At 66.2% G+C, this 230,024-nt stretch carries 197 protein-coding genes, 12 tRNA genes and 9 pseudogenes (1 of these 218 only partly in view); 136 read left to right on the forward strand and 82 right to left on the reverse strand.

Translation table 11 applies throughout. The features are described 5' to 3' along the window. The 3 genes from alaS to O8I58_RS00275 form a co-directional block, all read left to right on the forward strand. Nucleotides 1-560, forward strand: partial view of an alanine--tRNA ligase gene (gene alaS, locus O8I58_RS00265; protein WP_298319702.1) — the 3' portion only. The gene continues 2,092 nt to the left of window position 1, outside the view; the window shows 560 of its 2,652 coding nt (coding positions 2,093-2,652); the start codon falls outside the window, past its left edge; its stop codon occupies nt 558-560. A gap of 143 nt (nt 561-703) precedes the next feature. After that, the gene (csrA, locus tag O8I58_RS00270) at nt 704-916 is read left to right on the forward strand and encodes a carbon storage regulator CsrA (RefSeq protein ID WP_298319703.1); all 213 of its coding nucleotides are present in this window, start codon (nt 704-706) and stop codon (nt 914-916) included. Nucleotides 917-992: 76 nt separating this feature from the next. Beyond that, a tRNA-Ser gene (locus O8I58_RS00275) sits at nt 993-1,085 on the forward strand. 288 nt (nt 1,086-1,373) lie between these two features. Here O8I58_RS00275 and O8I58_RS00280 read toward each other — a convergent pair. The 7 genes from O8I58_RS00280 to O8I58_RS00310 all read right to left on the reverse strand — a co-directional run bounded on the left by O8I58_RS00280 (nt 1,374) and on the right by O8I58_RS00310 (nt 7,537). Next, nucleotides 1,374-1,450, reverse strand: a tRNA-Arg gene (locus O8I58_RS00280). A 161-nt stretch (nt 1,451-1,611) separates the two neighbouring features. Next, nucleotides 1,612-2,619, reverse strand: coding sequence for an NAD-dependent epimerase (locus O8I58_RS00285; protein ID WP_298319704.1), 1,008 nt, complete (start codon nt 2,617-2,619; stop codon nt 1,612-1,614). A 43-nt stretch (nt 2,620-2,662) separates the two neighbouring features. Next, nucleotides 2,663-3,946: a nucleotide sugar dehydrogenase gene (locus O8I58_RS00290; RefSeq protein ID WP_298319705.1), complete on the reverse strand. Its 1,284-nt coding sequence runs from the start codon at nt 3,944-3,946 to the stop codon at nt 2,663-2,665. Between the two features lie 111 nt (nt 3,947-4,057). Then, entirely contained in the window at nt 4,058-4,909 is an 852-nt protein-coding gene (locus O8I58_RS00295; RefSeq protein WP_298319706.1) for an alpha/beta hydrolase family protein, read from the reverse strand. A 78-nt stretch (nt 4,910-4,987) separates the two neighbouring features. Next, nucleotides 4,988-6,391 carry a PhoH family protein gene (locus O8I58_RS00300; RefSeq protein WP_298319709.1) on the reverse strand — a complete coding sequence of 468 codons (1,404 nt, stop codon included), beginning with the start codon at nt 6,389-6,391 and terminating at the stop codon, nt 4,988-4,990. Nucleotides 6,392-6,473: 82 nt separating this feature from the next. Next, nucleotides 6,474-6,959: a peroxiredoxin gene (locus tag O8I58_RS00305; RefSeq protein ID WP_298319711.1), complete on the reverse strand. Its 486-nt coding sequence runs from the start codon at nt 6,957-6,959 to the stop codon at nt 6,474-6,476. A gap of 2 nt (nt 6,960-6,961) precedes the next feature. Beyond that, a complete protein-coding gene (locus tag O8I58_RS00310; protein WP_298319713.1) occupies nt 6,962-7,537 on the reverse strand; it encodes a glycine cleavage system transcriptional repressor in 576 nt (191 codons plus the stop codon). 134 nt (nt 7,538-7,671) lie between these two features. Between O8I58_RS00310 and dapA the strand changes: the two genes are divergently transcribed. Further along, nucleotides 7,672-8,580 (forward strand): 4-hydroxy-tetrahydrodipicolinate synthase, encoded by a 909-nt coding sequence (dapA, locus tag O8I58_RS00315; RefSeq protein WP_298319715.1) that lies wholly within the window; start codon nt 7,672-7,674, stop codon nt 8,578-8,580. Nucleotides 8,581-8,664: 84 nt separating this feature from the next. Then, a complete protein-coding gene (locus O8I58_RS00320) occupies nt 8,665-9,135 on the forward strand; it encodes a hypothetical protein (protein ID WP_298322597.1) in 471 nt (156 codons plus the stop codon). Between the two features lie 100 nt (nt 9,136-9,235). Here O8I58_RS00320 and fdxA read toward each other — a convergent pair whose 3' ends face one another. Both fdxA and O8I58_RS00330 read right to left on the reverse strand, forming a co-directional pair. Then, nucleotides 9,236-9,559 carry a ferredoxin FdxA gene (gene fdxA / locus O8I58_RS00325; RefSeq protein ID WP_298319718.1) on the reverse strand — a complete coding sequence of 108 codons (324 nt, stop codon included), beginning with the start codon at nt 9,557-9,559 and terminating at the stop codon, nt 9,236-9,238. Between the two features lie 150 nt (nt 9,560-9,709). Next, nucleotides 9,710-9,784, reverse strand: a tRNA-Glu gene (locus tag O8I58_RS00330). Between the two features lie 13 nt (nt 9,785-9,797). On the opposite strand from O8I58_RS00330, the gene pcnB reads away from it, so the two are divergent. The 6 genes from pcnB (at nt 9,798) to pgi (ending at nt 15,381) form a co-directional block, all read left to right on the forward strand. Then, on the forward strand, nt 9,798-11,216 hold the full coding sequence (gene pcnB / locus O8I58_RS00335; protein WP_345781334.1) for a polynucleotide adenylyltransferase PcnB: 1,419 nt from the start codon (nt 9,798-9,800) through the stop codon (nt 11,214-11,216). After that, the gene (folK, locus tag O8I58_RS00340; protein ID WP_298319719.1) at nt 11,213-11,704 is read left to right on the forward strand and encodes a 2-amino-4-hydroxy-6-hydroxymethyldihydropteridine diphosphokinase; all 492 of its coding nucleotides are present in this window, start codon (nt 11,213-11,215) and stop codon (nt 11,702-11,704) included. The genes pcnB and folK overlap by 4 nt, the downstream gene beginning before the upstream one ends. A 17-nt stretch (nt 11,705-11,721) precedes the next feature. Further along, nucleotides 11,722-12,534, forward strand: a complete 813-nt coding sequence (gene panB / locus O8I58_RS00345; RefSeq protein ID WP_298319720.1) for a 3-methyl-2-oxobutanoate hydroxymethyltransferase — start codon at nt 11,722-11,724, stop codon at nt 12,532-12,534. A 44-nt stretch (nt 12,535-12,578) separates the two neighbouring features. Further along, a complete protein-coding gene (panC, locus tag O8I58_RS00350) occupies nt 12,579-13,421 on the forward strand; it encodes a pantoate--beta-alanine ligase (protein WP_298319721.1) in 843 nt (280 codons plus the stop codon). Between the two features lie 77 nt (nt 13,422-13,498). Then, a complete protein-coding gene (gene panD, locus O8I58_RS00355) occupies nt 13,499-13,879 on the forward strand; it encodes an aspartate 1-decarboxylase (protein WP_298319723.1) in 381 nt (126 codons plus the stop codon). After that, nucleotides 13,879-15,381: a glucose-6-phosphate isomerase gene (pgi, locus tag O8I58_RS00360; protein WP_298319725.1), complete on the forward strand. Its 1,503-nt coding sequence runs from the start codon at nt 13,879-13,881 to the stop codon at nt 15,379-15,381. Before panD ends, pgi begins: the two co-directional genes overlap by 1 nt. 158 nt (nt 15,382-15,539) lie before the next feature. Here pgi and queG read toward each other — a convergent pair whose 3' ends face one another. Beyond that, nucleotides 15,540-16,610, reverse strand: a complete 1,071-nt coding sequence (gene queG / locus O8I58_RS00365) for a tRNA epoxyqueuosine(34) reductase QueG (protein WP_298319727.1) — start codon at nt 16,608-16,610, stop codon at nt 15,540-15,542. 25 nt (nt 16,611-16,635) lie between these two features. On the opposite strand from queG, the gene O8I58_RS00370 reads away from it, so the two are divergent. The 6 genes and pseudogenes from O8I58_RS00370 (at nt 16,636) to O8I58_RS00395 (ending at nt 23,964) form a co-directional block, all read left to right on the forward strand. Then, entirely contained in the window at nt 16,636-18,117 is a 1,482-nt protein-coding gene (locus O8I58_RS00370) for an NAD(P)H-hydrate dehydratase (protein ID WP_298319728.1), read from the forward strand. Continuing rightward, complete coding sequence (gene tsaE, locus O8I58_RS00375; protein WP_298319729.1) at nt 18,114-18,572, forward strand: tRNA (adenosine(37)-N6)-threonylcarbamoyltransferase complex ATPase subunit type 1 TsaE; 459 nt, start codon at nt 18,114-18,116, stop codon at nt 18,570-18,572. Before O8I58_RS00370 ends, tsaE begins: the two co-directional genes overlap by 4 nt. A gap of 147 nt (nt 18,573-18,719) precedes the next feature. Continuing rightward, complete coding sequence (locus O8I58_RS00380; RefSeq protein WP_298319731.1) at nt 18,720-20,183, forward strand: N-acetylmuramoyl-L-alanine amidase; 1,464 nt, start codon at nt 18,720-18,722, stop codon at nt 20,181-20,183. A 67-nt stretch (nt 20,184-20,250) separates the two neighbouring features. After that, the gene (gene mutL, locus O8I58_RS00385; protein WP_298319733.1) at nt 20,251-22,083 is read left to right on the forward strand and encodes a DNA mismatch repair endonuclease MutL; all 1,833 of its coding nucleotides are present in this window, start codon (nt 20,251-20,253) and stop codon (nt 22,081-22,083) included. After that, nucleotides 22,083-23,022: pseudogene (locus O8I58_RS00390) on the forward strand (DUF1684 domain-containing protein). Before mutL ends, O8I58_RS00390 begins: the two are co-directional and overlap by 1 nt. Before the next feature lie 18 nt (nt 23,023-23,040). Continuing rightward, nucleotides 23,041-23,964 carry a TraB/GumN family protein gene (locus O8I58_RS00395; RefSeq protein WP_298319734.1) on the forward strand — a complete coding sequence of 308 codons (924 nt, stop codon included), beginning with the start codon at nt 23,041-23,043 and terminating at the stop codon, nt 23,962-23,964. A gap of 18 nt (nt 23,965-23,982) precedes the next feature. Here O8I58_RS00395 and rnfB read toward each other — a convergent pair whose 3' ends face one another. The 6 genes and pseudogenes from rnfB to O8I58_RS00425 all read right to left on the reverse strand — a co-directional run bounded on the left by rnfB (nt 23,983) and on the right by O8I58_RS00425 (nt 32,407). Further along, nucleotides 23,983-24,402, reverse strand: a complete 420-nt coding sequence (gene rnfB / locus O8I58_RS00400; RefSeq protein WP_298319737.1) for an Rnf electron transport complex subunit RnfB — start codon at nt 24,400-24,402, stop codon at nt 23,983-23,985. A 37-nt stretch (nt 24,403-24,439) separates the two neighbouring features. Beyond that, nucleotides 24,440-25,030, reverse strand: coding sequence for an HAD family hydrolase (locus tag O8I58_RS00405; RefSeq protein WP_298319738.1), 591 nt, complete (start codon nt 25,028-25,030; stop codon nt 24,440-24,442). 83 nt (nt 25,031-25,113) lie between these two features. Next, on the reverse strand, nt 25,114-27,183 hold the full coding sequence (gene metG / locus O8I58_RS00410; RefSeq protein WP_298319740.1) for a methionine--tRNA ligase: 2,070 nt from the start codon (nt 27,181-27,183) through the stop codon (nt 25,114-25,116). Nucleotides 27,184-27,297: 114 nt separating this feature from the next. After that, nucleotides 27,298-27,745: pseudogene (locus O8I58_RS00415) on the reverse strand (DUF2147 domain-containing protein). Nucleotides 27,746-27,864: 119 nt separating this feature from the next. After that, nucleotides 27,865-29,472: a tetratricopeptide repeat-containing sulfotransferase family protein gene (locus O8I58_RS00420; protein ID WP_298319742.1), complete on the reverse strand. Its 1,608-nt coding sequence runs from the start codon at nt 29,470-29,472 to the stop codon at nt 27,865-27,867. 82 nt (nt 29,473-29,554) lie between these two features. After that, on the reverse strand, nt 29,555-32,407 hold the full coding sequence (locus tag O8I58_RS00425; RefSeq protein WP_298319745.1) for a TonB-dependent receptor plug domain-containing protein: 2,853 nt from the start codon (nt 32,405-32,407) through the stop codon (nt 29,555-29,557). Between the two features lie 246 nt (nt 32,408-32,653). Here O8I58_RS00425 and apbC point away from each other — a divergent pair, with 246 nt between their 5' ends. Together apbC and dcd are read left to right on the forward strand one after the other, a co-directional pair. Next, nucleotides 32,654-33,493: an iron-sulfur cluster carrier protein ApbC gene (gene apbC, locus O8I58_RS00430; RefSeq protein ID WP_298319747.1), complete on the forward strand. Its 840-nt coding sequence runs from the start codon at nt 32,654-32,656 to the stop codon at nt 33,491-33,493. Nucleotides 33,494-33,573: 80 nt separating this feature from the next. Then, complete coding sequence (gene dcd, locus O8I58_RS00435; RefSeq protein WP_298319749.1) at nt 33,574-34,143, forward strand: dCTP deaminase; 570 nt, start codon at nt 33,574-33,576, stop codon at nt 34,141-34,143. 88 nt (nt 34,144-34,231) lie between these two features. Here the strand turns inward: dcd and O8I58_RS00440 are convergent, their stop codons facing one another. The 4 genes from O8I58_RS00440 to greB form a co-directional block, all read right to left on the reverse strand. Beyond that, nucleotides 34,232-34,423, reverse strand: a complete 192-nt coding sequence (locus O8I58_RS00440; protein WP_298319751.1) for a LiaI-LiaF-like domain-containing protein — start codon at nt 34,421-34,423, stop codon at nt 34,232-34,234. Between the two features lie 162 nt (nt 34,424-34,585). Further along, on the reverse strand, nt 34,586-34,999 hold the full coding sequence (locus tag O8I58_RS00445; protein WP_298319752.1) for an HIT family protein: 414 nt from the start codon (nt 34,997-34,999) through the stop codon (nt 34,586-34,588). Between the two features lie 10 nt (nt 35,000-35,009). Then, a complete protein-coding gene (locus tag O8I58_RS00450) occupies nt 35,010-35,681 on the reverse strand; it encodes a dienelactone hydrolase family protein (RefSeq protein WP_298319754.1) in 672 nt (223 codons plus the stop codon). Nucleotides 35,682-35,789: 108 nt separating this feature from the next. Further along, nucleotides 35,790-36,299 carry a transcription elongation factor GreB gene (gene greB / locus O8I58_RS00455; RefSeq protein ID WP_298319756.1) on the reverse strand — a complete coding sequence of 170 codons (510 nt, stop codon included), beginning with the start codon at nt 36,297-36,299 and terminating at the stop codon, nt 35,790-35,792. A 113-nt stretch (nt 36,300-36,412) separates the two neighbouring features. Here greB and O8I58_RS00460 point away from each other — a divergent pair, with 113 nt between their 5' ends. Beyond that, nucleotides 36,413-37,858, forward strand: a complete 1,446-nt coding sequence (locus O8I58_RS00460; RefSeq protein ID WP_298319758.1) for a rhomboid family intramembrane serine protease — start codon at nt 36,413-36,415, stop codon at nt 37,856-37,858. 16 nt (nt 37,859-37,874) lie between these two features. Here the strand turns inward: O8I58_RS00460 and O8I58_RS00465 are convergent, their stop codons facing one another. The 3 genes from O8I58_RS00465 to O8I58_RS00475 form a co-directional block, all read right to left on the reverse strand. Then, complete coding sequence (locus tag O8I58_RS00465; protein WP_298319760.1) at nt 37,875-39,185, reverse strand: DUF4013 domain-containing protein; 1,311 nt, start codon at nt 39,183-39,185, stop codon at nt 37,875-37,877. A 120-nt stretch (nt 39,186-39,305) separates the two neighbouring features. Beyond that, nucleotides 39,306-39,758: a hypothetical protein gene (locus tag O8I58_RS00470; protein ID WP_298319762.1), complete on the reverse strand. Its 453-nt coding sequence runs from the start codon at nt 39,756-39,758 to the stop codon at nt 39,306-39,308. A 48-nt stretch (nt 39,759-39,806) separates the two neighbouring features. Next, complete coding sequence (locus O8I58_RS00475) at nt 39,807-41,324, reverse strand: helicase HerA-like domain-containing protein (RefSeq protein WP_298319764.1); 1,518 nt, start codon at nt 41,322-41,324, stop codon at nt 39,807-39,809. Between the two features lie 175 nt (nt 41,325-41,499). Here O8I58_RS00475 and O8I58_RS00480 point away from each other — a divergent pair, with 175 nt between their 5' ends. From O8I58_RS00480 to O8I58_RS00500, 5 genes are all read left to right on the forward strand, one after another. Continuing rightward, nucleotides 41,500-43,083 carry a transglycosylase SLT domain-containing protein gene (locus tag O8I58_RS00480; RefSeq protein ID WP_298319766.1) on the forward strand — a complete coding sequence of 528 codons (1,584 nt, stop codon included), beginning with the start codon at nt 41,500-41,502 and terminating at the stop codon, nt 43,081-43,083. Between the two features lie 222 nt (nt 43,084-43,305). Next, the gene (locus O8I58_RS00485; protein ID WP_298319768.1) at nt 43,306-44,520 is read left to right on the forward strand and encodes an efflux RND transporter periplasmic adaptor subunit; all 1,215 of its coding nucleotides are present in this window, start codon (nt 43,306-43,308) and stop codon (nt 44,518-44,520) included. Between the two features lie 83 nt (nt 44,521-44,603). Further along, nucleotides 44,604-47,843 carry an efflux RND transporter permease subunit gene (locus tag O8I58_RS00490; protein WP_298319771.1) on the forward strand — a complete coding sequence of 1,080 codons (3,240 nt, stop codon included), beginning with the start codon at nt 44,604-44,606 and terminating at the stop codon, nt 47,841-47,843. Nucleotides 47,844-47,880: 37 nt separating this feature from the next. After that, entirely contained in the window at nt 47,881-51,024 is a 3,144-nt protein-coding gene (locus O8I58_RS00495) for an efflux RND transporter permease subunit (RefSeq protein WP_298319773.1), read from the forward strand. A gap of 183 nt (nt 51,025-51,207) precedes the next feature. Beyond that, the gene (locus O8I58_RS00500) at nt 51,208-51,552 is read left to right on the forward strand and encodes a hypothetical protein (RefSeq protein WP_298319775.1); all 345 of its coding nucleotides are present in this window, start codon (nt 51,208-51,210) and stop codon (nt 51,550-51,552) included. Between the two features lie 225 nt (nt 51,553-51,777). Here O8I58_RS00500 and asd read toward each other — a convergent pair whose 3' ends face one another. Together asd and O8I58_RS00510 are read right to left on the reverse strand one after the other, a co-directional pair. Beyond that, a complete protein-coding gene (gene asd, locus O8I58_RS00505; protein WP_298319777.1) occupies nt 51,778-52,620 on the reverse strand; it encodes an archaetidylserine decarboxylase in 843 nt (280 codons plus the stop codon). After that, the gene (locus O8I58_RS00510) at nt 52,617-53,273 is read right to left on the reverse strand and encodes an SCO family protein (protein ID WP_298319779.1); all 657 of its coding nucleotides are present in this window, start codon (nt 53,271-53,273) and stop codon (nt 52,617-52,619) included. The genes asd and O8I58_RS00510 overlap by 4 nt, the downstream gene beginning before the upstream one ends. Before the next feature lie 82 nt (nt 53,274-53,355). On the opposite strand from O8I58_RS00510, the gene prmB reads away from it, so the two are divergent. The 12 genes from prmB to O8I58_RS00570 all read left to right on the forward strand — a co-directional run bounded on the left by prmB (nt 53,356) and on the right by O8I58_RS00570 (nt 71,235). Then, nucleotides 53,356-54,285 (forward strand): 50S ribosomal protein L3 N(5)-glutamine methyltransferase, encoded by a 930-nt coding sequence (prmB, locus tag O8I58_RS00515; protein WP_298319781.1) that lies wholly within the window; start codon nt 53,356-53,358, stop codon nt 54,283-54,285. Further along, entirely contained in the window at nt 54,282-55,373 is a 1,092-nt protein-coding gene (gene aroC, locus O8I58_RS00520) for a chorismate synthase (protein WP_298319782.1), read from the forward strand. The genes prmB and aroC overlap by 4 nt, the downstream gene beginning before the upstream one ends. Before the next feature lie 120 nt (nt 55,374-55,493). Next, nucleotides 55,494-56,543 (forward strand): 2-hydroxyacid dehydrogenase, encoded by a 1,050-nt coding sequence (locus O8I58_RS00525; protein WP_298319784.1) that lies wholly within the window; start codon nt 55,494-55,496, stop codon nt 56,541-56,543. Nucleotides 56,544-56,645: 102 nt separating this feature from the next. Continuing rightward, nucleotides 56,646-57,674, forward strand: coding sequence for an aspartate-semialdehyde dehydrogenase (locus tag O8I58_RS00530; protein WP_298319785.1), 1,029 nt, complete (start codon nt 56,646-56,648; stop codon nt 57,672-57,674). 30 nt (nt 57,675-57,704) lie between these two features. Beyond that, a complete protein-coding gene (locus tag O8I58_RS00535; protein ID WP_298319787.1) occupies nt 57,705-59,501 on the forward strand; it encodes a type IV pilus assembly protein FimV in 1,797 nt (598 codons plus the stop codon). A 29-nt stretch (nt 59,502-59,530) separates the two neighbouring features. Further along, nucleotides 59,531-60,322 (forward strand): tRNA pseudouridine(38-40) synthase TruA, encoded by a 792-nt coding sequence (truA, locus tag O8I58_RS00540; protein ID WP_298319789.1) that lies wholly within the window; start codon nt 59,531-59,533, stop codon nt 60,320-60,322. 70 nt (nt 60,323-60,392) lie between these two features. Further along, nucleotides 60,393-61,037 (forward strand): phosphoribosylanthranilate isomerase, encoded by a 645-nt coding sequence (locus O8I58_RS00545; RefSeq protein WP_298319790.1) that lies wholly within the window; start codon nt 60,393-60,395, stop codon nt 61,035-61,037. A gap of 170 nt (nt 61,038-61,207) precedes the next feature. Next, complete coding sequence (locus O8I58_RS00550) at nt 61,208-61,885, forward strand: hypothetical protein (RefSeq protein ID WP_298319792.1); 678 nt, start codon at nt 61,208-61,210, stop codon at nt 61,883-61,885. 13 nt (nt 61,886-61,898) lie between these two features. Beyond that, entirely contained in the window at nt 61,899-63,920 is a 2,022-nt protein-coding gene (locus tag O8I58_RS00555) for a flotillin family protein (protein WP_298319794.1), read from the forward strand. A gap of 104 nt (nt 63,921-64,024) precedes the next feature. Further along, entirely contained in the window at nt 64,025-69,358 is a 5,334-nt protein-coding gene (locus tag O8I58_RS00560; protein ID WP_298319796.1) for a DNA repair ATPase, read from the forward strand. Continuing rightward, nucleotides 69,355-70,080, forward strand: coding sequence for a hypothetical protein (locus O8I58_RS00565; RefSeq protein ID WP_298319798.1), 726 nt, complete (start codon nt 69,355-69,357; stop codon nt 70,078-70,080). Before O8I58_RS00560 ends, O8I58_RS00565 begins: the two co-directional genes overlap by 4 nt. A gap of 54 nt (nt 70,081-70,134) precedes the next feature. Beyond that, nucleotides 70,135-71,235: a toxic anion resistance protein gene (locus O8I58_RS00570; protein ID WP_298319799.1), complete on the forward strand. Its 1,101-nt coding sequence runs from the start codon at nt 70,135-70,137 to the stop codon at nt 71,233-71,235. A gap of 16 nt (nt 71,236-71,251) precedes the next feature. Here O8I58_RS00570 and O8I58_RS00575 read toward each other — a convergent pair whose 3' ends face one another. Beyond that, a complete protein-coding gene (locus O8I58_RS00575) occupies nt 71,252-72,151 on the reverse strand; it encodes a LysR family transcriptional regulator (RefSeq protein WP_298319800.1) in 900 nt (299 codons plus the stop codon). Nucleotides 72,152-72,247: 96 nt separating this feature from the next. On the opposite strand from O8I58_RS00575, the gene trpB reads away from it, so the two are divergent. The 6 genes and pseudogenes from trpB to O8I58_RS00605 all read left to right on the forward strand — a co-directional run bounded on the left by trpB (nt 72,248) and on the right by O8I58_RS00605 (nt 78,112). Next, nucleotides 72,248-73,465, forward strand: a complete 1,218-nt coding sequence (gene trpB / locus O8I58_RS00580) for a tryptophan synthase subunit beta (protein ID WP_298319801.1) — start codon at nt 72,248-72,250, stop codon at nt 73,463-73,465. A 53-nt stretch (nt 73,466-73,518) separates the two neighbouring features. Further along, a complete protein-coding gene (locus O8I58_RS00585) occupies nt 73,519-73,914 on the forward strand; it encodes a DUF3144 domain-containing protein (protein ID WP_298319803.1) in 396 nt (131 codons plus the stop codon). Further along, nucleotides 73,911-74,723, forward strand: a complete 813-nt coding sequence (gene trpA, locus O8I58_RS00590) for a tryptophan synthase subunit alpha (protein WP_298319805.1) — start codon at nt 73,911-73,913, stop codon at nt 74,721-74,723. Before O8I58_RS00585 ends, trpA begins: the two co-directional genes overlap by 4 nt. 57 nt (nt 74,724-74,780) lie before the next feature. Further along, nucleotides 74,781-75,671 carry an acetyl-CoA carboxylase, carboxyltransferase subunit beta gene (gene accD / locus O8I58_RS00595; protein ID WP_298319807.1) on the forward strand — a complete coding sequence of 297 codons (891 nt, stop codon included), beginning with the start codon at nt 74,781-74,783 and terminating at the stop codon, nt 75,669-75,671. Further along, nucleotides 75,671-77,038: a phosphoglucosamine mutase gene (gene glmM / locus O8I58_RS00600; RefSeq protein ID WP_298319809.1), complete on the forward strand. Its 1,368-nt coding sequence runs from the start codon at nt 75,671-75,673 to the stop codon at nt 77,036-77,038. The genes accD and glmM overlap by 1 nt, the downstream gene beginning before the upstream one ends. Nucleotides 77,039-77,159: 121 nt before the next feature. Continuing rightward, nucleotides 77,160-78,112 (forward strand): annotated as a pseudogene (locus O8I58_RS00605) (2-oxoglutarate and iron-dependent oxygenase domain-containing protein). A gap of 130 nt (nt 78,113-78,242) precedes the next feature. Here O8I58_RS00605 and O8I58_RS00610 read toward each other — a convergent pair. Then, complete coding sequence (locus O8I58_RS00610; RefSeq protein ID WP_298319811.1) at nt 78,243-79,049, reverse strand: SDR family NAD(P)-dependent oxidoreductase; 807 nt, start codon at nt 79,047-79,049, stop codon at nt 78,243-78,245. A 216-nt stretch (nt 79,050-79,265) separates the two neighbouring features. Between O8I58_RS00610 and tpiA the strand changes: the two genes are divergently transcribed. From tpiA to O8I58_RS00705, 19 genes and pseudogenes are all read left to right on the forward strand, one after another. Then, nucleotides 79,266-80,018, forward strand: a complete 753-nt coding sequence (gene tpiA, locus O8I58_RS00615; protein WP_298319813.1) for a triose-phosphate isomerase — start codon at nt 79,266-79,268, stop codon at nt 80,016-80,018. Between the two features lie 68 nt (nt 80,019-80,086). Continuing rightward, nucleotides 80,087-80,543: pseudogene (gene secG, locus O8I58_RS00620) on the forward strand (preprotein translocase subunit SecG). Nucleotides 80,544-80,588: 45 nt separating this feature from the next. Next, nucleotides 80,589-80,673: transfer RNA gene (locus O8I58_RS00625), tRNA-Leu, on the forward strand. 403 nt (nt 80,674-81,076) lie between these two features. Next, nucleotides 81,077-81,433 (forward strand): NADH-quinone oxidoreductase subunit A, encoded by a 357-nt coding sequence (locus O8I58_RS00630; protein ID WP_298319817.1) that lies wholly within the window; start codon nt 81,077-81,079, stop codon nt 81,431-81,433. Continuing rightward, nucleotides 81,424-81,978, forward strand: a complete 555-nt coding sequence (locus O8I58_RS00635; protein ID WP_298319819.1) for a NuoB/complex I 20 kDa subunit family protein — start codon at nt 81,424-81,426, stop codon at nt 81,976-81,978. The genes O8I58_RS00630 and O8I58_RS00635 overlap by 10 nt, the downstream gene beginning before the upstream one ends. A gap of 30 nt (nt 81,979-82,008) precedes the next feature. Further along, nucleotides 82,009-82,752, forward strand: a complete 744-nt coding sequence (locus O8I58_RS00640; RefSeq protein WP_298319821.1) for an NADH-quinone oxidoreductase subunit C — start codon at nt 82,009-82,011, stop codon at nt 82,750-82,752. Continuing rightward, nucleotides 82,752-84,062 (forward strand): NADH-quinone oxidoreductase subunit D, encoded by a 1,311-nt coding sequence (locus tag O8I58_RS00645; protein ID WP_298319823.1) that lies wholly within the window; start codon nt 82,752-82,754, stop codon nt 84,060-84,062. The genes O8I58_RS00640 and O8I58_RS00645 overlap by 1 nt, the downstream gene beginning before the upstream one ends. A 100-nt stretch (nt 84,063-84,162) precedes the next feature. After that, the gene (nuoE, locus tag O8I58_RS00650; protein WP_298319825.1) at nt 84,163-84,690 is read left to right on the forward strand and encodes an NADH-quinone oxidoreductase subunit NuoE; all 528 of its coding nucleotides are present in this window, start codon (nt 84,163-84,165) and stop codon (nt 84,688-84,690) included. 4 nt (nt 84,691-84,694) lie between these two features. Further along, nucleotides 84,695-86,031 (forward strand): annotated as a pseudogene (gene nuoF, locus O8I58_RS00655) (NADH-quinone oxidoreductase subunit NuoF). Next, nucleotides 86,028-88,274 carry an NADH-quinone oxidoreductase subunit NuoG gene (nuoG, locus tag O8I58_RS00660; RefSeq protein ID WP_298319827.1) on the forward strand — a complete coding sequence of 749 codons (2,247 nt, stop codon included), beginning with the start codon at nt 86,028-86,030 and terminating at the stop codon, nt 88,272-88,274. The pseudogene nuoF and the gene nuoG overlap by 4 nt, the downstream one beginning before the upstream one ends. Further along, complete coding sequence (gene nuoH, locus O8I58_RS00665; protein ID WP_298319829.1) at nt 88,271-89,362, forward strand: NADH-quinone oxidoreductase subunit NuoH; 1,092 nt, start codon at nt 88,271-88,273, stop codon at nt 89,360-89,362. Before nuoG ends, nuoH begins: the two co-directional genes overlap by 4 nt. Nucleotides 89,363-89,367: 5 nt before the next feature. After that, nucleotides 89,368-89,856, forward strand: a complete 489-nt coding sequence (gene nuoI / locus O8I58_RS00670) for an NADH-quinone oxidoreductase subunit NuoI (protein WP_093136750.1) — start codon at nt 89,368-89,370, stop codon at nt 89,854-89,856. 7 nt (nt 89,857-89,863) lie between these two features. Further along, entirely contained in the window at nt 89,864-90,520 is a 657-nt protein-coding gene (locus tag O8I58_RS00675) for an NADH-quinone oxidoreductase subunit J (RefSeq protein WP_298319832.1), read from the forward strand. Continuing rightward, the gene (nuoK, locus tag O8I58_RS00680) at nt 90,517-90,822 is read left to right on the forward strand and encodes an NADH-quinone oxidoreductase subunit NuoK (protein ID WP_298319833.1); all 306 of its coding nucleotides are present in this window, start codon (nt 90,517-90,519) and stop codon (nt 90,820-90,822) included. The genes O8I58_RS00675 and nuoK overlap by 4 nt, the downstream gene beginning before the upstream one ends. A gap of 7 nt (nt 90,823-90,829) precedes the next feature. After that, a complete protein-coding gene (nuoL, locus tag O8I58_RS00685; protein ID WP_298319834.1) occupies nt 90,830-93,028 on the forward strand; it encodes an NADH-quinone oxidoreductase subunit L in 2,199 nt (732 codons plus the stop codon). 19 nt (nt 93,029-93,047) lie between these two features. Then, nucleotides 93,048-94,568 (forward strand): NADH-quinone oxidoreductase subunit M, encoded by a 1,521-nt coding sequence (locus tag O8I58_RS00690; RefSeq protein ID WP_298319836.1) that lies wholly within the window; start codon nt 93,048-93,050, stop codon nt 94,566-94,568. Nucleotides 94,569-94,579: 11 nt separating this feature from the next. Then, nucleotides 94,580-96,034, forward strand: coding sequence for an NADH-quinone oxidoreductase subunit NuoN (gene nuoN / locus O8I58_RS00695; RefSeq protein ID WP_298319837.1), 1,455 nt, complete (start codon nt 94,580-94,582; stop codon nt 96,032-96,034). A 68-nt stretch (nt 96,035-96,102) separates the two neighbouring features. Continuing rightward, nucleotides 96,103-96,179 (forward strand) — tRNA-Met (locus O8I58_RS00700). Nucleotides 96,180-96,224: 45 nt separating this feature from the next. Beyond that, nucleotides 96,225-96,301 (forward strand) — tRNA-Met (locus O8I58_RS00705). 165 nt (nt 96,302-96,466) lie between these two features. Here O8I58_RS00705 and O8I58_RS00710 read toward each other — a convergent pair. The 5 genes from O8I58_RS00710 to O8I58_RS00735 all read right to left on the reverse strand — a co-directional run bounded on the left by O8I58_RS00710 (nt 96,467) and on the right by O8I58_RS00735 (nt 101,855). Continuing rightward, a complete protein-coding gene (locus tag O8I58_RS00710) occupies nt 96,467-97,456 on the reverse strand; it encodes an aldo/keto reductase (RefSeq protein ID WP_298319838.1) in 990 nt (329 codons plus the stop codon). 127 nt (nt 97,457-97,583) lie between these two features. Continuing rightward, nucleotides 97,584-98,318: a RibD family protein gene (locus O8I58_RS00715; RefSeq protein ID WP_298319839.1), complete on the reverse strand. Its 735-nt coding sequence runs from the start codon at nt 98,316-98,318 to the stop codon at nt 97,584-97,586. A 121-nt stretch (nt 98,319-98,439) separates the two neighbouring features. After that, nucleotides 98,440-99,906 (reverse strand): MFS transporter, encoded by a 1,467-nt coding sequence (locus O8I58_RS00720; RefSeq protein ID WP_298319840.1) that lies wholly within the window; start codon nt 99,904-99,906, stop codon nt 98,440-98,442. A 121-nt stretch (nt 99,907-100,027) separates the two neighbouring features. Then, complete coding sequence (locus O8I58_RS19260; RefSeq protein WP_345781319.1) at nt 100,028-100,801, reverse strand: carboxymuconolactone decarboxylase family protein; 774 nt, start codon at nt 100,799-100,801, stop codon at nt 100,028-100,030. A gap of 154 nt (nt 100,802-100,955) precedes the next feature. Then, nucleotides 100,956-101,855 (reverse strand): LysR family transcriptional regulator, encoded by a 900-nt coding sequence (locus O8I58_RS00735; RefSeq protein ID WP_298319842.1) that lies wholly within the window; start codon nt 101,853-101,855, stop codon nt 100,956-100,958. 188 nt (nt 101,856-102,043) lie between these two features. On the opposite strand from O8I58_RS00735, the gene O8I58_RS00740 reads away from it, so the two are divergent. Together O8I58_RS00740 and O8I58_RS00745 are read left to right on the forward strand one after the other, a co-directional pair. Continuing rightward, nucleotides 102,044-102,505, forward strand: a complete 462-nt coding sequence (locus O8I58_RS00740; protein ID WP_298319844.1) for a (R)-mandelonitrile lyase — start codon at nt 102,044-102,046, stop codon at nt 102,503-102,505. 26 nt (nt 102,506-102,531) lie between these two features. Further along, nucleotides 102,532-103,278 (forward strand): SDR family oxidoreductase, encoded by a 747-nt coding sequence (locus O8I58_RS00745; RefSeq protein ID WP_298319846.1) that lies wholly within the window; start codon nt 102,532-102,534, stop codon nt 103,276-103,278. 17 nt (nt 103,279-103,295) lie between these two features. On the opposite strand, the gene O8I58_RS00750 is transcribed toward O8I58_RS00745, so the two are convergent. Beyond that, nucleotides 103,296-103,943 (reverse strand): response regulator transcription factor, encoded by a 648-nt coding sequence (locus O8I58_RS00750; RefSeq protein ID WP_298319847.1) that lies wholly within the window; start codon nt 103,941-103,943, stop codon nt 103,296-103,298. Next, the gene (locus tag O8I58_RS00755; protein WP_298319848.1) at nt 103,940-106,999 is read right to left on the reverse strand and encodes a sensor histidine kinase; all 3,060 of its coding nucleotides are present in this window, start codon (nt 106,997-106,999) and stop codon (nt 103,940-103,942) included. The genes O8I58_RS00750 and O8I58_RS00755 overlap by 4 nt, the downstream gene beginning before the upstream one ends. A gap of 110 nt (nt 107,000-107,109) precedes the next feature. Here O8I58_RS00755 and O8I58_RS00760 point away from each other — a divergent pair, with 110 nt between their 5' ends. Further along, nucleotides 107,110-107,469, forward strand: a complete 360-nt coding sequence (locus O8I58_RS00760) for a hypothetical protein (RefSeq protein ID WP_298319850.1) — start codon at nt 107,110-107,112, stop codon at nt 107,467-107,469. Nucleotides 107,470-107,609: 140 nt separating this feature from the next. Continuing rightward, the gene (locus tag O8I58_RS00765) at nt 107,610-108,041 is read left to right on the forward strand and encodes a helix-turn-helix domain-containing protein (protein WP_298319852.1); all 432 of its coding nucleotides are present in this window, start codon (nt 107,610-107,612) and stop codon (nt 108,039-108,041) included. Nucleotides 108,042-108,311: 270 nt separating this feature from the next. Here the strand turns inward: O8I58_RS00765 and O8I58_RS00770 are convergent, their stop codons facing one another. Both O8I58_RS00770 and O8I58_RS00775 read right to left on the reverse strand, forming a co-directional pair. Next, nucleotides 108,312-109,133 (reverse strand): alpha/beta fold hydrolase, encoded by an 822-nt coding sequence (locus tag O8I58_RS00770; protein ID WP_298322605.1) that lies wholly within the window; start codon nt 109,131-109,133, stop codon nt 108,312-108,314. A gap of 337 nt (nt 109,134-109,470) precedes the next feature. Beyond that, complete coding sequence (locus O8I58_RS00775) at nt 109,471-110,391, reverse strand: LysR family transcriptional regulator (RefSeq protein ID WP_298319854.1); 921 nt, start codon at nt 110,389-110,391, stop codon at nt 109,471-109,473. A gap of 137 nt (nt 110,392-110,528) precedes the next feature. On the opposite strand from O8I58_RS00775, the gene O8I58_RS00780 reads away from it, so the two are divergent. After that, the gene (locus O8I58_RS00780) at nt 110,529-111,251 is read left to right on the forward strand and encodes a pirin family protein (protein ID WP_298319856.1); all 723 of its coding nucleotides are present in this window, start codon (nt 110,529-110,531) and stop codon (nt 111,249-111,251) included. Between the two features lie 401 nt (nt 111,252-111,652). Further along, on the forward strand, nt 111,653-112,099 hold the full coding sequence (locus O8I58_RS00785; RefSeq protein WP_298319858.1) for a helix-turn-helix domain-containing protein: 447 nt from the start codon (nt 111,653-111,655) through the stop codon (nt 112,097-112,099). 13 nt (nt 112,100-112,112) lie between these two features. Here O8I58_RS00785 and O8I58_RS00790 read toward each other — a convergent pair whose 3' ends face one another. From O8I58_RS00790 to O8I58_RS00825, 8 genes and pseudogenes are all read right to left on the reverse strand, one after another. After that, on the reverse strand, nt 112,113-113,111 hold the full coding sequence (locus O8I58_RS00790; RefSeq protein WP_298319860.1) for an SLAC1 anion channel family protein: 999 nt from the start codon (nt 113,109-113,111) through the stop codon (nt 112,113-112,115). Further along, nucleotides 113,105-114,490: an alginate export family protein gene (locus tag O8I58_RS00795; protein WP_298319861.1), complete on the reverse strand. Its 1,386-nt coding sequence runs from the start codon at nt 114,488-114,490 to the stop codon at nt 113,105-113,107. The genes O8I58_RS00790 and O8I58_RS00795 overlap by 7 nt, the downstream gene beginning before the upstream one ends. Before the next feature lie 6 nt (nt 114,491-114,496). Continuing rightward, entirely contained in the window at nt 114,497-115,396 is a 900-nt protein-coding gene (locus O8I58_RS00800) for a VOC family protein (RefSeq protein WP_298319863.1), read from the reverse strand. A 32-nt stretch (nt 115,397-115,428) separates the two neighbouring features. After that, nucleotides 115,429-117,063 (reverse strand): MFS transporter, encoded by a 1,635-nt coding sequence (locus O8I58_RS00805; RefSeq protein WP_298319865.1) that lies wholly within the window; start codon nt 117,061-117,063, stop codon nt 115,429-115,431. Beyond that, a complete protein-coding gene (locus O8I58_RS00810) occupies nt 117,053-117,475 on the reverse strand; it encodes a DoxX family protein (protein ID WP_298319867.1) in 423 nt (140 codons plus the stop codon). The genes O8I58_RS00805 and O8I58_RS00810 overlap by 11 nt, the downstream gene beginning before the upstream one ends. Then, nucleotides 117,460-119,353 (reverse strand): annotated as a pseudogene (locus tag O8I58_RS00815) (amidohydrolase). Before O8I58_RS00815 ends, O8I58_RS00810 begins: the two are co-directional and overlap by 16 nt. After that, a complete protein-coding gene (locus O8I58_RS00820; RefSeq protein ID WP_298319869.1) occupies nt 119,350-119,649 on the reverse strand; it encodes a XapX domain-containing protein in 300 nt (99 codons plus the stop codon). The pseudogene O8I58_RS00815 and the gene O8I58_RS00820 overlap by 4 nt, the downstream one beginning before the upstream one ends. Nucleotides 119,650-119,731: 82 nt before the next feature. Then, nucleotides 119,732-120,385: a hydrolase gene (locus O8I58_RS00825; protein ID WP_298319871.1), complete on the reverse strand. Its 654-nt coding sequence runs from the start codon at nt 120,383-120,385 to the stop codon at nt 119,732-119,734. A 556-nt stretch (nt 120,386-120,941) separates the two neighbouring features. Here O8I58_RS00825 and rimP point away from each other — a divergent pair. The 13 genes from rimP to O8I58_RS00890 all read left to right on the forward strand — a co-directional run bounded on the left by rimP (nt 120,942) and on the right by O8I58_RS00890 (nt 134,880). Further along, complete coding sequence (rimP, locus tag O8I58_RS00830; protein ID WP_298319873.1) at nt 120,942-121,502, forward strand: ribosome maturation factor RimP; 561 nt, start codon at nt 120,942-120,944, stop codon at nt 121,500-121,502. A 50-nt stretch (nt 121,503-121,552) separates the two neighbouring features. Next, the gene (gene nusA, locus O8I58_RS00835) at nt 121,553-123,064 is read left to right on the forward strand and encodes a transcription termination factor NusA (protein WP_298319875.1); all 1,512 of its coding nucleotides are present in this window, start codon (nt 121,553-121,555) and stop codon (nt 123,062-123,064) included. 95 nt (nt 123,065-123,159) lie between these two features. Then, on the forward strand, nt 123,160-125,868 hold the full coding sequence (infB, locus tag O8I58_RS00840; RefSeq protein ID WP_298319876.1) for a translation initiation factor IF-2: 2,709 nt from the start codon (nt 123,160-123,162) through the stop codon (nt 125,866-125,868). 75 nt (nt 125,869-125,943) lie between these two features. Then, entirely contained in the window at nt 125,944-126,318 is a 375-nt protein-coding gene (gene rbfA / locus O8I58_RS00845) for a 30S ribosome-binding factor RbfA (RefSeq protein ID WP_298319877.1), read from the forward strand. 149 nt (nt 126,319-126,467) lie between these two features. Beyond that, the gene (gene truB, locus O8I58_RS00850) at nt 126,468-127,358 is read left to right on the forward strand and encodes a tRNA pseudouridine(55) synthase TruB (protein WP_298322608.1); all 891 of its coding nucleotides are present in this window, start codon (nt 126,468-126,470) and stop codon (nt 127,356-127,358) included. 158 nt (nt 127,359-127,516) lie between these two features. Continuing rightward, entirely contained in the window at nt 127,517-127,777 is a 261-nt protein-coding gene (gene rpsO, locus O8I58_RS00855) for a 30S ribosomal protein S15 (RefSeq protein WP_298319878.1), read from the forward strand. A 158-nt stretch (nt 127,778-127,935) separates the two neighbouring features. Next, complete coding sequence (pnp, locus tag O8I58_RS00860) at nt 127,936-130,044, forward strand: polyribonucleotide nucleotidyltransferase (protein ID WP_298319880.1); 2,109 nt, start codon at nt 127,936-127,938, stop codon at nt 130,042-130,044. A 168-nt stretch (nt 130,045-130,212) separates the two neighbouring features. Continuing rightward, nucleotides 130,213-130,701 (forward strand): NUDIX hydrolase, encoded by a 489-nt coding sequence (locus O8I58_RS00865; protein WP_298319882.1) that lies wholly within the window; start codon nt 130,213-130,215, stop codon nt 130,699-130,701. Between the two features lie 438 nt (nt 130,702-131,139). Further along, nucleotides 131,140-131,760, forward strand: a complete 621-nt coding sequence (gene pssA / locus O8I58_RS00870) for a CDP-diacylglycerol--serine O-phosphatidyltransferase (RefSeq protein WP_298319883.1) — start codon at nt 131,140-131,142, stop codon at nt 131,758-131,760. A 51-nt stretch (nt 131,761-131,811) separates the two neighbouring features. Next, the gene (locus O8I58_RS00875; protein WP_298319884.1) at nt 131,812-133,047 is read left to right on the forward strand and encodes a poly(R)-hydroxyalkanoic acid synthase subunit PhaE; all 1,236 of its coding nucleotides are present in this window, start codon (nt 131,812-131,814) and stop codon (nt 133,045-133,047) included. After that, nucleotides 133,044-134,108, forward strand: coding sequence for a class III poly(R)-hydroxyalkanoic acid synthase subunit PhaC (locus O8I58_RS00880; protein ID WP_298319886.1), 1,065 nt, complete (start codon nt 133,044-133,046; stop codon nt 134,106-134,108). The genes O8I58_RS00875 and O8I58_RS00880 overlap by 4 nt, the downstream gene beginning before the upstream one ends. A 107-nt stretch (nt 134,109-134,215) precedes the next feature. Further along, the gene (locus O8I58_RS00885; RefSeq protein WP_298319887.1) at nt 134,216-134,422 is read left to right on the forward strand and encodes a PspC domain-containing protein; all 207 of its coding nucleotides are present in this window, start codon (nt 134,216-134,218) and stop codon (nt 134,420-134,422) included. Nucleotides 134,423-134,430: 8 nt separating this feature from the next. Continuing rightward, nucleotides 134,431-134,880: a hypothetical protein gene (locus O8I58_RS00890; RefSeq protein ID WP_298319889.1), complete on the forward strand. Its 450-nt coding sequence runs from the start codon at nt 134,431-134,433 to the stop codon at nt 134,878-134,880. A gap of 64 nt (nt 134,881-134,944) precedes the next feature. Here the strand turns inward: O8I58_RS00890 and O8I58_RS00895 are convergent, their stop codons facing one another. Further along, nucleotides 134,945-135,613: a TetR/AcrR family transcriptional regulator gene (locus tag O8I58_RS00895; protein WP_298319891.1), complete on the reverse strand. Its 669-nt coding sequence runs from the start codon at nt 135,611-135,613 to the stop codon at nt 134,945-134,947. A 551-nt stretch (nt 135,614-136,164) separates the two neighbouring features. On the opposite strand from O8I58_RS00895, the gene O8I58_RS00900 reads away from it, so the two are divergent. The 10 genes from O8I58_RS00900 to O8I58_RS00945 all read left to right on the forward strand — a co-directional run bounded on the left by O8I58_RS00900 (nt 136,165) and on the right by O8I58_RS00945 (nt 146,618). Continuing rightward, on the forward strand, nt 136,165-136,962 hold the full coding sequence (locus tag O8I58_RS00900; RefSeq protein WP_298319893.1) for a class II aldolase/adducin family protein: 798 nt from the start codon (nt 136,165-136,167) through the stop codon (nt 136,960-136,962). Between the two features lie 126 nt (nt 136,963-137,088). Further along, entirely contained in the window at nt 137,089-139,296 is a 2,208-nt protein-coding gene (locus tag O8I58_RS00905; RefSeq protein ID WP_298319895.1) for a TonB-dependent receptor, read from the forward strand. Nucleotides 139,297-139,316: 20 nt separating this feature from the next. After that, complete coding sequence (locus O8I58_RS00910; protein WP_298319897.1) at nt 139,317-140,663, forward strand: LLM class flavin-dependent oxidoreductase; 1,347 nt, start codon at nt 139,317-139,319, stop codon at nt 140,661-140,663. Beyond that, a complete protein-coding gene (locus tag O8I58_RS00915) occupies nt 140,660-141,730 on the forward strand; it encodes an ABC transporter substrate-binding protein (protein ID WP_298319899.1) in 1,071 nt (356 codons plus the stop codon). Before O8I58_RS00910 ends, O8I58_RS00915 begins: the two co-directional genes overlap by 4 nt. Before the next feature lie 8 nt (nt 141,731-141,738). Continuing rightward, nucleotides 141,739-142,533 (forward strand): ABC transporter permease, encoded by a 795-nt coding sequence (locus O8I58_RS00920; protein ID WP_298319901.1) that lies wholly within the window; start codon nt 141,739-141,741, stop codon nt 142,531-142,533. Continuing rightward, nucleotides 142,530-143,288, forward strand: coding sequence for an ABC transporter permease (locus O8I58_RS00925; protein ID WP_298319903.1), 759 nt, complete (start codon nt 142,530-142,532; stop codon nt 143,286-143,288). The genes O8I58_RS00920 and O8I58_RS00925 overlap by 4 nt, the downstream gene beginning before the upstream one ends. Nucleotides 143,289-143,496: 208 nt before the next feature. Further along, the gene (gene cysK / locus O8I58_RS00930; RefSeq protein ID WP_298319905.1) at nt 143,497-144,531 is read left to right on the forward strand and encodes a cysteine synthase A; all 1,035 of its coding nucleotides are present in this window, start codon (nt 143,497-143,499) and stop codon (nt 144,529-144,531) included. 13 nt (nt 144,532-144,544) lie between these two features. Beyond that, nucleotides 144,545-145,093, forward strand: a complete 549-nt coding sequence (locus O8I58_RS00935) for an RBBP9/YdeN family alpha/beta hydrolase (RefSeq protein WP_298319907.1) — start codon at nt 144,545-144,547, stop codon at nt 145,091-145,093. Further along, nucleotides 145,093-145,803 (forward strand): NADPH-dependent FMN reductase, encoded by a 711-nt coding sequence (locus O8I58_RS00940; RefSeq protein ID WP_298319910.1) that lies wholly within the window; start codon nt 145,093-145,095, stop codon nt 145,801-145,803. Before O8I58_RS00935 ends, O8I58_RS00940 begins: the two co-directional genes overlap by 1 nt. Then, nucleotides 145,803-146,618: an ABC transporter ATP-binding protein gene (locus tag O8I58_RS00945; RefSeq protein WP_298319912.1), complete on the forward strand. Its 816-nt coding sequence runs from the start codon at nt 145,803-145,805 to the stop codon at nt 146,616-146,618. Before O8I58_RS00940 ends, O8I58_RS00945 begins: the two co-directional genes overlap by 1 nt. 14 nt (nt 146,619-146,632) lie before the next feature. Here O8I58_RS00945 and O8I58_RS00950 read toward each other — a convergent pair whose 3' ends face one another. Next, on the reverse strand, nt 146,633-147,574 hold the full coding sequence (locus O8I58_RS00950; protein WP_298319914.1) for a LysR substrate-binding domain-containing protein: 942 nt from the start codon (nt 147,572-147,574) through the stop codon (nt 146,633-146,635). A 607-nt stretch (nt 147,575-148,181) separates the two neighbouring features. Between O8I58_RS00950 and O8I58_RS00955 the strand changes: the two genes are divergently transcribed. Then, nucleotides 148,182-151,133 carry a TonB-dependent receptor gene (locus O8I58_RS00955; RefSeq protein WP_298322611.1) on the forward strand — a complete coding sequence of 984 codons (2,952 nt, stop codon included), beginning with the start codon at nt 148,182-148,184 and terminating at the stop codon, nt 151,131-151,133. A 149-nt stretch (nt 151,134-151,282) separates the two neighbouring features. Here O8I58_RS00955 and O8I58_RS00960 read toward each other — a convergent pair whose 3' ends face one another. Beyond that, entirely contained in the window at nt 151,283-151,681 is a 399-nt protein-coding gene (locus tag O8I58_RS00960) for a winged helix-turn-helix transcriptional regulator (RefSeq protein ID WP_298319915.1), read from the reverse strand. Nucleotides 151,682-151,773: 92 nt separating this feature from the next. Between O8I58_RS00960 and O8I58_RS00965 the strand changes: the two genes are divergently transcribed. Further along, nucleotides 151,774-152,523, forward strand: a complete 750-nt coding sequence (locus O8I58_RS00965; RefSeq protein ID WP_298319917.1) for an SDR family oxidoreductase — start codon at nt 151,774-151,776, stop codon at nt 152,521-152,523. A 625-nt stretch (nt 152,524-153,148) separates the two neighbouring features. On the opposite strand, the gene O8I58_RS00970 is transcribed toward O8I58_RS00965, so the two are convergent. After that, nucleotides 153,149-153,231 (reverse strand) — tRNA-Leu (locus O8I58_RS00970). 324 nt (nt 153,232-153,555) lie between these two features. Further along, nucleotides 153,556-154,527: a LacI family DNA-binding transcriptional regulator gene (locus tag O8I58_RS00975; RefSeq protein ID WP_298319919.1), complete on the reverse strand. Its 972-nt coding sequence runs from the start codon at nt 154,525-154,527 to the stop codon at nt 153,556-153,558. Nucleotides 154,528-154,682: 155 nt separating this feature from the next. Here O8I58_RS00975 and O8I58_RS00980 point away from each other — a divergent pair, with 155 nt between their 5' ends. After that, nucleotides 154,683-157,250, forward strand: a complete 2,568-nt coding sequence (locus tag O8I58_RS00980) for a glycoside hydrolase family 3 protein (protein WP_298319921.1) — start codon at nt 154,683-154,685, stop codon at nt 157,248-157,250. 20 nt (nt 157,251-157,270) lie between these two features. Here O8I58_RS00980 and O8I58_RS00985 read toward each other — a convergent pair whose 3' ends face one another. The 13 genes from O8I58_RS00985 to O8I58_RS01045 all read right to left on the reverse strand — a co-directional run bounded on the left by O8I58_RS00985 (nt 157,271) and on the right by O8I58_RS01045 (nt 167,609). Then, complete coding sequence (locus O8I58_RS00985; RefSeq protein ID WP_298319924.1) at nt 157,271-157,870, reverse strand: cysteine dioxygenase family protein; 600 nt, start codon at nt 157,868-157,870, stop codon at nt 157,271-157,273. Between the two features lie 213 nt (nt 157,871-158,083). Beyond that, nucleotides 158,084-159,196, reverse strand: coding sequence for a homoserine O-acetyltransferase MetX (locus O8I58_RS00990; protein WP_298319925.1), 1,113 nt, complete (start codon nt 159,194-159,196; stop codon nt 158,084-158,086). A gap of 87 nt (nt 159,197-159,283) precedes the next feature. Then, on the reverse strand, nt 159,284-160,297 hold the full coding sequence (locus tag O8I58_RS00995) for a tetratricopeptide repeat protein (RefSeq protein ID WP_298319926.1): 1,014 nt from the start codon (nt 160,295-160,297) through the stop codon (nt 159,284-159,286). Beyond that, nucleotides 160,297-160,719 (reverse strand): cytochrome c-type biogenesis protein, encoded by a 423-nt coding sequence (locus O8I58_RS01000; RefSeq protein WP_298319928.1) that lies wholly within the window; start codon nt 160,717-160,719, stop codon nt 160,297-160,299. Before O8I58_RS01000 ends, O8I58_RS00995 begins: the two co-directional genes overlap by 1 nt. A 128-nt stretch (nt 160,720-160,847) precedes the next feature. Further along, nucleotides 160,848-161,423 (reverse strand): DsbE family thiol:disulfide interchange protein, encoded by a 576-nt coding sequence (locus O8I58_RS01005; RefSeq protein ID WP_298319930.1) that lies wholly within the window; start codon nt 161,421-161,423, stop codon nt 160,848-160,850. Continuing rightward, nucleotides 161,420-163,339, reverse strand: coding sequence for a heme lyase CcmF/NrfE family subunit (locus O8I58_RS01010; RefSeq protein WP_298319932.1), 1,920 nt, complete (start codon nt 163,337-163,339; stop codon nt 161,420-161,422). The genes O8I58_RS01005 and O8I58_RS01010 overlap by 4 nt, the downstream gene beginning before the upstream one ends. A 60-nt stretch (nt 163,340-163,399) precedes the next feature. Beyond that, the gene (ccmE, locus tag O8I58_RS01015; protein ID WP_298319935.1) at nt 163,400-163,867 is read right to left on the reverse strand and encodes a cytochrome c maturation protein CcmE; all 468 of its coding nucleotides are present in this window, start codon (nt 163,865-163,867) and stop codon (nt 163,400-163,402) included. Continuing rightward, nucleotides 163,864-164,043 (reverse strand): heme exporter protein CcmD, encoded by a 180-nt coding sequence (gene ccmD, locus O8I58_RS01020; RefSeq protein WP_298319936.1) that lies wholly within the window; start codon nt 164,041-164,043, stop codon nt 163,864-163,866. The genes ccmE and ccmD overlap by 4 nt, the downstream gene beginning before the upstream one ends. Beyond that, a complete protein-coding gene (gene ccmC / locus O8I58_RS01025) occupies nt 164,040-164,798 on the reverse strand; it encodes a heme ABC transporter permease CcmC (protein ID WP_298319937.1) in 759 nt (252 codons plus the stop codon). Before ccmC ends, ccmD begins: the two co-directional genes overlap by 4 nt. Before the next feature lie 189 nt (nt 164,799-164,987). Beyond that, entirely contained in the window at nt 164,988-165,434 is a 447-nt protein-coding gene (gene azu / locus O8I58_RS01030; protein WP_298319938.1) for an azurin, read from the reverse strand. A gap of 228 nt (nt 165,435-165,662) precedes the next feature. Next, a complete protein-coding gene (gene ccmB / locus O8I58_RS01035) occupies nt 165,663-166,349 on the reverse strand; it encodes a heme exporter protein CcmB (protein ID WP_298319939.1) in 687 nt (228 codons plus the stop codon). A 4-nt stretch (nt 166,350-166,353) separates the two neighbouring features. Beyond that, nucleotides 166,354-167,082, reverse strand: coding sequence for a heme ABC exporter ATP-binding protein CcmA (ccmA, locus tag O8I58_RS01040; protein WP_298319940.1), 729 nt, complete (start codon nt 167,080-167,082; stop codon nt 166,354-166,356). 47 nt (nt 167,083-167,129) lie between these two features. After that, on the reverse strand, nt 167,130-167,609 hold the full coding sequence (locus O8I58_RS01045) for a DUF3293 domain-containing protein (RefSeq protein WP_298319942.1): 480 nt from the start codon (nt 167,607-167,609) through the stop codon (nt 167,130-167,132). A gap of 147 nt (nt 167,610-167,756) precedes the next feature. Between O8I58_RS01045 and O8I58_RS01050 the strand changes: the two genes are divergently transcribed. Continuing rightward, a complete protein-coding gene (locus O8I58_RS01050; protein ID WP_298319943.1) occupies nt 167,757-168,905 on the forward strand; it encodes a pyridoxal phosphate-dependent aminotransferase in 1,149 nt (382 codons plus the stop codon). Beyond that, a complete protein-coding gene (locus tag O8I58_RS01055) occupies nt 168,902-169,714 on the forward strand; it encodes an amidohydrolase (RefSeq protein WP_298319944.1) in 813 nt (270 codons plus the stop codon). Before O8I58_RS01050 ends, O8I58_RS01055 begins: the two co-directional genes overlap by 4 nt. An 80-nt stretch (nt 169,715-169,794) precedes the next feature. Here O8I58_RS01055 and O8I58_RS01060 read toward each other — a convergent pair whose 3' ends face one another. The 8 genes from O8I58_RS01060 to O8I58_RS01095 form a co-directional block, all read right to left on the reverse strand. Further along, nucleotides 169,795-171,081, reverse strand: coding sequence for a histidine-type phosphatase (locus O8I58_RS01060; protein WP_298319945.1), 1,287 nt, complete (start codon nt 171,079-171,081; stop codon nt 169,795-169,797). A 101-nt stretch (nt 171,082-171,182) separates the two neighbouring features. Further along, on the reverse strand, nt 171,183-174,071 hold the full coding sequence (locus tag O8I58_RS01065; RefSeq protein ID WP_298319947.1) for a TonB-dependent receptor: 2,889 nt from the start codon (nt 174,069-174,071) through the stop codon (nt 171,183-171,185). An 85-nt stretch (nt 174,072-174,156) separates the two neighbouring features. Continuing rightward, complete coding sequence (locus tag O8I58_RS01070; protein ID WP_298319949.1) at nt 174,157-175,242, reverse strand: FecR family protein; 1,086 nt, start codon at nt 175,240-175,242, stop codon at nt 174,157-174,159. After that, on the reverse strand, nt 175,239-175,763 hold the full coding sequence (locus O8I58_RS01075; protein WP_298319950.1) for an RNA polymerase sigma factor: 525 nt from the start codon (nt 175,761-175,763) through the stop codon (nt 175,239-175,241). Before O8I58_RS01075 ends, O8I58_RS01070 begins: the two co-directional genes overlap by 4 nt. 69 nt (nt 175,764-175,832) lie before the next feature. Continuing rightward, the gene (locus O8I58_RS01080; RefSeq protein ID WP_298319951.1) at nt 175,833-176,249 is read right to left on the reverse strand and encodes a hypothetical protein; all 417 of its coding nucleotides are present in this window, start codon (nt 176,247-176,249) and stop codon (nt 175,833-175,835) included. A 37-nt stretch (nt 176,250-176,286) separates the two neighbouring features. Beyond that, nucleotides 176,287-178,155, reverse strand: coding sequence for an ABC transporter ATP-binding protein (locus tag O8I58_RS01085; protein WP_298319952.1), 1,869 nt, complete (start codon nt 178,153-178,155; stop codon nt 176,287-176,289). A gap of 162 nt (nt 178,156-178,317) precedes the next feature. After that, on the reverse strand, nt 178,318-178,800 hold the full coding sequence (locus tag O8I58_RS01090; RefSeq protein ID WP_298319953.1) for an FKBP-type peptidyl-prolyl cis-trans isomerase: 483 nt from the start codon (nt 178,798-178,800) through the stop codon (nt 178,318-178,320). Between the two features lie 130 nt (nt 178,801-178,930). Then, nucleotides 178,931-179,680, reverse strand: coding sequence for a DUF6491 family protein (locus O8I58_RS01095; RefSeq protein WP_298323235.1), 750 nt, complete (start codon nt 179,678-179,680; stop codon nt 178,931-178,933). Nucleotides 179,681-179,944: 264 nt separating this feature from the next. Between O8I58_RS01095 and O8I58_RS01100 the strand changes: the two genes are divergently transcribed. Further along, a complete protein-coding gene (locus O8I58_RS01100) occupies nt 179,945-180,280 on the forward strand; it encodes a zinc ribbon domain-containing protein YjdM (RefSeq protein WP_298319954.1) in 336 nt (111 codons plus the stop codon). A gap of 231 nt (nt 180,281-180,511) precedes the next feature. Continuing rightward, complete coding sequence (locus O8I58_RS01105) at nt 180,512-181,537, forward strand: LacI family DNA-binding transcriptional regulator (protein WP_298319956.1); 1,026 nt, start codon at nt 180,512-180,514, stop codon at nt 181,535-181,537. A 78-nt stretch (nt 181,538-181,615) separates the two neighbouring features. Here the strand turns inward: O8I58_RS01105 and O8I58_RS01110 are convergent, their stop codons facing one another. From O8I58_RS01110 to O8I58_RS01120, 3 genes are all read right to left on the reverse strand, one after another. Then, on the reverse strand, nt 181,616-181,804 hold the full coding sequence (locus tag O8I58_RS01110) for a hypothetical protein (protein ID WP_298323238.1): 189 nt from the start codon (nt 181,802-181,804) through the stop codon (nt 181,616-181,618). Nucleotides 181,805-181,818: 14 nt separating this feature from the next. Continuing rightward, nucleotides 181,819-182,151: a YkgJ family cysteine cluster protein gene (locus O8I58_RS01115; RefSeq protein ID WP_298319958.1), complete on the reverse strand. Its 333-nt coding sequence runs from the start codon at nt 182,149-182,151 to the stop codon at nt 181,819-181,821. 407 nt (nt 182,152-182,558) lie between these two features. Continuing rightward, complete coding sequence (locus O8I58_RS01120) at nt 182,559-183,671, reverse strand: alkene reductase (protein ID WP_298319960.1); 1,113 nt, start codon at nt 183,669-183,671, stop codon at nt 182,559-182,561. A gap of 190 nt (nt 183,672-183,861) precedes the next feature. On the opposite strand from O8I58_RS01120, the gene O8I58_RS01125 reads away from it, so the two are divergent. Both O8I58_RS01125 and O8I58_RS01130 read left to right on the forward strand, forming a co-directional pair. After that, nucleotides 183,862-184,203 carry a RidA family protein gene (locus tag O8I58_RS01125; protein ID WP_298319962.1) on the forward strand — a complete coding sequence of 114 codons (342 nt, stop codon included), beginning with the start codon at nt 183,862-183,864 and terminating at the stop codon, nt 184,201-184,203. A gap of 92 nt (nt 184,204-184,295) precedes the next feature. After that, nucleotides 184,296-184,853, forward strand: a complete 558-nt coding sequence (locus O8I58_RS01130; RefSeq protein ID WP_298319963.1) for a 2'-5' RNA ligase family protein — start codon at nt 184,296-184,298, stop codon at nt 184,851-184,853. A gap of 63 nt (nt 184,854-184,916) precedes the next feature. Here the strand turns inward: O8I58_RS01130 and O8I58_RS01135 are convergent, their stop codons facing one another. Then, the gene (locus tag O8I58_RS01135) at nt 184,917-186,170 is read right to left on the reverse strand and encodes a TCR/Tet family MFS transporter (protein WP_298319964.1); all 1,254 of its coding nucleotides are present in this window, start codon (nt 186,168-186,170) and stop codon (nt 184,917-184,919) included. Between the two features lie 265 nt (nt 186,171-186,435). On the opposite strand from O8I58_RS01135, the pseudogene O8I58_RS01140 reads away from it, so the two are divergent. The 14 genes and pseudogenes from O8I58_RS01140 to O8I58_RS01205 all read left to right on the forward strand — a co-directional run bounded on the left by O8I58_RS01140 (nt 186,436) and on the right by O8I58_RS01205 (nt 198,798). Beyond that, nucleotides 186,436-188,938: pseudogene (locus O8I58_RS01140) on the forward strand (DNA internalization-related competence protein ComEC/Rec2). Continuing rightward, nucleotides 188,838-189,434, forward strand: coding sequence for a MotA/TolQ/ExbB proton channel family protein (locus O8I58_RS01145; protein ID WP_345781320.1), 597 nt, complete (start codon nt 188,838-188,840; stop codon nt 189,432-189,434). The pseudogene O8I58_RS01140 and the gene O8I58_RS01145 overlap by 101 nt, the downstream one beginning before the upstream one ends. 8 nt (nt 189,435-189,442) lie before the next feature. Next, a complete protein-coding gene (locus tag O8I58_RS01150; RefSeq protein ID WP_298319966.1) occupies nt 189,443-189,865 on the forward strand; it encodes an ExbD/TolR family protein in 423 nt (140 codons plus the stop codon). Beyond that, the gene (gene msbA, locus O8I58_RS01155; protein ID WP_298319968.1) at nt 189,862-191,619 is read left to right on the forward strand and encodes a lipid A export permease/ATP-binding protein MsbA; all 1,758 of its coding nucleotides are present in this window, start codon (nt 189,862-189,864) and stop codon (nt 191,617-191,619) included. Before O8I58_RS01150 ends, msbA begins: the two co-directional genes overlap by 4 nt. Next, on the forward strand, nt 191,616-192,629 hold the full coding sequence (lpxK, locus tag O8I58_RS01160) for a tetraacyldisaccharide 4'-kinase (protein WP_298319969.1): 1,014 nt from the start codon (nt 191,616-191,618) through the stop codon (nt 192,627-192,629). Before msbA ends, lpxK begins: the two co-directional genes overlap by 4 nt. Nucleotides 192,630-192,819: 190 nt before the next feature. Next, nucleotides 192,820-193,599, forward strand: a complete 780-nt coding sequence (gene kdsB / locus O8I58_RS01165) for a 3-deoxy-manno-octulosonate cytidylyltransferase (RefSeq protein WP_298319971.1) — start codon at nt 192,820-192,822, stop codon at nt 193,597-193,599. 105 nt (nt 193,600-193,704) lie between these two features. After that, a complete protein-coding gene (locus tag O8I58_RS01170; RefSeq protein ID WP_298319973.1) occupies nt 193,705-195,123 on the forward strand; it encodes a redoxin domain-containing protein in 1,419 nt (472 codons plus the stop codon). Then, complete coding sequence (gene uvrC / locus O8I58_RS01175; protein ID WP_298319975.1) at nt 195,120-196,997, forward strand: excinuclease ABC subunit UvrC; 1,878 nt, start codon at nt 195,120-195,122, stop codon at nt 196,995-196,997. Before O8I58_RS01170 ends, uvrC begins: the two co-directional genes overlap by 4 nt. Continuing rightward, nucleotides 196,994-197,641, forward strand: a complete 648-nt coding sequence (gene pgsA / locus O8I58_RS01180) for a CDP-diacylglycerol--glycerol-3-phosphate 3-phosphatidyltransferase (protein WP_298319977.1) — start codon at nt 196,994-196,996, stop codon at nt 197,639-197,641. The genes uvrC and pgsA overlap by 4 nt, the downstream gene beginning before the upstream one ends. After that, nucleotides 197,632-197,707, forward strand: a tRNA-Gly gene (locus tag O8I58_RS01185). The genes pgsA and O8I58_RS01185 overlap by 10 nt, the downstream gene beginning before the upstream one ends. 107 nt (nt 197,708-197,814) lie before the next feature. Continuing rightward, nucleotides 197,815-197,888 (forward strand) — tRNA-Cys (locus O8I58_RS01190). Between the two features lie 45 nt (nt 197,889-197,933). Then, nucleotides 197,934-198,009 (forward strand) — tRNA-Gly (locus O8I58_RS01195). Between the two features lie 264 nt (nt 198,010-198,273). Continuing rightward, nucleotides 198,274-198,360: transfer RNA gene (locus O8I58_RS01200), tRNA-Leu, on the forward strand. A 363-nt stretch (nt 198,361-198,723) separates the two neighbouring features. Then, nucleotides 198,724-198,798 (forward strand) — tRNA-Val (locus tag O8I58_RS01205). A gap of 355 nt (nt 198,799-199,153) precedes the next feature. Here O8I58_RS01205 and O8I58_RS01210 read toward each other — a convergent pair. Beyond that, on the reverse strand, nt 199,154-199,552 hold the full coding sequence (locus O8I58_RS01210; RefSeq protein ID WP_345781335.1) for a winged helix-turn-helix transcriptional regulator: 399 nt from the start codon (nt 199,550-199,552) through the stop codon (nt 199,154-199,156). A gap of 355 nt (nt 199,553-199,907) precedes the next feature. On the opposite strand from O8I58_RS01210, the gene O8I58_RS01215 reads away from it, so the two are divergent. Continuing rightward, nucleotides 199,908-200,537, forward strand: a complete 630-nt coding sequence (locus tag O8I58_RS01215; protein ID WP_298319979.1) for an NAD(P)-dependent oxidoreductase — start codon at nt 199,908-199,910, stop codon at nt 200,535-200,537. 117 nt (nt 200,538-200,654) lie between these two features. After that, nucleotides 200,655-201,026, forward strand: coding sequence for a DoxX family protein (locus O8I58_RS01220; RefSeq protein ID WP_298319981.1), 372 nt, complete (start codon nt 200,655-200,657; stop codon nt 201,024-201,026). Between the two features lie 210 nt (nt 201,027-201,236). On the opposite strand, the gene O8I58_RS01225 is transcribed toward O8I58_RS01220, so the two are convergent. Beyond that, complete coding sequence (locus tag O8I58_RS01225) at nt 201,237-202,241, reverse strand: LysR family transcriptional regulator (protein WP_298319982.1); 1,005 nt, start codon at nt 202,239-202,241, stop codon at nt 201,237-201,239. A gap of 124 nt (nt 202,242-202,365) precedes the next feature. Between O8I58_RS01225 and O8I58_RS01230 the strand changes: the two genes are divergently transcribed. From O8I58_RS01230 to O8I58_RS01275, 10 genes and pseudogenes are all read left to right on the forward strand, one after another. Beyond that, nucleotides 202,366-202,593, forward strand: a complete 228-nt coding sequence (locus tag O8I58_RS01230; protein ID WP_298319983.1) for a hypothetical protein — start codon at nt 202,366-202,368, stop codon at nt 202,591-202,593. Continuing rightward, a complete protein-coding gene (locus O8I58_RS01235) occupies nt 202,590-203,375 on the forward strand; it encodes an SDR family oxidoreductase (RefSeq protein ID WP_298319984.1) in 786 nt (261 codons plus the stop codon). The genes O8I58_RS01230 and O8I58_RS01235 overlap by 4 nt, the downstream gene beginning before the upstream one ends. 75 nt (nt 203,376-203,450) lie before the next feature. Further along, complete coding sequence (locus tag O8I58_RS01240) at nt 203,451-204,644, forward strand: efflux RND transporter periplasmic adaptor subunit (protein WP_298322614.1); 1,194 nt, start codon at nt 203,451-203,453, stop codon at nt 204,642-204,644. A gap of 178 nt (nt 204,645-204,822) precedes the next feature. Next, complete coding sequence (locus O8I58_RS01245) at nt 204,823-208,002, forward strand: efflux RND transporter permease subunit (protein WP_298319985.1); 3,180 nt, start codon at nt 204,823-204,825, stop codon at nt 208,000-208,002. A 57-nt stretch (nt 208,003-208,059) separates the two neighbouring features. After that, nucleotides 208,060-208,809, forward strand: a complete 750-nt coding sequence (locus O8I58_RS01250; protein ID WP_298319986.1) for an SDR family oxidoreductase — start codon at nt 208,060-208,062, stop codon at nt 208,807-208,809. Then, nucleotides 208,803-209,285, forward strand: a pseudogene (locus O8I58_RS01255) (TolC family protein); the annotation flags it as partial. The gene O8I58_RS01250 and the pseudogene O8I58_RS01255, both read left to right, overlap by 7 nt. Nucleotides 209,286-209,322: 37 nt before the next feature. Further along, the gene (locus O8I58_RS01260; protein WP_298319987.1) at nt 209,323-210,297 is read left to right on the forward strand and encodes a TolC family protein; all 975 of its coding nucleotides are present in this window, start codon (nt 209,323-209,325) and stop codon (nt 210,295-210,297) included. Nucleotides 210,298-210,455: 158 nt separating this feature from the next. Continuing rightward, nucleotides 210,456-211,190: an SDR family oxidoreductase gene (locus O8I58_RS01265; protein ID WP_298319990.1), complete on the forward strand. Its 735-nt coding sequence runs from the start codon at nt 210,456-210,458 to the stop codon at nt 211,188-211,190. A 26-nt stretch (nt 211,191-211,216) separates the two neighbouring features. After that, nucleotides 211,217-211,675 carry a hypothetical protein gene (locus O8I58_RS01270; RefSeq protein WP_298319992.1) on the forward strand — a complete coding sequence of 153 codons (459 nt, stop codon included), beginning with the start codon at nt 211,217-211,219 and terminating at the stop codon, nt 211,673-211,675. Between the two features lie 54 nt (nt 211,676-211,729). Continuing rightward, complete coding sequence (locus O8I58_RS01275) at nt 211,730-212,434, forward strand: pirin family protein (RefSeq protein WP_298322617.1); 705 nt, start codon at nt 211,730-211,732, stop codon at nt 212,432-212,434. Nucleotides 212,435-212,520: 86 nt separating this feature from the next. On the opposite strand, the gene O8I58_RS01280 is transcribed toward O8I58_RS01275, so the two are convergent. From O8I58_RS01280 to O8I58_RS01290, 3 genes are all read right to left on the reverse strand, one after another. Next, entirely contained in the window at nt 212,521-212,778 is a 258-nt protein-coding gene (locus O8I58_RS01280; protein ID WP_298319994.1) for an acyl-CoA-binding protein, read from the reverse strand. A gap of 114 nt (nt 212,779-212,892) precedes the next feature. After that, nucleotides 212,893-213,285 (reverse strand): DUF3037 domain-containing protein, encoded by a 393-nt coding sequence (locus O8I58_RS01285; RefSeq protein WP_298319996.1) that lies wholly within the window; start codon nt 213,283-213,285, stop codon nt 212,893-212,895. Next, nucleotides 213,263-214,039 (reverse strand): HipA family kinase, encoded by a 777-nt coding sequence (locus O8I58_RS01290; RefSeq protein WP_345781336.1) that lies wholly within the window; start codon nt 214,037-214,039, stop codon nt 213,263-213,265. Before O8I58_RS01290 ends, O8I58_RS01285 begins: the two co-directional genes overlap by 23 nt. Nucleotides 214,040-214,222: 183 nt before the next feature. Between O8I58_RS01290 and O8I58_RS01295 the strand changes: the two genes are divergently transcribed. The 3 genes from O8I58_RS01295 (at nt 214,223) to O8I58_RS01305 (ending at nt 217,850) form a co-directional block, all read left to right on the forward strand. Next, nucleotides 214,223-216,724, forward strand: coding sequence for a S9 family peptidase (locus O8I58_RS01295; RefSeq protein WP_298319999.1), 2,502 nt, complete (start codon nt 214,223-214,225; stop codon nt 216,722-216,724). Nucleotides 216,725-216,863: 139 nt separating this feature from the next. Beyond that, the gene (locus O8I58_RS01300; protein ID WP_298320000.1) at nt 216,864-217,421 is read left to right on the forward strand and encodes a hypothetical protein; all 558 of its coding nucleotides are present in this window, start codon (nt 216,864-216,866) and stop codon (nt 217,419-217,421) included. Nucleotides 217,422-217,505: 84 nt separating this feature from the next. Then, entirely contained in the window at nt 217,506-217,850 is a 345-nt protein-coding gene (locus O8I58_RS01305) for a hypothetical protein (protein ID WP_298320002.1), read from the forward strand. Between the two features lie 132 nt (nt 217,851-217,982). Here O8I58_RS01305 and O8I58_RS01310 read toward each other — a convergent pair. Then, a pseudogene (locus O8I58_RS01310) lies at nt 217,983-218,396 on the reverse strand (TonB-dependent receptor); the annotation flags it as partial. A 24-nt stretch (nt 218,397-218,420) separates the two neighbouring features. Between O8I58_RS01310 and O8I58_RS01315 the strand changes: the two are divergent. From O8I58_RS01315 to O8I58_RS01335, 5 genes are all read left to right on the forward strand, one after another. Then, a complete protein-coding gene (locus O8I58_RS01315; protein WP_298320004.1) occupies nt 218,421-219,284 on the forward strand; it encodes an MFS transporter in 864 nt (287 codons plus the stop codon). Between the two features lie 46 nt (nt 219,285-219,330). Continuing rightward, nucleotides 219,331-219,591, forward strand: a complete 261-nt coding sequence (locus tag O8I58_RS01320) for a hypothetical protein (protein ID WP_298320005.1) — start codon at nt 219,331-219,333, stop codon at nt 219,589-219,591. Between the two features lie 237 nt (nt 219,592-219,828). Beyond that, the gene (locus O8I58_RS01325) at nt 219,829-220,338 is read left to right on the forward strand and encodes a sigma-70 family RNA polymerase sigma factor (RefSeq protein ID WP_298320007.1); all 510 of its coding nucleotides are present in this window, start codon (nt 219,829-219,831) and stop codon (nt 220,336-220,338) included. Nucleotides 220,339-220,346: 8 nt separating this feature from the next. Further along, nucleotides 220,347-221,378 carry a FecR family protein gene (locus O8I58_RS01330; protein WP_298320009.1) on the forward strand — a complete coding sequence of 344 codons (1,032 nt, stop codon included), beginning with the start codon at nt 220,347-220,349 and terminating at the stop codon, nt 221,376-221,378. Between the two features lie 120 nt (nt 221,379-221,498). Continuing rightward, a complete protein-coding gene (locus tag O8I58_RS01335) occupies nt 221,499-223,970 on the forward strand; it encodes a TonB-dependent siderophore receptor (RefSeq protein ID WP_298320011.1) in 2,472 nt (823 codons plus the stop codon). A gap of 391 nt (nt 223,971-224,361) precedes the next feature. Here the strand turns inward: O8I58_RS01335 and O8I58_RS01340 are convergent, their stop codons facing one another. Beyond that, on the reverse strand, nt 224,362-226,506 hold the full coding sequence (locus O8I58_RS01340) for a TonB-dependent receptor family protein (protein WP_298320013.1): 2,145 nt from the start codon (nt 226,504-226,506) through the stop codon (nt 224,362-224,364). Nucleotides 226,507-226,845: 339 nt separating this feature from the next. On the opposite strand from O8I58_RS01340, the gene O8I58_RS01345 reads away from it, so the two are divergent. Then, nucleotides 226,846-227,487: a SpaA isopeptide-forming pilin-related protein gene (locus O8I58_RS01345; RefSeq protein WP_298320015.1), complete on the forward strand. Its 642-nt coding sequence runs from the start codon at nt 226,846-226,848 to the stop codon at nt 227,485-227,487. A gap of 73 nt (nt 227,488-227,560) precedes the next feature. Here the strand turns inward: O8I58_RS01345 and O8I58_RS01350 are convergent, their stop codons facing one another. Then, nucleotides 227,561-228,670, reverse strand: a complete 1,110-nt coding sequence (locus tag O8I58_RS01350; protein WP_298320017.1) for an acyltransferase family protein — start codon at nt 228,668-228,670, stop codon at nt 227,561-227,563. Between the two features lie 464 nt (nt 228,671-229,134). Here O8I58_RS01350 and O8I58_RS01355 point away from each other — a divergent pair, with 464 nt between their 5' ends. Then, nucleotides 229,135-229,983, forward strand: a complete 849-nt coding sequence (locus O8I58_RS01355; RefSeq protein ID WP_298320018.1) for a diguanylate cyclase domain-containing protein — start codon at nt 229,135-229,137, stop codon at nt 229,981-229,983. Nucleotides 229,984-230,024: the final 41 nt, after the last annotated feature.

The raw sequence follows: 230,024 nt of genomic DNA on the forward strand, positions 1-230,024 counted from the left end.
TCCGCCGCATCGAGGCCGTAACCGGTCAAGGTGCGCTGGACTACGTGGGCACCGAAGAGCAGCGCCTGCACGAAGCGGCGGGCCTGCTGGGCGGTAGCGCCGCCGAAGTGGTCGAGAAGATCCGCCAGCTCACCGATCGCCAGAAAAAGCTGGAGCGCGAACTGGAAAGCCTCAAGGCCAAGGCGGCCTCTGGCGCCACGGCCGACCTCGCCGGTCAGGCGGTGGATGTGGCCGGCGTCAAGGTGCTTGCGGTGCGTCTGGAGGGCTTCGATGCCAAGGCGCTGCGCGATGCCGTCGATCGCCTGAAGCAGCAGCTGGGTGATTCGGTGATCGTGCTGGCCGGTACCGATGCCGGCAAGGCTGCGCTGGTTTCAGGCGTGAACGGGAGCGCAATGGGTCGGGTCAAGGCCGGGGAACTGTTGGGTCATGTCGCCAGTCAGATCGGGGGCAAGGGCGGCGGTCGCCCGGATCTCGCCCAGGGTGGTGGTGAGGACGGGCCCGCCCTTGCTTTGGCGCTCGAGGGGATCGCGGCGTGGGTTGCGCAACGACTTGTTGCCTGAAATAGCCCGCCGATCCCTTGCGGCCTGGCATGGCCGGTCGCTACCATGTTTCACGTCTATGAACCTATCTGGAAGTGTTCTGGCAATGACGGGTGCCAAACGCTTCTGCCGGCTTTACGCTAGCCGGATTACGGAGAAATGAAATGCTGATTTTGACCCGCCGTGTCGGCGAAACCCTGATGATCGGAGATTCGGTCTCAGTCACCGTCCTCGGCGTGAAAGGCAACCAGGTGCGCATCGGCATCACGGCGCCCAAGGATGTCGCGGTCCACCGCGAAGAGATCTACCAGCGTATCCAGCGCGGTGAAGAAGCCGGCTCTGCGGCCGAGCATGTGGAAAGCAGTTCTTCGAACTGACGATTTTATTTGCCGTGGACGCATTCAGCCGGTATCCTTGCTGGCTGCTGCGTAGCACTACGGAGCAGTGTTGATTGGAGTGGTGCCCGAGCGGCTGAAGGGGCTCCCCTGCTAAGGGAGTATAGGGTCAAAAGCTCTATCGAGGGTTCGAATCCCTCCCACTCCGCCAAAGCAAAAACCCGCCTTTTCGGCGGGTTTTTTGCGTCTGCGCGAACGAATATCAGTCGGCGTTGCGTGCGCCCTGGTGGAGGCGCGCCGGGTTGGCGTTCGGCCTGCGCGCGATGACTTCTAGAGAGTGAGGGTGCTTCGATTCGTGCGACGTGGGTGCGGTGCTTTCATGTGCCTGTCGTGCCGATCGCAGATGGGTGGCTCTCGCCTGCGGCATTGAGAGGTGATGTTGAAAACGCAGGCAACAAAAAAGCCAGCAATGAATGCTGGCTTCTTCGTGTTTATCGCATGGTGCGCCCGGAGAGATTCGAACTCCCGACCGCCTGGTTCGTAGCCAGGTACTCTATCCAGCTGAGCTACGGGCGCCTTGCGAGGAGCGAAATTATGGTGATGAAGAGGTTTCGCGTCAACACCTTTTGTGAATTTTTTTTGTAGCGCTGTTTTCCCGGTTGATTCAACGCGCTGCTGGCGGAAGCGAGGACTGGTTGCAGCCGCGTCATCATGCGTCCGCTGCGAAGCCTGCCGCTTCAAACCTTGTAGTAGTCGCGGTACCAGGTGACGAAGCGCGCGATGCCGGTCTGGATCGGCGTGGAAGGCGCGTAGCCCACGTCGCGCTGCAGGGCGCTGACATCGGCGAAGGTATCGGGCACATCGCCTGGTTGCAGCGGCAGCAGGCGACGCTGCGCTTTCTTTCCGAGTGCGTCTTCCAGTACTTCGATGTAGTCCAGCAACTGCACCGGTGCGTTGTTGCCGATGTTGTAGACGCGGTAGGGCGCATCGGACGTAGCCGGGTTGGGTACCAGCGGATCGTAAAGTGGGTCGGGGCCGGGCACATGATCGAGCGTGCGGATCACGCCTTCGACGATGTCGTCGATGTAGGTGAAGTCGCGCGTGTGCTGGCCGTTGTTGAACAAATCGATCGGTTCGCCGGCCAGGATGCGCTGGGTGAACTGGAACAGCGCCATGTCCGGTCGTCCCCACGGGCCATACACGGTGAAAAAGCGCAGGCCCGTGGTCGGCAGGCGATACAGGTGGCTGTAGGTATGGGCCATCAGTTCGTTGGCCTTCTTGCTGGCCGCATACAGGCTCAGTGGGTGGTCGACGCTGTCTTCCACGGCGAAGGGTAGTTTGCGGTTGCCGCCATAGACCGAGCTCGAAGAGGCATAGACCAGATGCTCGACGCCGCGATGGCGGCAGGCTTCCAGCAGATTCATAAAGCCGACGAGGTTGCTTTCCACGTAGGCATGCGGATTCTGCAGCGAGTAGCGCACGCCGGCCTGCGCAGCCAGGTTGACCACGCGCTGTGGCGCGAAGCCGTCGAATGCCGCCTCAAGCGCGGCGCGGTCTTCCAAGCCGGCCCGTATCAGCGAGAAGCCGGGTTGGCCTTCCAGGCGCTGCAGGCGCGCTTCCTTCAGTGAAGGATCGTAGTAGTCGTTGACGTTGTCGTAGCCCAGGACGATGTCGCCGCGTTCCAGCAGGCGCTCGCTCAGTCGTGAGCCAATGAAGCCGGCGGCGCCGGTGACAAGGATCTTCATGGTGTGTTCTCTTGCAATTAATTGGTAAGGGGAATTGCGCGCCTTAAAGGCGGTCGTCGACATCGAGACGGAGCAGGGCGCGCTGCACGTCGAACAGGGCCGCCTGTGGCTTTGCGAATGCGCGAATGCCGGCGCTGCCCAGCGCGATGAACTGACGGTGTGCCACGGCAAGGATCACGGCGTCGTAGTGGCCTGCTTCAGGGGTTTGAACCAGTGCCAGTCCATATTCGTGGCGGGCTTCGTCGGCGTTGACCCACGGATCGTGGACGTCGACCTGCACGCTGTACTGGCGCAGCTCGTGCACGATATCGACCACCTTGGTATTGCGCAGGTCCGGGCAGTCCTGTTTGAACGCCAGCCCCAGGATCAGTACACGCGCGCCGGAGATCGGCTGGCCGCGTCGGGCCATCAGCTTGATGGCGCGCTGGGCGACATGTGCGCCCATGCCGTCGTTGATGCGCCGGCCTGCCAGGATCACTTCCGGGTGATGGCCGACCTGCTGGGCCTTGTGGGTCAGGTAATACGGATCGACGCCGATGCAATGCCCGCCGACCAGGCCGGGCTTGAAGCGCAGGAAGTTCCACTTGGTGCCGGCTGCTTCCAGCACATCGCCGGTGTCGATGCCCAGGCGATGGAACAGCAGCGCCAGCTCGTTGACCAGGGCGATGTTGACGTCGCGCTGGGTGTTTTCGATGACCTTGGCGGCTTCGGCGACGCGGATGCTGGGCGCGCAGTGGGTGCCGGCCTTCACGATGCCGCGATAGAGCGCATCGACGCGTTCGGCGGCTTCCGGGGTGGAGCCGGAGGTCACCTTGACGATGGTTTCCAGCCGGTGCTCGCGGTCACCAGGATTGATGCGCTCGGGGCTGTAGCCGGCGTGGAAATCCCGGTTGAACACCAGGCCCGACTCGGCCTCGATGATCGGGATGCAGAATTCCTCGGTCGCGCCCGGGTAGACGGTGGATTCGAAGATCGCCAGGCCGCCTTGCTTGATGGCGCGCCCGACGGTACGGCTGGCCGCTTCAAGCGCGCTCAGATCCGGACGCTTGTAGTCATCGACCGGGGTCGGGACGGTGACGATGAAAACGTCGCAGCCCGAGAGCAATGCGGCTTCGTCGGTGAAGGTCAGCCGCGCCGCCGCTGCCAGTTCGTCAGCGGACATTTCCAGGGTGTGATCCTGGTGCGCCTGCAGCGCGCCGACACGTTCCCGGTTGATGTCGAAACCGATCGTGTCATGGGTCCTACCAAACGCGACCGCCAGGGGCAGCCCGACATAGCCAAGGCCGACGATGGCGATCCTGGGTGTGCTGGAATTTGCTTGCGACATCGAATCCGGATTCCTTGCGATGGGTAGCGGCTGGCCGGGTGGGCCAGCGCAATAGCATCGCATTGCCATCGATCCGCGGCGACGACGCGGGACGTTGGGTTGCGCTTCCCGTCAGCGCAGCCGCGCCGCCAGTGCCTCGGCCACGCGCTGCGGGCGTTGCATCCAGGCGAAATGATCGGCCTTGGCGCCCAGGGTGTCCGAGTCGAGGAGCGTGGCTGGTTCGGTCGTCACCGCGAACTTGTCGGTCAGGCCCGCCAGTGACGTGGTTGGTGCGAACCAGTCCTGGGTGAGTACGACGCTGTTCACTGGTAGCGACAGCTGTGACAGTGCCTGCTCCAGGTCGGTTCTCATTCCCTGGCCCGCATAGCGCCCACTCAGGCCCACACGTGACCAGTCGTTGATCAGTCCGCGCGCTTCGTTGCCACCAAACCCGATGCGACGGCCGGGTAGGGTGCCATTGCGCCGGGCCAGCCAACCCATGAAACGGTACGCCAGCGGCAGCAGCAGGCCGCGTGGCGCGGGGAAGCGGCGCCAGTCCGGCGTGCCACTGGCGACCAGCCAAAGCGCATTCAGCTGTGAAGGCGCGAGCGCGGCGAGACAGGCGGCGAGCTGACCGCCCAGGCTGTGCCCGCCGACGATGCGATGCGGGACTTCCAGCGCGCGCTGCATGGCCTGCAGGCTGACCGGCAGGTCCAGTTCCAGCAGCTCGCGATAGCCCCAGTTGCAGCTGCGCGATGCACGCCAGCTGCTGCTGCCATGGCCGCGGGCCTCATGCAGGAACACGGCGATGCCGAGCGTCTGCAGGGCTTCGGCGAAAGGCAGGTAATGGCGTGCCGCCACGCCCAGCGCGGGCAGCCACAGCAGGCTGGCGCGCGGGCGTTCGGGAATGCGGTGCAGCAGTGTCCAGGCATGGCCGTCCGTGGCCTGCAGCTGGAGTTCGCCCACTTCGGCCGGACTAGTCATGGCGATCAAAACGGGCCACGTGGATGGCGCCGCCACGCGGGCTTGCCTGTGCCTGCGCTGGCAGGCCCGCGCGCGGGGTCACAGCACTTCAGAAGCGTAATCGGCCAGGCGCGAACGCTCGCCGCGGCGTAGGGTGATGTGCGCGCTGTGCGCCCAGCCCTTGAAGCGATCCACCGCGTAGGTCAGGCCCGAGGTCGTCTCGGTCAGGTATGGCGTGTCGATCTGCTCCACGTTGCCCAGGCACACGATCTTGGTGCCGGGGCCTGCGCGGGTGATCAGGGTCTTCATCTGCTTGGGCGTGAGGTTCTGCGCCTCGTCCAGGATCAGGTAGCGCGACAGGAACGTACGTCCGCGCATGAAGTTCATCGAGCGGATCTTGATGCGGCTGGCCAGCAGGTCGTTGGTCGCCTGGCGGCCCCAGGTGCCGCCTTCCTGGTTGTGGGTGAGCACTTCCAGGTTGTCGGTCAATGCACCCATCCAAGGCGTCATCTTTTCTTCCTCGGTGCCGGGCAGGAAGCCGATGTCCTCGCCGACGCTGACCGTGGCGCGGGTCATGATGATCTCGCGATAGCGCTGCTGGTCCATGGTCTGGGCCAGGCCGGCGGCCAGCGCCAGCAGGGTCTTGCCGGTGCCGGCAGTGCCGAGCAGGCTGACGAAATCAATCTCCGGGTCCATCAGCGCGTTGAGCGCGAAGTTCTGCTCGCGGTTGCGCGCGCTGATGCCCCATACCGCGTGCTGGCCACTACGGAAGTCATCGACCAGGGTCAGCGTGGCCTTGCCGTCGGCATTGACCTTGGCCACGCGCAGCTCGACTTCGTCCTCGCCGGGCAGGTACAGGTACTGGTTGGGATGCCAGTCCTCTTCGTCGGCCATGGCCACTTCATAGCTGGTGCGGCCGCTCTTGTCGTTCCAGGACTTCAGGTCGCCCTGATGGCGGTGCCAGAAGTCTTCCGGCAGCGGCGTGGCGCCGGTGTAGAGCAGGCTGAAATCGTCCAGCGCCCGGTCGTTCTCGTAGTCCTCGGCGACGATGCCGCTGATCGAGGCCTTGATCCGCAGGTTGATGTCCTTGGACACCAGGATCACCGGCGTGCCGGGGTGTTCCTCGTGCAGTTGCAGGACCGCGGCCAGGATCTTGTTGTCCGGTGCGATCGCACCGAAGGTGCGGCCCGGATCGACCGGCTTGAGCTGGAAATGCAGCTGGCCGATCTGGCCGGGCTGCTTGAGGTTCAGGCCCTTGGGGTGGAGAAGGGTGATGCCCAGCGAAATACGTTCCGCATCGGCGCCGACGATCAGTTCGTTGAGGAAGCGGCTGACCTGGCGTGCGTTGCGACTGACTTCGGACATGCCCTTCTTGGCATTGTCCAGTTCCTCGATCACCTGCATGGGCAGGAACACGTCGTGCTCTTCGAACTTGAACAGCGCGGTCGGGTCGTGCATCAGCACGTTGGTGTCCAGCACGTAGATGCGCTTGCTTCGGGTCATCGGCATTTCCTGGTGGGCGGACAGCAGCAGGCCACCGCGCCCGCATCAGCGGGGCAGTGGAGGTAAAGGCAAACGTGAGGTGTCACTGGGAGCGTGCGGCCTTGAGCGTGTCGAGCACGGCCTGGGCGTGGCCGGCGACCTTGACCTTGCGCCATTCGGACGCGATGCGCGAATCAGGCGAGATCAGGAAGGTGCTGCGTTCGATGCCCAGCACCTGGCGCCCGTACATGTTCTTTTCCTTGATCACGTCGAAGGCCTTGCACAGCGCTTCGTCGGCATCGCTGATCAGCGGGAAGTTGAATCCCTGCTTGGCGCAGAAGTTGTCGTGCGACTTGACCGAATCGCGCGAGACGCCCAGCACCTGCGCATCAAGCGCGGCAAATTCCGGTAGCAGCGCGTTGAAGTCGATGCCTTCGGTGGTGCAGCCGGGCGTGCTGTCCTTCGGATAGAAGTACAGCACCAGCCAATGGCCGGCTTGTTCGGCGAGGGTCGTGGAGGTGCCGCCGGACAGGGACAGCGGCAGTTTCAGGGTGGACTTCGGAAGCGCTTTGGCGGTGGTTGCCGTCATCGTCAGAACTTCATCGGGTCCATGATCGCGTCCAGGTTCAGATGGTCGCAGAATTCGAGGAAGTCGTCGCGCAGTGCGGCGATATGCATGTCGGCCGGGATGCCGATGGTGACCTGGGCCGAGAACATCTCCGCACCGGTCTGCATCGCGCGGTAGCGCGTGGACTGCAGGTTTTCGATGGTGATGCCCTGGCGGTCGAAGAAATCGGACAGCTGGAACAGGATGCCCGGCTTGTCGGCGGCCACCACTTCGACGATGTAGGGCAGCAGGTTGGATTGCACGACCTTGGCACCGGTGCGGTACCAGATCAGTTTCAGCCCTTCTTCGCGCTCCAGCCGGGTCAGCATGGCTTCCAGCTTGGCCACCGCGTCCCAGGAACCGGTGGCCAACGCCGTCACCGACACGTCGCGGCCGACCGTGGACAGGCGCGCATCGACCAGATTGCAGCCCGAATCGGCGATCCGACGCGTCACCCCCAGCAACGGCGACTCCGGATGCGTCGTATAGGCGTTGATCAGGAGGTGGTTTTCGTTCGGCGAGGGCCGGGGCGTGGAGTCGGTCAAAGGGGCTTCCGGCATTACAGCGAGTCTGAATGGCGCCCGGGACGGGGCCTGTGGTGCGCGGCCAGCATACTTGCCCGCGCTTTCGCGCCGCAAGTAACATCGCTGCCCGTGCGCGGCATTCCGCGCGTATCACCCCTTACAGGCCTCGTTTGTCTCTTTCCGGCTGCATCACCGCTTTGGCCACGCCGTTTTCCGGCAGTGGCGCCCTTGACCTGGATGCCTGGCACGACCTGCTCAAACAGCAGTTGCGCGGTGGCATCCAGGGCTTGGTGGTGGCTGGCTCCACCGGTGAAGCCGCTGCGCTATCGGACGACGAGTACCGCGGCCTGATTGGCGAGGCCGTCCGCTGTGTCGGTGGTGCGGTACCGGTCCTGGCCGGGACCGGCCAGATGAACACGGCCAAGACCATCGAACAGACCCGCCTGGCTGCTTCGGCCGGTGCGCAGTTCGCCCTGGTGGTGACGCCGCCGTACGTGCGCGCCACCCAGGCTGGGCTGATCGCGCATTTTCGCGCCGTCGCCGACGAGGGTGGCTTGCCGGTGGTGCTCTATAACGTGCCGGTCCGCACCGGGTGCGACCTGCTGCCCGACACCGTGGCTGCGTTGGTCGACCACCCTGGCATTGTTGGCATCAAGGAGGCGCGCAGCGAGCCCGAGCGCATGACCGCGCTGCTGGCGCTGCGTCGCGACGGGTTTGCCGTGCTCAGCGGTGATGATGGCACCGCCAGCCGCGCCATGCTGCTCGGCGCCGATGGCATGATTTCGGTCGGTTCCAACGCCATGCCGGTGGCGTTCCGCCGTCTGTGCGATCTTTCGCGCACCGGCAAGGCGGCGCTGGCGACCGAATGGGACGCCCAGCTCGCCGAGTTCTATACTTTTTTCGGTATCGAGCCCAATCCGATCCCGGTCAAGGCGCTGCTGCAGCGCCTGGGTTTCGGCCAGGGCTTGCGCCTGCCGCTGTTGCCGCTGTCGCAGGTGCATGCTGAACTCGCCGACCGCCTGGCAGCGCAGCTTGCAATACTCGAAGAACAATCCAGCCGCGAACCACTCGCGGCCTGATTTCAATGGTCCAAATTGAGAATGGAGATTCATCCAATGCGTTTTTCCCGTGTTTCGCGTGTCGTTGTGCCGGTTGTGCTGGCGATGTCCATCGTCGGCCTGTCTGGCTGCAAGTGGTTCCACAAGGGGCCCAAGGGCGACTACGCGCTGGAAGCGCAGGCCCGTCCGCTGGAAGTCCCGCCGGATCTGAACGTGCCCAGCACCGCCGGTGCCATGCAGGTGCCGGCCGTGGCCACCGGTGGTGCCGCAGGCGCTGGCCAGCAGGCCGCGCCGGCGTCCAACACGTCGGGCTTCAACGTCGCCGGCAAGCGTGACGAAGTGTTCACCAAGCTCGGCGTGGCCCTGGGCGGCGTCGATGGCCTGACCATCGCCAGCAGCGCGCAGTTGCTGGGCAGCTACGACGTGTCCTACCAGGGCGTGAGCTTCCTGGTCCGCGTGTCGGAAATCGCCTCGGGCACCTACGTGTCGGCGGTCGATCCGCGCGGCGTGCCGGCCAATGGCCCGGAATCCACGCGCCTGATGGCCGAGCTGAAGAACAAGCTCGGCGGGACCTGATCGCCCGGGCGGTCTGCAGGAACGAAAAAGGCGCCATCGGCGCCTTTTTCTTTGGGTGTCACTGCTGGCCCGGCGCCCAGCGCCGAATCGGGGGAGGGCCTCAGCGCTGCAGCAGCGGCAGCTTGTCGGTCTTGCCTTCCCAGTCGGCCGCATCGGGAAGTGGGTCCTTGCGCACGGTGATCACTGGCCAGGCCTTGGCCAGTTCGGCGTTGAGCGCCACGTAGGCTTCCTGGCCGGCTGGTACGTCGTCTTCCGGGTAGATCGCGTTGATCGGGCACTCCGGCTCGCACAGGGTGCAGTCAATGCACTCGTCCGGGTCGATCACCAGGAAGTTCGGGCCTTCATGGAAGCAGTCCACCGGGCACACCTCGACGCAGTCGGTGTATTTGCACTTGATGCAGGCCTCGGTGACGACGAAGGGCATGGCGGTCTTCCGGTGTTGCGGACAAGGGGACTGCGCATTCTATAGGAAGCGCCCGGGGCGGTCCCTGGCCGGGCACGGTTGCCAGCAAAGGCGCCGCAAACGAAAAGACCCGGCGCTGGCCGGGTCTGATCAGTTCCAAGCAGGAAGTGGTGGTGCTCCCTAGGGAATTCGAATCCCTATTTTAGCCTTGAGAGGGCCACGTCCTAACCGTTAGACGAAGGGAGCGTTTGGGCCACGACTGCTTAGCTGGTTAGTATATCGGCAGCTTGGCCCCCCGGCAATCGGGTCGGCCGCTCAAAAACCAACGGAAGCCGCAATCATCACCGCCGAACTCCAGCCCATCGTCATTCCCCGCGCAGACCATACGATCTCGCGCCGGGATATCAGTCCCAACGCCTTGCGCGTGCTGTACCGCCTGCGAGACGCCGGCTTCTCGGCCTATCTGGTGGGTGGCGCCGTGCGCGACCTGCTGGTCGGCCAGCATCCTAAGGATTTCGACGTGGCCACCGACGCCACGCCCGAACAGGTCAAGCAGCAGTTCCGCAACTGCCGCCTGATCGGCCGCCGGTTCCGCCTGGCGCATGTCGTGTTCGGCCGCGAGATCATCGAAGTCGCCACCTTCCGCGCCAATAGCGACGACGGCAGCGGCGACCGCGAGACACACGAAGATGGCCGCCTGCTGCGCGACAACGTCTACGGCACGATCGAAGACGACGCGATCCGCCGCGACTTCACCGCCAACGCGCTGTATTACGCGATCGAGGATTTCTCGGTGCGCGACTACTGCGGTGGCTTCGAGGACGTGCAGGCCCGGCGCATGAAGCTGATTGGCGATCCCGAGCAGCGTTATCGCGAAGATCCGGTGCGCATGCTGCGCGCCGTGCGCCTGGCGGCCAAGCTCGGTTTCACCATCGATGGCCCGTCGGCCGAGCCGATCCCGGTGCTGGCGCCGCTGCTGGCCGAGGCTGCGCCAGCGCGCCTGTTCGAAGAAGTGCTGAAGCTGTTCCTGTCCGGCAATGCGGTGGCCAGCTTCGAGGGCCTGGAGCGCACTGGCCTGCTGACCGTGCTGCTGCCGGAAAGTGCCGCCGCGCTCAAATCCAACCGCAGCGGCGCCCTGCGCCGGATGGTGCTGGAAGGCCTGGCTGGGACAGACCGGCGCGTGGCCAATGACGAACCCGTCTCGCCTGCGTTCCTGTTCGCGTTGCTGCTGTGGCCGGCCTACTGCAAGGCGCTGATCGGGCTGCAGGCGCAGGGCACCCATCCGGAAGAAGCTGCGCGCCGCGCCGCCGACCGGGTCACCGTGCACCAGCTGACCACGATTGCCTTGCCGCGCCGGTTCTCGCTGCCGATGCAGGAAATCTGGCTGCTGCAGTCGCGCTTCTCGCAGCGCCAGCGCAAGCGCGTGACGCGCCTGCTGACCCACCCGCGTTTCCGCGCCGCGTTCGATTTCCTGGTGCTGCGCCAGTCGGCCTCGCCCGATCATGCTGCCGATGTCGCGTTCTGGACCCAGGCCCAGACCCAGACCAGCGAGGAGCTGTCCGAAGCGCTGGGCGTGGATGTGCCGGGTGACAGCTACACCGATGAGGATGCGGTGCCGTCCAAGCGTCGCCGCCGGCGTCGCCGCCGCAGCGGCGCGTCAGGCGCCAGCGGGGAATGACCGTGGCGGTCACCGCCTGCATCGGCCTGGGGGCGAACCTGGGCGATGCGGCGGGCACGCTGCGTGCCGCGTTCGACGCCATCGGCAAGCTGCCGGACACCACGCTGGTGGCAACTTCGCCCCTGTACGTGACGCCGGCCTGGGGCGTGGAAGCACAGCCGGACTTCATCAATGCCGCCGCGCGCGTGGACACTACGCTGGACGCGCTGGCATTACTGGATGCGCTGCTGGAGATCGAGCGCCAGTTCGGCCGTGACCGCAGCCGCGAGCAGCGCTGGGGGCCGCGGACGCTGGACCTGGACCTGCTGCTTTACGGCGAGGCGGTGATCGAACTGCCAGGCCTGCAGGTGCCGCACCCACGCCTGCACGAGCGCGCCTTTGCGCTGGTGCCGCTGGCTGACGTGGCATCGGAACTGCGCATCGCCGGCCATGGCACGGTGCGAGAAGCTGCATTCCGCGTGGGGCATGACGCCATCCGCGCGTTATGAGTGGATAATGATTGGCTATGAGCACGCACGCCGACAGCAAGCCCTGGACCGTTCCCGCCCTGCGCCAAGCCAAGCAGGACGGCCGCAAGCTGGTCATGTTGACCTGCTACGACTTTGGTTTCGCCAAGACCCTGGATGCCGCCGGCATCGATCTGATCCTGATCGGTGACTCGCTGGGCATGGTGGTGCAGGGCCACGATTCCACCCTGCCGGTGACGGTCGAGGCGATGGTCTACCACACGCGCATCGTGGCCCGCGGGCTGGAGCGTGCGCTGCTGGTGGCCGACCTGCCGTTCCAGGCCGACGCCACGCGCGAACGTGCATTGGCCGCGTCCACCCAGTTGCTGCAGGTGGGGGCGGAGATGGTCAAGATCGAAGGCGCCGGCCACAAGCTCGAGGTGATCCGCTTCCTGACTGAACGCGACATCCCGGTGTGCTCGCACCTGGGCTTGACCCCGCAGTCGGTGCTGTCCTTCGGCGGCTACCGCGTGCAGGGTCGCGAAGAGGCCGCAGCTGAAAAGCTCGTTGCCGATGCGATCGCCGTGGCCAAGGCGGGTGCGACGCTGCTGGTGCTGGAGTGCGTGCCCTCGGCGCTGGCCGCGCGGATCACCGCCGCGGTGGACATTCCCACCATCGGCATTGGCGCCGGCCCGGACTGCGATGGCCAGGTGCTGGTGCTGCACGACCTGCTGGGCCTGGAGATGGGCCACCGCCGGCCCAAGTTCGTCAAGGATTTCCTGGCCGAAGGCGGCTCCGTTGCCGGTGCCGCACGGACCTATGCCGAGGCCGTCCGTGACGGCAGTTTCCCCGACGCGGAGCATTCGTATTGAACGCGCTCGCTTCAGTGACCGATGCGCGCGGGAAGGGCGCCACCATGATTGAAACCATTACCGAGCTGGACGCCCTGCGCGCGCGCGTGGCGGGTTGGAAGCGGCAGGGCCTGCGCGTGGGCTTCGTGCCGACGATGGGCAACCTGCACGCCGGGCATTACTCGCTGATCATGCTGGCCCGGCAGTACGCCGATCGCGTGGTGTCCAGCGTGTTCGTCAATCCGACCCAGTTCGGGCCGAACGAGGACTACACCCGCTATCCGCGCACGCCCGATGCCGACACGACGGGCCTGGAAGGCGCCGGTTGCGACGTGCTGTGGCTGCCGACGGTCGAATCGATGTATCCGTTCGGGATCGAGCTGGCCGCCAAGGTGCACGTGCCGGGCGTGAGTTCGGTGCTGGAAGGTGAATGCCGTCCAGGCCATTTCGATGGCGTGTGCACGGTGGTCAGCCGCCTGTTCAACCAGGTGGCGCCGGACGTGGCGGCCTTCGGCAAGAAGGATTTCCAGCAGCTGGCCGTGATCCGGCAGATGGTCACTGACCTGGCCTTCCCGATGGAAATCCTGGGCGGCAGCATCGTGCGCGAGGCCGATGGCCTGGCGATGAGTTCGCGCAATCAATACCTGAGCGCTGATGAGCGGCCCAGGGCCGCCGAGATCCGCCGCACGCTGCAGGAAATGCGCGATGCGATGCTGGCGGGTACCCCGCGTGAAGCAGTGGAGCGCACCGCGCGGGCACGCCTGACCACCGCCGGCTACGAGGTGGATTACACCGTGGTGCGTGGCCTGGACCTGTCCGAGCCGCCGGCTGGTGATACAGGTTCCAAGGTCGCGCTGATCGCCGCACGCCTGGGGCGTACGCGCCTGATCGACAATCTGGAATTCTGAAACGCGCGGTGGTTGCACCACCGCTTGCGGCCTGCGCTGCTAGACTCGCCGGCCTGTTTCCGCAGTCCGATACGACGATGCAACTGAGCCTGCTCAAGACCAAGATCCACCGCGCCACCGTCACCCATTCCGAGCTGAACTACGAAGGGTCCATCGCCATCGATGGCAACCTGCTGGAAGCCACCGGCATCCGCGAGTTCGAGCAGGTCCACATCTGGGACGTCACCAATGGCGCCCGTTTCAGCACTTATGCCCTGCGTGCCGACGAAGGCAGCGGCATCATCTCGCTCAACGGCGGCGCGGCCCGCCATGTACAGGTTGGCGACATCATCATCATCGCGGCGTTCGCCTCCATGAGCGAAGCCGAAGCCGATCTGTTCAAGCCCACCCTGGTGTACGTGGACGGGCAGAACCGCATTACCCACACCAACGAGTCCATCCCAAAGCAGGCGGCCTGATGTCCAAGTTCGATGCGTTGCAGTCCCATGCCGCGCGCCTGCGCGGTACCCGCGCCCCGGCGCTGTTGGAACAGGATCCTGCACGCGCATCGGACTTCGCGCTGCGCGTCGGGCCGCTGTACGCCAGTTTCGCGCGCCAGGGCTATGACCGCGACGCACTGGCCGCGTTGCATGCACTGGCCAGTGACCTGGATCTGAAGGCGGCTTACCAGCGGCTGTTCACCGGCGAGATCGTCAACCCGACCGAAGGCCGCGCCGCGCTGCACACCGCGCTGCGCGGCAATCTGACCGGCGCGAAGGTCGCGCAGGACGCCTACGCAGAGGCGGCCAGCGTGCGCGCACACATGGGCAGGCTGGTCGCCGCGCTGGAAGCCAGCGAGGTCACCGACATCGTCAGCGTCGGCATCGGTGGCTCGGACCTGGGACCGCGCCACGTGGCCGACGCACTGCGTCCGGTCGCCCCGAAGCTGCGCGTGCATTTCATCTCCAACGTCGACGGTGCCGCTGCGCAGCGAACGCTGGCCGGCCTGAATCCTGCGACCACCGCCGCGATCCTGATTTCCAAGACCTTCGGCACCCAGGAAACCCTGCTCAACGGCAAGATCCTGGCCGACTGGCTGGGTGGCAGCGCGCGCCTGTACGCAGTCAGCGCCAATCCCGATCGTGCCGCCAAGGCGTTCGATATTCCCAGCGAGCGCGTGCTGCCGATGTGGGACTGGGTCGGCGGGCGTTATTCGCTGTGGTCGGCGGTCGGTTTCCCGATCGCGCTGGCGATCGGCTTCCAGCAGTTCGAGGCGCTGCTCGATGGCGCCGCGTTGATGGACCAGCACGTGCTGGAAACCCCGGCCGAATCCAACCTGGCCATCCGCCACGCGCTGACCGCAGTGTGGAACCGCAACGTGCTGGGCCATGCCGCGCACGGCGTGATGACCTACGACCAGCGCCTGGCGCTGCTGCCCAATTACCTGCAGCAACTGGTGATGGAAAGCCTGGGCAAGTCCACGCGCATCGACGGCACGCCGGTGGACGTGGACACCGTGCCGGTGTGGTGGGGCGGGGCGGGCACCGACGTGCAGCACAGCTTCTTCCAGGCGCTGCACCAGGGCACGCAGATCGTGCCGCTGGATTTCGTCGGCACCATCCACAATGACGATCCATATGCCGAGAACCACGTCGCGCTGATGTCCAACCTGCTGGCGCAGTCGGAAGCATTGGCCAATGGCCAGTCCAGCGACGACCCGCATCGCAGTTACGCCGGTGGCCGCCCGAGCACGATGATCCTGCTCGACGCGCTCACCCCGCAGTCGCTGGGCGCGCTGATCGCCATGTACGAGCACAGCGTCTACGCGCAGTCGCTGGCCTGGGGCATCAATGCCTTTGATCAGTTCGGCGTGGAGCTGGGCAAGCAGCTGGCCAGCGGCCTGCTGCCTGCGCTCAAGGGCGAAGCTGAAGCCGACGATCCGGTGACCAAGGCGTTGCTGGAACAGATCCGCACGCGCTGAAATCGCAGGACGTTTGGTTCGCGCCACTGTTGTTATTACGTAGGGCGGAGCTTGCTCCGCTGGGGCTTTAAATACGCCCTGTCCGAAGAGCAGCGGAGTCCCCAAGATGGGATTGCCACAAGCGCCGCTCTACAGGTGAGCTTGCGCCTGACGAATCGTCAGGCCTCGTGCTGCGCCAGCGCCCAGCCGACGTGTTCACGCACCAGGGGCGAAGCGTGTTCGCGGCGGCTGGCCAGTGCCTCCATCACGGCCGGTGAACTCGGCGCGTTGCCTAGCGCCACGGCGATGTTGCGCAGCCAGCGCTCGTGGCCGCTGCGGCGGATCGCCGAGCCTTCGGTGCGACGCAGGAATTCGTCTTCTTCCCAGGCGAACAGCTGCGGCAGCGTGGCGCTATCCAGGTCGTTGCGGGCGCGGAAATCCGGTTCGTCATTGCGCTTGGCGAACTTGTTCCAGGGGCAGACCAGCTGGCAGTCGTCGCAACCGAAGATGCGGTTGCCGATCGGCTTGCGCAGCTCGATGGGGATCGCACCGTCGTGTTCGATGGTCAGGTACGAAATGCAGCGGCGCGCATCCAGCCGATGCGGGGCGATGATCGCCTGTGTGGGGCACACGTCGATGCAGCGCACGCAGGTGCCGCAATGCGCGCTGGCCGGCGCATCCACCGGCAGGGGAATGTCGACGTAGATCTCGCCCAGGAAAAACCACGAGCCGCCGTCTTTGTCGATCAGGCAGGTGTGCTTGCCGATCCAGCCCAGCCCGGCATTGCGGGCCAGGGCGCGTTCCAGCACCGGTGCCGAATCGACGAACACGCGGTGACCGATCGGACCGACTTCCTCCTGCAGGCGCATGGCCAGTTTCTGCAGGCGGTTGCGCATGAGCTTGTGGTAATCGCGGCCCAGCGCATAACGCGCCACGTAGGCACGTTCGCCGTTGGCCAGCGTGGTCCAGGCGTCGTCGCTATCGTTGCGGCCGTAGTCCAGGCCCACCGAGATCACCCGCAGCGTGCCGGGGATCAGCTCGGCTGGGCGCGCGCGCATGTCGCCGTGGCGGGCCATCCAGTCCATCGATCCATACAGGCCTTCGGCCAGCCAGCTGCGCAGGTGGTCTTCGTCCTGGCCCAGTTCGATTCCGGCGATGCCGCAGCGCTGGAACCCCAGCTCGCGCGACAGCACGCGGATGCGCGCCGCCAGGGCGTGGGGATCGGGAGCGGCGGCAGATGAAGCACTCATGCGCGCAAGTATAGAATCGCGCGCCATGACGGCTTTGATTCCCTTGCATGGCAGTGCCGCGGCGCGTGCCCTGGACGAGCAGGCCAGCGCACGCCTGGCTGGTGGTGCCTTCGAACTCATGCAGCGTGCCGGTCGCGCCGCGTGGCAGGTGCTGCGGGACCGCTGGCCGCAGGCGCAGCGCATTACCGTGATCTGTGGGCCGGGCAACAATGGTGGTGATGGCTATGTGCTGGCGCTGGCGGCGTTGCAGGCGCGCCGCGAGGTGGTGGTGCTGCATCTGCAGGACCACACGCCGCGGACCGGGCTGTCCCAGCGCGCCTGCACCGAATACGTAGCCGCCGGCGGACGGATTGCATTGTTTCCCGCGCAGTTCCCATTGGCGGATGTGGTGGTGGATGCGCTGTTTGGCATCGGCCTGGCACGCGCACCGGAAGGTGAGGCGCGCGAGTTGATCGAAGCCATCAATGCGCAGCCCGCGCCGGTATTCGCGCTGGACGTGCCCAGTGGCATCGATGCATCGCTGGCCGCAGCACCGGGTACGGCGGCGCGCGCGCAGGCGACGCTGCAGTTCATCGTCCGCCACCATGGCCTGCATACCGGTGCTGGCCTGGAGCATGCGGGTGAACTGTTGCTGGATGCGCTGGGCGTCCCGGCCGATCTGTTGCAGATGAGCGCACCCAAGGCGCAGCTGCTGGAACCTGCAACGCTGTCGCACTGGCTGCGTCCGCGCCGCCGCGATACGCACAAGGGCGAGAGCGGGCGCGTATTGGTCATCGGCGGCGATCTCGGTCACGGTGGCGCCATCGCAATGGCGGCCGAAGCCGCGTTGCGCAGCGGTGCCGGGTTGGTCAGCGTGGCCACGCGCAAGGCACATGTCGTTCCGCTGCTGGCTCGCCGGCCTGAAGCGATGACCCACGCGGTTGAGTCCGGCAGCGATCTGCAGCCACTGCTTGATGCCGCGGACGTGATCGCCATCGGTCCCGGCCTGGGCCAGGGCGACTGGGGTAGGGCGCTGCTGCGCTTGGCACTGGAGGCCGGCAAGCCGCTGGTGCTCGATGCCGACGCGCTCAACCTGATCGCCACTGCGCCGCGCACCCTGCGCGATGCCATCGTGACCCCGCACCCAGGTGAGGCTGCGCGCCTGCTTGGTCGCTCGACGGCCAACGTCCAGGCCGACCGCTTCGGCGCGACCGCCGAACTCTGTCACCAGTTGCAAGCTACGGTGGTCTTGAAGGGCGCCGGCACGCTGGTCGCCAGCGAGGGCCAGATTCCGCGCGTGATCGGTGCGGGCAATCCCGGCATGGCCACTGGCGGCATGGGCGATGTGCTGACCGGCGTGATCGCCGCGCTGCGTGCACAGGGCTTGCCTGCCTTCGAAGCCGCCAGCGCCGGTGCGCTGCTGCACAGCATGGCCGGCGACGCAGCCGCCCGGCGTGGTCAGCGTGGACTGCTGGCCACCGATCTGTTCGATCATCTGCAACCGTTGGCCAACCCGGAACCTCATTGATGCAGCTGCACCTGGCGACCGCCGAAGACACCGCACAGCTTGGCGCCGCACTGGCCAAGACCCGGCCGCCACTGGCGTCCGTGCATCTGCATGGCGACCTGGGCGCGGGGAAATCAACCCTCGCCCGTGCCCTGCTGCGCGGGCTGGGCGTGACCGGTGCGATCCGCAGCCCCACCTACACCCTGGTCGAGCGCTACCCGGTCGAGGGCGGCGAAGCCTGGCACCTGGACCTGTACCGGCTGGGCGATGCCAGCGAGCTGGATTTCCTGGGTCTGGACGAAGCCGTGGCTACGCTGTGGCTGATCGAATGGCCGGAAAAGGGCCGCAGCGGCCTGCCGCCGCCGGATCTGGAAATCTACCTGGCCATCGATGGCGACGGGCGCAGCGTCCGGCTGGAAGCGGGGTCGAGTGCCGGTCGTGGCTGGCTGGAGCGGCTGGCACACAGGGCCAGTTAGGGGTCTCTCCTCCCTATCCGCCAGAGGAAGTTCCGGCAGGTCACGGATTATTAAGGGAAAAACGGGTTGCATTGGCAGATCGTTAATGCTTGAATCCGATCCATGCCAATGGGGAAATCCGCTGCTGCAATCGTTTTGGGGGGCGCCATGCTGCTCCAGGGCGCTCTGTCGCCGGCGTTTGCCGGTGAAGTCAGTGGTATCAACCTGGTCAACGGCGCCACCGGCACCCGCGCTGAAATCGCGCTGCTGGGTTCTGGCAAGTTCAAGACCATTTCCCTGGCCGGTCCCGACCGCCTGGTCGTCGACCTTCCCGATTCCTCGGCGCTGAAGCAGCTCAAGCTGCCGGCCGCCACGGGCGTGGTCACCGCGGTGCGCATCGGCCAGCCGGTGCCGGGCACGTTCCGGGTGGTGTTCGACCTGGCCTCGTCGGTCAAGGCGATGACCCCGCGCATGGAAGGCAGCGGCACGCAGTCGCGGCTGGTGATCGAGTGGCCGGGCGACGGCCAGACGGTTGCCGCCAGCGTGCCGAAGCCGTCCGTGCCGACGGTGTCGGCCGCACAGGCCACTTCGGCGCTCACTGCCGATGCCGTTCGCCAGGCAAGCGCGGTTCCGCCCGCGCCGGCGCCTTCACAGCCCGTGGCTGCGGTGGCCACGCCGGGTGAGCTGTCGCCTGCGGCCATCCTGGCGGGCCAGCCGGTGCCCGGTGCCAGCGTGCAGGCGGCTTCCGTTCCCCAAGCCGACGCGCCCCGGACGACGATAGCCACGGGCCGTCCGGCACCGGTCGAACCCAAGCCCACGGTTGCCGATGCCCCGGCCGCGGTCCTGCCGCAACCCAGGCTGGCGATGCGCGCCGGCATGCGGCCGCTGGTGATCGCCATCGATGCCGGCCACGGCGGCCAGGATTCGGGTGCGATTGGCCCGACCGGCAAGTACGAAAAGAACGTCACCCTGGCCATCGCCCGCGAACTGGCCAGGCAGATCGACGCCACCCCCGGCCTGAAGTCCTACCTGACCCGCGACGGTGATTACTTCATCCCACTCAACCAGCGGGCGGTGAAGGCGCGTGCGGCACATGCCGACATGTTCATCTCGATCCATGCCGACGCCGCGGAAAACCGCAGCGCCAGCGGCTCGTCGGTGTACGTGCTCTCGCTCAAGGGCGCGACCTCGCAGCGCGCGCGCTGGCTGGCCGACAAGGAAAACTCGTCGGACCTGGTCGGCGGCTACAAGCTGCAGACCGGGGACAGCACGCTGTCCTCGGTGCTGATCGACCTGGCCCAGAGCGGCCACATGCGTGCTTCCGAAGACGCTGCCGGCCACGTGCTGGCGGGTCTCAAGCAGGTCGGCAATTCGCACAAGGCGAGCCTTGAAAAAGCCAACTTCGCGGTGCTGCGTACCTCGGACATGCCGGCGATGCTGGTGGAAACCGCGTTCATCTCCAACTACACCGAAGAAAAGCAGCTGACCGATCCCAAGTTCCAGCGCGGGATCGCCAGTGCGGTGCTGGAGGGCGTGGAAACCTACTTCACCCGTCAGCCGCCGCCGGGTACGCTGTTCGCCGCGCGCGCAGCAGCCGCCAGTGATGGCCAACGCGGCGGCGGCGCGCCGTAAGCGGACCGACGGGTCGGCTATCATCCGGGTTGGTTTTCCACACCGCGCATCGCGCGCGTTACGCCCAGTGCCGATCCGCCAACTCCCCGACACCCTCATCAACCAGATCGCCGCCGGCGAAGTGGTCGAACGTCCTGCATCCGTGGTCAAGGAGCTGGTCGAAAATGCGCTGGACGCCGGTGCCCTGCGCGTGGATATCGATTTGGAGGAGGGCGGCATCCGCCTGATCCGCATTCGCGACGACGGCGGCGGCATCGCCCCGGAAGAACTGCCGCTGGCGGTGTCGCGCCATGCCACCAGCAAGATCGCCTCGCTCGATGACCTGGAAACGGTGGCGACCCTGGGTTTCCGCGGCGAAGCGCTGCCGTCGATCGCCTCGGTCAGCCGCTTTTCCTTGAGTTCGCGCCGCGCGCATGACGAACATGGTTCGACGTTGCAGGTCGATGGTGGCCGCGTGGGTGAGGTGACACCACGCCAGCACGCGCAGGGCACCACGGTGGAAGTACGCGAGCTGTTCTACAACGTGCCGGCGCGGCGCAAGTTCCTGCGCGCCGAACGCACCGAGCTGAGCCATATCGAAGAATGGCTGCGCTCGCTGGCGCTGGCCCGCCCGGACGTCGAACTGCGCGTGTCGCACAACGGCCGCGCCTCGCGCCGCTACAAGGGTGGTGGCGAAACCGAACCGGCCCTGCGCCTGCATGAAACCCTGGGCGAGGAGTTCGCCGCGCATGCCCTGCGCGTGGAGCACAGCGGTGCGGGCCTGCGCCTGCATGGCTGGATCGCGCAGCCGGCGTATTCGCGCGCCAGCGCTGACCAGCAGTATGTGTACGTCAACGGCCGTTCGGTGCGCGACCGCAATATCGCCCATGCGGTGAAGATGGCCTACCAGGACGTGATGTACCACGGCCGCCAGCCGGCCTATGTGCTGTTCCTGGAACTGGACCCGTCGCGGGTGGACGTCAACGTGCACCCGGCCAAGCACGAGGTGCGCTTCCGCGAATCGCGGATGATCCATGACTTCGTCTATCGCACGCTGCAGGAGGCGCTTGCCGGCACGCGTGCCGGGGTCGCCGGTGGCGTGGAAAGTGAAGCGCCGCCGCAGTCGACGCCTTTCGCGCAGGCCGCCTACGGGATGGCCGCGCCCTCGGTGATGCCGCCACACCTGCAGTGGACCGGTTCACAACAGTCGCCATTGGGCCTGCGCGTGGCCGATGCGCCCAGTGCGTATGCCGCACTGTATTCCGGCGGGCCGATGCGTTCGGCTGAACCTGCACCGGCAATGCTGCAGATGCCGGCCAACGATGGCGAAGGTGGCGTGCCTCCGCTGGGCTATGCCATCGCCCAGCTGCATGGCATCTACATCCTGGCCGAGAACGCGCAGGGCCTGATCGTGGTGGACATGCATGCCGCGCACGAGCGCATCGGCTACGAACGCCTGAAGACCGCGCACGATGGCATCGGCCTGACTGCACAGCCGCTGCTGGTGCCGATGACTCTGGCCGTGGCGGAACGCGAAGCCGACGTGGCCGAGCGCGAAGGCGCCACGCTGACCGAGCTGGGGTTCGACGTGACCCGCAGCGGGCCACAGAGCCTGAGCGTGCGCAGCGTGCCCGCGCTGCTGGCCCATGCCGAACCCGGCGCGCTGTTGCGCGACGTGCTGGCCGACCTGCGCGAACACGGCCAGACCCGGCGTGTGTCGGCCGCGCGCGATGAGCTGCTGTCCACGATGGCCTGCCATGGCGCCGTGCGTGCCAATCGCAAGCTGACGGTGCCCGAGATGAACGCGCTGCTGCGCGACATGGAAATCACCGAGCGTTCCGGCCAATGCAATCATGGCCGTCCGACCTGGGCGCACTTCGGCCTGGCCGAAATCGACAAGTGGTTTCTACGGGGGCGTTGATGCGACACACGACAGGGGCGTGGCTGGCAGCGGTGATGCTGGCGTTGGCGGGCTGCAGCGACAAGGCTGCGCCACCCGCGGAAAAGGGCATCACGTCGGACGTCACGTTCCTGGCCGACAACGCCATCTGGCAGACCGAGCGTCGCGAGGGGTTGCTGGCGCCCGATGGCTGGACCAGCCTGGTTGGCCTGCACTGGCTGGAACTCAAGGCGCACTACATCGGCAGTGGCGATGGCAGCGGCATCAAGCTGGAAGTCGGCCCGCCCAAACTGGGACTGGTGCAGCGCGACGGCGACAAGGTGTTCTTCACCCCCGAGCGCGGCGTGGCGATGACTGCTGACGGCCAGCCGCTCACGCGCCGCGTCGAATTGGTCTATGCACCAAATGGCCCGGCGACCGTGATCGGTTTCGATGACGCGGCAGACCAGGTGACGTTGATCCGCCGCGGCCCGCGTTTCGGCCTGCGTCTCAAGAGTGCCAATGCGCCGGCGCGGGTGAACTTCACCCAGCTGGATTACTGGCAGCCAGCGCCGGCGTGGCGGATCGAGGGCAGGTTCATTGCCAGCCCCGCTGGCAGCACGCTGTCGTTCACGGACATGGTGGGCAACACGATCGCTGCGCCCAGTCCGGGCGTGGTCGAGTTCCAGCATGACGGCAAGCCGTATCGCTTGACCGCTATGGAGGGCGACGACGGCGGCCTGTTCTTCGTCATGGCCGACCGCACCAGTGGCCACGGGTCCTATTCCGCCGGGTCGCTTCCTTGATGCGGCCTTGCCGGATGCATCGGGCAAGGTCGTGCTGGATTTCAACCGCGCCTACAACCCGCCGTGCGTGTTCACGCAGTTCGCCACCTGCCCCTTGCCACCAGCGGAAAACCGTCTGGATCTGTTGGTCGATGCTGGCGAAAAAATGTACACCGGGCCGGTGGGCTCTCACTGACTCAAGGGCGGTTGTCGCATGTTCCAACGCTGTGGTGTGTTGCTTGGCCTGCTGTTGGCCGTGGCGTGTCCTGCTTTTGCAGTGCCCGCGGCGTCGGCGCCACCGGTGCCGCTGCTGTGGAAGGTCACGCATGGGCAGCACGCGCTGTACCTGCTGGGTTCGTTCCACCTGCTCAAGCCGCAGGACTATCCCTTGTCACCGGAAGTCGATGCGGCCTTCGCCGACGCCGAGCAACTGGTGCTGGAACTCTCCTCCGATGAACTGACCTCGCCAGCACTGGGGCAGGCCATGCTGGCCGCGGCGCAGCTACCCGCTGGCGACTCCCTGCAGCAGCATCTCGAGCCGGCCACCTGGAAGTCGCTGCAGGACTACGCGCAGGCCAACAACCTGCCATTGGACGCGCTGCAGCACCTGGAGCCATGGCTGGTGGCGACCTCGATCAGCGTGCAGGAAATGGCCAAGCAAGGGCTGGACGCGCGGCTCGGCCTGGACATGCACTTCATCGATCTTGCCAGGCAGGCTGGCAAGCCGGTCACGGGACTGGAACGTGGCCAGCAGCAGATCGACATGCTCGATGGCATGTCGCCAGCCGAACAGGAGCAGTACCTGGCCGAGACGCTGGATGATTCGGGTAGCACTGGCGCCAATGAAACCGAACGCCTGCACGCGGCCTGGCGCGCTGGCGATGTCGCTACCCTGCGCGACGGCCTGGCCGCCGACATGAAGCGCGAATATCCCGCGCTCTACCAGCGCATCAACGTCCAGCGCAACGACGCCTGGCTGCCCAAGCTGGAAGCCCGCCTGCGTGGCCCGGGGGATGACGACACCCTGGTCGTGGTCGGCGCGCTGCATCTGCTCGGCAGCGATGGTGTGGTCGAGAAGCTGCGGGCGAAAGGCTATGACGTGCAACGGTTGTGCAATGCCTGCAAACAAGGCGAATGAAGCACTCGCCTGAGCGTGTCAGGCGGCGGGCAACATCACGATGCAGTCCACCGGGCATGGCGGGATGCACAGCCCACAGCCGGTGCAGCGGTCGGCCAGGACGGTGTGCATGAACTTGGCACCACCGACGATGGCATCGACGGGGCAGGCCTGGATGCATTTGGTGCAGCCGATGCAATCGGCCTCGACGATCAATGCGACTTCCGGTGCAAGGTGCGCGCCGCGGCTACGGTCGTAGGGCAGCGGGGCAGTACCGAGCAGGCTTGCCAATGCGCGTGCGCCGGCATCGCCGCCGGGCGGGCAGCGCTCCACGCCAGCCTCGCCCTGCGCCATCGCCTCGGCATACGGGCGGCAGCCATCGAAGCCGCATTGCCCGCACTGGGTCTGCGGCAGCAGGCGGTCGAGGCGTTCGATCAGTGATGGAGCGGGCGAGGTCATGGTGCTTGGCGTTGGCTGGGCAGGGTGGTGCAGTGAATCAGGGGATGCGCTTTCCGCAGAACCAACGCTCGTGGGCCAATGCCAGCATCGGTCGGTCTTCGCGGCTGTCGCCGTAGGCGTGGATGCGTTCGAAGCCGTGCAGATCGTAGCGCGCCTGGATCAGCCGCGCCTTGTGCGGGCCGCAGTCTTCGTCGGCGTAACGCCCGGTCAGCAGGCCATCGTGGTGTTCGAGCCGGTTGCAGATCCATTCCAGGCCGCGCGCCTGGCACCACGGCTGCAGGTACAGGTCCAGCGACGCAGACACGACCGCGACGGTGTGCCCCTGCGACTGGTGCCAGTCGATGCGTTGCATCATCTCCGGCCGTTCCAGCGAAGGCAGCACGGCATTGGCATACGGCTGGCCCTGCGCGGTGATTTCATCCAGGTGGCGCCCACCGAAGACCTTGTGCGTGACACGCGCACGGATGCTGGGTGCGGACACCAGTCCCATGCGATACGCGGCCAGCCACGGACCCAGCGTGCGCCAGGCACTGCTGCGCTGTGCCGGAGTTGCGACGCGCCGCAGGAACCCCGAATAGGTATCGGTATGGGTGATGGTGTGGTCGAAATCGAACAGGGCCAGCTGCATGCGTCGCTTCCGTGGCAGGAAAGAAAACGGCGCCAGTCGCAGGGGGGCTGCGCTGGCGCCGTCGTATGCGCTGCTTATGCGACTCAGCGCACCGGCATGCCGGGTTGGGCGGTGTCATCGGCATCGAGCAGGGCGAGTGCGCCGCCATCGAAACCGGCCGACAGGATCATCCCTTCGCTCACGCCGAAGCGCATCTTGCGCGGCGCGAGGTTGGCGATGAACACCACGCTGCGGCCGACCAGCTTGTCCGGCTCGCCATAGCTGCCGCGGATGCCGGAGAAGATCTGGCGCTTGCCAAGATCGCCCGCGTCCAGTTCGAAGCGCAGCAACTTGTCCGAGCCTTCGACGAACTCGCACACCAGCACCTTGCCGATGCGCAGGTCGAGCTTGGCGAAGTCATCCATGCCGATGAAGGCGGATCCTTCGGCTGCAGCAGGTGCCGGCGCGGCATCCTTCTTCTTGTCCTGCGGCTTGGCCGCGACCGGTGCGGCCGCGGTTGGCGCCAGTGTGTCCTTGGAAGCGTCGGTCATGGCGTCGATCAGTTTCGGGTCGATCCGGGTGAACAGCGCGGTGTAGGGCTGGATGACGTGCGCGGTCAGCGGTGCATCCAGGTCGCCCCAGGTCTGCACGGGGGCGGACAGGAAAGCCTCGGCTTCGGCGCTGGTGCGCGGCAGGACCGGCTTGAGCGCGGCGGCCAGCACGCGGAACAGGTTCAGGCCTTGTGTGCACACCGCCTGCAGCTGCGCATCGCTTCCTTCCTGCTTGGCGATGACCCACGGCTTGTGTTCGTCGATGTATTTGTTGGCCTCGTCGGCCAGCGCCATGGTCTGGCGGATGGCCGCGGCGGCATCGTTGCGTTCGTAGGCTTCGCGGATCGGCACCAGTGCTTCGACAAAGCGCGCGTACTGCGCTGCATCGGGCAAGGTGTCGGCCAGTTTTCCGTCGAAGCGCTTGCCGATGAAGCCGGCGCAACGGCTGGCCAGGTTGACGAACTTGCCGACCAGGTCCGCGTTGACGCGCGCGACGAAGTCACCCAGGTTCAGGTCAAGGTCGTCGACGCCGCCTGAAGACTTGGCTGCGAAGTAATAGCGCAGCGCCTCCGGCTCCAGGCCCACATCCAGGTAGGTGCGGGCCATGACGAAGGTCCCGCGCGACTTGGACATCTTCGCGCCGTCGACCATCAGGTAGCCGTTGACGTGCAGGCGCGTCGGTGCACGATGGCCGGTGCCGTGCAGCACCGCGGGCCAGAACAGGCCGTGGAAGTTCACGATGTCCTTGCCGATGAAGTGGTGCAGTTCGGTATCGGTGCCCGCGGCCAGGTGCGGCGCGAAGTCCTCGCCGATGCGCGCGCACAGGTTCTTGAAGCTGGACAGGTAGCCGATCGGCGCGTCCAGCCACACATAGAAATACTTACCGGGCTGGCCGGGGATCTGGAAGCCGAAATACGGCGCATCGCGCGAGATGTCCCACGCGCGCAGGCCGCCTTCGGCATCCAACCATTCCATCAGCTTGGCCTTGACGCCCGGGCGGGCGACATCGCCGGCCAGCCACTCGCGCAGGAAGCCGTCGAAGTGGCCGACTTCGAAGAAGAAGTGTTCCGAATCGCGGATTTCCGGCGCCACGCCGGACAACACCGAGCGCGGCTCGATCAGTTCGGTCGGGGCATAGGTCGCACCGCAGTTCTCGCAGTTGTCGCCGTACTGGTCGGCCGTGCCGCAGTTGGGGCAGGTGCCCTTGATGTAGCGGTCCGGCAGGAACATGCCCTTGGCCGTGTCGTAGAACTGGGCCACGCTGCGGCGGCTGATATGGCCGGCCTGTTCCAGCTTGGCGTAGAACGCTTCGGTCAGTTCGCGGTTGGTGTCGCCATTGGTCGAATCGTAGTTGTCGAAGGCCACGCCGAAGGCGGCGAAATCGCGCTCGTGGCTGGCCTGGATGTTGGCGATGAAGGTTTCCGGGGTGACCCCGGCCTTTTCTGCGGCCAGCATGATCGGCGTGCCATGGGTGTCGTCGGCGCAGACGAAGAACGTCTTGTCGCCACGCAGGCGGCGGGCGCGGACCCAGACATCGGCCTGGATGTAGCCGACCAGGTGGCCGAGGTGCAGGGGCCCATTGGCGTAGGGCAGGGCGGTACTGACGAGTGCGGTGCGGGTCATGGCGGTCAAACGGCTGGGGTCGCCGATTATCGCATGGGTGCGCCGCAGGCCCTGGAACGCAGGACGGCCCGGGCGATGCCGGGCCGTCCTGGGCTTGCGTTGTGCTGGCTGGCGTTATTCGCGGACCCAGGTCTGCGCGCGGCAGATGAAAGGTGATGCAGCCGGAAACATCCAGCTTCTCCCCGCCGGGTTGCAGTTCCATCTTGGACTTGTAGGTCTTGCCGTTGGCCGGGTCCAGGATCGTACCGCCGGCCCATTCGTTGGCGCCGTCCGGCTTGAGGTTCCACAGGATGGTCATGCCCTTGATCGGCTTGTTCCTGCGCTCGCCCGAGCAGCCGTCGCAGACCGGATTCGGCCCCTTGTCCGACTTCAGGATCTCCACGACCTTGCCGGTCAACCCGCTGCCATTACTGGCCTCGGTGATCTCCACGATCGACTTCACCTCACCGGTCTTGTCATCGATGGTCTTCCAGCGGCCAACGGCGCCATCGGCCGCCATCGCGCTGCTGCAGAACATCAGCAAGGGCAGGGCAAATAGTGAGTTCTTCAGAATGATTCGCATAGCCCCTCCCAGGGATGTCGTGTGCTGCCGTGTTGGCTATGCATTTATATCAGCATACCTCGGCGTATGGGTATGGTCTTCCTAGAGGCCGTTGGTTCGGCAGCAGCCGAACGCGGGCACTAACCGTTGGCCGGCCTAGTGTCAGTTGCGGGTTTGCCATCAACCACAACGCCCCCAGCTCGTAGCACATCGCGTAAGCCATCAACCATCGGACCATAGCGCTTCCAGCGTTGCATCGAGCTGCGATAAATCGGTGAGCGCACTTGGATGGCGCTGGCGGTGGAAACTGGAGAGGAATTATGTTCGAAGCTAAGGCAGGCGTCTTCCCAAGGAAGTTCACAGAATTCCAATAATCGATGGGTGCTCTGGACCTGGTTTGTCACGATGTCCTCGTAGTTAACTTCGAGAATGCGGCCGGGTAGTAATTTTTGCCAGTGGGCCATCAGGCGGTCAAAGCCGATGTAGTAGCGTCCACAGTCGAGAAGGTCAAAGGAATAGTTGTACGACGCCGACATCGCGAACAGCTGACGGAAGTTGGCGATGCAGGTATCCATTGGATCACGCCGCAAGCAGATGATCTTTGCTTCTGGCAATGCTTGGGCGATCCAACCCGCGTACAGGAAGTTATGCGGTAGCTTGTCGATGAATGATGGCGTTTTGCCAGACATGGTGCGTGTGGTTTGCAGGTAGTCTTGGCCCAAGGCTGCCCAGTCGATATGCTTGGCAGCGGCCAAGGTTTGTGGATCCAACATCCATGGCGAGTGCACGCCAGATGCCTTCTTGAAGGCCACTGGAAACTGCTGGAGTTCGCCAGCCGAATGCACCATGGAATGTGATGAGAGGATACGTTCCAGCAGCGTCGTGCCACTACGTGGCATTCCCATGATGAAGATGGGGGCTTTTCCAGGTTGTCCCCGAGTGCCGGCTGGCAGGATGTCTGTACTGGCTTCAATGATCGAATCGAATAGGGCACTGTCTTCCGGCCCTGATCGATCGAGGCGGGGCTGCCATGCCAATTTTCCGGAGATCAGGTAGGACATTGCTTTCTCAGGCTGCCCGAGGTCGTCGTATTCCTTCTCCAGCGCCAAGTTCAGATAGAGCTGTGCTTCGGGATCCACGTCGTATTGAAGTAGAGCCTGCAATCGATCGACGTGGTTGTTTTCAGCCGTCTGCCGCGAAAGTTGCGCTAAGGTCAGGTGTGCTCGCCAATAACGTGGCTGCAAGCGGATACAGGTCTCACATGCCTGGATGGCTCCGTCGATCTCGCCAATGGCCATGAGTGAAGTTGCCAGGTTGAAATGCAGGCTGGGTTGATCCGGCGCCAGTTCAACCGCTCGACGGAAGGCATTTGCGGCGCTGGCATGTTCCGCACAGCGGGTAAACACCACGGCCAGCGTGTTGAGTGTCATTGGGTCTGAGCCGGGCAACTTCATGGCCCGCTCTGCTTCTTTTAATGCTTCCGGAGGTTGATGGCATTCCAGAAGCAAACGAGCAAATTGCGCCGCATAGTCGGTGCGCTGCGGGCTCAGTTTCGTTGCCATCAGCAGATGGCGGAAGCCATCTTTGAGGGTGACTTGTTCAAGCGCGGCCACGCCGATAACGAAATGCACGCCAGCGTGTTGGGGTAGCTGTGGCAATAGTGACTCGGCGAGTTGTCTGGCTCGTAGCCATTGACGTCGATTCAGGGCATCCACTGCCGCGACATAGCGTTGGCGTAAGTCCTCCATGCCTGTTGGCTCCGATTTTGATAGAGAAAAAAAGAGGCCCCGTTTCCGGGGCCTCCAAGCATACGTTCAATGAGTCAGGCGATCACTTGCCGAAGTCATAGCGGAGTTCGGCGAACACAGAGCGACCATAGACACTATAGATGTAGTTGTTATATGGCGTGGTCGATGTGCCTGGGTAGTTATAAGCCTGGCCGTCGGGGAGCTTGTTGCCGATGTTGTTGACTTGCAGGGAAAGGCGCAGATTTTCTTGCGCTTGATAATCCACGCTCAGGTTAAACGTGGTGTAGGTTCCCCACTTTCCTGCTTTGGCACCTGAGGAGTGCACGTAGTCCCAGCTGTCTTGGGCGTAGGCCAGATAGTTGGGTGTGGCACCCAGCATGTTGGCGTACAGAGTGCTGGTCCAGCGGGACACGCTCCAAGCCAGAGAGGCGTCAGCTTTCCATTTTGGACCGGCGTCGTAAACCCAGTTGGCATATGGATCGTTGATCAGATCGGTGAATGGCTGGGTGCTGTCAGACTGCAGTTCATGTTTACGCTTATTGGTGTAATTGGCCGAGAACATGAGTTGGCCGAAACGCCCAATGTCCTGCAGGTATTTACTGCTGACGGTGAAGAGTTGCAATTTCTGTCGTGCGACATTGATGCGCGGTGTATAGACCTCCTGAAGTGAGCCGTCCGAACCACGGGTCACCCACGCATAAGCGTTATCGCAGGAGATGATGCCGGCGCCAGCCTCTCCATTCCGGCAGTAGTACTCCTGCAGCAGGATCTGATCTGTACTGAGCTGGTCGACTTCATTCTTGATGTCCCAACTGTAGTAGTCCACACCCAGCGAGAAGTTCGCGCTTGGAGCCCAGACCACGCCCATACTCCATGTGTCGGCGGTGATCGGTTCCAGGTCAGGATTGCCCTCCTTGGTACCGAAGTACTGAGCGTTGTCATAGCGTGCCGAGCAGCCATCGGTATCGGCAGGTGTGTAGCCTTCCAAGCCGCAGTTGTAATAGTCGGTTGCGTACGAGTACGAGCCGCTCAAGCCCTGGAACTGATCGGGCAGCGTCGGCGACTTGAAGGCTGTGCCGTACTTGCCACGGAACAGCAGGCTGTCGATTGGGCGGAACTCTAAGCTGGCGCTCCAGGTTGCCTTGTCGATCTTGGTGCCGTAGGCATCATATGCGTCATAACGACCGGACACCGACGCGGTCAGTGAATCGACGATGGGCACACGCAGTTCGGCCATGGCCGCATATTTGGTGCGATGGCCGGAACCGGCAACGTCAGTGGTGCCCCATACCGCTCCTTCCATGATGCCGGGGATCGGCTGGTAGTCCCAGCCTTCATTCCCGGCTTCTACTGCGACGGCCAAACCGGCAGAACCAGCAGGCAGTGAGAACAGGTCGGTGCTGGTCAACTGGGCGCGGAAAGTATCATCCCAGGTCTTGGACTTGGCCGTGCCATAGCCGGTAAAGCTGGCGAAGTCCTGGGGCGACATTACGCTGTAGAAAGCCGCGTAGTCGGGGCGGAACACTGGATAAGCATCGAAGTACGGATCCAGGCCGAGCTGCGGACCAAGGACATGTTCGTCGAAATAGGCATTGATCTTGTCTGCCCAGCGCACGAAATTACGGGATTCCAGTTTGGTTTCGTTGCGAGTGAAGCCGATGTCGTAATCCCAGCTCTCGCCGAATGACCCCTTGCCGCCAAGCGTGACTGTGTAGCTATTGGTGGTGTCTTTGTCCATGATGTTCTTGTAGCCTGCGCCGCCGATGTCTTCGGGCGAGAACGCACGCTGCAGATTTAGCAGGCTGTCGTAATCCGGGTCATAGTAGTAGCCGTATTTAACGCCAGTACCCCACCAGGTGTAGCTGCTGCCGGCTGCATACTCGGCGGCGGTATGGCTATAAAGCACTTCACCGTACAGGTCGAAGTTGTCGTTGACGTTGAAGGTAGTGCGGTTGTAAAGCTGCAGTGCCTCCTTCCCATTCTTGACCGTGCGATAGCCGGGAGCATAGTTCGAACCGCAATAGTTGCCGTAGCCAGCACGCGTCTGGTAGCTCTCGGTGCCGCCGAACTGCGAGGTTACGGCGGAGCAATCCACCCCGTCAGGAAACAGATAGCCGTTGCTGCCGAGGCCGTTCTCCGAGATTTGCCGATAACCGTAGACCAAATAGTCTCGCGAGGCAGGTGAAGCGCTGTAGCCATCAGTGTTGGTCGAGTCGGTCAAATCCCGCTGGTAGCCCCAGATCGGCTTGGAATTCTCATACTGGACTGAGGTGATAGCGTGCAGGCGATCATCAAACGCGTTGAAGCCATTTGTCAGGCTGAGGCGGACAGCATTGCCGCCGCCTTCGGTATAGGTTCCGCCGCGAACGTTCAGCGTGGTCCCTTCGTAGTCTTTTTTCAGAATGAAATTGACCACGCCAGCCAGCGCGTCGGAGCCGTACAGCGAAGACGCGCCACCTGGAAGGATTTCCACGCGCTCGACGGCGTCAATCGGGATGCCACTGACGCTGTTGAAGGCATCTGTGCCGTTGTACAGGGCTGGATAGTTGCCCATCGGGCGCCCGTTGATCAGGAATTTGGTGTAGGACGGCTTCAGGCCGAACATGCTGACTGTCTCGGCGCCCTGTGTGAAGCTTGCTGAAGTCTCGCCACCCTGAACGCCACCGCTCGCCAAGCTGCTGGAACGCAGGATGTCGATCACGCTTGTATATCCGCGTGCGTGGATGTCTTCGGCATTGATCGTGATGACCTGCGTAGCAGTCTCAATCTGGGACTGTGGGATCAACGAGCCAGTGACCGTGATTTTGTCGAGATTCTTGGTCTCGGTATCGGAGGATGCCGCGTCCTGCGCGAAGGCAGCAGCTGGCAGCAGGAGAGCGGTGAAGACAGCAGCCGTCAGGCGGCTCCGTTTCGGGGTATGGCGCGTGCGAGACATTGAGTTAAATCCCCTAAAAAAGTGTCATTTGTCATTGCAAGGTGCCAGTCCATGGCCGTATGTCACTTTGTGTGACGCAATCCATCACAACGCGAAATTAACATGGCATTCATCGGGAGCGGCGAGAAAGTTTCCGTTGAAAATGTGATGTAAGTCACAAATTAAAAAGATGTCATCCACCAGTCAGTCTCGCGAAAACGACTTGTCGCAGGTGAGTAAGCAATCCGATTCCAGGACAATGAGCGGATGAACACTCCCGCACATCGGCCCCAGGGCGGCCTGCAGCCCCATCCCCGTGTCCGCAACGTCATTGCCGTGGGTTCCGGCAAGGGCGGGGTGGGCAAATCGACGACGGCCGTGAACCTGGCGCTGGCCCTGGCGGCCACGGGTGCCCGGGTGGGCGTGCTGGATGCGGATATCTATGGGCCGAGCATCCCGGCCATGCTGGGTTTGTCGGGCAAGCCGGACAGCCCGGACAACAAGTCGATCGAGCCGATGCGGGCCTTTGGCCTGGACACCATGTCGATCGGGTTCCTGATCGACCCGGATACGCCGATGATCTGGCGCGGGCCGATGGCGACCGGGGCGCTGACCCAGTTGTTCAACGACACCCTGTGGGGTGACCTGGACTATCTGCTGATCGACCTGCCGCCGGGCACGGGGGACATCCAGCTGACCCTGTCGCAGAAGATCCCGGTGGCCGGGGCGGTGATCGTCACCACGCCGCAGGACATCGCCACCCTGGACGCGCGCAAGGCCTTGAAGATGTTCGACAAGGTCGAGGTGGCGGTGCTGGGCATCATCGAGAACATGGCCCAGCATGTGTGCAGCAATTGCGGGCATGTCGAACACCTGTTCGGCCAGGGCGGCGGGCTGGCGATGGCCACCCATTACGGCGTACCGCTGTTGGGATCGCTGCCGCTGGACATCCGCATCCGCGAGCAGGGCGACGCCGGTGAGCCGGTGGTGGTCGCCGCGCCGGATTCGCCGGTGGCCCAGGCCTACCGCGATGCCGCCGTGGCGTTGATTGCCGAACTGGACAAGCGCCCGCGCGCATCGATGCCGATTGCGTCCTCGCTGGTCTGAATGCTTGCCGGGACAGCCTGTTCCGGCGCCCTTACAATGCAGTCTTTCGCACCGCACTACCCCAAGGGAACGAGCACCGAATGAGCATCAAGAGCGACCGCTGGATCAAGCGCATGGCGCAAGAGCAGGGCATGATCGAGCCGTTCGAGCCGGGCCAGATCAAGCATGATGCCGACGGCCACCGCATCGTCAGCTACGGCACGTCCAGCTACGGTTACGACGTACGCTGCTCGCGCGAGTTCAAGGTGTTCACCAACATCAACTCCACGATTGTCGATCCGAAGCACTTCGACAGTGGCAGCTTCGTGGATATTGAATCGGACGTGTGCATCATCCCGCCCAATAGCTTCGCGCTGGCGCGCACGGTGGAATACTTCCGCATCCCGCGCAGCACGCTGGTGGTGTGCCTGGGCAAGAGCACCTACGCGCGCTGCGGCATCATCGTCAACGTCACGCCACTGGAGCCGGAATGGGAAGGCCACGTGACCCTGGAGTTCAGCAACACCACACCGCTGCCGGCGCGCATCTATGCGAACGAGGGCGTGGCGCAGATGCTGTTCTTCGAATCCGATGAAGTCTGCGAAACCAGCTACAAGGATCGCGGCGGCAAGTACCAGGGCCAGACCGGCGTGACCCTGCCGCGGACCTGAGTTCACCACGGTGTTCGCCAGCGCTTCCACGCTGGCGGTGCAGGAACAAGGCGTCGCACGCAGGTGCGGCGCCTTTTCTTTTGGTTGATCAGTTCCGGCAGGTCGCGGTATCGCCGCCCATGCGCTTGAGCAGCAGGTTGACGCCGGCCAGGATCAGCAGCAGCGGCCACCAGGTGCTGATCAGGTGGCCCGCGTCGAAAGTGGAAAAGCCCAGGTTGTCGAGCAGGAACAGCGTGCCCAGGACGATCAGGACCAGGGCGGGGATCAGGTGACGACGCATGGTGGTGTTCCTCGGCGGGTGTGTGCAGCCATGCTCGCCTTCGCCGCCTCGGGAATCAGGTGCCAGAAGTCAACACTTTGCGGGCTTGGATCGGAGCGCGGTGGCTGGATGGTTCGGTTGCCGTGACCTATCGCGGGCGGGGTGGGCGCGCGGCGACGCTTGTCAGCGTTGCCCCAGCAGCGCACGCCAGCGCGCGATCTGTTGTGCCAGTGCTTCGGGCGTGTGGCGTTCCGCATGGCCACTGCCCCAGACCGGGCCGGGCCAGGCCGCGTCGCCGGTGCGGCGACCGACCAGGTGGACGTGCAGCTGGCGCACGATATTGCCCAGTGCGCCGATGTTGAGTTTTTCCACCCCCGATTCGGCACGGATCAGCTGGCCGGCCTGGTTCACTTCGACCAGCAACAGGCGCTGCTGGTTGCCGTCCAGTTCGATCCATTCGGTGGCACCGCTCACGCGCGGCACCAGCACGATCCACGGAAACCGCGTGTCGTCCATCAGCCGCACCTGCGACAGCGGTCCGTCGGCGACGAACACGCTGTCGGTGGCAAGCCTGGGGTCGAGTTCGAAGTCCGCCATGGGTCAGTGCTTAACCGATGTTTTCCTGCAGGAAGGCGACGGCGCGGCCGAACGCGGTCTTCGCACTGGCTGCGTCATACACCGCCGGGCTGGCGTCACGGTTGAACGCGTGGTTGGCCGGGTAGGTGAACACGTCCATGTCCGGCCAGGCCTTGCGCTGTGCCTCGACGATGTCAGGCCCGATCGACTTGTCCTGTTCGCCGAAATGGAACTGCACCGGTGCCTTGAGCGGCTGGCCGATGAACATGCCGTTGCGCCCGCCGTAATAGCTGATGCTGGGCAGCGCCAGGCGCTGGGCCGACAGCAGGGCGACCGTGCCACCCCAGCAGTAGCCGACGGTGGCGACCTTCTCGTTGCCGGCAGCGGTACGCGCGGCCTGCGCGGCGACGTCCACCAGGTCCACGGCAGCATCCAGGCCGATGGTGCCGACCAGCTCCAGGCCACGCTTCACGCCGCTATCGTCATAGGGCAGTTCCAGGCCGGGTTCGACCAGGTCGAAGAAGGCCGGTGCGATGGCCAGGTAGCCTTCGGCCGCGTACTGCTCGGCCACGCCGCGGACATGTTCGGTCACACCGAAGATCTCCTGGATGACGATCAGGCTGCCGCGGACCGCGCCCGTCGGTTCTGCCTGCCAGGCCGCGACCGGGCCCTTCGAAGTGGTCAACGTGATCCATTGGCCCATGGGGGGCTCCAGTGCATGAAAGAGTGAACGGCCGAGTCTAACGGCGGGCTGGCGACGGGTCTGGCACAACTGTGCCGTGAAAGCGTCCTGCTGGTGGACGTAGACGGATCAGGTGTTGCTGCCGTAAGACACGCCCATGATCACGAAACTGCCGGTGCGGCCGGGCAGGGCGGCTTCGAATTCGTCATCCACACGCTTTTTCAGCATGGCCCGGGCCAGTGGCGAGTCGATGCTGATGTGGCCCAGCGCCGCGTCTGTTTCGTCGGGGCCGACGATGCGATAGCGCAACGTGTCGCCGGTGTCGTTGTCTTCCAGCGCCACCTGCGCGCCGAAGAACACGGCCTGTGGATCGGAGGGCGCGGCATCGACCACGCGCAGGGCTTCCAGGCGCTTGCTCAGGTAGCGCACGCGGCGGTCGATTTCGCCCAGCTGCTTCTTGCGATAGGTGTACTCGGCGTTCTCCGAACGGTCGCCTTCGGCCGCGGCCGCGGACAGCGCCTTGACCACTTCGGGGCGGCGTACGCGCCACAGATCGTCCAGTTCGGCCTTGAGCGCGGCGTGGCCGGCAGGCGTGATCAGGGCGGTGCTTTTTTCGGCAGGCGGGCGCCAGCGGCTCATGCGGGACTGCGCGTTGGGACGACGGTGGCCGGATTTTACGCCGCCCTGCACTTGTGCTGGCCGAGGCGCCTGTTGGAAGCTTGCCGCCGCGCAAGACAAGGGGACGTCGCCGCATGCTGATTCTTCCGCTGCACAAGCCATTGGACCGGTCGAATTTCCCGTTGGCCACACTGCTGTTGATGCTGGTCAACGTGCTGGTGTTTTTCACGCTGCAGGGGAGCGATCCGGCACGCATGGCCAAGGCCGTGGCCAGCTATGACAACGCAGGACTGGTCGATGACGAGGCGCCAGCCTATGCGCGCTGGCTGCGTGAGCACGGCCGTGCCGAGGATGCCGAGCAGCTGCTGGCCCTGCCGGACTCGGACCGCAGCCATGCGGTGATGCAGGCGACGTTGTACGACCTGCCATTCCTGCAGGCGCTGGGTGAGGGTGCGTTGTTCGACACGCCGGGGCAGCTGGCCGACTGGCGTATGCGCCGTGCCGGTTACGACGCGCAGTTGGACCAGGTGTTCACCCAGCGCTACGTGCTGCGACATGGCGAATGGTCGATCAAGCGGATGCTCTCATCGGCCTTCCTGCATGGCGGGGTGATGCACCTGCTGGGCAACATGCTGTTCCTGATCGCCATCGGCGTGTTGCTGGAAGGGGCGATCGGCCCGGCCGCGTTGCTGGGCGTGTACCTGCTGGGCGCGCTGGGGTCGAGTGCGGCCAGCCTGTTGTGGCGGGCCGGTGAGATCGGCGGCGGCCTGGGCGCCTCCGGTGCCATCGCCGCGATGATGGGGGCGTTCTGCGTGGTATGGGGGCGGCAACCGGTGCGTTTCTTCTACTGGTTCGGCGTGGTATTCGACTACGCGCGCGCGCCGGCGATCTGGCTGTTGCCGCTATGGCTGGGCTGGGAGGTCTACAGCCTGCTCAGCGCCCCCGAAGCCGGGGTGGCCTTCGATGCGCATGCGGGCGGGCTGGTATGCGGTGCGTTGCTCGGCGCGGCGCTGGTGGCCACGGGTCGCAGGCGCGATGCGTTCATCGCCGATGCGCCGGAACCGGTGGGCGCCGATGATCGCTGGGCGCGTGCGCAGGTCCACCTGGGTCGCATGGAAAACGACCAGGCAGAACAGCTGCTTGCGGCGCTGGCGGCCGAGCAGCCGCAGCGCTTCGAGGTCGCCCTGGCGCGGTACCGCGCGGCGCGCAATGCAGGGCAAGCTGCACGCATCCAGCAAAGCACGCAGGCGTTGCTGGCCATCGTCGCGGGCGATGGCGCCCAGGCCGCCATGCAGGCTGAAGTCCTGCAACAGGAGCGCCCGACGCTGGACGGTGCCTGCCGCGTGGCACTGGCCGGGCGCTGGATCGAGCTGGGCCAGCTGAAAGCGGTGGAAGCACTGCTGCAACAGGCCGCCGATCTGTCGCGGGCCGAGCAGGCGTTGCTGTGGTTCCGCCTGGCGCTTGGCCATGGTGAAACACAGGCGCGCGATCAGCAGCAGCGCCTGCTGCAGGCCGTGATCGAACGCTTCCCGGACCTGCCTCAGGCGGACAAGGCGCGGTTCCTGCTGGACAACGGTTGAGCGGAGCCGGCTCCGTTCAACCGGCGGGAGGCGCCTGCGGCGCAGCGCTTGGCGCCGGGCCGCTGATACTGGCAATCGCAGCCTGGGCGGCGCCGAGCTTGCGGCGCTGTTCGCCATCTTCGCAACGTGCCAGCGCCTGGGTCAGCAGGGCCGAGGCCTCGGCGTCGCGGCCAAAGCGTTCGGCCAGCAGCAGTGCGGTCTCCAGTGCCCACTGCGGCGCCGCTTGCGCGCTGGGCCAGGCCTTGAGCATCGCCAGGTGCAGGTCCACGGCAAGCTGCTGCTGGCCGGTCATGGTCGCGCGTGCGGCCAGTTGGCTGGCCTGTTCGGCGGTGAGCGGGACGAAGTCGGGATCGGCCTGCAGCGCGTCGCGCAACAGGATCAGCGCGGGACGGTCCTGTTTTTCCAGCAGCAGCGCGTTGAGGTATTGGCGTGCATGATCCAGGCGCTCGGCGGTGCGTGGGCTGCTGGCCAGCAGGCGCTGGTACAGGGCGTGGACGTCCAGGCCGACCGCGCGCGAGCGCACTTCGCTGCGCAGGATCTCCAGCGCGGTGTCGGTGCGGCCTTCGCGGACATGCAGTTCGGCTTCGTCCAGTACGCGCTGGTCGGGTGCGTCGGCGTGGTGGTGCAGGTCGTTGTGCGCGTCAGGCTCGTAGCCCAGTTCCTCGTGGTACTGGTAGACCAGATAGCCCATGAAGTGGAAGGTGGCGAACAGGCCCCAGATGGTGATGGCGGCCAGCACCAGTTCGTCCAGGATGGGCGGCAACAGGCCTTTGGCCCAGCGGCTTGCGGTGATCATGCTGGCCTGCATCACGAACAGCACGCCGAAGGCAGCCAGGTAGGGCCAGCCGATCCGGGTGGCCAGCGCAATGGCCACGGCCGGATTGAGCGCGCGACGCAGGCTGCCATCCATCGCCAGCGAAATGACGAACCCTGGCTGCAACAGGACCACGGCGACCAGCACGATCATCCCGACGATCAGTCCGCCGGCACCGAAGGCCAGGACCACGATCACGACCAGTGCGATCATCATCGCGAACAGTCGCCACACCGTGCCGTCGCGCGAGTCCTGCAGGATTTCCGGTGCCTGCATCCGGCCATCGGCAGTGTGGCGCAGGATGTCGAAGGCATAGGCGTAGATCGCGCCCCAGGTCAGCAGCGAGAGCAGCCAGCCGATGCCCGGCACCATCCGGCTCAGGGTGCACAGCGTGAGGGTGACCAGCGTGATCAGCGCGGTGCCGCGCAATGGATAAAGCGGAAAGCTCCGCAGCTGGGTCCAGAACGGCTTTGGCGCGGCCGGAAGCCGCGCACTGCGCGAACGCTGGTGCATGCATCAATCCCTTGATTCCCCTGTGAAGCGCCGATTGTGTGGCTTGCCATTGCGTGGCGCAATTGCCATGCAATGGCAAGATCAGTGCGGCCGATCCGTGGCCATTGGGTGTCGCTGGACTCAGTGCGTGCGCTTGAAGGTATAGGTGCCGTCCTGGCTATGCAGTTCGTCGGCCGAGACCACATCGAACCGGACGTCCTGGGCAGCCTTGTCCTGCGGGTCCAACAGCAGCGCGCCGGGGCCGGCGGCCGACCAGGTGCCGGCGCTGCTGAGCTGCGCGCCACCGGCGTTCAAGGTCTGGGTGTAGCTGCCATCGGCTTCGATCATCAGCTTGGAGCCGTTGCCGTCGAACTCGCCGGCCAGGGCTTTGCTGTCGATCATTACGCCGGCCTTGTCGGTGACTTCGGCGGCGGGTGCCTGGTCGACTGCCGTGATGAAGTCATTGGCAGGCGCGGTCGTGGCCGCTGCATCGGCCTGCGCCGGCGTCGAAGCGGCCGGTGGCTCGGCGGGCTTGCAGGCGGCCAGCGCCAGTACGGCAGCGGCGGTGAGCAGGGACAGGCGAAGTGGCGTCATCGGGGGGATTCCTTGTGGCTTGCGTGCTTTCAACAATATTGCGGACGATCAGCGGCTCTTGCCGCCGAATAACCCGCCCAGCAGGCCGCGCAGGATCTGCCGGCCGACCTGGTTGCCGACGGTGCGCGCGGTCTGCTTGGCCATGGCTTCGACCAGGCCCTGGCGGCGGCCGGTGCCGAACATCACGTCCTTGACCGCCTTGCCGAAGCCGCTATTGGCGTCGGCGGACTTGGAGGCTGGGGTATCGGCTTTGGCCGGCGGGGCCTGGGCCTGTTCGGTGGCGGTGCCGGCGCGCTTGAGCAGCAGTTCGGCGGCCGATTCGCGGTTGATGGCGGTGTCGTACTTCACGCCGACCGGGCTGCCGGCGCGGACCTGGTTGCGTTCGGCCTCGTTGATCGCGCCCATCCGGCAGCGCGGTGGCGAGACCATGGTCTGCTGCACGGGCATGGGGATGCCCTTGTCCTGCAGCGTGGAGACCAGCGCTTCGCCGGTGCCCAGCGAAGACAGGGTGCTGGCCACGTCCAGTTTCGGGTTGGGGACGAAGGTCTCGGCCGCGGTCCTGACCGCCTTCTGGTCGCGCGGGGTGAAGGCGCGCAGCGCGTGCTGCAGGCGGTTGCCCAGCTGGCCCAGGATGTTGTCCGGCACGTCGTCGGGGAACTGCGAACAGAAGTACACGCCCACGCCCTTGGAGCGGATCAGGCGCACGACCTGCTCGATGCGCTGCTGCAACGCCGGTGGCGCATCGTCGAACAGCAGGTGCGCTTCGTCGAAGATGAAGACCAGCTTGGGTTTGTCCAGGTCGCCGACTTCGGGCAGGTTCTCGAACAGTTCCGACAGCAGCCACAGCAGGAAGGACGAATACAGGCGTGGCTTGAGCACCAGCTGGTCGGCGGCCAGGATCCCGATCACGCCGCGGCCGTCGGTGCCCACGCGCATCAGGTCGGCCAGTTCCAGCGCAGGTTCGCCGAAGAAGCGGTCGCCGCCGTCCTGGTCCAGGCGCAGCAGCGAACGCTGGATCGCGGCCACCGACTGGGCGCTGACCAGGCCGTACTGGGTGGAGACTTCCTTGCGTTCCTCCACGACCAGGCCGAGCAGGGCGCGCAGGTCGTCCAGGTCCAGCAGCAGCAGGCCGCGGTCGTCGGCCAGCTTGAACACGATGTCCAGCACGCCGGACTGGGTGTCGTTGAGTTCCAGGATGCGGCCCAGCAGGGTCGGGCCCATCTCGGTCACGGTGGTGCGTACCGGGTGACCCAGCTTGCCGTACAGGTCCCAGAAGATCACCGGCGATGCGGCCGGGGCGTAGTCGGCAATGCCGATCTCGGCCGCGCGGGTGGTGACCCGTTCGCTGCCGTCGCCAGCGACGGCCAGCCCGGCCACGTCGCCCTTCACGTCGGCCATGAACACCGGCACGCCCAACCGCGAGAAGCCTTCGGCCAGTGTCATCAGGGTCACGGTCTTGCCGGTGCCGGTGGCGCCGGCCACCAGGCCGTGGCGATTGCCGAACTTCGGCAGCAGGTTGACGGGGATGTCGTCGGTGACGCCTTTGCCCAGCAGGATCGGGTCCATGGAGGTTCTCGCGCGAAGTCGGGATTGATTCTAGGCGCAGTTGGGGTCGGGTGATGGCGCGCCAACGGGCCGGGCATTGATCCTGACCGGCAAGTGCGTCGGCGTGTGTCGTGGCCTTGCCGCTGCGCTGCGGCGGCGGCTACCCTGCCGATCCGTTTATGTCCGTGCATGCCTGATGCCTGTTCCGTTCCGTGCCTTGCCGTTGCTTGCCGCCCTTGTCCTGCTGTCGCTGGCCACGCCCGCCATGGCGTGGGTTTCCGCCAAGGACCGGGCTGCCGCCGATGCGCTGGCCCAGCAGATGCAGGTTGCCGAAAAGCGCTACACCAACGCGCTGGTGCTCACTTCCAACAGCGACCCCAAGGGCCAGGCCGAAAGCGATGCGGCGCTGGAGGACATGGAAGACGTGCTGGACGCCTGCGCCAAGCAGAAGGGGTGCCAGATGCACACCCTGCTGGCCACCTACAAGCGCCTGCTGAAGGAAAAGGTGGATGCCGAGTCCGACGCCGAAGGCGACGACCTGATGGGCGAGGACGATGGCAGCGACCCGCTGGACGACGGCAGCGACCACAGCGTGCCGGCCAGCTCGAACGTGCCCGATTCGGCACGCACCGCGCGCCTGCTGGACGACCATCGCCATCCCTTCGATTCGATGGTCGAGTACAACCCGGCCGTGCAGGCCGGCATCCGGCGCTGGCTGACCGACATGCGCGGCACGCTGATCGACAGCTACGAGAACTACCAGAACATGCGTCCGCAGATGCTGCCGGCCTGGCAGGCCACCGGCCTGCCCGAGGCGCTGCTGTTCGGGATCATGGCCAAGGAGTCCAACGGCCGGGTGCATGTCAGCTCGCGCGCCGGGGCCGCCGGCCTGTTGCAGTTCATGCCCGCCACCGGCAGCCGCTTCGGCCTGGGCCAGGATGGCACCGGCTTCGACACGCGCTTCGACCCGTACTCGGCCACTGAAGCCGCCGCGTCTTACATGAACGAGCGGATGGGTGAGCTGGGCCGCAATATCGAATTCGCCCTGGCCGCCTACAACGGTGGCGAAGGTCGCGCCGCGCGCATCTGGCGCGACCACCCGGGTTCGAGCTTCTGGGACGCAGACGTGTACAGGCAGTTCCCGGCCGAAACCCAGGACTACGTGCCGATGGTGATCGCCGCGGCCTGGCTGTACCTGCATCCCAAGCAGTACGGGCTGGAATTCCCGAAAGTCGACGCCACCCCGGCACCGCTGAAGCTGGCCCGCACCGCCTCGATCTATGAACTGACCATCTGCCTGGGCACCGGGCATACGCGCGAAGGCTTCATGCGCGCGCTGCGCAACCTCAATCCGCGCTACCAGGCCGAAACCTGGATCCCGGCCGGCACCGTGCTCAACGCCAACGCACACATGGTCAGCCTGTACAACCGCCAGTGCGTGAAAGGCCCGACCGCCGAGCTGGCCCATACCCTGGTCACGGCCACGGTCGATTCGGCCATCAAATACGACAGCCCCCGCAGCACGCACGTGGCGGTGGGGGATGTGAGTGGTGTGCCGGTGGGCGTGCCGACCACCGTGGCCACTGGTACGCCGAAGGCGGCCAGGCCCAAGGCCGCGCAGGTCCGCAGCTACAAAGTGGCCCGTGGCGACACGCTGGGCAAGATCGTCGGCAAGTTCCAGTGCCAGACCAAGGAGATCGCCAAGGCCAATGGCCTGCGCGCGCCGGCCTATGCGCTCAAGCCGGGGCAGAAGCTCAAGCTGGTCGGCTGCGACGGTTGATTCCGTCGCGCGGTTCGGCATGAGGCGCGCCTGCGGTGCACCTTTGGCGTGCAAAGGCATTGAAGAAGACAGGGGTGTGACGCGGGGCGTGGCTTTTCCTGAACGAATGCCTTGTTGCTGGCGGCGCCCCTGTCATCAGTCATGCAGGCAGGTGCGTTGACTGTCGTTAATCTTGACGGCTGTTGCCTGGGGGCGTGCCGTCCCCATCCGGAGAATCAGTGCATGTCGCGTAAATGGAAGATCGCCCTGGCGGTGGTCGTATTGGTGGTGGTCGTGGTGTTCGGACTGCGCGCATGCGGCAGGAAAGACCCGGCCGACCTGAAGCAGGGTGGCCAGGACAGCAACAAGCCGGTGCCGGTGACGGTCGAGGCGGTGACCAGCCAGGACGTGCCCGTGTACCGCAACGCGACCGGTACGGTCACTGCACTCAACACCGTGACCATCAATCCGCAGACCAGCGGACGCCTGATGAGCCTGGATTTCACCGAAGGCCAGCCGGTCAAGAAGGGCCAGGTGCTGGCCCGGATCGATCCGCGCGAGCTCCAGGCCAGCTATGACCAGGCCGCTGCTTCGAAAAAGCAGAACCAGGCCCAGCTGCAGACCGCACGCGATACCAATGCGCGCCTGACCGACCCGGCCTACGCGCCATACGTGGCCCGCACCGACATCGACACCCAGAAGAACCTGGTGGCCCAGTACCAGGCGGGCGTGGCCGCGGCCGATGCCGCCATGCAGGCGGCCAGCGTGCAGCTGCAGTACACCACCATCGTCTCGCCGCTGGACGGCATCGCCGGTATTCGCGGTGTGGACGTGGGCAACATCGTCAGCACCAGTTCGTCGATCGTCACCATCACCCAGGTCGAGCCGATCTATGCCTCCTTCAGCCTGCCGGCGCAGGACCTGGGCGCGGTGCGTGCGGCACAGGCACAGGGCAAGGCGTCCGTCGCGGCGCTGGACAGCACCGACCAGCACGTGATCGCCGGCGACGGCGTGCTGGACGTGGTCGACAACCAGATCAGCACCGATACCAACACCTTCGCACTGCGCGCGCGCTTCCCCAACGCCGACCACGTGCTGTGGCCGGGCCAGTTCGTCAACGTGCGCCTGCAGGTCGGCAACATCGGCGCTGGCCTGGTGGTTCCGACCCAGGCGGTGCAGCGCGGCCCGGACAGCGACTACGTGTACGTGGTCCAGGCCGACAGCACGGTCAAGATGCAGGACGTGACCACCAGCGTCGAGGTGGGCGACACCCACGTCGTGGTGACCAAGGGCCTGAAGGCCGGCGACCGCGTGGTCACCGAAGGCCAGTTCCGGCTCAAGCCCAATGCCAAGGTCGATGCGCTCAAGCCTGGCCAGGCCCCGCCGGAGCCGACCGCGGAAGAACTGCAGCAGGCCACGCACGGCCAGAAGGGTGGTCGTCGCGGTCCGCCGCGCTGATGCACGCCAGCCCGCGTCGCCTTCGTGGCGCGGGCAGGTCGCGTGATGCGACCGCCATGACGATCTGACAGGACGGACTTCCCTTGGGCTTCTCCAGCATTTTCATCCGCCGCCCCATCGCCACCACGCTGCTGATGATTGGCGTGACGCTGCTGGGCATCATGGGTTACCGCAGCCTGCCGGTCTCGGCGCTGCCGGAAATCGATTCGCCCAGCCTGGTGGTGACCACCCAGTATCCCGGCGCCAGCGCGGCGACCATGGCGGCGTTGGTGACCACGCCGCTGGAGCGCCAGCTGGGCCAGATCTCCGGCATGGAGATGATGACCTCCGATTCGTCGGCGGGCCTGTCCACGATCGTGCTGCAGTTCTCGATGGAGCGCGACATCGACGTCGCCTCGCAGGACGTGCAGTCGGCCATCCGCCAGGCCACGCTGCCCAGCGGCCTGCCGTACCAGCCCACCTACAACCGGGTGAACCCGGCCGACGCGGCCATCGTCACCCTGAAGCTGACCTCGGACACGCTGCCGCTGCGCGAGGTCAATCGCTACGCCGATTCGATCCTGGCCCAGCGCCTGTCGCAGGTGCCGGGCGTGGGCCTGGTGTCGATCGCCGGCAACGTGCGCCCCGCGGTGCGCATCCAGGTCAACCCGGCGATGCTGTCGAGCATGGGCCTGACCCTGGAAGACCTGCGCAGCGCGTTGACCGAGGCCAACGTCAACGCACCCAAGGGTTCGCTCAACGGCGCCACCCAGTCCTACAGCATCGGCACCAACGACCAGATCGAAGACGCCGCCGGCTACAACAGCACCATCATCAGTTACAAGAACGGCGCGCCGGTCCGCCTGGGCGATGTGGCCAAGGTGATCGATGGGGTCGAGAACGACCAGCTTTCGGCCTGGGCCGATGGCAAGCAGGCGGTGCTGCTGGAGATCCGCCGCCAGCCTGGCGCCAACATTGTCCAGACCGTCGCTGCGATCCGCGCGCTGCTGCCGCAGCTCAAGAGCGTGCTGCCGGCCGAAGTGCACCTGGATGTGTTCTCCGACCGCACCGAGACCATCCGTGCCTCGGTGCATGAGGTGCAGTTCACCCTGATCCTGACCATCGGCCTGGTGGTGGCGGTGATCTTCGTGTTCCTGCGCCGGCTGTGGGCCACGATCATTCCCTCCATCGCCGTGCCGCTGTCGCTGATGGGCACCTTCGGCGTGATGGCCTTCGCCGGCATGTCGCTGGACAACCTGTCGCTGATGGCGCTGGTGGTGGCGACCGGGTTCGTGGTCGACGACGCGATCGTGATGATCGAGAACATCGTCAGGTACATCGAACAGGGCAAGAGTGGGCCGGAAGCGGCCGAAGAGGGCGCCAAGCAGATTGGTTTCACCGTGCTGTCGCTGACCATCTCGCTGGTGGCGGTGTTCCTGCCGCTGCTGCTGATGCCGGGCGTGACCGGGCGGCTGTTCCATGAGTTCGCCTGGGTGCTGTCGATCGCGGTGATCATCTCGATGCTGGTGTCGCTGACCCTGACGCCGATGATGTGCGCCTACCTGCTCAAGCCGGACGAGCTGCCCGAGGGCGATGACGCCCACGAGCGCACCCATGCGGCCGGCAAGCAGAACCTGTGGTCGCGCACCGTCGGCTTGTATGAGCGCACCCTGGACTGGGTACTGGCACGCCAGGGCCTGACCCTGGTGGTGGCGCTGGCGGCGGTGGTGTTGACCGTCGTGCTGTACGTGGTGATTCCCAAGGGCCTGCTGCCCGAACAGGACACCGGCCTGATCACCGGCGTGGTCCAGGCCGACCAGACGGTGGCCTTCGAGCAGATGCAGTCGCGCACCCAGGCCGTGGCCGCGGCGCTGAAGCAGGACCCGGCGGTGACCGGCGTGGCGGCCTTCATCGGCACCGGCAGCATGAATCCCACGCTCAACCAGGGCCAGATCAGCATCGTGCTGAAGGCGCGCGGCGAACGCGAAGGCCTGGATGAGATCCTGCCGCGCCTGCAGAAGGCGGTGGCCGGGATTCCCGGCGTGGCGCTGTACCTCAAGCCGGTGCAGGACGTGACCCTGGACACGCGCGTGGCGGCGACCGAATACCAGTTCTCGCTGTCCGATGTCGACAGTGCCGAGCTGTCGTCGCAGGCCGAGCGTGTGACCCAGGCCCTGCGCCAGCGTCCTGAACTGTCGGACGTGGGCAACAACGCGGCCAACGCCGGCCGCGCGCTGATGATCGACATCAATCGCGATACCGCCAGCGCGCTGGGCGTGCCGATGCAGACCATCGACGACACCTTGTACGACGCCTATGGCCAGCGCCAGATCTCGACCATCTTCACCTCGCTCAACCAGTACCGCGTGGTGCTGGAAGTGGCGCCGGAATTCCGCACCCGCGATGCGCTGATGAACAAGCTGGCCGTGGCCAGCAACGGCAGCGGTGCGCTGACCGGCAGCAACGCGACCACGCTGGGCCAGGTGACCTCAAGCAATTCGTCCACCGCCACCGGCATCGGCAACGCCAACACGGGCATCACCGTGGGCACCGCCGGCGGGATCCCGCTGTCGGCGCTGGCGACCACGCGCATCGGTACCACGCCGCTGGTCATCAGCCACCAGCAGCAGCTGCCGGCCGTGACCATCTCGTTCAACGTAACCTCGGGCTATTCGCTGTCGCAGGCGGTGGCCGCGATCAACGAGGTCCGCGAAGACCTCAACCTGCCCGACACCGTGCGGACCGAATTCATCGGCAAGGCCGCCGAGTATTCGTCCAGCCAGTCCGACGTGGTCTGGCTGCTGCTGGCCGCGGTGGTGGTGATCTACATCGTGCTGGGCGTGCTGTACGAAAGCTACATCCATCCCTTCACCATCATCTCGACCCTGCCGCCGGCTGGCGTCGGCGCGCTGCTGGCGCTGATGCTGTGCGGGATGAGCCTGTCGGTGGACGGCATCGTCGGCATCGTGCTGCTGATCGGCATCGTCAAGAAGAACGCGATCATGATGATCGACTTCGCCATCGACGCGCGCCGTGAAGGCATGAGCGCGCACGATGCGATCCGCCGCGCCTGCCTGCTGCGCTTCCGCCCGATCATGATGACCACCGCCGCCGCGTTGCTGGGCGCGCTGCCGCTGGCGCTGGGTGATGGCATCGGCTCGGAACTGCGCAAGCCGCTGGGCGTGTCCATCGTCGGTGGCCTGCTGCTGTCGCAGCTGGTGACGCTGTACACCACGCCGGTGATCTACCTGTACATGGAGCGGTTCTCGCAGCGCGTGCAGGACTGGCGCGACCGCCGTGCCGCGCGCCATGGCAGTGCCGCGCCGTCGCCGGAGGCCGGCTGACGGTCGCCGCCAGGCACCGTCGCCGCGAGTCCACGCCATGACCCGTCGAGTCAGTCTCTCCAACGTCTTCATCCGCCGGCCCATCGGCACCTCGCTGCTGGCCGTGGGTCTGTTCGTCATCGGCGCGATGTGCTACCTGCGCCTGGGCGTGGCGGCGCTGCCGTCGTTGAGCATTCCGGTGATCTTCGTCCAGGCCAGCCAGTCCGGCGCCGACGCCAGCACCATGGCCTCGACCGTGACCGCGCCGCTGGAGCGTCGCCTGGGCCAGGTGCCGGGCATCGAGTCGATGCGCTCCAACAGTTCCGAAGGCCGCTCGATGGTCTTCCTGAGCTTCGATTCCAGCCGCAACGTGGACTCCGCGGCACAGGACGTGGCCGCCGCACTCAGTGCCGCCAGCGCCGACCTGCCGTCGGGAATGGCCACGCCCAACTACCAGAAGGCCAACCCCAACGACGATCCGCTGATCGCGATGGCGCTGACCTCCGATACCCAGTCGGCGGCCGACCTGTACAACCTGGCCGATTCATTGCTGGCCCAGCGCCTGCGCCAGGTCACCGGCGTGGCTTCGGTCGACATCGCCGGTGCGTCCACGCCAGCGGTACGCGTGGACGTGAACCTGCGCGCGCTCAATGCCATGGGCCTGTCGCCCGACGACCTGCGCAACGCGATGCGTGCGGCCAACGTGGTCTCGCCGACCGGCTTCCTGGCCGACGGCAAGACGACCATGGCGGTGATCGTCAACGACTCGGTGCGCAAGGCGGCCGACTTCGCCAACCTGGCCATCTCCAGCCAGAACGGCGTGACTGTGCGCCTGAAAGACGTGGCCAACGTCTACGACGGCCAGCAGGATGCCTACCAGGCCGCATGGTTCAACAAGAAGCCCGCGGTGGTGATGTACACCTTCATCCGCAGTGGCGCCAACGTGGTCGAGACCGTCGACCGCATCCGCGCCCAGCTGCCGCTGCTGGAGGAATACCTGCCGCCGGGCACCAAGCTGACCCCGTACTACGACCGCACCCCGACCATCCGAGCCTCGTTGCACGAAGTCGAGATCACCCTGTTGATCAGCCTGGCGATGGTGGTGCTGGTGATGGCGCTGTTCCTGCGCCGGCTGGCGCCGACCCTGATCGCCACGGTCACCGTGCCGCTGTCGCTGGCCGGTGCGGCGGTGGTGATGTACACGCTGGGCTACACGCTCAACAACCTGAGCCTGCTGGCGCTGGTGATTGCGATTGGTTTCGTGGTCGACGATGCGATCGTGGTGATCGAAAACATCATGCGCCACCTGGATGAGGGCATGTCGCGCATGGAGGCGGCGAAGGCTGGCGCGCGCGAGATCGGCTTCACCATCGTCTCGATCACCGCTTCGTTGATCGCGGTGTTCATCCCGATCCTGTTCGCCACCGGCATGATCGGTGCGTTCTTCCGCGAGTTCACGATGACCCTGATCGCGGCCATCGCGGTCTCGGCGATCGTCTCCCTGACCCTGACCCCTACGCTGTGCAGCCGGTTCCTGTCAGCGCACGAGGAAGTGGCCGCGACCTCGCGGCTGGGCCGCTGGATCGACGGCGGCCATGCCTTGATGCTGCGCGTCTACACCGCGTGCCTGGATTTCAGCCTGCGCCATGCGCTGTTGCTGTCGCTGACGCCGTTGATCCTGATCGGCCTGACGATCTTCCTGTTCGGCAAGGTCAAGTCCGGCAGCTTCCCGCCGCAGGACACCGGCCTGATCTGGGGCCGCGCGCAGTCCAGCGCCACGGTGTCCTTCGCCGATATGAAAAAGCGCCAGGAGCGCATCACCGACATGCTGCTGGCCGACCCGGCGGTGAAGGTGGTGGGTGTGAGGCTGGGCTCGAGCCGGCAGGGCTCCAGTGCCTCGTTCAACATCGAACTGAAGCCGCATGCGGATGGTCGGCGCGAGAGCACCAGCGACGTGGTGGCCCGCCTGAGCACCAAGGCCGACAAATACCCGGACCTGCAATTGCGCCTGCGAGCGGTGCAGGACCTGCCCAGCGACGGCGGCGGTGGCACCAACCAGGGCGCCCAGTACGAAAAATCGCTGCAGAGCAACAACCTGGAGGAACTCGAGTACTGGCTGCCCAAGGTGGTGACCGAACTGAAGAAGAATCCAAAATTCAAGGACGTGGCCAGCGATGTGGAAGAGGGCGGCCTGCGCCAGAACATCGTGATCGACCGGGAAAAGGCCGCGCGCCTGGGCATCTCCATCGGCAGTATCGACGGCGCGTTGTATGGCGCCTTCGGCCAGCGGTCGGTGTCCACCATCTATTCCGAGCTCAACCAGTACTCGGTGGTGGTCAATGCGTTGCCCAACCAGACCGCCACGCCGGCGCAGCTGGACACGGTGAAGTTGAAGACCACCAGTGGCGACATGGTGCCGCTGAGTGCCATCGCCAGGCAGGTTGACGGCCTGGCGCCCTCGCAGATCACCCATCTGAACCAGTACACGGTGATGGACCTGAGCTACAACCTGGCGCCCGGGGTGAGCACGGGCGAGGCCGATGCCATCTTCAAGTCGGTGGTCGAAGGCATGCGCATGCCGGGCGACATCAAGATCGCCGAGGACTCCGGTTGGGGCGCGCAGCTCAACCCGACCTCGATGCTGCTGCTGGTGCTGGCGGCGATCCTGACCGTCTACATCGTGCTGGGCATGTTGTACGAAAACCTCGTGCATCCGGTGACCATCCTGTCCACGCTGCCGGCCGCAGGCGTGGGCGCGCTGCTGGCGCTGGTGGTGACCAATACCGAGCTGTCGGTGATCTCGATGATCGCGCTGGTGCTGCTGATCGGCATCGTCAAGAAGAACGCGATCATGATGATCGACTTCGCCCTGGTGGCACAGCGCGAGCACGGCCTGTCGCCGCTGGAGGCCGCGCGCGAGGCATCGATCGTGCGCTTCCGTCCGATCATGATGACCACCATGGTCGCGTTGCTGGCCGCGTTGCCGATTGCCATCGGCCTGGGCGAGGGCTCCGAATTGCGGCGTCCGCTGGGCATCGCGATGATCGGCGGCCTGCTGTTCTCGCAGAGCCTGACCCTGCTCAGCACGCCGGCGTTGTACGTGATCTTCTCCTGCCTGCAGCAGCACTGGCGCAGCTGGCGCGCGCGTCGTCGCGAGAAGAAGCTCGCGCGCCGCCGTACGCAGGCGACATCGGCTGGCTGATCGCAGGCCGGTGTCGCTGTAGCTCGACGTCGTCGCGGCCACGCGCGATGTCCGGGCCGGTGAATGCCGTGGCCTGGTGCGCCAGGATCGCGGCCGGGCCGTGCGCGCGGCATTCAAGAATCTGCAATGCGCCGCGTGCAGACTCGGTGGCACAGGGGCGGTTCGTCATCCATGGAGTCCGCAATGAACGCCATCGTCAATGCCCGGCTGCCGCGGCTGTTCATCGATATCGAGGTCGAGCGCGACTACTGGCAGGACTGGTACCACAACCTGCCGGGTGCGACCGTGGCGCGCGGCTTTGCCGCTTACTGGCCGGTGATCGGCGCGGTCTACGACATCTACATCAATCATCCTGGCTGGGATTCGGACCGCGCCCAGGCGCGCTACGCGCTGTGCGCGGCGGTGCAGTTGCAGAACCTGAGCGATCGCGAAGCCAGCGAGGTGTTCTCGCAGGTCTGGGGCCGGATCAGCGGCGAACGGCTGGGCCGCGCCGCGCTGGAGCGGGTGGCGCGGCCGTACGCGGCGTAGTGATGCCCGCAGCCAGCCTGGCGCTCGCGACCAGCCTGTAGAGCGGAGCTTGCTCCGCTGGGGCTTTCCTCGTGACCCGGACGGAGAGCAGCGCAGCAAGCTGCGCTCTACATGGGTGCTGCGATGACCTGAACGGGGAGCAGCGGAGCAAGCTCCGCTCTACAAGGGCGTTGGAGAAGAGCAGCGCAGCAAGCTACGCGCTACAGGGCGCTGCCTCGCGCGGCGCTACGTCAACCGTGCCAGTGGCTGGCCCAGGCGCACCGGGGTTTCCGGGCCCAGGTTTGATGCCAGGCTGGCGACGCCCGGCGGCAGCAGCACGATCACGGTGGAGCCGTAGTTGAAGCGTGCCATTTCGCCGAAGCGCTCCAGCACGATGCCCTGGCCGCGGTAGTCCTTGCGGGTGATGCGGGTGCCGTATTCAGGGATCTCGACGCCGCTCCAGACCGTTTCCACGCCCGAGACCAGCATCGCGCCGACCATCACGCAGGCCATCGGCCCGAAGTCGGTGTCGAAATGGCACACCAGCCGCTCGTTGCGCGCGAACAGGCCCTGCACGTTGGCCACTGCATCGGTGCCCACGCTGAAGAGGCGGCCCGGCACGTGCACGGTTTCGCGCAGCGTGCCGGACCAGGGCATGTGCACGCGGTGGTAGTCGCGCGGCGACAGGTACACCGTGGCGTAGCTGCCGTGTTCGAACGGCGCGGCGTCGGCTTCGCTGCCCAGCAGCGCGCCGGCGGTAAAGTGTTTGCCCTTGGCCTGGAAGATGCGGCCCGATTCGATCGACCCGCATTGACTGATGTGGCCATCGGCCGGCATCAGCAGGCTGCGCGGGTCCGGGTCGGGCATGCGCGCGCCGGGCTTCAGGGCGCGGGTGAAGAACGCATTGAAGGTCGGGTAGGCGGTCGGGTCGGGTTGTGCCGCCTCGGCCAGGTTCACGTTGAACTTGGCCACGACCGTGTCGATGATCCGCTGCTTGATCGCCGGATTGTCCGAGTAGGCCAGCCTGCGTGCGAGTGAGGACAGCAGCCGGTGCGGCAAGGCGTAGGTGAGCGTGGTGACCAGGCTCACTTGGTCATCGCCTGGGTGAGTTTCAGCAGGTCGCTGCCGATCAGTTCGGGCTGGAATGGCGGCTGGATGATGCCGGCCATGCGGCCCTGTGGGTCGAGCACGACGATCTGTGCGGAATGGTCCATGGAATAGTCCTGGGGGTTCTCTTTGAAGTGCTCACCGGGCGCCTTGACGAACACCAGGCTCAGCGACTTGGCGAACTGCTCAAGCGCCGGGATGTCGGCCGTGGCGGCGAGCGTGTCGGGATGGAAAGCGTGCGCATATTCGCCGACCTTGGCCGGCGTGTCGCGCTCGGGATCGATCGAAACGAACAGCACGCGCGGGCGCAGGGTGTCTGACAGGCCGGCCCACTGCTTCTGCGCCTGGGCCAGCTGGGCCAGGGTGGTGGGGCACACGTCCGGGCAATAGGTGAAGCCCAGGAACACCAGCGTCCAGTGGCCGCGCAGTTCGCCCTGGGTCAGCTGGGTGCCATCGGACTGGCGCAGCGAAAACTCCGGCAACGGCCGTGGCGTGGGCAACAAGGTCACCGTCTGGGTCGCCGGCCACTGCGTGTGGCCGGTCCTGGAGGGTCCCAGCAGCTTGTTGGCCGCCAGCACGCCCAGGACGGCGGCGATTGCAATCAACAGTGCGACACCGAGGGTGCGTTTGGGCATTTTTCCGTTTCCAGTGCAACGAAGGACCATGATACCGGGCCGTCCCTTTATAATCGGCGGCCGTCTTCTTCCGTTGTCGTCCATGCCTGCCGACGCAGCCAACGCCCTGCACACCATCATCGACCTGATCCGTTACGGCGCCAGCCGGTTCAACGCGGCCGGGTTGACCTTCGGCCACAGCCACGACAACGCGCTGGATGAAGCTACCGCGCTGGTCCTGCACACGCTGCACCTGCCGCCGGACATCGGTCCGGCCTACGGCCAGGCGCGCCTGGTGCCGGAAGAAAAAGAAGCGATCCTGGCGTTGATCGAGCGCCGCGTGGCCGAGCGCGTGCCGGTCGCCTACCTGACCGGCGAGGCCTGGTTCGCCGGCCTGAGCTTCAAGAGTGACAGTCGCGCCCTGGTGCCGCGCTCGCCGATCGCCGAGCTGATCGAGTCCGGCTTCGAGCCGTGGCTGGCCGGCCGCGACGTGCATCGCGCGCTGGACCTGTGCACCGGTTCGGGCTGCATCGCCATCGCCATGGGCCACTACAACCCGGACTGGCAGGTCGACGGTGCCGACATCAGCGACGATGCGCTGGCGCTGGCACGCGAGAACAAGGCGCGCCTGCTCGCCGACAACGTCGAACTGGTCAAGTCCGACCTGTTCAACGGGCTGGCTGGCCGCCATTACGACCTGATCGTCACCAACCCGCCGTACGTCACCAACGACGAGACCGACGCGCTGCCGCAGGAATATTCCTACGAGCCGGAGCTGGGCCTGCGCGCGGGCGACGACGGCCTGGACCTGGTCCTGAAGATCCTGCGCGACGCGCCGATCCACCTGCACGAGGACGGCCTGCTGATCTGCGAAGTGGGCGAGTCCGAACAGCACCTGATCAAGCTGCTGCCGGAAGTGGATTTCGCCTGGGTCGAGTTCAAGGTCGGCCAGATGGGCATCTTCGCGGTCGAATGCCGCGAGTTGATCGCCCACAGCGCACGCATCACCGAGCTGGCAGCGCAACGTCCATGAGTTCCAACAGCTTCGGCAAGCTGCTGACCGTCACCACCTTCGGCGAGTCCCATGGGCCGGCGATCGGTTGCGTGGTCGATGGCTGTCCGCCGGGGCTGGAACTGGACGCGGCCGAATTCGCCCACGACCTGCAGCGCCGCGCGACCGGCAAGAGCCGGCATACCTCGGCGCGGCGCGAGGCTGACGAAATCGAGATCCTGTCCGGCGTCTATGAAGGCCGCACGACCGGGACGCCGATCGGTCTGCTGATCCGCAACACCGACCAGCGCAGCAAGGACTACACCAATATCGCCGCGCAGTTCCGTCCGGGACATGCCGACTACAGCTACTGGCAGAAGTACGGCATCCGCGATCCGCGCGGCGGCGGGCGTTCGTCCGCACGCGAGACGACGATGCGCGTGGCCGCTGGCGTGATCGCCAAGAAGTGGCTTCTGCAGCGTTACGGCGTGACGGTGCGCGGCTTCCTGTCGCAGCTGGGCGAGATCAAGCCGCAGGGCTTCGACTGGAGCGTGGTCGAGGACAACCCGTTCTTCTGGCCGCATGCCGAACAGGTACCGGCGCTGGAGGAGTACATGGATGCGCTGCGCAAGTCCGGTGATTCGGTCGGTGCGCGCGTGGACGTGGTCGCCGAGGGCGTGCCGCCGGGCTGGGGCGAGCCGATCTACGGCAAGCTCGATGGCGACCTGGCCGCCGCGCTGATGAGCATCAATGCGGTCAAGGGCGTGGAAATCGGCGACGGCTTTGCCAGTGCGATGCAGAAGGGCACCGAACACCGCGACCTGATCACGCCCGACGGCTTCCTGAGCAACCACGCCGGTGGCATTCTCGGTGGTATCTCCACTGGCCAGGCGGTCACCGCGTCGATCGTGCTCAAGCCCACCTCCAGCCTGCGCCTGCCAGGTGCCACGGTCGACGTGGACGGCAAGGTCGTCGATGTCATCACCACCGGCCGCCACGATCCGTGCGTCGGCATCCGTGCCACGCCGATCGCCGAGGCGATGGTCGCGCTGGTGCTGATGGACCAGGCGTTGCGCCACCGCGCGCAGTGCGGCGACGTGGGTGAAGTTTCCCCGCGGATTCCTGGGTGAGCGGGGACGCGCCATGCGCGGCATGCCGCGCAGTCCACGCGAACGCCTGGCCAGGGATGGCCGGGCCGGTGCCGCCGGTGTGCGAATGTCGTGGCAGGGATGGCAGCGTGGAGGCCCGTGATGTCGGCTAAGCCCCGCGTCTGGGTCAGCCAGCCGTTGTTCGACGACATCGTCGAACAGCTGGCTGAGCATTTCGAACTGAGTTGCGAAACGCAGGTGCGCAGCTATTCCTCCGATGAACTGGCCGAGCACCTGTCGCCGCTGGACGGCGCGCTGGTCACGCTCAACGAGCGCATCAGTGCGGCCGAGATCGCCAGCGCCCGCAACCTGCGTGCTGTCGCCAATGTCGGCGTGGGCTACAACAACCTGGACCTGGGCGCGCTGAGCGCGGCCGGGGTCGTCGCCACCAACACGCCTGACGTGTTGACCGAAACCACGGCCGACCTGGGCTTCGCCCTGCTGATGGCCACCGCGCGTCGCATCACCGAGGCCGAAGCCTTCCTGCGCGACGGCCAGTGGGGCGCCTGGTCGTTCACCACGCTGCTGGGCGCGGACCTGCACGGCAGCACCCTGGGCATCCTGGGCATGGGCCGGATCGGCCAGGCCATCGCCCGGCGCGCGCGCGGCTTCGGCATGCGCGTGGTCTACCACAACCGCTCGCAGCTCAAGCCGGAGGTGGAAGCCGAAGTCGGTGCGTCCTACGTCGGCTTCGATGAACTGCTCGCCTCGTCCGACCACCTGGTGCTGGTGCTGCCGTATACGCCGGCCTCGCTTCATCTGATCAATGCCGAGGCGCTGGCGAAGATGAAGCCGAGCGCCACGCTGGTGAACATCGCCCGCGGCGGCATCATCGACGAACTCGCCCTGGCCGATGCGCTGGCCAACGGCCGCCTGGCCGGTGCCGGCCTGGATGTCTTCGAAGGCGAACCCAAGGTGCGCCCGGAGCTGCTGGCCCTGAAGAACGTGGTGCTGACCCCGCACATCGGCAGCGCCAGTCTGGCGACGCGCCGGGCCATGGTCCAGCTGGCCGTGGACAACCTGATCGCCGCGATGGGCATCGGCCCCAATGCCGGCAATCCGCCCAGTCTGCTCAACGTCGACGCGATCAAAACCGCCAACACCGGCGGTACGACCGTGGGCGATAAAAAAACCACCGCGACCAAACGATAGGGAGCCTTCCGCACGCACACCACCCGCGAAAGGTTCCCCGAACCCAAGCCCCGTGTGCCGCGCGTTTTTCCTGATCCAACCTCTTTCGAAGAAGACACTCCCATGAGCAACAACGCATCCCGCAAGTTCAACGTCGCCGTCGTGGGCGCCACCGGCGCCGTCGGCGAAACCATGCTTTCGATCCTGGCCGAGCGTGATTTTCCGGTCGGCACGCTGTCGGTGCTCGCTTCCGAGCGCTCGGCCGGCGGCGAGATCGACTACCGCGGCGGCAAGGTCGTCGTGCAGGACCTGGCCACCTTCGACCCGACCGGCGTGGACATCGCGCTGTTCTCGGCCGGCGGCGGCATCTCCAAGGAATACGGTCCCAAGTTCGCTGCCGCTGGCGCGGTGGTGATCGACAACTCCTCGGCCTTCCGTTACGACGATGACGTGCCGCTGGTGGTGTCCGAAGTGAATCCGGAAGCGGCAAAGAACCGCCCGCGCGGGATCATCGCCAACCCCAACTGCTCGACCATGCAGATGCTGGTGGCGCTGGCGCCGCTGCATCGCGAGTACGGCATCGAGCGCATCAACGTGGCGACCTACCAGTCGGTGTCCGGCGGTGGCCGTTCGGCGCTGGAAGAGCTGGGCAAGCAGACCGCGCAGCTGCTGGCGTTCCAGGAGATCGATCCGCAGCGATTCCCGGTGCAGATCGCCTTCAACCTGATCCCGCACATCGACGACTTCCTGGACAACGGCTTCACCAAGGAAGAAATGAAGCTGGTCTGGGAAACCCGCAAGATCCTGGGCGACGACAGCATCATGGTGAACCCGACCGCCGTGCGCGTGCCGGTGTTCTACGGCCATTCCGAAGCCGTCGCCATCGAAACGAAGAAGAAGGTCACCCCCGAGGCCGCGCGCGAGCTGCTGTCGCGTTCGCCTGGCGTGGAAGTGGTGGACGAGCGCGTCGCCGGTGGGTATCCGACCCCGGTCACCCATGCCTCGGGCAACGACGCGGTGTACGTCGGCCGCATCCGCGAGGACATCTCGCATCCGCGCGGCCTGAACCTGTGGATCGTCTCGGACAACATCCGCAAGGGCGCGGCGCTGAACGCCGTGCAGCTGGCCGAATTGGTTGCCGCTGGCGGCTGAGGCTATAGTCGCGGCGGGAAATCGCAGGGGATGTCGTTGAGACAGGCTTTCTTCAAGCCCGCCACGCGGGTCGTGCTGGCATCGGTGTTGCTGCTGCTCAGCAACGCCGCGCTGGCCTTGGGGCTGGGCGAGATCCGGGTGAAATCGCAGCCCGGGCAGCCGCTGCTGGCTGAAATTCCCGTCATCTCCAGCGAGCCGGGCGAACTGGAACAGCTGCGTGCGCAGCTGGCTTCGCCGGTGATCTTCGAGCGCGTCGGCCTGCAACGGCCGACCGGGCTGGTGAGCCAGTTGGATTTTGCCGTGGCCCTGTCCGACGACGGCAAGCCGGTGATCCGGGTGACCAGCCAGACTCCGGTGGACACGCCGGCGGTGAACTTCCTGATCGAAGTCGACTGGGGCCAGGGTCGCCTGGTGCGCGAGTATTCGGCCCTGGTCGGTGCGCCCGGCGCGCTGGCCGCTGCCGAAGCGCCGCAGATCCAGGCGCCCGATCCGACGCCTTCCAACCGCATCGATCGCAGTGCCGCGCCGGTGGTGGCGGTTCCGCTGGCTGCGCAGCCTGGCCAGGATGCTCCGGTCGAGCGTCCCGCGTCTTCCATTCCGGTCACGCCGGTAGCGCCGGTTGCGCGCCAGCCGGCGGCTGCGTCAGCAATGCCCGCGGCGGACACGATCACCGTCCAGCAGGGCCAGTCGCTGTCGCAGATCGCGCGTGGTATGCAGCAGGGCGGCACCTTGAACCAGACGATGATCGCGCTGCTGCGCTCCAATCCGGACGCGTTCATCGGCAACAACATCAACCGCCTGCGCGCCGGCGCGGTGTTGCGCGTGCCGCAAGGGTCCGAAGCGGCCACGCTTGGGGCGTCCGAAGCCGCTGCCATGGTCCGCCAGCAGGTGGCCGAATGGCGCCAGGCGCGCCGGCCGGTGCCGCAGCCGGCCGATGCAACCCCGGCCGCGCAGCCGGTCCCGCTCGCCACGACCGCTCCGGCAGTGGTGGGCGCACGTCTGGAAATCGCACCGCCGGCGGCCGATGCCGTGCAGCGGGCAGGAACGACATCCGGCACCAATGCCGGGGGCGAGGGCGACATGCTGGCAAACGAACAACTGCGTCAGACCAGGGAAGACCTGGCCGCGCGCAGCGCCGAGGTCCAGGAGCTGAAGGCCCAGGTCGCCGAGCTCGAAAAGCTCAAGGCCCAGCAGGCCCAGCTGATCACCATGAAGGACAGCGACCTGGCCGCCGCGCAGAAGCGGCTGGGCGAAGGGCAGGGGGGCGCTGGCGTTCCTGCCTGGCTGTGGATCGGCCTGGTGCTGCTGATCGCGGGCCTGCTGGCCTGGGCGCTGCTGCGCCGCCAGCGGGACCAGCGCCCGGCGCCGCGCTACAGGGGCACCCTGGCGAAGCCGCCGGTGGTCGACGTGGACGACCTCGCTTCCGTGGCCGAAGCCGAAGCGCCGCGCTACACCCCGATCTACGTCTCCGGTGAGTACAGGCCAGGCGTCATCGAATCGCCGGCCAGCACCAGCACCCCGGCCTGGATGAGTGCTACCGCCAAGCCCACCTGGCACACCGTCGATGACCCGCGGGCTGCAGTCGCGAAAGTCGCGCCGAGCGTGATTCCCGTCGCGGCGGTGCCCACGGCCACGCCCGCACCGGAGGAGGCGGACGTGCCGTTCATTGCACCGTCGGCCGGAGGACGTGAGCGCCTGGAGCTGGCCATCGCCTATCTGGATCTGGGCGATATCGAAGCGGCCCGTTCGCTGCTGCAGCAGGTCGCTGCCGGTGGCGACGCGCAGGCCCGTGACGAAGCCACCCGACTGCTGCGCGAGCTCGGCTGACGCCGCGCCGCGCATCTCAGGTCTTCCGCATGCGTTACGCGCTGGGCGTCGAGTACGACGGCAGTGAATTCCAGGGCTGGCAACGGTTGGAGAAGGCCGGTGCGCCGGTCCATACGCCCAGCGTGCAGTCCGCGTTGGAGGCGGCGCTGTCCACCGTGGCCAATGCACCGATCGACACCATCTGCGCGGGGCGCACCGATGCCGGCGTGCATGGCCAATGCCAGGTGGTGCATTTCGACAGCGATGCACCGCGCACGCCGCGTGGCTGGACCCTGGGTGCCACCGCCAACCTGCCGCCGGCGATCTGCGTGCGCTGGTGCCAGCCGGTGGCCGAGGATTTCAATGCGCGCTTTTCGGCGCGCGCGCGCCGCTATCGTTACGTCCTGTTGAATCATCCGGTGCGTCCGGCGCTGGGCCGGCAGCTGCTGTCCTGGGAGCGCCTGCCGCTGGATGCTGATGCCATGCATCGTGCGGCCCAGCAGCTGTTGGGTGAAAACGACTTTTCCGCGTTCCGCACCGTGCACTGCCAGGCGCGCCATCCCATGCGCGAGTTGCAGTCGATCCGCATCACCCGCCAGGGCGACCGGGTCACCGTGGAAGTGCAGGCCAATGCGTTCCTGCACCACATGGTCCGCAACATCGTCGGCTCGCTGCTGATGGTGGGGCGCGGTGAAAAGCCGGAAGGCTGGATCGCCCAGCTGCTGGCCGGCCGCGACCGCACCGTCGCCGGTCCTACCGCGCCGCCGCAGGGGCTGGTGTTCGTCGGTCCGCTGTATCCGGCGCAGTGGGGGCTGCCGGCCGAGGTCACGCTGGGCGCTTGAAGCGCCGCTTCGAAGTCGCCACCTCCTGATCGTCTTAGACTGATCGCACGGATCCCAGGTGCTGCCTACCATGCATACCCGCATCAAACTCTGCGGCATGACCCGCCCCCAGGACGTGCGCCTGGCGGTGGAGCTGGGCGTGGACTACATCGGCCTGATCTTCGCGCGCAGCCCGCGTCAGCTCGGCATCGAGCAGGCCATCGCGTTGCGGTCGTTGATCCCCGACAGCATCGGCGCGGTCGCGCTGGTGATGGATCAATCCGCTGACGCGGTCGCCGCCATCGCCGCGCAGGTCCAGCCGGATCTGCTCCAGTTCCATGGCAACGAAGACGACGCCTTCTGCGCGGGTTTCGGCCTGCCGTTCCTGAAGGCGCTGCCGATGGGCGGCGCACTGCAGGCCGAGGCTGCGATGGCCGGATTCCCGTCGGCCTGGGGCTTCATCCTGGACAGCCATGTTCCCGGCGGTGCCGGCGGTAGCGGCAAGTCGTTCGACTGGGCGCGTTATCCGCACGATGCCGCCAGGCCCTGCATGCTGGCCGGTGGCCTGACTGCGGAAACCGTTGGCGCCGCGATCACAGCGGCCCGTCCATGGGGCGTCGATGTGTCCAGCGGCATCGAATCGGCACCCGGCCACAAGGACCATCAAGCCATGCGCCGGTTCGTTGCTGCCGTACGCGCGGCTGAGGCGTCACCGAAGGCTGGTGCTGTTGTCTGACGGCGGGAAAATTGCCTGAATAGGTCACATGGCTTCCATCCCGGCGCCGCATGCTGGAATAATCTGGTCATACGTGCCGCGCCATGGAGGCGCACCGGTGAAAGCCGTAGGGGAAGCACGCAGGAACTGCGAAGGCTGTGGCCGGGTGCAGGCATGGAGAGCCAAGGGGAATGCTGGAGTTTCTGTCCGTTGCACTGAGCTGGCCCACGCTGCCTTACAGCATCGTGCTGGGGTTTTCGGTGGCCTACTGGCTGCTGGCCGCGACCGGCATCGTGGACGCCGATGGTTTGCACGGCGGCGATCTCCACTATGGCGATTTCCACCACGGTGGCGACGATGCGATCCACGGCATCTCGGGCATGTTCGCGCGACTGGGGCTGGGCGGTGCGCCGGTCATGCTGGTCGTGGCGCTGGTGGCTTTCTTCGGTTGGACCATCACCTATTTCGGCCATCTGCTGTTCCTGCAGCAGGTGGCTGCGCCCGTGCGCTGGGGACTCGGTACGGTGCTGGCGCTGGTGGCGCTGGTGCCCGGTGTTGCGGTCAGCGCGTTCGTGCTGCGGCCGATCCGGCGCCTGCTGTTGAAGCTGCGACCGGTTGAGCAGGCCTCGATCCTTGGTCGCCCCGGTGTCGTTGTCTCGCCGGTCGTCGATGCCCAGGCTGGCCGGGCCACCGTCGACGATGGCGGCGCCGGCCTGATCCTGCAGGTGCGCACCGTGCCTGGAACATCCCTGGTCCGTGGTGAGCGCCTCGTGCTGGTCGACTACGACGCCGCCAACAATCTCTACCTCGTCATCCGCGAACAGGACGCGTTGCTGCCTGCAACGTCCGGTTCGCGTTTTTTGCCCTAAGGAGAAGTGCCCGATGAGTTTTGCAGCCCTTGCGCCGTTCGTGATCGGAGTCGGCATCCTGCTGGTCCTGCTGCTGGGGGTTGCCGGCCTGTTCAAGGCCTTCTACCGCAAGGTCGACCAGGGCGTGGCGTTGATCGTCAACGACATGAGCGCCACGCCGAAGGTGCACTTCACCGGCGCGCTGATCATCCCTGTGCTGTATCGCGCCGAGCAGATGCAGATCAGCCTGATCACCCTGCAGGTGGACCGACGCGGCAAGGAAGGCCTGATCTGCCGCGACAACATGCGCGCCGACATCGCCGTGGCTTTCTACCTGCGCGTCAACGAAACCCAGGCCGACGTGCTGCGCGTGGCCAAGGCCATCGGCGCCGATCGTGCCTCGGACAAGGATGCCGTGGACGAGTTGTTCAATGCCAAGTTCTCCGAAGCGCTGAAGACGGTCGGCAAGAAGTTCGACTTCACCGAGTTGTTCGAGAAGCGCCAGGAATTCCGCGACGAGATCGTGGCGGTGATCGGCAACGACCTCAATGGCTACGCGCTGGAAGACGTGGCCATCGACTACCTGGAGCAGACGCCCAAGTCGGTGCTGGACCCGAACAACATCCTGGACGCCGAAGGCATCCGCAAGATCACCCAGCTCACCGCCGCGCAGAACGTGGTGACCAACGAGCTGGAGCAGAATGCCAAGCTGGCCATCACCAAGAAGAACGTCGAGGCCCGGGAAGCCATGCTGGCGCTGGAACGCCAGCAGGCCGAGGCTGAAGCCCGACAGAAGCGCGAAGTGGACACCATCCGCGCACGCGAGGAAGCCGAAACGCTCAAGGTGCAGGAAGAGCAGCGCCAGCTGTCAGAGAACGCACGCATCGAAGCGCAGGAGCTGATCGACATCCGCGAGCAGAATCGCCTGCGCGAAGTCGAAGTGGCCGAGCAGAACCGCCAGCGTGCGGTCGCCATCGAGGCCGAGCGCGTGGCCCGCGCCAAGGCGCTGGAGCAGGTCACCACCGACCGTGAAGTGCAGCTGCAGGGCGTGGAGCGCGACAAAGTCGTCGAGAACGGCAAGATGGACGTGGCCAACATCACCCGCGAACGCATCGCCATCGACAAGACCGTGGCCCAGGAAGAAGAGCGCATCAAGGAAGTGCGCGAGGTGTCCGAGGCCGACCGCCAGAAGCAGATCACCATCCTGGATGCCGAAGCCAAGGCCCAGGAAGCCATGGTCCGCCAGGTCAAGGATGCACAGGCCCGCGAGACCTCGGCCAAGCACCGTGCGGTCGAACTGACCACGCTGGCCCAGGCCGAGTTCGAAGCCGCAGGCCGCCAGGCCGAAGCCAAGAAGGTGCTGGCCGAAGGCGTGCGTGCAGAAAAGGCGGCGCCCGGCCTGGCCGATGCGCAGGTCAAAGAAGCCTCGGCGCTGGCGATCGAGAAGGTCGGCGTGGCCGAAGCCCGCGTGATCGAGGCCAAGGCCGACGCCAGCCTCAAACAGGGCAGCAACGACGCCCGCGTGCTGGCCGAAACCCTGCAGGCCAAGGCCCAGGGCGAGGAGCAGATGGGCAAGGCCAAGGCCAGTGCGGCCGAGTCGATCGGCCTGGCCGAAGCGATCGTCGTGGAGAAGAAGCTGTTCGCCGAGGCGCAGGGCCTGACCCAGAAGTTCGAGGCCATCGGTTCGCTCAGCGACACCGCGCGTGGCCATGAGGAGTTCCGGATGATGCTGGACACCAGCCTGACCCAGGCGCTGGCCTCGATCGAAGCGGGCAAGGAAGTGTCCAAGGAGAACGCCGAGGTCATCGCCACCGCGTTGCGCAATGCCGACATCGATCTGGTCGGCGGCGACGGTGGCATGTTCGACAACCTCATCAAGGCGGTCTCGCTGGGCAAGTCCATCGAAGGACTGGCCGACAAGAGCCCGATCGTGCAGGACCTGATGCAGCGCTACCTGGGCGTGAATCGCAGCGAAGCCAAGCCGCGCCAACTCACCGACGGCGCCGCCAACGGTGCGGCAACGGGAGCGTCGCGGCTGGAGGCCGGCGAGGTCTGAGTTCGTCGATGGCCCTGCGTGCGACCTCACGCAGGGCCTGATCCCTTGCAGCCCCGGCCGCGCTCGGGGCTGCGGGTCCGCCAGCCGGAAGGAAGTGCTGCACGATGTCTGATACTGCAATCGCCCCCGATGCCCCGCAGGGCGGCAGCGCCCAGGGCCAGATCGACCAGGCCGTGGCCCGCGGCGGCGCCTACGAGGTGCTGCGCCGTCGATTGACCGAGCAGGGCGAGCGCCTGCGCGGCGTGGTCGAAGGACTGAATGCCCAACGCCTGGGCGAGTTCGGCGACAGTCGGCTTGAAGTCATCGGCCGCTTCCGCATCCGCACCGAGAACAACTGCGTCGGCCGCGACGTGGTCCAGGTCGGCGCGGACACGCTGTTGTTCGGCTACAACGTGTTCATCGGGCTCAAGACCCAGACCCGGATCGAGGACGTGTTCGGCCTGTATCGGCTGGTGCAGGGCGCCGAGGGCTACGACGTGGTGCCGCTGGAGCTGAAGGGCAGCTTCCTGGGCCAGTCCGGCTTCGTGCACGATTTCACCGAGCTGTATGCCTACTACAAGCATGCGCGGCTGCTGCAGCTGATCGTGCTGGGTGGCAAGCTGCTGGCTGCGTTCCAGATCGGCGAGCGCAGCACCGATGTGCGCGTGTTCCGCTGGGCCATCGATGCCGCTGGCGCGCTGACTTACCTGGATGCGCGTGGCGAACGCGACATCGCGCTGCCGCCGCCGTTCGATTTCGAATGGACCCGGGCCACGCGCGAGTTGGCGGTCAGCGGGCGGCACTCACACCTGAACATCCTGGACACGTTGTTCGTCGAGACCATCGGTGGCGACCTGACCATCAAGGTGGAGAACAACACCGAGACCGGCAAGGGCATCTACAGCGAACCCGTCGAGGACAGCACCCAGTCGCTGGACGACGCGCAATTCGACTTCGCCAGGGTCGGCACGCTGATTCTGCTCAAGGTGCTGCCATACCGCGAAACCACCTGGCGCGGGCTGATCTACAACACGCTGACCGGCCACATCGTGCGCAACGATGCCATCGTGCAGGCCTGCGTCCAGCTGCCTGAAGATCACGGCATCATCTTCCCCGGTGGCTATTACCTGCAGGGGGGCGAGCACAAGGCCTTCGATGCGGGCATGGATGGCATGCAGTTCAAGCGCGCGATCCGTTCGCCCAACGGCGAGGACGTGCTGTACATCTTCTACGAGCGCGAAGGTGGAAAGTCGGCGCTGTTCGTCTACAACACCATCCAGCGGGCGCTGCAGAACCCGGTCTTCGGCCATGGCTACGCGATGCTGCAGGACGGCCGCATGGTGCTGTTCCACGCCGAAGGCAACGAGCCGACCCGGATCCATCCGATGCAGGTCTGGCAGACGCCGTTCACCAGCGACGAGTTCGCCGCGAACAGGCCAGCCAGCGACAGCTTCATGGGCCGGATCGGCAACGCCGAACTCGTGCGTGGCATTTCCAACCTGCTGGGCCTGAGCCGCGAGATCGAGGGTGGTGATGTCTCGGTGCAGCGCTACCAGCGCCTGGTGGGCGATGCCCGGCGCCTGTTCGATGCACACCATTGGCTGGACGACGCGCACTGCGACGGTGCGGCCACGCTGCTGCGCGAGATCACCGCCACCGGCGAATCGGTGCTGGACGAATACGAGAAGGTCCAGGCCATCCGCCAGCAGTCCGACCAGGCCATGGTCGAAGCCACCGCCGCGCACAAGGCATTGCTGGCGCGCCTGCAGCCGGAGAACTGGACGCAGGTGCAGGAGTTCGTCGATGCGCTCAATGCGATCAGTGCCCAGCGTGGGCAGCTACTGACCATTCGCGAATACCGCTATATCGATACCGACGCCATCGATGGCATGGCGCGCGGGCTGCAGGACGCGCATGCGCGCATCGGTGCGGCGACCGGACAGTTCCTGGGTGGTGAAACGGCGCTGGTGCCGTTCAATGCACGCCTGGATGAACTCGATGCCGGTGTGCGGGCGGCCGTCAGTGCGCGGCAGCTGGCCGAACAACTGCAGGCCATGCAGGCCATGTCGGCCGACCTGGACATGCTGTCCGAGTTGATGGCCGGCCTGAAGGTCGACGACGCCACCCAGCGCACGCGCGTGGTGGAGTCGATCTCGGCTATCTACGCACGCTTGAACCAGGCGCGTGCGCGTGCCGAGCAGCAGCGCAAGTCAATGGGATCAGCCGAGGCGGTGGCCCAGTTCGGCGCGCAGTTCGCCTTGTTCAGCCAGGCCATCAGCAGCGCGCTGTCGCTGGCGACCGATCCCGAGCGCGCCGATGAACAGCTCTCGCGGCTGATGGTGCAGCTGGAAGAACTGGAGAGCCAGTTCGGCGAGCACGAGCAGTTCCTCGGCGACATCCTGGCCAAGCGCGAGGAGCTGGTCGAGGCGTTCGAGACCCACAAGCAGGCGCTGCTGGATGATCGGCAGCGCAAGGCGCAGTCGGTGCTGGATGCCGCCACCAGGATTCTCGACGGGTTGGGGCGGCGCACCGAACGCTTCACCACGGCCGACGAGCTCAATGCATTCTTCGCCGGCGATCCGCTGATCCTCAAGCTGCGCGAGCTGGCCGAGCGCCTGCGTGGCTATCGTGACAGCGTCAAGGCCGACGATATCGAGGCGCGCCTCAAAGGCACGCGCGACCAGGCGGTGCGCGCGCTGCGCGATCGCAGTGATCTGTTCGAAGCCGATGGAAATGTGGTCCGGCTGGGGCCGTGGCATCGTTTCAGCGTCAATACCCAGCCACTGGACCTGACCATCCTGCCGCGCGGCGACACGCTGGCCCTGCACCTGATCGGCACCGATTTTCTGGAGCCGATCGATGACCCGGAACTGGCCGAACTGCAGCCGTACTGGCAGGTTTCGCTGGATTCGGAATCGCCAGCGCTGTATCGCGGCGAATACCTGGCCGGCTGCATCCTGCAGGCCGCGATTCGTGGCGAAGAGGGTCTGGACCTGGCCTCGCTGCAGCACCAGGCGGCCGAGCCGGAGGCGCTGGCCAAAACCGTGCGCGATTTCGCCGCGCCGCGTTATCGCGAAGGCTATGAGCGCGGCATCCACGATCACGATGCGACGGCGATCCTGCGTGCGCTGTTGCCGCTGCACCGGGCAGCAGGGGCGCTGATCCATCCGCCGCAGGCGCGCGCGCTGGCCATGCTGTTCTGGGCGCAGCACAAGCAACGGCAGGATGTCGTGCAATGGCCTGCGCGGCAGGCAGGCGCCAACGCGATCCAGCGGCTGTTCGGTTCGCGCGAAGGCATCCAGGCGTTGCAGTCGGAAATGGCCGCGGCCCTGATCATGTTCACCGAAGGCGAGTGCCTGCCGATCCCGGCGACCCACGCACAGGCGGCCGCGGCCTATCTGGCGGAGGAACTCGGCCAGCCCGAGCTGGTGTTCGTGTTCAGTCGCTATGGGCGTGCCCTGGTCGATGGCCTGCGCCAGCGACTGGAGGAAGCCGGGCTGCGTGAAGGGTTCGAGCAGGCGCTCACGCAGCCTCACGGCAGCCTGGCCGCACGCTGGGAGCTTGCGACGCAATGGCTGCACGGCCTGTGCCGGGACCCGCAGTTCGTTGCACAGGCAGGTTATGTGGCCGAGGCCGCGGCGATGCTGCTGACCGAGCGCACGTTGCGCATGCGCGACAGCGATGTCGCGTTGATGGTGACGGTCGAAGGCCTGCTCGGCGAGCACCCGCGCATCGCGCAGGGCCGGCTGGTGCTGGCGGTGGATGATTTCCTCGCCCGTTTGCAGCAGCACGTCGGTGAGTTCCTGGTGGGCTTCCAGCGCTACCAGGCGGTGCGCCAGACCATCATCACCCGCGAGCGCGACAGCCTGCGCCTGTCCGAGTTCAAGGCGCGTCCGTTGTCCTCGTTCGTGCGCAACAAGCTGATCAACGATGTCTACCTTGGGGTGATCGGCGACAACCTGGCCAAGCAGATGGGCACGGTGGGCGAGAACAAGCGCAGCGACCTGATGGGCCTGCTGATGATGATTTCGCCGCCCGGCTACGGTAAGACCACGCTGATGGAATACGTGGCCAACCGGCTGGGCCTGGTCTTCATGAAGATCAACGGTCCGGCGCTGGGGCATGAAGTGCGCTCGCTCGATCCGCTGCAGGCGCCGGATGCAACCTCGCGCCAGGAGCTGGAAAAGCTCAACCTGGCGCTGGAGATGGGCAACAACACCATGCTGTATGTCGACGACATCCAGCACACCCATCCGGAATTCCTGCAGAAGTTCATTTCGCTGTGCGACGGCACGCGGCGCATCGAAGGCGTGTGGAAGGGGCGCACCCGCACCTACGACATGCGCGGCAAGAAGTTCTGCGTGGTGATGGCAGGCAACCCGTACACCGAGTCCGGCGAGGTCTTCAAGATTCCCGACATGCTGGCCAACCGCGCCGACATCTACAACCTGGGCGACGTGCTCGGCGGCATGGAAGAAGCCTTCACCCTCAGCTACATCGAAAACAGCCTGACCTCCAATCCGGTGCTCGCGCCGCTGGCCACGCGCGAGATGGCCGACCTGTACCTGCTGGTCGACCGTGCGCGTGGCAAGGAGGTTTCCACCAATGCGTTGAGCCACGCCTACAGCGGCGCGGAGGTCAACGAGATCGTCGCCACGCTGCAGCGCCTGCTGCAGGTACGCGACGTGGTCTATCGCGTCAACCAGCAGTACATCGCCAGTGCCGCGCAGGACGATCGCTATCGCACCGAGCCGCCGTTCCGCCTGCAGGGCAGCTACCGCAACATGAACAAGCTGGCGGAAAAAGTATCGCCGGTGATGAATGCCACAGAGCTGCAGCAGCTGATCTCCGACCACTATCTCGGCGAAGCGCAGCTGCTTACGACCGGTGCGGAAGAGAACCTGCTCAAGCTGGCCGAACTGCGCGGCGTGCTCACTGAGGAACAACTGGCGCGCTGGACGCAGATCAGGCGCGATTTCCTGCGCAACAAGGCCATGGGTGCCGACAATGCCGATGTCGGCGGGCGCGTGGTCGCGCAGTTGGCCGATATCGTCGAAGGGTTGCAAGGCCTGCGCAGTCCCGCGACTACGCCCGTCCAGCCAGCTGCGGAAGTGCCATGGCAATCGCTGCTGGAGCTGCTGCAGCAGATGGCGGCCACGCGCGCGGCAGAGTCGCGCGCCGACCCGCTGCAGGGGATGCCCGAGACGTTGCGGGCGGCCGTGCAGCCGTTGTTGGAGGTGGTCCGCCTCTCGCAGGAAGGGCAGGCGCAGGCCAATGCGGCATTGGCGACATTGGCCGAGCTTGCACGGGAGCGGACCGCGGCAGGCGTGGTGCCGGCCACACGAACGCGCCGTGCACGTACGCCGCAGGAGAAGCGCCTGGATGAAGCCTTGCTGCGCCACTTCTATGGCGAATCGCCCGTGCCGGAAGGCCTGGACAACGACGGTCGGGACGGGTGAGCGCGTCCAGGCCATCGTTGCCCGCGCCGGACGGGCAGGCGCTTGATCGATCCGACCTGCTCAGTGCCAGCGGCTTCGGCGCCGCGCTGCTGTCGATGATCGAGGCTTCAACGGTTGCAACGCTGGATGCGACGGCGGAGACGATGGCCGCGCTGGTCGAACAGATGCAGCAGATCGCGCTTGCGCTGCAGGCGCGCGATCCTGTTGGCATCCGCCGGCGCACGGGGTTGTTTGGCCGTCTGCTGGGGCGGGACATGGAAGCCCAGCTCCAGGCCGAGCAGCTCGCCGGCCAGCTCGGCGTGCTGTTGGTGCGTGCCGATGCGCTGGCTACGCACCTGCAGGCGATGGCGATTGGCGCGGAAGACCTGGCTGCCCAGGCCACCGACAGCGCGTTGGCCATCGATGACTGGGTGGCGGCCGGATCGCAGGCGCAGGGCAGCGCCGACGATGCCTGGTGCGCTGCGCTGTCGCGGCGGCTGGATCACCTGCGCCGCATGGCATCAGTCCAGCGCATGCAGGTCGCACAGAGCCGGATCGTGCAGGCCCAGACCCATGAACTGCTGGAGCGCTACCGCCGCATCCGCGACATCCTGCTGCCGGCCTGGCGACAGCAGGCGGTGTCCGAAGCCGCCGCGCAGTTGCCCGCGACGCTGCAGGACATGCAGCGGACCCAGGACGAAATCACCACGGAAGTCGCCGCCATGCAGGCTAGACTTCGTTGAGCGCGTGCAGCGTCCATCCGCTGCGCAACCGCACCGCCTCAAGGAGAAAAGGTCATGACGCAGGACACGCCAAACCCCTCGCCGCTGCCGGTTCCCGTCGCGCCGGGGCTTGATCCGGCCACATTGACCGCACTGGGCCTGACCGCCGCGGACCAGGGGCGTATCGACGAGATCACCCGCAACCTGGACGACATCAGCCCAGGCAACCTGCACGTCTTCGGTCGCGAAGCTGCGGGCAAGACCGCTGCGTTCTCCAGCCAGCTGCTCGACCAGGTCCGCAACCGTGATCTGGATGCCTCCGGCGACAAGCTGGGCGAGGTGGTGCGCATCGCGCGTTCGCTAAAGCTGGAAGGCCTGAACGAGCGCTCGAAGGTGCCGGTCATCGGTGGTCTGATCGATCGCATGCGCGCCTCCAAGGGCGAGCTGATGCAGAAGTTCAGCGACACCAACCAGCAGATCGAACAGCTGATGCGCGATGTGGGCGTGCAGCAGGCGACCATGTCCCAGCGCGTGGGCGAGTTCGATCGCATGCACCAGATCGTGCTCGACGAGCGCCACAGCCTTGGCCTGCATGTCGCTGCCGGCAAGCAGCGACTGGCGACACTCGGCCAGGAAGAGCAGGCGCTGCTGGGCCTGGAAGATCCGGCCTCGCGCACGCGCCGCAGTGAGTTGGACAACGCCATCCGCCTGATCGACAAGCGCGTGGGCGACCTCACCGTGATGCAGCACGCGGCCGACCAGTCGTTGCCGATGATCCGCATGATCCAGGCCAATGCGATCCAGCTGATCGAGAAATTCAGCGCGGTGCGCGACATCACCATCCCGTCGTGGAAGCGCCAGTTCGCGATCCAGCTGTCCTTGAGCGAACAGAAGAACGCGGTCGAGCTGTCCAACGCCATCGACGATGCCACCAACGAGATCATGCGTCGCAATGCCGACCTGATGCGCCAGACCTCGGTCGAGACGGCCAAGGCCAACCAGCGCGCGGTGATCGACGTGGCCACGCTGCGTCACGTCCACGAGCAATTGATCGCCACCGTCGAGGAGGTGCGCAGCATCCATCGCGAAGGCATGCAGCAACGCCAGCAGGCCGAAGTGGAACTGGCCCGTCTGCGCGAGGATGTGCAGCAGCACCTGGCGGCGCCGACGCTCTGACGTCGGCAAGCGGCGATCAGGCGGGGCTGGGCGGCGAAGACAGCTCCGCGCGCAGCCATTCGGCCAGCGCAGTCAGCCGGGCATCGGCGGCGCGACGTGGTGCACACAGCACCCAGTTGCCGCTGGTACGGGTGAAGCCCCAGGGGGCGAGCAGGCGGCCGCTGGCCAGGTCTTCGGCGACCAGCTGGCGCGGGGCGATGGCAACGCCCAGCCCGGAGGCAGCCGCTTCCAGCAGGTAGTACAGGTGTGGGAAGCCTTCGCCGTAATGCAGGTCTTCGGCAGCCAGCGTGTGCTGCTGTGCCCACTGCGGCCAGGCCTGCGGGCGCGAGGTGGTGTGCAGCAGGCGTTCGCCAGACAGCGCCCGTGCAGGCTGATCGAGCAGGCCGGGCAGTCCCGGGTAGCGTGGGCTGACGATGGGGCCGATTTCTTCCCCGCCCAGCGCATGGACCTGCCAGTCGGCGGGCCACGGCGCCTGGCCCAGCAGCAGCATCGCGTCCACGCCGGGTTGCAGTTCCGGTGATTCCTGGGCGGAAAAATGCAGGCGCACGCCGGGCAGGGCGGCCTGCATGCGCTCCAGGCGCGGGATCACCCAACGCGCCAGGACGCTGGCCGAACACCCCAGCACCAGGGCATCGCCGCGGTCGGCACGGCGCAACGATGTCCAGGTCTGCTGCAACTGGGTCAGGGCTGCGCCGGTCGCATCACGCAGGCGGGCGCCGGCGGCGGTGAGCACCAGCCCGCGCCCGGCGCGTTCGAACAGCGGCTGGCCCAGGGCTTCTTCCAGTGCTCGGATCTGGCGGCTGACCGCGCCGTGGGTGACGTGCAGCTCACCGGCTGCCTGGGTCACACTTTCCAGCCGGGCTGCTGCTTCGAACGCTCGCAGGGCGCCCAATGGGGGCAGGGAAGCATTGGGCATCTGTGAGTTTTCCTGACGGACCGTGGCGATCTTATCGCTATTGGCTTCGTGCCGGCTGGGCTAGCATGTGCGCCTGTCCAAAGGTTGCGCACCGCCATGCCGAATTCCGCCATTCGTGACTTCCACGCCTACCCCGACGCTGCAGGCCACTATGGCCGCCACGGCGGGCGCTTCGTCGCCGAAACCCTGATCGGCCCGTTGCAGGAGCTGGCGGCCGCTTACGACACCGCGCGCGCCGACCCGGCCTTCATCGCCGAATACGACAAAGACCTCACCCATTACGTGGGCCGGCCCAGCCCGATCTACCACGCCGAACGCCTGAGCAAGCAGGTCGGCGGGGCGCAGATCCTGCTCAAGCGCGAGGACCTGAACCACACCGGCGCGCACAAGATCAACAACACCATCGGCCAGGCGCTGCTGGCCGCGCGCATGGGCAAGACCCGGATCATCGCCGAGACCGGCGCCGGCCAGCACGGCGTTGCCAGTGCCACGGTGGCCGCGCGACTGGGCCTGGAATGCGTGGTCTACATGGGCGCCACCGACATCGAGCGCCAGAAGATCAACGTCTATCGCATGCGCCTGCTGGGTGCGACGGTGGTGCCGGTGACCAGCGGCTCGGCCACGCTCAAGGACGCGTTGAACGAAGCCATGCGTGATTGGGTGACCAACGTGCAGGACACCTTCTACATCATCGGCACCGTGGCCGGCCCCGACCCGTATCCGCGCATGGTCCGCGACTTCAATGCGATCGTCGGTCGCGAGGCGCGCGTGCAGATGCTGGACCAGTACGGCCGCCTGCCCGATGCGATCACCGCCTGCGTCGGTGGCGGCAGCAATGCCATCGGCATTTTCCACGCCTTCCTCAACGACCCGTCGGTGAAGCTCTACGGTGCCGAAGCCGCTGGTGACGGCATCGAGACCGGCCGCCATGCTGCATCGATTGCCGCAGGCCGCGTCGGCGTGTTGCACGGCAACCGCACCTATGTGATCTGCGACGACGACGGCCAGATCATCGAAACCCATTCGATCTCCGCCGGCCTGGATTACCCGGGCGTGGGGCCGGAGCATGCCTTCCTGGCCGATGCCGGCCGCGCGCAATACCAGGGCATCACCGATGACGAGGCCTTGGCTGCATTCCATACGCTGGCCCGCACCGAAGGCATCCTGGCCGCGCTGGAATCCAGCCACGCTGTCGCCCAGGCGATCAAGCTGGCGCGCGAACTGCCCAAGGACCAGTTGGTGCTGTGCAACCTGTCCGGGCGGGGCGACAAGGACGTGCATACCATTGCCGCCCACGACAATATCCAACTCTGACCGCGCGCCAAGGCCGCGCTTTTCCGACCTGCTCTCGCAAGGACCGTTTCACCATGGCTGAAGACACACAGACCCCGCAGACCCCGTCAGACATCGATGCGCCACAGTTGGACCCGGCGTTCTTCGAAGTGGTCAATAAATTCGTGCAGCTGGCCAACCGCCAGGGCGGCATCCATGGGATCAAGCGGACCAGCTTCGCCGCGTTGTATGGCGTGGCCCGCTACAACGCCCACACCTATATCGGCGTCGAGCCCGACGTGCCGGGTTCGCGCGCAGGCTTCCTGGATTACATGACCGGCCTGTACCGGCGCATGCTCAATGAGCACCTGGATGCGCTGGGCGCCGAGCGCGGCATGGACGTGGGCCAGTCCGAACTGGCTGCCGATTACGCCGCCATCGACAAGCGCCGTGCCGATGCCGCTGCCGCGCAGGAAGAGCAATCCGAATGAACCGCCTGGCAAGCAAATTCGCCGCCCTCAAGGCCGACGGCCGCAAGGCGCTGGTCCCGTTCGTGACCGCCGGCGACCCGTCGCTGGAAGCCACCGTGCCCGTCATGCATGCGCTGGTCGCCGCCGGCGCCGATGTGATCGAACTGGGCGTGCCGTTCTCCGATCCGATGGCCGATGGCCCGACCATCCAGCGCAGCTCCGAGCTGGCCTTGGGGCGGGGCGCAGGCCTGCGTTTCGTCCTGGAGTCCGTTGCCCGGTTCCGCCAGGGCGACGCCACCACGCCGGTGGTGCTGATGGGCTACCTGAATCCGGTCGAGATCCACGGCGCCGAGCGCTTTGCCCGCGAGGCGTCCGATGCCGGCGTCGACGGTGCGTTGCTGGTCGACCTGCCACCGGAAGAAGCCGCCGAAACCCGCGAGATCTTCAATCGCCATGGCCTGCAGCTGATCGCGCTGGCTGCGCCAACCACCACGCCCGAGCGCACCGCGCTGCTGTGCGAACAGGCGCAGGGCTACCTGTATTACGTCAGTTTCGCCGGGGTCACCGGGGCATCGGACCGGCTGGACACCCAGGCCGCGGGCGAACGCCTGCGGGCGTTGCGCAAGGCTTCGCCGGTGCCGGTGGTGGCTGGGTTTGGCATCAAGGATGCGGCCAGTGCTGCGGCCATGGCGCCCGACGCCGATGGCGTGGTGGTGGGCAGCGCACTGGTCAAGGCGATCAGCGAGGCCAGCGGCCCGGAACAGGCGGCCGAACGGGCCAGGGCCTTCCTCGCCCCGCTGCGGGAGGCGCTGGATCGGGTCGTGGGCTAAACTGCCGCGCTTGCATCCCGCGCCGCGTGGCGCGCTGAACCAGGTTTACAAACACGCATGAGCTGGCTGAGCAAACTGATGCCCGCGGGCATCCGCACCGACGCGGCAACCCGCAAACCCAAGCGCAGCGTCCCGGAAGGCCTGTGGGAAAAGTGCGACAACTGCGGCGCGGTGCTCTACCGCCCGGAGCTGGAGGGGAACCTTGAGGTCTGCCCGAAGTGCTCGCACCACATGTCCATCCGTGCCCGCGTGCGTCTGGCCGCGTTGTTCGACCCGGGCAGCACCAGCGAGATCGCCGCCAGCCTCGGCCCGACCGACGTGCTGAAGTTCCGTGACCAGAAGCGCTATGCAGACCGTTTCAAGGCGGCGCAGAAGGCCACCGGCGAGCGCGATGCCCTCGTGGCCATGCGTGGCACCCTGAAGCAGCAGCCACTGGTGGCCTGCGCCATGGAGTTCGCCTTCATGGGCGGTTCGATGGGCTCGGTGGGCGGCGAGAAGTTCTCGCTGGCGGCCGAGCAGGCGCTCAAGCACAACGCGCCCTTCGTCAGCTTCGCTGCCAGCGGCGGCATGCGCATGCAGGAAAGCCTGTTCTCGCTGATGCAGATGGCCAAGACCTCGGCCGCGCTGGGCAAGCTGCGTGCGGCCGGCATTCCCTACATCTCGGTGCTGACGCATCCGACCTTCGGCGGCGCTTCGGCCAGCTTCGCGATGCTGGGCGACATCAACATTGCCGAGCCGCAGGCGCTGATCGGCTTCGCCGGCCCACGTGTGATCGAGCAGACCGTGCGCGAAAAGCTGCCGGAAGGCTTCCAGCGTTCGGAATTCCTGGTCGAGCACGGCGCCATCGACCAGATCTGCGACCGTCGCGAACTGCGCGACCGCCTGGCGGACCTGTTCGCGCTGATGCTCAGGCAGCCCAAGCCGGCCAGCGACGCCGAGGCGGCCTGATGGCCTCGGCCAGCCGGAAGTACTTCGGCACCGACGGTATCCGCGGTCGGGTCGGGCAGGGGGCGATTTCCGCTGATTTCATGCTGCGCCTGGGTAATGCCTACGGCCATGCGCTGGCCGCGCGCGTGCGCCGGGCCGGCGCCGGCAAGCCGGTGGTGATCATCGGCAAGGACACGCGCATCTCGAACTACATGTTCGAGGCCGCGCTGGAAGCCGGGCTGGTCGCGGCCGGCGTGGACGTGCAGCTGATGGGGCCGATGCCCACGCCGGCCGTGTCGCACCTGACCCGCGCGTTGCGCGCCTCGGGCGGGATCGTGATCTCGGCCTCGCACAATCCGCACCACGACAACGGCATCAAATTCTTCTCGGCCGAAGGCGAAAAGCTCGATGACGCCACCGAGCTGGCGATCGAAGCCGCGCTGGAGCAGCCGTTCCGCACCGTCGCGTCCGAAGACCTCGGCAAGGCCGTGCGCACCCGCGATGCGGTGGGCCGTTACGTGGAAAGCTGCAAGAACTCGGTGCCGCGTGAGTTCGATCTGACCGGCATGAAGATCGTGGTGGACTGCGCCAATGGCGCCACCTACCAGGTCGCGCCCATCGTGCTGCGCGAACTCGGCGCGCGGGTGGAGGTTATCGGCGATACGCCCAATGGCCTGAACATCAACGACGGCGTGGGTTCGACCCATCCGGAACACCTGGCCAAGCGGGTGGTGCTGTCCGGCGCCGACCTGGGCATCGCCTTCGACGGCGACGGCGACCGGGTGCTGTTCGTCGACGGCCACGGCACCGTGATCGACGGCGACGGCCTGCTGTACGTGCTGGCCAGCGACTGGAAGAAAACCGGCCGCCTGCACGGCGCCATGGTTGGCACGCTGATGACCAACTACGGCCTGGAAAAAGCGCTGGGCGAGCAGGGCATTGACTTCGTCCGCGCCAAGGTCGGCGACCGCTACGTCCATCAGGCGCTGGTCGATGGCCATGGCGTGCTCGGCGGCGAAGCCTCCGGCCACATCCTGTGCCTGGACCGGGCCAATACCGGCGACGGCATCGTCAGCGCATTGCAGGTGCTGGAGGTGCTGCGGCGGACCGGCCAACGGCTGGACCAGGCCTTGAAGGGTCTGGTGATGCTGCCGCAGCAAACGGTCAACGTGCGCCTGGAAGGCGTAGCCGCCAAGGACGTGGTCGACGCGCCAACGGTCAAGGCCGCGCTGGCCGAAGCGCAGCAGGCCATCACCGGCCGTGGCCGTGCGTTCCTGCGTCCGTCCGGCACCGAGCCGGTGGTGCGGGTCACGGTGGAGGCCGATGACGATGCGCTGATGCATGCCACGCTCGATGCGCTGGCCAGCGCGGTGCGTGCGGCGGCCTGAAGGCGCGCTGGATCGCCCCAACGGGGGCGATGGATGCCGGTCGGCGTGCACCTGCGGCGCATCGTCGTTGCCCGGGGCGATAGACTAGGCGGCCACGCATCCTGATACCGCCGGTTCTGCCATGAGCGCCATTCCCACCCTCGACATCGCCCGTTTCATCCACCCGACCAGCGCCGCCGACCGCGACGCGTTCGTGGCCGAACTGGGCGCGGCCTACCGCGAGTGGGGCTTTGCCGGCATCCGCAACCACGGTATCCCGCAGGCGCAGATCGATGCGGCCTACGAGGTGTTCAAGAACGTTTCTTCGCGTTGCCGGAAGAGGCAAAAGCAAAGTACCGCCTGCCGGGCAGCGGCGGCGCGCGCGGCTATACCGCCTTTGGCGTGGAAACTGCCAAGGATTCCAAGCATTTCGACCTGAAGGAGTTCTGGCACATCGGTCGCGAGATTCCGGTCGATTCCAAATACATCGATGTCATGGCGCCGAACCTGTGGCCTGACGAAGTACCCAACTTCCGCGAGCACGGCTACGGCCTGTACCAGCAGCTCGACGCGCTGGGCAGCCACGTGCTGGCCGCACTGGCGCTGCATATCGGCCTGCCGGAAGACTATTTCGTCGACAAGACCGATTCGGGCAACTCGATCCTGCGTCCGATCCATTACCCGCCGATCACCAGCGACGACATCCCCAACGTGCGCGCCGGCGCGCATGAGGACATCAACCTGATCACCCTGCTGGTCGGTGCCAGTGCCGCCGGGCTGGAAGTGAAGTCCAAGCAGGGCGAGTGGGTGCCGTTCACCAGCGATGCGGACACCATCGTGGTCAACATCGGCGACATGCTGCAGCGCCTGACCAACCACGTGTATCCGTCGACCACGCACCGGGTCACCAACCCGCCGGGCGAGGCGGCGCGCAAGCCGCGTTATTCGGTGCCGTTCTTCCTGCACCCCAATCCGGATTTCCTGATCGACGTGCTGCCTTCGACGATCACCCCGGACAACCCCAGTCGCTATCCCGAGCCGATCACCGCACAGGGCTACCTGGAACAGCGCCTGCGCGAGATCAAGCTGAAGTAGGAACAGTTGTACTGGGGGGGAGAGCCCCTTGTAGAGCCGAACTTGCTCGGCTCGGCTCTTGCGGGCAGATCGCGGGAGCCTCAGCGGAGCAAGCTCCGCTCTACAGCTGTTCCCACGATGTCGGATCCAATCAGGCCTGCGCGCGCACCCGCCGCGAGCTGCGCCCCATCAGCCGCAGCAGCCAGGACTGCGGCAGGTGCCGCACCACGCGGTAGGCCAGTCGGTAACGCCAGCCGGGAATCGCCAGCACCTGGTCGCGTTCGACCGCGTCGATGCCGTAACGCACCACCTCATCGGCCTTCAGCCAGGCCCACTTGGGCAGCCTGGACATCTGTTCGCGGGTGCCGGTGACATCGTGGAATTCCGACCAGGTGAAGCCTGGGCACAGTGCGCAGACATGCACGTCCTTGTCCGCATATTCCAGTGACAGTGACTGGCTCATCGCCAGTAGCCAGGCCTTGGCCGGCGCATACAGCGTCTGGCCGTCAGCGCCCGGGACCAGGGCTGCGAAGGACGCGACATTGACGATCCGGCCGGAACCGCTGCTGATCAGTTCCGGCAGCACGCGCCAGGTGAGTTCACTCAGCGAGGCCACCATCAGTTGCACGAAGCGCGCGTGGACGCTCCAGTCACGGGTCAGGTAACGGCCGGGAACACCGTAGCCGGCGTTGTTGACCAGGATCTGCACCGACAGTCCGCGACGCCGGATTTCAGCGTGGATGCGCGCCGGCGCCGCCGGGTCTTCCAGATCGTCGACGATGACCTGGACATCGACCCTGGGTGCGAGTTCGGCGGCCAGCGCCTGCAGGCGCTCGGCGCGTCGCGCGGTGAGGATCAGCGGCGTGCCGCGACCGGCGTACTGGCGTGCGAACTCTGCGCCGATGCCGCTGGATGCACCGGTGATCAGTGCGTAGCCGCGGGGTGTCGCTTGCTGCATGGGGTGTTCCAGGCGTTGGGTGGGAGCGTTGCAAAGTGTGCATGACTTGCCGGTCGCGCAACGGGTGGGGTGGTGGTGGACGGTAGGCCGCGCCGCCGCGATGGGCCTTGCGTGTCATCCAGCTGACAGGGGTCTGGCCGCGGTGCGGGCTAGATCGTCAAGCAGCGGAGAAGGGTGCCGCGGTATCATGTTGGTCTTATCCAGACAGGAGTTCCCATGCGCCGCAGGATCGTCGCCGGAAACTGGAAGCTGCACGGCAGTCGTGATTTCGCCACCCAACTCGTCGGCCAGTTGGCCGCAGGACTGCCGCTGGACGGCGTCGAACTGGTGGTGATGCCGCCGTTGCCCTACCTGGGCGATCTGATCGAGGACTTCGAAGGTCACGCCATCGCTTTTGGTGCGCAGGACGTCAGCGCCAACGAAAAGGGTGCCTATACCGGTGAAGTCTCGGCCGCGATGCTGGTCGATGTCGGTGCCACCTACGGCCTGGTCGGACATTCCGAGCGCCGCCAGTACCACCATGAAAGCAGCGAGCTGGTCGCGCGCAAGTTCGTTGCGGCCCGCAATGCCGGGCTGGTGCCGGTGCTGTGCGTGGGCGAAACCCTGGACGAGCGCGAGGCCGGGCAGACCGAGGCAGTGATCGCCTCGCAGCTTGAGCCGGTGCTGGCATTGGCCGGGGTCGCTGCGTTCGAGGGCGCAGTGGTGGCGTATGAGCCGGTCTGGGCGATTGGCACCGGTCGCACGGCTTCACCCCGGCAGGCCCAGGACGTCCACGCCTTCATTCGTGGCGTCGTGGCACGGCACGATGCTAGAATCGCCGATTCGCTGCCGCTGTTGTATGGCGGCAGCGTCAAGCCCGACAACGCCGCGGAACTGTTTTCCCAGTCCGATGTCGATGGAGGGTTGGTCGGAGGCGCCTCGCTGGTGGCCGCCGACTTCCTGGCCATCGCCCGTGCGGCGGTCAGCTGACCCAATGAATTGAATGGCCCTGCCGGCGAAGGCCGACGGGGTTTTGACCGAGAAACCGATCCATGTCGATGTTGATGCTGATCCTCAATGTGGTCTACGTGCTGGTGGCGATTGCCATCATCGGGCTGGTGCTGATGCAGCGCGGTTCGGGTGCGCAGGCTGGTTCCGGCTTTGGTGCCGGCGCTTCGGGCACCGTGTTCGGTTCGCGCGGTGCGTCCAACTTCCTGTCCAAGAGCACCAAGTGGCTGGCCGTGGCGTTCTTCGCCATCAGCCTGTTCATGGCCTGGAACGCATCGCGTACCGCCCACACTGGCAGCACAGCAGCAGGATCTTGGCCTGATGTCCGAGCAGCCCGCTGCCGCTGCGCCCAAGGCTGCCCCGGGCGAGTTGGCTCCATCGGCCGCCGCGCCGCAGGCGCCTGCCGCCAGTGAGCCGGCTCCGGTCGCGGCGCCGGCTGCCTCGGCGCCTGCCGAAGCAACTCCGGCGGCCGAACAGCCCAAACAGGCTCCCGCACAGGGCCAGTGACGCGTACAATGCCGGCCCGGCTTCGGCTGGGGTGGTAAGAGATTTGCCCAGGTGGCGGAATTGGTAGACGCACTACCTTGAGGTGGTAGCGGCGAAAGTCGTAGGGGTTCGAGTCCCCTCTTGGGCACCAACTTAGCAGTACACGACAAAGGGCCTTGATGGCCCTTTTGCGTTGCTGGAGATCGTGTTTTGCGCACTCGGCCCGCCTGGCGGGCCGTTCTTGCGGATGCATGCCGGTTGAAACGCTTTTCCGGTGACGAGACCTCCTCAAATCGTTTACTCATGAGTTCAGTGAACGCTACAATTGACGGGTTCGCAGCAGTGTCCGGTACGAATCAACGGAAGGATGCTGAAGCGAAGCGCCCGGCTTGCCGGACCGGAATACGGAAGTCGCTGGTTGCGTCTTTCAAGCGCCAGGCCCGCCTTGCAGGTGGACCCGCAAGCCCGGACCCGAATGCGACCTTCGCATGGCCTGCCGCAATGCAGCAGTAGACTGTGCCGAAGGTTGCCGGAACCCAAAGAGAGAACTGCGCGTGCTGGCCAATTACCTGCCGAACCTGCTCTTCCTGATCGTCGCCACCGGTATCGGCATCTCGCTGATGGTCATCGGTCGACTGATCGGCCCCCGGCGCCCCGACGCCCAGAAGCTTTCCCCCTACGAATGCGGCTTCGAGGCATTCGAGGACGCGCGCATGAAGTTCGATGTGCGCTACTACCTGATCGCGATCCAGTTCATCGTGTTCGATCTGGAAATCATCTTCATCGTGCCGTGGACCCAGGTGTTCATGGATATCGGTGCGCGCTCCCTGGTCACCATGGGCCTGTTCGTGGGCATGTTGTTCCTGGGCTTCATTTACGTCTGGAAGAAGGGAGCGCTCGAATGGGAGTGATCCAAACCATCGACAAGCTGATGACGAACCCCATCCCGGAAGGGCGGGTGGACGACATCCTGCGGCCCGAGGGCGAAAATCCGCTGCTGGAAAAGGGCTACGTCACCACCAGCGTCGATGCGCTGATGAACTGGGCGCGTACTGGTTCGATGTGGCCGATGACCTTTGGCCTGGCCTGCTGCGCGGTTGAAATGATGCACGCAGGTGCGGCGCGCCTGGACCTGGACCGCTACGGCGTGGTGTTCCGCCCGTCGCCGCGCCAGTCCGACGTGATGATCGTGGCCGGCACCCTGGTCAACAAGATGGCCCCGGCGCTGCGCAAGGTCTACGACCAGATGCCCGAGCCCAAGTGGGTCATCTCGATGGGCAGCTGCGCCAACGGTGGCGGCTACTACCACTACTCGTACTCGGTGGTGCGTGGTTGCGACCGCATCGTGCCGGTGGACATCTACGTGCCGGGCTGCCCGCCGACGGCCGAAGCGCTGGTCTACGGCATCCTGCAGCTGCAAAAGAAGATCTGGCGCACCCAGACCATCGCCCGCTGAACCCCTTTACCTAGAGCACGCAAAGCCCCCATGGCAGAGCAAGCCGTCTATACCGAAGAGCTGCGCACGCGTTTTCCCGATGCGCTTGTCTCCGTGTCGCCCACGGGCGAGACCACCATCGAAGTGCCGCACGCGCTGTGGCATGCGCTGTGCCTGGCGCTGCGCGACAGCTTCGGCTTCGAGCAGCTGAGCGACCTGTGCGGCGTCGATTACCTGGGCTATGGCAGCGACGAGTGGGATACCTCGGACGTGTCCTCGCAGGGTTTCTCGCGCGGCGTCGAGGGCAAGGCCGTTGGTCGTTTCGCCTGGGGTGAAGCGCCGACGGGCGAGGGTGCCGACCACGCCGAAGCGCTGCCGATGCCGACCAACCGCTTTGCCGCGGTCGCCCACCTGATTTCCTACCAGCACAACCGCCGGGTTCGCGTGCGCTGCTACGCGCCCAACGACGACGTGCCGGTGGTGGCTTCGGTCACCGATATCTGGCCGGGCGCCAACTGGTTCGAGCGCGAGGCCTTCGACCTGTTCGGCATCGTGTTCGCCGGCCATCCGGACCTGCGCCGCATCCTGACCGACTACGGTTTCGTCGGTCATCCGTTCCGCAAGGATTTCCCGCTGATCGGCAACGTCGAAGTGCGTTACGACGAAGAGCGCAAGCGCGTGGTGTACGAGCCGGTGACTTCGGTCGAACCGCGCGTCGGCGTGCCGCGCGTGATCCGCGAGGACGCCCGGTACCAGACCGCCGCCGGTGAAGCCGCAGCGCGGGAGTCCAAGTGATGAGCGCACAGATCAAGCAGTCGCATGAGGCATTCGCCAGCAACGCAGGCGAAAGCAAGCAGGAAATCCGCAACTACACGATGAATTTCGGTCCCCAGCATCCGGCCGCACATGGTGTGCTGCGCCTGATCCTGGAAATGGACGGCGAAACCATCGTGCGTGCCGATCCGCACATCGGCCTGCTGCACCGTGGCACCGAGAAGCTGGCCGAGTCCAAGCCGTTCAACCAGTCGATCGGCTACATGGATCGCCTGGATTACGTGTCGATGATGTGCAACGAACACGCCTACGTGATGGCCATCGAGAAGCTGATGGGCATCCAGGCGCCGGAGCGTGCGCAGTACATCCGCACGATGTTCGACGAGATCACCCGCATCCTGAACCACCTGATGTGGCTGGGTTCCAACGCGCTCGACCTGGGGGCGATGGCGGTGATGCTGTACGCCTTCCGCGAGCGCGAAGAGCTGATGGACTGCTACGAAGCGGTCAGCGGCGCGCGCATGCACGCAACCTACTACCGTCCGGGCGGCGTCTATCGCGACCTGCCCTCGACGATGCCCAAGTACAAGGAATCGCCCTGGCACAAGGGCGCCAAGCTCAAGCAGTTCAACGCCGCGCGCGAAGGCTCGCTGCTGGACTTCCTGGAAGACTTCACCAAGACCTTCCCGGGCCGCGTCGACGAGTACGAAACCCTGCTCACCGACAACCGCATCTGGAAGCAGCGCACCGTCGGCATCGGCGTGATCACCCCGGACCAGGCGCGTGCCTGGGGCATGACCGGCGTGATGCTGCGTGGCTCCAACATCGAGTGGGACCTGCGCAAGAAGCAGCCCTACGCCAAGTACGACGCGGTGGATTTCGACATCCCGGTCGGCGTCAACGGCGACTGCTACGACCGTTACCTGGTGCGCGTGGCCGAGATGCGCGAATCCAACCGCATCATCGCCCAGTGCGTGAAGTGGCTGAAGGCCAACCCGGGTCCGGTCATGGTCGAGAACTTCAAGGTCGCGCCGCCCAAGCGCGAGGCCATGAAGGACGACATGGAAGCGCTGATCCACCACTTCAAGCTGTTCTCCGAAGGCTATTGCGTGCCGGCCGGCGAGACCTACACGGCCGTCGAAGCGCCCAAGGGCGAGTTCGGCTGCTACCTGGTGTCCGACGGCGCCAACAAGCCGTTCCGCGTGCACCTGCGCGCGCCGGGCTTCGTCCATCTTTCGTCGATGGACGCGATCGTGGTCGGGCACATGCTGCCGGACGTGGTTGCGATGATCGGTACCTATGACCTCGTGTTCGGTGAGGTGGACCGATGAACCTGCCGAATACGCGGCGGTTCGCACGCCTGTGCGACCTGCCGGATGTGGTCGCGGCCATGTCCAATTCTTATGACCTTGTCTTTGGTGAGGTGGACCGATGAGGGCCACGGGTAATTTCGAGAACGCACGCCAGGTCGACCCGCAGGTCGTCCTCAACGACAAGACGCGCGCCCATATCGATCATTGGCTGGCGAAGTTTCCGCCGGACCGCAAGCGCTCGGCCGTGCTGCAGGGACTGCACGCCGCGCAGGAGCAGAACGGTGGCTGGTTGAACGACGAGCTGATCGCCGGCGTGGCCAAGTACCTGGACATTCCGCCGGTATGGGCCTACGAGGTCGCCAGCTTCTACTCGATGTTCGAGCTGGAAAAAGTCGGCCGCCACAACGTCGCCTTCTGCACCAACATCAGCTGCTGGCTCAATGGTGGCGAAGAACTGGCCCAGCACGCCGAGCGCAAGCTCGGCTGCAAGCGCGGCCAGTCCAGCGCCGACGGCCGCATCTTCCTCAAGCGTGAGGAAGAGTGCCTGGCCGCGTGTTCGGCCGCGCCGATGATGGTGATCAACGGCCATTACCACGAAAACCTCACCCCCGAAAAAGTCGACGCACTGCTGGACGGGCTGGAGTAAGCGCATGGCACATTCGCACGCATCCAAAGGCCCGGTCGGCCCGGCACCGCTGCCGCATCAGGTGGTCTACACCACGCTGCATTACGACACCCCGTGGTCCTATGAGAGCTATCTCAAGACCGGCGGCTACGCGGCCCTGCGCAAGATCCTGGAAGAGAAGATCTCGCCGGCCGACGTCATCGAGATGGTCAAGGCATCCAACCTGCGTGGCCGCGGCGGCGCGGGCTTCCCGACCGGCCTGAAGTGGTCCTTCATGCCCAAGGGCGACATGCAGAAGTACATCCTCTGCAACTCGGACGAATCCGAGCCGGGCACCTGCAAGGACCGCGACATCCTGCGTTACAACCCGCATTCGGTGGTGGAGGGCATGGCGATCGCCTGCTACGCCACCGGTTCGACCGTGGGCTACAACTACCTGCGCGGCGAGTTCCACCACGAGCCGTTCGAACACTTCGAACAGGCCCTGGCCGATGCCTACGCCAACGGTTGGCTGGGCAAGGACATCCTGGGCAGCGGCGTGAACATCGACATCTACGGTGCGCTGGGCGCCGGCGCCTACATCTGCGGCGAAGAAACCGCGCTGATGGAATCGCTGGAAGGCAAGAAGGGCCAGCCGCGCTACAAGCCGCCGTTCCCGGCGAACTTCGGCCTGTACGGCAAGCCGACCACGATCAACAACACCGAGACCTATGCCTCGGTGCCGGCGATCATCCGCAACGGCCCGGAATGGTTCATGGGCCTGAGCAAGACCAAGAACGGCGGCCCGAAGATCTTCTCGGTCTCCGGCTGCGTGGCCAAGGGCGGTAATTTCGAAGTGCCGCTGGGGACCACCTTCGACGAACTGCTGGAAATGGCCGGTGGCTTGAAGCCGGGCCGCAAGCTCAAGGCCGTGGTGCCGGGCGGCGTGTCCATGCCGGTGCTCAAGGCCGAACAGATGGCCGGCCTGCAGATGGACTACGACACCCTGCGTGCCCTGGGCACCGGCCTGGGGTCGGGCGCCATCGTGGTGCTGGACGACAGCGTCTGCTGCGTGCGTTTTGCCTGCCGCATCAGCCAGTTCTTCCACAAGGAATCCTGCGGCCAGTGCACGCCGTGCCGCGAAGGCACCGGCTGGATGCACCGGGTGCTGGAGCGCATCGTCGCCGGCACAAGGCCACGATGGAAGACCTGCACCAGTTGAAGGCCGTGGCCGGCCAGATCGAAGGCCACACCATCTGCGCGTTCGGTGAAGCGGCGGCATGGCCCATCCAGGGTTTCCTGCGCCAGTTCTGGGACGAGTTCGAGTACTACATCGTCAACGGTCGATCGATCGTCGACGGCCCGCTGGAGGCTGCGGCATGAGTGCCCAACCGGTCGATCCAAACGTCCCGCCGGATCATGTGACCATCGAGATCGACGGCCGCGTCCTGTACGCGCCGAAGGGCTCGATGATCATCCAGGCCGCCGACAAGGCTGGCATCCCGATCCCGCGTTTCTGCTACCACGACAAGCTGTCCATCGCGGCCAACTGCCGCATGTGCCTGGTCGATACGGAAATTGGCGGCCGCGGTGCGCCCAAGCCGTCGCCGGCCTGCGCCACGCCGGTGGGCGATGGCCTGAAGGTGTTCACGCGCAACGAAAAAGCGCTCAAGTTCCAGCGCAGCGTCATGGAATTTCTGCTGATCAACCATCCGCTGGACTGCCCGATCTGCGATCAGGGCGGCGAGTGCGAACTGCAGGACGTGTCGCTGGGCTATGGCCGTTCGGTCAGCCGTTTCAACGAGCGCAAGCGCGTGGTGCCCGACGAGGACATCGGCCCGCTGGTCGCCACCGAGATGACCCGCTGCATCCAGTGCACGCGTTGCGTGCGCTTCACCGCTGAAGTGGCCGGCACCTACGAGCTCGGTGGCATGTACCGCGGCGAGAACCTGCAGATCGGCACCTATGACGGCAAGCCGCTGACCACCGAACTGTCGGGCAATGTCGTCGACGTGTGCCCGGTCGGCGCGCTGACCAACAAGGTGTTCCAGTTCCGCGCCCGTCCGTGGGAGCTGCAGGCACGCGAGTCGCTGGGTTACCACGATGCGATGGGCTCGAACCTGTTCGTGCACGTGCGTCGCGGCGAAGTGCTGCGTACCGTGCCGCGCGACAACGAAGCGGTCAACGAGTGCTGGCTGTCTGATCGCGATCGTTATTCGCACCAGGGCCTGTACGCCGAAGATCGCGCGGTCAAACCGCTGCAGAAGGTCAACGGCGAGTGGAAGGAAGTGAGCTGGGCCGAAGGCCTGGCCGCGGCCGCCGAGATCCTCAAGGCGCACGCCGGCGATGACCTGGGCGTGCTGGTCCACCCGGCGACCTCGAACGAGGAGGGCGGCCTGCTGGCCAAGCTCGCTTCGGGCCTGGGCACCGGCAACATCGACCACCGCATCCTGTCCAACGACCTGTCCGATGCCGCCGTGGCGCAGCCGTTCGCGCTGCCGCTGGCTGACATCGAGAAGGCCGGCGCGATCGTGGTGTTCGGCAGCAACGTGCGCCACGAGCTGCCGCTGCTGCACCAGCGCATCCGCAAGGCCAACCGCAACGGCGCCAAGGTGCATGTGGTCAACCCGGTGGATTTCGATTTCACCTTCGCCACGACCGGCAAGCACATCGTGCCGCCGTCGCAGCTGGCTGACGCATTGGGCAACGCGGACCTGCGCGACGCAGTGAAGGGCGCCAGTTCGGCCGTGGTCATCGTTGGTGCGATTGCCGAGAACCATCCGCAGGCTGCTGCGTTGCGCGCTGCTGCCGTGGAGTTCGCCGCCGCGACCGGTGCCTCGCTGTGCCGCATTCCGCAGGGCGCCAACGCCGTGGGCCTGGCCCGCGCCGGCGTGCTGCCGACCGGCAGCGATGCCGTGGACATGGTGAGCAAGCCGCGCGGCGCCTACGTGATCTACGGCATCGAGCCGGGCCTGGATTTCGCCCATGGTTTCGCCACGCAGAAAGCGTTGACCGCCGCCAAGGTCGTGGCCTTCAGCCACTTCGCCTGTGCGTCCACGCGCCGCATGGCCGATGTGATCCTGCCGATCGGCGCGCTGCCGGAAATCGACGCGACGCTGACCAACCTGGATGGCCGCGACCAGCGTGCCCAGGCCGGTGCCAAGCTGCCGGGCGAAGCACGCGAAGGCTGGAAGGTGCTGCGTGCCCTGGGCGGCGCGCTGGAACTGCCGGGCTTCGAGTTCACCGATCTGGCCGGCGCACGCGCCAGCCTGGCCGGGCTGGCCACGGTGACGGCGAAGGCTTCGGCTGCGCCGGCACTGGCAGGCGAGGGCTTTGAAGTGGTGTCCACCGCTGCGATCTACCGCACCGATGGTGTGGTCCGTCGTGCCGCTGCACTGCAGTCGCATCCGCTCAACACCGCACCGGCCGTCAGCCTGCATCCGCAGGATGCGCAGGGCCTGGGGCTGGCGGACGGGCAGGTCGCCAAGGTCCAGGCTGCCGATGGAACCGCCACCTTGCCGGTGGTGATCAATGACCGTGTCGCGCCGGGTTCGGTGTGGATCGAGTCGGGCCATGGCGCGACCGCGCCCATCGGCACCGGCCGTGTGAAGGTGGTGGCTGCATGAATGAGTTGTTGATCAATGGCGTCAGCCCGCTGCGCGACTGGCTGCTCAGCCTGGGCGCCATCGGCCTGATCGTGTGGATCGTGCTGAAGATCCTGGTGATCGCCGTGCCGGTGATCATTTCGGTCTCCTTCTACGTGGTGTGGGAGCGCAAGCTGATCGGCTGGATGCACGTGCGCCACGGGCCGATGTATGTCGGCATGGGCATCTTCCAGGCCTTCGCCGACGTCTTCAAACTGCTGTTCAAGGAAATCCTGCAGCCGGCCAACGCGCAGAAGTCGATCTTCGTGATCGCACCGCTGATCGGCCTGGCCCCGGCGTTCGCGGCCTGGGCGGTGGTGCCTTTCGATGCGCAGCTGGTGCTGTCCAACGCCAATGCCGGCCTGCTGTACCTGCTGGCGATGACCTCGCTGGGCGTGTACGGCATCATCCTGGCCGGCTGGGCTTCGAACTCGAAGTACGCGTTCCTGGGCGCGCTGCGTTCGGCGGCGCAGGTGGTCAGCTACGAAATCGCGATGGGCTTCGCCCTGGTCGGTGTGATGATCGCGACTGGCAGCCTGAACCTGTCGGCGATCGTGGAGGCACAGCGCGGCAACTCGGGCTTCTTCGAGTGGTATTTCATCCCGCTGTTCCCGCTGTTCATCGTGTACTGGGTGTCCGGCGTGGCCGAGACCAACCGCGCGCCGTTCGACGTGGTGGAAGGCGAGTCGGAAATCGTCGCCGGCCACATGGTCGAATACTCCGGTGGTGCGTTCGCGCTGTTCTTCCTGGCCGAATACGCCAACATGATCCTGGTCAGCTTCCTGGTCTCGATCTTCTTCCTGGGCGGTTGGCTGAGCCCGATCCAGGGCTGGGTCACGGCGGACGTGTCGCCGTGGGTCAACTGGATCTGGGACGGCGGCTGGCCGTGGCTGTTCGCCAAGGTGTTCTTCTTCGCCAGCGCCTACATCTGGTTCCGTGCCAGCTTCCCGCGCTACCGCTATGACCAGATCATGCGGCTGGGCTGGAAGATCTTCATTCCCCTGACCATCGTCTGGATCGCAGTCACCGCGCTGATGGTCTTCTACGGCGTCATCCAACGAGGCGCCTGATCCACATGAACAAGATCACGCATTACTTCAAGAGCCTGCTGCTGCTTGAGCTGCTGCAGGGCCTGTGGCTGACGTTCAAGTACACGTTCAAGCCCAAGTACACGATGATGTACCCGATGGAGAAGTTCCCGCAGTCGCCGCGTTTCCGCGGCCTGCACGCGCTTCGCCGCTATCCGAACGGGGAAGAGCGCTGCATCGCCTGCAAGCTGTGCGAAGCGGTCTGCCCGGCGCTGGCGATCACCATCGATTCGACCAAGCGCGAGGACGGCACCCGCCGCACCACGCGTTACGACATCGACCTGTTCAAGTGCATCTACTGCGGCTTCTGCGAGGAAAGCTGCCCGGTCGACTCCATCGTGGAAACCCACGTACTGGAGTACCACTTCGAAAACCGTGGCGAGAACATCGTCACCAAGCCGCAGCTGCTGGCCATTGGCGACCGACTCGAGTCGGAAATCGCCGAGCGCCGTGCCGCCGACGCCGCATTCCGCTGAGGACGAGATGGACTGGGTACTGATCAGCTTCTACATCTTCGCCGCGATGGCCGCCTTGTCGGCCGGTGCGGTGATCAGCGTGCGCAACCCCGTGCACGCCGTCCTGTTCCTCATCCTGACCTTCTTCAGCGTCGCCTGCGTGTGGCTGCTGGTGGGCGCCGAGTTCCTGGGTGTCGCCCTGATCCTGGTCTACGTCGGCGCGGTGATGGTCCTGTTCCTGTTCGTGATCATGATGCTGGACATCGACGTGGACAACCTGCGCGAGGGCTGGGTGAAATTCCTGCCGGTCGGCATCCTGGTGGCGGTGGTCATGCTGGTCCAGATGCTGATGCTGATCGGGGTCAAGGCCAAGAGCGTTGCCGTGCTGCCCGAGAACGCCGCATCGGCCGCCGCTGATTCCTCCAACATCACCTGGCTGGCGCGCACGCTGTTCACCGAGTTCCTGCTGCCGTTCGAGTTCGCCGCGGTGATCCTGACCGTGGCGGTCGTCGCCGCGGTCATGCTGACCCTGCGCAAGCGTGAAAACGTCAAGACGCAGAACCCGTCCGAACAGACCCGGGTCAAGGCCGCCGACCGCTTCCGCATGGTGCGCATGGACGCCGTGCGCCCGGTGGTGCCGGCGCCTGAAGCCCCGGCCGACGACTCGCAGGAGGCCAAGCCATGATCACCCTCGGACACCTGCTGGCGCTGGGCGCGGTGCTGTTCTGCATCTCGCTGGCCGGCATCTTCCTCAACCGCAAGAACGTGATCATCCTGCTGATGTCGATCGAGCTGATGCTGCTTTCGGTCAACATCAACTTCGTGGCGTTCTCGCGCCAGTTGGGCGACCCCGCCGGGCAGCTCTTCGTGTTCTTCATCCTCACCGTGGCTGCGGCCGAGGCCGCGATCGGCCTGGCGATCCTGGTCGCGCTGTTCCGCAGCCGACGCACGATCAACGTCGCCGAAGTCGACTCCCTCAAGGGCTGATGTACTGATGATGGGCGAAATCCTCCTTTCCAAGTCCATGCTGGTCGCCGTGGTGCTGGCGCCGCTGCTGGGCAGCATCGTGGCCGGCTTCTTCGGTCGCCAGATCGGCCGCGTCGGTGCGCACACCATCACCATCCTGGGCGTGGCGGTCAGCTGCGCGCTGTCGTGCTGGGTGCTGTACCAGCTGACGTTCAACGGCGCCGCGCCGTTCAACCAGAACCTGTACACGCTGTTCGACATCGGCAACTTCCATGGCCACGTCGGCTTCATGGTCGACCGCCTGACCGCGATGATGATGGTGGTGGTGACCTTCGTGTCGCTGCTGGTCCACGTCTACACGATCGGCTACATGGCCGACGACGATGGCTACCAGCGCTTCTTCAGCTACATCTCGCTGTTCACCTTCAGCATGCTGATGCTGGTGATGAGCAACAACTTCCTGCAGCTGTTCTTCGGCTGGGAAGCAGTGGGCCTGGTGTCCTACCTGCTGATCGGTTTCTGGTTCAAGCGCCCGACCGCGGTGTTCGCCAACATGAAGGCGTTCCTGGTCAACCGCGTCGGTGACTTCGGCTTCCTGCTGGGCATCGCGGCGGTGCTGATGACCTTCCGCACCCTGGACTATGGCGAGGTGTTCGCCAATGCGCCGCTGGCGATCGGCGCCAAGCTGAGCCAGCTTTGGCCCGCGACCGAGGCCACGGTCAGCGCGTTTTACCTGATCGGCGGGTGGTCCTTGCCGACGGTGATCTGCATCTGCCTGTTCATCGGTGCGATGGGCAAGTCGGCGCAGGTGCCGCTGCACGTATGGCTGCCGGACTCGATGGAAGGCCCGACCCCGATCTCGGCACTGATCCACGCCGCGACGATGGTTACTGCGGGCATCTTCATGGTGGCGCGCATGTCGCCGCTGTTCGAGCTGTCGCAGGCCGCGCTGGACTTCGTGCTGTTCATCGGCGCGACCACGGCCTTCTTCACCGGCCTGATCGGCATCATCCAGAACGACATCAAGCGCGTGGTCGCGTACTCCACGCTGTCGCAGCTGGGCTACATGACCGTGGCGCTGGGTGTGTCCGCCTATAGCGCAGGCGTGTTCCACCTGATGACCCACGCGTTCTTCAAGGCGCTGCTGTTCCTGGGTGCCGGCTCGGTGATCATCGGCATGCACCACGAGCAGGACATGCGCAAGATGGGCGGGCTGCGCAAGTACATGCCCATCACCTACATCACGATGGTCATCGGCACCCTGGCGCTGGTCGGCACGCCGTTCTTCTCGGGTTTCTACTCGAAGGACACGATCATCGAGGCCGCGCAGCATCATGCCCTTGTCTCGCATAGCTGGGTCGCCACGTATGGCTACTGGGCGGTGCTGGGTGGTGTGCTGATCACCAGCTTCTACAGCTTCCGCCTGCTGTTCCTGACCTTCCACGGCAAGGAACGCTTCCGCGACGTCGCGCATGACGATCACGGCCATGGCCACGATGCACACGCCGTCGCCCATGCCGATGCGCATGGCCACGACAGCCACACGCATGACAGCCACGGCCACGACGACCATGGTCACGGCCATGGCCCGCACGTGCCGCACGAATCGCCGTGGGTGGTGACGCTGCCGCTGATCCTGCTGTCGATCCCGTCGATCCTGATCGGTTTCTTCACCATCGGCCCGATGATGTTCGGCACCAGCTGGTCCGGCCATCACGCCGAAGCCAGCATCCCGGGGCAGGCGGTGAGCTTCTTCACCGGCGTGATCGATTTCGCCGATCCGGCGCGCGACACCGTCGGGGCGCTGGCCGAAGAATTCCACGGGCCGGTGGCGTTCGCGCTGCACGGCATGCTGGCGGCACCGTTCTTCCTGACCTTGCTCGGCTTCGCCCTGGCGGCGGTGCTGTACCTGGTGCTGTCGCCGGAATGGCCGGCCAAGCTGCGCCAGCGTTTCTCGCTGCTGGTGCGCGTGCTGGATGCCAAGTACGGCTTCGACATCCTGTGGATCGACGGCCTCGCCGGTGGCGGCGTCGAACTGGGCAAGATCTCGCGCTGGATCGACACCCGCATCATCGATGGTGTCTTCGTCAACGGCAGTGCCCGCGTGGTCGGCCTGGCCTCGCAGCTGTTGCGCCGCACCCAATCCGGTCTCCTTTACCACTACGCCTTCGCCATGATCCTCGGCCTGATTGCACTGCTGGCCGCAGTCATGACGTACTGGCGCTGATCTGTACGGATACGAACACGTGTCGAACCTGCTAAGCATTCTGATCTGGCTGCCGATCCTCGGTGGTGCCCTGGCACTGGCGTTGGGGACTGCGCGTGCGCAAGCCGCGCGCTGGCTGGCCCTGGCCGTGGCGCTGCTGACCTTCCTGGCCAGCCTGCCGCTGCTGACCCACCTGCAGTGGGGCAACGGCGACATCCAGTTCGTCGAGAAGCACGCCTGGGTGCCGGCGTTCGACATCTGGTACGCGCTGGGCGCCGACGGCATCTCGGTCGCGCTGATCGTGCTGACCACGCTGACCACGGTGCTGGCCCTGATCGGCGCCTGGTCGGCGATCGACAAGCGCGTCAACCAGTACGTCGCGGCTTTCCTGATGCTGGAAGGCATGATGATCGGCGTGTTCAGCGCGACCGATGCGATGCTGTTCTACGTGTTTTTCGAAGCGATGCTGATCCCGATGTTCCTGATCATCGGCATCTGGGGCGGCCCGCGTCGCATCTACGCCTCGGTGAAATTCTTCCTGTACACCTTCCTCGGCTCGGTGCTGATGCTGGTCGGGTTGATCTACCTGTACATCAAGGGTGGCCAGCTGGGTCATGCGAGCTTCCAGTTCGCCGACCTCTACATCCTGCCGCTGACGGCAAGGGAACAGACCTGGTTGTTCTTCGCGTTCCTGATCGCGTTCGCGGTCAAGGTGCCGATGTTCCCGGTCCACACCTGGCTGCCCGACGCGCACGTGGAAGCGCCGACCGCCGGTTCGGTGATCCTGGCCGCGATCATGCTGAAGATCGGTGGCTACGGTTTCCTGCGCTTCTCGCTGCCGATCACGCCTGATGCCTCGCACGAGTGGGGCCAGCTGGTGATCGTGCTGTCGCTGATCGGCATCGTGTATGTCGGCCTGGTGGCATTGGTGCAGGAGGACATGAAGAAGCTGATCGCCTATTCGTCGGTCTCGCACATGGGCTTCGTCACCCTGGGCACGTTCATCGCGGCCGGCCTGATGCGCGATTACGACAACGCCGATGCAGCCCGCCTGGGCCTGCAGGGCGCGGTGGTGCAGATGATCTCGCACGGTTTCATCTCCGGCGCGATGTTCTCGCTGGTGGGCGTGGTCTACGACCGAATGCACACGCGCATGATCAAGGACTACGGTGGCGTGGCGAACGTGATGCCGTGGTTCGCGGTGTTCTTCGTGTTCTTCGGCATGGCCAACTCGGGCCTGCCGGGCACCAGCGGTTTCGTCGGTGAGTTCATGGTCATCCTGGCCAGCTTCCAGAAGCATCCGTACATCGCGTTCGTGGCCGCCCTGACCCTGGTCATCGGCGCCGGCTACACGTTGTGGCTGGTCAAGCGGGTGCTGTACGGCGAGGTGGCCAACAGCCACGTCGCCGAACTGAAAGACATCAATTGGCGCGAAGCCCTGGTGCTTGGCGTGTTCGCGGCGGGAACGCTGGCGCTGGGCGTGTATCCCAAGCTGCTGACCGACCTGCTTGAACCGTCAATCGCGAACCTGGCGATGCAGCTCGCCACCAGCAAGCTGTAAGGACTTACGTCATGGCCGTCTCGATGCTTCCCTCCGCCCCCGTCACCGACCTGCTGCCGATCATTCCGGAGCTGGTGCTGGTTGCCGGTGCCTTCGCGCTGCTGATCCTGGATGTGTTCCTGGATGCCAAGCGCCGTGCCATCACCCATGGCCTGACCCTGCTGGTGCTGGCCGTGGCCTTCGTCCTGCTAGTCACCCACGTGGGCGGGCAGGGCACGGTGTTCAACGGCATGTTCGTGCGCGACAACCTGGCCGACGTGGTCAAGGCCGCCATCGTGCTGGTCAGCGGCCTGGCGCTGGTCTATGGCTGGCCGTACCTGCGCGAGCGCAACCTGTATCCGGGCGAGTTCCCGGTGCTGGTGCTGTTCGCCACGGCCGGCATGATGATGCTGTCCTCGGCCGGCAGCCTGGTCATGGTCTACCTGGGCCTGGAACTGCTGTCGCTGTGCTCGTACGCGATGGTCGGCATGAACCGCGACAACGGCCTGTCGTCCGAAGCGGCGATGAAGTACATCGTGCTCGGCTCGATCGCCTCGGGCCTGCTGCTGTACGGCATGTCGCTGGTCTATGGTTCGACCGGTTCGCTCGAGCTGTCGCAGATCAACACGGTCATCGCCGGCATCACTGATCGCCCGATGCTGCTGACCGGCATGGTGTTCATGGTCTGCGGCATTGCGTTCAAGCTGGGCGCCGCGCCGTTCCACATGTGGCTGCCCGACGTGTACCAGGGTGCGCCGACGCCGGTCACGCTGTTCATCAGCACCGGCCCGAAGCTGGCCGCGTTCGCCATGGCCTATCGCGTGCTGGAGCAGGGCCTGGGCTCGGCCGGCGGGCAGTGGCACCTGTTGCTGGCGGGCATCGCCGCGTTCTCGCTGATCATCGGTAACGTCGTCGCGATCGCGCAGACCAACCTCAAGCGCATGCTGGCGTATTCGACCGTCTCGCACATGGGCTTCCTGCTGCTCGGCCTGGCCGGCGGCGGCCCGGATGGCTATGCGGCGGCGCTGTTCTATGGCATTGCCTATGCGTTGATGTCGGCAGCGTGCTTCGGCGCGATCCTGGTGCTGTCGCGCAATGGTTTCGAGTCCGACACCATCGACGACTTCAAGGGCCTGGGCGTGCGCAGCCCGTGGATGGCTGGCATGGTGCTGTGTGCGATGGCCTCGCTGGCTGGCGTGCCGCCGTTCCTTGGCTTCTGGGCCAAGCTGGCGGTGCTGCGTGCGGTGGTCCAGAGCGACATGCTGTGGCTGGCCCTGGTGGGCGTGGTCTGCGCGGTGATCGGCGCGTTCTACTACCTGCGCGTGATCAAGGTGATGTATTTCGATGAGCCTGTCGGCGCGCTGCCGGCGCCGCGCGCGGGCAAGGTGGTGCCACTGGTGTTCGGGATCAACGCATTCGCGCTGCTGGGCCTGGGCCTGCACTGGAATCCGCTGATGACCTGGTGCAAGGCGGCGTTCGGTATCTGACGTATTGCATCTCGAAGAGTCTCCGGGGTTGCATAAAATCCCGGGATTCTTCATAATTCCGCTCCTGATGCGGGGTGGAGCAGTCTGGCAGCTCGTCGGGCTCATAACCCGAAGGTCGCAGGTTCAAATCCTGCCCCCGCTACCAACAAATCTACGTTCGAAACAACGTAGTCGCTTCAGAAGATTCTGTTGCGGGGTGGAGCAGTCTGGCAGCTCGTCGGGCTCATAACCCGAAGGTCGCAGGTTCAAATCCTGCCCCCGCTACCATGAATAGCTGCGTTGGAGACAACACAGCGGTAGTCACGAAACGGCGAACTCGGCAACGAGCTCGCCGTTTTCGTTTGCGCGTGTTGTCGTGTTGGATCAGGCCCAAAGAAAAAAGCACGCTCCTGCGAGCGTGCTTGATGGGCTTCTGGCAGCGTCTGGCCTGGATCAGCGGCCGACGGTGGCCATCAGTTGCGGCGGATAGCGCTCGCCTTCGACCTTGATCGCGGCGGCGGCGGATTCGATGTCGGCAAGGTCCGTGGTGGAAAGGTCGACGTCGGCACCACCCAGGTTCTCTTCCAGGCGGTGCAGCTTGGTGGTGCCCGGGATCGGCACGATCCACGGCTTGCGCGCCAGCAGCCAGGCCAGTGCGATCTGGGCTGGGGTGGCCTGCTTCTTCTGGGCGATGTCCTTGATCAGTTCGATCAGCGCCTGGTTGGCGGCCATGGCTTCAGGCGTGAAGCGCGGCAGCAGCTTGCGGAAGTCGTTCTCGCCAAGCTGGGTGTCCTTGCCCATCGCGCCAGTCAGGAAGCCCTTGCCCAGCGGGCTGTAGGCGACCAGGCCGATGCCCAGTTCCTCGCAGGCGTCCAGGATGCCGTTGCTTTCCGGCCCGCGCGTCCACAGCGAGTACTCGTTCTGCAGCGCGGTGACCGGCTGCACGGCGTGGGCGCGGCGCACGGTCTGCGCGCCGGGTTCGGACAGGCCGAAGTGCCTGACCTTGCCTTGCGCGATCAGGTCCTTGACCGCGCCGGCGACGTCCTCGATCGGGACGTTCGGGTCCACGCGATGCTGGTAGAACAGGTCGATGGTGTCGATGCCCAGGCGCTTGAGCGAGGCGTCGGCCACCTGCTTGATGTGTTCGGGGCGGCTGTTGGGGCCGACCATCTTGCCGCCTTCGATATCGAAGCCGAACTTGGTGGCGATCACCACCTGGTCGCGGATCGGCTTGAGTGCTTCGCCGACGATCTCTTCGTTGGTGAACGGGCCATAGACTTCGGCGGTATCGAAGAAGGTGACGCCGCGTTCGGCCGCGTCGCGGATCAGCTTGATCGCTTGCTGGTGCTCCAGCACTTGGCCGTAGCCGAAGTTCAGGCCCATGCAGCCGAAGCCGATGGCTGAAACCTGCAGTCCGCTGGTGCCGAGTTGACGCATTTTCATGGTGACGCTCCGCTGTGTTTCCGGGGCTATCACCCTAACGCCGGGTTCGCGCGCTGATTAGCCCATCGGGGCGACATGCGGTTAGAAACAGCATTCATGGATGGAGGCCATCGGGCCGCCGCCGCGCTCACGCCACCGCGGGAATGAGGTCTTCTTCCACCGCGTAACGGATCCAGACCATGCCGCCATCCAGGGTCCTGGTCAGCAGGTGCCGCAGCACCTGGCCTTCGGCCGGGCGTGTCGAGGCTTCGCCCTGGTAATCGAAGATGCCCGGCATGCCGGACAACCCATCGATGCCGGGATAGACCAGCAGGCTCACTTCATCGATCAGCCCGGCCTGCAGGAATGCGCCATTGAGGCGCCCGCCGCCTTCCAGCAACAGGGTGCCGACACCGAAGGTCACGGACAAGGTTTCGAGTGCTGCGGCGAGGTCGTTGCCGTCGTCGCCCGCGAACACGTACGAGACACCGACCGCGCGTAGCCGTGCGAGATAGCGTGCATCGACGCGGCGGCCGAGTACCGCCACGATGTGGTCGCCGTCGGCGTTGTCGACGTTGTAGTCCAGCCGTCCCTGGCGATCGAACACGATGGCCAGCGGTGGACGCGCGGGGTTGGCGACATGCGGGATGCAGGATGGATTGGCCGCCGGCGAAACCTTTGGCTGGCCGAGCGCAATGCCGCGGAATTCGGCCATCGTGCGATTGCCGACCATGAAGCCGTCCGCGCCCAGGCGCCCGCCGGCCTGTGCGTAGTGGCGCGGCACGATGTCCGGGTCCACGCCGGAGGCTGGCGGTGTCCAGCGGTCGGCCAGCAGCCGGCCGTCGATGGAGCTGACCATATGGCAGATGATCTTCGGGCGCATGGAATGTCCTGGGGTGTGGGGGGCGGAAAAGTGAGGTTCGAGCTGGCTGATCCCGCAACACGCAGATCAGCGCATCGTGCTGGCATGTGCGGACAAGGCGACGCTCACGGTCGCCACGCCATCAACCTGGTTGTATCGCCAATGCCGCGCGGGCCCGTCTTTCGGGGCGAAGGATGCAAGTCACCACCAACAGCAGCGCGAGCGCCAACAGGCCGGTGCCGACCTGCAGCGCTGCATTGATCTGCCGGGCCAGGGTGGCGGTATCGGTTGTCGCGCCCGAGGCCGCGTGGAAGGCGACGACCAGCACCGCCAGTCCAAGTGATCCGCCGAGCTGGTGTGCCACGTTGACCACGCCCGACGCCGCACCGGCGTCGGCCTTGCCCACGCCACGCACGCCGGAAATGGTGAGCGGACTCAGCGTCGCGCCCTGGCCGATGCCGATCAAGATCATCGGCAGCGCCACACCGCTCAGATAGGGCGTGGAGGCGCCCGCCACACTCAGCCAGCCAGCGCCCACGACGCACAGCAGCAGCCCGCAGGCCAGGACGGTGGCATTGCCGAACCGGCCCGTCAGGCGTGGCACCAGCAGCGCGGTGGCGAAGTTCGGCAACGTCATCGGCAGGAACGCCAGCCCGGCGCGCATCGGCGAATAGCCCAGCACGCCTTGCAGCAGCTGCGTGCCGAAGAACCAGAAGCCGACCATGCCGCCAAGGAACAGCAGTCGCGCGGCATAGGCGCCACTGCGCTCGGCGTTGGCGAACAGGCGCAGCGGCATGATCGGCTGGCGCGCGCGTGATTCGATCACCACGAAGGCGATCAGCAGCGCGACGCCACTGGAGACGCAGGCCTGGGTGAGGCCATCGCTCCAGCTGCTCGAAACCGAGCGCACGATCCCGTACACCAGCGCGATCATGCCGGCCGCCGAGGTCAGGCCACCGGCGACATCCAGTGCGCCGGTGTGGCGTTCGGTTTCGGTCAGCCAGCGGCGCGCGCCCAGGATCAGGGCAATGCCGATCGGCAGGTTGATGAAGAAGCCCACGCGCCAGGACAGCGCATCGGCGATCACGCCACCCAGCACCAGCCCGACGCTGGCACCGATGCCGGCGGTGGCGCCGTACCAGGCCAAGGCGCGGGTACGGCCCGGGCCTTCGGGGAAGCTCACCGACAGCAGCGCGAGCGTGGAAGGCGCAAGCACGGCCGCGCCCATGCCTTGCACCGCGCGCGCCAGGATCAGCCAGGTTGCCGATGGCGCCAGCCCGATCACGAGCGATGCGGCGGTGAAGAGCGCCAGTCCGATCACCAGCATGCGGCGCCGGCCCAGTACATCGCCGGCGCGTGCGCCGAGCAGCAGCAGTCCGCCGAAGGCCAGCGTGTACGCGTTCTGCACCCAGGACAGATTGGCCGTGGACAGCTGCAGCGATGCCTGGATCTTCGGCAGTGCGGTGATCACCACTGACACATCGAGCAGGATCATCAGGTAGCTGACCAGCACGACCGCCAGCACGGCGGGTTGGCCAGGCAGCCAGGCGGGGTGGTTCGCGCCGCCGATGGAAGCGCCCGCTGTTGCCGGGCGCGATGGAGTGTTCATTCCGCTTGCCTCAGGAAGGGCCGGTTGGCCCATGTCTCCAATCTAGAGGCGGGGATTGGCTTTGATTAGACCGTGCCCATCGCATGCCGTGATGGGCTGGCCTCATCAATGGTGCGTTTGCTCAGGGCGTCGCGGCGCGCGTGGCGAATACCGACTGCGCCACCGGCACGGCCGACATCGCCCTGGGCCAGCCGGCGTAGAACGCCAGGTGGGTGATGACCTCGCCGACCTGTGCCTGGGTCAGGCCGTTGTCCATCGCGCGGTTGAGATGGAACGGCAGCTGTTCGGCCTGGCCCTGGGTGATCAAGGCGGCGACGGTGACCAGGCTGCGGTCGCGCGGGCTTAGGTCGGGACGCCGCCACAGGTCGGCGAACAGCACCTCGTCGGTGTAGCGCGCGAGTTCCGGAGCGAGCGGGGCAACGTTGGCCGCGACCGTCGCGGCGCGCTTGGCTTCGGCGGCGGCATCGATGGGCAATAGCGCGGCGTTGCCGGGGTTCAAGGTGGCCAGGTCGATGCCGCGTTCGGCAAAGACCTCCTTAACCACGCCCACCGCCGACATCGCGTTGGGCCAGCCGGAGTAGAACGCCAGGTGCGTGATCAGGCCGACGATCTCGCTGGGCTTGAGGCCATTGTCCAGGCCGAGCTTGAGATGCGAGGTCAGCTGCGCGGTGCGGCCGCCGGCCACCAGCGAGGACAGCGTGACCAGGCTGCGGTCGCGCGGCGACAGGTCGGCCTGTTTCCAGTTCTGCCCGAACAGCACGTCGCGGGTGTAGTCGTACAGCGAAGGCGCGACCTGCTGGACCTCGATGGGAGGCGAGGGCGTGGTGCTGGCCGGCGTGGATTCGGGGGCGCCGGACAGCGACATCGCGGCCAGCGTGGCGAAGAAGGGATGCATGGTGCAGACACTCCAGGGAAGGGACAGCCCGGCGCGCGGAGCCCAGCGCCCGGCGCGCGACATCCGCATGCTACGGAGCGCTCATGGCGACAGTAAGGTCGCCGGCACGATTGGTGTCATGAGCCCACCTCATCAATGCGAGGTGGCGGAACGGTCAGGGTGCCGTGTCGTGGCGCAGCGCGTTGATCACCACTTTCAGCGCACTCGAAGACTGCCGGCGGCTGGGGTAGTAGGCGTAATAGCCTTCGAACACCTCGCACCAGTCCTCCAGCACGCGCTGCAGGCGGCCTTCTCGCACATGGTCGATCAGCATCGTGTCGGGCAGGAACGCCAGGCCGCCGCCCGCCAGCGCCGCCCGCAGGATTGCGTCGCTGCCGTTGAAGGTCCATTGCCCGTCCACGCGCACCTTCACTTCCTCGCCGTCCTTGTCGAAATCCCACTGCAGCAGGCCGCCGTGGGTGGGCAGGCGCAGGCCGATGCAGTTGTGCTGGGCCAGGTCGCCCGGATGCAGGGGAATCGCGTGCTGGGTGAAGTAATCCGGCACGGCGACCACGGCCATGCGCTGTGGCGGGCTGATCGGCACGGCGATCATGTCCTTGGCAATGGCGCCGCCCAGGCGGATGCCGATGTCGTAGCGCTGGGCCACGATGTCGGCCAGGCCGTAATCCACGGTCAGTTCGACCTTCAGGTCCGGGTACTCGGGCAGGACCTTGGACAGCTTCGGCCAGATGTAGTGATTGGCGGCGTGGCCGGCGGTGGTGATGCGCACCGTGCCGGCAGGACGGTCGCGGTATTCGGTGATGGCCGACAGCTCTGATTCGATTTCCTCGAAACGCGGCGCGAGCGTGTCGAACAATCGCTCGCCGGCCTCGGTCATCGACACGCTGCGGGTGGTGCGGGTCAGCAGGCGGATGCCCAGCCGCGCCTCCAGTGCCCGCACCGTGTGGCTCAGCGCCGATTGCGACAGGCCCAGCTGGGCGGCGGCGCGGGTGAAGCTGCCTTCGCGCGCCACGGTCACGAACACCATCAGATCGTTGAAATTCTCGCGGGCCATGATGAACGGACCAGATCACTGCATGACATTCATGCGCCGTCATCATGATTGACCGCTGCAGCGCCTTCAATGGCGGGCGCTGGGCGATTCATGAGCCGCGCTTCTAGGACCATGCGACCGGCACCGGCTAGTGGTGCCCGCGGCCCGCGCCTAGATTGGTCATATCCAATCGCACCGGGAGTCTCCCCATGAACCTGCTTGCCATGTCGCTGACCATGATGGCCGCCACTGCACCGGCCGACAGCACGCCCGTTACGGTCACCCGTGCCGGATCGGCTGATTCGATGGCCGGCTCGGCCGATTACTTCACCGGCAAGGTCCGCGTGGATGCGCCGTTCCAGGGCACCGGCGAAGCGCGCGTGGGCGGCGCCACCGTCACCTTCGAACCCGGCGCCCGCACCGCCTGGCATACCCATCCGCTCGGCCAGACCCTGATCGTTACCAGCGGCGTGGGCTGCGTGCAGGAGTGGGGCAAGCCGATCCAGGAGATCCGCGCGGGCGACACCGTGTGGATTCCCGCCGGGGTCAAGCACTGGCACGGTGCCAGGGAGAAGGTGGCCATGAGCCACATCGCCATTGCCGAATCACAGAATGGTTCGCCGGTCACCTGGCTGGAGCAGGTCTCCGACGCCCAGTACCGCGGTCAGTGACCGCAGAAACCCAACAGGAGCTCGTCATGTCTAATTCCATCGAAGGCAAGGTCGTGGTCATCACCGGCGCGAGTAGCGGCCTGGGTGAAGCCACCGCGCGGATGCTGGCCACGCAAGGCGCAGCCGTCGTGCTGGGTGCGCGCCGCGCCGAACGCATCCAGGCCCTGGCCGCGGAACTGGTCGCCGCTGGCGGCAAGGCCATCGCCGTGACCACCGACGTCACCGATGCCGCACAAGTGCAGCGGTTGGTGGACCGCGCCATCGAGGTCCACGGCCAGGTTGATGTGCTCATCAACAACGCCGGCCTGATGCCGCAGTCGCTGCTGGAGCGTCTGAAGATCGAAGACTGGGACCGCACCATCGACGTCAACATCAAGGGCGTGCTGTACGGCATCGCCGCGGTGTTGCCGCACATGCAGCAGCGCAAGTCTGGCCAGATCATCAACGTGTCGTCGGTGGCCGGGCACAAGGTGCGCGCCGGTGGCGCGGTGTATGCGGCGACCAAGCATGCGGTGCGGGTGATCTCCGAAGGCCTGCGCCAGGAGGTCAAGCCCTACAACATCCGTACCACGGTGATTTCGCCCGGCGCGGTCGATACCGAACTGCCCGACAGCGCGACCGAAGCCGACGTGCGCGAGAACATGCGCAAGTACTACGCAGACGTCGCGATCCCCGCCGATGCGTTCGCCCGCGCGGTGGTATTCGCGATGCAGCAGCCCGAAGACGTGGACATCAACGAGATCCTGTTCCGCCCGACCCGCCAGGAATACTGAGGACGTCCGGTGCGCGCCTAGAGCTCGATGATGCCGCGGCGCAGGCCGACGGTGACGGCGTGGGTGCGGTCGCGGGCGTTGAGCTTGCGCAGGATGCTTTTCATGTGCGCCTTGACCGTGTCTTCGCTGATGCCCATCAGCGCGGCGATGGCCTTGTTCGAATTGCCGCCGGACACCAGCCCCAGCACTTCGGCTTCGCGCGGGGAGAGTGCATCGTCGAGCACATGCGCGGCGACATCGGCGGCGATTTCCTGTGGCAGGCGCTTGCGCCACAGGCGGTCGAAGCGGATCTCGCGGATGGTTTCGATCAGTTCGCGCCGCAGCACGCTCTTCAGCAGGTACGCGCAGGCGCCGGCTTCCAGGGCCTTGACCGCCTGTACGTCGCCCTTGTACGTGGTCAGCACGACGATGCGTGCGGACGGGTCGAATCTGCAGATGCGGGCGATGGCTTCGATGCCGCCCATGCGCGGCATCTGCAGGTCCATCAGCACGATGTCCGGCTGCAGTTCGCGATAGCGCGCCACGGCCTGTTCGCCGTCGTCGACTTCGCCGACCACCTGCATGTCGGGCTGGGTCTGGATGATGGCGACCAGGCCGTCGCGCACCAGCGGATGGTCGTCCACCACCAGGATGCGGGTCGGCGGCTGCAAGCTGTCCTGGCTCATGGGGTGGTGCCTGCCAAATGCAGGCGCAGACGCTGCAGGCCGAGCTGCCAGGCCGGATAGCGATAGGCGGCGCGTGCCGGCATGCGCACCTGCAGTTCGGTGCCGGCGCCGGGGCGCGACCAGATCTGCAGTTCCGCATTGATCCGTTGCGCGCGTTCGCGCATGCCGGGCAGGCCCCAGTGGCCGTCGATGCCCTGGCCCTGCAGCACGGCGTCGGAGATGCCGCGTCCGTCGTCGCGCACATGCAGGCGGAATTCGCGCAGGCCGTAGCTGATCTGGATTTCGATTTCCTGCGCCATCGCATGGCGGAATGCGTTGGCCAGCGCTTCGCGGCCGAGCTGCAGCAGCTCGTCGTGGACCAGTGGCTTGAGCGCGGTGACCCGGCCTTCGACCAGGGCGCGCAGGGCGACGCCTTCGGACTGCGGATATTCGTCGCGGACCTGCATCAGGGCCACGGCCAGGTCGGTGTCGTGGGCGGTGTTGCGCAGGCCGCGGACGCGGTCGCGCGCTTCGGTCAAGGCATGTTCGGCAAGATCCATCGCTTTCTCGAGTTGGGTGCGGACCGGGCTGGCGTCGGCCATGCCCAGGGTCATCGCGTGCAGGCGCAGGATCAGGCCCTGCATGCCCTGCAGCAGGGTGTCATGGAGTTCGCGCGCGATGCGCTCGCGCTCGTCGTGGCGTTCCTGCAGGCGCCCTTTCAGGCGCAGGAACAGCAGGTGCGCGCGCCAGCGCATCAGCATCCAGATCCCCAGCAGCACGCACACCGCGCACAACACCTTGAACCACAGCGTCTGGTGGAAGGCGGGCGCGATGGTGAAGGTCAGCGTGGCCGGCGCCAGGCTCCACACGCCGTCGTTGTTGGCGGCGCTGACTTCAAACACGTACTGGCCCGGAGACAGGTTGGTGTAGAACGCCTCGCGTCGTGGGCCGGCATCGCGCCAGTTCTCATCCACGGCTTTGAGTCGATAGCGGAAGTGCATGCGGTCCGGTTCGGCCAGGCTGGTGGCGGTGTAGGTGATCTGGACGCGGCGCGTGCCTTGCTCCAGCCTTGGATTGTCGGACAGCGCGACGGCGACATCGTTGCCACTGAGCGTGCGGATGAACACCTGCGGCGGCAGCAGGTTGCGCCGCATCGCATCCGGGTCGATCCAGGCCAGGCCCTGGTTGGTCGAGAACCACAGCAGGCCATCGGACGCGGCCAGGGCGGTCGGCACCATGCTGGCCTGTTCGGCGATGCCGGGCAGTCCATCGAGCGTGTTGAACAGCTCGACCGGCACCGAAGGCGTGCCCGGCCACATCGTCTCGGTCAGCGCCTTGCGATTGACCTTGACCACGCCCTGGTTGCCGTTCAACCACAGCTCGCCGTGGCGGTCCTGCGCAATGCCGGTCACGCCGGTGAGCAGGCTGGAGCGTTCCGGTGGCAGGGTATGGAACCGGCCATCGGGCGCCATCATCGCGATGCCCATTTCACCGGCGATCAGTGGCGGCCCGCCGTCGACCAGCAGCGCCGTGATGTGGCCGACGTTGAGGCCATCGCCTGGCCCATAGGTGTGCAGTGTGCCGTGATCCAGCAGCCGTAGCGTGCTGGAGGGATAGCCGAACCAGCTGCGCCCGCTGCGGTCGTGCGCAATGACCGTGGCGCCCTGGCGGGGCAGGCGGGGATCGCGTGTCCAGTGGCCGTCGCGGGTCACGAACACGCCCAGCTGGTCCACCGACAGCCATAGCTGTCCGCTGGCATCGACCGCCATCGCGCTCTGCTGGCGGATCTCGCTGCCTGCAGGCGGGGCGATCACCCTGGCCATGCCGTCGTGGAATCGCCAGACGCCGCCATCGCCGGCCCACCACGCGTCGGTCTTCGGCGTAGGCAGCTGTTGCGTGCTGCCGTCGATGGCGCGTTGCAGGTCGTTGCGGTTGCCCGACAGCGCGTGGCCGCTGTGGATGAGCAGGGTGTTGCCTTGCGCATCGGCCATCACCGAGGCGCGCGCGGATGTATCGGGCAGCAGTTCGGCGATGGTCATGACGTTGCGGTGGCGCAGTCGGTTGAGGCCCAGGTTGGTGCCGATCCAGAAGCTGCCTTCGCGGTCCTGCAGGATCGCGCCGGCCATGTCCGCAGTCAGGCCATCGGCGCGGCCCAGCCGCTCGGCCATGCCGCTGTGTCGGGCCAATGCCTGCGCGCCGATGCGGAAGATGCCGCGTTCGTCGTAGTCGGTACCCCACAGGCTGCCATCGCGCGCGAACATCAAACGGCGCGCCTTGATCCTGGGCTGCAGCGGCTGGACCGCTGCTGCCGGCAGCAGCTGCCCGGCGGTGTCGGTGATGGCGCGCGTGCCCTGGGCCGGATCGGACAGCCACACGCGGCCATCGGGGCTTTCGGCCATGACCGGCATGTCGTGGGTGGGCACGTCGGTGGCAATGAAACGCGTGCCGTGCGCGGGCAGGTAGAACAGCTGGCGCGAAGTGGCCACCCACATCCGCCCCTGGCGGTCGCGCAGCAGCCATTGCGCATCGGCCGCGGTGAAGCCCTCGTTCGCGCTCGCGGCGATCCAGCGCTGGCCATTGAAATGGGCCAAGCCGTGATCGGTCGCCACCCACAGGCGCTGGTCCGCATCGCGGACGAAGCCGAACACCATGCCGCCTGGTACGCCCTGGGCCTGGCCATAGTTGTCCAGGGCATCGGGCTGCACGCGGGTGACGCCGGCGTTGTAGTAGCCGATCCACAGCGTGCCGTCGGGTTCGACCTGCAGCGCGGTCATGTTGTTGGACGCGAACTGGGTGCCGCGTGGCGGCGCACGGCGCTCGAAGCGTTGTCCATCGAAGCGGTACAGGCCAAACCCGGTGGCCAGCCATAGATAACCGTCGGCCGACTGGCGCATGGCCCAGATGTCGGCAGGCGCGCCGGCCGCGGTGGTCCAGGGCGTCTGCTGGTATTGGTTCAAGCCATCGGGCAGTGCTGCCTGCGCAGGCAGCACCCACAGCCACAGCAGCCAGATCAGGCACAGCAGTGGATGGTTGGCGCGCGGCCTGGCGGAGGGGAATGGTGGGGTGCCGCTGGACATGCGGTGATTCTCGACGATGGCGAGTTGCGGCCCATCACCCCGAATGGGGGTGTCGTCTGCCCACCCGATATGGTTATGCGGCAATTGCCGAATGATCTTAGCCTGCGTGGGTGCAGCGCCTCTACGCCATGTTCCCCGATGGACGGCCCGGTTTCGGGCTGGTGCTGCTCAGGATGTATCTCGTCCTGACCCTGCTGGGCACGTTCGGCGATGCGCCGGGCATCGGCATCGGCGTGGGGCTTGGCCTGCTGACGGCGGGGTTGCTGCTGGGCCTGCTGGTGCAGGTGCTGGCCGCGGTGTTCGCGATGGGCAGCCTGTGGTGTGCCGCGCAGTTGGGCGTGCCATGGGCGCAGGCGTTGCCGGTGCTGCTGGTGTCGCTGGCGGTGCTGTGCCTGGGGCCGGGTGCGTATTCGCTGGATGCGCAGTTGTTCGGTCGCCGCATCGTCACCGAACGTCGTCCGCCGCCCTGAGTCGATCACCCGAACGGGTAGACCGGCGCTGGCACCATCTGGGGTAGGGCGCTGCGTGCCGGACTTGCAACATATGCGTGGGGGGACACATGGCCGGCGCGTTGCGTGTTGCGCCCGGTCACCATTGGAGAAGCCTCACCATGACGACTTCGCTTGCGTCGATTCCGTTGATCTCGCTGTTGCCGTATTTCGTGACGGTCGAGGCGCCTGCCGTCGCGACGCCCGCGACGATCACCGGACTGGCGCCGTGGCAGGCGCGCAGTGTCGTCCGCACGATGCTGGAGCAGCTGGCCGCGAGGATTTCCACCACGGCGCTGGCCAGGGAGTGCGGCCTGTCGCGCGGGCATTTCTCGCGCGCATTCAAACAGACCTTCGGCCTGCCGCCGCACAGCTGGCGACAGCAGCAGCGCATCGCGCGGGCCAAGTCGATGCTGCTGGACAGCCGGCATTGCCTGGCCGATATCGCCGCGGACTGCGGCTTCAGCGACCAGGCGCACTTCACCCGTGCGTTCAAGGCCGACACCGGCTGCACGCCGATGGCCTGGCGCCGGCAGGGCTTGTCCGCCCGCTGAGGTGCGCGGCGCGCGCGGTGGCAACGCCGTGCGCTGGAATGCGTGCGGTGAGCGCGAAGGCCAATACTGGGTTGCATGCGGCCCCTCGCGTGCGGAAGTCGACATGCAGACAAGCTGATCGTCGCGCGGATGCGTCTGTCTTCCGGGTTGAAGCTCTGGTCACAAAGCAGCGCCCCGCATGGCAGGGCCAGTGCGGGGCGCGGGTGTCACGAGTTCGTCTTGCCGGTCTTCGACAACGCCGCCACGGTTGCCCGGGGCGGCGTTGCTGCATCAGCTTTTCAGGAAGGCCAGCAGGTCGGCATTGAGCTGGTCGGCGTGGGTTGCGGCCAGGCCATGCGGCGCGTCCTTGTAGATCTTCAGCGTGGCGTTTTTGACGATCTTGGCCGACAGCTTGCCCGAGTCATCGATCGGCACGATCTGGTCGGCGTCGCCGTGGATGACCAGGGTCGGCACGTCGATCTTCTTCAGGTCCTCGGTGTAATCCACTTCGGAGAATTCCTTCACGCACAGGTACTGGCCCAGCACGCTGCCGGTCATGCCCTGCGCCCAGAACGCATCGCGCATGCCCTGCGAGGCCTTGGAGTCGGGGCGGTTGGCGCCGAAGAACGGGCCGGACAGGTCCTTGTAGAACTGCGAGCGATCCTTGGCCACGCCTTCGCGGATGCCGTCGAACACCGACAGCGGCAGGCCGCCGGGATTGGCTTCGGTCTTGAGCATGATCGGCGGTACCGCGCCGACCAGCACGGCCTTGGCCACGCGCTTAGTGCCATGGCGGCCGATGTAATGCGCCACTTCGCCGCCGCCGGTGGAGTGGCCGACCAGCATCGCGTCCTTCAGGTCCAGGTGCTCGATCACCGCGGCCAGGTCATCGGCGTAGGTGTCCATGTCATTGCCGGTCGCGGTCTGGCTGGAACGGCCGTGGCCACGGCGGTCGTGGGCGATGACGCGGTAGCCCTGCTGGACCAGGAACAGCATCTGCGGGTCCCAGGCATCACCGTTGAGCGGCCAGCCATGGGAGAACACCACGGGCGTGCCGGTGCCCCAGTCCTTGTAGAAAATCTCGGCGCCATCTTTGGTTTTGACGGTCGGCATTGCGGTATCTCCAGAGTGGGAGGTGGGGAAGGGTGTCCTGGCCTGCGCAGCCAGGGGAAGAGCGGCCATGGCCGCCATCGCCGCACCGGTGGCAAGCACCTGGCGGCGGGTGAGGGGGATGGCGGAAAACGGAGCGTGGGACATCGGCATCGTCCTGATGGAGCGGGTCTCGGATATGCCGCCGCACTGCGCACGCCGCTTCCAAGGGACACGGCAATGCACGCGGAGGCAGGCCAGCAAACTAGCCCCGCGCGGGCGCGGCGTCTTGGATGTTTGTGATCACCAGGCGATGCGCGTCACCTGGCCCGGACCGTTGCCCGCAACCGGTGCCGTCGGATCAGGCGTTCTTCGCGCGCTGCTGGGGCGCCGCACGCATCGGCGCGGCGAACGTGCTGCGCATGAATTCGGCGAACGCGCGCACCGCCAGCGATGGCTGGCGATGGCCGGGATAGACCGTGTACACGCCAGAGATCGGCGGGCGGTACGCATCCAGCACGGTGACCAGGCGGCCATCCTGCAAGGCGTCGCCGACGATGAAGGTCGGCAGCTGGGTGATGCCCAGGCCGGCGCAGGCGGCATCGCGCACCACCTCGCCGTTGTTGGCACACAGGCGTCCATTGATCGCGACCAGCTTCGGCTTGCCCTGCGCGGCGAAGGTCCATTCGACATGCCGGCGATGTCCGTAGGGCAGGCAGTCGTGCTGCGGCAGGTCTTCGGGACGCGCGGGTTCGCCGCGACGGGCCAGGTACTCCGGGCTGCAGCAGGTCACCAGTTCCATGTGCGACACGCGCAGGCCGATCAGGCTGGAGTCGGGCAGCACGCCGATGCGCACGCCGGCATCGAAGCCTTCGCCGATCAGGTCGACCGTGCGGTCGTTGAGCTCCAGTTCCAGGTTCACTTCCGGATAGGCGGCCAGGAAGCGCGGGATCACCGGGCTCAGGTGCATGGTGCCGAAGGTCATCGGCGCGCTGATCCGCAGGCGCCCGCGCGGCATCGCGTTCTGGCGGGCGATGGCCTGCTCGATGCCGTCCACCTCGTGCACCACGCGGGTGGCCTGCTCGTAATACATCTGGCCAACCTCGGTGGTGCGCAGGGTGCGGGTGGTGCGGATCAGCAGCTGCACGCCCAGCCGTGATTCCAGCGCCATCAGCCGCTTGCTGACGAACTGCTTGGACAGCCCCAGCTTGTCCGCGGCCTGGGTGAAGCTGCCCGAATCCACGGTCTGGACGAACAGGCGCATGTCCTCGAGTTGATTCATTGTCATTCCGATGGCGACGATGTTTCGCATCGTAGGCGATTTATCGACCAGTTTGGCGACAGTAACGTACGCCCCATGGTGATCGACCGGTCACCGCCGCTCACCGGGGCATCCCGGCCCCGCACAGGAGATCGCACATGTTCGACATCACTCAGGCCAACACCCGCGGCGTCGCCAACCATGGCTGGCTCAAGTCCCGCCATACCTTTTCGTTCGGCAGCTACTTCAACCCGAACCAGGTCGGCTTTTCGGACCTGCGCGTCATCAACGATGACCGGGTCGATGCGGGCGAAGGTTTCGGTGCCCATCCGCACCGCGACATGGAGATCTTCTCCTACGTGCTGGAAGGCGCGCTGGCGCACAAGGACTCGATGGGCACCGGCTCGGTGATCCGCCCGGGCGACGTGCAGATGATGAGCGCCGGCAGCGGCGTGTCGCATAGCGAGTTCAACGGCTCGCAGGACGAGGCGGTGCATTTCCTGCAGATCTGGATCGTGCCCAACGAGCGCAATGCCGAACCGCGTTACCAGGAGCGCAACTTCAGCGATGCCGAAAAGCGTGGCCAGCTGCGCCTGATCATCTCGCCCGACGGTGCGCAGGAATCGCTGCAGGTGCGTCAGGACGTGCGGGTCTACGCCGGCCTGTTCGACGGCGATGCCACGGCGACCTTCGACATGGCCGCCCAGCGCTACGCCTACGTGCACGTGGCACGCGGCGAGGTTGAGCTCAATGGCAAGCTGCTGCGCGAAGGCGACGGCGTGCGGGTGCGCGAGTCGCAGGCGCTGACGTTCGCCAACGGCAAGGACAGTGAAGTGCTGCTGTTCGACCTGCGCCCGTTCGAACTGCCGGGCATGCAGTAAGCAGGGCAGGGCATGCGCGATGCGCGCGTGCCTTGATGGCCGGCGATGTCGATGCGCCGGTGGCTGCTTCATCCAGCCCGATGGGCTGGGTGAGGGCTTGATCGACCACCTCCGATGCAGTCGGTGGCGGCTTGCAGCGGGCTCACCGCGATAGCCCGTGATGCCGGCGCGTTGATCCGGTCAACGCACGCGATGAGCGCCGTTTTCCCGCCGGACGGTGCGCGCCAAGCGCAGCGCTTTTGATGCAAGCGCGCCGATCCCGGTTGCGCGGAAGTCCCTTTCTTTCTTCCAGCTGCGCAGCGATGCGTGGCGACGTACGGGAGCACGACATGCCACAGCCTGGCGGGTTGACGCATTCCGATGGATCGCCTGATCCGGCGCCGCAAGGATCGGTTGGGGGCATGCCGCCCGCGTTCGCATCCCCGGGCCTGCAGTTGCGGCTGTTCGTGGACCAGGTGATGGTCGCGCTGCAGATCCAGCTGCTGCAGGCGCAGGCCGATGCACAGCGGCCGTCCGCCAAGGGCGTGCTGCCGCCCTGGCAGTTGCAGCGGGCCAGGGACATGCTGGTCGCGGGTGTGCAGGGCGGCATCTCGGTGGCCGAGGTGGCGGCGCACTGCGGGCTGTCGCGCGGCTACTTCTGCCAGGCGTTCAAGCGCAGCACCGGCTGCACGCCGCATCGCTGGCTGCAGGATGTCCGGGTCACGCAGGCCAAGGCGCTGCTGCTGGGCACCATGCCGATCATCGAGATCGCCAGTCGCTGCGGCTTCGCCGACCAGAGCCATCTGACCCGCGTGTTCGGCCGGGTGGTCGGCATGCCGCCGGCGCGCTGGCGTGCGCTCAACAAGTGAGCGCACGGGGGCGTCATTCTTCGCGGAAGGCCTTGCCGCTGGCCATGTAGAACGCGGTCCGTCCGGCGATCAACAGCACCACCAACGAGGCCGAAGCCAGCGCGAACACCGCAATCGCCCGCGCGTAGCCGGACGGTTGCGCGTGCGCATAGGCCAGCGTCGCACCGGCCCAGCCATCGACCGGGAAGGTCATCGCCCACCAGCTCATGAAGAACGGCCCATGCGACACGTGCCGCAGCAAGGTGACCAGCAGGATGGCGATGAACAGCGCCAGGCTGTAGAGGATGTGCGCCAGCGGCCCGGCAAAGCCGCCGGTGAAGGCCAGGTACGCCGAGAGCCCGATCGAAGGCGGTGCCAGCAGGATGAACAGCGTCGGCACGCTGCGCACGCTCATCGCCGGGACGAACAGCACCCGGTGCAGCACGATGCTGAAGAACATCAGCCAGAACACCAGGCCGACCGAAAAGAAGAACCAGCTGATCTCCACGTGGCCCAGCGGCACCCCGCCGACCGGCACCAGGATGTTGCCGACGATGGGGATGAACCATGCAGGCGTCAGCACGCTTTCGTCCTGTGCGTGGGTGATCCAGCGCCGGATCAGCGTCACCGCCAGCAGCAGGTGCAGCACCGCGCCAAACCACCACAGGCCCTGCGCAAGCTCGACCGAATAGACGCGCGTGCCGATGCTCAGCACGATGGCGGCCACCGAAGTGGCCGGGAAGAAGCTGGAGCGCACCGGGTGGGCGAACTCCGCGACCACGGCCTTGAAATGGAACCCCAGCTTGGCCAGGTGCGCGATTGCCAGCAGAGCGAAGACGATCAGTGCCAGCGCCAGCAGCAGCTGGCTGATGACCAGCGGCGCACCGAACACGGCGTGGGCCAGTGCCCAGGCATTGCCCAGGCCACCGACGCCCATGACGATGGCGAACATCGCAATCGACAGGCGCGCCAGGAGCGGCTGTTCCAGCGTGGGTTGCGGCGTGGCCGCGGTCGTGGATTCGGGCATCACCATGTGAACTTCAATTCGCCTCCGGCGTAGTGACTGTCGCTGCCGCCCGCATCGCGGATGACGCTGCCCGCCTGGTACTGGACCAGTTCGATGGCGGCACCGAGATTCGGGTTGATCTTCCAGTCCGTGCGCAGCTGCGCGTAGGCACCGGTCCAGCGCCCGCCGATGCCCGCGGTGCCGGCCAATGGCACGTCCGGTTGCACGTACACCGCATCGGCCGTGCTCTGCCGCCACAGCAGGCCGACCGCGGCGGTGACCGTCAGGCGTTCGCTGGGGTGGATGGTCAACGCCGGCTTGATGTGCAGCAGGTTGCTGTAGCCGGTGTAGCCGGCCAGCGAGAAGTAATAGCCGTTGGGGAACAGCGGGTTGAAGGTTTCCAGGCGGCCATCACCGGGCTTGCGGTCGCCGGAGGCCGCATCGACCTGCAGGCCGATGCGTGGCGACAGCGCGGCACCCTTCAAGGTGTAGCCGATGCGCCCGCCCATGCCCCAGGCCTGCACCGGCACGCCGCCAACGTGGCCGCGCTGGCCCATCGCTTCAAGGTCCCAGTCCAGCGCGCCCTGCACGCCGGCGAAGCGCGCATCCAGGATGTCGCGGCGCTCGTCGCCGACCGCATCCAGGTAGGTGCTGTCGTCCAGTTCGTAACGCGCGTAGTACAGCGACAGCTCGTCGGTGCCCAGTACCTGCCGTTCCACGCGCAGGGTGTCGAAGGCGAAATGCCGATTGGAGGTGTCGTCGAACTCCGACCCGGCCGAATACTGCACCGGCTGGCTGACGAAACCGATCCAGCGCCACGGGCCGTGTTCGTAATTGGCCCACACCGCATCGAAGGACTGGCGCACGTTCGGCCCGTCGCGCAGCGAGACGAAACGCTGTAGGTCGAAAGCGAATTCCTGCCGGCCCACGCGCACCTTCAGCTCGCCGCCGGCCAGTGGCGTGGTGTAGGCGACGAAGGCCATGCGCAGGTCCAGCGGATTGCGGTCGGCCGGTCCGATCGTCGTCTTCTCGAATGCGCGCACATCTTCAAGCTGGGTGAACACCTGCCAGTGGCTGCCGATGCGCAGGTCGGCATGCACCTGCAGGCGTTGCAGCAGATAGCTGTCGTCATCGCGGCCCACGCCGAAGGCCGAGGCGTGGTTGGATTCGATGCGCTCGCGCAGGATCGCGCCCAGCGACAGGTACGCATCCGGCCCCAGCGCGATGGCCTTCAGGCGGTCGAACGGCTGGGTGCGTGCGGCCGGGTCCAGTAGCGGCGACCAGTCTTCCTGCCAGCGGTTGGATTTCAACGCGGGCCGGGCGGTGCCGCTGTCGGCGGCCTGCTGTGCCCACGCGCAGGCGGGCAGGCACAGCAGGGCCAGCAGCGGTGTCAGGCGCAGGGACATCCGCGGTCAGGACTGCGTGGCGGCGTGGATCTCGGCGATGTAACCGCCGGGGAATTGCAGCACGGCCGAACGACGCGTCCTGGTCGTCACTTCCGGCACCAGCACCTGTACGCCGGCCGCCTTGGCCCTGGCCAGGGTCGCGTCCAGGTCCTTGACCGCATAGCCGGTCATCTCGTGGCCGTACGGCCAGGGCAGGTGGCCATCGGTGACCAGCACCTGCATCTCACCGAAGCCGGAGTGCAGCGCGATGCTGCGGAAAGTGTCGCGGGGGCGACCGATCAGCGCGCCATCGGCGTTGCGGTCGTCGTGTTCGACCGTGCCGTGGGCGAAGCTCACGAAGGCCTTGACGAAGGCATCGGCGCGGTCGCGCGACACATACACGCGGTTCTCCGGCACGGTTTCCAGCGGCGCATAGTGCGGCGCGGTGTCGTGCCAGTACAGCTGCATGTTCACGCCGCCCGGCCAGGCGATGACCGCATCCAGGCCGATCGGGTCCTTGAACGGCTCCACCAGCACTTCGGCCCCGGCCGCGCGTGCGGCCTTGATTGCCTGCGCCATGTCGGTGACCAGGTAGCCGGTGCGCTCATCGCCGAACGGCGCCGGCACCGGCGTCTTGAAACCGAACAACGACACCGTGCCGGCCGGCGTCTGCACCAGCTGCGAGGTCGTGCTGCTCGGCGTCGGGGTGACGGTCGCAACCACCTGGTGCGTGCTCTGGCCGCCGAAGGTGGCGGTGAAGCTGCGCACGAAGGCGTCCACGTCGCCCGGTGCGACATAGACGTGGGTGGTGTCGTACTGCGGGCCGACCGATACCGATGGCGTGGTCGCCGGCTGCTTGGCGAAGGCGGGCGTGCCGGCGCCGAACAGCAGGACGGCGGAAATGCAGAGGGACAGTGTCAGGCGCATGGGGATTCCTTGGAGAAAGAAAGGGGGGGGACTCAGGCGTGGACATGCGGCAACGCGTCTGCGGCCGGGCCGTGGTGGCGGCCGTCCATCGTGATGAAGTGGCGCACCACTGGCGGTTCGGGGCCCAGGTGGTACTGCAACGCTTCGGATTGCAGGTCGGCATCGGCGTTGGACACGCGGCGATGCTGGCGCAGGTGTTCGGCCCACGACTCGACCATGAACCACTCGACGATCTTCTGCGGATCAGCGGCGTCCTCGGTGATGCCCCACAGGTAGGCGCCATCGCGGCGACGGCCCAGCGACAGGCGGGTGATCGCGGCCTGGAAGGCGGCGTGGTGCCTGGTGGCGACGCGGTATTCGATCAGGATCATCACCGGGCCGCGGTCGTTGCTGACCGTCGGGCTGGTGAGCGGCTCGGGCCAGTGGTTGGAGGCCTGCAGGTCGGCTTCGCCGGTGGGCAGGCGCACGCGATGGAACAGCAGCGCGATCAGCGCCAGGCCGACAGCGCCGATCACCAAGGCACGCGGCACGCCGACTTCCTGCGCGACCAGGCCCCAGCCGAAGCTGCCGGCCGCCATCGCGCCGTTGAACACCATCAGGTAGACGGCCAGCGCCCGTCCGCGCACCCAGTTGGGCAGCACCGCCTGGGCCACGCCGTTGAGCGTGGTCAGGGCGATGATCCAGCCCACGCCGAGCAACAGCATCAACACCACGCTGAGCCATTGCGGCGGCGCCATCGCCAGCCCGCCCATCACCACCACGGTGCAGGCCGATGCGACCAGGATCAGGCCATCGGCATCGAAGCGTGCACGCAGGCGCGGCAGCAGCAGCGCGCCGGCGATTGCGCCAGCACCGACCGCGCCCAGCAGCACGCCGTAGAAGCCGGCCGTGCCATGCAGTAGCTGGCGCGCGACCAGTGGCAGCAGCGCCCACACCGAACTGGCGAACAGGAAGAACACCGCCGTGCGCAGCAACACCACGTGCAGTTCGCGGCTGGAACGGGTGAAGCGCAGGCCGGCACGCAGCGCGCCCAGGAACTGCTCGGACAAGGCATCGTGGGTATTGGCCGGGCGCTTCCACCACAGCAGCGCGGCGATCACGAAGACATAGCTCAGCACGTCGGCGCCATAGGCCAGCGACGCACCGAAATTGGCCAGCAGCACGCCGCCAAGGGCCGGACCGATCGCGCGGGCGATGTTGATGCCCAGCGAGTTCAGGGCCACTGCGTTCTTCAGGTCCGCGCGCGGCACCAGCTCCGGCACGATCGACTGCCAGGCAGGCCCCATCAGCGCAGCGCCGATGCCGCCGATGAAGGTCATGCCGATCAGGTATTCCACCGTCAGCGCGCCGCTGCGGGTGAGCAGCAGCAGGGTCAGGCTGACCCCGGCCAGCATGACCTGGATGAACAGCAGGAACCGGCGCCGGTCCAGGATGTCCGACAGCACCCCGGCCGGGATTGCCAGCAGGAACACCGGCAGGGTCGCTGCGGTCTGGATCAGCGCGACTGCCGTCGGATTGGCCGACAGTTCGGTGACCATCCACGAACTGGCCACGTCGCGGATGAAGCTGCCGGTATTGCCCAGCACCGCCGCGGCCCACAGCACCGCGAACACCGGCTGGGCCAGGGGCGCGAAGCTACCGCCGGTGGATGGTTTTTCAGAAGACATCACGACCTCCCAGGTCATGCCAGGCGACCAGCAGGAAGCCGCCGGTCAGGCCCCAGTGTTCGAAGAAGGAATTGGCGACCTGGCTGCGCTCGGGCTTCTGCAAGCCCCAGAAGCGATCCGCCATGAAGTTGGCCAGCACGGTGAAGCGGCCCAGTCCCAGGGCGCCGGCCCAGCGGTACCAGCCGGTCAGCACCAGCGCGCTGGCGGTCAGCTCGAAGACGATGGTGAAGGCTGCGAACGGCAAGGCCGGGCGCAGCCCGAAGTGCCGCATCTCGGCCACCGCGCCACGGAAATCCCGCAGCTTGTCGAACGGCCCCTGCAGATACGCCGAGCACAGGAACAGCAGCCCCAGCCAGTGCAGCCAGGGCGAGGTGAGGGCCTCGCGCAGCGCCTCCATCACACCGCCCAGCATGCGCAGCCCAATGCGCCCCAGAAGCCCTTCAGGTCGCTGATCGGCAGCGTGCTGGTCCAGGCCGTGGCATGGGCGTGGCCATGCACGTTGCACTGGTTGGAACAGCCGCAACCGGCCGCGGCCTGTCGTGCTTGCACGGCGGCATCGGGCTTGGCCCGCGCATCGCCCCAGCCGGCATAGCCACCGAAGCGGCGCACCGGCGACCAGTCCGGCATCGCTGGCGGTGGCGCGGCGTCATCGAAGCGGGCGAAGTCGCCGGCGCCATAGACCACCTTGCCGCCAACCACGGTCAGCAGCGAAGTGATGCCGCTGATCTCGTCTTCGGCACAGGTGTAGAAGTCGCGGTCGGGCACCATCAGGTCGGCCAGCTGGCCGACCTTGATCGCGCCCTTCTTGCCTTCCTCGTTGGAGAACCAGGTGACGTTGACCGTCCACATGCGCAGTGCGTCTTCGCGGTCCAGGCAGTTGCGGCGCGGATACAGGCCCAGGCCGCCAACGGTGCGGCCGGTGATCAGCCAGTTCAGCGACACCCACGGGTTGTAGGAAGCCACCCGGGTGGCATCGGTGCCGGCAGAGACTTTGACCCCGGCTTCGAGGATACGCTTGACCGGCGGGGTGGCTTCGGCCGCGCCCGGACCGTAGCGCTCGACGAAGTATTCGCCCTGGTAGGCCATGCGGTGCTGCACGGCGATACCGCCGCCGAGCGCGGCAATGCGGTCGATGGAGCGGTCGGAAATGGTCTCGGCATGGTCGAAGAACCAGTTCAACCCCGCCAGCGGGAGCTCCTGGTTGATCCGTTCGAACACATCCAGCGAGCGGCTGATGGTTTCGTCGTAGGTGGCGTGCATGCGCCACGGCCAGCGGTTCTGCACCAGCACGCGCACCACTTCTTCCAGTTCGCCTTCCATCTCCGGCGCCATGTCCGGGCGCGGCTGGCGGAAGTCCTCGAAATCGGCCGCCGAGAACACCAGCATCTCGCCGGCGCCGTTGTGGCGGAAGTAGTCGTCGCCCTGCTTGTATTTGGACGAAGCGGTCCAGTTGAGGAAGTCTTCCTTCTCCTGCTTCGGCTTCTGGGTGAACAGGTTGTAGGCCAGGCGGATGGTCAGCTGTCCGGCCTCGGACAGCTGCTGGATCACCTGGTAATCCTCCGGGTAGTTCTGGAAACCGCCGCCGGCGTCGATCACGCTGGTCACGCCCAGCCGGTTGAGCTCGCGCATGAAGTGGCGGGTGGAGTTGACCTGGTATTCCAGCGGCAACTTCGGCCCCTTGGCCAGGGTCGCGTAGAGGATGCCGGCGTTGGGCTTGGCCAGCAGCAGGCCGTTCGGGTTGCCGTTGGCATCGCGCAGGATCTCGCCGCCGGGTGGCGTTCGGCGTGTCTTTCGTATAGCCCACTGCACGCAGCGCGGCGCCGTTGAGCAGGGCGCGGTCGTACAGGTGCAGGATGAAGACCGGGGTGTCCGGCGCGATGGCATTGAGTTCGTCCAGCGTCGGTAGGCGTTTTTCCACGAACTGGTGTTCGCTGAAGCCGCCGACCACGCGCACCCACTGCGGGGCAGGGGTGGCATCGACCTGGCGCTTGAGCATGTCCATCGCGTCGGCCAGGCTGCGCACGCCGTCCCAGCGCAGCTCCATGTTGAAGTTCAGGCCGCCGCGGATGATGTGGATGTGGTTGTCGATCAGTCCGGGCAGCACCCGGCGCCCGCGCAGGTCGATGATCGTCGTGTTCGGCCCGGCGCTGGGCATGATGTCGTGGTCCTGGCCGACCTGGCTGAAGCGGCCATCGGTGATCGCCACGCAGCTGGCGGTCGGGTTGGACTTGTCCAGGGTGACGAACAGGCCGCGATGCAGGATCAGGTCAGGCGTGCGGGTGTCGTTCATGCGTCGTGGTTCTCGCGGCGGGCAGGCGGTTGGGGTGTGGGGGTGTCCTTCGACGGGCGTTCGCCCTTGGGCAGCTGGCCGAACATGTGCGGCTTGACCTGGTGGCCGATCCAGCTGATCTCGGTCGGTGTGCGGCCCAGGAGCTGGCGGGCGAGTGGCGGCAGCTGTTCACCGACCAGGATGCCGAGCAGGCCGACCAGGGCGATGACCGGCGGCGCGGGTGAGCGCACGTTGATCAGGCTGTAGACCAGGCCGACCAGCAGGCCGGCCGCCAGCGAAAGCAGATAGGGCTTCATCGAAGGACTCCACGATGGGGAAAACACAACGCCCGCGGGTGGCAAGCACCGCGCGGGCCGGGCACATGGTTGGCGCTGGAACTCAGCCTTCGTGCGCGTTGAACATGGTCTTGGCGTAGGTCACGCCCAGGCCGTAGGCGCCGCCGTACTTCTTCGCGTAACCGGTGGTCATGTCATAGGTCGCGGTGCGGGCCCAGTCGCGCTGCAGTTCCAGCAGGTATTGCAGGGACGTCATCGGCCGTACGCCGGCCTGGACCATGCGATCCATGGCGCGGTCATGGGCTTCGGTGGAGACATCGCCGCAGGCATCGGCGATCACGTAGCACTCGAAGCCCTGGTCCAGCGCCGACAGGGTCGGGCCGACGATGCACACCGAGGTCCACAGCCCGGCGAACACCAGGCGCGACTTGCCGATGGCGTTGACCTGGTCGATCACCGCCGCGTCTTCCCAGGTGTTCATCGAGGTGCGGTCCAGCAGCGCCTGACCCGGGAACGGATCGGTGACTTCGGAGAACATCGGGCCGGAGAAGGACTTCTCGGCCACGGTCGTCAGGATGGTCGGTACCTTGAAGCCAGCCGCGGCATTGGCGATCAGCGCGGCGTTGTTGCGCAGGTTGATCGCATCGATCGATTTGGTCGCAAAGGCCATCTGCGACTGGAAGTCGATCAGGACCAGCGCATGGTCGGTGGGCGAAATCAGTTTCGAACCAGGGGTCGGGGTCGCCTTGGGGGACATCGGAGCCTTCTTTCAGGAATGGGTGGGGTGGAGCGGCGGCACCATCCTCGTTTCCGAAGGCTCGGGAGGTCTTGTCGATCTGTGTGTTTTTTTGGACGTTTGGACGGTCGATCCGGCGGGCGGCCTTGCCGTCGAAGGCGCTGCTGGGCGCAGGGGGATGAGGGGCGCGGCACAGGCCAGGCCGGCACCGCCGCCGCGATCTTGCGGAACCGTCGCGCGGCCCCATCTCGTGCCCGGGCCGGGCGGCCGCCGCCGGTCAGGTCGAGCCGGCTTTCTGAATGCCGTGCGGTTGCGTGACGGGGCACTCCTCTCTATGATGCCCCGCTGCGGCGCAGGTGATTCGAGCGGTCCTCGACGGATAGCTCTGGAAGCCTGGCCTCCGCAACCAACGTTTCAGGTTTGTGCTGGACCCTTCGCATCCCGGAGATTCCGCTGACCAGAAGCCTGGGCTCGTAGAAGCGCTTTCCCGGCTGCCTCTACATCCAGCGTCATCGGACAAGGGCCCTATGGGCCCTTTTGCGTTTCTGAAGTCAACCAGGACGAGACACCAAGCCACGTGAGCGACAAGGCAACCGAGATTGCAGCGCTGCTGCAGCCCACCATCCAGGCCCTGGGCCTGGAGCTGCTGGGCATTGAATATCTGCCGGCATCGGGCAATGCGACCCTGCGCCTGTATATCGACGTGAGCGAAGCCGAGCGCGAGACCCGCGTAGTCAACATCGAAGACTGCGAGGCCGTCAGCCGCGAAGTCTCGGCGCAGCTGGATGTGGAAGACCCGATCAGCGACAACTACACCCTGGAAGTGTCCTCGCCTGGTGTTGATCGTCCCCTGTTCACCGCCGACCAGTTCGCCCGGTTCATCGGCGAGGAAGCCAAGGTCGTGCTGAAGTTGCCGCAGGACGGTCGCCGTCGCGTGCAGGGCCGGATCGTCTCGGTCGATGCCGCCGGCATCACCATCGCTTTCGACAACCGGCAGATGACCTTTGCCGCCGACAACCTGGACAAGGCACGGCTGATGCCCGACTGGGTCGCGCTGGGCATGGCGCCCCAGCCGAAAAAGAACATTGGCGCGGGCAAGCCGAAGAAATCGCCGGCCCCGCCGAAGAAAGTGCACTGATATCAACCCAACCCAACGACGGCCCCCTGAGGCTGCGCGCGGAGTGAAAGATGAGTAAGGAACTGTTGCTGGTGGTGGACGCGGTCGCCAATGAAAAGGGCGTCCCGCGCGAAGTGATCTTCGACGCCATCGAGGCCGCCCTGGCCTCGGCCGCCAAGAAGCGTTATCCCGAACAGGATGTGCTGGCGCGCGTGACCATCGACCACAAGGACGGCACGTACCTGACGTACCGCCGCTGGGAAGTGGTGGCCGACGACGTGGTGATGGAATCGCCGGATCGCCAGATCCGCCTGATGGACGCCATCGACGAAGTCGAAGGCGCCGAGGTAGGCGAGTACATCGAAGAGTCGATCGAAAACCCCGACTTCGGCCGCATCGCCGCCCAGGCCGCCAAGCAGGTCATCGTGCAGCGTGTGCGCGAAGCCGAGCGCGCCCAGGTCGTGGACGCGTGGAAGGATCGCGTGGGCGAGCTGGTCACCGGCATCGTCAAGCGCGCCGAGCGCGGCAACATCTACGTGGACCTGGGCGGCAACGCCGAGGCCTTCATTTCCAAGGACAAGGGCATCCCGCGCGACGTGCTGCGCGCCGGCGACCGCGTCCGTGGTTACCTGTTCGACGTGCGTTCCGAGCCGCGTGGCCCGCAGCTGTTCATCAGTCGCGCCGCGCCGGAATTCATGATGGAGCTGTTCAAGCTGGAAGTGCCGGAAGTCGGCCAGGGCCTGGTCGAGATCAAGGCCTGCGCCCGCGATCCGGGCGACCGCGCCAAGATCGCCGTGCTGGCCCATGACACCCGCACCGATCCGATCGGCGCCTGCATCGGCATGCGTGGTTCGCGCGTGCAGGCCGTGTCCAACGAGCTCAACGGCGAGCGCGTGGACATCGTGCTGTGGAACGACAACCCGGCCAACTTCGTCATCAACGCGATGGCGCCGGCCGAAGTGCAGTCGATCATCGTCGACGAGGACCGTCATTCGATGGACCTGGCCGTGGCCGAAGACCGCCTGGCCCAGGCCATCGGCAAGGGCGGCCAGAACGTGCGCCTGGCCAGCCGCCTGACCGGTTGGCAGCTGAACGTGATGACCCAGGACCAGGTGTCTGCCAAGTCCGAAGCCGAGCAGTCCGTCGCCCGCCAGCTGTTTGTCGACAAGCTGGAAGTGGACGAGGAAATCGCCGCGATCCTGGTGTCCGAGGGCTTCAACTCGGTCGAAGAAATCGCTTATGTCCCGGTCGGCGAACTGCTGGCGGTGGAAGGTTTTGACGAGGATATCGTCGAAGAGCTGCGCGCCCGTGCCCGCGATGCGCTGTTGAATGCGGCCCTGGCCGAGGAAGAGGGTGCTGCAGGCGAAGGCCCGGCCGACGATCTGCTGGCGCTGGATGGCATGGACGAGGCGACCGCGCACCTGCTGGCGTCGCACGGCGTGCGGACCAGCGAAGACCTGTCCGACCTGGCTGCCGACGAGGTGGTCGAGTTCGGGATCGAAGGACTGGACGAGGCGCGCGCCGCCGCGTTGATCCTGGCCGCACGCGCCGAGGAGATCGCCCGTTTGGAGCGCGGCGAATGAGCCAGCCATGACCATCGCCCTGATGGCGTCAGGGCTTAGAATTCGCGTTTCCTTTGCTCTGGGCGAAGGAGCGCCAACCAGATCATAGGATCCGAATGTCGCAGCAAACCACCATCCGCAAGCTCGCCGAACTGGTCAACACGCCGGTCGATAAACTGATCATCCAGCTGGCCGAGGCCGGCATGAAGTTCAGTGGCCCCGACCAGGAAGTGTCCAGCACCGAGAAAATGAAGCTGCTCGGCTTCCTCCGTCGCACCCACGGCAAGGCCGACGGGGAAGGCGAGGAAAGCGAAGCGGCCAAGAAGGTCACCCTGGCCCGCCGCAAGGTGCAGGAAGTGACGGTCAAGTCCGGTCGCAGCAATTCGACCGTGGCCGTGGAAGTGCGCCAGAAGCGCACCTACGTCAAGCCGACCGAAGCCCAGGCCAACGAAGCCCGTCGCGCCGGCGCTGCTGTCGCGCCCGGCGACGAGCGCGCCGAGATCCTGCGCAAGCTGGAAGAGTCGCGCCAGCGCAACCTGGCCGAACAGGCACGCCTGGCCGAAATGGACCGCGCCCGCGACGAAGAGAAGGAGCGCAAGGTCCAGGAAGCCGCCGCTGCGGTTGCCCAGGCTGAGGCCGATGCCCGCGCCGAAGCTGACGCCGAGGCAGAGAGTGCCGATACCGGTGCCGTTGCCGAAGAAGCGCCGGCTCCCGTCGCACGCAAGCTGATCGATGAAAGCAAGGGGCCGATTGCCGGCACCTCCATCCGTGTTCCGGCCAAGGCTGGCGCCGCGCATCCGCCGCGGACCGCCACGACCCCGGCCCGCAAGGAGCCCGATCGCGGCACGACGACTGCGGCCAAGCACAAGACCCGTGGCTCCAATTCCATGGTCGCCGGCGTCGAGGATGACGACAGCACCCAGCGTTTCGCAGGCCAGCTGCACCTGTCGGCCGCCGACCGCGCCCGTCGTGGCGCCGCCCGTGGCAAGCCCAAGCCCCGTCGCCAGATGGAGCAGAGCCGTGGCGGCTCGGGCAACCACCAGTTCGCACGTCCGACCGCACCGGTGGTGCGCGAAGTGGCGATCGGCGAAGCGATCACCGTCAGTGACCTGGCCCAGAAGCTCGCGCTGAAGGGTGGTGACGTGGTCAAGGCGCTGTTCAAGATGGGCGTGATGGCCACCATCACCCAGACCATCGACCACGACACCGCGGCGCTGATCACCGAAGAGCTCGGCCATACGGTCGTGCGCGCCGGCAGCGACGACGCCGAGGACGCACTGCTGGCCCACGTCGAGGACGTGCAGGGCGACACCGCCCCGCGTCCGCCGGTGGTCACCATCATGGGTCACGTCGACCACGGCAAGACCTCGCTGCTGGATTACATCCGTCGCACCAAGGTCGCCACGGGCGAAGCCGGCGGCATCACCCAGCACATCGGTGCCTACCACGTCGAAACCGACAAGGGCGTCATCAGCTTCCTGGATACCCCGGGCCACGCGGCGTTCACCGCCATGCGTGCCCGCGGCGCCAAGCTGACCGACATCGTGGTGCTGGTGGTGGCGGCCGATGACGGCGTCATGCCGCAGACCATCGAGTCGGTGCAGCAGGCCAAGGCGGCCGGCGTGGCACTGATCGTGGCGGTCAACAAGATCGACAAGTCCGGTGCCGACCCGCTGCGGGTCAAGAACGAACTGCTGGCCCACGACGTGGTTGCCGAAGAGTTCGGTGGCGATACGCAGTTCATCGAAGTCTCGGCCAAGACCGGCCAGGGCATCGACACGCTGCTGGATGCCATTTCGCTGCAGGCCGAAGTGCTGGAACTCAAGGCCGTGCCCGATGGCCGCGCCAGCGGTACGGTCATCGAGTCCTCGCTGGACAAGGGTCGTGGCCCGGTCGCTACCGTGCTGGTCCAGCAGGGCCAGCTGAAGAAGGGCGATTACCTGGTCTGCGGCGTGCAGTACGGCCGCGTGCGTGCGCTGTTCGACGAAACCGGTGCCCAGCCGAATGCGGCTGGTCCGTCCATCCCGGTGCAGGTCCTGGGCCTGTCCGGCGTGCCGGACGCGGGCGATGACTTCGTCGTGGTCGAGGACGAGCGCCTGGCCAAGGACGTGGCCCAGCAGCGTGATGCCAAGCGCCGCGAATCGCGCCTGGTGGCCTCGGCCGGCAGCCGCATGGAAGACATCATGGCCCAGCTGGGCAAGGGTGACGGCCAGCTCAGCCTGAACCTGATCGTCAAGGCCGACGTGCAGGGTTCGGTGGAAGCGCTGCGCCATTCGCTGGTCGCGCTGTCCAACGAAGACATCCGCATCAACATCCTCAGCTCCGGCGTCGGTGGCATCACCGAGTCCGACGTCAATTCGGCGATGGCCTCCAAGGCCACGATCATCGGCTTCAACGTGCGTGCCGATGCCTCGGCCCGTCGCCTGGTCGAAGCCAATGGCGTGGACATGCGTTACTTCTCGATCATCTATGACGTGATCGACCAGGTGAAGCAGGTCGCCTCCGGTCTGCTGGGCGTCGAGATCCGCGAAGAGATCATCGGTATCGCCCAGGTCCGCGACGTGTTCCGCAGCTCCAAGTTCGGCGCGGTGGCCGGCTGTATGGTCATCGAGGGCAGCGTCAAGCGTTCCAAGCCGATCCGCGTGCTCCGCGACAGCGTCGTGGTGTTCGAGGGCGAACTGGAATCGCTGCGCCGCTTCAAGGAAAACGTGGACGAAGTGCGCAACGGCACCGAGTGCGGTATCGGCGTGAAGGCCTACAACGATGTGAAGGCCGGCGACCAGATCGAGTGCTTCGAGCGTATCGAGGTGCAGCGCACGCTGTAACGGCGCCATGCGCGCGGTGACGTTCCGTGAGGAGCGTCGCCGTCAGCGCCGGCCCGTTGCCGCATGCTTGAAGTCATGGCAACCAAATCCTTCCATCGCAGCGACCGCGTCTCCGCACAGCTCCGCCGCGAGCTGGGCACGATCGTGCATGAAACCGTGCGTGAGCACGGCCTGCCGTCGGTCAGTGTCTCCGACGTCGAAGTCACCCGCGACCTGGCCCACGCCAAGGTGTTCGTCACCGCCCTGATGCCCGAGCGCTCGCTCGAAGCGGTCAAGGCGCTGAAGGAACTGGCCCCGCAGATCCGCTACGCCCTGGGCCGCGCGGTGAAGATGCGCCACGTGCCCGAACTGCATTTCCATTACGACGACTCGGTCGACAAGGGCGAGCGCATCGAAACCCTGCTGCGCGAAAACCCGCTGCCGCCCGAATCCGAGTCCGACCAGGACTGATGATGTCGACTGAACCCGCCGCGACCCCGGACGCCGACGGCACCGGACGTGGCGGTTCGGCGCCAACCTCCAGGTCGCGCCAGCAGCAGCGTCCCCGGACCAGGTTCCGTCGCGTCGACGGCATCCTGTTGCTGGACAAGCCCACCGGCATGAGCTCCAACCAGGCGCTGCAGCGTGTGCGGCACCTGTTCCGGGCGGAGAAGGGCGGCCACACCGGCGCGCTGGACCCGCTGGCCACCGGCCTGTTGCCGATCTGCTTCGGCGAGGCCACCAAGATTGCCGGCAACCTGCTGGGCGCCAGCAAGGCCTACGACACCGTGGCCCACCTGGGGCAGGTCACCGATACCGACGATGCCGAAGGCCAGGTGCTGCGCGAGCGGCCCGTGGAGGCTTATCCGATCGACCGCATCGATGCGGCCCTGCGCCCGTTGATGGGGCGGATCCAGCAGCGCCCGCCAATCTATTCGGCGCTCAAGCGTGGTGGCGAGCCGCTGTACGCCAAGGCCCGCCGCGGTGAAGTGGTGGAGATCGATGAGCGCGAGGTCTTCGTGCGCACCTTCGAGCTCCAGGCTGCGGACGACCTGCTGGACGAAGGGCGGCCGCTGTTGCACCTGCACGTGGAATGTGGCTCGGGCACCTATGTGCGCAGCCTGGTCCGCGACCTGGGCGAAGCCCTGGGCTGCGGCGCGCATGTGGCCCAGCTGCGCCGGCTGTGGGTGGACCCGTTCCGCGAGCCACGGATGTGGACCATCGAGCAGCTCGAAGCCCTGGCCGGGCGCGACGAACAAGCCCTGCTTGCCTGCCTGCTGCCGATCGAGGCGGGCATGGTCGGCTTGCCGCGGATCGACCTGACCGCGGAGGGCGCAGCCCGTTTCAGCCAGGGGCAGCGCCTGCCAGGCGTGCCCGGACCGGCCGGCGGGGTGGCCGTTTTCACCGAAGCCGGCGTCGTCCTGGGGCTGGCGCAACTGTCCAGGGAAGGCGTGCTGTCGCCCCAGCGGCTGTTCAACTGGCCGACCAGCGGCAACCCGACCCAGGACTGAAACCTTGTGTCCAAACAGGCTGGCGCCTACAATGCGCCGGCCTTTTCAGGCACCTGGCCGACGAGGCCCTTTCCTCAATCGCAAGCGGCGGACCAAGTGGTGCGCGCGGTGGACAGTCCGCGTTCCTGCAGGTCCCGCATCAACAAGAGAACATACCCATGTCCATCGACACCCAGAAGATCATCGAAGAGAACAAGCGCGGCGCCAACGACACCGGCTCCCCGGAAGTCCAGGTCGCCCTGCTGACCGCCCGCATCGAGCTGCTCTCCGGCCACTTCAAGACCCACAAGAAAGATCACCACAGCCGTCGCGGCCTGCTGCAGCTGGTCAACCAGCGCCGCAGCCTGCTTGACTACCTGCATGGCAAAGATGCCCCGCGCTACAAGGCCCTGATCGAGAAGCTGGGTCTGCGTCGCTAAAACAAGATGAAGAACCGCGGCGCAGAAATGCGCCGCGGTTCATTTGTTTCCAGGCAACGGAAACCATCGCACTGCAACAACGGCCGCATACGCCGGCCACCCGCGCGCGACAGGGGTCGCAACCGGGTCAACCAGTTCGAGACACTTAGGAAACCCACGTGGCAAAAATCACTAAAACCTTCCAGTACGGCAAGCACCAGGTCACCCTGGAAACCGGCGAAATCGCCCGCCAGGCCGGCGGCGCGGTCATCGTCAAGTTCGATGACACCGTACTGCTGGTTTCGGCCGTCGCCGCCAAGAAGGCGCGCGAAGGCCAGGACTTCTTCCCGCTGACGGTGGATTACCAGGAAAAGTTCTACGCCGGTGGCCGCATCCCCGGTGGCTTCTTCAAGCGCGAAGGTCGCGCCACGGAGAAGGAGACGCTGATCTCGCGCCTGATCGACCGTCCGCTGCGCCCGCTGTTCCCGGAAGAGTTCCGTAATGAAGTGCAGGTCATCGCTACGGTGATGTCGCTGAACCCGGAAATCGACGGCGACATCCCGGCCCTGATCGGCGCCTCGGCTGCCGTGGCCCTGACCGGCGCGCCGTTCAACGGCCCGATCGGTGCAGCCAAGGTCGGCTACATCAACGGCGAGTACGTGCTGAACCCGACCGTGTCCGAGCTGAAGGACTCCAAGCTTGAGCTGGTCGTCGCCGGTACCTCCAACGCCGTGCTGATGGTGGAATCCGAAGCGGCCGAGCTGTCCGAAGACGTGATGCTGGGCGCGGTGATGTTTGGCCATCGCGAAATGCAGAAGGTCATCCATATCATCAACGAGCTGGTCGTCGAAGCCGGCACCCAGTCGTGGAACTGGACTGCCCCGGCCAAGAACGACGCCCTGATCTCCGCCCTGAAGGAAGCCGTTGGCGACCAGCTGAGCGGTGCCTTCCAGGTGCGCGACAAGCTGCAGCGGCGCGACGCCATCGCCGCGATCAAGTCCGACGTGCTGGCCGGCCTTGCTGGCCGCGTCGAGAGCGAAGGCTGGAACGGCGGCGAGCTGTCCAAGGAATTCGGCGAGCTGGAATACCAGACCATGCGTGGTTCGGTCCTGGACACCAAGGTCCGCATCGACGGCCGCGCCCTGGATACCGTGCGTCCGATCAGCTCCAAGGTCAGCATCCTGCCGCGCGTCCACGGCTCCTCGCTGTTCACCCGCGGTGAAACGCAGGCGATCGTCGCCGTCACCCTGGGCACCGCCCGCGACGGCCAGGTGATTGACGCCGTTTCCGGCGAGCACAAGGACCACTTCCTGTTCCATTACAACTTCCCCCCGTACTCGGTGGGCGAAGCGGGCCGCATGATGGGCCCGAAGCGTCGCGAGATCGGCCACGGCCGCCTGGCCAAGCGCGGCGTGCTGGCCGTGATGCCGACGATGGAAGCCTTCCCGTACACCATCCGCGTCGTGTCGGAAATCACCGAGTCGAATGGTTCGTCGTCGATGGCCTCGGTCTGCGGCAGCTCGCTGGCGCTGATGGATGCCGGCGTGCCGATCAAGACCCCGGTTGCCGGTATCGCCATGGGCCTGGTCAAGGAAGGCGACAACTTCGTCGTCCTGTCGGACATCCTGGGTGACGAAGACCACCTGGGCGACATGGACTTCAAGGTGGCCGGTACGTCGAACGGCGTGTCCGCGCTGCAGATGGACATCAAGATCGAAGGCATCACCGAAGAGATCATGAAGCAGGCGCTGTCGCAGGCGAAGGCTGGCCGACTGCACATCCTGGGCGAGATGGCCAACGCCATGACCGCACCGCGCGAAGAGCTGAGCGAGTTCGCGCCGCGCCTGATCACCATCAAGATCCACCCCGACAAGATCCGCGAAGTGATCGGCAAGGGCGGTTCGGTGATCCAGGCGATCACCAAGGAAACCGGCACCCAGATCGACATCCAGGACGACGGCACCATCACCATTGCATCGGTGAACGGCGCTGCCGGCCAGGCCGCCAAGGCCCGCATCGAGCAGATCACCTCGGACATCGAGCCGGGCCGCATCTACGAGGGCAAGGTCGCCAAGCTGATGGACTTCGGTGCGTTCGTCACGATTGCTCCTGGCAAGGACGGTCTGGTCCACGTGTCGCAGATTTCCGCTGATCGCGTCGAGAAGGTGTCCGACGTGCTCAAGGAAGGCGACGTGGTCAAGGTCAAGGTGCTGGAAGTGGACAAGCAGGGCCGTATCCGCCTGTCCATGAAGGCCGTCGAAGAAGGCGAGGGCGTGACCGCCGAGTAATCGGTCGTCGCATTTGCCGGATCGAAGAAGCGGGCCCTTGGGCCCGCTTTTTTTTATTCCCGCGATTCAAACGTAGCGCCCCGAGCGCGTGGCAGTCCCCTTTCATTGTGGTCGTGGCGTGCAGCGCTTCTACAATGCGGCTCTTCTCCCTCGCGGCCGGCTCTGCTCATGCCCTATACCCCCATCGTCGCCACGCTCGGTTATGTGCTGTCCCCCGATGGGAAGCAGGTGCTGATGATCCATCGCAATGCGCGGCCCAACGACCTGCACCTGGGCAAGTACAACGGGCTGGGCGGGAAGATGGAGCCGGACGAGGACATCCTGGCCTGCATGCGGCGCGAGATCCGCGAGGAAGCGGGCATCGAATGCGATGCGCTGCACCTGCGCGGGACGATCAGCTGGCCGGGTTTCGGCAAGCATGGCGAGGACTGGCTGGCGTTCGTGTTCGTGATCGATGCCTGGAGTGGCACGCCACTGACCTCCAATCCGGAAGGCACGCTGGAGTGGGTCGACGTGGACAGGCTGCTGGAGCTGCCGCTGTGGGAAGGCGACAAGCACTTCCTGCCACTGGTGTTCGATGCCGATCCGCGCGCTTTCCACGGGGTCATGCCGTACAAGGATGGACGCATGCTCTCGTGGAACGTCTCGCGGGTCTGAGTCATCCAGGCGCGGGCTTCATCCACAGAAGGTGTGGATGACTGCTGGGGCAATCGTGTGGATAACTCCGGCATGGCCTTGCGCCATGCGTGTCTGCATCGGTATGGCGAAAAAATGACCAGCGTGGGTCAGTGTATCCACAGGGGGTGTGGATGACTTCAGGACAAAGATGTGGATAACCGCAGGAGCGCTTTGCGGCGCAGGCGTGTCAAGTGGATTGGCGGAAAAATGACCAGGTTGATTTGATGGGATTTCACAGCCCCCCGTGGAACATCCTGGTGGCGATGTGATTTCCGCGGTTGAACCTCGCGATCCCGAAACGGTCCAAGCACCGCCCTTGACCTGCCGAAGGGTGCTGCGCTGCGAACGCCCCTGATTGCCGCGCGACGCACGGCTTGGCAGGCTGTCTCCTTCCGTCCCGAACAACCGGCCATTCCAATGCCAAGACAACGCCACTTCTCGATGCTGCGCGAGTTCCACCTGGCGGACTGGTTCACGCTGGGCAACGCGTTCTGCGGCGTCGGTGCGCTATTCGCCGCGCTGAACTACATGCATGAGGCCCGGCTGGGCGTGCTGCTGGCCGGCATGGCCTTGATCCCGCTGGCTTTCATCTTCGATGCGCTGGATGGCCGGGTGGCACGCTGGCGCAATTCGGCATCGACCCTGGGGCGCGAACTGGACTCGCTGGCCGATGTCATTTCCTTTGGCGTGGCGCCGGCGGCGCTGGCCTACGCCTGTGGCCTGCAGGGCGGCTGGGACTGGCTGGTGCTGAGTTACTTCGTCTGCTGCGGCGTGAGTCGGCTGGCGCGCTACAACGTCACCGCCGAATCGCTGTCCGGCGACGAGGGCAAGGTCAAGTATTTCGAGGGCACGCCGATTCCCACCAGCCTGGTGCTGGTGGTGGTGCTGGCCGTGGCCGCGGCGCTGGGCCACATCGGTGCGGACATCTGGTGGGGCCAATGGCAGCTGGGGCCGTGGCAGCTGCACCCGCTGGTGGCGCTGTTCGCCCTGTCCGGTTCGTTGATGATCAGCAAGACGCTGCATATCCCCAAGCCCTGAAGCTGGACGACGAGGGATTGCTATGATCGTGACAGGTGTCGGGAGGCTGTGATGGCGGGTGCGGAATCAGGGTGGGGCGAGGGTGCCGAGGCGATGGGTCGCCAGGCCTGGGAGGCCTGGGGCGAAGCGCTGCGCAAGGCCGCAAGCGCGCCGCTGGAAACCGCCGCACCGGCCTGGCAACAGGTGCCTGGCGGCTGGCCGGGCTGGACCCCACCGCAGGGCGGTGGTGCGGGCGATGTCATGGAGCGTTTCGATGGACTGGCGCGGCACTGGTTTGGCCGCATGCAGAACGTCGCCTCCCAGTTCGCCGACCGCGACAACACGCCCGAGGAAATCGTCGCTGCCTGGCGCCAGGCCATGGGCGCGACCGAGGCCAAGCCTTATCCGGATCTGTTCAGCAGCTTGTTCGGTCAGGGCGCGACCGGCCTGGACGGCATGAGCGAGCAGTGGATGCCGTGGCTGGAATCGCTGCGCGGTCCGCTGCAGGACTGGGCCAAGACCCCGGCATTTGGCCCGGCGCGCGAGCACCAGCAGCGCTGGAAGGCGTTGCTGCAGGCGCAGCAGGCCCTGCGCGAGGCGAACGAACGCTACCAGCGCATGCTGGAGGAATCCTCGCGCCAGGCCTATGCGCTGTTCGAGGAAAAGTTGGGCGTGCGCGTGGGCGAGGGTGAGCCACTGGACAGCGCACGGGCCTTGTTCGACGAATGGATCGATGCGGCCGAAGATGCCTATGCGCAGATGGCGCTGTCCGAGGAGTTCCGCGAGGTCTACGGCACCCTGGCCAATGCGCAGATGCGCATGCGCGCCGGCGTGCAGCGCGAGATCGAGCAGCTGGGCGGCATGCTTGGCCTGCCGACCCGCACCGAAGTCGACGCGGCGCATCGCAAGATCGCCGAGCTGGAGCGCATGCTGCGTCGGGTGATGCGCGGCGCGGGTATCGACGCTGCGGCTACCGAACGCGACGCCGCGGCTTCTTCCAGAGCCAGGACGAGCGAGCCGCAGCGACCGCCTGCAGCCAAGCAGGCCAAGCCCAGGTCACCGCGCGCCGGTAAAACCAGCAAGGCCAGCAAAGTCACGAAGGCGGGCAAGACCGCCAAGGCCGCCAGGGCTGCACCGATCAAACAGCCGGTCGCCGTGTCGAAGGCGAAGAAGACGGTCGCGAAGACGCCCGCTTCCCGCAAGGTCACATCCGCCAAGCCGGCAGTCGCGGTGAAGGCACGCAAGGCCATCAAGCCGCCCGCGCGCAAGGTCGCGCCGCGCCGCGCACGTTCGAAGAGCTCCGTATGACCAGTCCGTTGCGCGTCACTGCCGATGCCCTGGCTGCCGAAGCCGCGTCTTTGCAGTACAAGCTCGGCGCCGGGCTGCGCACGCTGCCGGATGTCGGTGATGTGCATTACGGCGTGACGCCTCGGCAGGAAGTCTGGCGCGATGGCAAGGTGGTGCTGTACCGCTTCATCGGCGAGACCGAGCCCACCGCATCGGTGCCGTTGCTGATCACCTACGCACTGGTCAACCGGCCGTACATGGTCGACCTGCAGGAAGATCGTTCGCTGGTGAAGGGGCTGCTGGCGCAAGGCCAGGACGTGTACCTGATCGACTGGGGTTATCCGGATCGCTCGGACCGCTTCCTGCTGCTGGATGACTACGTCAATCGCTTCATCGATGGTGCCATCGACTACCTGCGCCAGGCCAGCGGACATGCGGCGATCAACGTGCTGGGCATCTGCCAGGGCGGCGCGCTCTCGCTGTGCCATGCCGCGCTGCACCCGCACAAGCTGCGCAACCTGATCACGATGGTCACGCCGGTGGATTTCCACACGCCGGACAACATGCTGTCCAACTGGGCGCGGCTGGTTGACGTGGATCTGCTGGTGGACACGCTGGGCAACGTGCCGGCCGACCTGATGAACCTGAGCTACCTGATGCTCAAACCGTTCCGCCTGAACGTGCAGAAGTACGTCGGTCTGCTCGACATCCTGGACGACAGCCGCGCGGTGCAGGATTTCCTGCGCATGGAAAAGTGGATCTTCGATTCGCCCGACCAGGTGGGCGAGGCCTTCCGCCAGTTCATCCGGCAGTTCTACCAGGGCAATGGCTTCATCGAGGGCGGCATCGTGCTGGACGGCCAGGCCGTGGATCTGGCCAAGGTCAGCATGCCGGTGCTGAACATCTACGCCGAGCAGGACCACCTGGTCCCGCCGGACGCATCGCGTGCCCTGCGGGGCCTGGTGGGTACGGATGACTATTCGGAAGTGGGTTTCCGCGGCGGCCATATCGGCATCTACGTGTCCAGCCGTGCCCAGCGCGAGGTGCCGACCGCGATTGCCAGCTGGCTGGCCGAGCGCTAGGCATGGAAAGGTCATCGTAGGGTCCAGGCGGTCGTGAGCATGGCGTCGATGCCCCGGTGCGCAGCAGCGCTAGACTGCGCCCATTCCAGCTGCCGACAGGCATCGCCATGAACACGCCGACCTCCTCCAGACCGTTTGCCCGTTCGCTCGACGACCGCATGATCGCTGGCGTCATGGGGGGCATCGCCCGGCGCTTCGGCTGGAACGCCACGCTGGTGCGGGCGGTGTTCGTGATCGTGTCGATCGCATCGGCCGCCTTCCCCGGCATCCTGGTGTACCTGTTGCTGTGGCTGTTGATGCCGAACGAGGCCTGAGGCCTTCCATGCCAGCGTGGTTGCGGCTGCTCGCGTTCGGCGCAGGCGTCGCCTGGACCCTGCCAAACACCTGCCTGGGGCTGCTGCTCGGCCTGGCGGGCCTGCTGCGCGGTGGGAACGTACAGCTCAGCCGGCGTGAGCGGGCCCTGGTGTTTGGCCGCTGGCCGTGGGGGCCAGGCGGTGCGATCACCTTCGGCAACACCGTCCTGCACACCGGCGAATCGCTGGATCTGCGGTGCCACACCTACGCGCATCGCGCAGGACGTTGCGAGGAACCGCAGGTGCGCCTGGGCGACCACGAGCGTGCGCACGTGCTGCAGTACATGGTGCTGGGACCGCTGTTCCTGCCGGTGTACCTGCTGTGCGGCGGTGTCAGCGTGCGCAACCGCTTTGAACGCGCCGCCGACCGCTACGCACTGACCGGTCGCGGCTGGTGGCCTGCGCGAATGGGTCGCTGAGGCCGCCGCAAACCCATTCGGCGCGCAGCGGCGGGAGGCTGCACCAAGCCGCGTGCAGGTGTCCTCAGCGTGGTAGGGCGCCGTGCAGGAACTGGTCCACCGAGTCGTCAATGAAGGCCAGCACGTCATCCACATCGGGATTGACCATGTAGCCGCAGGCGGTGCGGATGGTCAGGTCGCCGAACAGCATCATGAAGAACTGCGTGGCGGCCAGGTCGGTACTGGTGTGCAGCACCATGGCCCCGTCAGCAACCTGGCGTTCGAAGTAGCTGCCCAGGCGGCTGCGGATGGTGGCGATGGCGTGGTCGAAGAAGAAATCGCGCAGGTCGGGGAACGCACGGCCTTCGCCGATCACGATGCGGTTGACCAGGTAGGCGTCGCGGGTGGTCAGGCTCTGCGCGATCGAGCGGCCGGCCTTGCGCAGGGCGTCCTGAGGCGGCAGGTCGTCCAGTTCCAGCGCTTCGAGCTGGTTGGCCAGGTCCTGCAGGCGGCGTTCGACGATGGCGAACGCCAGGCCCTCCTTGTCGCCGAAGGCGCGGTACAGGGTGGCCAGCGAGCCGCCGGCGCGTGCGACGATTTCGCTCAGGCGCGCCTGCTGGTAGCCCTTTTCGGCGAAGACGTCGGTGGCCGCATCGAGGAATTTCTCCACGCGCAGTTCGCCACGGCGGCAGAGTTCCACGTTCCGCGACGCGCGGGCGCCGGGCATGGATGAGGTTTGCGCGGTATGGGGCATGGGGGATCCATCGGGAGTAACAGCTGCAATCAATTTAACAAGATTGCAGTCTTCGACATGTTGCGACGCGGGATGGCATGTTTCGTCAATCGCCCCACCTCCCGCCGACCAGGCCGTGATCGGCGAACGCCCGGGCCAGCAGGCCGATGCTTCCCGCGGTTGCGATGGGTTGGGGGTGACTTCGAGGGTGTGGAAACCCGCCCCATCACCAACACGCGCAGCCGCACCGTCCGCATGCGGTCTCCTTCGTCCTTTGATGAAAAGGATCGCGCGTGCTGTGGAACGGGACGACGCCGGCGTGCCCGCCGCCAAGGCGGACTGCTTCATGAGCTGAAGGCATGTGCAACTCACGGCCGGGCATCAGTCGCACGATTGCACGGAGCTGCGGCCAGCCTCAGAACCTCATGACATAAGGCTTTTCCCGCATGTAGGCGTGGGCGGTGATGTCGTTATGCGCCTGCACGCTAATCATTCCCGCTCCGCGCGCTTCGCTGGGCGGTGGCGTGGTCCTAGTGTCGACATCCAGGTCAGGACGGATAGCGACACCCCCCATGAGCAGCAACGGGACCCGCACGGTCCGCACCATCAGCTTTGAAGAAGCAGCCACGCTGCCGCGGCCCCAGCCGCCGGTGTTCGGTGACGTGGCGCAGGAGCGACAGCACCGCCAGCGCAAGCTGGTCGCTTCGTTCCGGTTGTTCGCGCAACTGGGTTACGACGAAGGCGTGATGGGCCACATCTCGGTGCGTGACCCGGAATTCCCGGACACGTTCTGGATGAATGCTTTCGCGGTGGACTTCTCGCTGATCACCCTCGACGACCTGGTCCGGGTGAATTATCTGGGCGAGCGCCTGGAAGGTAGCGGCTACGTCCATCCGGGCGGCGTGCCGCTGCACGCGGCGCTGCTGGCCCAGCGGCCGGAGCTGCAGTCGGCCGTCCACACCCATGCCCCCTACGGCAAGATCTGGTCGAGCAGCGGTCGGTTGATCCCGCCGATCTCCAACGAGGCCGCGGTGTTCTTCGAACGCCACGCGCTGTACGACAGTTTCGCGCTGGGCGAGGGCGAGAACGTCGGCAAGGCCCTGGGCGAACACGGCCGCGCGCTGATCATGCGCAACCACGGCGTGCTGACCGTGGGCCGTTCGATCGACGAAGCGGTGTACCTGTTCACCTCGTTGGAGAAAGTCTGCCGCGAGCAGCTGCACGCCCAGGCACTGGGTACGCCGACGCTGATCGACGAGGCGCGCGCACGCGGCACCGCGGCGCGCTTCGACAGTGGCTACGCCGGCTGGTTGAACTTCCAGCCGCTGTACCAGCGCATCACCGCGCAGCAGCCGGGCCTGGCCGCATGAGCCGCGCCCATCACGTGAACCGGTGTTGTCGACCCTGAGTCCAGCACCCGGCGCATGTGCGCCACGCCTCTTCTTTCGTCATCCCTGTGGCTCGCGCCAGGCGCGGCCCTTTCCCGGAACCTGTGCATGAATCGCTTTGCCTCCACGCTTGCTGTTGTTGCTGTCCGCCCGACATCCATCAAGGCCGCGCGCCGCCTGCGCACGCCGCTGGTCCACGCGCTGTGGATCGCACTGGCTGCCACCACCTTCAACGCCGCCGCCGAGGAGCCGGCCGCCAAGGACGACGCCACCGCGCTGCCGGAGGTGAAGATCACCGCCGAGCGTCGCGAGACCAAGCTGCAGAAGACGCCGATCACGGTCAACGTGCTCGATGACCAGACCCTGGCCAAGCGCGGCGTGGCCAAACTCTCCGACCTGGCCGGCCTGGCCGCTGGCGTCAACATTCCCAGCCAGTGGCCGAACACGCAGAGCGTCTTCATCCGCGGCATCGGTTCCTCGCGGCCGATCGGCAATCCGTCGGTGGGCTGGTATCTGGATGACGTGTACGTGCCGCGCTCGTTCGGCAGCAGCTTCATCGGCAGCCTGCCGGACATCGAGCGCATCGAAGTGCTGCACGGCCCGCAGGGCACGCTGTACGGCCAGAACACCAGCTCCGGCGCACTCAAGCTGATCACCCGCCAGCCGACCCAGGACTTCAACGCCTGGGTCAGCCTGGGCGCCGGCAACCAGGGCCAGATCGAATCGCGCGGCTACCTCAATGGCGCGCTCAAGCCCGACCTGCTCAGCGGCAGCCTGGCGGTGGCCACCAGCCATCTGGATGGCGATGTGCAAAACGAAACGCTGCACAAGACCGTCAACGGCTATGGCAACCAGCAGCTGCGCGGCATCCTCAAACTGACGCCGGAAAACGGCCTGATCGCCACGCTCACCGTCGATGGCCTGCACGGTGAGAGTTCCTTCAGCGGCAGCAGCTCGCCGTTGAACTACTCCGGTACCGGCCCGCGCAAGAATTTCTCCGACTACAGCCGGACCAACCAGACCTACGACAGCGGCGGGGTGTCGCTGAAGCTGGAAGGCGGCCTGACCGACACGTTGTCGTGGAAGTCGGTCAGCGCCTGGCGTGGCTTCGACGTGACCATCCCGTCGGATGATCCGTATCCGACCTACGTCTCCGGTTTCGACCAGGACCTGGAGCAGCGCCAGCTGTCGCAGGAATTCCAGCTGTTCGGCGATTACGACCGCTTCAACTTCATCACCGGCCTGATGTTGTGGCACGAGACCTTCGACATGGATCGGCTGAGCTGGAGCAACAACCGCTTCAGCATCATCGACAGTGCCAGCACCACCCGCAGCGTCGGCCTGTACGGGCAGGGCACCTATCACTTCACCGATGCGCTCGGCCTGACCGTGGGTCTGCGCCTGAACCGCGAATGGCGCGAGCTGGATAGCGCTGCCTATGCCAGCAACGCAGCGCGCGAGCGCGTCTCCCAGACGTATTCGGTCGAGGGACTCAAGCGCACCTATTCGGCGGCCACGCCGAAGGTGACCCTGGATTACCAGTGGTCGCCCAACCTGCTGAGCTACGCCACCATCGCCATCGGCGAGACGTCCGGCGGCTGGAATCCTGCCGCAGCCACGCTGGCCATCGCCGAAGTTCCGGTCGATCCGGAAAAGGTCACCAGTTACGAAATCGGCTTCAAGAGCACCACCTTCGATGGTCGCCTGCGCAACAACGTGGCGCTGTTCTACAACGACTACGAGAACTACCAGGCCTCGATCAACGATCCGGTCATCAACGGCCAGCCGGTGACCGGCGCGGTGATCGTCAACGCCGGCCAGGCCCATACCTACGGCGCCGAGCTGGAATCGGTGTTCCAAGCCACCAGTGGTCTGGACCTGCACCTCAACCTGGCCTATCTGATCGCGCGCTTCGACGAATTCCTCAATCCCACCGGCGCGGCCAGCACCGACTTCACCGGCACCGACATGCCGTACGCGCCGCGCTGGTCGGGCAGCGTCGGCGCCAACTACAAACGCGCGCTGGACAGCGGTGCGCAGCTGCGCACCAACCTGGACTACCGCGTCGAGGACACCTCCTACAGCGCTGTCAGCGCCACCCGCGAGTTCACCCGCTTCCCGGTCACGCGCTACCTGGATGCCGGCGTGTCGCTGACCACCGCTTCTGGTGCATGGACCTATTCGCTGACCGGCAAGAACCTGCTCAACACCACCTTCCAGCTGCCCGGCTCGTACGTCCCGGCGCTGGGCTATGAGTCGGCCACCTACAACCGGCGCCGGCAGCTGCTGCTGACCGTGCGCCACGACTTCCTCTAACGCTTTCCAGGAGATTCCCCATGGCACGTTCCGATCACCAGAAACTCCGCCTGGCCGCGTTCCTGTCCGGCATTGGCGCCCACGTCCAGGCCTGGCGTCACCCCGAGGCCAACGCCAGGAGCGCGGTCGATATCCAGGCCTTCATCGAGGCGGCCAGGATCGCCGAGGAAGGCAAGTTCGATTTCGGCTTCATCGCCGACTCGACCTTCATCACCCAGGATTCCACGCCGTATTTCCTGAGCCGCCTGGAGCCGATCACCGCGCTGGCCGCGGTCTCGGCGGTGACCACGCACCTGGGCCTGGCCGCGACGATGACGACCTCCTTCAGCGAGCCGTTCACCACCGCGCGCCAGCTGGCTTCGCTGGACGTGGTCAGCGGTGGGCGAGCGGCCTGGAACGCGGTGACCGGCGCGCTGGAAGGCCACGCCCGCAACCACGGCGGCGAGAAGCTCTACGAGCACGGCCTGCGCTATCGCATCGCCGACGAATACATCCAGGTGGTCAAGGGCTTGTGGGATTCGTGGGAGGACGATGCCTTCCTGCGCGACAAGGCCAGTGGCCAGTACGTGGACTTCGACAAGATGCACACGCTCAACCACAAGGGCGAGTTCTTCCAGGTGCAGGGTCCGCTGAACCTGGAACGCTCGCCGCAGGGACGGCCGGTGGTGTTCCAGGCCGGTGCCTCGGATGAAGGGCGCGACCTGGCCGCGCGCGAGGCCGATGCGATCTTCTCCGGCAACACCATCGAGAACGTCGCCCGCGCCAAGTCCTACTACCAGGACATCAAGCGCCGCGTAGTGGCCAACGGCCGTCCGGCCAGTGATGTGCTGATCTTCCCTTCGATCACCCCGATCATCGGCGCCACCGAGGAAGACGCGCTGCGCAAGCACCGCGAGGTGGCCGAGCTGCTGGACATCAACATCGCGGTCAAATACCTGAGCCGCTATTTCAGCTTCTTCGACTTCGGCCAGTTCCCGCTGGATGAGCCGCTGCCCGAGCTGGGCGACATCGGCAAGGACAGCTTCAAGTCCACCGCCGAGGAATACCTGCGCATCGCCCGCGAAGAAAAGCTCACCCTGCGCCAGCTGGCATTGCGCGCGGCCAGTCCGAGCCTGCAGTTCGTCGGCACCGCCGAGCAGATCGCCGATCGCCTGCAGCAGCTGTTCGAGGACGAGGTGGTGGATGGCTTCATCCTCTACGCCTACCTGCAGCCGCAGGGCCTGCGCGAATTCGTCGATGAAGTCGTGCCGATCCTGCAGCAGCGCGGCCTGTTCCGCACCGAGTACGAGGCCGACACGTTGCGCGGCAACCTGGGGATTTCCTATCCGGAAAACCGCAACACGCTGCAGCGCCGGAAGGTGGCATGAAGGCCATGCGCGCGCTGCTGCTGGTTGCACTCTCGGCGTTGCTGGCCGCCTGCGGTGGCGGTGATGGCGGCAAGCAGGAAACACCTAAGGTGATCCGCATCGGCGCGCCGGCCATCGCCGGCGATACCCAGGGGATCTGGGGCGTGATGGGCATCGCGCGCAGCAAGGGCTGGGTGCAGGAGGAGTTCGCCAAGGACCACATCAGCGTCGAATTCCCCGGCTTCAAGGGCGGCGGGCCGATGGTGGGCCAGGCGCTGGCCAACGGCCAGATCGACTTCGCCGGCAATGGCGACATGATCTCGCTGATCGGCAAGAGCTCGGGCATCAAGAGCCGCTTGATCCTGCCCAGTGGGCGATTGGAAAACGCCTATCTGCTGGTCAAGCCGGATTCGCCAATCCGGTCTATCGCTGACCTGCGCGGCAAGAAGGTCGCCTACTTCAAGGGCAATTACATCCAGCTGCAGGTGATCCGCATCCTGGCTGCCGCCGGCTTGAAGGAGAGCGACATCCACAACATCAGCCTGCTCGGTCCGCCGGCCGGCAATGCGCTGCTCAATGGCAGCGTCGATGCGGTGTTCGCCGGGTCCGAATCGCTGGCGCTGGTGGACAAGGGCCTGGCCCGGATCGCCTACAGCACGGTCGATGGTTCGGCGCGGTTGACCGCGCAGGCGGGCCTGTTGGTACGCGAGGACTTCGCCCGCGACCATCCCGATCTGGTCCAGCGCCTGGTCAACGTGCTGGTGCGCACTTCGCAGTGGGCCTCGGATGAGAAGAACCGCGAGGAAGTGCTGGCGATCCTGGCCCAGGGCGGGCGTTCGGAGGCTTCGCTGCGGCGCGACTACGGCGGCCGTCCGCTGGGCGATCGCTTCAATCCGCTGCTGGATCCCTTCTTCGTTGCCCAGTACCAGGACACCCAGCACCTGGTCCAGCAGCTGGGCCTGCTGCGTGGACCGCCGGCCGACATCAACCAGTGGTTCGATCGCCAGTACCTGGACACGGCGCTGAAGGCGCAGGGGTTGCAGGACGCGTTCGTGCCGCTGGATGCGCAAGGCAACCGGCCGCACTGATGGCTAGCGTGCTTTCGCCTGCGATCGCGCCACTGCGGCTCAAGGTCATGCCAAGCGGTGCGCTGGCGTGGCTGGTGCCGGGGCTCCTGCTGGTAGCGTGGTGGACAGGTAGTGCGCTGGGCTGGATCAGTTCGCAGACGTTGCCGCCGCCGGCGCGCGTGGGCGTCACGCTGGTGCAGCTGCTGACCACGGCCAGCGGCTGGGCGCAGATCGGAATCAGCCTGCAGCGGGTGTTCGGCGGCTTCGTGATCGGCGCCGGGCTGGGCCTGGTGCTGGGCCTGGCGATGGGGCTGTCGCGCGTCGTGCGTGAGCTGCTGTATCCCAGCTTCCGCGTGCTGGCTTCGATTCCGCTGCTGGGCTGGCTGCCGCTGCTGATGCTGTTCCTGGGGATCGGCGAAACGCTGAAGCTGGTGCTGATCGCCAAGGCCGCGCTGGTGCCGGTGACGCTCAATACCGCGCGCGGCATTGCCGAGGTGCCGCGCAGCCAGCGCGAGGTCGCCCAGCTCTACGGCTTCAGTCCGTTGCAACTGCTGCTGCGCGTCCTGCTACCGGCCGCGCTGCCGTCGATCTGGGCCGGCCTGCGCTATGGACTGACCAGCTGCTGGCTGGTGCTGGTGCTGGTGGAGCTGCTGGCTGCGTCTGAAGGCCTGGGCTATCTGATGTCCAACGGCCAGCAGCTGATGCAGATGGACGTGCTGCTGGCGGCGGTGATCATCGTCGGCGCGATCGGCTATGGCCTGGATCGCCTGCTTGAAGCCATCGAGCGTCACCTGCTGCGCTGGCGCCGCGAGGCCTTTGCGTGAGCGCGCGTGCCATCGTGCTCGGGCTGGTGCCGCCGGTGTTGGGACTGGTGGCGTGGATCGCGTTGGGCAATACCTCGGCTGCAGCCAGCCCGCTGTTCGTCTCGCCTGGGCAGGTGTTGCATGCACTGGCTGCGTCGGCCGCCGAGGGCCAGCTGTGGGCGGCCACCTCGGCCAGCCTGCTGCGGTACCTGACCGGGCTGGGCATCGGCGTGGCTGTCGGCCTGGCAGCGGGCTTGCTGCTGGGCCTGTCGCGTGTGGGACGCGTGCTATTGCAGCCGACCTTGCGCGTGCTGCAGCAGATTTCACTGTTCGCGTGGGTGCCGCTGGTCATGGCGTGGTTCGGCCTGGAGGAGACCAGCAAGATCGTCTTCATCGCGCTGGCGGCGTTCTTCCCGGTGCTGGTCAACACGCTGGAGGGTGTGCGTGGGGTGCCGGTGTCGCTGGTCGAAGTCGGGCGCATCTATGCCTTCAGCCGCCTGCAGCTGCTGTGGCGGGTGATCCTGCCGTCGGCCTTGCCGTCGGTGTTCTCTGGTGTGTTCCTGGCGCTGATCTATGCGTGGCTGGCCACGTTGGGCGCCGAGTACCTGCTCACGCAAGGGCAGGGCATCGGCAGCCTGCTGGTCGAAGGCCAGGACCAGTACCGCACCGACCAGGTGGTCGTCGGCCTGTTGCTGGTGTCGGCGATCAGCCTGCTGTTGAACTGGGCGGTCGATCGGCTGCAGGCACACCTGACCCGCTGGCGCGTTACCGCGTGAGCGCGCTCATGACCAAGGGTGATGTCGTCATGGGCGCGGTGCTGGCTGCGCAAGGCCCCGGTGCGGCTGCCGCGGCGTTCCCTGGGGCGCCAGGTGCGTGCGCCATTTTTGTCCCAAGCAATCCCGGTTTTCTCGATTCGGCCATGCGTCTTGCGTCGGTAGCGTGCAGGGCAGGCCTTCGGTGGCCCTTCTTTTCTGCGAGCGCTGCATGAGCACGACGTTTCAGTTCCAACCCAAGAATGCTGTCCAGGCACCACGTCAGGATGCGCCGGTCGCGAGCTTTCGCGGGCGCGTCTACGACAGCATCCTGGACACCATCGGCGCCACGCCGCTGGTGCGCTTCGATCGCCTGGCCGCCGAGGAAGGCGTGCGTGCGCACCTGGTCGGCAAGCTGGAATTCTTCAACCCGCTGGCTTCGGTCAAGGATCGCCTGGGCGCGGCGTTGATCGAGGCAGCCGAGCGCGAAGGGCGGCTCAAGCCCGGCTCGGTGATCATCGAGCCGACCTCGGGCAATACCGGCATTGGCCTGGCCTTCGTCGCCGCGGCCAAAGGCTATGCCCTGATCCTGTGCATGCCCGAGAGCATGTCGATCGAGCGCCGCAAGATGGTCCAGCATCTGGGTGCGCGGATCGAACTGACTCCGGCGGCCGAACGCATGTCCGGTGCGATCCGTCGCGCCAACGAACTGCAGGCGCAGATTCCCAATGCGGTGGTGCTGCAGCAGTTCGAGAATCCGGCCAATCCGGCCGCCCATCGCGCTACCACGGCCGAAGAGATCTGGCGTGACAGCGATGGCCAGGTCGACGCGTTCGTGGCCGGCGTCGGCACCGGCGGCACCATCACCGGCGTGGGCCAGGTGCTCAAGCGCTACAACCCGGCTGTGCAGATCGTCGCGGTCGAGCCGGAAGGCAGTGCGACGCTGTCTGGCGGCAAGGCGGGCCCGCACGCGATCCAGGGCATCGGCTCGGGGCATCTGTCGACGTTCCTGGATCGCAGCGTGATCGACGCGATCACCACGGTGTCCGATGCCGATGCACTGCGCATCGCGCGTCGCCTGGCGCGCCTGGAAGGCGTGCCGGTGGGCATCAGCGCCGGTGCCGCGCTGTGGGCGGCGATCCAGCTGGGCCGCCGCGAGGAAAGCGCCGGCAAGACCATCGTGGTGCTCATTCCCGATTTCGCCGAGCGCTACCTGTCCACCGAGTTGTTCGACGCCGTGGACGGCGACGCACCCTCGGTCACCTGAAGGAGGACCTGCAATGAGCCAATCACCACGCGTGTTGATGCTTCCCGGTCGCGGCGACTCGGGCGAGGAGCACTGGCAGAGCATCTGGCAACAGGAGCACCCAGATTTCCTGCGCGTGCGCCAGCGTGAGTGGAACAACCCGGAGCGTGAGGAATGGGTGGACGCGCTGGACGCGGTCATCCAGGCCCAGGCGCGGCCGGTGATTCTGGTGGCGCACTCGCTGGCGGTGATCACCGTGGCCCACTGGGCGGCGACCTATCGCGCGCCGGTGGTGGGTGCGCTGCTGGTTTCGCCCACCGATGTCGAGCGTCACGACTATCCGCCGGGCACGCGCAACTTCGCCCCGATCCCGCTGGCGCCGCTGCCGTTTCCCAGCATCGTGGTGGCCAGCGATGACGATCCGCGGGTCACGCCCGAACGCGCGGCGTTGTTCTCCCATCGCTGGGGATCGCTGCTGGCACGGCCGGGCGCATTCGGCCACCTTGGCACCGCGGCCAAATTGGGCAGCTGGGACTATGGCCAACGCCTGTTGGGCCAACTGCGCCAGCTGGAGGCCGCGTGATGGACACCGCGAGCGTGCCCACGGCCAGCGTGCTGGCTGGCCTGTCCGGCCCGGGCGAAAACCGGGCGTGGTCGTCGTTGCCGCAGGTCACCTCGTCCAAGCTGCTGGTGGTGGGGATCGGTGGCACCACGCGCGCTGGCTCCAGTACCGAGCGCGCCTTGGACCTGGCCCTGCGCGATTGTGCCGAACGCGGCCTGTCCACCCTGCGCCTGGGCGGTGAATTCCTGGCGGCGCTGCCGCACTACACGCCGGGCGTGCCGTTGACGGACGTGCAGCAGGGACTGATCGGCATCGTGCGGCGTGCCGATGCGGTGATCCTGGCATCGCCCAGCTATCACGGTGGCCTGTCCGGGCTGCTCAAGAACGCGCTGGACACGCTGGAAGAACTCAGCGGCGACGAACGCCCGTACCTGGATGGCCGCGCGGTGGGCTGCATCGTCACGGCCTACGGCTGGCAGGCGGGCGGCACCGTGTTGACCGGCCTGCGCGCCTCTGCCCATGCGTTGCGCGGCTGGCCCACGCCTTATGGCGCAGTGATCAACACACTGGAAACGCCCTTGCGCGATCCGCAGGTGCCGGCTTCGGTCGCCACCGCGCTTGGGCGGGTCAGCGAACAGGTCGGCGAGTTCGCGCGCCACTTCCATGCCGGTACCAGCCGCGTCCGGCAGGCGCCGGCCACCATTGCACCGCGCGTGGCGGTGGGCGCGTAATGGCCACCGTGCGGCCCGCGCTGCGGCTCGCCGAGTCGGTGGAAAACGTCACGCAACTGCCTGGCCCGCTGCTGCAGCTTGCCGGCGTGGGCAAGCGTTACGCCGGCCGCGGCGGACAACGGGTCGTGCTGGATGCAGTGGACCTGCAGATCCGGCAAGGCGAATTCGTCAGCATCATCGGTCCCAGCGGCTGTGGGAAATCCACCCTGCTGCGGCTGGTTGCCGGACTGGATGGCGAACACGACGGCACGATCAGCCTGGCCGGGCAGGCGGTGCGCGGCACCGGGCTGGAGCGTGGCCTGGTCTTCCAGGAACACCGGCTGCTGCCCTGGCTCACGGTGACGCGCAACATTGAACTGGGCCTGCTCAATGCCGGCATCAGCCGCGGCGAACGCCAGGCGCGCGTGCGCGAACACATCGCGCTGGTGCGCCTGGAAGGCTTCGAGGACGCCTATCCCCACCAGCTCTCCGGTGGCATGGCCCAGCGCGTGGCGATTGCGCGCGCGCTGGCCAACCGGCCACGCGTGTTGCTGCTGGACGAGCCGTTCGGCGCGCTGGATGCGATCACGCGCGCGCACCTGCAGCGCGAGTTGCTGCGGATCTGGGAGCAGCAGGGCATCACCATGCTGTTGGTCACCCACGACATGGACGAGGCCGCCTTCCTGAGCCAGCGCGTGGTGGTGATGGACACCGCACCGGGCCGGGTGAAGGACGTGGTGCCGATGAACCTGTCCTACCCGCGCGACCGGCACGACGAAGAATTCGCACGCGCGCGCAGGCGGCTGCAGGACGTGTTCGGACACACCCACGGCTGAGGCGTGGACCTGCGTCAGGCGACCTGCGCGGTCTCCAGGTCCTCGACCTGTGCGCGGATCTGTTCGAGCGTCAGCCCGGGCACCATGCCCTGGATGAAGGCCAGCGTGTAACCACGCAGGTAGGTGCCGCGCCGCACCGCCACGCTGGTGGTGATCGGCGCGATCAGCGTGCTGGTTTCCAGTGCGACCAGCTGCGGGTCCAGCGTCGCATCGTAGGAGCGCTCGGCGATGATGCCCACGCCCAGGCCCAGCTCCACGTAGGTCTTGATGACGTCAGAATCGGCCGCGGAAATGATGATGTCCGGCTTCAATCCCTGCATTGCGAAGGCCTGGTTGATGCGCATGCGGCCAACCATGCCTTCCTCGAAAGTGATCAGCGGAAAGCGCGCGATGTCGGCCAGCGCGGGGTAGGGCATGTCGAGCAGCGGATGGCCGCGCGGGACCACGAAGACATGCGACCACGAATACGCGGGGAAGCGCACCAGCTCAGGCACGTACGGCAGGCCTTCGGGCACCAGGCCGATATCGACCTGGCCGCCGCGCAGCAGCTCCACGATCTGTGGCGGCGCCGTCTGTTGCAGGGTCAGGCTCACCTGCGGGAACGCATCGCGGAACCGGAGCACCGCATCGGGCAGCCGGTATCGCACCTGCGCGTGGGTGGCGGCGATGGATAGCGTGCCGCGTGCCGGGCGACGGAAATCCTCCGAGGCATGCCGCAGGCTTTCGCGGTCCTGCAGCATGCGTTCGACGATGCGTGCGATCTCCTGGCCCGGCGCGGTGAGTCCGGTCAATCGCTTGCCGTGGCGCAGGAAGATCTCCACGCCAAGCTCTTCCTCCAGCTCGCGGATCTGCCGTGATACCGCCGACTGGGAGGTATGCAGGACATCGGCGGTTTCGGTCAGGTTGAAGCGATGGCCGATGGCCTCGCTCACGGCCTTGAGCTGCTGGAAATTCATGCTGAGGCCTCAATCTGTGTCCCGCGCCCAGTCCAACGCGTCGAATCCCGATCATGCCGCCGAACTGGTGGCTGCGTTATGGCGTTTGATGATGTCGATGCTGCCGGAACGTATATGGCGATCCATGCGATCGGCTCGCCTGCGGAACGTGGGGGAGGGCCACGGGCAACGCCGGGAGGCCTGTTCGCCATGCGTCGACGTGGCCGCCGCTTCCCACGGTGCGCGGTTTACCACTGTCTCGACCTGCCGACGACATGTTTGCCTTATCGCCATGTCTGGTGCTTGTGGATTTCTTGTGCCGATTGATCAAGCAAGAGGACATCGCCGCAGCGGCACTGGCGTTTTTTCTTCGTCGGCACATTTCAACTTGGATCGACACATGATGTCGCATCGGAACAATGTCGCAGCTTGGATATGACGATCCTCCACGGCAACATGTAAACAAGATATTTCTGGTTCAGGGGCACGTCAGTCGACGATGACTGTGGGGCCCGCACTGCGGATTGCGCGATGGAAATCGCAGGCGTTGGCACGCCCCGTCACTCCTCTCCCAGAACCGGATATTCCCTTGCTCAGTCGTCTGTCTTCTGTTCGACCGCGCCCGCTCGTGCTGGCGCTGGCCCTCGGCCTGCTGGCCGGCAATGCCTCGGCCCAATCCACTACCGGCGCCATCAGTGGCCAGGCGCCCGCCGGCGCCACCACCGTGCTGGTGCGTAGCGACACCGGCCTGGCCCGCGAGGTGCAGGTTGATGCGCGCGGTCGCTACCAGGTGTCCCAGCTACCGTTGGGGACCTATACGGTCACCGCACGCCGTGATGGCAGTGATGTGGATTCGCGCAATGACGTGAGCCTGACCGTGGGCGCCAACACCGATGTGTCCTTCGGCGCAGTTGTGCAAGTGGGCGGCGTGCATGTCACTGCCGACCGCGCTGCCGCAGCCATCGATGTGAGCAGTGTCGATTCGCGCACCGTCATCACGGCGGAAGAGCTGCAGCGCTTGCCGCTGGGACGTTCGGCCGAGGCCATCGCCAAGCTGGCGCCCGGCGTGGTCGGCAACAGTGGCAGTGGCACCTATGTCGGCCCGACCGGGCAACAGCTGGTGAGCTTCGGTGGATCATCCGCGAGCGAGAACGCCTACTACATCAATGGATTCAACACGACCGATCCATTGCGCGGGCTTGGCGGCCTGACCTTGCCCTACGGCAGCATCGAGCAGCAGGAGGTCTACACCGGCGGCTACAGCGCCAAGTACGGGCGTTCGGACGGCGGCGTGATCAATGCGGTGGGCAAGCGCGGCACCAATGAATGGCATTTTGGCGGCCAGCTCACCTGGGAGCCGGACGGCCTGCGTGCTTCGCAAGGCGACGTGTACTACCCCGCCAACGGCACGCTGTACCGGCCAGACAGCCAGAACCATTCCTGGGTCACCACGCAAAGCATTTACGCTGGCGGTCCGCTGATCCAGGACAAGCTGTTTTTCTTCGGCTCCTACGAACTCCAGCGCCAGGAAGGCAACACCGTCAACAGCGTCGAGGCGACCAACGCCTACACCGACTACGCCTACCGCCGGCCCAGCTGGTACGCCAAGCTGGACTGGAACATCACCGACAGCCAGTTGCTGGAATTCACCGATGCCTCCAGCCGCTATATCACCCGCGGTACGTATTCCAACTACGACTACGACGCGCTCAAGGTCGGCAGCCGGCGTGGCAGCGCCGACACCACCAAGACCGGTGGCAGCCTGTGGACCGCCAAGTACACCAATTACCTGACAGAGCGGCTGACCTTCAGTGCGCAATACGGCAAGCAGCGCACTGATGACTACACCGGCAACCCTGCCTACGACGGCTCGCTGACCTATCTCAGTGGCACCTCGTATGAAAACCCCGCCTATACCGGTGGGACGCCGATTACGAACAGTCAGACCACCTCCACGCTGGTGGACGCCAACCGCGGCAACCGTACAGACAACCTGCGCGTCGACCTCAACTACGTCATCGGCAACCACAGCATCACCGTGGGCATTGATAACCAGAACGCACGCGCCCTCAATCGCGGCTCGGTTGCCTCTGGAGACGGGTATTACTGGATCTATGGCCAGACTGACCCCAGCGTGCCATTGAGCAGTGGACTGGGTGTGCCAGCCACGGGCGACTATGCCAATGGCGAGGAGGGCTATTACGTGCGCAAGTACATCTACAGCGCGCTGGCTTCGGTGCGTTCGGCCCAGCGGGCGCAATACGTGGAAGACAACTGGCAGGTCACCGACAACCTGCTGCTGAGCCTGGGGCTGCGCCTGGACCAGTTCACCAATTACAACCGCGATGGCGATCCCTACATCAAGCAGACCAGCGGGCAGTGGGCGCCGCGGCTGGGCTTCAGCTGGGACGTGAATGGCGACGGGCACTTCAAGGTGTTCGGCAACGCAGGGCGCTACTACCTGGCGCTGCCGCTCAACCCGGCGTTCAACGCCGCCGGTGCCACCCTGGCCACGTCGACCTATTACACCTACGGCGGGATCGACGCCAACGGCTATCCGACCGACCTGACCCAGATCTCCGACGCGGTCTCGGCCAACAACAACTACGGCAACCTGCCTGATCCCAAGACCGTCGCAACGCAGGGGATCGAGCCGTCGTACCAGGACGAGTTCATCCTGGGCTTCAGCAAGACCCTTGGCGGCAACTGGGTGTATGGCGCCAAGGCGACCTATCGCGTCCTGCGCAGCGGTGTGGATGATTACTGCGACAGCGACACGGTGTTCGCCAAGGCCGCGGCGCTGGGCTACACGGTCACCCTGGACAGCAATCCGGTCAGCTGCTGGTTGATCAATCCGGGCAAGTCCAACACCTTCACCCTGGTCGATACCAGCGGTAACTACGTCAGCGTGCCGTTGAGCAATGAAGAGTTCGGCTTCCCCGAGTTCAAGCGCAACTACTACGGGGTGAACCTGTCGCTGGAGCATCCGTTCGACGGGCGCTGGTACGGCGCCGTCAACTACACCTGGTCACGCAGCTATGGCACCACGGAAGGCCAGCTTCGTTCCGGCATCGGCCAGACCGCGGCGTCGACCACCGTGGACTGGGACTTCGCCTCGCTGATGGAAAATACCAACGGCCCGCAAAGCAACGACCATACCCATCAATTCAAGTTCTACGGCTACTACCAGATCAACCCGCAGTGGTTGGTGTCGGCCAACCTGAGCGTGCAATCAGGATCACCGTTCTCTGCGCTGGGATCGTATGGGTCTGATCAAAGCGATCCCGCCGGCTACGGCACGTATTACCACTTCTACCAGGGTGAAGCGGCGCCCCCGGGCAGCCAGGGACGCCTGCCATGGCTGAAACAGCTGGACCTGGGCGTGGGCTATCGGCCGGCATTCGCCGATCACAAGCTGTCGTTCAACCTGGATGTGTTCAACGTGTTCAACAGCCAGACCACCTTGTGGAAGTACCCGTACTCGGAGCAGGACCCGGGTCAGTCCGAACCGCTCTATGGTGCCGCAGTCCTGAGTCAGGCGCCGCGTTCGGCTCGCCTGAGTGTGAGTTACGACTACTGACGCAGCCGTCGTTAAGCGATACATGCCACACGGAGGTGGCGCATCTCTCATCAACGACACCATGCAACGGCACGGCCCTCCGGGGGCGTGCCGTTGTCATATGCGTGGGGTGAAACCGGGTTTGACAGGCGCGTGCCTGCACGTCGCGATCAGGGCGCAACGTCGTCCATGCCAGCCTTCAACGCCGGACCATGCGCGCGCATCCAGTCGGCCAGCGAGTGCAGTGTCGGCGCCAGTGAGTGGCCTAGCGCGGTGACTTCGTATTCGACCCGTGGCGGGACTTCCGGGTGCACGGTGCGCTGGACCAGGTGGCGTTGTTCGAACAGGCGCAGTTGCCGGGTGAGTTCCTTCTGGGTGATCGGTGCTACCGCACGTTGCAACGCGCTGAAGCGCACTGGCGCATCTTCAACGATGAGGCGATACAGGATCGGGATCGCCCACTTGCCCGAGACCAACTGGACGAAGTCGCGCATCGGGCATCCATCCTGCGGATCGATGGCGGTCGAAGTGTGTGCCAGCGACGCGTTGGCGTTGCGCGATGGGATCATGTCGGTGGGTTGGTATCCATGCGGTGCGTACTATACAAAGCGGATCGCGCCGGCCAGTCTCGCCGCTCTTTCAAGATGAGCAGGTGGCCGCGATGGCACGCATGAAGGGCAAGTACGCGCTGGTGACCGGCGGCAGCAGCGGCATCGGCTTGGAAACCGCCAGGCAGTTCCTTGCGCAGGGCGCGCAAGTGGCTATCACCGGCCGCGATGCCGATGCGCTGGCGCGCGCGCAGGCGCAGCTGGGCGAGCCGGTGCTGGCGATCCGCAGCGATGCCTCGCAGGTCGCCGACCAGCAGCAGATCGCACGGACCCTGGCGCAGGCCTGGCCGCGGTTGGACGTGCTGTATGCCAATGCCGCCGATGTCACCCATCGCCTGCTGCAGGACTGGGATGAGGCGACGTTTGACCGGGTGCTGGCGACCAATCTGAAGGGGCCGTTCTTCCTGGTGCAGTCGCTGTTGCCGCTGCTGGGCGATCGCGCGTCGATCATCCTGTGTGGCTCGACCAGCGCGCATATCGGCCTGCCGCAGAGTTCGGTCTATGCGGCCAGCAAGGCAGCGCTGCTGTCGCTGGCGCGGACGCTCTCGGCCGAACTGCACCCGCGCGGCGTGCGGGTCAATGTACTCAGCCCGGGGCCGACCGACACCCCGGCACTGAACAAGCTGGGCCTGGCGCCCGAGGCAGAAGAACGCCTGCGCCAGGACATCCGCCAGCTGGTACCTATCGGCCGCCTGGGTACGCCGTGGGAGCTGGCGCAGGCCGCGGTGTACCTGGCCAGCGACGAATCGCGCTTCATGCTGGGCAGCGAACTGCTGGTCGATGGCGGCGTGGCCAATCTCTGAGGCGCATCTGGCGTGTCGCCATATGCACATGAAGAGTCCGCATTTGGCGCAGGGCGGATGGCAGCGTCTACTGCACGCCACAGGGGTGTTCCGGCAGGACGCCTCGCCCTGACGTGCTGTGCTGGCCGGTTGTCCTGACCCGACACCCGGTCAGTCACAGCCGACCAGTTCCACCGATTTCAGAGACTCTCGGTTGTTCCCCGGTCTAGAGACTCGTTGGTGCGCCGTGGCCCGCGTCTCCACGGTGCGCCGTTTTTCTCCACCATCCAGCGATGCGGTGCAGGCCTGTCGAAAGCCTTGCCACTTGGGGCCTTCCGGTCCTTCGCGCGGCGATCGGGCGGGGGCGGCCCAGCTTCCAGCCTCGAACCCCTTGCTCGGTATTCCCCGCACGACCACGCTTGGCGACATCGCGCGCATGACAGTGCCGCAGGTGTTGCACAGCCGTCTGCCGTTGCATGCCGATACGCGTGAGCGCGTGGTGGCGCAGCTGCGCGGGCAGGGCAATGTTGAGGATCAGACGGGAGGGGGCGCCAATGCTGACAGCCATTCCGCTGCATTCGACCACGACGCAATGGCGATAAAGAACAAGGGCCTAGCCTCGCGGCTAAGCCCTTGTTTTGATTTGTGCCGAAGGTGGGACTCGAACCCACACGCTTTTAAGGGCGGCGGATTTTGAGTCCGCTGCGTCTACCATTCCGCCACTTCGGCGCGGCCGCGCAGTATAGCGGCACGATCGCCGAAGCGGTATGGGCAAGGTGCCGATGTTGGGATGTTCGCTTCGCCGCGGGGGTGGGGAGCGCGCCGTTGCGGGCTGTGCGCTGACCATGCGGTCAGGGAAGGCGGTTTTGACGCGCCGCAGAATGCATTGGTGGCCGCATTCCGTATCGTGACAGCGCTGTCACGGGGTGACATGCATTGCCCGTCGCCAGACCCGATCCCGGAATGAAGGCCTTCTCTCCAACCATGAGCGCGCGCCCGCGATGTCACGCCGCCCATTCCGTCACTGCGTGCGACGGTCTGATGCCGTGCGGCCTAGGTGCCCGGGTTGGCCGGCGCCGCCGTCGATTCGCGCAGCTGCAGGGCGTAGTCCATGCGCACCATGTCGCCGTGGTCCGGGGCTTGGATGGCCTTGAGCAGTTCCAGCGTGGCGGTGCGGCCCATGTCGCGGGTTGGCTGGCGCACGGTGGTCAGCGAAGGAAAGATGTGGCGCGAGATCGGCGTGTCGTCGAAACCGCACACCGACAGATCGTGTGGAATGCGCAGCCCGCGCTCGCCGGCCACGCGGATCACGCCGGCGGCCATGTCGTCATTGGCGGCGAAGATCGCGGTGGGGCGGTCTTCCAGGTCCAGCAGCTGGTTGGCGCCCCGCACGCCCGATTCAAAGGTGAACTCGCCCTTGGCCACCAGCGCCGGGTCGTAGGCGATGCCGGCCGAGCGCAGCGATTCGCGGTAGCCGGCATGGCGCCATTCGGCCGCGCCGTGGGTGGGCGGTCCCTTGATATGGCCGATGCGCCGGTGCCCCAGCGTGATCAGGTGGTCCATCAGTTCGCAGACTGCGGCATGTTCGTCCACGGTTACGCCGATCCGGCCGCGGGGAATGCGCGGGGCGATGCTGGCGAAGGGCAGGGCGGCATCGTCCAGGAAGGCGAGCAGGTCCATGTCGTCGGTCAGCGGCGGCGTCAGCACGAAGCCGTCCACGCCGTGCTGGTTGGCCAGTTCGCGCAGCTCGGCAATCGCACGACCCTCGCCGTACATCACCGGCGCCAGCACCAGCGTGTAGTGGCGCGCACGGCAGGCGTCGAGCACGCCGCCCTGGATTTCCATCAGGTAGTTGCGCGAGGGGTTGTCGTAGGCCAGCGCCACCACGAAGGTGCGTCGGCTGGCCAGACTGCGTGCGGACAGGTTGGGCTTGTACTGCAGCCGGTCGACCACTTCCTGCACGCGCTGGCGCGTGTCCTGGCTGACGCGCGGCTCCTGGTTGAGCACGCGCGACACCGTCTTCATCGAGACACCGGCCGCTGCGGCCACATCTTCAAGTCTTACCCGCATCGAACGGCTGTCCCGACGGTCATTTGTCGCCATCTTGCCAAAGTACGCGGAAAAGCCACGCTGCAGTTGCAGCATGGTTCGGCGCGCCACGTCCATCCAGGGAGAACTGCATGAGCTTCAATCCGCTTCCAACCCCGCGCCTGCCGGCGCGCCGCGCGCTGGTCCTGGCGCTGACCGGCTCGGTGCTGCTGGCTGGCGTGGCCATCGCTGCCGAAACCCAGCCCGCCGCGGGCAGTGCGCACCCGGAGCTGTGGCCGCAGCAGCGTTCGCCGATCGCGCCGGACCCGAAGCTGGAAAAGCGCATCGATGCCTTGATCGCAAAAATGCGTGTCGAAGAGAAGGTGGGCCAGGTGGTGCAGGGCGATATCGCCAGCATCACCCCGGACGACCTGAAGACCTACCGCCTGGGTTCGATCCTGGCTGGCGGCAGCTCCGATCCGGGTGGCCAGTACAACGCCCCGGCCAAGGCCTGGCTGCAGCTGGCCGACGATTTCTACGCCGCGTCGATGGACACCAGCGGCGGCAAGTACAACGCGATCCCGGTGATCTTCGGCGTCGATGCGGTGCATGGCCACAACAACGTGGTCGGCGCGACGCTGTTCCCGCACAACATCGGCCTGGGCGCCACGCACGACCCGGCGCTGATGGGGCAGATCGCCGTGGCCACCGCCGCCGAGATGCGCGCGACCGGCATCGACTGGACCTTCGCGCCGACCCTGGCAGTGCCGCAGGATGATCGCTGGGGCCGCACCTACGAGGGCTATTCGGAGAATCCGGCGGTGGTGCGTTCCTACGCCGGCCCACTGATCCAGGGCCTGCAGGGCAAGCCGGGCACGAAGGACTTCCTCAAGGGCGCGCATGTGGTGGCGACGGCCAAGCATTTCCTGGCCGATGGCGGCACGTTCGAAGGCCGCGACCAGGGCGATGCCCACATCGACGAAGCCACCTTGCGTGACGTGCACGGCGCCGGCTATCCGCCCGCGCTGAAGGCCGGCGTGCAGGCGGTGATGGTGTCGTTCTCCAGCTGGAACGGGGTCAAGATGAGCGGCAATGCTTCGCTGCTCGAAGGCGTGCTGAAGCAGCGCATGGGCTTCGACGGGTTCGTGGTCAGCGACTGGAACGGCCATGCCAGCGTGCCGGGCGGAAGCCGCGAGAACTGCGTGCCGTCGTTCGTCGCTGGCGTGGACATGATCATGGCGCCCGATACCTGGAAGGGCTGCTACGAGCACATCCTGGCGGCGGAAAACGCACACACGCTGCCGGCCGGTCGCCTGGACGAAGCGGTCCGCCGGATCCTGCGGGTGAAGTTCCGCGCCGGCATGTTCGAAGCTGGCAAGCCTTCGACGCGTGGTGTGGCCGGGCAGTTCGAGTTGCTCGGCAGTGCCGAACATCGGGCTGTCGCACGCCGTGCGGTGCGCGAGTCGCTGGTCCTGCTGAAGAATGAGAACAAGGTGCTGCCGCTGGATCCGCGCAAGACGCTGCTGATCGCCGGTGATGGCGCCGACGACATGATGATGCAGTCCGGTGGCTGGACGCTGAGTTGGCAGGGCACCGGCCTGACGCCGCAGGATTTCCCCGGCGCGCAGACCATTGGCGCGGCGTTGCGCGAGCAGGTCGGCAAGGCCGGTGGCAAGGCGGAGCAGTCGGCCGATGGCAGCTATACGACCAGGCCCGATGCGGCGGTGGTGGTGTTCGGCGAAACGCCGTACGCCGAGTTCCAGGGTGACCTGAAGGTGCTGGCGTATCGCCCTGGCGACGACCGTGACCTGAAGCTGCTGCGCAAGCTCAAGGCCGAAGGCATCCCGGTGGTGGCGGTGTTCCTGTCCGGGCGCCCGCTGTGGATGAATCGTGAGATCAATGCAGCCGATGCGTTCGTGGCTGCGTGGCTGCCGGGCTCGGAAGGCGGCGGCGTGGCCGATGTGCTGCTGCGCGATGCAGCAGGCAAGGTGCAGCACGACTTCCGCGGCACGCTGTCGTATTCGTGGCCGCGCACTGTGCTGCAGAGTCCGCTCAATGTTGGTCAGCCGGGCTACGACCCGCAGTTCGCCTATGGCTATGGTGTGAGTTACGCCAAGCCGGCCAAGGTGGGCGCGTTGTCCGAAGACGCCGGCATGGACCTGGCAACACTGGGCTCGGAGACGTTCTTCACGCGTGGTACGCCGGCCACGGGCTGGACGCTGCGCGTGCAGTCCAAGGTCGGCAAACCACGTTCGTTATCGCAGGCCTCGGGCCAGAAGGACGCGCCTGACGTGGCGATCTCGCCCGTCGACTACAAGGCGCAGGAAGATGCCTGGCGGATCGAGTGGAAGCAGGACGGCGAGATCGCCTTCGTCGCGCCGCGTCCGCTGGACCTGGTGCGCGAGACCAACGGCAACGTGATGCTGCTGGTGACCATGCGCGTGGACGTGCCGCCGAAACGGCAAGGTGCCGAACTCTTCATGGAATGCGGCCCGGGTTGCAGCGCGGCATTGCCGGTCGATGCGGCGATGGCCAACGCACCGCGCGATGCCTGGGGCAAGGTCGGCATTCCGCTGAAGTGCTTCTCCGAGCGTAACGGCCAGATGGGGCAGGTCAGCGTGCCGCTGGGTTGGAAGATGCCAGCTGGAACCGTGCTGTCGGTGCACGAAGTCGGCTTCGGCACCGACGCCCAGCATGTGCTGGAGTGCCCTGCAAAATAACGAAGGTGTGCTGGCTGCGCTTAGTGCGTGGCCGGCTCGGCCGGCAGCGGATCGGAATGGATGGTGCGGTCCTCGCACTGCATCCATCCCGGGCGCTGCGCATCGGCCAGGTAGATGCCGCAGCGATCCAGGCTGTGCTTGTAGACATGCAGCGAGACGGCGATGTCTGCATCGCTCGCGTTGCGGATGGTGTGGTACTCGTGCGGCGGGATCAGCGCACCGGCGCTGCCGGCTTCGGCCAGTTGGGTATCGGCGGCGGTGAAGCGATACGCGCTGTCGACATGTTCGGCCAGCGCGTACTGGGTGATCTCCAGCTGGCCCTGCCAGACACCTTCGACGCACCACACGCCTGCGTGGTCGTGGATCTGCGTGCCTTGCCGCGGTCCCCAGGTCATGGCGACGACGCTGTAGCCGTGCTCCGGGCTGACGTACAGCTCGCGTCGTGCGTAGTGGTCCTCCGCCGGCTGCTGCACCAGCGCTGGCAATTGCACATGGGTATCGACGATCAGGGAGGCCAGCGTGTCGCGCAGCGCTTCTGCAACCGCATGATCGTCGCCGAGGGCGACGGCGGCGTCCAACGCGCGGATCAGTCTGTCCTTGCCGGGAAATTGAAGCGGCATCGGGAGAACCTCGTCAACGGCGTCACATGGACATCAATGCCCAATGTTCGCAGAAACGGCTCCGTGGCGGGTCACCGAGGATGGCGACGGTGATCCATGCATGCCCCCACTGTAGAGCGGAGCTTGCTCCGCTGCGCTCCGGTCGGGTCACAGGGAAGGCCTCAGCGGAGCCCCCAAGATGGGATTGCCACAAGCTCCGCTCTACACCAAGCGTCACAGCTTCGCGAGGAAGCCGCGCACGGCGGGGTCGAAACGGGCGAAATCCACCAGGAACGCATCGTGTCCCTGCGGCGAGGCCAGTGGCACGAATTCGCTGTCCGCGCCGCCCGCGCGCAGGCCCAGTGCGATCTGTTCCTGTTGCTGCAGCGGGAACAGGATGTCGGTGGTCGCACCGATCGCCAGTGCGCGCTCCAGCTTGATGCCGGCCAGCGCGGTCATGACGTCGCCGCCGCCATGTTCGGCCAGGTCGAACCAGTCCATCGAGCGGCTCAGGTATAGATAGCAGTTCGGGTCGAACTGGCGCACGAAGCGGCGCGCGTGGCCTTCCAGATAGCTTTCCACCTGGAACTCCAGGCCGAACGGATCTTCATCCGGGCGGTCCGATTCGAGCCGCACGCGGCCGAAGCGGCCGTCCCATTCCAGCGCCGAGCGATAGGTGATGACGCCGAGCTTGCGCGCCATGCGCATGCCGCTTTCCGGGTACGCGGCTTCGGTGTAATCGCCGCCATTCCACATCGGGTCCAGGCGGATCGCCTCGCGCTGCAACGAGCGGATGGCGATGGAAAACGGCAGCGCCTGCGCGCTGCCGGAAATATTGATGTGGCTGCGTGCGATGCCGGGGTTGGCCTGCAGCAATGCTAGCGCGGTCATGCCGCCCATCGAGTTGCCGACCACGCAGGCCAGCCGGTCGATACCCAGCGCACGCACCACTTCTACTGATGCGGCCGCGCCGTCTTCCACCGACAGGTCGGGGAAGGACAGGCGATAGGTTTCTCCGGTGGCGGCATTGACCGATGCCGGCCCGGTCGAGCCCTTGCAGCTGCCCAGCGAATTCACGCACACCACGAACCAGCGGTCGGTATCGATGGCCTTACCCGGGCCGAGCATCGCTTCCCACCAGCCATCGGCGGGGTTGTCCGCATTCGCGGCGGCGTGCGCATCGGGCGACAGGCCGGTGACGATCAGGACGGCGTTGTCGCGTGCCGGCGACAGCGTGCCCCAGGTCTCGTAGGCGACGCGTGCATCGCGCAGCGCGCCCCCACGCTTCATGGGGAAGGGCGAGGTCAGCGCGTGCCAGCGGGTCCCTGGCGGAGTGAATTCAGTCATCGGCCAAGTTTAGCCGGTGGCCCAATCCCGGCGGTCAAACCGGGCCATGCATGGCGGCAACGCAGCGTGTCGCGCTGGGAAAACGCCTCAGGGCTGGCTGGCGCCGATCACCAGTTTGACCGGCGCGGTCGCCGGCAGCGTCACGCGGACCGGGGTCGATTCAAGGTCGCCTTCGCCACGCTGGGCGTTGCCGCTGGCTGACAGCCGCGCGACCAGTTCGACGTCCTTCAATGCGGAGAGCTTCATGGTCGGCATCGGGCTGTCGGCATCGCTCAGGGTGATATGCAGCGGCAGCTCCTGCAGGGTGTGCTTTTGCACCGCCACCGGCATTGGCGGACCACCGACCTGGCGTGCGATCACGAACACCGTGGCATCACCGCGCAGGCGCACGCGGGAGGCGAAGTCTGGATCGAGCGCGACCTCGACCGTGACGCCAGCGGCCGGTGCGATGGCTGCGGGCGCTTCGGCCTTCAGCGGTGGCAGGCCGGCCTCGCTGCGAGCGACGTTGATCTGTTCGCGCAGGCTGGTCGCGGTGGCAGCGTCGACCTGGGCCAGCAGCGGCTCCCAGGTTGCCGCCGCTTGCGCCGGCTGGCTGCGCTGGCGCTGGGCCACGCCCAGGAACCAGCGCGCACGCTGCTGGGTGGGCTGCAGCTGCAGCGCGTGTTCCAGCATCGCCACGGCCGCGTCGTCCAGCCGGCGATCCGGATCGGCCAGGCTGCGCGACTGCGCGGCTTCGACCAGCGCATCGGCATCGTCGGGCAGCAATTTGGCGGCGCGGTCGAAGGCGTCGCGCGCTTCTTCGGGCTTGCCTTCGGCGGTGAGCGCGCGGCCCAGCAGCTGCCAGCCTTCGGCGGCCTGCGGGTTGCGCTGCAGTTCGTCCTTCAGGCGGGTCACGGCGGCATCCAGCGTGACCGGCGCCTGCACGGCCTGCGGCTGCACTCCCACCGGGTTGCCGACGATGCGGTACAGCGCGAACGCGCACACGCCCAGTGCCACCAGCAGTCCGGCCGCGGCCTTGGGTGTGCGGCGCCACAGCGGCCACAGCGCGCCACCCAGGATCAACGCGCCAATCAGTACCGCTGCAATCACCAAACCCGTCATCACCATTCCTGTCCGTCATCGACGCTGGAGACCGCACGCGCGCTGCGCCGGCGCACCACGCGCCAGACCGCCAGTGCCCCGCCCAGCAGCAGCAGGACCGGGCCGAACCACAGCAGCCAGGTGCTGCGTTCCACCTGCGGGCGATACAGCACGAACTCGCCGTAGCGCGCCACCAGGTAGGTCTTGATCTGCTCGTCGCTCTTGCCCGACTGCATCAGCTGCAGGATCTCGCGACGCAGGTCGTGGGCGATCTGCGCGTTGGAATCGGCCAGCGACTGGTTCTGGCACATCACACAGCGCAGTTCGTGGGTCAGCGCGTTGAAGCGCGTTTCCTCGGCGGCATCGCGGAAGTTGAGCGGGGTGGGGTCGCTGACCTGGGCGAACGCGTGCGTGGATAGCAGGATCAGGCAGGCGCACAGCAAGGCCCGCAGCCAATGCCGCGCAGGGGATTTTTGTAGAGCGGAGCTTGCTCCGCTGGCTTTCGCAACCGACATTCCGAGGGAGGGCAGCGGAGCAAGCTCCGCTCTACGAAGGGCGCGGGCCACCTGATTCATTGCGCGCGCTCCGCATCGGCCAGCGCAGGCAGGAGTTCGCCTTCGATGATCGTGTTGTCCAGTGGGCCGACGTGCTTCCAGCGCACGATGCCCTGCGCATCGACCAGGAAGGTTTCCGGCGCGCCGTAGATGCCCCAGTTGAGTGATGCCTTGCCTTCCACATCGCTGACGATGGTGTCGTAGGGATCGCCGAACTGGCCCAGCCAGCGCAGCGCGTCGGCCGGTTCGTCCTTCAGGTCGTAGCCGATCACGCGCAGCTTGCCGGTCTTGGCGAAGGCGCTGACGACCGGGTGTTCGATGCGGCATTCCGGGCACCAGCTGCCCCAGACATTGAGCAGGTAGGGCTTGCCGCGCAGCGTGGCCAGGTCGAAGGTCTTGTCCGGCGTATGCAGCAGCGGCAGCACGGTGGCCGGCGCGGGTTTGCCGATCAGCGCGGAGGGCAGGGCCTGACGATCCGGGCGGTCGGAGCGCTTCACCGCCACCAGCAGCAGGGCGAACACGGCCAGCAGGCACAGCGTGCTGACCACCAGCACCGTGCGCGAGACACCGCGGCGTTCGGGTGTGGTGCTCATGCGGGGGTCTTGTCCTTGCGGCGGAAGCGGCGGTCGGTGGCGGCGACCAGGCCGCCCAGTGCCATCAGCACCGCGCCGGCCCAGATCCAGCGCACCATCGGCTTGACCTGGATGCGCACCGCCCAGGCGCCATTGCCCAGCGATTCGCCCAGGGCCACGTACACGTCACCCAGCACGCCGGGGCGCACGGCCGATTCGGTCATGACCTGGCCACCGCTGGCGTAGGCGCGCTTTTCCGGATGCAGGGTCTGTAGTGGTTCGCCGTGGCGGGTGAGCTGCAGCGTGGCGTAGTCGGCGGTGTAGTTGGGCCCCTGGCTTTCGGCCACGCCATCGAAGGTGAAACCGTAGCTGCCGACCTCGACGGTCTGGCCGGGCTTCAAGGCGACTTCGCGCTGCATGTTGAGGGCTTCGACCATGAGCGCGCCGATCAGGAACACTGCCAGGCCGAAGTGGGCCAGGCTCATGCCCAGCATTTCGGCAGTCATCCGGCCCTGCGCACGCAGGCGCGACCAGACGAAGCGCAACGTGCCGCCGCCGACCCACAGCGCGCCAACCACGGCCGCCGCCATCTTCCACTTGCCTTGCGGCGCCAGGAAGAACGCGGCCACGCCGCCGATCACGGCCAGCACGGCCCACGGCACCAGCAACGCCCACACGCGCGAGGTCTGCTCGCGCTGCCATTTGAACAACGGGCCGAATGGCACCAGCAGCACCAGTGGCGCCATCAGCAGGATGAACAACAGGCTGAAGTAGGGCGGGCCCACCGAGATCTTGCCAAGGTCCAGCGCATCGGCCAGCAGCGGGTACAGCGTGCCCAGTGCGACCATCGCGCAGGCCGAGCCGAGCAGCACGTTGTTGGCCAGCAGCAGGGTCTCGCGCGAACTGGCGGCGAACGGTGCGCCGTCTTCGAACTGCGGCGCGCGCAGCGCGTATAGCAGCAGCGAACCACCGACCACGAGCCCCAGGAACACCAGCACGAACAGGCCACGGGTGGGATCGGCGGCGAACGCATGCACGCTGGTCAGCACGCCCGAGCGGACCAGGAAGGTGCCCAGTAGCGACAGCGAGAATGCGGCGATGGCCAGCAGCAACGTCCAGCCGCGGAAACTGCCGCGCTTTTCGGTCACGGCCTGCGAATGGATCAGTGCCGCACCGGCCAGCCACGGCATGAAGCTCGCGTTTTCGACCGGGTCCCAGAACCACCAGCCGCCCCAACCCAGTTCCGAATACGCCCACCAGCTGCCCAGCGCGATGCCGCCGGTCAGGAACGCCCAGGCCACGTTGGTCCATGGCCGTGTCCAGCGCAGCCAGCGCGCATCGACTTCACCGTCCAGCAGCGCGGCGATGGCGAAGGCGAACGGCACCGAAAACCCGACGTAACCCAGGTACAGCATCGGCGGATGGATGATCATTCCCGGGTCCTGCAGCAACGGATTCAGGTCGCGTCCTTCGGCGGCCGCCGGCAGCAGCCGGATGAACGGGTCGGAGGTGAAGATCAGGAACGACAGGAAGCCGACGCTGACGATCCCCATCACGCCCAGCACGCGGGCCACCACGCGCGCAGGCAGGGCATCGGAGAACAGCGCCACGGCGGCCGTCCACAGCGCCAGCACCAGCGCCCACAGCAACAGCGAACCTTCGTGCGAGCCCCACACCGCGGTATAGCGGTAGACCATCGGCAATAGCGAATTGGAGTTCTCGGCGACGTACCTGACCGAAAAATCCTGGGTCACGAACGCAATGGTCAGGATGACGAACGCCAGGCCCACCGCCACCAGTTGCGCCAGCGCAGCGGGGCGTGCCACGGCCATCCAGGTCGCGTTGCCGCGCCCGGCGCCGATCAGCGGCAACACGGCCTGCAGGACCGATACCAGCAGGGCGAAAATCAGGGCGAATTGCCCGAGTTCAGGAAGCACGGGCAAACCTCGGAAGCGATACGGCGATCCCCGCGTGGGCAGGGATGGGGGGGGTGGGCATCAGCGCAGGCTCTCGGCGGGCGGAGGGACCGCCACGTCGTGTTTCTTGTGCGCGGCGCCCATCTTGTCGGCCACTTCCTTGGGCATGTAGGTTTCGTCGTGCTTGGCCAGCACTTCGGTGGCGACGAACTGGTTGCCCTGCATCGAACCGGTGGCGATCACCGCCTGGTCCTCGCGGAACAGGTCCGGCAGGATCCCGGTGTAGCGCACCGGCAGCTGCGCATCGCCATCGGTCACGCGGAAGTGCGCGTCCAGCGAACCTTCGGTGCGCTTGAACGAACCACGTTCGACCATGCCGCCCAGGCGGAAGCGCGACTGGCTGCCGGCCTCGCCCTTGAGCACTTCGGACGGCGTGTAGAGATAGGCCACGTTGCGCTGCAGGGCCATGGCCACCAACGTGGTGGCCGCACCGGCGGCGACCAGCAGCACCAGCACCAGCAGCAGGCGGCGGCGACGGACCGGATTCATCGCACCAGCTCGGTGTCGGCGGCGGGCGCGGGCTTGCCGCGGCGACGCTGGCGGCTGCCACGCTGGCGCGCATCGCGCAGCAGGCGGCGGATCTGCAGGCGCGGGACGATGAAGTCCCAGGCCAGCACCAGCACGAATACCGCGTAGGCCGCGATCACGTAATGCAGGTAGGTCATGTGCGTTCCTCGGCCAGCTTGGCGACCCAGTCCTTGCCGGATTCGCGGCGCAGGTTGTCAGCGCGCGCGCGGGTCAACAGCGAGCCGGCGAACCAGCACTTGGTCGCCAGCACCATGATCCACAGCGGCGTGATCATGCTGGCGTCCATGTGCGACTTGCCGAACAGGTTGATGGTCTGGCCCTGGTGCAGCGAGTTCCACCACACCACCGAATAGCGGATCACCGGCAGCAGGGCCACGCCGACGATGGCGAGCAGGCCGGCGGCGCGCGCGGCGGCGCGGCGGTCTTCGATGGCGGCGTACAGGCCCATCACGCCCAGATACAGGAACAGCAGGATCAATTCAGTGGTCAGGCGCGGGTCCCAGTCCCACCAGGTGCCCCACATTGGCCTGCCCCAGATCGAACCGGTGGCCAGGGTGATGACGGTGAAAGCCGCGCCGATCGGCGCGCAGGCCATGGCTAGCACTTCGCACAGCTTGATCCGCCAGATCAGCGCGATGGCTGCGTAGACCGCCATCAGCCCGAACACGAACATGCTCATCCAGGCGCTGGGCACGTGGATGTAGAGGATGCGGAAACTGTCGCCCTGCTGGTAATCGGCCGGCACCACGAACAGCGCCTGCCACAGCCCGATGCCCAGCAGCGCCAGGCCCGCCAGATAACACCACGGTGCCCAACGTGCGGCGAACCGGTCGAAGATCGGCGGGGATCCCAGCTGGTGGAACCAAAGGACCACCGCATTCTTTTTGGACATCGCAAACTGCTCGCTTCAAGGAGGAGCCGTGCCCGGCGGGGACGGACGAACGGCACAACCTGCCACGCATGATGCGTGTGCTGGCGTTGCGGGCATTTTTTCAGAAAGGAAGCCGCCGCGCCAATGACGGGCGCGGCGGGTCTGACGCGATTCAGTCCACGCGGCATGCGCCACGCGGGAACCTGCGGCTCATTTGACCGTCAGGGTGCCCTTCATCAGGCTCGAATGGCCCGGGAACGTGCAGAAATACGAGAACGGGCCGCCGGCCAGTTTGGCGACCGGGATCGTGACCGAGGTCGTCTCGCCGCTGCCGATCACCTTGCTGTGCGCGATCACGCGCGCGTCGCCGGCCTTGACGTAGTCGGCGGCTACGCCAGCGGTCATGCCTTCGGAGGCCACGCCGGAAATATCGGACGTCTTGGCGATGACCACGTTGTGGCCCATCACGTTCTTGGCCAGCTTGCCCGGATGGCTCAGGTTGATGGTGAAGCTCTTGCAGCTCTTGGGCACATCGATGTTGGTCTTGTCGAACTTCATCGCGTCATCGCCGGTCAGGTCGGCGGAACAGGTGGCAGCCTGTGCGGCCAGCGGGGCGGACAGCAGCAGGGTCATCGCGATCAGGGTCTTGCGCAGCATCGGGTTCTCCAGAAAGACGCGGTAAGGGGGCGCATTGGCGATGGTCGCAGACCAGGCCGCATCGTGCGCATCCGCGACGGGTAGGGAGAGGGGATTCTAGGCAGTACCGGCGTGGATGCGGGTAGTAGTGGCGTGTATTGGCGCCGCTCGGACAGGCAAAGGCCGATGGGACCGGGCGTTGGCAGGATCGACTCAGACCAATGTCTAAGCCCAATGTCTAAGCCGTGCTCAGTTCAGGGCGATGCGGATCGCCGCCGCGGCCGCCAGCGGCGCCAGCACCAGGGCGATCACCAGGCCCGCGCCCAGCAGCAGCAGCGCACCGACCGCATCGAGCCCCTGCGCGCTGGCCGCGACACTGCCGGCGCCGAACACCAATACCGGCACATACAGCGGCAGGGCCAGCAGCGACAGCAGGATCCCCGAGCGCCGCATGCCCACGGTCAGCGCGGCCACAACCGCGCCCAGCAGGCTCAGCAGCGGCGTGCCCAGCAGCAGTGAAGCCATCAGCACCGGCAGCTGCGCATGCGGCAGATGCAGCAGTTCGCCCAACAGCGGGGTCACCACCACCAGCGGCAGGGCCGTGGTCAGCCAATGGCTGAACACGCGTACGGCGACCAGCCAGGCCAGCGGCACCGGCGCCAGGATCCATTGCTCGAGCGAACCATCCTCGGCATCGCCGCGGAACAGCGTATCCAGCGCCAGCAGTCCGGCCAGCAGCACCGCCAGCCACAGCACGCCGGCGGCCACTTTCGAAAGCAGTTCGGGCGCACCGCCCAGCGACAGCGCGCACAGCACCACCACCAGCAGGGCGAACAGCGCCGGCTGCAGCGCATCGCCGCGACGGCGCCACATCAGGCGCAGGTCGCGCTTCAACAGGGCCGCGGCCACGCTGGGAAGACTCACGCTGCCATCCATGGCGTTACTGCCCCGCCTCTTGATGTCCCGGCCCGGCCATCCCTGGCTGGGCGTTCGCCATCGCGGCCGATGCCGATAGGGCATCGGCCGGGCACGACGGCTCCCCCAGGTCCAGCATCCGGGTCCGCACCGGCGGCGCCGCGTACGCGCCATGGGTGGTCACCAGCGCCGCGCCGCCGCTGCGCAGGTGCGCGGCGACCATGCGGTTGACCAGGGTGATGCCGTCCAGGTCCAGGTTGGCGTAGGGCTCGTCCAGCAGCCACAGCGGCGCCGGCGCCAGCCACAGGCGGGCCAGCGACAGGCGCTTCTTCTGGCCGGCCGAAAGCTGGCGGGCCGGCGTGTCCTCATAACCGGCCAGGCCGGTCAACGCCATCGCATCGACCGGCTGCTGGTTGGGCCGGCGACCATGCAGGCCGCACAGGAAGTCCAGGTTCTCCAGCGCACCCAGGTCGCCCTTCAATGCGGGCAGGTGCCCCAGGTAGGCCATTGCGCGGGCGCGGCCGGCAGTGGCTGCAGGCACGCCGTCCAGCAGGATCGTCCCGTCATCGGCGCGCAGCAGGCCCGCCAGGACGCGCAGCAGGGTGGTCTTGCCCGCGCCGTTGCCGCCCTGGACCAGCAGCGCCTCACCGGCATCGACGTGGAAATCGAGCGGACCGAACACGGGTTCTTCGTTGCGGCTGAAAGCCAGTGCCTGGACGGACAGCAGGGGCGGGCGCGGGGTGTCGGACGTCATCGCGCACATTGTAGGACGGCATCACCCGTCGCGGTCTGCCGGCAGGTTCAGGCGATCCAGTCGATGAAGGGGTTGTCGCAGCAATCCTGTGGCTGGGCGTGCTGCATGCGCAGCCGCACCGGTTCACCGGCCTGCCAGTACAGCGTGCCGGCCTGGCCGAATTCGCGGGCCAGTGCATCGGCCTGCGCGGCTTTGGTGTCCAGCACCAGCCAGCCGTGTTCGATCGCGCCGCCCTGCGCGTTGCAGCCCAGGGCGCGATGGAACGTGCAGCCCAATGCCAGCAAGCGCGATTCCAGTGCATCGCCGGCTTCCAGGTTGCGGCTTTCGCCGGCGGGGCGGGAATGCGGGTTCCAGGCGGTGACGAACTGATAGCGCGCCGCTCCCAGCTGGCGCTCGACATCCTGGGCGCGCTGGCCGACCTGGAACAGCCATTCCTGCCGGCCCACCAGCACGAAGTAATGTGCGGCCGCGTACAGCCGTGCCAACTGGCCGACTGGCAGTTCCCTCGGTTCGGTTTCCCCTTTCATATGGCCGATCATGGCGATGTCGGCCCGCGCCCGCCATCGCCCTGAGGTCACCAAGGCGCGTCACCCGACGTGCGGCGCATTAACCGCCCCATGCGGCCCATTGCGTACACTTGCCGGCCCCACATGAACAGGCCGGATGCCGCCCCGATGCAGCCGCATACCAAGTTGCCCCGCGTGGGCACCACCATCTTCACCGTGATGTCGCAGCTGGCCGCCGAACACGGCGCGGTCAACCTGGGCCAGGGCTTTCCGGACTTCCCGGTGCCCCCGCGCCTGGTGGACGAGCTGGACAAGGCCATGCGCGCCGGCCATAACCAGTACCCGCCGATGACCGGCGTGGCGCCGCTGCGCCAGGCCATCGCCGGCAAGGTGCTGCGCTGCTACGGCGCCCACGTGAATCCGGACACCGAGATCACCGTGACCAGCGGCGCCACCGAGGCGCTGTTCAACGCCATCCACGCGGTGGTGCGTCCGGGCGAAGAGGTCATCGTGCTGGACCCGGCCTATGACAGCTACGAACCGGCGATCGACCTGGCCGGCGCCCGTGCCGTGCACGTGGCGCTGGACCCGCAGACCTTCGCGGTGGATTGGGACAAGGTCCGCGCGGCGATCACGCCGAAGACCCGGCTGATCATGGTCAACAGCCCGCACAACCCGTCCGGGGCGATGTTCGGCAAGGCGGATCTGGAAGCGCTGACTGCGATCCTGGCCGGCACCGACATCTTCCTGATCTCCGACGAGGTCTACGAACACATCGTGTTCGACGGGCGCACCCACGAGTCGGTGCTGCGCTGGCCGGAACTGGCCGCGCGCGCGTTCGTGATTTCCAGCTTCGGCAAGACCTATCACTGCACCGGCTGGAAGATCGGCTACGCGATCGCGCCACCGGCACTGACCGCCGAATTTCGCAAGGTGCACCAGTACAACACCTTCACCAGTTTCGCCCCGGCCCAATACGCCTTCGCCGCGATGCTGGAGGCCGAACCGGAGCACGACGAGGAGCTGGGCGCGTTCTACCAGGCCAAGCGCGACCGGTTCGGCGAGCAGCTGCTGACGACCAAGCTCAAGCCCTTGCCGGTGCCGGGCGGCTATTTCCAACTGGTCGACTATTCGGCGATCAGCGACCTGCCGGACATCGAGTTCGTGAAGTGGCTGACGGTCGAACACGGCGTGACCGCGATCCCGCTGTCGCCGTTCTACGAAACCCCACCGGCCGGCCAACGCCTGGCGCGGCTGTGTTTCGCCAAGAACGCCGCCACGCTGGATGCGGCGATTGAGCGACTGGTGAAGCTGTGAGCGACGCACCGACGCAGGATTTGCGCATCGCCCTGGTCCAGGGCGCGACCCGCTGGCATGACCCGGCTGGCAACCGCAGCTATTACGGTGACCTGATCGCGCCGGCCGCGGGTAACACCGATCTGGTGATCCTGCCGGAGACCTTCACCAGCGGCTTCTCCAACGATGCTATCGACAAGGCCGAAGGCATGGACGGCCTGACCGTGGCCTGGATCCGCGAACAGGCTGTTGCGCTGGATGCCGCGGTGACTGGCAGCGTGCAGCTGCGCACTGACGAAGGGGTATTCAACCGCCTGCTGTGGGCCACGCCCGATGGGCAACTGGCGTATTACGACAAGCGCCACCTGTTCCGCTATGCAAACGAACACAAGCGTTACACGCCTGGCCGCGAGCGGCTGAGCGTGGAATGGAAGGGCTGGCGGATCAATCCGCAGGTCTGCTACGACCTGCGTTTCCCGGTGTTCTGCCGCAACCGCTTTGATGTCGAACGTCCGGGTCAACTGGATTTCGACCTGCAGTTGTTCGTCGCCAACTGGCCGTCGCCGCGTGCCTATGCGTGGAAGACCCTGCTGCGTGCGCGTGCCATCGAAAACCTGTGCGTGGTCGCGGCGGTCAACCGGGTCGGCACCGATGGCAACGGCCACGATTATTCCGGTGACAGTGTGGTGCTGGATGCACTGGGCCAGCCGTTGGCCGAAGCCCATGCGTCCGAAGGCGTCACCTACGCGGCGGTGTCGGCCGAGGCGCTGCGTGCGCACCGCGCGCATTTCCCGGCGATGCTGGATGCGGACGCGTTCGAACTGCGCTAAGCCTGACTCCAGTCTCTGAAGGGTCGCGATTGTGGACTGCTCCCGCGCGCGACCCAGCGCTGAAGGCATTCGCACTCGTATCAGTCGGTCTCGACGACGAATGCAGGATCGATCCGCGCTTGGGCCAATCGCGCGAAATCGGCCATGGGGCAATCGTGTGAGCTGCCATGACTGGGGCACCCCGGGATATAGAGCGGTGAGGACGGTGGAGGTGCATCCAGCGTCAGCGGCGAACGCCGGCGTAACTGATCCAGTGTCTGGGCGGTGTAGCGCGCGCGGATCACCCGGTGCCCATCGGGCTGACGCCAGCGCTCGAAGACCAGGGCGCCGCCCGGAGGCGTCTGGTCAGGCTGGTAGCCGGGCAGTTGCCAATGCAGGTCGAACAGCCCTGCCAGCATCGTCAGGGTGCCGTCGTGTCCGGACAGGATGACCATGGGGGCCTGCCCCCCGATGGACTGGTAGGGCGTGTGGACGCCACTGCCCTGCGCCAAGGTTGCAAGCAGTCGCGCGGCCAGGTGTGAGCTGGCCATCCGTGCGACGTCCGGCGCGCGCAGGCGCAACGCAAACTCGGCCTGATGGGGCGCGAACGCACGCAATAGCGAAGCATCATCCAGCCCGCTCCAACCCAGTGCGTCGAAGTCACGGCCATCAGCCCAGGCCATCAGCAGGCTTTCGCTGATCCCCGAGGCCTTGGCGACAGGGCCTTCGATGCCGGGGATGCCACGCGCCGAGGAGGGCAGGCCGATCGGAACGGCATCGAGGCGTTGCTTGCCGGCGATCGGGTGTTGCGGGCACGTGCCAGCACCGCATTGGAGCAGGAGGCGTTGCATGCCGTCGATCGCGTCGGCCTGGGCGGCATTCCACGCCACTGGGTCACCGCCGATGCGGCCGGAAATGGCAGCCGCCATCTTCCGTGCGGCGTCGGGAGTGTGGAACGCGGCCGGCCCCTCGAAGAGCGGATCTTCGGTGTTTTCTGGCGCCTGGTGGACTGTCGCCTTGCAGTCCGGCAGCAGCGTGCTGGCCAGCGCCTGCGCCGTCGCCAGCGTGCGCTGGGTACGGTTGGCGTGCAGATACACGCGGGCACAGTCGGTGGTGTCCCCCTGCAGCAGCCGATCGTGGATGTAGCGTTCCCGGTTGTACTGTCCCAGGCGCTGTTCAAGTACGGCGCCATTGGCGGTCAGGTCACCGGCGGGCACGTCGAAGCGCGGCCAGGGCCGGATGGAAAAATCGCCCAGTTGCTCCGGACTGGACATCGGCGCGCGCACGCCATGCCGGGTGAGAATCACCACCTTCTCAAGGGTGTCCTGTGCATGGCAGGCAAGCGGTGCCAGCAGGGCTAGCGCGAACAGCATCGAACGTAGCAGCATGAAAATCCCGGTGTTGAAGAGGCGATGGCCCTCCAGGATGTCTGGCAGGCCATCGGAACCGCATGCGACAGGAACGGCGGGTTGCGTTCCGTGCGCGGTGCTCAGAAACGTACGCGCAGTCCGAACGAGACCGTGCGGCCGTAGTCGGTATAGCCGCCGAAGAGGTGATCACCCACGTACTGCCGTTGCACGGCATTGGTCAGGTTGATGCCACTGGCATAGGCCGTCAGATGGTCGTTGACCCGCCACGACACGCTCGCATCGAGGCTGCCGAAGGCGTCGTCGTTGAGGGTTGCCACGTCTGCCGTGCCGACGGCGTTGAGGACGTCGTCCAGCCAGCTGTAGCTCACCCGTGCCTGCAATGGCCCTTTTTCATAGAACAGTGTCGCGTTGTAGCTGTTCTTCGCCACGCCCTCCAGTGCGTCTTCAAACGTGCTGCCGTCACTGTCGCTATAGCGCGCCTGGCTGTCGGTCCAGGTGTAGTTGAGCTGTATGCCCAGTCCATCCAGCGGGGCCGGAAGCCCGGTGAAGACCTGCTGCCAGGCCAGTTCGGCACCCTTGACCGACGCCTTGCTGCCATTGGTCTTGGAATTCAGCAGGTAGGTCAGTCCCTGATAGTCGAGATACGAATACTGGGTCTGGATGAAGCTGGAGATGTCCTTGTAGAACACCCCGGCGGTCAGGGCCGAGGTCGACCCGTAATACCACTCCCAGCTCAGGTCGTACTGCCAGGCCTGGTAGGGCTTGAGGTTGGGATTGCCACCACTGGCCTCGAGGACGCTGCCACCGGAATTGAAAGTGAGTTTGGACGACAGGTCGGTCAGGTCGGGGCGTGTCATGACCTTGGCCACGGCGCCGCGCAGCAGCATGTCATCGCGCAACTCCCAGGCCGCGTTCAAGGACGGCAGCACGTTGATGTAGCTGCGCTGGTAGTGGACCGGGGATGCATCACCATCCACATCGGCATACCCGTCGGTGGTCTGGTGCGTCTGCACCAGGCGCACGCCGGCATTGCCGCGCAGTGCACGTGATGCCAGCGCGCCCTCGAACTCGGCCATCAGATAACCGGAGGCAATCCGCTCTTTGACCGTGTAAGAGTTCTGCAGGTCCGCGGCGGTGGGCGAGTCGGCCAGGTCAGCGATGGTCGGCCAGTCGCCCCAGAACGCGGATTCGACCGGCGCCAGCCAGGACGTCGGCAGGCTGCCGCGGGTGCCGGAGAGGAAGTCGTCCACCGGCAAGGCAGTGAAATCACTGGCATCGAAATACACCCCTGAAATGCCGCTGGTCAGCTGCAGGTCGCGGCGCTGGTAATCACGCGAGCGGTCGCGATATTTCACACCGGCCTTGAAGTTCCGGAAGAAGCCATCGCCCAGTTCTCGTTGCGCGTCCAGCTGGATGGCAGATTCCTTGTCCATCGCGTCGATGCTGCGCCACTCCAGCCGGCGACCTGGTGTGTCCCCGGTCGAATCCGGGTCGTAATCGGCAAAGGTCACGCTGGGGACGTTGCTGCCCGATGCGCTCGGCAGGGACACGCTCATGTCGACCGATGCGCTGGTCCGCAACCGGGTACGCCGGATCGGATCGGAGTCCCAGCTGTGGGCTGTGGAGTGGAACAGGCTGCCATCCAGCGTCCACAGATCGCCGTTCCAGCGCCCGGTGAAATGCGCCGACCTGTTCTCGTCGGTGATGCCCGAGGTCTCCCGCGATAGCTGCACCTGTGCGTCGTCGTAGTCGAAGCCGGTGATCCCCCCGTTGGAGACCACGATGTTGCTCATGTTCTCCAGGTCCCAGCCCATGCCCAGGCTGTACTCGTCGTAATGCACGGTCTGGCGCGTATAGAACAGGTCCAGGCCCAGGTCGAGCCGATCACTAGGACGCCATTGGAACGATGCAGTGGCACCCGCACGCGTGCGGTTTTCCAGTTCCAGGGTGGGACGGATCCCGGTGGGGATGTAGTGGGCGCCGCCCGTCGTACTGGTGTCCTCGACATAGTCGTAGCTCACTTCGTTGACACGATCCTGGCGTAGGTGCCGCTGTGAATAGGCCGCCGACACCAGCATGCCGAAAGTACCGTCATGGTTGACCCAGTTGAACAGGCCGGACATGCGCGGGTCGTTGGCATCGGCCAACTGCGGATGGCTGTTCTCGATCGAGCCGGTGAACAGCGTCTTGCCAAGCTCCAGCGGCTTGAACGTGTGGATATCCACGATGCCGCCGATGGCACCCTCATCCCGATCCGCAGTCGGGCTCTTGATGACCTCGAGCCGGGAGACCAGTTCGGCAGGAAGCGTGTCGTAACGGAACTGGCGCCCGGTCTGTCCGGAGGTCCTCACGTTCTCGTTGACCGCCATGCTTTGCCCATCGAGCGTGGTGACCTGGAAGTTGGCGCCCAGGCCACGCACGCGGACGTAGACACCTTCGCCACGGTCGCGTTCGATCGCCACGCCTGGAACGCGCTGGAGGGCCTCGGCGACGTTCTGCGCCGGCAGCTTGCCGATGTCCTCTGCCGCGATGGCGTCGACGACGCTGTCCGCGTACCGCTTCAACCGCGCTTGCTCACCCAGCGCGCCCGCAAAGCTGCCGGTGACCTTGACCTCGTCTAGCTGCACGGGCTCCACGCGCGCGCTGTCGCCTGCGGCGGACGCAGTGGAAACCTTGCTCGTGTCCGTGGAATCCGGATTGACCTCGGGCGTGTCGGCTTCAAGTGTGACGGTGTCATGGGTGATGTAGCGATAGCGCAGTCCTGTTCTGGCCAGCAGCTGCTGCAACGCACGCTCAGGCGAAAGACCGCCGGTGGCTCCGGGGCTATTGAGGCCGGACGCCGTCTTGGCGTTGTAGATGAACTGCAGGCCGCTCTGCTTGGCCAGCACGTTCAATGCGTGATCCAGGGGCTGTGCCGGGATGGCGGCTTCGGCCGTGTCGGAGGGCTGGGCCGACGCTTGACCTGCGTGCAGGGCGAGGGCGATGGAGAGAAACAATATGCGGCGCATCGTGTAGTCCGGCAAGGGGCGAGGAAGTGGCATGCAGCGCATGCCTGTCTTCACTACGACGTTCCTGCGCGAAACTCGGGCACCCCTATTTCCGTGAATTTTTTCTTACATCGCCGGACTCGACCGTGGGCGCGTGCTGCTCGCAATGTGCATCCGGCTTGCGCCCCACGTGCAGCTCGCCGTTGGCGGTGCACACGGACAGCTCGCGGTGTTGCTGGAGAAACGCACGGAGCGAGGCAAGGTCGACGCCGCGCAGGTTTCCGGTGAGCGGCAGGGCGGCGGTCCAGACATCGTCGATCCGGACCTGCAGTGTGTTGATGCGATTGAAGCGTTCGGCAACCTCCGAGAGCGCCTGGTCACGAAAGACGATCCGCCCCTGCCACCATGCGATCGAGGCCTGGGGATCCTGCTCGTTGTGCGTCACGCGATACGTGCCGTAATCCACGCGCACGCTTTGGCCTGCACGTAGATCGGCCAACACTTGCGTGCCAGACGCGATTTGGACCTGCCCATGTTCGACCCCGATCCGGGCATGGCCCTGCAGCAGATCGACATCGAAGGTCGTGCCGATATCGCGCACGGAGAGCCCGGCCGCGCGAACCTGCAATGGCCTGCGGTCAGTGGCCACCACGAAACTGGCCTGCCCGCTGTGCAGAACGATGTCGCGCCGGAACCAGCCCATCCGCACGCGTGCCGCACTGGCGCCGTTGAGGTGCATGACCGTCCCATCGCTCAGCGTGAAGCGGGCCGGCTGGCCGCGTGCTGTACGGAACTCGGTGCCTTGGGGGCGTGACGCAACGATTGCCATGATGGCGAGGCAGGCCGCCAGCGCCAGCAATCGCTTGCGTGGTGGTCGTTTTGCGGATGCGCGCTGCGCCTTCGCCCCTGACGGGCCTGGGGAGCGCTGAACGGGCAAGGCGACGACGTTGTCCCGTGGTGGCGCGCGGAGCAAGGCTTCGACGTCCAGTGCCTGCGACTGGAGTAGTTCATCGAGTGCCGATGCCGTGCGGCCGATCGCCAGGTACTCGCGCAGGTGTACAGGCGAGGCGGTCAGCCAAGCCATGAACCGTGCGCGCTGGTCGGCAGAGAGCGCACTTTCACGCTGTAGTGCGTGCCAGTGCGCTGCCTCGCGCGTGGCCGTCGTCGTCGGCGCTCGCTCGCGTCTGGTCATGGCCATCCGGCGTGATCGGCCAACGCACTGCGGCAGGCAGACAAGCCACGGACCACGTGCTTCTTCACCATGTGCGTTGAGATCTGCATCCGCTCTGCGATCTGCTGGTAACTCAATCCTTCCCGGTATTGCAGGACCAATACGGTTCTGGTGTTTTCCGGCAGGCGCGCCAGTACACCGAACATGCGTTCCTCGCGCTGTGCACGTTCTGCGGCCAGGTCAACCGCTTCGCGGCCGTCCAGCAGCGTGTGGACTTCCTCGGTCTCGGCGATGGATATCGGATTGCGCTTGCGCCTGACCGCTTGTTCCCGCGCGATGTTCAGTGCGACCGTGTAGAGGTAGGCCTCGGGATTGGCGATGTCCGCATCACGGCGCTGGTCTGCGCGCAGCAGGCGCAGGTAGGTTTCCTGGACTAGGTCGTCGGCGTCTTCACGCGCGCCTCGACGCACGAAGAAACCGCGCAGCACCGGCTGGTGCTGCGTGAATAATCTTCCCCACCCATGCCGACGCTGTTCCGACACACACCTTCCCGGTCGAAAAGGCCGGTAGGGTGATCGGGTTTGATGACGGAACGGTGACTGTGACGCAGCTCAGGACGTGAAGCTGAGCTCGTATGAGACATACAACGGCGCGCGCACCGGCACCATCAGCAGCTTGCCGCGCAGGAATTTCTCCATGCAGATCGCCAGGGGCGTAGCACCTTCGCGCCAGGTGCGGTCGATCGTGCCGTGCGCATCCAGGCGTGCCACGATCACGAACGGGCTGGTGTCCGGGTTCGGCGTGGCGCAGACCTTGACGCCTTGCTCCAGCGTGTCGGACTGGGTGATGCGCATGGCCTTGGCGATATCGTCCGGCAACGAGGCTTCGTCCTTGTCGGCCTGGACCTTGGCCTGCGAGAAATCTGCCGGATTCCAGCCTTCGTCGCCTGCAGCGGGCGTCTGGGCGGATGCGGACACGGCGATGCTGCTGGTCAGCAGGACGATGGCGAACATGGTGGAGCGGCGCATGTGATTCCTCCCGGACGTGCAGCACGTGGCGCGCATTCTAGCGATAGCCGGCGGCCTGCAGCTCGAACAGTTCGGCATAGCGACCGCCTTCGGCCAGCAGGCTTTCGTGGGTGCCCACGGCCTCGACCTGGCCCAGGTGCAGCACCAGGATGCGGTCGGCCATGCGCACCGAGGAAAAACGATGCGAGATCAGCACCGCGGTGCGTTGCTCGGACAACTCGCGGAAGCGCTGGAAGACTTCGAATTCGCTGCGTGCGTCCAGCGCGGCGGTGGGTTCGTCCAGGATCATCACCTGCGCCTGGCGCATGTAGGCGCGGGCGATGGCGACCTTCTGCCACTGGCCGCCGGACAGGTCCACGCCGGTCTTGAAACGGCGCCCGATCAGCTGGTCGTAGCGCGCAGGCAGGCCTTCGATCACCTGGTCGGCCAGGGCGCTTTGCGCGGCGGCGCGGATGCGCGTGGCGTCGTCCATGGCTTCGATCCGGCCGACGCCGATGTTCTCGCCGGCAGTCAGGTAATAGCGCACGAAGTCCTGGAAGATCACCCCGACATTGGCCCGCAGTTCGTCCAGGTCGTAGTCGCGCAGGTCACGCCCGTCCAGCAGGATCCGGCCTTCGTCCGGGTCGTACAGGCGCGCGAGCAGCTTGACCAGGGTGGTCTTGCCGGCGCCGTTCTCGCCGACCAGGGCCAGCACTTCGCCGGCCTTGAGCTCGAAATCCAGGTGCCGCACTGCCCAATGTTCGGCATCGGGGTAATGGAAGCCGACGTTCTCGAACACGAACCCCTGGCGGATCGGCTGCGGGAACGGAATGGGCTGGGCCGGCGAGACGATTTCCGGCTCGATCGCGAAGAACGAGAACAGGTCCTCCAGGTACAGCGCCTGCCCGGCGACCTGAGAAAACCCGACCAGCAGGCTTTCCAGCAGCTGGCGCAGGCGCAGGAAGCTGCCGGCCAGGAAGGTCAGGTCGCCGATCGAGAAATCGCCCTTGACCGTGCGCCAGGCGATATAGGCATAGGCCACGTAATAGCCCGCCGATCCCAGCCCGGCCAGCGCCGTACCCCAGATCGCGCGGCGCTTGGCCAGCACCCGGTTGGCGCTGAACAGCTTCAGCGACAGGGTGCGGTAGCGGTCGATCAGGAAGCGGTGGAGGTTGAAGATCTTCACCTCCTTGGCCGTTTCCACGCTGGCGCCGGTCTGGCGCACGTATTCCAGTTGGCGGCGCTCGGGCGTCCACTGGAAGTTGAGCGAATAGCCGAGTGCGTTGAAGTGCGATTCGCCCACGAACGCCGGTACCAGCGCCACGACCAGCAGCACGATCAGCCATGGCGCGTAGGCCAGCAGGCCGATCCCGAAGCTGATCACGGTGATGGTGTCCTGGACCTGGCCGAACAGCTGGCTGAGCAGGTTCATCCGGCCCATGGTCTGGCGGCGCGCGCGGTCCAGCCGGTCCTGTACCTCCGGGTCTTCGAAGTCCTCCAGGTCCAGCGTGGCGGCATGTTCCATCAGGCGGATGCTGGTGGCGTTGGTGAACAGCTCCGACAGCAGCGTGTCGGCATAGCTGATCAGCCGGCCCAGCAGGTCCGAACCGATGGCCAGCGCGAATTCCAGCAGCAGCAGTTCGAACAGGCGCGCCAGCTGGCCACTGGCCAGCGCCGTGGCAAGCGAATCGAAATGCACGCCGGCCCCGACCAGGCGCACGGCCTCGTCGATGATCAGCTTGCCCACGTACAGCGTGGCGACCGGCAGCAAGGCCTTGACCAGGCGCAGGCCCAGGCTGCCGATGGTCAGCCACGGGCTGGTCGACCAGACCATCCGCAGGAACGGGGGCAGGTTGCGCATCGCATCGAAGCGTTCGCGCAGGCTGGGGCTTTTGCCGGATCGCGCGGCGGGGGGAGTTGGGGGCATGGCCACCATTGTGACGCTGCCGCGTCCGCATGGTGGTGAAACATGCTGGCCCGCGCTGCCAATCGCGCGCCGGACCAGGCGCGCGGGCGCGCAAAGAAAAAGCCGGCGCAGGCGCCGGCTTTTCCGCGATGGCTCAGTCGGGGCGTGCCCCGACGGTGGCCATCAATGGTGCGCGCCGCCCGGACCGTGCACGTGGCCATGGTTGGCTTCGTCTTCGGTCGGCTCGCGCACTTCGACCACTTCCACGGCGAAGTGCAGGTTGCGGCCTGCCAGCGGGTGGTTGCCGTCGATGGTGACCTGCTCGTCGCCGACTTCGGTGACCATCACCACCAGCGGGCCGTGTTCGCCATGGGCTTCGAACTGCATGCCCGGGGTGATGTCGGCGCCTTCCGGGAAGGCGCTACGCGCGACCTGCTGGACCAGCTGTTCGTGGCGCGGGCCGTAGGCCAGCTCGGGCGTCACATCGGCGGTCAGGGTGTCGCCGACCTTCTTGCCGGTGAGCGCGTTTTCCAGGCCGGGCACGATGTTGCCGGCGCCGTGCAGGTAGCTCAGCGGCGCCTCGGGCGAGGATTTGTCGATGACGATGCCATCGTCGTCGGTCAGGGTGTAATGAATGGTGGCGACGCGGCCGTCCATGATTTCCATGGGAAACCTCCGTAAGAGTGAAAGTGGGGATACGTCGGCAGCGACACGACGCAGGGTCGGAATGACGCGGCTACCTTAGGGAAAGACCCCGCGCGGTTCAACCGCACGGGTGTTTCCGGCCTGCCGGGATTCAGTTGATCCTGCCGGCCGGATAGACCGCCGTCACGGTGCATGGATGCCCGCCCAGGCCGCTGTCGGCGAAGCCTTCCGGTCGCGCGGTTGCGACGACCTCATCGCCGGGATTGCCGCAGATCATCCCCAGGTCCATGCGCGAGCGGAAATCCACTTCCGGGCTGCGCGCAAGCTCCGGGCAGCTGCCGGCCAGTTCGACCCGATACCAGCCATGGCCGCCGGGATGGCGTCGCGACACTTCAACCAGCAGGCCGCCGGGATCGGATGACCAGGATCTCAGGTAGCGCGGCGCGAAGCAGTAGCTCGGCGAGCCGCGGAAGCCCTGGCCACGCTGCGGCCCGGTGACCTTGACGGCGTCGAGCGTGGCCACGCCGTTGACCCGCTCGGCTTCGCGGGCCAACGCGGCAAAGGTCTTGCCGTCGATTGGCGCTACGGCTGCGACCGGGCAGCGCTGCTGGTCGGCCTGGACGTATTCGTCCGGTCCACCGCAGACCCAGCCATCGCGCGCAAGCAGTTGGGAATGGCGGGCGGCTTCCACCCCCGGGCAGGCATCGGCCAGGGTCAGTCGATGGAACTGGTCGGCGCCACTGGCGATCACAAGCGTGTTCGCATCCGGTTGGCGGGTGTCGGTGATCTGGCGGGCGTCCAGGCATTGCGGTGCGGGTGGAACACGCGGCGTCTCCGAAAAGCCCGCCTGCATCGGCAGTACACAACAGGCGAGCAACGCCAACGGCAGGGTCTTGCGCATCTCATCGCTCCTTGATGATGTGGGAGCCAGAGCGTAAACCAGGTTTGATCCGTACAGGTTTCAGCGATGGGTGGGCAGGTCGTCCGGGGCCGCGCGCGCTTTTCCGAATGATGCAGGCCGCGGAATAGCCGTTCGCTGATGGTATCGACCAGTGAATGCATGCCTTCGCCGCGCACGGCCGGGTTGCCGGAAATGCCCGCGGCGATGGATTTGGCGATCCGGCACGGGCCGTTACAATCCCATGCCCTGCCAGATTCCGATCCCATGTCCGATACCACTGCCTGCCCGCAATGCACCCTGTCCAACACCTACGCCGACGGTGCATTGATGGTCTGCGCGGACTGCGGCTTCGAGTGGGCCGATGAAGCCGCCGTCGAAAGTTCAGTGGTCGTGCGCGACAGCAATGGCAACGTGTTGGCCCAGGGCGACACGGTGGTGGTGATCAAGGACCTGAAAGTGAAGGGGTCTTCCATCCCGCTCAAGCAGGGCACGGTGATCCGTGGCATTCGCCTGGTCGAGGACGATGCCGAGCACATCGAAGGCAACTCGGACAAGATCAAGGGCCTGGTGCTGAAAACCTGCTTCCTGCGCAAGGCCTGAGCCCGCGGCGGCTTCATCCGCCTGCGGGAATCGGATCGCGAAGTATCGGCGCTGGGCATCGGCCTGGGTGGCCGGCCAAGGAAGCATGCGCCGGGTGGAATGCTGCCCTGGGCCTGGACCCAGGACGAAATGCGTATTGCAGCTGCGCGCTGTTGCCAGGCCCGGGGGGTGCGCGCTGTGTGCTTCACACGGCACACTAGGTGGCCCTCATGAAAATCAGGTCCTGTGGCGATGTCGCGCAACAAGCCCAATTTCCAGCAGATCGCCGAACTGGCCGGCGTCAGCCCGAGCACCGTCGACCGCGTGCTCAACGACCGCGGCGGTGTCTCCGAGGCACGCCGCAAGAAGGTGCTGGAAGCCGCGCGCCGGCTCGGCACCGGCCGGGTGCTGCCCAGTTCGGTCCGCGGCTCGATGCACTTCGACATCATCCGCACCAAGGCAGAGAACGAATTTTCCCGGCGCATGGAGCAGGCCCTGCAGCGCGTGGGCAGCATGCTGGGCAAGAGCATCGTGCTGCACCGGAGCGTATGGGCATCGGAAGACCAGGCGCCGCTGGTGAAGTTCATGACCAAGCCGCGACATCGCCGGCACGGCCTGATCATGGTCGCCGGCGATACGCCCGAAGTGCGCGGTGCGCTGGAACTGGCCGTCGGCAACGGCATGCCGGCGGTGCTGATGGTCAACAACCTGCCGGGACTGGGCCAGAACGTGCCTTACGTGGGCGTGGACAACCGGGCTGCCGGTGCTACCGGTGCGTTGCTGATGGGGCGTTTCCTGCGCCGTGAAGGCCGGGTGTTGATGCTGACCGGGTCGTCCAGTTTCCAGCCCTACCGCGAGCGCTCGGAAGGCTTCTCCCAGGTAATGCAACGCGATTTCCCGCACCTGGAGCTGGTTGGCCCGGTCGACATGCGCGACGAGGAAGAGCTGGCCGAAGCGGCCGTGCGCAGCCATCTGCGCGGTGGCACGCCGCTGGTGGGCATCTATGGCAACGGGCAGGGTTCCACCGGCGTGGACCGCGCGCTGGGACGGCTGGCCCCGGAAGAACGTCCGGTCTGGATCACCCACGAATCGACGCCGCAGCACGATGCGTTGCTACGTGTCGGCCGTATCGCTGCGCTGATCGACCAGGATCCGGAAGCCCAGGCGCTGCACGGCATGCAGTACCTGCTGTACGCCAACCATGACGGTCCGGCCCCGGCCGTGGCGCAGACGCGTTTCCACATCATCACGGCTGAAAACCCGCCGCCGCTGGAGTAACCGCGCGTCGTGCAGCGGATGCAAAAAGGACAAAGGCCGCTTGCGCGGCCTTTGTTGTGTGCCTTGGTCGGCGGTGGATCAGGCCGCGTTTTCCTGGCCGTCCACTTTCTTCAGTACGCGGGTGTTGCCGAGGACTTCGACGCGGCCACCGGCCTTGCGGAAGGCCTCCATGTCGGCCTGCAGGCGTTCATGCGTCAGCGCCCCGCCTTTTTCATTGCCGGACTTGCTCTTGGTGGACATGGTCATCTTGGAACTGGTACGGGCCATGGGAATCTCCTGTGTCAGTACATGGTCAAGGGAATGCCGCGGCGCAGCTGGTCGTGGTGGACCTGCCTGATGTCGCGGCAATATGGGGCGCCCATCACGAAGCGGCGGCATACGTCTGGGCGAGAGTCGTAGATGGTGCAGCGCATGTCGGGTCCAACCGCCACGCACCAGCCTTCTTCGTCACGGGCCATCACGCGCAGTCCGTCGTGCGTGCGGGCGGTCAGGTGGCCAGGCACCTGGTTGTCGTCAGCGTCGAGGACCACGGTCAGGCGGCAGCAGATCGCATCGCAGCCGCCGCAGTGCACGGCTGGATCGACACCTGTTTCGAAATCGTCGATCGCGTTCAACGCGTTGCCTTGGGTGTGCGGATGCTGGACAGCGGAGGTGGCCTTGACGGTGAGTGGCCTGCCGGCCGGGGGGACGTGCGACGTACGTATGCCGGGCCGCCCCGCGGAAGATTCGCAGTGGCGGATCGAGGCAAGGGCATGCATCCGCGAGAAACCAACGCCGGGGGCGTTATCGCGACGCTGGGTTAGAAGGCCCGGCAGGGCGCTCGAGGAAGGATTCACTCACCAGCGGAGGCGAGGAACCTGAGGAGGAAAGCGAGAGACGAGCGCCGGAATGGCCGGACGAAACGCGCGCGTAGCTGCGTGGAACATGCTTAGGATAACACAGGAGGTTCCACACGCCCTTCACGAACCATGAAGGGCGTGCTAGGTCCTGCCGCAATGCACGGCAGGACATGGTGGAAGACTCAGCCGGCAGTGTGCGCATCCAGCGCCGGATAGTCCGTGTAGCCCCTGGCGCCGCCGCCATAGAGCGTGTTCTGGTCGAACTGCGCCAGCGGTGCGTCATGACGCAGGCGGGCGACCAGGTCGGGATTGGCGATGAACGGCCGGCCGAAGGCGACCGCGTCGGCCTGGCCCGTGCTCAGTGCGGCGGTGGCCATGGCCTTGTCGTAGCCGTTGTTGACGATCCACGGACCGTGGAATTTGGCCCTCAGCGCGGCGTAATCGAAGGCGATGTTGTCGCGTGGGCCACCGGTGGCGCCCTCGATCACGTGGATGAAAGCCAGGCCAACGATGTCGTCCAGGCGTTTGACCGCACGTTCGAACAACGGCTGTGGATCGGAATCGCGGGCGTCGTTGGCCGGCGTGACCGGTGACAGGCGCACGCCGGTGCGGCCAGCGCCGATTTCATCGGCCACGGCCTGCACGACTTCGGTCAGCAGGCGGGTGCGGTGCTCGATGCTGCCGCCATAGGCATCGGTACGGTGGTTGCTGCCATCGCGCAGGAACTGGTCGATCAGGTAGCCGTTGGCCGCGTGGACTTCCACGCCGTCGAAGCCGGCATCGATGGCGTTGCGCGCGGCACTGCGGTAATCGGCGATCAGCTGCGGGATTTCGTCCAGTCCGAGCGCGCGCGGCGCGGACACGTCTTCCATGCCGTTGGCGGTGAAGGTCTTGCTGTTGGCGCGGATCGCGCTGGGGGCGACCGGCACTTCGCCTTCGGGCAGCAGGCTGACGTGCGAGATGCGGCCCACATGCCAGAGCTGCAGCACGATCTTGCCGCCAGCCGCGTGCACGGCGTCGGTCACGGCCTTCCAGCCGCTGATCTGCCCGGCGCTGTAGATGCCGGGCGTATCCAGGTAGCCCTGGCCGAGCGGATTGATCTGGGTGGCCTCGGCGATGATCAGGCCGGCGCTGGCGCGCTGGGTGTAGTAGTCGATGGCCAGCGGCGTGGGCACGCGGCCTTCGATGGCGCGGTCGCGGGTCAGCGGGGCCATGACCACGCGGTTGGCCAGGGCGATGTCGCCGAGCCGGGTCGGGGAGAACAGGAGGGTGGCGCTGGCGTTGCTGTCGGCCATGGGAATGCCTCGGGGGCTGGGAAATGATGAAGCTGCCGATGGTGGGCGCCAGGGTGTTCGCTGGCGGTGGAAACGCCGCGCTGCGCCTGGAACGCAGCATCCAGCCGCCAGCCCTTGTGAGCGGCGCTTGGCAGCGAGGCGCCGGGCCGGTAGCGTGGCGCGCCTCACAACCCCAGACGAGCTGCCTTCCATGATCCAGCGTTTCGATACCGGTCCCCGCATGTCCGAGATGACCGTGCACAACGGCGTGGCCTACCTGGCCGGGCAGATTGCCGAAGCCGGCGGCGACATCAGCGCCCAGACCCGCGAGGTGCTGGGCCATATCGACGCGCTGCTGGCGCAGGCCGGTTCGGACAAGTCCAAAATCCTGCGCGCCGAGATCTTCATGGCCGACCTGTCCGAGTTTTCCGGCATGAATGCCGAGTGGGAAACCTGGGTCGTCCCCGGCCACACCCCGGCCCGGGCCACCGTGCAGGCGCAGCTGGCCAATCCGGAGTGGAAGGTCGAGATCGTCATCACCGCCGCGATCTGATGCAGCGCGGCCAGTCGCGGCGTTCGCGACTGGCCGTCTGGCCCGGTGACGCACCGCGCGTTGCCGGTGCTTACAGGGAATCTTGAAACACCATGCAGGACGATTTTTTCGCCCGGCCCAGCACGCCGCCGCCCAGCCTGTTCTTCGCCCTGATGCCTTCGGAAGGCGATCAGGCGGTGCTGGACGAGGCCACGCGTCTGCACGCCACGCGCTTCGGCCGGATGAAGCCGGTGCTGGCGGCCAAGCGCCACGTGACCCTGCTGTACCTGGGCCAGCCGATGGACGAACAGATTCCCTCGCTGGTTGCCGGCGCGGGGCGGGCGATGAGCGCCGTGCAAGGCGATGCCTTCGTGCTGACCCTGGACCAGGTGGCGGTGTTCGGCCGCAATTCGGTGGTGCTGGTGGCCTCGCAGACGCCACGCGCCCTGGCCGGACTGGAAGTGCACATGCGCCAGGCCGCGATGCTCAACCGGCTGCTGCTGGCCAAATCGCCGGCGTTCCACCCGCACCTGACCCTGGGCCACAACGATGACCGGCGTGCGCCGCCCGAGGACTGCGCGCCGGTGCGGCTGGCGTTCGACAGTGTCGTGCTGCTGCGCGGGGTGAGCGGCGCGCCCTACGACGAACTGGGGCGCTGGTCGCTGGCGTGAGAGGCTGAGAGGCAAGCGCCCGCCTGCTGCGGCCGCCGCCATGAACACCTGGCGATGCGCTCGCTACGGCGTTCGATTGCCTCCCAGCCCCTGAGCCGGTTCCAGGCGGCGTCCACCGACCACGCCCATCAGCGCGGCCGCGGCCAGCACGCCCGCGGCGATCAGGAACGCGGTGCCGATGTAGGGAATCCTGGCCTGCGGCCCGACCGAGGCCGAATACACCCAGCCGAAGAACACCGGCGAGAGCACGCCGGCAATGGCGCCCACCGAATTGTTGGCGCCCTGCAGCTGGCCCTGTTCGGATTCGGACACACGCTGGGTCATCAGCGACTGGATGGTCGGCATCGCTACGCCCCACAGCGCGTTGGGCAGCATCGCTGCGACGAACAACCAGCCGGTCGGCGCCAGGCCCATGCAGGCGATGCCGATCGCGCCGAAGCACAGGCCGACGATCATCGTGCGGCGGTCGCCGAGGCGCTTGCTCATCGGCCCGGTCAGCAGGCCTTGCACCAACATGTCCAGCGCACCGACCAGCGCCAGCAGCATGCCGACCTGCCACGCGCCCCAGCCGTAGCGCTGGCCCGCGTACAGCACGAACACCGCCGAGAACACGTGGTGGGCGAAGTACAGCAGGAAATTCACCACGGCCAGCCCGGTCAGTTCGGCATGCGAGCGCAGCAGGCGCAGCGCGCCCAGCGGATTGGCACGGTGCCAGGAAAACGCCATGCGCCGTTCGGTGGTCAGCGATTCGGGCAGCACGAACAGGCCATAGCAGAACGCCAGCCCGCTCATCACCGACGCCGCCCAGAACGGTGCGCGCGGTGACCATTCGCCCAGCACGCCGCCAATCAACGGGCCGGCGACGAAGCCGGCGCTGAATGCCGCGCCGATCAGGCCGTAGCCGCGCGCCCGGTTCTGCGGCGTGGTGATGTCGGCCATGTAGGCGTAGACGGTGGTGAAGCTGGCTGTGGTGATGCCCGACACGATGCGCCCGACCGCCAGCCACCACAGGTTCGGGGCCACGGCCATCAGCACGTAATCGATCGCCAGGCCTGCGGTGGACATCAGGATCACCGGCCGCCGTCCGTAGCGGTCCGACAGCGAGCCAACGATGGGCGAGACCAGGAACTGCATCAGCGCCCACAGCGCGACGAACACGCCATTGATCAGCCCGGCGCGCGCGCTGCTGCCGGAAAATTCCTCGATCAGGTGTGGCAGGACCGGAATGATGATCCCCATCGCCACCACGTCGAGCATCGCGGTGACCAGGATGAAGGCGACGGCGGCCTTGCCGGCGCGGAAGGGAGCGTTGGACATGGAATGAGGGCGCGCAGGAGCCGCAGTGCGGCGGGAAGGGCGGCGGCTGACACGGACCTGGCTGGTCTGACGCGCGGCGATGGTAACGCAGCACGATGGCGGTTCGGATTTGCCTGACAAACCCGCGCGCGCTGTGCCGATGGTGCGGGTGGATCGCGCCGCGGCATGCTGGCAAGGCAGCGCAGGCAGGAGGCCGCCGATGCAATGGACCCAGGGATGGCGGACGCGCGTCGCATGGCCGTTTTCGGCAGGTGCGGATGGGAAGGTGGCGCCGTTCGGCGTTGCGGTCGCCACCGCGCTGCTGTGCGGCGTCTGCACCTGCCTGTGGTGGCCGGTGTTGCCGCATCGCGCGGTGCTGGTTGCTTCGTCCGGGCTGGGGGCGATGTTGTGGTTCCGCCCCGGCGCGTGGCGGGTCGTGGCTGCGCTGCTGGTGGGTTTCGGCTGGGCCGGATTGCAGGCGGGCTGGGCACTGTCGGCGCAGCTTCCCGCGCAGTGGGAGAAGCGCGACCTGGTGATCGAAGGCCGCATCGTCGGCCTGCCGCAGGCTGAGGCCCGGCGCACGCGTTTTGATTTCCTGGCTGATGCGTGCCCGGGTGCACCGACACCCGGTTGCGGGCGACGCCTGCAGCTGTCCTGGTACGACGACTTCGGCGCCACCACGCCGGGGCCGCGCACGCAGCTGCATGCGGGCACGCGCTGGAGCCTGGTCGTGCGCCTGCGCGCGCCGCGCGGCCTGGCCAATCCAGGTGGCTTCGACAGCGAGCGTTACGCGTTGGCGCGGCGCGTGGCGGCGACCGGATATGTGCGCCAGGCGGAGCAAGCACGGGTGTTGTCACCCGGGCGTGGCGTGGATGCCTGGCGTGAGCGCATGTCCGCCCGGATCGCGGCGCAGGCGCCTGCCGACGCGCGGCGCTTCATCCGCGCGCTGGCACTGGGCGATACCGGTGGCCTGGATGACGTGGACTGGAACACGCTGCGCGCGGCCGGGCTGACCCACCTGATCGCGATCTCCGGTTTCCACGTTGGCTTGGTGGCCGGCTTCGGCGCGTTGCTGGCCGCTGGATTGTGGCGGCTGTGGCCGATGCTGGGGCGACGCCTGCCGCGGGCGATGGCCGCAGGCCTGGCGGCGCTGGTGTTCGCGGCCGGCTACGCGCTGTTGTCAGGTTTCTCACTGCCGACGGTGCGCACCCTGCTGATGATCGCGGTGGTGGCGCTGGCGCGGTGCGGACGGCGTCCGGCCGGTGGGGTGCGCTCGCTGGCCTTGGCGACGCTGGCGGTGCTGTTGGTCGATCCGCTGTCGCCGCTGGTGGCCGGGTTCTGGCTGAGCTTTGCCGGCGTGGGCTGGTTGCTGTGGTGCCTGCCGCGCAGCGATGCGCCGATGCTGCGGCAATTTCTGTCCGCGCAGGGCGTGGCCACGCTGGGCCTGCTGCCGCTGACGGTGGTGCTGTTCGGCCAGGCCTCGCTGGCCGGGCCGCTGGCCAACCTGGTCGCGATTCCGTGGTGGAGCCTGGTGGTGGTCCCATTGGCGCTGCTCGGGACCGGGCTTGAAGCGTTGCATGCTGGCTGGGGCAGGCCGGTGTGGTGGTTGGCGGGACATGCGTTCGAGCCAAGCTGGCAGCTGTTCGCGTGGATGGCGCAGCGTCCGTTCGCGCTGTGGTGGTTGCCCGAAGGCGCCTGGTACGCGCTGCCACTGGCGCTGACGGGGGCCTTCTGGTTACTGCTGCCGCGCGGCGTGCCCGGCAAGCCGCTTGCCCTGCTGTTGTGGCTGCCGCTGCTGTGGCCGGACACCGGCCGTCCGGCGCAAGGCGCGGCGACCCTGACCGTGCTGGACGTGGGGCAGGGCCTGTCGGTGCTGGTGCGCACCCACGGCCATGCGCTGCTGTTCGATACCGGGCCGGCCGTTGCCGATGGCTTCGATGCTGGCGAGCGCGTCGTCGTCCCGGCCCTGCATGCGCTGGGCGTCGTGCGACTGGATCGGGTGATGGTCAGCCACGGCGATGCCGACCACGCCGGTGGCCTGGGGGCGGTGCGGCTGGGGATGCCGGTGCTGGAGGTGTTGAGCCCGGCCGGCGCGCCGGTACCCCTGCAGACCGCGTGCCGGGCGGGACAGGCGTGGCATTGGGATGGGGTGCGCTTCGAAGTCCTGCATCCGGGGCGCGGCTTTCCGTACCTGGGCAACGAAGCCAGCTGCGTCCTGCGGGTGGAAACGGCAAGCGGCGCCGCACTGCTGACCGGTGACATCGGCCAGGTGATCGAACGCGAGCTGGTGCGTACCCAGCCTGGCAAGCTGCGGGCGCAGGTGGTGCTGGCCGCGCATCACGGCAGTGGCGAGTCGTCCGATCCGGCGTTCGTCCAGGCCACCGGCGCGCGGCTGGCACTGGTGTCGGCCGGTGACGGCAACCGGTTCGGCCATCCCCAGCCACGGATCGTGCACCGCTGGCAGCAGGCAGGCGCCGAAGTCCTCAATACCGCTGAGAGTGGCGCGCTGATGGTGTGGCTGGACGGCGGCGGGGTCGCCGTGCGCGAGCGACGTGTCGACAAGCGCAGGCTTTGGGACGCCGCCGGAGTGAAGCAGGGCGCTGCGCTATCCTATCGGTCTGTTACCGAACGGCCGCGCATGCCGGAGGATTGAACGTGCTGGAACTGGTCAAGGCGGGCGGTTGGCCCATGATTCCGCTGCTGTTGCTCGCGGTGCTGGCCCTGGCCATCGTGGTCGAACGCTTCTGGAGCCTGCGTCGCAAGGAGATCCTGCCGCCGGGCCTGGGTGAGGAAGTCCGCCGCTGGGCTGCTTCGGCCGACCTGGAAAGCTCGCACATCGAATCGCTGCGCCAGACCTCGCCGCTGGGCGCGCTGCTCGCCGCCGCGCTGGACGTGCGCCATCGGTCGCGCGACATCGTCCGCGAGCGCATCGAGGACACCGGCCGCCATCTGGTCCATCGGATGGAGCGCTTCCTCAACACCCTGGGCACGATTGCCGCGGCCGGCCCGCTGTTGGGCCTGCTGGGCACCGTGGTCGGCATGATCCAGATGTTCATGGGCATCCTGGACCACGGCCTGGGCGACGTGAACCAGCTCGCCGGAGGCATCGGCAAGGCGTTGGTGTGCACCGCCACCGGCATGCTGGTGGCGATCCCGGCGCTGATCTTCCACCGCTACTTCCGCGGCAGGATCACCGGCTACGTGGTGGAGATGGAGCAGCAGGCCATGGCGCTGTCCGATGCGCTGGAAATGCGCAACGCCGCTGCCCCGCGGCAGCACGACTGAGCCTGCGCATGCGTATCCGTGACGACCGTGCCCACGACGAGCCGGAAATCAACCTGGTCCCGCTGATCGACGTGATCCTGGTCCTGATCATCTTCTTCGTGATCACCACCACCTTCGACGCGCGTTCGACCCTGCAGTTGAAGCTGCCGTCGGCATCGCAGCAGCCTTCGGATGTACCGGCCAAGTCGTTGAGCGTGCTGGTCAATGCCGAAGGCCGCTATTTCGTCGGTGACAGCGAAGTACTGCGCACCGATGTCGATGCGCTCAAGCAGGCCATCAACCAGGCCGCAGGCACCGACCGCGGCCAGCCAGTCCTGTTGCGCGCCGATGGCCGCACCCCGCACCAGGCGGTGGTGACGGCACTGGACGCGCTGGCCCAACTCAATTTCAAGCGGGTGTCGATCGCCACCGCACCGGAGCAGGCCAAGTGAGCGCAGCCTCGCAAGATTCGGGCTGGAAAACCTATCGCCGGCTGCTGACCTTCGCCAAGCCGTATCGGGTGCTGCTGGTTGTGGCCTTCATCGCTGCCATGGTGGAGGCGGCAGGCACCGCGGGCTTTGCGCATTTGATGGCGCCGATCACCAACAAGACCTTCCTCAATGAGGGGCCGCCGCAGGCGCTTTGGGTCATGCCGGTGATGATCGTGTTGTTGTTCCTGGTGCGCGGCATCGCCGGCTACATCACCGATATGTCGATGGGGCGCGCGGCGCGCAGCATCGCGCGCGACCTGCGTGTCAAGGTGCTGGGGAAATATCTGCGCTTGCCGGGTGCGCGTTTCGATGCCGAGCCCGTGCCGTCGATGCTGGTGCGCCTGGGGTCGGACTCCGACCAGGTCGCACAGGCCGCGGTGGACGCTCTCAAAACCATGATTCAGCAGGGGCTGCAGGCGCTTGCACTACTGGTCAATATGTTGATTGTCAGCTGGCAAGTCACCATGGCGATCGTCGTGCTGGTGCCGCCGCTGGCATTCGTGATGAACAAGGTGGCCAAGCGTTACCGACGTGTCAGCCATCGCATCCAGGAAAGTGGTGCCCAGCTGCTGCAGTCGGCTGACCAAACCCTATCCAATCAGCAGGAAGTCAAGATCTACGGTGCACAGCAGTCCGAGCTGACGCGCTATCACGCGCTCGCCGACAATAATCTGCGTCTGGCGATGAAGGTCGAGTCCACCCGCGGCCTCTCCACCGCGACGGTGCAGATGATGGGCGCCATCGGCCTGGCTGGACTGTTATTGATTGCAGGTTACGAAACCCGGGCGGGACGGCTGGATGCCGGCAGCTTCTTCTCGCTGCTGTTGTCGATGGCAGGCATCATCCCGGCGCTGAAGAACCTCACCAGCGTGCAGAACGTCCTGCAGCGCGGCGTGGCTTCGGCCGAACGCCTGTTCTCGGTGCTGGACGCGCCGGATGAATCGGACACCGGCACGCGCACGCTGGGTCGGGCCAAGGGCACGATCGAGTTCCGCGATGTCACTGCGCGCTACCCGGGCCAGAGCAAGCCGGCGCTGGAGCACATCAGCTTCGTCGCCAAACCGGGCACGGTGACTGCCATCGTCGGGCGCTCGGGCAGCGGCAAGTCCAGCCTGATCAAGCTGATCCCGCGCTTCTACGATCTGGAGGCCGGGCAGATCCTGGTCGATGGCGAACCGCTGCAGGACTACGCGCTGGCTGACCTGCGCCGGCAGATCGCATTGGTCGGCCAGCAGGTGATGCTGTTCGACGGCACCGTCGCGGCCAACGTCGCCTATGGCGAAATGCAGTCCGCCGATCAACAGGCGCTGGAGCATGCCCTGCACGGTGCCCACGCGATGGAGTTCGTCGAACAGTTGCCGGAAGGCAAGGACACCTCGATCGGCGTCAAGGGCGGCAAGCTCTCCGGTGGCCAGCGCCAGCGCCTGGCGATCGCCCGGGCGATGCTCAAGGACGCGCCGATCCTGATCCTGGACGAGGCCACCGCCGCACTGGACAACGAATCCGAGCGCCTGGTGCAGGATGCGCTGACCAAGCTGATGCCCGACCGCACCACGCTGGTCATCGCCCACCGCCTTTCGACCATCGAACACGCCGACCAGGTGCTGGTGCTCGATCATGGCTGCCTGGTGGAGCAGGGCACGCACGCCGAACTGCTGGCCAGGGGCGGCCTGTACGCACAGCTGCACGGTGCGCAGTTCCGCGAGGCCGAATGAGCAAAGCGCCCAAGACCCCGCGCCACTGGTTCGACGGTGCGCCGGTCCCACCGCTGGCGGCCCTGCTGGAGCATGTCTATGCAGGCGTGCTGAAGCTGCGTGCGGCGTTGTTCCGCCTGCACCTGCTTGGCCGCAAGCGCGCGCCGGTGCCGGTGATCGTGGTCGGCAACGTCACGGTCGGCGGGACCGGCAAGACGCCGCTGACCATCGCCCTGGTCCAGCGCCTGCGCGATGCCGGCTGGAACCCCGGCGTGGCCAGTCGCGGTTACGGCCGCAGCAATGAAAAAACACCACGCTGGGTGGACCTGCAGACCGCGCCAGCCGATGGTGGCGACGAGCCGGTCCTGATTGCGCGCCGGACCGGCGTGCGCGTGCGCGTGGATCGCGACCGCGTGGCCGCCGCGCGTGCGCTGGCCGCCGAAGGCTGCGACATCGTGGTCTGCGACGATGGCCTGCAGCATTACCGCCTGCGGCGCGACCTGGAAATCGAGGTCATCGACGGCCGTCGCCGCTACGGCAATGGCCGCCTGCTGCCGGCAGGTCCGCTGCGCGAGCCCGCAGCGCGCGGCCTGCGCTGCGATTTCCGCGTGGTCAACGGCGGCAGCGCCGGTTTCGGCGAATGGGCGATGACGCTGCATTCGGACCGCGCAGTGCCGCTGGTCGCGGGCAAGCCGCTGCAGCTGTCGGCGTTCGGCGGGCACCGCGTGCATGCGGTCGCCGGCATCGGCAATCCGGCGCGCTTCTTCGACATGCTGCGCGACTATGGCATCGGCGTGGTCCCGCACGCCTTCGACGACCACCACGCCTACCGCGCCGAGGATCTGCAGTTTGGCAGCGAGCTGCCGGTGCTGATGACCGAAAAGGATGCCGTGAAATGTGCGGGCCTTGCCGGCGACTGGGCCTACAGCGTGCCCATCGACGCCGAGCTGCCGGAGGCCTTCTGGGTGGCGCTGGATGCGCGCCTGCTGCCGCTGCGCGCGGCCCGTGCAAAGGTGGCGGAAAAGCCGTGAGGCAGATCGCACAAACGCGCCCCGTAGAGCGGAGCTTGCTCCGCTGCTCTCCGGTCGGGTCACAGGGGAGGCTGCCAGCGGAGCAAGCTCCGCTCTACAGGCGCTGTGTGCAGCCCCATGGTCGCGGCCTCGGAATACACCGTAATGACGCCACTCCATCCCTTTTGGAGGCTGGCCATGGAGCCTGCGCATGTCTGAATTGAACGAACCCTTCGTCGTCGCCATCCCCGCACGCCACGATGCCTCGCGCCTGCCGGGCAAGCCGCTGCGCCTGCTCGGTGGCCGGCCGCTGGTGCTGCACGTGGCCGAGCGCGCGCTGGCTGCCGGCGCGCGCGAAGTCTGGGTCGCCACCGACGATGAGCGCGTCGCGCGCGTGCTGGAAGGCAGCGGCGTCCAGGTGGCGATGACCGCGGCCAGTCATGCTTCGGGCAGCGACCGCCTGGCCGAGTGCGCCAGGATCGCCGGCTGGAGCGACGACACCCTGGTGGTGAACCTGCAGGGTGATGAACCGTTCGCGCCGCCCGAGGGCATTCGCGCGGTTGCGGCCGCGCTGTCGTCCAGCGGCCATCCGATGGCGACCCTGGCCACGCCGATCACCGAGGCCGAGCAGGTCTTCGATCCCAACGCCGTCAAACTGGTGGTGGCCGACAACGGCGATGCCCTGTATTTCAGCCGCGCGCCGCTGCCCTGGCATCGCGACGGGTTCGCGCGCAGCCGCGACGTGCTGCCTGAATCGCCTGCGCCATTCCTGCGCCATATCGGTATCTATGCCTACCGCGCCGGCTTCTTGCGCCAGTTCGCCGCCCTGCCGCCTGGACGCCTGGAGCGGACCGAATCACTGGAACAGCTGCGCGCGCTGGAAGCCGGCTTCAGGATCGCGGTGGCCCTGACGCCAGCCGAGTTCCCGCCGGGCGTGGATACGCCCGAGGACCTGGCGCGCGCCCAGCGCCATCTGGATGGCCTGTCCTGAGCGGAGTTGTGCCTGCGCGCTGGAATCCGGATCGGTTGCTCGATCCGGCAGCCCGGGCGGGCCTGGTCCGACGCGTGAACACGCCTCCGGCATAATCCAGGGCACATGACCGCCATCCACGCTCCCGATTTTCCGCACGGCCTGCATTGGCTGAACGCAGCGCCCATCGCCCTGCGATCGCTGGAGGGCAGCGCGGTGGCGCTGGCCTTCGTGGACCCGGCTTCGGCCTGGTGCATGCAGCGGCTGGCCGACCTGGCGTTGCTGCAACGCCGGTATCCGGGCCGGCTGCAGGTCTTGGTGCTGGCCGTGCCGCGTTTCGACGCGCATCGCGATCCGTCGGCGGTGCTCAAGCGCCTGCGCCGGCATGGGGTCACGTTTCCGATCGTGCATGACCTGAACTGGCATGTCTGGCAGCGTTTCGGCATCGAATCCTGGCCGACCGTGGTGCTGATCGACGCCAAGGGGCGGATGGTCGAGCGCATCGTCGGCAGCCCTGGCACCGGTGCGCTGGAGACGGCCATTTCCACGCTTTGCGACCCGCTACCCGAGCCGCGGGAAGACGTGCGTCGAGTAGAAACCCAGCTGGAGCCGCGCACGCCGTTGCGCTTTCCCACCGGCCTGGTTGCTACCGCCGAACGCCTGTACGTGGCCGACAGCGGCCACCACCAGATCCTGGAATGCACTCATGCCGGCCGCGTGCTGCGCCGGTTCGGCAACGGCACGGCCGATGCCCTGGATGGCGAGCCGGAGACCGCCAGCTTCTGTCGCCCCAACGGCCTGTCGCTGCTGCGCGAAGAGCTGTACGTGGCCGACACCGGCAACCATCTGCTGCGTCGGATCAATCTGCGCAGCGGCGCGGTCCAGACGGTCCTGGGCAACCGCCGCGCGACGATGCCGTCTGAAGGGCCGATCCGTTCGCTGAAGGATGTCTCGCTGCCGTCGCCAACCGCGCTGGTGGCCGGCAATGGTGACCTGCACGTGACCCTGGCCGGCGACAACCGTGTCTGGACCTGGAACCACGGCGATGGCCTGGGCGTGCTGGAATGCCGTGCCGGATCAGGGCAGATGGGCCAACGCGATGGCGCCGGCATCCTGGCCAGCTTCGCCCAGCCCAGCGGCCTGGCGCAGGTCCAGCAGGCGCTGTATGTCGCGGACACGCTGGCTTCCTCGATCCGCGGCGTGCAGTTGCGCGGCGATCTGACCCAGACGCTGGTCGGGCAGGGCATGTGGGAGTTCGGCGACGCCGACGGCCAGCGCCAGCAGGCGCGGCTGCAGGCGCCCGAAGCCCTGGCGCTGGACCCGGATTCGCCGCTGCTGTGGATCGCCGATACCGGCAACGGCCGCATCCGCAGCCTGCGCCTGGGTGGTGGGGTGGTGGCTACGCTCGACCTGCGCAAGCTGGCCGGGCCGGCCGGTATCGCCGCCTTCGGTGGCAAGCTGTGGATCTCCGAAACCGATGCGCACGCGGTGCTGTGCCTAGATCTGGCCAGCAACACGCTGACGCAGGTGCCGATCGACGAATGAACCGTCGCGCAGTCCCAAAACCCGAAGACACGTTCGACGGCAAGGCATTCGCTGCAGGTCTGAGCACTGCGCCAGGCGTGTACCGCATGTACGCCGCCGACGACACGTTGCTGTACGTCGGCAAGGCACGGGCGCTGCGCAACCGCGTGGGCAGCTATTTCAACAACGCGCCGCGCAACCCGCGCACCATCGCGATGATTGCGCAGATCGCGCGGATGGATGTCACCGTCACCCGCACCGAATCCGAAGCGCTGCTGCTGGAAAACCAGCTGATCAAGTCGCTGACGCCGCGGTACAACGTCTCGCTGCGCGATGACAAAAGTTACCCGTACGTACTGCTGACCCGCGAGGATTTCCCGCGGATCGCGCTGCATCGCGGGCCGCGCGCGATCCAGGGGCGCTATTTCGGCCCCTACGCCAGCGCCGGCGCGGTGCGCGACACACTCAACCTGATGCAAAAGCTGTTCAAGCTGCGCAACTGCGAGGACAGTGTCTTCCGCAATCGCACGCGGCCGTGCCTGCAGTACCAGATCGGGCGCTGCACCGCGCCGTGCGTGGACCTGGTGAGCCAGTCCGATTACGACCAATCGGTGCATCGGGCCTCGCTGTTCCTGGGCGGGCGCAGTGACGAGCTCAGCGATGAGCTCACCGGCGAGATGGAACGCGCCGCCGAAAAACTCGAGTTCGAAGAAGCTGCGCGCCTGCGCGACCTGCTCAAGCGCTTGCGCGGCATGCAGTCGCGCCAGTACGTGGACGGGCATGCGGCCGACCTGGATGCGCTGGCCTGTGCGATGCACGGCAGCACCGCCTGCGTGCTGCTGCTGGCGTTCCGTGACGGTCGCAACCTGGGCACGCGCGCCTTCTATCCACGCACCAACGGCGAGGAAAGCGCCGACGAAGTGTTGGCCGCGTTCGTGTCGCAGTACTACGCAGAACAGGTCGCGCCGCGCGAAATCCTGCTGGACCGCGAAATCCCCGAAGCCGAACTGATCGAAGCGGCGCTGACCTTGGGTGCCGGTCGCAAGGTGCAGTTGAAGTGGAGCGTGCGCGGCGAGCGCGCCGGTTACCTGGACCTGGCGCGGCGCAATGCCGAGATCACCCTGGCTACGGAGATGACCAGTCGCAACGCACAGACCGCGCGCAGCGTTGCGCTGCAGGAGCTGTTGGGCCTGCCTGCGCCGGCCCAGCGGATCGAATGCTTCGACATCAGCCACACGATGGGCGAGGCGACGGTGGCCTCGTGCGTGGTATTCGATGACAAGGGCGCGGTGCGCTCGCAGTACCGGCGCTTCAACATCACCGGGATCGAGCCGGGCGACGACTATGCAGCCATGCGCCAGGCGATTGAACGTCGCTTCCGCCGCGCGATGGAGGAGGGCACGGTGTTGCCGGACGTGTTGCTGATCGATGGCGGCACTGGTCAGTTGAACCAGGCGCGTGCGGCGTTGGCTGACCTGGGCGTCGATGGGGTCGTGCTGGTGGGCGTGGCCAAGGGCGTGGAGCGCCGCGCCGGCCACGAGACCCTGATCCTGGACGACGGCCGTGAAGTGAATCCCGGCGCGGCGTCGCCGGCGTTGCAACTGGTCCAGCAGGTGCGCGACGAAGCACACCGCTTCGCCATCACCGGCCACCGCGGCAAGCGACAGAAGGCGCGCACCACCAGCAAGCTGGAAGACATCGCCGGCATCGGTCCTCGTCGGCGTGCGAGCCTGCTCAAGCATTTTGGCGGACTTTCAGGCCTCAAGGCCGCCGGCGTGGAAGAAATCGCGCGGGTGGATGGCGTCAATCACGCGCTCGCGCAGCGCATCTACGCTAACCTGCACGGACTGCCTGCACCGGCCAATCCCACCGCGCCCGGCCCTGATCGAACATGAAGTTGACCATCCCCACCTGGCTCACCCTGCTCCGGATCGTCCTGATCCCCGTACTCGTCGTGGTGTTCTACCTGCCGTTCTGGTGGACCAGCATCGCCTCGGTGACCGTGTTTGCCGTCGCGGCGTTCACCGACTGGCTCGATGGCTGGATCGCGCGCCGCTGGCACCAGTACTCGGCCTTCGGTGCCTTCCTGGACCCGGTGGCCGACAAGTTGATGGTGGCCGTTGCGCTGTTCCTGATCGTGCAGGGCCACCCCACGCCGTGGATGGCGTTCTGGGCGGCGGTCATCGTCGGCCGTGAAATCGCGGTCTCGGCCCTGCGCGAGTGGATGGCGGAGATCGGCCAGCGCGGCAAGGTCAAGGTCGCCTGGATCGGCAAGGTCAAGACCACCGTGCAGATGGTGGCGCTGGGCTGCCTGCTGTATTCGGTGCGCCCGGCCAGCCACAGCTTGAGCAACATCTGGATGAGCGTGCCCGTTTTCCACCTGGGCGACTGGCTGCTGGCGGTCGCTGCACTGCTCACGCTGTACTCGGGATACCAGTATCTGCGGGCCGCTTGGCCAAGTCTTCGGGCAGATGAGCAAACAGCCGTTGACACGGCCAAGAAAGACACTACAATTTCGCCTCTCGAAACGCGGGATTAGCTCAGTTGGTAGAGCGCAACCTTGCCAAGGTTGAGGTCGAGAGTTCGAGTCTCTTATCCCGCTCCAAGTTTCAAAACGCGCTTGTGGTGATGTCTGCTTCAAGGGTGCCGACGAAACCCCCAGCCAGGGGTTTTGTTTTTATCGGAAGGTCGAAAGGCCAACCGCGCGTCACCGGCCTGGTGGCAGAGTGGTCATGTAGCGGACTGCAAATCCGCGTACGCCGGTTCGATTCCGACCCAGGCCTCCAAAATTCAGAAGAAGCTTCGGTTCGCCGGAATTTCAGTTTCAAAACGCGGGATTAGCTCAGTTGGTAGAGCGCAACCTTGCCAAGGTTGAGGTCGAGAGTTCGAGTCTCTTATCCCGCTCCAATTCGAAACCGACATTGCCGGTTTCACAATCAAGGCCCTGGAGACGGGGCCTTTTTTGTGGCTCGCCATCAGTGGCGGCCAATCTTCGGACCATCGCTGCGCAGCGTCAGGCATTGCTTTCGGAAAATCCTTGTTCCTGATGCGCGCGGATGAGTCGTTCGCTGTTTGAACATCGCGATGAATCGATGCCGCAAGCGCGCGGTGATGGATCGAAGCGATGGGCGCATCGGCTAGCTTCCTGCTAGCCTGCGCACCTGCCTTCCTGCCCGGATGGCGAAACTGGTAGACGCATCGGACTTAAAATCCGCCGGGAGCAATCCCTTGCCGGTTCGATTCCGGCTCCGGGCACCATTCAGGTCATCCTCGGCATCGAAGATGCTGGCGATGCAGCCAGGTCTACGGGCGTCCAGCAGTTGCAGGCGCGTACGGCGCGACCAAGCGTGTTTCGCGATCACCGGGCCATCTGTCCTGCTGCGTGCTTCCACGTGCGCGCCCCTTGGCGCTGATCACGGACTTTCAACAGGTGGGCGGAACGCGTGTGCATGCGCGTCTTTCATCGCGGCTGGCGTCGATGCGTGGATGTGCGTGCACGCAGAAGAGCGTGCAGGATGGCTGTTGGAAGAGGGAATGGCATGAGGTCAAAAAAACGGTTTGACCGAATGCGAGAAGGCCATTATTATTTGCGCCCCGATCAGGCCTCAGGGCCTGCATCGCGGGCGGTTAGCTCAGCGGTAGAGCATTGCCTTCACACGGCAAGGGTCGCAGGTTCGATCCCTGCACCGCCCACCAATAGAGGCTTGATTCCCAAGGGGTTCAAGCCGAAACAAGAAAGCCGACCCCTGTGGTCGGCTTTTTCGTAAGCGCAATCTGAGTGCATATGTGGAAACTGGATACATGTCTTCGGCTTTCGTGGCCATCCCAATGCATCGGTTTCTGGTTTGCCATCGTGTTATCGCGCTCAGATCATCAAAGCTAGGAAGTGCCCATTCAGCCCTGCATCCGCAGCCCGGCATCTGCTCCGGATGTGGCGTGTGGCACTTCGCTGCACGCGAATGTTTGTCCTTCCCTTTCCGAATATCCGCAGGTGCTGACAGGGAGCGAACGGCGTGCCGGCTTGATTGATCACCCTTGCTGTTTGGTGTTGTCAGGCGGCACTTCTGATTGAGGCGGAAGCCTGACGTGGGGCATCGCCGCGGGTGTCGTCAAAGCGTGCGCGTGCGGCACGGATGTCGCCATGGCGGCGATCGGCCCAATCAATGAGGCCCGCCATCGGGTCCAGCAGCGATTGACCCAACGGGGCCAGGCGGTATTCAACGCCCGGCGGCTTGGTCGGAAAGACATGGCGGGTGATCAGTCCATCGCGCTCCAGGTCGCGCAGGGTCTGGGTGAGCATGCGCTTGGAAATGTCATGGACAGCGCGGTGAAGCTCGTTGAAGCGGTGCGGTCGCATCGCGAGCGCCATGATCATGAGCATGCTCCATTTGTCGCCGATACGGTCAAGCACGTCGCGCACCGGGCAATGGGCGGACGTGGACTCGCCCATCGGATATCGGCTGAATCTTTCGATGGCGCTTGATGCGTTGCTCATGCGGAATTCCTCGGGATCAGGTGGTTACAAAAAACTGCCTCCTTACGGCGCGCGGAAGCGGTCTCTATAGTAGACCTGGACCGAATAACGGGTCTCCTGCTCCCGGAACTCCCTGCCAGCATCCGCTCCCGTGCGCTTTCCCATCACTGGCCCGGGCAGACGAGCAGATCATCGCGGGAGCGGCTTCGTCGTCTGGAAGTTGAACGGGCGGGGCGACGGCTTGGATCCCAGCACGATGCCGGCAGGGAGCTGGAAGGGCCCATTCCTCCCGCGGATGGGGTGTTCATACCAACAAAGATCGAGGTCGAAGATGAAGGTACTTGTCTTGGGTGCTACTGGCGGAACCGGACGATTGATCGTCCGCGACGCCCTGGAGAAGGGGCATTCCGTCGTGGTTCTGGTTCGCTCGAAGGCGCGCGCGCCCGATCTCCCGGGGGCAGACATCATCGAGGGTGATGCTCGCGACGAAGGTGTCCTGATGCGCGCCTTGGAGGGATGTGATGCCGTCGTCAGCTCGTTGGGGAGCGGCGTTAGCCTTTTCAACAAGGTCAACCTGTTGACCGAGGCGACAGGCGCACTGGTCGCCGCAATGAACCGCAGCGGTGTCCGTCGCCTGGTTTGCATCTCCGCGCTGGGGGTCGGGAACAGCCGCGGCCACGGCGGTTTCGTATTCGATCGGCTCTTCCAGCCCTTGCTGCTGCGCCATGCCTACAAGGACAAGGGACGCCAGGAAGCCGCGATCCGCGCCAGCTCACTCGATTGGGTCATTGTCCGGCCCGGCATGCTCACCAACGATCCGGCACGTGGAAGTTCGAGAGCTGTGACCGACCTCGCCGGCATCAACGGCGGGAAAATCGCGCGCGCCGATGTCGCTCGGTTCGTGGTGGAGCAACTGACGACTGACACCTGGTTGAAGCAGGCGCCCGTCCTCCTGTGGTGAGGACGGAGCCCGTCAATCACCTTTTCATGCCGCGGTATTCGTCGGAAATCATCTGGCTTGTCGGCCAGGCACTCATGCCATTCCTCGGCAGCAAGCCCGTCATCCAAGGTCGGACAAATGTCTAAATTCTCATGGCGCCACATCTTGCCCCTGGCGCTTGCAGTGTTCTTCGTCGTGGGCTCGCTCAGCAATATCTTCGCCCCGGGATCCATCTATGGGGAGTATCTGAAATGGGGCTACCCGCGCTGGTTCCATTTCGTGACCGGATCACTCGAGCTCACTGCTGCCATTCTGCTTTTCCGGGCGCCGAGCCGCCTGTTGGGTTCGGCGCTTGGTTGTGCAGTCATGTTGGCCGCCCTGGCGACCGTCATCATCCACGGCGAGTATGGGCACGCTGTGCCCCCGAGCATCGTGGCGACATTGTCGCTTGTGGTCGGCTGGATAAGCTGGCGCAAGCGGACTGCACCACCAGCCATTGACCGGCGCTAGCGGAAAGTTCTTCTCCAAGGCCAGCGAGCAATGCTCTCTGGTTTGCGGCGCGCCTCAACAGGTGCCTAGGCAGTTCGCTGGTCCCAGTCGAGGTATCCATCGTCGTCACAAGCATCTGCCGTGAGGGCCAGAACGGACTGATGGACGCCAGTGAAAAGCCGGCCTTGCAGCCGGCTTTTCCCGTGGATCGGTGGCGGCCCGGGCTGGCCGTCAGGCGATGGCTTCTTCGAGGAGGCGCTTGACGTCTTCGCTGGCTTCGCCGGCTTCCTCTGCGGCGCGCTTGCCCTGCATCAGCGGGCAGTGCGCGCTCATGTAGTCGATCTCCAGGTTCAGTCGTTCCAGCAGGAAGTCGACGAAGGCACGGACCTTGGGCGACTGCACGTGGCCACGGGGGAAGACCGCGTTGAGCACGTACTCGCCGCCGGTCCAGCCGGCCAGGACGCGCTGGACCAGGCCGTTCTCCACGAGTGGCTTCATGGTCACGTCGGCGGAGATCACCAGGCCCTCGCCGCCCAGCAGTGCGCCCTTGAACGCGGAAGGATCATTGGCCACCAGGATCGGATTGACGGTGAACGCGCGGGCGCCGGTGCCGTCATCCATCGTCCAGCTATAGCTGTTGCCGTGACGGTGCTTGGGCATGGCGAAGGTGCGGTGGTATTGCAGGTCGTCCGGATGCAGCGGTTCGCCATGGCGGGCGATGTAGCTCTTGGCTGCGAACACCTGGGTGCTGAGTACGCCGAGCTTGCGTGCGATCAGGTTGGAGTCGGGCAGGTTGCCAAAGCGCAGGGCGACATCGACTTCGCCGCCGATCAGGTCCATGGGTTCGTTGCTGAGCAGCAGTTCCACGCGCACCTCCGGGTGGCGGGCATGGAACTCACCCAGCAACGGGGCGATCTTGTCGATGCCGATGGAGTAGGGCGCAGTGACGCGCAGCCATCCGCGCGGACCGGCGTGGAGCTGGCCGACGGCGCTTTCGGCCTCGGCCAGTTCACGGGCGATGCGCTGGCAGTGTTCGTAATAGACGTTGCCGGCTTCGGTCAGGCCCAGCTTGCGTGTGGTCCGGTGCAGGAGCTGCGCACCGAGCCGGGTTTCCAGTTCCTGCACCTTGCGGCTGACCGTGGTCTTGGGCAGGCGCAGTGCGGCGGCGGCGCCGACGAAACTGCCTTGCTCGACCACCTTGACGAAGATCAGGGTGTCGTTGAGATCGTGGGACATGGGGGTTCCTCGTTGGGGAGGGATTGGACCGGTAGCGGGATTATTATTCCCCCAAATCCAGACTAATCAAGTCCTGGATGCGCGACTAAAGTGGCCGCCTGTCCTGATCACTCCGCCCGCCGCCATGTCGCTGCTCGCTCGTTTCCAGAAAATATTGAACCCGGAAGTTCATAATGAAAGCGCCGTTTCACGGGGGCTTCCGTTCGTGGGTTCCAGCAACGGCAAGGGCTTGCGTGATTTCGCACCCATGCGCCGCAGCCAGCTTGGCGCGGCCAGGGTCAGCCTGCAGGGGCCGCGTCGGCTTGGTCGTGATTCTGGGATTATCCCGGTGGCGGGAGTAAAATTCCCGTGAGTGGGATGATCGCCAAGGGCTACATTCCGACTGCCCTGGTGCTCGGTGCGCACACCGCGGCCGGTGCGGGCGTGGTTGGCGCGCTGATCGAAGCCGGCAGTCCGGTCCTGGCCATCGGTGAGCGGGGCGAATACCTGGACGCGCTGGCTGAGTGCTATCGCGACGAGTCGCAGCTGACCCTGCTGCCGCGCGAAGGCGTCATCGATGAAACCGGTGCGCGGCTGCTGGCCGATGAGATCCGGGCACGCGGGGTGACCCTGCATGCGGTGTTCGCGCACCTGTTCGCGCCCTCTTTCAGCGGACGCCTGCTGGAAAAGTCCAGCGACAAGCTCGGCGAGCGTTTCGACTCCGACGTGCTGGCGCACCTGGCCGCGGCACGCCACCTGTTGCCGCTGCTGCAGCAGGAACACGCCACCACGCACTACGTGATGATCGGCGGGCCGGCCACCGAATGCGGTTGGGCAGGGCATGGCCACGCCTCGATTGGCTCGGCCGCGCTGCACATGCTGGCCAAGGTGCTGCATGAGGAAGCCGCGCCGCTGGGCGTACGCGTGCAACTGCTGGCCGTGGAGCATCCGTTGTCCACGCCGAAGAACCGCGTGCATGCCTGTGCGGGCTGGCCCGATGCGATGAGCGTCGGCCGCAAGGCGGTCGAATTGCTGCGCCCGACCAAGCCCGGCCCGGTACGCGCCATCGTCCGTTTCGACGCGGCCTGGACGCCGCCGCCACTGCGCACCCTGTTCGACCCGCTGCCCCAGGTCTCCGCCATTTCCAGTGCTTGACCTCAAGTGAAGTTGAGGTCCCAGCCTTCCCCGTCTTTCCCCTTTCTCCCCACCCGAGAATCCGTCATGAACCAGATCACTTCTCAATCCTTTTCGCGCAACAAGCGTCTGGCGTCCTTCGCGCTACTGGCACTGTCGGTGGCCGTGATTGCCGGCTGCAACAGCAATGCCGCCGAAACCGCCGCGCCGCCACCTCCGGCCGTCAGCGCCGCGCCGGTGCTGATCAAGCCGATCAAGCAGTGGGACGAATTCAGCGGCCGCATCGAGGCGGTGCAGACCGTGCAGCTGCGCCCGCGCGTGTCTGGCTACATCGATTCGGTGAGCTATCGCGAAGGCGATGAAGTCAAGGCCGGCGATGTGCTGTTCACCATCGACGCCCGCAGCTACAAGGCTGCGCTGGCCCAGGCCCAGGCCCAGTTGGCCCGTGCGCGCAGCGCCGCCGGCCAGAGCCGGGGCGAGGCCGACCGTGCCAAGAAGCTGACCGACCTGCAGGCCATGTCGACCGAGTTGTACGAACAGCGTCGTTCGGCGGCCGAAGAGGCCAGTGCTGAAGTCCAGGCCGCACAGGCCGCAGTGGATTCGGCCAGGCTGGACCTGGAATGGACCAAGGTGCGTGCGCCCATCGCCGGCCGTGCCGGTCGTGCCCTGGTCACCGCCGGCAACCTGGTCGGTGCCGGCGATGCGGCCAGCGTGCTGACCACGGTGGTGTCGGACCAGGTGCAGGTGCACTTCGACGCGGACGAAGCGACCTTCCTGCGCTACTCGCAGCTGGCCCGCGAAGGCGAGCGCCCGAGCGGTCGCGACGGCAACCTGCCGGTCAAGGTCGCGCTGGTCGGTGAAGACGGTTATCCGCATGCCGGCCAGGTGGATTTCGTCGACAACCAGCTCAGTGCCAGCACCGGCACCATCCGCGTGCGGGCATTGATGGACAACGACGACCACAGCCTGGTGCCGGGCCTGTTCGCCCGCGTGCTGCTGCCGGGCAGCGGTGAGTTCGAGGCCATGCTGGTCGACGACAAGGCCGTGCTGACCGACCAGGACCGCAAGTACGTCTACGTCGTGGATGGCGAAGGCAAGGCCCAGCGTCGCGATGTGCAGCTGGGCCGCCTGGCCGATGGCCTGCGCATCGTCAGCGGTGGCCTGAAGGCCGGTGACAAGGTGATTGTCGATGGCGTGCAGAAGGTCTTCATGCCCGGCATGCCGGTGCAGGCCAAGGCCGTGGCGATGGCGCCGCCGCCGGCGGGCAAGGCCACGGCGATGGTCGACTGACCGCAAGCCGGCCGGCGCGGATGACCGCGCGCCCGGCCTGACGCAACAGCGCCGCGTTCCATTAGGGAGCGCGGCGCGTCCCAAGCAATGCCCCGGACTGCCCTTGGCGGTTCGTCGGGCGCCCTTTGGCCCGCATCCGTGCGGCAGCCAGAGCATCTCTCATGAGAGCGAGCCACCCATGAACATTTCCAAGTTCTTCATCGACCGGCCGATCTTCGCCGCGGTGCTGTCCATCGTGATCTTCGCCGCCGGCCTGATCGCGCTGCCACTGCTGCCGATCAGCGAATACCCGGAGGTCGTCCCGCCCAGCGTGCAGGTGCGCGCCACCTATCCGGGCGCCAACCCCAAGGTGATCGCCGAGACCGTCGCCACGCCGCTTGAAGAAGCGATCAACGGCGTCGAAAACATGATGTACATGAAGTCCGTCGCCGGCTCCGATGGCGTGCTGGTCACCACCGTGACCTTCCGTCCCGGCACCGACCCGGACCAGGCCCAGGTGCAGGTGCAGAACCGCGTGGCCCAGGCCGAAGCGCGCCTGCCCGAAGACGTGCGCCGCCAGGGCGTGACCACCCAGAAGCAGTCGCCGACGCTGACCATGGTCGTGCACCTGCAGTCGCCCAACGGCAAGTACGACTCGATGTACCTGCGCAACTACGCGGTGCTGAACATCAAGGACGAGCTGGCGCGCCTGCCGGGCGTGGGCCAGATCAACATCTTCGGTGCCGGCGATTACGCCATGCGCGTGTGGCTGGACCCGGACAAGATCGCCGCGCGCGATCTGACCGCTTCGGATGTGACCGCCGCGATCCGCGAGCAGAACGTGCAGGTGTCTGCCGGCCAGCTCGGCGCCGAGCCGATGCCGACCAAGAGTGACTTCCTGCTATCCATCAACACCCAGGGCCGCCTGCAGACCGAGGCCGAGTTCGGCAACATCATCGTCAAGAGCGGCGACAACGGCGAGATCGTGCGCCTGCGTGACGTGGCCCGCATCGAAATGGGCGCCGGCACCTACGCGCTGCGCTCGCAGCTGGACAACAAGGATGCGGTCGGCATGGGCGTGTTCCAGTCGCCCGGTGCCAACTCGCTGGAACTGTCCGATGCAGTCCGCGCCAAGATGGCCGAACTGGCCACGCGCTTCCCCGAAGGCATGACCTGGGCCGCACCGTACGACCCGACCGTGTTCGTGCGCGACTCCATCAGCGCCGTGGTGCACACGCTGATCGAAGCGGTGATCCTGGTGGTGCTGGTGGTGATCCTGTTCCTGCAGACCTGGCGCGCGTCGATCATCCCGTTGCTGGCGGTGCCGGTGTCGGTGGTCGGGACGTTCGCGGCGTTGTACCTGCTGGGCTTTTCGATCAACACGCTGAGCCTGTTCGGCCTGGTGCTGGCGATCGGCATCGTGGTCGACGACGCGATCGTGGTGGTGGAGAACGTCGAGCGCAACATCGAGGAGGGCCTGTCGCCCCTGGCGGCCGCCCACCAGGCCATGCGCGAAGTGTCCGGGCCGATCGTCGCGATCGCGCTGGTGCTGTGCGCGGTGTTCGTACCGATGGCGTTCCTGTCCGGCGTGACCGGCCAGTTCTACAAGCAGTTCGCCGTGACCATCGCCATTTCCACCGTGATCTCGGCGGTGAACTCGCTGACCCTGTCGCCAGCGCTGGCGGCGATGCTGCTCAAGCCGCATGACGCGCCCAAGGATGGCCCGTCGCGCCTGATCGACCGCTTGTTCGGCTGGTTGTTCCGTCCGTTCAACCGCTTCTTCAACACCAGCTCCAACAAGTACCAGGGCGCGGTGTCCAAGGCATTGGGCAAGCGCGGTGCGGTGTTCGTGGTCTACGTGCTGCTGTTGGTTGGTGCGGGCGTGATGTTCAAGGTGGTCCCGGGTGGCTTCATCCCGACCCAGGACAAGCTGTACCTGATCGGCGGCGTGAAGATGCCCGAAGGCGCTTCGCTGGAGCGCACCGACGCCATGCTGCGCAAGGTCAGCGACATCGCCCTGCACACCGAAGGCGTGGATCATGCGATTGCCTTCCCTGGCTTGAACGCGCTGCAGTTCACCAATACGCCCAACACCGGCACGGTGTTCATCACGCTCAAGCCGGCCAGCCAGCGCCATCGCAGTGCGGTGGAGATCAATGCCGAACTCAACGGCAAGATCTCGCAGCTGCAGGAAGGCTTCGGCTTCGCGATCATGCCGCCGCCGATCCTCGGCCTGGGCCAGGGTTCGGGTTACTCGCTCTATATCCAGGACCGTGCAGGCCTGGGTTACGGCGCCCTGCAGCAGGCGGTGAACGCGGTGGCCGGCACGGTCTCGCAGACCCCGGGCATGGGTTTCCCCATCGGCACCTACCAGGCCAACGTGCCGCAGCTGGATGCGCAGGTGGACCGCGACAAGGCCAAGGCCCAGGGCGTGCCGCTGACCAACCTGTTCGACACCATGCAGACCTACCTGGGTTCGTCGTACGTCAACGACTTCAATCGTTTCGGCCGGACCTGGCAGGTGATCGCCCAGGCCGACGCGCCGTTCCGCGACAGCGTCGAGGACATCGCCAACCTGAAGACCCGCAACGCCGCCGGCCAGATGGTGCCGATCGGTTCGATGGTGCACATGGCCACCACCTATGGCCCGGACCCGGTGATCCGCTACAACGGCTATCCGGCTGCCGACCTGATCGGTGAAGCCGATCCGCGCGTGATGTCGTCGACCCAGTCGATGCAGGCCGTGGCCGGGATCGCCGGCAAGGTGCTGCCCAACGGCATGAGCATCGAATGGACCGACCTGAGCTACCAGCAGTCCACCCAGGGCAATGCCGCGATGATCGTGTTCCCGATGTCGGTGCTGCTGGCCTTCCTGGTGCTGGCGGCGCTGTACGAAAGCTGGACCCTGCCGATGGCGGTGATCCTGATCGTGCCGATGACGCTGCTGTCGGCGCTGGTGGGCGTGTGGCTGACCGGTGGCGACAACAACGTGTTCGTGCAGGTGGGCCTGGTGGTGCTGATGGGCCTGGCGTGCAAGAACGCGATCCTGATCGTCGAATTCGCCCGTGAGCTGGAACTGAGCGGCAAGGGCATCGTCGAGTCGGCGCTGGAAGCCTGCCGCCTGCGCCTGCGTCCCATCGTGATGACGTCCATCGCCTTCATCGCCGGCACCGTGCCGCTGGTGCTGGGCCATGGCGCCGGCGCCGAAGTGCGCGCCGTCACCGGCATCACCGTGTTCGCCGGCATGCTGGGCGTGACCTTGTTCGGCCTGTTCCTGACCCCGGTGTTCTACGTGGCCCTGCGCAAGCTCTCGGGTCGCCAGCTGGTCCACCACGATGCCGCTCCGGCCCTGGGCCAGACCCATGGCGTCGCGCACTGAACCTTGCTTCCCGTGCTGGGCCACGTGCCCAGCCCATCTTCCCAACGGAGATACCCAATGAACACCAACACCCAGAAGATCGCGCTGGTCACCGGCGCCACCCGTGGCATCGGCGCCGAGACCGTGCGCCAGCTGGCCCAGGCCGGCGTGCACACGCTGCTGGCCGGCCGCAAGCGTGAAACCGCCGTCGCCGCGGCGCTGAAGCTGCAGGCCGAAGGCCTGCCGGTGGAGGCCATCCAGCTCGATGTGCTCGACGATGTGAGCATCGCCGCCGCCGTCGGCACCGTGCGCGAGCGCTACGGCCGCCTGGACATCCTGGTCAACAACGCCGGCATCGTCGTCGACGACCTGGCCAAGAAGCCATCCGAGCAGACCCTTGAGACATGGCGTACGACGTTCGATACCAACGTGTTCGCCGTGATCGAAGTGACCAAGGCGTTCCTGCCGCTGCTCAAGGCCTCGCCGGCCGGGCGCATCGTGAACGTGTCCAGTGCCCTGGGCTCGATCAGCCTGCATGCCGACCCGGCGTCCTTCATCTATGACTTCAAGATCCCGGCCTACAACGTGTCCAAGAGCGCGGTGAATGCGTGGACCGTGCAGCTGGCCTACGAACTGCGCGACACGGCAGTGAAGGTCAACACGATCCATCCCGGCTACGTCAAAACCGACATGAACAACAGCGGTGGCGAGCAGCGCGGCGAGATCGAAGTGGACGAAGGCGCCAGGACCAGCGTGCAGATGGCGCTGATCGACGCCGACGGGCCGAACGGAAGCTTCTCCTATCTGGGACAGGTGCTGCCATGGTGAGGAATATTTTGGGAATCGGCGTCGCCTCGGCGCTGCTGGCCGCGTGCACGGTGGGGCCGGATTACGTGCGGCCCAACGCACCGCAGGCCGATGCCTTCGTGCAGGCCCCGCAGGTGGCACAGGCCGATGCGCCGGTGAGCGCCGCGGGCGATGCGGAGTTCTGGCGCAGCTTCGACGACCCCAAGCTGTCGGCTTTGGTGGAACGCGCGCTGCTGGAAAACCACGACGTGCGCATCGCACTGGCCCGTTACGACGCGTCCAACGCGTTGTTGCGTGACGCCCAGTACGCGCGCCTGCCGACCTTCGAGGCCACGGCCGACGCACAGAACGTGCGCAGCAGTGCCGACCAGCTGCCGGGTTACAGCCGCAGCGAGCGCGATACGCGTCCGTACTCCGGTGGCATTGGCGCAGTGTGGGAACTGGACTTCTTCGGACGCCTGCGTCGCGCCAGCGAAGCCGGCCATGCCGACGCGCAGGCGGCGGCGGCGGACCTGGCGGCGATGCAGGTGGCGATTGCCTCCAGCGTGGCCGAGAGGCTGGTTCCAGCTGCGTGGCATCCAGTCGCAGCTGGAGATCGCCCGCGAGAATGCCAGCACCCAGGAACGCACGCTCAAGCTGCTCGACACGCGCGCGCAGGCCGGCTTCGGCGATTCGTTCGACGTGGACCGCGGCCGCACCCAGCTGGAAACCACCCAATCGCGCATCCCGGCATTGGAAGCGGCTGAAGTCGTGGCCGCCAACCGGATCGCAGTGCTGGTCGGTGCCACGCCCGAATCGATGGCGGCCGAGCTGATGACCGCCGGGCCGATGCCGACCCTGCCGGCCGCCCCGGCACCGGGCACGCCCTCGGACCTGCTGCGTCGTCGTCCCGATGTCGCGGCGGCCGAGCGGCGCGTGGCCGCGGCGACCGCGCGTGTGGGCGTGGCCACGGCGGACCTGTTCCCGCGCTTCACCCTGGGCGCGCTGTTCGGCACCCAGGCCATCGCCAGCAGCGCGCTGTTTGCGCGTGATGCGGAAACGCGCGTGCTGTCGCTGGGCATGGATGGCTCGTTTCTCAATGTCGGCCGGGTGAGGGCGCGCATCGCCGCGGCCAACGCCGAGACCGCCGAGAACCTGGCCAGCTACCAGCAGACCGTGCTGCGTGCGCTGGAAGACACCGAGAACGCGCTGGTTCGGGTGGACCGCAGCCGCAAGGAAGCCCAGCACCTGGACCAGGCCGCGCAGGCCGGGGCGCGTGCGGCACAGGTCGCGCGGCTGCGCCTGGACAACGGTGCCATCGACACCCTGGACCTGCTGGACGCCGAGCGCGCCCGCCTGGACAGCCAGGATGCCGCGACCCAGGCGCGTGTCCGCAGTGCGGTGGCGACGGTCCAGCTGTATGCCGCACTGGCAGGTGGCTGGCCCAACTACATCGCCGCCGAAAGCCTGCCGCCACCGCCGCTGCAGGCACCTGCCGGTCGCGCTGTCGCCATGGAGGAAACGAACTGATCCAATGTCCAACGTGCATGGATGGGCGGTCTTGACGGACCCTGTCGCCCGCACGTGCGAACGTGGCGCCCGCGTGGCCATCGGTCTGGAGGACAGACCGGTGGCCACCACGCCCATGTCGCGGCAATCTGCTTCCCCCCTGGCAAGTGAGACACCCCATGACGACTTCCGAAAAGATCGCGCTGGTCACCGGCGCCACCCGTGGCATCGGCACCGAGACCGTGCGCCAGCTGGCCCAGGCCGGCATCCGCACCTTGCTGGCCGGGCGTGATGCCAGCCGCACCACGGCCGCCGCCAAGACGCTGCAGGATGAAGGCCTGCCGGTCGAGCCGATCACCCTGGACGTGACCGACAGCGCCAGCATCGCCGCAGCGGTCGAATCCATCCAGTCCCGTTACGGCAAGCTGGACATCCTGGTGAACAACGCCGGCATCCTGGTCGATGAAATGGGCAAGGCGCCCTCGCAGCAGACGCTGGACACCTGGCGCACCACCTTCGACACCAATGTGTTTGCCGTGGTCGAACTGACCCAGGCGTTGCTGCCGTTGCTCAAGGCTGCGCCGGCCGCGCGCATCGTCAACGTGTCCAGCCAGCTGGGATCGTTCGGCCTGCATGTGGATCCGTCCTCGTCGATCTACCACTTCAAGATTCCGGCCTACAACGTGTCCAAGAGCGCGGTGAATGCCTGGACCGTGCACCTGGCCTACGAGCTGCGCGACACCCCGATCAAGGTCAACGCGATTCATCCGGGCTACGTCAAAACTGAGATGAACAAGGGCGCCGGCGAGATTGATGTGCCGACTGGCGCCCGGAGCAGCGTGGAGATGGCCTTGCTCGGCGCTGATGGCCCGACCGGCAGCTTCACCCACCTGGGTAACACGCTGCCTTGGTGAGGCGGGGCGGGGCGTGGATCGCGGCGTTGCTGCTGACGGTTTGCAGCGCACCGTCGCAGGCGGCGACGTGGACGGTCAGCGCAGGCACCAGTGTCGATCAGCATGACTGGACGCCGGCTGCGGCGTTAGATGTGTGGGGCAAGCCGTACGAGCTCGGCAGCGGCCGCCTGCAGTGGCGGCCGGTGGCGGCGTTGACCGCCATTGCCGGGCACGAGGCGACGTGGCGGCCGGGTTCGGATCGCAACGTGTGGATCGGCTCGGGTGGCGCGGCGTTCTCGCTGCGCGATAGCGGCTGGTTCCTTGCGCTGCAGGCCGGTGCGGTGGATCGCATCACGCCGGGGCTCAGCAGCCACTTCCAGTTCGTCAGCAGCCTGGGATGGCATGGGTCGCGCCTGCAGCTGCAGCTGCGGCACATCTCCAACGGCCGCATCGGCGGCGGCCCGAACCTGGGCGAAAGCATGCTGCTGGTGGGCGTGCGCTTGTAGGACGGTCGCGGCCTCAGCCGCGGCCCGGCATTACTTTTCAGTGGAGTCATGACGATGGTGACCGTGCGTCCCTCGCGCGATCGCGGCCATGCCGATGAGGGCTGGTTCGATTCGCGCCACAGTTTTTCCTTTGGCGGGTACCAGGACCCGGCGCATACGCACTGGGGACCGTTGCGTGTGATCAATGAAGACCGCGTTGCGCCTGGTCGCGGCCTGGAGACGCAGTACCAGCAGGACATGGAAATCATCAGTTACGTGTTGGAGGGTGCGCTGGGCCATCGCGATTCGCTGGGGACCGCGTCCAGCATCGAACCGGGCGATGTGCAGCGCATGAGTGCGGGCAAGGGCGTGCAGCAGTCCGAAGCCAATCCCGACACCAGCGGTGCGGCGCACTTCCTGCAGATCTGGATCGCGCCCGACCAGCAGGGCGCGCCGCCGTCCTATTCGCAGAAGCACTTCCCCGACGCGGAGAAGCGCGGAAAGCTGCGCCTGGTGGTCAGTGGCGATGGCGCGCAGGGCTCTGTCAGCATCCGCCAGGACGCGCGCCTCTATGCCGGCTTGCTGGAGGGCGACGAACAGGCCGCGCTGCCACTGGCATCGGGCCGGCTCGGCTATGTGCATGTCGCCCGTGGCGCGGTGGTGGCCAACGGCCATGCGCTGAAAGCCGGCGACGCGCTGCTGCTGCAGGACGAGCCGTCAGTGAGGCTGGAGACCGGGCGTCATGCCGAGGTGCTGGTGTTCGACCTGCCGCAGGCTTGAGCGGGCAGCGCAGCGGTTGCAATCACGCAGCGGGATGACACATGGAAGCCGGGCATTGCCCGGCTTTCCTGTTCAACACGGGGTGTTTACGGCAACAGCTGCCGGACCAGGGTGACGTATTTCTTCTGCGCAGCTTCCCGCGTGAGCCCACGCAGGCGTTCCCAGGATTCGTATTTGGCGGTGCCGACGAAATCGAAGAAGCCTGGCTTGTTGCCCTGCACATCGCCTTCCGAACCCTGCTTGTACAGCGCATAGAGCTGCAGCAGCGTGTCGTTGTCCGGCCGCTCTGCGAGCGTCTGGATGTCCTGGGTGGCCTGCTCGAAGGCCGTGGTGGTCTGGGCCATGGATGGCTCCGTGTGCGGGGAGCTGCGCATCTGAGCATGGCCGGTGGTGGTGGTCACGTTGCGCTGCACCGCGCTGACGGTCATGTCAGTCTTTGGTCAGGAACGCGGGCGGTTTCAACGCGGAACGCGGACCATGCGTTCCAGCAGGTGCTCAACGATGCCCTCGGGATGGCCGGTGCGGCCCACGTGGGTTGGCGACACCTGGACCACGGCGCTGCGCTTGGCCGTGAGGAAGTGGAAGCGGGCACGCGGTGGCAGCTGCGCGATCGGGCCGGCGCCGGCATCGCCGCGGCAGATCGCCACGATGGCCTCCAGCCACGGCTGCACGGCGGCCAGGTCCAACGTTGGCGCGAACGCGTGCAGGCGGGTTTCGTCGATCTCGATCGCGGCCCGCAGGTGACGGGCGCCGGGACAGGACACGATCACCCCGACGTTGATGAATTCCTCGCGCTCCACCCGCGGCACCACGCGGATGATGGCGTAGTCATACGTGTGCAGCGTGGGCACGGATGGCCTCCTGCACGAACCCGGCGCGCGCATCGCGTCGCCGCTTGAGGTAATCGACGTAAGCCTTGCGATGGGCAGGCCCATCGGCGAACGCGGTTTCATCCTGCAGCCAGCCATCGGGAATGGCCGCGACGATCCGCTCGATCAACGCATCGGTCAGCGCAGCGGCCATCGCCGCATCCACCTCGCCAATACGCGTGGCGAACGGCAGCAGCACATGGTCGCGGATCAACACGAACGGCCGCTCGCAGGCCGTACCGGCGCTATCCCAGTCGTGGTGGAAGTACAGCGCCGCGCCATGGTCGATCAGCCACGGCTTGCGGTGCCAGACCATCAGGTTCGGGTTGCGTGCGGTGCGGTCGACATTGCTGACGAAGGCATCGAACCAGACGATGCGTGAGGCCAGTTCGGCATCGACCGGCATGGCCGCGGGATCGTAATTGAGCGCGCCGGGCAGGTAGTCGATCCCCAAGTTGAGTCCTTCGCTGGCGCGGATCAGGTCCTGGATTTCCGGGTCGGGTTCGGTCCGCGCGAATTCACTGTCCAGCTCGACCAGGACCAGTTCCGGCATCGGCAGTTCCAGGGCCCGGGCCAGCTCACCGGCGACCAGTTCGGCGACCAGGGCCTTGGGGCCTTGCCCGGCGCCGCGGAATTTCAGGACATACAGTCCGTCGTCGTCGGCTTCCACTACGGCGGGCAGCGAGCCGCCTTCGCGCAACGGGGTGACGTAACGGGTGGCCTGGACCGTCTTCAAGTGGTGGATATCGGCGGACATGGGCGGCAAGCCTAGCTGATGCCGGCAACGCGGGTCATGCCCGGACGCGTGCAGCCCTGACCAATGGCCCAGTGCCGCCGAAGACGCCGATGCTAGAGTCGCCCGGCACGGCGATGGTGGGGCCATCGCTGCAGCACATCACCGCCCAGAGGGATACGCACGATGCTTTTACGACGGAATGCCTGGTCCGCGGCGCTAGCCGTGGCCGCCACCTCGCTGCTGGGCGTCGCGCCCGCCTATGCCGGTTACGACGTGCCGCCGGAGCACCTGTTGAAGGTGCTCAAGGCGCCGCCACCGCCGGTGCCCAGTGCCGACCCGACCGGCAAGCGCCTGCTGCTGACGACTTCGCAGACCTATCCGTCAATCGAGCGCGTGGCGCGGCCGTACTACAAGCTGGCCGGCGTGCGCCTGGAGCCGGCCAATCGCAGTCGTCACGACACGCCTGCCGGTTACGGCATTCCTGCCTGCGTAGCTGATTTCACCGTCGTGGATATCGCCAGCGGCAAGGAAACGAAAGTGCCGTTGCCCGAAGGCGCCTGCCCGGGGCCGGCATCGTGGTCGCCCGATGGCACGCGCTTCGCGTTCCAGAACGTCACGCCGACCTCGGTGGAACTGTGGCTGGGCGATGCGGCCAGCGGCCAGGTGCACAAGGTGCCCGGCGTGGCGTTGAACCCGATCTTCAACAGCGCCGTGCAGTGGCTGGACGGCAGCAAGACCCTGTTGGTGAAGAAGGTGCCCGATGGCCAGGGCGCGGCACCAAGCGAAACGCCGACGCAGATCGGCCCCGATGTGCAGCAGTCGCTGGGCGGGCAGGGCGAGAGCAGCACCTATGAGGCGCGCGACACGCTGAAGAGTGCGCTGGACGAGGCCCGCTTCGTCTATTACGGCACCTCGCAGCTGGCCGTGGTGGATGCCGCTGCCGGCAGCGTGCGCAATGTTGGCGCACCGGCCATCTACAACAGCATCAACGGCGCGCCCGATGGCAGGCATGTCCTTGCCGAGGCGATCAAGCCGCCGTATTCGCACGCGGTGACCTACGAACGCTTCGCCAACGACGTGGCCGTGCTCGATGTGGAGACCGGCAAGTCGCTGGCCATCGCCAGCCTGCCGCTGGCCGACCGCGTGCCGGTGCACGGCGTGCCCGAGGGTGCGCGCGAATTCGATTGGCGTGCGACCGATCCGGCCACCCTGGTCTGGGCCGAAGCGCTGGACAAGGGCGACTGGAACGTCGAAGTGCCCGCGCGCGACAAGGTGATGACCTGGAAGGCGCCGTTCACCGGCAAGCCGGCCGAGGTCACCCGTACCAAACAGCGCTTCGCCGGCTACGTGTGGACGGCAAAGCCTGACGTGGCCTTCCAGTACGAGATCGACGAGAACCGCCACTGGCAGACCACGCGCATCGTCGATGTGGACAAGACTGGCGATCAGGGCCGGCTGCTGTGGGACATGTCCAGCGACGAGCTGTACAAGGACCCGGGCAGCTTCGTCTACACGCGCCTGCCCAACGGCGCGGTGGTGGCGCGGATGGAAGGCGACAGCCTGTTCCTGCGCGGGCAGGGCGCATCGAAACAGGGTGATCGTCCCTTCCTGGACAAGCTGGACCTGGCCACGCTGGCAACCCAGCGCCTGTTCCGCAGCGGCACCGACGACTACGACGTGGCGTTCGCCTTCACCGCGCAGCCGGGCCAGTTCCTCAGCTGGCACCAGTCACTGATCGACCCGCCCAACGCCTTCGTGCGCACGCTGGGCGCGCCGCTGGCCGATGTTGCCGAAGGTGAGGCGGCCTACACCACCACCGGCAACCAGCTGACCCACGTCCCGGACCCGACGCCGGAAGTGCGCCAGATCAAGAAACAGCTGGTGACCTACAAGCGTGCCGATGGGCTGGACCTGTCGTTCACGCTGTACACGCCGCCGGGCTATGTGGCTGGCAAGGACAAGCCGCTGCCGGCCGTGCTGTACGCGTATCCGGCCGATTTCGCCTCCAGCGAGCAGGCCGGGCAGGTCAGCGGCAGCCAGAACACCTTCACCCGCCTGCCGTACTACCGGCTGATGCTGCTGGCCGGCTACGCGATCATCGACAACGCCAGCTTCCCCATCGTCGGCGATCCCAAGACCGCCTACGACACCTACCTGGAACAGCTGACCGCCGATGCCAAGGCCGCGGTGGACAAGGCCGTGGAGATGGGCGTGGTGGACCGTGATCGCATCGGCGTGACCGGCCACAGCCATGGCGCGCTGATGACCGCCAACCTGGTCACCCACACCGATCTGTTCAGGGCCGGCGTGGCCACCAGTGGTTCGTACAACAAGACGCTCACTCCCTTCGGTTTCCAGAATGAACGTCGCTCGGTCTGGCAGGCGCGCGATGTCTACATCAAGGCGTCGCCGTTCTTCTACGCCGATACGATCAAGCATCCGCTGCTGCTGGTGCACGGTGAGGACGACGCCAATCCGGGCACCGAGCCGATCCAGTCGCTCAAGCTCTACCAGGCCATCCGCGGCAACGGTGGGACCACCAAGCTGGTGATGCTGCCGCACGAGCCGCACTGGTACACCGCGCTGGAATCCAACGAGCAGGTGGTCCACGACATGCTCGACTGGTTCGATACCTACGTGAAGCCGCCGAAGGCGGAAACGAAGAAGGGCTCGCAACGGAAGTGACGTTCGGGGCAGGACTGCCATCGCAGCGGTGTCCAGACACCGCTGCAGTGGCAATGAAGGACATGCTGCCTGCATGATGTTTCGAACCGGGCAAGGACGCCGCCCGGAGTTGTCGACACTCCACTCGGGAAAGGACGCCATGGGACCGATCAAGCGCCACGATGAAACGCTGTCCGCGTATCGATTCCGTTACGCGCGCTATTGCCTCAAATGGGCTGGCGGGTTGTTGCTGCTGCCGGTCACGCTGGTGGCGTTCGCGCCACTGGCCGGGGAGTTGCCGGCGTTCGCCTGGTTCTTCATCGGCTTCGTCATGTTGTTTGGCGTGGGCGGGGCCCTGCTTGCCGCGTTTGGCTTTGCCATCGGCGGCTGGGCAGGCAGCGTGTCGAACCGCTTTCCGGCCGTGGATGGCGTTTCACGTTGGATCGGGGCGTTGCTGGGATGCCTGCTGATCGCTGCACTGGCTGCCTTTTCCTGGCATGCGTTGATCCAGGCCGTACAGACACACCAGATCTGGACATTGCAGCGGCACGACAGCCATCTGGTCCAGTTTGCGCAGTCGCCGGTGGCCTTCAGTACGAGTATCGCCTTCCACTGTGTCATTGCCTTGGGTATCCCGGGCTGGTTGCTGCGCGAACTCCTGACGGGGCGCCTTGCCAGGCGCATCGATGCACGCGCGTCGAAACGTTCCATTGACTGATCGCCGCGCCCGGTGGTGGCGCGTTGTCATGCCTGCGGACGGTTGCGGATAATGCGCGCCCGTTTTTTGTTTCAAGGATTTCGCATGAAGCGCCTGACCGTGCTGACCCTGTCGTTGTTGCTGGCATGTGCCGCAACCAATGTCGCGCACGCAACCGACGAAGACGCGCTGCCCGCGGCATGGACCACGCTCGGGATCAAGGTCGGAATGCCGTACGCCAAGGCGAAGGCGCTGCTGCTCGGTGCCGGGTGGAAAGCTGCAGCGCCGGACCACGAAGGTGCGCCGGCGATTGCCGGAAACCCCGAAGTGGACTGCGGCGAAGGCTGGCAGGCGGTCTGCTCGGCCGGCTACGACAAGGACCGCGAACAGTACGCGATCGTGCTCACGCCCACCGACGACGGCAAGCTGCTGGTGCAGGGGACGTATTGATCCGGGTCGGTGGTTGCAGCGGCGCGCGCCGGCGACATTCGGTTCGCACGGTCGCGGCGTAGTTCCCTGGTCATCCGTTGACGGCGCGCCGCTGGCAACCCAGCGTGTCGCGCCGCCGTGCGATGGCCGCGCTTACTGGAAGCGCCAGCTCACTCCTGCGTACACCCCGAAGCCTTCGCCCGGGGTCGAACGCGCTACGTCCTGTCCGGCATCGTCGTAGCCCGGCGTGACCGTCGCCGCGTAATGGCGATTGGTCAGGTTGCGTGCCTCGATCCAGGTCTGCCAGCGACCGCCCGGGGCGTCGTAGCCGACACGGCTGCCGAAGATCAGGTGGCTGTCGGCCCAGAAGCTGTTGGCGTAATCCACGGCCATCTTCGAGGCGTACTCGGTGTTCAAGGCCGCGTAAAAGCCGGTCGGATGGTCGTAGCGCAACTCGGCCTGGTAATAGTGACGTGGCAGGCCGGGCAGCATGTTGTCGCCGAACTGCGCATCGTGGCGATAGTGGAAATCGCTGAAGGTATAGGCCTGGCGCAGTGACAGCATGCCGGTGACATCCTCGGCCGGCGTCGCATGTACCAGATCGGTCTGGCGGTCTTCACCGTGGCCTCGCTGGCGGTGGCCATCGCGCAGGGCGCGGCGTGGATGGTGCTGGCGCGCGGCGCGCAGGGCCTGGGCGCGGCAATCCTGGCGCCCACCTCGCTGTCGCTGCTGACCATTCATTTTCCCGAAGGCCCCCAACGTCGTCGCGCGACCTCGCTCTACGGCGCCGTAGCCGGGATCGGCGCGAGCGTCGGCCTGGTGCTGGGGGGACTGTTGGCTGATCAGTGGCCTTGGCGGGTGGGCTTTTTCATCAACCTGCCGGTCGGCGTGCTGCTGGCGCTGGCTGCGCAGCGCTTCATCGGGGAGTCGCCGCGTCGCGCGGGCCAGTTCGACCTGCTGGGTGCGTTGCTGTCCACGGCCGGGTTCGGCGCGCTGATCTGGGGGATCGTCGAAGCCAGCGAGCTCGGCTGGCATGACACGCCCGCGCTGGCGTCGATCGGCGGCGGGCTGGTGGTGATCGTGCTGTTCGTCCTGCACGAAGCGCACGCCGTACAGCCGATCATGCCGCTGCGGCTGTTCGCCCATCGCGAGCGGCTGGGCGCGTGCGTGGCGCGCTTCCTGTTCCTGGGCGCGATGGTGACGTTCTTCTTTTTCTCCACGCAGTTCATGCAGCAGGTGCTGAGGTATTCGGCAATGCTGGCGGGGCTGGGCTTCCTGCCGATGACGCTGGTGAACTTCGTGGTCGCGCTGCAGGGACCGCGCCTGCTCAAGGGCCTGCATCCGGGCGCGCAGATGGTGCTGGGCCTTGGCCTGGCGCTGGCCGGCCTGGGCCTGCTGAGCCGGGCCGGCCCAGCGCGTCGTATGCGCTGGCGATTGCGCTGCCGATGGTGCTGATTGGGGCAGGCAGGGGCTGTGCTTCGGTCCGCTGACCGCGTCGGGGATGGCGGGCACGCGCCCGGAAGACGCCGGTGCCGCCTCGGGCGTGGTCAACGTCTCGCATCAGCTCGGTGCTTCGACCGGCCTTGGGGTGATGAGCGCGGTGGCGACCGCGGCCGAAGCCGGCCACGTCGATGCGATCGCCATCGCGCACGGCGCATCGGCCGCGCTGCAGGGCGCGACCGGCCTGATGCTGCTGGCCTTGCTGGTGGCGGTGCTGCTGATCCTGCCGGTGCGCGGCGTGGCGGTCGCTGCGCGGTCCTGAGCGCTGCTGGGTTGTCTCGAGGCCTGCTTCAAAGCAGGCGCAGTGAGGTCGATTCTCCATGAGGGTGATTCACCGCCGGCGCCGGCCCGGCGGATGGAACAGGACATCGGCGGATAACGGGGCGATGCCGCGCCGCTGGTGCGGTTGAAATTGCCACTCGGAGTACGTGTCGTTAGAATTGAGAGTAATTCTCATTTAAATCGCTGCCGGTCTGCCGGTGCCGGTGGAGTAGCGACGATGGCCGCGCAGTCGGCTCAACAGCAGCAAGTGCACGCGCTCTACAGCGATCATCACCATTGGCTGAAAATCTGGTTCCGACGAAGATTGGGAAGCTCGCATCAGGCCGCTGACCTGGTCCACGACACCTTCGTGCGGATCATCGTCTCGCGCGATGCGCTGGCGGACATGCGCGAGCCGCGGGCCTATCTGACCACCACGGCCACGCGGCTGTTGCTGGATCGCGCCCGGCGCCAGGCGATCGAACAGTCTTATCTCAGGGAACTGGCCGCGCTGGTGGAGACGCTGCCGGGTGCACCTTCGCCGGAAGAGACCCTGGCGGCGCTGCAGGCACTTGAGCAGATTGGCGCGGCCTTGCAACGGGTGCCGGTCAAGCCGCGCACGGCGTTCCTGCTGCATTATCTGGAGGGGCAGCCACACACGGTCATTGCTGCGCGGCTGGGGGTCTCGACCCGGATGGTGCATAAATACCTGGTGCAGTCGCTGTTGCACTGCAAGCTCTCCGGCTGAGTCCGCGCGTGTCCAGCCATGACAAAGCCGATCAGGTTGACCCGATCCTTGCCGAAGCGGCGGACTGGGTCGTCCGGTTGAGTGCTGACGACGAGGATGACCAGCTTCGACACGCCGCCTTCGAAGCGTGGAAGAAAGCTGATCCGCGTCATGCCGCAGCAGCGGTCCGTTTCGAGGCGTTCGTCAGCCAGGTGCGCAGCGTTGGCCACCAGGAGTCACATGGTGCGCGACCTGCCTTTGCCGCGCTTGACGCAGCGTTCGATGTGGATCGCAGGCGTGCCTCACGGATTCGCAGGATCGGTGCCGCGCTGATCGTGCTGGTATTTTTGGCATTGCCGGCGTGGCAGCTGTTGCATCGCTATCCTCCGGCATCGCTGATGGCAGACCTGCGTACCGGGGTGGGGCAGTGGCAGGATCAGCGCCTGCCTGACGGTAGCCGGATGACCTTGACCAGCAACACGGCCATCGATCTCGAGTTTGAGAACGGCAAGCGCGTGGTGACACTGCTGCAGGGCGCGGTCATGGTGGAAGTCGCAAAAGACCCTGCGCATCCCTTCGTGGTGCAAACCCGGCATGGCACGATCCGTGCGTTGGGTACGCGCTTCGCCGTTGCCTACGACAAAAATGCAACGCAAGTGAGCATGCTGGAGTCCAAGGTGTGGGTCCAGACCGCTACTGCGCGTGCCGCACATGGCGACCAGGGCCAGGTGGTATCCGCCGACCAGCAGCTGTGCTTCGACGCCGACCATTTGGGTCCGCTGCGTGCGCTGGACGGGCGCGGGCTTGCGGACGCGTGGCGCTTTCACCAGCTGGTAGTGGAGGACCGGCCGCTGACCGAGGTGCTGGATGTACTGGACCGCTATCGCCCCGGTCACATCAGTTATGACCGCGACACGTTGGCAGGGTTGCGGGTGAATGCAGTGCTGCCGCTGGACGATACTGATCGGGCGCTGCAGCTGCTGGCCAGCAATTTCCCGCAGCTCAGGGTGCGCACGCTCACCCCTTATCTGGTCTGGGTGGACGCACCTGCCTCGCACTGAGCTCGCCGGTGTCGGTGCATACGCGGCAGCCCCGCGCCGATGCCCAGAAAAAAGACAGGTTCCGATCTGGCTCACTTGTGCGTCATGACAGGTGACACCACTGAATCGGACGTTCCGAACATGAGCTTGAAGCAGTTTTCCTTGATCGCCGCTGCGCCGTCCCATTGCCGTCGCGCGCTGGCGCGGGCCATCCAACTGGCCCTGGTTGTGGGTTTCTCGGGCGCGGCCGTCGTGCCGTTGCATGCGCAGCAGGCCACCGGCTATGCCATCGATGCAGGCCCTCTGGCGGCGGCATTGAATCGCTTTGCACAGCAATCCGGGGTGTCCATCGCCGCTGATGCCAGCAAGCTGCAGGGGCTTTCGACGGAAGGCTTGGTCGGGGATTACGGCATTGACGAAGGGTTTGCTCGGTTGCTGCAAGGCACTGGCTACGCTGCCCGTACCACCGCTGCCGGCTATGTGCTGGTGGACGCACCGCCGGTGAAGGAGGCCACGCACCGCGAGCCGCAGGCACTCCCGGCGATCAATGTCACCGCCACGCGCGAGAAAGAGGCGACCACCGAGGGCAGCGCCTCGTACACCACGCCTGCCACGGGCGCGCCTACGCGCATGGCGCTGTCACTGCGGCAGACACCGCAATCAATCAGTGTCATCGGGCGCCAGCAGATCGAAGACCAGCATCTGATCACCCTGACCGAGGTGTTGCGGCAGACCCCGGGCATCGTGGCCGACACCCTGGATGAGCGCGTTTCCTTTTCGTCGCGTGGTTTTGACCTCAGCACCATGGTGGATGGGGTGCCAACACTCTCGTTCAACACGGTCGCCGGGGCGTCGAACATGGTCAGCACCTCGATCTACGACCGGGTCGAGGTGATCCGCGGGCCCGCCGGCCTGCTCAACGGGGTCGGCTCGCCCGGAGGCGCGATCAACCTGGTGCGCAAGCGCCCAACCAGTGATTTCAGCGGTCACCTCTCCGTCGGGGCTGGGTCGTGGAATCGCTACAGCATCGAGGCCGATATCGGCGGTGCGATCAACGCGGCTGGTACCCTGCGGGCGCGCCTGGTCGCCTCGCACTCTGACGGCGACAGCTTCATCAAGGCAAAGCAGCGTCGCGAAGACGTGTTCTATGGAATCGTCGAGGCCGATATCGCCGACAACACGATGCTGTCGGCGGGCTTTGAGTACCAGCGTACCGATATCGACGGGGCCAACTTCGGCCAGAGTCCGCTGTTCTATGCCGATGGCAGCCGGACGCACCTGTCGCGTTCCTACAACTCAAGTGCGGCATGGAGCACGTGGAACATGACCACCCGGCGCACCTTCGTCAATCTTGAACACCGGTTCTACAACGGCTGGAAGGTCAAGGCCGACGCGTCCTACAGCGACAACGAGCGCGAGCGCTACAGTGCTGATCTGTGGCTTTATCCGGCCAGCATCAATGCCAGCAGTCCGTTGGGCGTGGTCCAGGTGGCCAACAATCCGGCAGAGAGTGGCAACACGGCATTCGACGTGTATGCATCAGGTCCATACCAGCTGTTCGGCCGCGAGCACCTGGCCACGGTCGGCTTCAACATCAACCACTATGATTTCCGCTACGGCAACGATAGCGCCGTGGCCAACGCCTTCGATCGACAGGCGGTCAACATCCATGCGCTCGACACCATCACGCGCCCGGACTTCACTTACCCGTTGAATCGCTTTGGCGGCCAGACCGAGGAACAGGCTGCCTATGCCGCCACCCGCATGAGTCTGTCCACGCCGCTGTCGTTGCTGGTGGGCGCGCGTCTGACCTGGTACAGCAACGACACCTGGCGCCGGCTCTGGACCAACGGCACCAACGGCAGCCGGGTGACGACCGCCACCACCCGCGAGAATGCGGTGTTCACGCCATATGTGGGTCTGGTCTACGACATCAGCCACGATTATTCGCTCTACGCCAGTTACACCAGCATCTTCCAGCCCAATACGGTGCAGAACAGCAATGGCGAGATCCTTGATCCGCAACGCGGCAACAACGCCGAGTTCGGGATCAAGGGGGAGCACTGGGGCGGGCGCCTGAACACCAGTGCGGCGATCTTCAAGACCCAGCAAGACAACGTGCCGATTGCCGATGGCCTGAGCCAGGACGGAACGGTGGCCTACCGCGCAGTTAAGGGAGCCAATACCAAGGGTTTCGAGTTGACGGCCAGCGGGGAAGTGTTCAAAGGCATGCAGCTGATGGCCGGTTACAGCTACAACGCCAAACGTGACCGCACCGACACCCTGCTCAACCCTAACTACCCGACCCGGATGCTGCGTGTCGCCGGAAGTTACCAACTGCCGGGGAGCTGGAGCAGGCTCACCGTCGGCGGCAGCGTCAGCTATCAGAGCAGCATCTATTACGACGAATCCTATGGCCTGGGTCGCGCCTATCAAGGGGGGGTGACAATCCTGGGGCTGATGTCGAGGTACACCTTCAATCCGCACTGGAGTGCGATGCTCAACGTCGAGAATCTCGGTGACAAGCATTACTTCAGTGGACTGGGCGGCTACAACGGATACTCGTACGGCAATCCAAGGAACACCTGGATGAAGCTGAATTACCAGTTCTGAGCCAGGCAAGACGTTGGTCTTCGGTGTTTGCGTCTGGTCTTTGGTGACGCGGCACTGAAGGCTAAATTGGTTGCTGGAGGGCGTTCTGTCCCGCAACCGTTTCGGGACGACATTGCAGCCGGCACCAGGCAACCGGTGCCGTCTGCGTGCAAGGCGCTCGGCATCGCCAATGGCGCTTGCACCGGTCACTTGATGAGTCCGCTCGCACGGGCGGAAATGTGCTGTCCGCTTGCGACCGGAGAAATGGCCGATGCGTGGGAAGGGGAGGGGGTTTTTCTCGTTCCCAAGTGGTCTTGGACCGAGCGTGGTCTTGGCCCATGGCGGGTATCGGGTTGTGGCGCGTTGTGCCGTGTTCGGCCGTCCATGGCCTTGCGGCTGGTTGATCCTCGTGCTACCTGAAATGCAGGCTCAGCCCCGCGTAGACGCCGAAGCCTTCGCCCGGCGTCGAGCGGGCGGCATCGGCGCCGTTGTCGTTGTAGCCGGGCGTCACCGTCGCGGCGTAGTGCTTGTCGGTGAGGTTGCGGGCTTCCACCCAGGTCTGCCAGCGGCCGCTGGGCGCATCGAAGCCCACGCGCGTGCCGAAGATCAGGTGGCTGTCTGCCCAGAAGCTGTTGGCGTAATCCACGGCCATCTTCGAGGCGTACTCGGTGTTCAAGGCCGCGTAAAAGCCGGTCGGATGGTCGTAGCGCAACTCGGCCTGGTAATAGTGACGTGGCAGGCCGGGCAGCATGTTGTCGCCGAACTGCGCATCGTGGCGATAGTGGAAATCGCTGAAGGTATAGGCCTGGCGCAGTGACAGCGTGCCGGTGTCGGCATGCCACAGGGTGCTGTCCAGTCCGGCCTCGATCCCGCTATGCACGGTGGGGCTGGCGTTGGATTCGGCGATGTAGCTGCCGCTGGTCGAGGCGACTTCCACGCTGAGCAGCTCGTGGCGCACGTTGGCGTAATAACCGGTCAGTTCCCAGTGACCGATGGCGGCATCGCCGCGCGCGCCAAGTTCCAGCGTGCTCGCGGTCTGGTTGTCCAGGTGCACGGCGGCGCGCTGACGGCCGCTGGCGGCACCGTTTCCGGTGGCGAAATATTTGTTCGACCCCCAGATCATCGACCACGGATGCGGCGGCTCCACCGAGCGGCTGAGGTTGCCGAACAGCTGCGTCTGCGGGCTTAGCTGCCAGGTCAGGCCCAGGCGCGGCGCGTAGTCCCAGTGCTGCTCGGACTGGTTTTCGCCGGTGTAGGGTTTGGTGACGCGGACTTCGCTCCGGGTGTTGATCAGCGCCAGCCCGGTGACCAGGTGCAGGTCGGGTGTCAGGCTCAGGTCGTTGCCGGCGTGCAGCACGGCGTTGGTGCCGCGATGGATGAAGTCGCGCGTGGTGGTGCCGGCCGGATAGCCGTTGCTGGCAAAGCGCAGTGTCTCGTGCACGTCGGCGGACAGGTCATGGGTCACGCGCAGGCCGACGGTGGTCACGCTGTCGTGGCCGAACAGCGCATGCCGGTGGCGATAGTCCAGGGTGCCGTTGAGGTCGGCGTAGTCCAGCTGCTGCCGGTACAGGCTTTCGTTCAAGTCCATCGGGTACTTGTGGTAGACCAGCCCGGCCTGCAGCGATGAGTCCTCATCCAGCTGCAGCGTGGTGGTGTTGCCGATCCAGGTGCTGCCCGGCTGCGGGCGCTTGGCGTCCAGCGCCAGGTAGGTCGGATTGGCCGCGCGAGGATCGTTGCGGATCTGGTCGCGGGTCAGGCGGCCGGGGGTGTCGTGGTTGGTCTCGCGGTAGCGAAAGATGAAGCGCGTTTCCAGGTCCGGGCGGATGCGCCAGCCAACATTGGCGACCACGCCCTTGCCGTCGCCGGACGCGTGCTGCTGGTAACCGTCGTATTGCGTGTCGGTGTAGGCCAGGTAGTAGTCGACATCGCCCTGCACGCCGCCGTAGCCGATGCTGCGTTTCTGATAGCCATAGCTGCCGCCTTCGTAGCGCAGCTCCAGCCCCGGTGAATCGCGGCCGCTGCGGGTGACGTAGTTGATCGAGCCGCCAAGCGCGAGCGCGCCCAGGTCGAAGCCGTTCGCCCCGCGCAGCACTTCGACCCGGCTGGCCCAGAGCGGTTCCAGCAGTTCGTAGGGCGTGCCGCCCGGGCCGGTCAAGGGCAGTCCGTCCAGCGACACCGAAATGCCGGATGCATGCGCGCCCGGCGCCCGGTTGATGCCCGAACCGCGGATCGACACCTTGACGCCTTCGTTGCCCGGCGACTGCGCGCTGATGCCGGGCTGGTAGGCCAGCGCGTCGGCGACGCCAGCGACGCGCCCCTGTCCTGCTGTGGTCAGGTCGATGACGTTGCCGGCGCCGGGGACCTGCTTCAGTGCCTTGCGTGCCGCGTCGGCATCATCGGTGGGGTCAGCGGCGACCTTGACGGCCTTCAGCGTCACCGCCTGGTCGGGCGCGTCGGCGCTGGCGTTGAAGGAAGCCAGGCTTGCCAGGATGGAAAGCGCCAGCAGCGACGGTCCAGCGGGCTTGGAGCGGGAAAGGCGAGGTGCGAAAGCAGTCATTCGGAAAGGGAATCCGTGAAAGGGGCGCGCGCGGGAAGGTCGGCGACCTTGTTGGCTCAGCCGGCAGGGCGGGGTGTCGTGACCGGGCGCGGTGTTTGAGGAAAGGACCAGGGGGCCGTCGATTGGGCGGGCGCAATGCCAGGCCGCTCTCTGTAAACCTGAATGTGTTGAATAAGGTTAACGGAAGGTTGGCGATCCGTCACCCATCAGGCTCGGCCGGGGCGCATAGGGCGGTTCGGGAATGACGATGTTGTCAGTTCAAATGCGGATGGTTCTCAACAACGCATCATGTGCGCGCCATTTTCCCGGCCTGCTTTCCATTCGCCAGAGAGGTTCTCAATGAAATGTTCGCTGCTGTTCGGTGCCCTCATGTTCGGCACGATGCTCTCCGCCCAGGCCCACGAAATCTGGATCGAGCGCGATGGTGCCGGTCCGGTCCGGGTCTACCTGGCCGAACCAGCGCAGGAAGGCCCGGACGAGGAGGAAGCGATCAAGCGGGTGGTCTTGCCGACGCTGTTCGGCGAGCAGGGCAAGGCCGGCAAGCTGGTCCGCGAAGGTGACCACCTGGTCGCGCCACTGCAGGGCGCTGGCGATGCCTGGCTGTCGGACGCCAAGGTATTCGAGCCGTGGAAGGGTGGGGACGGCGGCTTCGAATCGGTCAGCTATTACGCCCGCGCGGGGCGCACGCACGTCGGCTCGCGCCTGGATTTCGAGTTCGTGCCGAGCGCCGCGCAGAGCCCGTCGCTGACCCTGCAGTTCCGCAACAAGCCGTTGGCCGACGCCGAAGTCACTGTGATCAATGCCGGCAAGTGGACCAAGGAACTCAAGACCGACGCCACCGGTGGCGTGACATTGCCGAAGCTCGCCCCGGGCCGCTACATCGTGGTGGCCGCCCACAAGGAACCGGTGGACGTGAAGATCGGCACCCAGCAGGTGTCCACGATGCACCACATCACCACGCTGACCTTCGTGGCCGACTGAGGCCTGTCTTTGGCGCGACTGGAAGGGATCGGCCCCGGGGCCGACCCCTGTCCTGCGAGGTCTGCGTGGCGGCCTACTTGGCCTGCTCCACGGCCGGGCTGGCGTCCAGCGGTTCCAGCAGGACCGGGGGTTCCGCGACCGGCGCGGCAACGGCCGGGCGCGGCGTCAGCAACAGGCGGGTGCCGAGCTTGCGCAGCAGTTTGCTGCCGGGCATTTCGACGGTGCGGTACATGATCCAGGCCAGGGCCAGGATCGCCAGTGTCGTGGCTGCGGCCATGGCCTGGGTCAGCGGTCGGTCGCCGATGATCTTCAGGGCGAAGTAGATCACCGGGATGTTGAGCAGGTACATCGAAAAGCTGCATTCGCCGCACATGGCGATGAAGCGGTTGCCGAGCAGCCGCTTGCTCATGCCGGTATCGAACGAGAACACGAAGATCACGATGCCGGCGAACAGCGCTGTTTCCAGGCTGCTGTAGAAGTGCTTCTTGCTGCCGAAGTCGATGTGCATCACGTCGGCGATGACCAGCCCGATCGCCAGTAGCACCATCACCTGCAGCACCGCGATCGGCGCCATGCCGATGCCTGGCCTGGACCGTGCACGCACCAGGCCGAAGATCACACCGGTGAAGAAGTAATGGATCTTGGAGCCGACGAAGGTGCCGGGCAGGCTGGAGCGATACGACAGCAGTGCAAATACGGCCACCAGCATCATGACCAGGAATGCCGAGTTGCCCCGGGTCCTGAAGGCCCACAGCGCGAACCAGATGCCCACGAAAACCCCGTAGAACTGCACTTCCGGCGGGATGCTCCAGAGCGCGGACACGTTGCCGGAGAACATCAGGTGGCGTAGCAGGTTGCCGTGGGTGATGGCATAGATGAACTGCCCATCGACCAGGTTGTAGATCAGGTAGGACGCGATCACGACGAACAGATAGGCCGGTGCGATGCGCGAGAACCGCGAGATCCCGTAACGGACCACCGAGCCGTAGTTGAAGTCCTTCTCGCCATAGAGGAAGGACATCAGGAATCCGCTCAGGGTGAAGAACACCATGACGCCGACTTCTCCGGGCAGCAGGGCGCTGAGCGAGAAGAACTTGTATTCGCATAAGTGGGAGTACACGACCAGCAACGCGGCCAGTCCGCGGATGCCCGTCAGTGAATCGATGCGTTGTTCGGTGCTCATAAGACCGTATCCCATGAGGTGGGGCAAGGTTGCGGCTCCCCCGCCGGAGAGCGTGGGAGAAGTGTCTTGCTTGGGTTTGTCCAGCGAACGAGTGCTCGGGGGAAGACGGCCTGGCATGTGCCGGACCGCGTTCGCTGTGGCTGGAGTGTATTGATTCCCGCATGCCCGTGCGAGGGCGTGTTCACGGTTTTGTGGCGGTGCGATGCCGGAATGGGTCGCAGATTTGCCACCGTTCAAGTGGGAGTCCGGTGCGGTTCATTTTCATGCTGCTGGTTTTCGCAGGATACCGGCACGCTCATGGCGTCTTTCGGTACCGCGGGCCCGGTTGTCTTCTGCTGATCGACGCCCATCCATGGGCGAGGACGGATTGCCTGCGCCCGTGCATGGCGGCAATGGATGGCAGTCGCATGCCGAGCCCCGCATAATCCGTCCAATGCCGCCCGTAGCGCGGCAACGGATCGGTCATGGCGGTCAAGCTTCCTGCTGCGAATGTTGTGCTGGACCTGTTGCCCGATGCGGTGTGCATCGTCGATCCGGAAGGCCATTTCCTGTACGTCAATGCCGCATTCGAGCGTATTTTTGGCTACCGCCCCGACGAGGCACTCGGGCGGCAGATGCTCGAACTGGTCCACCCGGAAGATCGCGCACGCACGCTGGAGGCAGCCGAGCGGGTCATGCAGGGGCGGGCGCATCCCCATTTTCGCAACCGTTACCTGCATCGCGATGGCCATCCGGTGGACATCCAGTGGTCTGCCCGTTGGTTGGCCGAATACGGCGTGCGCCTGGCGGTGGGTCATGAAGTTACGGCGTTGCGTGGTGCCGAGCGTGCGCTGGAACATCTGGCCAGTCACGACCCACTGACCGGGCTGGCCAATCGTGCGCGACTATGGGAAACGCTGGAGGCGGCGCTGGCGGTCGGTGAAGCGATGGCGGTGCTGTACCTGGACCTGGACGGCTTCAAGCGGATCAACGACGCCTACGGCCATGCGGTCGGCGACGGCGTGCTGGCCGAAGTCGCGCGATGCCTGCGCCAGGCGGTGCGGGCCGGTGACCTGGTGGCGCGCGTCGGCGGCGACGAGTTCGTGATCCTGCTGCCGGGATTTACGGACGCGTCCAACAGGCGTTCGGTCACCAGCGCACTGCGTGCCGCGGTGACGGGTGTGAACGCGCCATTGCCGCTGGACGTCAGCATCGGCGTGGCCCGCTATCCGGACGATGGCTCGACGGCCGATGCGCTGCTGCGCCAGGCCGATGCCGCCATGTACGCGCAGAAAAGCATGCGCCGGGTGGCTGCGCAGGACGTTGCTGGCTGAGTCCGGGTGCGTCTGCGTTTCGCCGATGGATTCCCCGGCGC

This window comes from Pseudoxanthomonas sp. (assembly GCF_027498035.1).
Taxonomy (GTDB): domain Bacteria; phylum Pseudomonadota; class Gammaproteobacteria; order Xanthomonadales; family Xanthomonadaceae; genus Pseudoxanthomonas_A.

Bases quoted from the DNA above. Each gene is read 5' to 3' on its own strand.
- O8I58_RS00560 (WP_298319796.1), top strand. From the start codon at position 64,025: ATGTCTGATACTGCAATCGCCCCCGATGCCCCGCAGGGCGGCAGCGCC.
- O8I58_RS00570 (WP_298319799.1), top strand. From the start codon at position 70,135: ATGACGCAGGACACGCCAAACCCCTCGCCGCTGCCGGTTCCCGTCGCG.
- ccmD (WP_298319936.1), bottom strand. From the start codon at position 164,043: ATGACCTACCTGCATTACGTGATCGCGGCCTACGCGGTATTCGTGCTG.
- O8I58_RS00905 (WP_298319895.1), top strand. From the start codon at position 137,089: ATGAATCGCTTTGCCTCCACGCTTGCTGTTGTTGCTGTCCGCCCGACA.
- queG (WP_298319727.1), bottom strand. From the start codon at position 16,610: ATGAGTGCTTCATCTGCCGCCGCTCCCGATCCCCACGCCCTGGCGGCG.
- O8I58_RS01265 (WP_298319990.1), top strand. From the start codon at position 210,456: ATGACGACTTCCGAAAAGATCGCGCTGGTCACCGGCGCCACCCGTGGC.
- cysK (WP_298319905.1), top strand. From the start codon at position 143,497: ATGAGCACGACGTTTCAGTTCCAACCCAAGAATGCTGTCCAGGCACCA.
- O8I58_RS01060 (WP_298319945.1), bottom strand. From the start codon at position 171,081: ATGCTGCTACGTTCGATGCTGTTCGCGCTAGCCCTGCTGGCACCGCTT.
- dcd (WP_298319749.1), top strand. From the start codon at position 33,574: ATGAGCATCAAGAGCGACCGCTGGATCAAGCGCATGGCGCAAGAGCAG.
- nuoL (WP_298319834.1), top strand. From the start codon at position 90,830: ATGATGGGCGAAATCCTCCTTTCCAAGTCCATGCTGGTCGCCGTGGTG.
- O8I58_RS00300 (WP_298319709.1), bottom strand. From the start codon at position 6,391: ATGACCCGAAGCAAGCGCATCTACGTGCTGGACACCAACGTGCTGATG.
- aroC (WP_298319782.1), top strand. From the start codon at position 54,282: ATGAGTTCCAACAGCTTCGGCAAGCTGCTGACCGTCACCACCTTCGGC.
- O8I58_RS00890 (WP_298319889.1), top strand. From the start codon at position 134,431: ATGCCAGCGTGGTTGCGGCTGCTCGCGTTCGGCGCAGGCGTCGCCTGG.
- pgi (WP_298319725.1), top strand. From the start codon at position 13,879: ATGTCCAAGTTCGATGCGTTGCAGTCCCATGCCGCGCGCCTGCGCGGT.
- O8I58_RS00810 (WP_298319867.1), bottom strand. From the start codon at position 117,475: ATGCTGGGCGGTGTGATGGAGGCGCTGCGCGAGGCCCTCACCTCGCCC.
- ccmB (WP_298319939.1), bottom strand. From the start codon at position 166,349: ATGGATGGCAGCGTGAGTCTTCCCAGCGTGGCCGCGGCCCTGTTGAAG.
- O8I58_RS00585 (WP_298319803.1), top strand. From the start codon at position 73,519: ATGGCTGAAGACACACAGACCCCGCAGACCCCGTCAGACATCGATGCG.
- O8I58_RS00465 (WP_298319760.1), bottom strand. From the start codon at position 39,185: ATGCACCAGCGTTCGCGCAGTGCGCGGCTTCCGGCCGCGCCAAAGCCG.
- O8I58_RS00885 (WP_298319887.1), top strand. From the start codon at position 134,216: ATGAACACGCCGACCTCCTCCAGACCGTTTGCCCGTTCGCTCGACGAC.
- O8I58_RS00950 (WP_298319914.1), bottom strand. From the start codon at position 147,574: ATGAATTTCCAGCAGCTCAAGGCCGTGAGCGAGGCCATCGGCCATCGC.
- O8I58_RS01070 (WP_298319949.1), bottom strand. From the start codon at position 175,242: ATGACCAGACGCGAGCGAGCGCCGACGACGACGGCCACGCGCGAGGCA.
- O8I58_RS00865 (WP_298319882.1), top strand. From the start codon at position 130,213: ATGCCCTATACCCCCATCGTCGCCACGCTCGGTTATGTGCTGTCCCCC.
- O8I58_RS01230 (WP_298319983.1), top strand. From the start codon at position 202,366: ATGTCGCTGCTCGCTCGTTTCCAGAAAATATTGAACCCGGAAGTTCAT.
- O8I58_RS00285 (WP_298319704.1), bottom strand. From the start codon at position 2,619: ATGAAGATCCTTGTCACCGGCGCCGCCGGCTTCATTGGCTCACGACTG.
- csrA (WP_298319703.1), top strand. From the start codon at position 704: ATGCTGATTTTGACCCGCCGTGTCGGCGAAACCCTGATGATCGGAGAT.
- O8I58_RS00935 (WP_298319907.1), top strand. From the start codon at position 144,545: ATGAGCCAATCACCACGCGTGTTGATGCTTCCCGGTCGCGGCGACTCG.
- O8I58_RS00895 (WP_298319891.1), bottom strand. From the start codon at position 135,613: ATGCCCCATACCGCGCAAACCTCATCCATGCCCGGCGCCCGCGCGTCG.
- O8I58_RS00770 (WP_298322605.1), bottom strand. From the start codon at position 109,133: ATGCCGACCGTCAAAACCAAAGATGGCGCCGAGATTTTCTACAAGGAC.
- O8I58_RS00805 (WP_298319865.1), bottom strand. From the start codon at position 117,063: ATGTCTTCTGAAAAACCATCCACCGGCGGTAGCTTCGCGCCCCTGGCC.
- panB (WP_298319720.1), top strand. From the start codon at position 11,722: ATGAGCACGCACGCCGACAGCAAGCCCTGGACCGTTCCCGCCCTGCGC.
- O8I58_RS00645 (WP_298319823.1), top strand. From the start codon at position 82,752: ATGAGCGCACAGATCAAGCAGTCGCATGAGGCATTCGCCAGCAACGCA.
- trpA (WP_298319805.1), top strand. From the start codon at position 73,911: ATGAACCGCCTGGCAAGCAAATTCGCCGCCCTCAAGGCCGACGGCCGC.
- O8I58_RS01295 (WP_298319999.1), top strand. From the start codon at position 214,223: ATGCTTTTACGACGGAATGCCTGGTCCGCGGCGCTAGCCGTGGCCGCC.
- prmB (WP_298319781.1), top strand. From the start codon at position 53,356: ATGCCTGCCGACGCAGCCAACGCCCTGCACACCATCATCGACCTGATC.
- panC (WP_298319721.1), top strand. From the start codon at position 12,579: ATGATTGAAACCATTACCGAGCTGGACGCCCTGCGCGCGCGCGTGGCG.
- O8I58_RS00790 (WP_298319860.1), bottom strand. From the start codon at position 113,111: ATGGTGATGCCCGAATCCACGACCGCGGCCACGCCGCAACCCACGCTG.
- tpiA (WP_298319813.1), top strand. From the start codon at position 79,266: ATGCGCCGCAGGATCGTCGCCGGAAACTGGAAGCTGCACGGCAGTCGT.
- rpsO (WP_298319878.1), top strand. From the start codon at position 127,517: ATGTCCATCGACACCCAGAAGATCATCGAAGAGAACAAGCGCGGCGCC.
- O8I58_RS00550 (WP_298319792.1), top strand. From the start codon at position 61,208: ATGCTGGAGTTTCTGTCCGTTGCACTGAGCTGGCCCACGCTGCCTTAC.
- O8I58_RS00405 (WP_298319738.1), bottom strand. From the start codon at position 25,030: ATGCAGCTGGCCCTGTTCGATTTCGACCACACCATCACCCATACCGAT.
- O8I58_RS00780 (WP_298319856.1), top strand. From the start codon at position 110,529: ATGTTCGACATCACTCAGGCCAACACCCGCGGCGTCGCCAACCATGGC.
- pgsA (WP_298319977.1), top strand. From the start codon at position 196,994: ATGAAGTTGACCATCCCCACCTGGCTCACCCTGCTCCGGATCGTCCTG.
- O8I58_RS00710 (WP_298319838.1), bottom strand. From the start codon at position 97,456: ATGAAAATGCGTCAACTCGGCACCAGCGGACTGCAGGTTTCAGCCATC.
- nuoE (WP_298319825.1), top strand. From the start codon at position 84,163: ATGAGGGCCACGGGTAATTTCGAGAACGCACGCCAGGTCGACCCGCAG.
- O8I58_RS00720 (WP_298319840.1), bottom strand. From the start codon at position 99,906: ATGAACACTCCATCGCGCCCGGCAACAGCGGGCGCTTCCATCGGCGGC.
- O8I58_RS00480 (WP_298319766.1), top strand. From the start codon at position 41,500: ATGCCTGTTCCGTTCCGTGCCTTGCCGTTGCTTGCCGCCCTTGTCCTG.
- fdxA (WP_298319718.1), bottom strand. From the start codon at position 9,559: ATGCCCTTCGTCGTCACCGAGGCCTGCATCAAGTGCAAATACACCGAC.
- O8I58_RS01340 (WP_298320013.1), bottom strand. From the start codon at position 226,506: ATGACTGCTTTCGCACCTCGCCTTTCCCGCTCCAAGCCCGCTGGACCG.
- O8I58_RS01300 (WP_298320000.1), top strand. From the start codon at position 216,864: ATGGGACCGATCAAGCGCCACGATGAAACGCTGTCCGCGTATCGATTC.
- O8I58_RS00975 (WP_298319919.1), bottom strand. From the start codon at position 154,527: ATGAAGACGGTGTCGCGCGTGCTCAACCAGGAGCCGCGCGTCAGCCAG.
- O8I58_RS00825 (WP_298319871.1), bottom strand. From the start codon at position 120,385: ATGTCCCCCAAGGCGACCCCGACCCCTGGTTCGAAACTGATTTCGCCC.
- O8I58_RS00995 (WP_298319926.1), bottom strand. From the start codon at position 160,297: ATGACGGGTTTGGTGATTGCAGCGGTACTGATTGGCGCGTTGATCCTG.
- O8I58_RS00745 (WP_298319846.1), top strand. From the start codon at position 102,532: ATGTCTAATTCCATCGAAGGCAAGGTCGTGGTCATCACCGGCGCGAGT.
- metG (WP_298319740.1), bottom strand. From the start codon at position 27,183: ATGACCCGCACCGCACTCGTCAGTACCGCCCTGCCCTACGCCAATGGG.
- O8I58_RS00635 (WP_298319819.1), top strand. From the start codon at position 81,424: ATGGGAGTGATCCAAACCATCGACAAGCTGATGACGAACCCCATCCCG.
- O8I58_RS00980 (WP_298319921.1), top strand. From the start codon at position 154,683: ATGAGCTTCAATCCGCTTCCAACCCCGCGCCTGCCGGCGCGCCGCGCG.
- O8I58_RS01045 (WP_298319942.1), bottom strand. From the start codon at position 167,609: ATGAAAGGGGAAACCGAACCGAGGGAACTGCCAGTCGGCCAGTTGGCA.
- greB (WP_298319756.1), bottom strand. From the start codon at position 36,299: ATGAGCCGCTGGCGCCCGCCTGCCGAAAAAAGCACCGCCCTGATCACG.
- nuoG (WP_298319827.1), top strand. From the start codon at position 86,028: ATGAGTGCCCAACCGGTCGATCCAAACGTCCCGCCGGATCATGTGACC.
- O8I58_RS01110 (WP_298323238.1), bottom strand. From the start codon at position 181,804: ATGGCCCGTACCAGTTCCAAGATGACCATGTCCACCAAGAGCAAGTCC.
- O8I58_RS01350 (WP_298320017.1), bottom strand. From the start codon at position 228,670: ATGAGCACCGAACAACGCATCGATTCACTGACGGGCATCCGCGGACTG.
- truA (WP_298319789.1), top strand. From the start codon at position 59,531: ATGCGTTACGCGCTGGGCGTCGAGTACGACGGCAGTGAATTCCAGGGC.
- azu (WP_298319938.1), bottom strand. From the start codon at position 165,434: ATGCTGCGCAAGACCCTGATCGCGATGACCCTGCTGCTGTCCGCCCCG.
- rnfB (WP_298319737.1), bottom strand. From the start codon at position 24,402: ATGACCTCGCCCGCTCCATCACTGATCGAACGCCTCGACCGCCTGCTG.
- O8I58_RS00575 (WP_298319800.1), bottom strand. From the start codon at position 72,151: ATGCCCAATGCTTCCCTGCCCCCATTGGGCGCCCTGCGAGCGTTCGAA.
- O8I58_RS01345 (WP_298320015.1), top strand. From the start codon at position 226,846: ATGAAATGTTCGCTGCTGTTCGGTGCCCTCATGTTCGGCACGATGCTC.
- O8I58_RS00990 (WP_298319925.1), bottom strand. From the start codon at position 159,196: ATGACTGAATTCACTCCGCCAGGGACCCGCTGGCACGCGCTGACCTCG.
- O8I58_RS00395 (WP_298319734.1), top strand. From the start codon at position 23,041: ATGTTCCAACGCTGTGGTGTGTTGCTTGGCCTGCTGTTGGCCGTGGCG.
- trpB (WP_298319801.1), top strand. From the start codon at position 72,248: ATGCCGAATTCCGCCATTCGTGACTTCCACGCCTACCCCGACGCTGCA.
- O8I58_RS00370 (WP_298319728.1), top strand. From the start codon at position 16,636: ATGACGGCTTTGATTCCCTTGCATGGCAGTGCCGCGGCGCGTGCCCTG.
- O8I58_RS00740 (WP_298319844.1), top strand. From the start codon at position 102,044: ATGAACCTGCTTGCCATGTCGCTGACCATGATGGCCGCCACTGCACCG.
- O8I58_RS00900 (WP_298319893.1), top strand. From the start codon at position 136,165: ATGAGCAGCAACGGGACCCGCACGGTCCGCACCATCAGCTTTGAAGAA.
- O8I58_RS00820 (WP_298319869.1), bottom strand. From the start codon at position 119,649: ATGAAGCCCTATCTGCTTTCGCTGGCGGCCGGCCTGCTGGTCGGCCTG.
- O8I58_RS00915 (WP_298319899.1), top strand. From the start codon at position 140,660: ATGAAGGCCATGCGCGCGCTGCTGCTGGTTGCACTCTCGGCGTTGCTG.
- O8I58_RS00940 (WP_298319910.1), top strand. From the start codon at position 145,093: ATGGACACCGCGAGCGTGCCCACGGCCAGCGTGCTGGCTGGCCTGTCC.
- O8I58_RS00460 (WP_298319758.1), top strand. From the start codon at position 36,413: ATGCTGATTCTTCCGCTGCACAAGCCATTGGACCGGTCGAATTTCCCG.
- O8I58_RS00510 (WP_298319779.1), bottom strand. From the start codon at position 53,273: ATGCCCAAACGCACCCTCGGTGTCGCACTGTTGATTGCAATCGCCGCC.
- truB (WP_298322608.1), top strand. From the start codon at position 126,468: ATGAGCTCCAACCAGGCGCTGCAGCGTGTGCGGCACCTGTTCCGGGCG.
- O8I58_RS00755 (WP_298319848.1), bottom strand. From the start codon at position 106,999: ATGTCCAGCGGCACCCCACCATTCCCCTCCGCCAGGCCGCGCGCCAAC.
- O8I58_RS00440 (WP_298319751.1), bottom strand. From the start codon at position 34,423: ATGCGTCGTCACCTGATCCCCGCCCTGGTCCTGATCGTCCTGGGCACG.
- nuoN (WP_298319837.1), top strand. From the start codon at position 94,580: ATGGCCGTCTCGATGCTTCCCTCCGCCCCCGTCACCGACCTGCTGCCG.
- O8I58_RS01100 (WP_298319954.1), top strand. From the start codon at position 179,945: ATGTCCGATACCACTGCCTGCCCGCAATGCACCCTGTCCAACACCTAC.
- folK (WP_298319719.1), top strand. From the start codon at position 11,213: ATGACCGTGGCGGTCACCGCCTGCATCGGCCTGGGGGCGAACCTGGGC.
- O8I58_RS00305 (WP_298319711.1), bottom strand. From the start codon at position 6,959: ATGACGGCAACCACCGCCAAAGCGCTTCCGAAGTCCACCCTGAAACTG.
- O8I58_RS01315 (WP_298320004.1), top strand. From the start codon at position 218,421: ATGTACCAGATCGGTCTGGCGGTCTTCACCGTGGCCTCGCTGGCGGTG.
- O8I58_RS01325 (WP_298320007.1), top strand. From the start codon at position 219,829: ATGGCCGCGCAGTCGGCTCAACAGCAGCAAGTGCACGCGCTCTACAGC.
- O8I58_RS00420 (WP_298319742.1), bottom strand. From the start codon at position 29,472: ATGGAGGACTTACGCCAACGCTATGTCGCGGCAGTGGATGCCCTGAAT.
- nuoK (WP_298319833.1), top strand. From the start codon at position 90,517: ATGATCACCCTCGGACACCTGCTGGCGCTGGGCGCGGTGCTGTTCTGC.
- O8I58_RS00910 (WP_298319897.1), top strand. From the start codon at position 139,317: ATGGCACGTTCCGATCACCAGAAACTCCGCCTGGCCGCGTTCCTGTCC.
- O8I58_RS01125 (WP_298319962.1), top strand. From the start codon at position 183,862: ATGATCCAGCGTTTCGATACCGGTCCCCGCATGTCCGAGATGACCGTG.
- O8I58_RS00500 (WP_298319775.1), top strand. From the start codon at position 51,208: ATGAACGCCATCGTCAATGCCCGGCTGCCGCGGCTGTTCATCGATATC.
- O8I58_RS00445 (WP_298319752.1), bottom strand. From the start codon at position 34,999: ATGGCGGACTTCGAACTCGACCCCAGGCTTGCCACCGACAGCGTGTTC.
- apbC (WP_298319747.1), top strand. From the start codon at position 32,654: ATGAACACTCCCGCACATCGGCCCCAGGGCGGCCTGCAGCCCCATCCC.
- O8I58_RS00380 (WP_298319731.1), top strand. From the start codon at position 18,720: ATGCTGCTCCAGGGCGCTCTGTCGCCGGCGTTTGCCGGTGAAGTCAGT.
- O8I58_RS00795 (WP_298319861.1), bottom strand. From the start codon at position 114,490: ATGTCCCTGCGCCTGACACCGCTGCTGGCCCTGCTGTGCCTGCCCGCC.
- O8I58_RS01170 (WP_298319973.1), top strand. From the start codon at position 193,705: ATGACCGCCATCCACGCTCCCGATTTTCCGCACGGCCTGCATTGGCTG.
- O8I58_RS00675 (WP_298319832.1), top strand. From the start codon at position 89,864: ATGGACTGGGTACTGATCAGCTTCTACATCTTCGCCGCGATGGCCGCC.
- nuoH (WP_298319829.1), top strand. From the start codon at position 88,271: ATGAATGAGTTGTTGATCAATGGCGTCAGCCCGCTGCGCGACTGGCTG.
- O8I58_RS01130 (WP_298319963.1), top strand. From the start codon at position 184,296: ATGCAGGACGATTTTTTCGCCCGGCCCAGCACGCCGCCGCCCAGCCTG.
- ccmC (WP_298319937.1), bottom strand. From the start codon at position 164,798: ATGTCCAAAAAGAATGCGGTGGTCCTTTGGTTCCACCAGCTGGGATCC.
- O8I58_RS00530 (WP_298319785.1), top strand. From the start codon at position 56,646: ATGAGCAACAACGCATCCCGCAAGTTCAACGTCGCCGTCGTGGGCGCC.
- nusA (WP_298319875.1), top strand. From the start codon at position 121,553: ATGAGTAAGGAACTGTTGCTGGTGGTGGACGCGGTCGCCAATGAAAAG.
- O8I58_RS19260 (WP_345781319.1), bottom strand. From the start codon at position 100,801: ATGCATCCCTTCTTCGCCACGCTGGCCGCGATGTCGCTGTCCGGCGCC.
- O8I58_RS01090 (WP_298319953.1), bottom strand. From the start codon at position 178,800: ATGGAAATCATGGACGGCCGCGTCGCCACCATTCATTACACCCTGACC.
- O8I58_RS01210 (WP_345781335.1), bottom strand. From the start codon at position 199,552: ATGGGCGAGTCCACGTCCGCCCATTGCCCGGTGCGCGACGTGCTTGAC.
- O8I58_RS01225 (WP_298319982.1), bottom strand. From the start codon at position 202,241: ATGTCCCACGATCTCAACGACACCCTGATCTTCGTCAAGGTGGTCGAG.
- O8I58_RS01095 (WP_298323235.1), bottom strand. From the start codon at position 179,680: ATGCGCAAGACCCTGCCGTTGGCGTTGCTCGCCTGTTGTGTACTGCCG.
- O8I58_RS01250 (WP_298319986.1), top strand. From the start codon at position 208,060: ATGAACACCAACACCCAGAAGATCGCGCTGGTCACCGGCGCCACCCGT.
- O8I58_RS00555 (WP_298319794.1), top strand. From the start codon at position 61,899: ATGAGTTTTGCAGCCCTTGCGCCGTTCGTGATCGGAGTCGGCATCCTG.
- O8I58_RS00765 (WP_298319852.1), top strand. From the start codon at position 107,610: ATGACGACTTCGCTTGCGTCGATTCCGTTGATCTCGCTGTTGCCGTAT.
- rbfA (WP_298319877.1), top strand. From the start codon at position 125,944: ATGGCAACCAAATCCTTCCATCGCAGCGACCGCGTCTCCGCACAGCTC.
- O8I58_RS00800 (WP_298319863.1), bottom strand. From the start codon at position 115,396: ATGCGCCTGACACTGTCCCTCTGCATTTCCGCCGTCCTGCTGTTCGGC.
- O8I58_RS01215 (WP_298319979.1), top strand. From the start codon at position 199,908: ATGAAGGTACTTGTCTTGGGTGCTACTGGCGGAACCGGACGATTGATC.
- O8I58_RS00775 (WP_298319854.1), bottom strand. From the start codon at position 110,391: ATGAATCAACTCGAGGACATGCGCCTGTTCGTCCAGACCGTGGATTCG.
- O8I58_RS01050 (WP_298319943.1), top strand. From the start codon at position 167,757: ATGCAGCCGCATACCAAGTTGCCCCGCGTGGGCACCACCATCTTCACC.
- O8I58_RS00960 (WP_298319915.1), bottom strand. From the start codon at position 151,681: ATGATCCCATCGCGCAACGCCAACGCGTCGCTGGCACACACTTCGACC.
- O8I58_RS00610 (WP_298319811.1), bottom strand. From the start codon at position 79,049: ATGCAGCAAGCGACACCCCGCGGCTACGCACTGATCACCGGTGCATCC.
- O8I58_RS00945 (WP_298319912.1), top strand. From the start codon at position 145,803: ATGGCCACCGTGCGGCCCGCGCTGCGGCTCGCCGAGTCGGTGGAAAAC.
- O8I58_RS01355 (WP_298320018.1), top strand. From the start codon at position 229,135: ATGGCGGTCAAGCTTCCTGCTGCGAATGTTGTGCTGGACCTGTTGCCC.
- infB (WP_298319876.1), top strand. From the start codon at position 123,160: ATGTCGCAGCAAACCACCATCCGCAAGCTCGCCGAACTGGTCAACACG.
- O8I58_RS00715 (WP_298319839.1), bottom strand. From the start codon at position 98,318: ATGCGCCCGAAGATCATCTGCCATATGGTCAGCTCCATCGACGGCCGG.
- O8I58_RS00875 (WP_298319884.1), top strand. From the start codon at position 131,812: ATGGCGGGTGCGGAATCAGGGTGGGGCGAGGGTGCCGAGGCGATGGGT.
- O8I58_RS01145 (WP_345781320.1), top strand. From the start codon at position 188,838: ATGATTCCGCTGCTGTTGCTCGCGGTGCTGGCCCTGGCCATCGTGGTC.
- O8I58_RS00535 (WP_298319787.1), top strand. From the start codon at position 57,705: ATGTCGTTGAGACAGGCTTTCTTCAAGCCCGCCACGCGGGTCGTGCTG.
- O8I58_RS00475 (WP_298319764.1), bottom strand. From the start codon at position 41,324: ATGGACCCGATCCTGCTGGGCAAAGGCGTCACCGACGACATCCCCGTC.
- O8I58_RS00320 (WP_298322597.1), top strand. From the start codon at position 8,665: ATGTCCATCGTCGGCCTGTCTGGCTGCAAGTGGTTCCACAAGGGGCCC.
- panD (WP_298319723.1), top strand. From the start codon at position 13,499: ATGCAACTGAGCCTGCTCAAGACCAAGATCCACCGCGCCACCGTCACC.
- O8I58_RS01105 (WP_298319956.1), top strand. From the start codon at position 180,512: ATGTCGCGCAACAAGCCCAATTTCCAGCAGATCGCCGAACTGGCCGGC.
- O8I58_RS00640 (WP_298319821.1), top strand. From the start codon at position 82,009: ATGGCAGAGCAAGCCGTCTATACCGAAGAGCTGCGCACGCGTTTTCCC.
- O8I58_RS01335 (WP_298320011.1), top strand. From the start codon at position 221,499: ATGAGCTTGAAGCAGTTTTCCTTGATCGCCGCTGCGCCGTCCCATTGC.
- O8I58_RS00470 (WP_298319762.1), bottom strand. From the start codon at position 39,758: ATGACGCCACTTCGCCTGTCCCTGCTCACCGCCGCTGCCGTACTGGCG.
- O8I58_RS00310 (WP_298319713.1), bottom strand. From the start codon at position 7,537: ATGCCGGAAGCCCCTTTGACCGACTCCACGCCCCGGCCCTCGCCGAAC.
- O8I58_RS00965 (WP_298319917.1), top strand. From the start codon at position 151,774: ATGGCACGCATGAAGGGCAAGTACGCGCTGGTGACCGGCGGCAGCAGC.
- O8I58_RS00425 (WP_298319745.1), bottom strand. From the start codon at position 32,407: ATGTCTCGCACGCGCCATACCCCGAAACGGAGCCGCCTGACGGCTGCT.
- lpxK (WP_298319969.1), top strand. From the start codon at position 191,616: ATGAGCAAAGCGCCCAAGACCCCGCGCCACTGGTTCGACGGTGCGCCG.
- O8I58_RS00750 (WP_298319847.1), bottom strand. From the start codon at position 103,943: ATGAGCCAGGACAGCTTGCAGCCGCCGACCCGCATCCTGGTGGTGGAC.
- O8I58_RS01320 (WP_298320005.1), top strand. From the start codon at position 219,331: ATGGCGGGCACGCGCCCGGAAGACGCCGGTGCCGCCTCGGGCGTGGTC.
- O8I58_RS01305 (WP_298320002.1), top strand. From the start codon at position 217,506: ATGAAGCGCCTGACCGTGCTGACCCTGTCGTTGTTGCTGGCATGTGCC.
- O8I58_RS01005 (WP_298319930.1), bottom strand. From the start codon at position 161,423: ATGAGCACCACACCCGAACGCCGCGGTGTCTCGCGCACGGTGCTGGTG.
- ccmA (WP_298319940.1), bottom strand. From the start codon at position 167,082: ATGACGTCCGACACCCCGCGCCCGCCCCTGCTGTCCGTCCAGGCACTG.
- O8I58_RS01135 (WP_298319964.1), bottom strand. From the start codon at position 186,170: ATGTCCAACGCTCCCTTCCGCGCCGGCAAGGCCGCCGTCGCCTTCATC.
- O8I58_RS01150 (WP_298319966.1), top strand. From the start codon at position 189,443: ATGCGTATCCGTGACGACCGTGCCCACGACGAGCCGGAAATCAACCTG.
- O8I58_RS01280 (WP_298319994.1), bottom strand. From the start codon at position 212,778: ATGGCCCAGACCACCACGGCCTTCGAGCAGGCCACCCAGGACATCCAG.
- glmM (WP_298319809.1), top strand. From the start codon at position 75,671: ATGGCCTCGGCCAGCCGGAAGTACTTCGGCACCGACGGTATCCGCGGT.
- O8I58_RS00785 (WP_298319858.1), top strand. From the start codon at position 111,653: ATGCCGCCCGCGTTCGCATCCCCGGGCCTGCAGTTGCGGCTGTTCGTG.
- O8I58_RS01080 (WP_298319951.1), bottom strand. From the start codon at position 176,249: ATGCGCCGCTCCACCATGTTCGCCATCGTCCTGCTGACCAGCAGCATC.
- O8I58_RS00545 (WP_298319790.1), top strand. From the start codon at position 60,393: ATGCATACCCGCATCAAACTCTGCGGCATGACCCGCCCCCAGGACGTG.
- ccmE (WP_298319935.1), bottom strand. From the start codon at position 163,867: ATGAATCCGGTCCGTCGCCGCCGCCTGCTGCTGGTGCTGGTGCTGCTG.
- O8I58_RS00985 (WP_298319924.1), bottom strand. From the start codon at position 157,870: ATGCCGCTTCAATTTCCCGGCAAGGACAGACTGATCCGCGCGTTGGAC.
- O8I58_RS00485 (WP_298319768.1), top strand. From the start codon at position 43,306: ATGTCGCGTAAATGGAAGATCGCCCTGGCGGTGGTCGTATTGGTGGTG.
- accD (WP_298319807.1), top strand. From the start codon at position 74,781: ATGAGCTGGCTGAGCAAACTGATGCCCGCGGGCATCCGCACCGACGCG.
- O8I58_RS00525 (WP_298319784.1), top strand. From the start codon at position 55,494: ATGTCGGCTAAGCCCCGCGTCTGGGTCAGCCAGCCGTTGTTCGACGAC.
- O8I58_RS01065 (WP_298319947.1), bottom strand. From the start codon at position 174,071: ATGCGCCGCATATTGTTTCTCTCCATCGCCCTCGCCCTGCACGCAGGT.
- O8I58_RS00880 (WP_298319886.1), top strand. From the start codon at position 133,044: ATGACCAGTCCGTTGCGCGTCACTGCCGATGCCCTGGCTGCCGAAGCC.
- O8I58_RS00290 (WP_298319705.1), bottom strand. From the start codon at position 3,946: ATGTCGCAAGCAAATTCCAGCACACCCAGGATCGCCATCGTCGGCCTT.
- kdsB (WP_298319971.1), top strand. From the start codon at position 192,820: ATGTCTGAATTGAACGAACCCTTCGTCGTCGCCATCCCCGCACGCCAC.
- O8I58_RS00295 (WP_298319706.1), bottom strand. From the start codon at position 4,909: ATGACTAGTCCGGCCGAAGTGGGCGAACTCCAGCTGCAGGCCACGGAC.
- uvrC (WP_298319975.1), top strand. From the start codon at position 195,120: ATGAACCGTCGCGCAGTCCCAAAACCCGAAGACACGTTCGACGGCAAG.
- pssA (WP_298319883.1), top strand. From the start codon at position 131,140: ATGCCAAGACAACGCCACTTCTCGATGCTGCGCGAGTTCCACCTGGCG.
- O8I58_RS01120 (WP_298319960.1), bottom strand. From the start codon at position 183,671: ATGGCCGACAGCAACGCCAGCGCCACCCTCCTGTTCTCCCCGACCCGG.
- O8I58_RS01085 (WP_298319952.1), bottom strand. From the start codon at position 178,155: ATGCCCCCAACTCCCCCCGCCGCGCGATCCGGCAAAAGCCCCAGCCTG.
- O8I58_RS00495 (WP_298319773.1), top strand. From the start codon at position 47,881: ATGACCCGTCGAGTCAGTCTCTCCAACGTCTTCATCCGCCGGCCCATC.
- nuoI (WP_093136750.1), top strand. From the start codon at position 89,368: ATGAACAAGATCACGCATTACTTCAAGAGCCTGCTGCTGCTTGAGCTG.
- O8I58_RS00450 (WP_298319754.1), bottom strand. From the start codon at position 35,681: ATGGGCCAATGGATCACGTTGACCACTTCGAAGGGCCCGGTCGCGGCC.
- O8I58_RS00735 (WP_298319842.1), bottom strand. From the start codon at position 101,855: ATGGCCCGCGAGAATTTCAACGATCTGATGGTGTTCGTGACCGTGGCG.
- O8I58_RS01245 (WP_298319985.1), top strand. From the start codon at position 204,823: ATGAACATTTCCAAGTTCTTCATCGACCGGCCGATCTTCGCCGCGGTG.
- O8I58_RS01275 (WP_298322617.1), top strand. From the start codon at position 211,730: ATGGTGACCGTGCGTCCCTCGCGCGATCGCGGCCATGCCGATGAGGGC.
- O8I58_RS01220 (WP_298319981.1), top strand. From the start codon at position 200,655: ATGTCTAAATTCTCATGGCGCCACATCTTGCCCCTGGCGCTTGCAGTG.